This is a genomic window from Shouchella miscanthi (assembly GCF_007725405.1).
Classification (GTDB): domain Bacteria; phylum Bacillota; class Bacilli; order Bacillales; family Bacillaceae_D; genus Shouchella; species Shouchella hunanensis.
Map to the genome: position 1 here is coordinate 3,622,593 of NZ_CP042163.1, position 230,686 is coordinate 3,853,278.

General features: G+C 39.6%; 230 protein-coding genes and 2 pseudogenes (1 of these 232 running past the window's edge). 72 read left to right on the forward strand and 160 right to left on the reverse strand.

The annotated features are described in order from the left end of the window. Positions 1 to 44: 44 nt before the first annotated feature. From FPV17_RS18555 to FPV17_RS18640, 19 genes are all read right to left on the reverse strand, one after another. The gene (locus FPV17_RS18555) at positions 45 to 455 is read right to left on the reverse strand and encodes a phage holin family protein (RefSeq protein ID WP_144559897.1); all 411 of its coding nucleotides are present in this window, start codon (positions 453 to 455) and stop codon (positions 45 to 47) included. A 6-nt stretch (positions 456 to 461) separates the two neighbouring features. Further along, complete coding sequence (locus FPV17_RS18560) at positions 462 to 701, reverse strand: hypothetical protein (RefSeq protein WP_144559899.1); 240 nt, start codon at positions 699 to 701, stop codon at positions 462 to 464. Further along, positions 694 to 1,020: a hypothetical protein gene (locus FPV17_RS18565; RefSeq protein ID WP_144559901.1), complete on the reverse strand. Its 327-nt coding sequence runs from the start codon at positions 1,018 to 1,020 to the stop codon at positions 694 to 696. Before FPV17_RS18565 ends, FPV17_RS18560 begins: the two co-directional genes overlap by 8 nt. A 1-nt stretch (position 1,021) precedes the next feature. Next, positions 1,022 to 3,193 (reverse strand): hypothetical protein, encoded by a 2,172-nt coding sequence (locus FPV17_RS18570; RefSeq protein ID WP_144559903.1) that lies wholly within the window; start codon positions 3,191 to 3,193, stop codon positions 1,022 to 1,024. Positions 3,194 to 3,213: 20 nt separating this feature from the next. Further along, on the reverse strand, positions 3,214 to 3,594 hold the full coding sequence (locus FPV17_RS18575) for a phage tail-collar fiber domain-containing protein (protein WP_144559905.1): 381 nt from the start codon (positions 3,592 to 3,594) through the stop codon (positions 3,214 to 3,216). Positions 3,595 to 3,606: 12 nt separating this feature from the next. Next, complete coding sequence (locus FPV17_RS18580; protein WP_144559907.1) at positions 3,607 to 5,085, reverse strand: putative phage tail protein; 1,479 nt, start codon at positions 5,083 to 5,085, stop codon at positions 3,607 to 3,609. After that, a complete protein-coding gene (locus FPV17_RS18585; protein ID WP_144560536.1) occupies positions 5,078 to 6,118 on the reverse strand; it encodes a baseplate J/gp47 family protein in 1,041 nt (346 codons plus the stop codon). The genes FPV17_RS18580 and FPV17_RS18585 overlap by 8 nt, the downstream gene beginning before the upstream one ends. A 22-nt stretch (positions 6,119 to 6,140) precedes the next feature. Next, positions 6,141 to 6,482: a DUF2634 domain-containing protein gene (locus FPV17_RS18590; RefSeq protein ID WP_144559909.1), complete on the reverse strand. Its 342-nt coding sequence runs from the start codon at positions 6,480 to 6,482 to the stop codon at positions 6,141 to 6,143. 19 nt (positions 6,483 to 6,501) lie between these two features. After that, entirely contained in the window at positions 6,502 to 6,957 is a 456-nt protein-coding gene (ssb, locus tag FPV17_RS18595) for a single-stranded DNA-binding protein (RefSeq protein WP_144559910.1), read from the reverse strand. 2 nt (positions 6,958 to 6,959) lie between these two features. Further along, positions 6,960 to 7,928, reverse strand: a complete 969-nt coding sequence (locus tag FPV17_RS18600; protein ID WP_144559913.1) for an AAA family ATPase — start codon at positions 7,926 to 7,928, stop codon at positions 6,960 to 6,962. After that, on the reverse strand, positions 7,912 to 8,133 hold the full coding sequence (locus FPV17_RS18605) for a hypothetical protein (RefSeq protein WP_144559915.1): 222 nt from the start codon (positions 8,131 to 8,133) through the stop codon (positions 7,912 to 7,914). The genes FPV17_RS18600 and FPV17_RS18605 overlap by 17 nt, the downstream gene beginning before the upstream one ends. Next, positions 8,130 to 8,354: a DUF6011 domain-containing protein gene (locus tag FPV17_RS18610; RefSeq protein WP_144559916.1), complete on the reverse strand. Its 225-nt coding sequence runs from the start codon at positions 8,352 to 8,354 to the stop codon at positions 8,130 to 8,132. The genes FPV17_RS18605 and FPV17_RS18610 overlap by 4 nt, the downstream gene beginning before the upstream one ends. Then, a complete protein-coding gene (locus FPV17_RS18615; protein WP_144559918.1) occupies positions 8,341 to 9,699 on the reverse strand; it encodes a winged helix-turn-helix domain-containing protein in 1,359 nt (452 codons plus the stop codon). The genes FPV17_RS18610 and FPV17_RS18615 overlap by 14 nt, the downstream gene beginning before the upstream one ends. A 182-nt stretch (positions 9,700 to 9,881) precedes the next feature. Continuing rightward, a complete protein-coding gene (locus tag FPV17_RS18620) occupies positions 9,882 to 10,886 on the reverse strand; it encodes a RecT family recombinase (RefSeq protein WP_144559919.1) in 1,005 nt (334 codons plus the stop codon). Positions 10,887 to 10,966: 80 nt separating this feature from the next. Continuing rightward, positions 10,967 to 11,176: a hypothetical protein gene (locus FPV17_RS18625; RefSeq protein WP_144559921.1), complete on the reverse strand. Its 210-nt coding sequence runs from the start codon at positions 11,174 to 11,176 to the stop codon at positions 10,967 to 10,969. Positions 11,177 to 11,355: 179 nt separating this feature from the next. Continuing rightward, entirely contained in the window at positions 11,356 to 11,748 is a 393-nt protein-coding gene (locus tag FPV17_RS18630; protein ID WP_144559923.1) for a hypothetical protein, read from the reverse strand. Beyond that, the gene (locus FPV17_RS18635; RefSeq protein WP_144559925.1) at positions 11,745 to 12,377 is read right to left on the reverse strand and encodes a hypothetical protein; all 633 of its coding nucleotides are present in this window, start codon (positions 12,375 to 12,377) and stop codon (positions 11,745 to 11,747) included. The genes FPV17_RS18630 and FPV17_RS18635 overlap by 4 nt, the downstream gene beginning before the upstream one ends. A gap of 104 nt (positions 12,378 to 12,481) precedes the next feature. After that, positions 12,482 to 12,613: a hypothetical protein gene (locus FPV17_RS22440; protein ID WP_281284312.1), complete on the reverse strand. Its 132-nt coding sequence runs from the start codon at positions 12,611 to 12,613 to the stop codon at positions 12,482 to 12,484. Positions 12,614 to 12,686: 73 nt separating this feature from the next. Then, entirely contained in the window at positions 12,687 to 12,896 is a 210-nt protein-coding gene (locus tag FPV17_RS18640) for a helix-turn-helix domain-containing protein (RefSeq protein ID WP_144559927.1), read from the reverse strand. A 173-nt stretch (positions 12,897 to 13,069) separates the two neighbouring features. On the opposite strand from FPV17_RS18640, the gene FPV17_RS18645 reads away from it, so the two are divergent. The 5 genes from FPV17_RS18645 to FPV17_RS18665 all read left to right on the forward strand — a co-directional run bounded on the left by FPV17_RS18645 (position 13,070) and on the right by FPV17_RS18665 (position 17,917). Continuing rightward, entirely contained in the window at positions 13,070 to 13,414 is a 345-nt protein-coding gene (locus tag FPV17_RS18645) for a helix-turn-helix domain-containing protein (protein WP_186370656.1), read from the forward strand. A 394-nt stretch (positions 13,415 to 13,808) separates the two neighbouring features. Continuing rightward, positions 13,809 to 15,416, forward strand: a complete 1,608-nt coding sequence (locus tag FPV17_RS18650) for an SNIPE associated domain-containing protein (protein WP_210244248.1) — start codon at positions 13,809 to 13,811, stop codon at positions 15,414 to 15,416. A 110-nt stretch (positions 15,417 to 15,526) separates the two neighbouring features. Next, complete coding sequence (locus FPV17_RS18655; RefSeq protein ID WP_144559931.1) at positions 15,527 to 16,141, forward strand: ImmA/IrrE family metallo-endopeptidase; 615 nt, start codon at positions 15,527 to 15,529, stop codon at positions 16,139 to 16,141. Beyond that, complete coding sequence (locus FPV17_RS18660; protein ID WP_144559933.1) at positions 16,119 to 16,481, forward strand: hypothetical protein; 363 nt, start codon at positions 16,119 to 16,121, stop codon at positions 16,479 to 16,481. Before FPV17_RS18655 ends, FPV17_RS18660 begins: the two co-directional genes overlap by 23 nt. Next, positions 16,478 to 17,917 (forward strand): recombinase family protein, encoded by a 1,440-nt coding sequence (locus FPV17_RS18665; protein ID WP_144559935.1) that lies wholly within the window; start codon positions 16,478 to 16,480, stop codon positions 17,915 to 17,917. The genes FPV17_RS18660 and FPV17_RS18665 overlap by 4 nt, the downstream gene beginning before the upstream one ends. Before the next feature lie 44 nt (positions 17,918 to 17,961). On the opposite strand, the gene FPV17_RS18670 is transcribed toward FPV17_RS18665, so the two are convergent. After that, a complete protein-coding gene (locus tag FPV17_RS18670) occupies positions 17,962 to 19,311 on the reverse strand; it encodes a HEPN domain-containing protein (protein ID WP_144559937.1) in 1,350 nt (449 codons plus the stop codon). Positions 19,312 to 19,353: 42 nt separating this feature from the next. Between FPV17_RS18670 and FPV17_RS18675 the strand changes: the two genes are divergently transcribed. Next, positions 19,354 to 20,430, forward strand: coding sequence for a hypothetical protein (locus tag FPV17_RS18675; protein WP_246117219.1), 1,077 nt, complete (start codon positions 19,354 to 19,356; stop codon positions 20,428 to 20,430). 141 nt (positions 20,431 to 20,571) lie between these two features. Here FPV17_RS18675 and FPV17_RS18680 read toward each other — a convergent pair whose 3' ends face one another. The 3 genes from FPV17_RS18680 to FPV17_RS18690 all read right to left on the reverse strand — a co-directional run bounded on the left by FPV17_RS18680 (position 20,572) and on the right by FPV17_RS18690 (position 23,394). Further along, positions 20,572 to 21,780, reverse strand: coding sequence for an MFS transporter (locus FPV17_RS18680; RefSeq protein ID WP_035394975.1), 1,209 nt, complete (start codon positions 21,778 to 21,780; stop codon positions 20,572 to 20,574). A 388-nt stretch (positions 21,781 to 22,168) separates the two neighbouring features. Further along, positions 22,169 to 22,885: a class I SAM-dependent methyltransferase gene (locus tag FPV17_RS18685; RefSeq protein ID WP_144559941.1), complete on the reverse strand. Its 717-nt coding sequence runs from the start codon at positions 22,883 to 22,885 to the stop codon at positions 22,169 to 22,171. Positions 22,886 to 22,899: 14 nt separating this feature from the next. After that, on the reverse strand, positions 22,900 to 23,394 hold the full coding sequence (locus FPV17_RS18690) for a GNAT family N-acetyltransferase (RefSeq protein ID WP_035394973.1): 495 nt from the start codon (positions 23,392 to 23,394) through the stop codon (positions 22,900 to 22,902). An 82-nt stretch (positions 23,395 to 23,476) separates the two neighbouring features. Between FPV17_RS18690 and FPV17_RS18695 the strand changes: the two genes are divergently transcribed. Beyond that, complete coding sequence (locus tag FPV17_RS18695; protein ID WP_144559943.1) at positions 23,477 to 23,764, forward strand: hypothetical protein; 288 nt, start codon at positions 23,477 to 23,479, stop codon at positions 23,762 to 23,764. Positions 23,765 to 23,769: 5 nt separating this feature from the next. Here the strand turns inward: FPV17_RS18695 and FPV17_RS18700 are convergent, their stop codons facing one another. From FPV17_RS18700 to amaP, 11 genes are all read right to left on the reverse strand, one after another. Further along, positions 23,770 to 24,507 (reverse strand): AAA family ATPase, encoded by a 738-nt coding sequence (locus FPV17_RS18700; RefSeq protein WP_035394972.1) that lies wholly within the window; start codon positions 24,505 to 24,507, stop codon positions 23,770 to 23,772. A 164-nt stretch (positions 24,508 to 24,671) separates the two neighbouring features. Then, entirely contained in the window at positions 24,672 to 25,355 is a 684-nt protein-coding gene (locus FPV17_RS18705) for a hypothetical protein (protein ID WP_144559946.1), read from the reverse strand. Continuing rightward, positions 25,352 to 26,221, reverse strand: coding sequence for an ATP-binding cassette domain-containing protein (locus FPV17_RS18710; protein ID WP_144559948.1), 870 nt, complete (start codon positions 26,219 to 26,221; stop codon positions 25,352 to 25,354). Before FPV17_RS18710 ends, FPV17_RS18705 begins: the two co-directional genes overlap by 4 nt. After that, positions 26,218 to 26,592 (reverse strand): GntR family transcriptional regulator, encoded by a 375-nt coding sequence (locus FPV17_RS18715; protein ID WP_144559950.1) that lies wholly within the window; start codon positions 26,590 to 26,592, stop codon positions 26,218 to 26,220. The genes FPV17_RS18710 and FPV17_RS18715 overlap by 4 nt, the downstream gene beginning before the upstream one ends. Positions 26,593 to 26,843: 251 nt before the next feature. Then, positions 26,844 to 27,950 (reverse strand): CAP domain-containing protein, encoded by a 1,107-nt coding sequence (locus FPV17_RS18720; protein ID WP_144559952.1) that lies wholly within the window; start codon positions 27,948 to 27,950, stop codon positions 26,844 to 26,846. A 329-nt stretch (positions 27,951 to 28,279) separates the two neighbouring features. Continuing rightward, positions 28,280 to 28,465 (reverse strand): hypothetical protein, encoded by a 186-nt coding sequence (locus tag FPV17_RS18725; protein WP_144559954.1) that lies wholly within the window; start codon positions 28,463 to 28,465, stop codon positions 28,280 to 28,282. Positions 28,466 to 28,516: 51 nt separating this feature from the next. Continuing rightward, positions 28,517 to 29,785, reverse strand: a complete 1,269-nt coding sequence (locus FPV17_RS18730) for an MFS transporter (RefSeq protein WP_144559956.1) — start codon at positions 29,783 to 29,785, stop codon at positions 28,517 to 28,519. Positions 29,786 to 29,847: 62 nt separating this feature from the next. Beyond that, entirely contained in the window at positions 29,848 to 30,450 is a 603-nt protein-coding gene (locus FPV17_RS18735) for a TetR/AcrR family transcriptional regulator (RefSeq protein ID WP_144559958.1), read from the reverse strand. 117 nt (positions 30,451 to 30,567) lie between these two features. Further along, positions 30,568 to 31,041, reverse strand: a complete 474-nt coding sequence (locus FPV17_RS18740) for an Asp23/Gls24 family envelope stress response protein (protein WP_246117072.1) — start codon at positions 31,039 to 31,041, stop codon at positions 30,568 to 30,570. Positions 31,042 to 31,064: 23 nt separating this feature from the next. After that, positions 31,065 to 31,274 carry a DUF2273 domain-containing protein gene (locus FPV17_RS18745; RefSeq protein ID WP_035394964.1) on the reverse strand — a complete coding sequence of 70 codons (210 nt, stop codon included), beginning with the start codon at positions 31,272 to 31,274 and terminating at the stop codon, positions 31,065 to 31,067. A gap of 11 nt (positions 31,275 to 31,285) precedes the next feature. Further along, positions 31,286 to 31,831 (reverse strand): alkaline shock response membrane anchor protein AmaP, encoded by a 546-nt coding sequence (gene amaP / locus FPV17_RS18750; RefSeq protein ID WP_186370657.1) that lies wholly within the window; start codon positions 31,829 to 31,831, stop codon positions 31,286 to 31,288. Positions 31,832 to 32,064: 233 nt separating this feature from the next. On the opposite strand from amaP, the gene FPV17_RS18755 reads away from it, so the two are divergent. Next, positions 32,065 to 32,295, forward strand: coding sequence for a hypothetical protein (locus FPV17_RS18755; protein ID WP_144559962.1), 231 nt, complete (start codon positions 32,065 to 32,067; stop codon positions 32,293 to 32,295). A 14-nt stretch (positions 32,296 to 32,309) separates the two neighbouring features. On the opposite strand, the gene FPV17_RS18760 is transcribed toward FPV17_RS18755, so the two are convergent. From FPV17_RS18760 to FPV17_RS18790, 6 genes are all read right to left on the reverse strand, one after another. After that, positions 32,310 to 32,729: a YhjD family protein gene (locus tag FPV17_RS18760; RefSeq protein ID WP_144559964.1), complete on the reverse strand. Its 420-nt coding sequence runs from the start codon at positions 32,727 to 32,729 to the stop codon at positions 32,310 to 32,312. Between the two features lie 160 nt (positions 32,730 to 32,889). Continuing rightward, entirely contained in the window at positions 32,890 to 33,873 is a 984-nt protein-coding gene (locus FPV17_RS18765) for an aldo/keto reductase (RefSeq protein WP_144559966.1), read from the reverse strand. Between the two features lie 66 nt (positions 33,874 to 33,939). Beyond that, positions 33,940 to 35,073 carry an N-methyl-L-tryptophan oxidase gene (gene solA, locus FPV17_RS18770; protein WP_144559968.1) on the reverse strand — a complete coding sequence of 378 codons (1,134 nt, stop codon included), beginning with the start codon at positions 35,071 to 35,073 and terminating at the stop codon, positions 33,940 to 33,942. A 260-nt stretch (positions 35,074 to 35,333) separates the two neighbouring features. Further along, the gene (locus FPV17_RS18780) at positions 35,334 to 36,083 is read right to left on the reverse strand and encodes a class I SAM-dependent methyltransferase (protein ID WP_186370658.1); all 750 of its coding nucleotides are present in this window, start codon (positions 36,081 to 36,083) and stop codon (positions 35,334 to 35,336) included. A 176-nt stretch (positions 36,084 to 36,259) separates the two neighbouring features. Continuing rightward, positions 36,260 to 37,066: a GNAT family N-acetyltransferase gene (locus FPV17_RS18785; protein ID WP_144559972.1), complete on the reverse strand. Its 807-nt coding sequence runs from the start codon at positions 37,064 to 37,066 to the stop codon at positions 36,260 to 36,262. Between the two features lie 58 nt (positions 37,067 to 37,124). Further along, positions 37,125 to 38,018 (reverse strand): Ppx/GppA phosphatase family protein, encoded by an 894-nt coding sequence (locus FPV17_RS18790; protein ID WP_144559974.1) that lies wholly within the window; start codon positions 38,016 to 38,018, stop codon positions 37,125 to 37,127. Positions 38,019 to 38,296: 278 nt separating this feature from the next. Here FPV17_RS18790 and FPV17_RS18795 point away from each other — a divergent pair, with 278 nt between their 5' ends. Then, positions 38,297 to 39,487, forward strand: coding sequence for an MFS transporter (locus FPV17_RS18795; RefSeq protein ID WP_144559976.1), 1,191 nt, complete (start codon positions 38,297 to 38,299; stop codon positions 39,485 to 39,487). Between the two features lie 43 nt (positions 39,488 to 39,530). Here FPV17_RS18795 and FPV17_RS18800 read toward each other — a convergent pair whose 3' ends face one another. The 5 genes from FPV17_RS18800 to FPV17_RS18820 all read right to left on the reverse strand — a co-directional run bounded on the left by FPV17_RS18800 (position 39,531) and on the right by FPV17_RS18820 (position 41,840). After that, the gene (locus FPV17_RS18800) at positions 39,531 to 39,926 is read right to left on the reverse strand and encodes a GNAT family N-acetyltransferase (RefSeq protein WP_035394949.1); all 396 of its coding nucleotides are present in this window, start codon (positions 39,924 to 39,926) and stop codon (positions 39,531 to 39,533) included. Continuing rightward, positions 39,923 to 40,492: a putative glycolipid-binding domain-containing protein gene (locus tag FPV17_RS18805; RefSeq protein WP_035394947.1), complete on the reverse strand. Its 570-nt coding sequence runs from the start codon at positions 40,490 to 40,492 to the stop codon at positions 39,923 to 39,925. Before FPV17_RS18805 ends, FPV17_RS18800 begins: the two co-directional genes overlap by 4 nt. Before the next feature lie 14 nt (positions 40,493 to 40,506). Next, positions 40,507 to 40,965 carry a GNAT family N-acetyltransferase gene (locus FPV17_RS18810; RefSeq protein WP_246117073.1) on the reverse strand — a complete coding sequence of 153 codons (459 nt, stop codon included), beginning with the start codon at positions 40,963 to 40,965 and terminating at the stop codon, positions 40,507 to 40,509. 12 nt (positions 40,966 to 40,977) lie between these two features. Continuing rightward, positions 40,978 to 41,481 carry a DNA topology modulation protein gene (locus FPV17_RS18815; RefSeq protein ID WP_035394943.1) on the reverse strand — a complete coding sequence of 168 codons (504 nt, stop codon included), beginning with the start codon at positions 41,479 to 41,481 and terminating at the stop codon, positions 40,978 to 40,980. 68 nt (positions 41,482 to 41,549) lie between these two features. Next, positions 41,550 to 41,840 carry a hypothetical protein gene (locus FPV17_RS18820; protein ID WP_035394939.1) on the reverse strand — a complete coding sequence of 97 codons (291 nt, stop codon included), beginning with the start codon at positions 41,838 to 41,840 and terminating at the stop codon, positions 41,550 to 41,552. Positions 41,841 to 42,387: 547 nt separating this feature from the next. On the opposite strand from FPV17_RS18820, the pseudogene FPV17_RS22550 reads away from it, so the two are divergent. The 4 genes and pseudogenes from FPV17_RS22550 to FPV17_RS18835 form a co-directional block, all read left to right on the forward strand. Then, positions 42,388 to 43,251 (forward strand): annotated as a pseudogene (locus tag FPV17_RS22550) (ABC transporter transmembrane domain-containing protein); the annotation flags it as partial. A gap of 39 nt (positions 43,252 to 43,290) precedes the next feature. Beyond that, entirely contained in the window at positions 43,291 to 44,130 is an 840-nt protein-coding gene (locus FPV17_RS22555; RefSeq protein ID WP_367614640.1) for an ABC transporter ATP-binding protein, read from the forward strand. After that, the gene (locus FPV17_RS18830; RefSeq protein ID WP_144559978.1) at positions 44,127 to 46,118 is read left to right on the forward strand and encodes an ABC transporter ATP-binding protein; all 1,992 of its coding nucleotides are present in this window, start codon (positions 44,127 to 44,129) and stop codon (positions 46,116 to 46,118) included. The genes FPV17_RS22555 and FPV17_RS18830 overlap by 4 nt, the downstream gene beginning before the upstream one ends. A 108-nt stretch (positions 46,119 to 46,226) precedes the next feature. Beyond that, complete coding sequence (locus FPV17_RS18835) at positions 46,227 to 47,423, forward strand: UTP--glucose-1-phosphate uridylyltransferase (RefSeq protein WP_144559979.1); 1,197 nt, start codon at positions 46,227 to 46,229, stop codon at positions 47,421 to 47,423. Between the two features lie 16 nt (positions 47,424 to 47,439). Here FPV17_RS18835 and FPV17_RS18840 read toward each other — a convergent pair whose 3' ends face one another. From FPV17_RS18840 to FPV17_RS18850, 3 genes are all read right to left on the reverse strand, one after another. Next, the gene (locus FPV17_RS18840) at positions 47,440 to 47,733 is read right to left on the reverse strand and encodes a hypothetical protein (RefSeq protein ID WP_144559981.1); all 294 of its coding nucleotides are present in this window, start codon (positions 47,731 to 47,733) and stop codon (positions 47,440 to 47,442) included. 15 nt (positions 47,734 to 47,748) lie between these two features. Then, on the reverse strand, positions 47,749 to 48,753 hold the full coding sequence (locus FPV17_RS18845) for an SMI1/KNR4 family protein (protein WP_144559983.1): 1,005 nt from the start codon (positions 48,751 to 48,753) through the stop codon (positions 47,749 to 47,751). Between the two features lie 111 nt (positions 48,754 to 48,864). Next, positions 48,865 to 49,581, reverse strand: a complete 717-nt coding sequence (locus tag FPV17_RS18850; protein ID WP_144559985.1) for a 3-ketoacyl-ACP reductase — start codon at positions 49,579 to 49,581, stop codon at positions 48,865 to 48,867. Between the two features lie 123 nt (positions 49,582 to 49,704). Here FPV17_RS18850 and FPV17_RS18855 point away from each other — a divergent pair, with 123 nt between their 5' ends. Beyond that, positions 49,705 to 50,334 carry a LysE family translocator gene (locus FPV17_RS18855; RefSeq protein WP_060704671.1) on the forward strand — a complete coding sequence of 210 codons (630 nt, stop codon included), beginning with the start codon at positions 49,705 to 49,707 and terminating at the stop codon, positions 50,332 to 50,334. 32 nt (positions 50,335 to 50,366) lie between these two features. Here the strand turns inward: FPV17_RS18855 and FPV17_RS18860 are convergent, their stop codons facing one another. Together FPV17_RS18860 and FPV17_RS22560 are read right to left on the reverse strand one after the other, a co-directional pair. Further along, on the reverse strand, positions 50,367 to 51,557 hold the full coding sequence (locus FPV17_RS18860) for an RtcB family protein (RefSeq protein ID WP_144559987.1): 1,191 nt from the start codon (positions 51,555 to 51,557) through the stop codon (positions 50,367 to 50,369). Positions 51,558 to 51,743: 186 nt separating this feature from the next. Next, positions 51,744 to 51,860: a putative holin-like toxin gene (locus FPV17_RS22560; RefSeq protein ID WP_328237436.1), complete on the reverse strand. Its 117-nt coding sequence runs from the start codon at positions 51,858 to 51,860 to the stop codon at positions 51,744 to 51,746. 142 nt (positions 51,861 to 52,002) lie between these two features. On the opposite strand from FPV17_RS22560, the gene FPV17_RS18865 reads away from it, so the two are divergent. Further along, complete coding sequence (locus FPV17_RS18865) at positions 52,003 to 52,704, forward strand: Type 1 glutamine amidotransferase-like domain-containing protein (RefSeq protein ID WP_144559989.1); 702 nt, start codon at positions 52,003 to 52,005, stop codon at positions 52,702 to 52,704. Between the two features lie 44 nt (positions 52,705 to 52,748). On the opposite strand, the gene FPV17_RS18870 is transcribed toward FPV17_RS18865, so the two are convergent. After that, positions 52,749 to 53,696: a ring-cleaving dioxygenase gene (locus FPV17_RS18870; RefSeq protein WP_144559991.1), complete on the reverse strand. Its 948-nt coding sequence runs from the start codon at positions 53,694 to 53,696 to the stop codon at positions 52,749 to 52,751. Positions 53,697 to 53,780: 84 nt separating this feature from the next. Between FPV17_RS18870 and FPV17_RS18875 the strand changes: the two genes are divergently transcribed. Continuing rightward, the gene (locus tag FPV17_RS18875; RefSeq protein WP_035398555.1) at positions 53,781 to 54,395 is read left to right on the forward strand and encodes an alpha/beta hydrolase; all 615 of its coding nucleotides are present in this window, start codon (positions 53,781 to 53,783) and stop codon (positions 54,393 to 54,395) included. Beyond that, entirely contained in the window at positions 54,392 to 54,832 is a 441-nt protein-coding gene (locus tag FPV17_RS18880; RefSeq protein ID WP_144559992.1) for a MarR family winged helix-turn-helix transcriptional regulator, read from the forward strand. Before FPV17_RS18875 ends, FPV17_RS18880 begins: the two co-directional genes overlap by 4 nt. Positions 54,833 to 54,879: 47 nt before the next feature. On the opposite strand, the gene FPV17_RS18885 is transcribed toward FPV17_RS18880, so the two are convergent. Then, positions 54,880 to 55,104 carry a hypothetical protein gene (locus FPV17_RS18885; protein WP_060704666.1) on the reverse strand — a complete coding sequence of 75 codons (225 nt, stop codon included), beginning with the start codon at positions 55,102 to 55,104 and terminating at the stop codon, positions 54,880 to 54,882. Between the two features lie 202 nt (positions 55,105 to 55,306). Here FPV17_RS18885 and FPV17_RS18890 point away from each other — a divergent pair, with 202 nt between their 5' ends. The 15 genes from FPV17_RS18890 to FPV17_RS18960 all read left to right on the forward strand — a co-directional run bounded on the left by FPV17_RS18890 (position 55,307) and on the right by FPV17_RS18960 (position 71,836). Further along, positions 55,307 to 55,720: an NUDIX hydrolase gene (locus FPV17_RS18890; RefSeq protein WP_035398560.1), complete on the forward strand. Its 414-nt coding sequence runs from the start codon at positions 55,307 to 55,309 to the stop codon at positions 55,718 to 55,720. 314 nt (positions 55,721 to 56,034) lie between these two features. Beyond that, complete coding sequence (locus FPV17_RS18895) at positions 56,035 to 57,384, forward strand: TRAP transporter large permease subunit (protein WP_144559994.1); 1,350 nt, start codon at positions 56,035 to 56,037, stop codon at positions 57,382 to 57,384. A gap of 12 nt (positions 57,385 to 57,396) precedes the next feature. Beyond that, positions 57,397 to 57,621, forward strand: coding sequence for a hypothetical protein (locus tag FPV17_RS18900; RefSeq protein ID WP_035398561.1), 225 nt, complete (start codon positions 57,397 to 57,399; stop codon positions 57,619 to 57,621). A 5-nt stretch (positions 57,622 to 57,626) separates the two neighbouring features. Then, the gene (locus FPV17_RS18905; RefSeq protein ID WP_186370659.1) at positions 57,627 to 58,277 is read left to right on the forward strand and encodes an RraA family protein; all 651 of its coding nucleotides are present in this window, start codon (positions 57,627 to 57,629) and stop codon (positions 58,275 to 58,277) included. 88 nt (positions 58,278 to 58,365) lie between these two features. Then, the gene (locus tag FPV17_RS18910) at positions 58,366 to 59,226 is read left to right on the forward strand and encodes a MurR/RpiR family transcriptional regulator (RefSeq protein WP_144559998.1); all 861 of its coding nucleotides are present in this window, start codon (positions 58,366 to 58,368) and stop codon (positions 59,224 to 59,226) included. 26 nt (positions 59,227 to 59,252) lie between these two features. After that, complete coding sequence (locus tag FPV17_RS18915; RefSeq protein ID WP_144560000.1) at positions 59,253 to 60,125, forward strand: DUF1932 domain-containing protein; 873 nt, start codon at positions 59,253 to 59,255, stop codon at positions 60,123 to 60,125. A gap of 362 nt (positions 60,126 to 60,487) precedes the next feature. After that, the gene (locus FPV17_RS18920) at positions 60,488 to 61,162 is read left to right on the forward strand and encodes a response regulator transcription factor (protein ID WP_144560002.1); all 675 of its coding nucleotides are present in this window, start codon (positions 60,488 to 60,490) and stop codon (positions 61,160 to 61,162) included. After that, a complete protein-coding gene (locus tag FPV17_RS18925; RefSeq protein WP_144560004.1) occupies positions 61,159 to 62,574 on the forward strand; it encodes a sensor histidine kinase in 1,416 nt (471 codons plus the stop codon). The genes FPV17_RS18920 and FPV17_RS18925 overlap by 4 nt, the downstream gene beginning before the upstream one ends. 80 nt (positions 62,575 to 62,654) lie before the next feature. Continuing rightward, complete coding sequence (locus FPV17_RS18930) at positions 62,655 to 63,113, forward strand: hypothetical protein (RefSeq protein WP_144560006.1); 459 nt, start codon at positions 62,655 to 62,657, stop codon at positions 63,111 to 63,113. Between the two features lie 115 nt (positions 63,114 to 63,228). Then, entirely contained in the window at positions 63,229 to 65,361 is a 2,133-nt protein-coding gene (locus FPV17_RS18935) for an MMPL family transporter (protein ID WP_144560008.1), read from the forward strand. Between the two features lie 167 nt (positions 65,362 to 65,528). Continuing rightward, a complete protein-coding gene (locus tag FPV17_RS18940; RefSeq protein WP_035397818.1) occupies positions 65,529 to 66,497 on the forward strand; it encodes a LacI family DNA-binding transcriptional regulator in 969 nt (322 codons plus the stop codon). A 54-nt stretch (positions 66,498 to 66,551) separates the two neighbouring features. Further along, a complete protein-coding gene (gene bglX / locus FPV17_RS18945; protein ID WP_367614614.1) occupies positions 66,552 to 68,825 on the forward strand; it encodes a beta-glucosidase BglX in 2,274 nt (757 codons plus the stop codon). A gap of 17 nt (positions 68,826 to 68,842) precedes the next feature. Further along, positions 68,843 to 70,084: an extracellular solute-binding protein gene (locus FPV17_RS18950; protein WP_144560010.1), complete on the forward strand. Its 1,242-nt coding sequence runs from the start codon at positions 68,843 to 68,845 to the stop codon at positions 70,082 to 70,084. After that, positions 70,085 to 70,996, forward strand: coding sequence for a carbohydrate ABC transporter permease (locus tag FPV17_RS18955; RefSeq protein WP_144560012.1), 912 nt, complete (start codon positions 70,085 to 70,087; stop codon positions 70,994 to 70,996). A 9-nt stretch (positions 70,997 to 71,005) separates the two neighbouring features. Continuing rightward, complete coding sequence (locus FPV17_RS18960; RefSeq protein ID WP_035397814.1) at positions 71,006 to 71,836, forward strand: carbohydrate ABC transporter permease; 831 nt, start codon at positions 71,006 to 71,008, stop codon at positions 71,834 to 71,836. Between the two features lie 88 nt (positions 71,837 to 71,924). Here FPV17_RS18960 and FPV17_RS18965 read toward each other — a convergent pair whose 3' ends face one another. Continuing rightward, complete coding sequence (locus FPV17_RS18965) at positions 71,925 to 72,686, reverse strand: GTP pyrophosphokinase (protein ID WP_144560015.1); 762 nt, start codon at positions 72,684 to 72,686, stop codon at positions 71,925 to 71,927. Positions 72,687 to 72,951: 265 nt separating this feature from the next. Here FPV17_RS18965 and FPV17_RS18970 point away from each other — a divergent pair, with 265 nt between their 5' ends. Further along, positions 72,952 to 73,167 carry a hypothetical protein gene (locus FPV17_RS18970; RefSeq protein WP_144560017.1) on the forward strand — a complete coding sequence of 72 codons (216 nt, stop codon included), beginning with the start codon at positions 72,952 to 72,954 and terminating at the stop codon, positions 73,165 to 73,167. Positions 73,168 to 73,236: 69 nt separating this feature from the next. Continuing rightward, positions 73,237 to 73,704 (forward strand): GNAT family N-acetyltransferase, encoded by a 468-nt coding sequence (locus tag FPV17_RS18975; protein WP_144560019.1) that lies wholly within the window; start codon positions 73,237 to 73,239, stop codon positions 73,702 to 73,704. A gap of 22 nt (positions 73,705 to 73,726) precedes the next feature. On the opposite strand, the gene FPV17_RS18980 is transcribed toward FPV17_RS18975, so the two are convergent. Then, on the reverse strand, positions 73,727 to 74,251 hold the full coding sequence (locus FPV17_RS18980) for a methylated-DNA--[protein]-cysteine S-methyltransferase (RefSeq protein ID WP_144560020.1): 525 nt from the start codon (positions 74,249 to 74,251) through the stop codon (positions 73,727 to 73,729). 196 nt (positions 74,252 to 74,447) lie between these two features. Between FPV17_RS18980 and FPV17_RS18985 the strand changes: the two genes are divergently transcribed. Beyond that, on the forward strand, positions 74,448 to 75,533 hold the full coding sequence (locus tag FPV17_RS18985) for a Rap family tetratricopeptide repeat protein (RefSeq protein WP_060704652.1): 1,086 nt from the start codon (positions 74,448 to 74,450) through the stop codon (positions 75,531 to 75,533). 139 nt (positions 75,534 to 75,672) lie between these two features. Here the strand turns inward: FPV17_RS18985 and FPV17_RS18990 are convergent, their stop codons facing one another. The 5 genes from FPV17_RS18990 to FPV17_RS19010 all read right to left on the reverse strand — a co-directional run bounded on the left by FPV17_RS18990 (position 75,673) and on the right by FPV17_RS19010 (position 78,465). Next, complete coding sequence (locus FPV17_RS18990; protein ID WP_144560022.1) at positions 75,673 to 76,470, reverse strand: class I SAM-dependent methyltransferase; 798 nt, start codon at positions 76,468 to 76,470, stop codon at positions 75,673 to 75,675. 123 nt (positions 76,471 to 76,593) lie between these two features. Further along, positions 76,594 to 77,433: an STAS domain-containing protein gene (locus FPV17_RS18995; protein WP_035397795.1), complete on the reverse strand. Its 840-nt coding sequence runs from the start codon at positions 77,431 to 77,433 to the stop codon at positions 76,594 to 76,596. A gap of 42 nt (positions 77,434 to 77,475) precedes the next feature. Then, positions 77,476 to 77,781: a hypothetical protein gene (locus tag FPV17_RS19000; protein ID WP_035397793.1), complete on the reverse strand. Its 306-nt coding sequence runs from the start codon at positions 77,779 to 77,781 to the stop codon at positions 77,476 to 77,478. 150 nt (positions 77,782 to 77,931) lie between these two features. Then, positions 77,932 to 78,141, reverse strand: a complete 210-nt coding sequence (locus FPV17_RS19005) for a tautomerase family protein (RefSeq protein ID WP_035397791.1) — start codon at positions 78,139 to 78,141, stop codon at positions 77,932 to 77,934. A 129-nt stretch (positions 78,142 to 78,270) separates the two neighbouring features. After that, entirely contained in the window at positions 78,271 to 78,465 is a 195-nt protein-coding gene (locus FPV17_RS19010; RefSeq protein ID WP_035397790.1) for a hypothetical protein, read from the reverse strand. Between the two features lie 133 nt (positions 78,466 to 78,598). On the opposite strand from FPV17_RS19010, the gene FPV17_RS19015 reads away from it, so the two are divergent. After that, positions 78,599 to 79,405, forward strand: a complete 807-nt coding sequence (locus FPV17_RS19015) for a dihydrodipicolinate synthase family protein (protein WP_144560024.1) — start codon at positions 78,599 to 78,601, stop codon at positions 79,403 to 79,405. A gap of 42 nt (positions 79,406 to 79,447) precedes the next feature. Here FPV17_RS19015 and aroA read toward each other — a convergent pair whose 3' ends face one another. Next, complete coding sequence (aroA, locus tag FPV17_RS19020; protein ID WP_060704648.1) at positions 79,448 to 80,794, reverse strand: 3-phosphoshikimate 1-carboxyvinyltransferase; 1,347 nt, start codon at positions 80,792 to 80,794, stop codon at positions 79,448 to 79,450. A gap of 90 nt (positions 80,795 to 80,884) precedes the next feature. On the opposite strand from aroA, the gene FPV17_RS19025 reads away from it, so the two are divergent. The 4 genes from FPV17_RS19025 to FPV17_RS19040 all read left to right on the forward strand — a co-directional run bounded on the left by FPV17_RS19025 (position 80,885) and on the right by FPV17_RS19040 (position 84,414). Further along, a complete protein-coding gene (locus FPV17_RS19025) occupies positions 80,885 to 81,778 on the forward strand; it encodes a LysR family transcriptional regulator (protein ID WP_144560026.1) in 894 nt (297 codons plus the stop codon). Between the two features lie 263 nt (positions 81,779 to 82,041). Further along, a complete protein-coding gene (locus FPV17_RS19030) occupies positions 82,042 to 82,281 on the forward strand; it encodes a hypothetical protein (RefSeq protein WP_035397786.1) in 240 nt (79 codons plus the stop codon). Between the two features lie 57 nt (positions 82,282 to 82,338). Further along, on the forward strand, positions 82,339 to 82,587 hold the full coding sequence (locus FPV17_RS19035) for a GlsB/YeaQ/YmgE family stress response membrane protein (protein ID WP_035397825.1): 249 nt from the start codon (positions 82,339 to 82,341) through the stop codon (positions 82,585 to 82,587). Positions 82,588 to 82,824: 237 nt separating this feature from the next. Beyond that, on the forward strand, positions 82,825 to 84,414 hold the full coding sequence (locus FPV17_RS19040) for a solute:sodium symporter family transporter (RefSeq protein WP_144560028.1): 1,590 nt from the start codon (positions 82,825 to 82,827) through the stop codon (positions 84,412 to 84,414). Between the two features lie 62 nt (positions 84,415 to 84,476). Here the strand turns inward: FPV17_RS19040 and FPV17_RS19045 are convergent, their stop codons facing one another. From FPV17_RS19045 to FPV17_RS19075, 6 genes are all read right to left on the reverse strand, one after another. Continuing rightward, positions 84,477 to 85,385 (reverse strand): DUF6612 family protein, encoded by a 909-nt coding sequence (locus FPV17_RS19045; RefSeq protein ID WP_144560030.1) that lies wholly within the window; start codon positions 85,383 to 85,385, stop codon positions 84,477 to 84,479. Between the two features lie 167 nt (positions 85,386 to 85,552). Further along, positions 85,553 to 86,386 carry a class A beta-lactamase gene (gene bla, locus FPV17_RS19050; RefSeq protein ID WP_052008231.1) on the reverse strand — a complete coding sequence of 278 codons (834 nt, stop codon included), beginning with the start codon at positions 86,384 to 86,386 and terminating at the stop codon, positions 85,553 to 85,555. A gap of 144 nt (positions 86,387 to 86,530) precedes the next feature. Beyond that, complete coding sequence (locus FPV17_RS19055) at positions 86,531 to 87,367, reverse strand: C40 family peptidase (protein WP_144560032.1); 837 nt, start codon at positions 87,365 to 87,367, stop codon at positions 86,531 to 86,533. Between the two features lie 289 nt (positions 87,368 to 87,656). Then, a complete protein-coding gene (gene galU / locus FPV17_RS19060; protein ID WP_144560034.1) occupies positions 87,657 to 88,550 on the reverse strand; it encodes a UTP--glucose-1-phosphate uridylyltransferase GalU in 894 nt (297 codons plus the stop codon). Positions 88,551 to 88,960: 410 nt separating this feature from the next. After that, positions 88,961 to 91,423 carry a collagen-like domain-containing protein gene (locus FPV17_RS22445; RefSeq protein WP_281284313.1) on the reverse strand — a complete coding sequence of 821 codons (2,463 nt, stop codon included), beginning with the start codon at positions 91,421 to 91,423 and terminating at the stop codon, positions 88,961 to 88,963. A gap of 174 nt (positions 91,424 to 91,597) precedes the next feature. Continuing rightward, positions 91,598 to 92,710: an NADH:flavin oxidoreductase gene (locus tag FPV17_RS19075; protein ID WP_060704636.1), complete on the reverse strand. Its 1,113-nt coding sequence runs from the start codon at positions 92,708 to 92,710 to the stop codon at positions 91,598 to 91,600. Positions 92,711 to 92,944: 234 nt separating this feature from the next. On the opposite strand from FPV17_RS19075, the gene FPV17_RS19080 reads away from it, so the two are divergent. Beyond that, a complete protein-coding gene (locus FPV17_RS19080) occupies positions 92,945 to 93,967 on the forward strand; it encodes a YcjF family protein (RefSeq protein ID WP_144560038.1) in 1,023 nt (340 codons plus the stop codon). Here the strand turns inward: FPV17_RS19080 and FPV17_RS19085 are convergent. The 12 genes from FPV17_RS19085 to FPV17_RS19140 all read right to left on the reverse strand — a co-directional run bounded on the left by FPV17_RS19085 (position 93,964) and on the right by FPV17_RS19140 (position 107,777). After that, the gene (locus FPV17_RS19085) at positions 93,964 to 94,944 is read right to left on the reverse strand and encodes a tRNA dihydrouridine synthase (RefSeq protein ID WP_144560040.1); all 981 of its coding nucleotides are present in this window, start codon (positions 94,942 to 94,944) and stop codon (positions 93,964 to 93,966) included. The genes FPV17_RS19080 and FPV17_RS19085 overlap by 4 nt on opposite strands. 274 nt (positions 94,945 to 95,218) lie before the next feature. Then, positions 95,219 to 96,772: a BCCT family transporter gene (locus FPV17_RS19090; protein WP_052008211.1), complete on the reverse strand. Its 1,554-nt coding sequence runs from the start codon at positions 96,770 to 96,772 to the stop codon at positions 95,219 to 95,221. 254 nt (positions 96,773 to 97,026) lie between these two features. Continuing rightward, positions 97,027 to 97,224 (reverse strand): DUF6440 family protein, encoded by a 198-nt coding sequence (locus FPV17_RS19095; protein WP_144560042.1) that lies wholly within the window; start codon positions 97,222 to 97,224, stop codon positions 97,027 to 97,029. Positions 97,225 to 97,251: 27 nt separating this feature from the next. After that, the gene (locus FPV17_RS19100; protein ID WP_060704633.1) at positions 97,252 to 97,998 is read right to left on the reverse strand and encodes an ABC transporter permease; all 747 of its coding nucleotides are present in this window, start codon (positions 97,996 to 97,998) and stop codon (positions 97,252 to 97,254) included. Continuing rightward, a complete protein-coding gene (locus FPV17_RS19105) occupies positions 97,995 to 98,849 on the reverse strand; it encodes an ABC transporter ATP-binding protein (protein WP_144560043.1) in 855 nt (284 codons plus the stop codon). Before FPV17_RS19105 ends, FPV17_RS19100 begins: the two co-directional genes overlap by 4 nt. Before the next feature lie 166 nt (positions 98,850 to 99,015). Then, on the reverse strand, positions 99,016 to 100,014 hold the full coding sequence (locus FPV17_RS19110; RefSeq protein ID WP_035397463.1) for a LytTR family transcriptional regulator DNA-binding domain-containing protein: 999 nt from the start codon (positions 100,012 to 100,014) through the stop codon (positions 99,016 to 99,018). Positions 100,015 to 100,225: 211 nt separating this feature from the next. Further along, positions 100,226 to 101,110, reverse strand: a complete 885-nt coding sequence (locus FPV17_RS19115; protein WP_144560045.1) for a GNAT family N-acetyltransferase — start codon at positions 101,108 to 101,110, stop codon at positions 100,226 to 100,228. Between the two features lie 35 nt (positions 101,111 to 101,145). Beyond that, positions 101,146 to 102,825 (reverse strand): ABC transporter ATP-binding protein, encoded by a 1,680-nt coding sequence (locus tag FPV17_RS19120; protein ID WP_144560047.1) that lies wholly within the window; start codon positions 102,823 to 102,825, stop codon positions 101,146 to 101,148. Between the two features lie 51 nt (positions 102,826 to 102,876). Then, on the reverse strand, positions 102,877 to 104,259 hold the full coding sequence (locus FPV17_RS19125) for a hypothetical protein (RefSeq protein ID WP_144560049.1): 1,383 nt from the start codon (positions 104,257 to 104,259) through the stop codon (positions 102,877 to 102,879). Then, positions 104,256 to 105,416 (reverse strand): type III PLP-dependent enzyme domain-containing protein, encoded by a 1,161-nt coding sequence (locus FPV17_RS19130; RefSeq protein WP_144560051.1) that lies wholly within the window; start codon positions 105,414 to 105,416, stop codon positions 104,256 to 104,258. Before FPV17_RS19130 ends, FPV17_RS19125 begins: the two co-directional genes overlap by 4 nt. Then, a complete protein-coding gene (locus FPV17_RS19135) occupies positions 105,413 to 106,615 on the reverse strand; it encodes an arginase family protein (protein WP_144560053.1) in 1,203 nt (400 codons plus the stop codon). Before FPV17_RS19135 ends, FPV17_RS19130 begins: the two co-directional genes overlap by 4 nt. After that, positions 106,593 to 107,777 carry a diaminopimelate decarboxylase family protein gene (locus tag FPV17_RS19140; RefSeq protein ID WP_186370660.1) on the reverse strand — a complete coding sequence of 395 codons (1,185 nt, stop codon included), beginning with the start codon at positions 107,775 to 107,777 and terminating at the stop codon, positions 106,593 to 106,595. Before FPV17_RS19140 ends, FPV17_RS19135 begins: the two co-directional genes overlap by 23 nt. 1,017 nt (positions 107,778 to 108,794) lie before the next feature. On the opposite strand from FPV17_RS19140, the gene FPV17_RS19145 reads away from it, so the two are divergent. Both FPV17_RS19145 and FPV17_RS22085 read left to right on the forward strand, forming a co-directional pair. Continuing rightward, positions 108,795 to 108,941 carry a lmo0937 family membrane protein gene (locus FPV17_RS19145; protein WP_124742697.1) on the forward strand — a complete coding sequence of 49 codons (147 nt, stop codon included), beginning with the start codon at positions 108,795 to 108,797 and terminating at the stop codon, positions 108,939 to 108,941. 104 nt (positions 108,942 to 109,045) lie between these two features. Further along, a complete protein-coding gene (locus FPV17_RS22085; RefSeq protein ID WP_158318553.1) occupies positions 109,046 to 109,213 on the forward strand; it encodes a hypothetical protein in 168 nt (55 codons plus the stop codon). A 151-nt stretch (positions 109,214 to 109,364) separates the two neighbouring features. Here the strand turns inward: FPV17_RS22085 and FPV17_RS19150 are convergent, their stop codons facing one another. From FPV17_RS19150 to FPV17_RS22450, 16 genes are all read right to left on the reverse strand, one after another. Then, positions 109,365 to 109,583: a hypothetical protein gene (locus FPV17_RS19150; RefSeq protein ID WP_144560057.1), complete on the reverse strand. Its 219-nt coding sequence runs from the start codon at positions 109,581 to 109,583 to the stop codon at positions 109,365 to 109,367. Positions 109,584 to 109,672: 89 nt separating this feature from the next. Beyond that, a complete protein-coding gene (locus FPV17_RS19155) occupies positions 109,673 to 110,710 on the reverse strand; it encodes a DUF4179 domain-containing protein (protein WP_144560059.1) in 1,038 nt (345 codons plus the stop codon). Continuing rightward, positions 110,691 to 111,236, reverse strand: a complete 546-nt coding sequence (locus FPV17_RS19160) for a sigma-70 family RNA polymerase sigma factor (protein WP_144560061.1) — start codon at positions 111,234 to 111,236, stop codon at positions 110,691 to 110,693. Before FPV17_RS19160 ends, FPV17_RS19155 begins: the two co-directional genes overlap by 20 nt. Before the next feature lie 265 nt (positions 111,237 to 111,501). Further along, complete coding sequence (locus FPV17_RS19165; RefSeq protein WP_144560063.1) at positions 111,502 to 111,915, reverse strand: type VII secretion EssA family protein; 414 nt, start codon at positions 111,913 to 111,915, stop codon at positions 111,502 to 111,504. Positions 111,916 to 111,946: 31 nt separating this feature from the next. Next, positions 111,947 to 115,087, reverse strand: a complete 3,141-nt coding sequence (gene esaA / locus FPV17_RS19170; RefSeq protein WP_186370661.1) for a type VII secretion protein EsaA — start codon at positions 115,085 to 115,087, stop codon at positions 111,947 to 111,949. Positions 115,088 to 115,115: 28 nt separating this feature from the next. Continuing rightward, complete coding sequence (gene essC / locus FPV17_RS19175) at positions 115,116 to 119,540, reverse strand: type VII secretion protein EssC (protein ID WP_144560067.1); 4,425 nt, start codon at positions 119,538 to 119,540, stop codon at positions 115,116 to 115,118. Between the two features lie 23 nt (positions 119,541 to 119,563). Further along, a complete protein-coding gene (essB, locus tag FPV17_RS19180; protein WP_144560069.1) occupies positions 119,564 to 120,868 on the reverse strand; it encodes a type VII secretion protein EssB in 1,305 nt (434 codons plus the stop codon). A gap of 26 nt (positions 120,869 to 120,894) precedes the next feature. Next, positions 120,895 to 121,134, reverse strand: coding sequence for an ESX secretion system protein YukD (yukD, locus tag FPV17_RS19185; RefSeq protein ID WP_035397435.1), 240 nt, complete (start codon positions 121,132 to 121,134; stop codon positions 120,895 to 120,897). Between the two features lie 75 nt (positions 121,135 to 121,209). Then, positions 121,210 to 121,503: a WXG100 family type VII secretion target gene (locus FPV17_RS19190; protein WP_035397432.1), complete on the reverse strand. Its 294-nt coding sequence runs from the start codon at positions 121,501 to 121,503 to the stop codon at positions 121,210 to 121,212. 368 nt (positions 121,504 to 121,871) lie between these two features. Beyond that, positions 121,872 to 122,201 (reverse strand): hypothetical protein, encoded by a 330-nt coding sequence (locus tag FPV17_RS19195; protein ID WP_144560071.1) that lies wholly within the window; start codon positions 122,199 to 122,201, stop codon positions 121,872 to 121,874. A gap of 14 nt (positions 122,202 to 122,215) precedes the next feature. Next, entirely contained in the window at positions 122,216 to 123,937 is a 1,722-nt protein-coding gene (locus tag FPV17_RS19200; RefSeq protein ID WP_144560073.1) for a DUF6792 domain-containing protein, read from the reverse strand. A 16-nt stretch (positions 123,938 to 123,953) separates the two neighbouring features. Further along, entirely contained in the window at positions 123,954 to 124,691 is a 738-nt protein-coding gene (locus tag FPV17_RS19205; RefSeq protein WP_144560075.1) for a YvcA-related protein, read from the reverse strand. Between the two features lie 125 nt (positions 124,692 to 124,816). Then, positions 124,817 to 125,545 carry a YvcA-related protein gene (locus FPV17_RS19210; protein WP_144560077.1) on the reverse strand — a complete coding sequence of 243 codons (729 nt, stop codon included), beginning with the start codon at positions 125,543 to 125,545 and terminating at the stop codon, positions 124,817 to 124,819. A gap of 122 nt (positions 125,546 to 125,667) precedes the next feature. Next, the gene (locus FPV17_RS19215; RefSeq protein ID WP_144560079.1) at positions 125,668 to 126,369 is read right to left on the reverse strand and encodes a YvcA-related protein; all 702 of its coding nucleotides are present in this window, start codon (positions 126,367 to 126,369) and stop codon (positions 125,668 to 125,670) included. Positions 126,370 to 126,489: 120 nt separating this feature from the next. Next, positions 126,490 to 127,176, reverse strand: coding sequence for a YvcA-related protein (locus tag FPV17_RS19220; protein WP_144560081.1), 687 nt, complete (start codon positions 127,174 to 127,176; stop codon positions 126,490 to 126,492). A gap of 318 nt (positions 127,177 to 127,494) precedes the next feature. Then, a complete protein-coding gene (locus FPV17_RS22450) occupies positions 127,495 to 127,629 on the reverse strand; it encodes a hypothetical protein (RefSeq protein WP_269083173.1) in 135 nt (44 codons plus the stop codon). Between the two features lie 209 nt (positions 127,630 to 127,838). Here FPV17_RS22450 and FPV17_RS19225 point away from each other — a divergent pair, with 209 nt between their 5' ends. Then, a complete protein-coding gene (locus tag FPV17_RS19225) occupies positions 127,839 to 128,555 on the forward strand; it encodes a dihydropteridine reductase (RefSeq protein ID WP_144560083.1) in 717 nt (238 codons plus the stop codon). Between the two features lie 163 nt (positions 128,556 to 128,718). On the opposite strand, the gene FPV17_RS19230 is transcribed toward FPV17_RS19225, so the two are convergent. From FPV17_RS19230 to FPV17_RS19255, 6 genes are all read right to left on the reverse strand, one after another. After that, positions 128,719 to 129,609, reverse strand: a complete 891-nt coding sequence (locus tag FPV17_RS19230) for a carbohydrate ABC transporter permease (RefSeq protein ID WP_144560085.1) — start codon at positions 129,607 to 129,609, stop codon at positions 128,719 to 128,721. A gap of 13 nt (positions 129,610 to 129,622) precedes the next feature. Further along, positions 129,623 to 130,507, reverse strand: coding sequence for a carbohydrate ABC transporter permease (locus FPV17_RS19235; RefSeq protein WP_186370662.1), 885 nt, complete (start codon positions 130,505 to 130,507; stop codon positions 129,623 to 129,625). An 87-nt stretch (positions 130,508 to 130,594) separates the two neighbouring features. Next, positions 130,595 to 132,172: a response regulator transcription factor gene (locus FPV17_RS19240; RefSeq protein ID WP_186370663.1), complete on the reverse strand. Its 1,578-nt coding sequence runs from the start codon at positions 132,170 to 132,172 to the stop codon at positions 130,595 to 130,597. Then, positions 132,144 to 133,982 (reverse strand): cache domain-containing sensor histidine kinase, encoded by a 1,839-nt coding sequence (locus FPV17_RS19245; protein WP_144560088.1) that lies wholly within the window; start codon positions 133,980 to 133,982, stop codon positions 132,144 to 132,146. Before FPV17_RS19245 ends, FPV17_RS19240 begins: the two co-directional genes overlap by 29 nt. Before the next feature lie 90 nt (positions 133,983 to 134,072). Further along, positions 134,073 to 135,374: an extracellular solute-binding protein gene (locus tag FPV17_RS19250; protein ID WP_144560090.1), complete on the reverse strand. Its 1,302-nt coding sequence runs from the start codon at positions 135,372 to 135,374 to the stop codon at positions 134,073 to 134,075. A 215-nt stretch (positions 135,375 to 135,589) separates the two neighbouring features. Further along, entirely contained in the window at positions 135,590 to 136,402 is an 813-nt protein-coding gene (locus FPV17_RS19255) for an alpha/beta fold hydrolase (protein ID WP_144560092.1), read from the reverse strand. A 156-nt stretch (positions 136,403 to 136,558) separates the two neighbouring features. Here FPV17_RS19255 and FPV17_RS19260 point away from each other — a divergent pair, with 156 nt between their 5' ends. Continuing rightward, positions 136,559 to 137,131, forward strand: coding sequence for a CGNR zinc finger domain-containing protein (locus FPV17_RS19260; RefSeq protein ID WP_246117074.1), 573 nt, complete (start codon positions 136,559 to 136,561; stop codon positions 137,129 to 137,131). A 488-nt stretch (positions 137,132 to 137,619) separates the two neighbouring features. Here the strand turns inward: FPV17_RS19260 and FPV17_RS22090 are convergent, their stop codons facing one another. The 9 genes and pseudogenes from FPV17_RS22090 to FPV17_RS19300 all read right to left on the reverse strand — a co-directional run bounded on the left by FPV17_RS22090 (position 137,620) and on the right by FPV17_RS19300 (position 145,267). Beyond that, complete coding sequence (locus tag FPV17_RS22090; protein ID WP_186370664.1) at positions 137,620 to 137,769, reverse strand: hypothetical protein; 150 nt, start codon at positions 137,767 to 137,769, stop codon at positions 137,620 to 137,622. A gap of 112 nt (positions 137,770 to 137,881) precedes the next feature. Then, positions 137,882 to 138,823 (reverse strand): orotidine-5'-phosphate decarboxylase, encoded by a 942-nt coding sequence (gene pyrF / locus FPV17_RS19265; protein ID WP_144560094.1) that lies wholly within the window; start codon positions 138,821 to 138,823, stop codon positions 137,882 to 137,884. A gap of 3 nt (positions 138,824 to 138,826) precedes the next feature. Further along, positions 138,827 to 139,471, reverse strand: a complete 645-nt coding sequence (locus FPV17_RS19270; RefSeq protein ID WP_144560096.1) for a hypothetical protein — start codon at positions 139,469 to 139,471, stop codon at positions 138,827 to 138,829. Continuing rightward, positions 139,472 to 140,083 (reverse strand): dTMP kinase, encoded by a 612-nt coding sequence (gene tmk / locus FPV17_RS19275; protein WP_144560098.1) that lies wholly within the window; start codon positions 140,081 to 140,083, stop codon positions 139,472 to 139,474. It abuts the gene before it with no gap. Continuing rightward, positions 140,080 to 140,517, reverse strand: a complete 438-nt coding sequence (locus tag FPV17_RS19280; RefSeq protein WP_144560100.1) for a hypothetical protein — start codon at positions 140,515 to 140,517, stop codon at positions 140,080 to 140,082. The genes tmk and FPV17_RS19280 overlap by 4 nt, the downstream gene beginning before the upstream one ends. A 142-nt stretch (positions 140,518 to 140,659) precedes the next feature. Further along, positions 140,660 to 141,328 carry an orotidine-5'-phosphate decarboxylase gene (pyrF, locus tag FPV17_RS19285; RefSeq protein ID WP_144560102.1) on the reverse strand — a complete coding sequence of 223 codons (669 nt, stop codon included), beginning with the start codon at positions 141,326 to 141,328 and terminating at the stop codon, positions 140,660 to 140,662. Further along, entirely contained in the window at positions 141,315 to 142,496 is a 1,182-nt protein-coding gene (locus FPV17_RS19290) for an aminotransferase class V-fold PLP-dependent enzyme (protein WP_144560104.1), read from the reverse strand. The genes pyrF (FPV17_RS19285) and FPV17_RS19290 overlap by 14 nt, the downstream gene beginning before the upstream one ends. A gap of 497 nt (positions 142,497 to 142,993) precedes the next feature. Then, positions 142,994 to 144,181 (reverse strand): annotated as a pseudogene (locus tag FPV17_RS19295) (IS256 family transposase). A gap of 453 nt (positions 144,182 to 144,634) precedes the next feature. After that, positions 144,635 to 145,267 (reverse strand): NAD(P)-dependent oxidoreductase, encoded by a 633-nt coding sequence (locus FPV17_RS19300; protein ID WP_144560106.1) that lies wholly within the window; start codon positions 145,265 to 145,267, stop codon positions 144,635 to 144,637. Positions 145,268 to 145,402: 135 nt separating this feature from the next. On the opposite strand from FPV17_RS19300, the gene FPV17_RS19305 reads away from it, so the two are divergent. Then, positions 145,403 to 145,825, forward strand: coding sequence for an Rrf2 family transcriptional regulator (locus tag FPV17_RS19305; RefSeq protein WP_038483675.1), 423 nt, complete (start codon positions 145,403 to 145,405; stop codon positions 145,823 to 145,825). A 55-nt stretch (positions 145,826 to 145,880) separates the two neighbouring features. Here FPV17_RS19305 and FPV17_RS19310 read toward each other — a convergent pair whose 3' ends face one another. The 4 genes from FPV17_RS19310 to FPV17_RS19325 form a co-directional block, all read right to left on the reverse strand. Further along, complete coding sequence (locus FPV17_RS19310) at positions 145,881 to 147,233, reverse strand: GntP family permease (protein ID WP_144560108.1); 1,353 nt, start codon at positions 147,231 to 147,233, stop codon at positions 145,881 to 145,883. A 46-nt stretch (positions 147,234 to 147,279) separates the two neighbouring features. Then, positions 147,280 to 148,416, reverse strand: coding sequence for a glycerate kinase (locus FPV17_RS19315; protein WP_144560110.1), 1,137 nt, complete (start codon positions 148,414 to 148,416; stop codon positions 147,280 to 147,282). 196 nt (positions 148,417 to 148,612) lie between these two features. Continuing rightward, complete coding sequence (locus tag FPV17_RS19320; protein ID WP_038483680.1) at positions 148,613 to 148,951, reverse strand: type II toxin-antitoxin system RelE family toxin; 339 nt, start codon at positions 148,949 to 148,951, stop codon at positions 148,613 to 148,615. Continuing rightward, positions 148,951 to 149,313 (reverse strand): type II toxin-antitoxin system Phd/YefM family antitoxin, encoded by a 363-nt coding sequence (locus FPV17_RS19325; protein WP_052008216.1) that lies wholly within the window; start codon positions 149,311 to 149,313, stop codon positions 148,951 to 148,953. The genes FPV17_RS19320 and FPV17_RS19325 overlap by 1 nt, the downstream gene beginning before the upstream one ends. 285 nt (positions 149,314 to 149,598) lie before the next feature. On the opposite strand from FPV17_RS19325, the gene FPV17_RS19330 reads away from it, so the two are divergent. Genes FPV17_RS19330 through FPV17_RS19340 form a run of 3 tightly spaced genes read left to right on the forward strand, consistent with a single transcriptional unit; the run spans position 149,599 to position 151,727 of the window. After that, complete coding sequence (locus tag FPV17_RS19330; RefSeq protein ID WP_144560112.1) at positions 149,599 to 150,315, forward strand: SDR family NAD(P)-dependent oxidoreductase; 717 nt, start codon at positions 149,599 to 149,601, stop codon at positions 150,313 to 150,315. Beyond that, positions 150,312 to 151,328 carry an S-adenosylmethionine:tRNA ribosyltransferase-isomerase gene (locus FPV17_RS19335; protein ID WP_144560114.1) on the forward strand — a complete coding sequence of 339 codons (1,017 nt, stop codon included), beginning with the start codon at positions 150,312 to 150,314 and terminating at the stop codon, positions 151,326 to 151,328. The genes FPV17_RS19330 and FPV17_RS19335 overlap by 4 nt, the downstream gene beginning before the upstream one ends. Positions 151,329 to 151,343: 15 nt before the next feature. Beyond that, positions 151,344 to 151,727 carry a VOC family protein gene (locus FPV17_RS19340; protein ID WP_038483686.1) on the forward strand — a complete coding sequence of 128 codons (384 nt, stop codon included), beginning with the start codon at positions 151,344 to 151,346 and terminating at the stop codon, positions 151,725 to 151,727. Here FPV17_RS19340 and FPV17_RS19345 read toward each other — a convergent pair. The 3 genes from FPV17_RS19345 to FPV17_RS22095 all read right to left on the reverse strand — a co-directional run bounded on the left by FPV17_RS19345 (position 151,708) and on the right by FPV17_RS22095 (position 154,239). Next, positions 151,708 to 152,340: a response regulator gene (locus FPV17_RS19345; RefSeq protein ID WP_144560116.1), complete on the reverse strand. Its 633-nt coding sequence runs from the start codon at positions 152,338 to 152,340 to the stop codon at positions 151,708 to 151,710. The two genes, FPV17_RS19340 and FPV17_RS19345, sit on opposite strands and share 20 nt — an antisense overlap. Further along, a complete protein-coding gene (locus FPV17_RS19350) occupies positions 152,337 to 153,779 on the reverse strand; it encodes a GAF domain-containing sensor histidine kinase (RefSeq protein ID WP_144560118.1) in 1,443 nt (480 codons plus the stop codon). The genes FPV17_RS19345 and FPV17_RS19350 overlap by 4 nt, the downstream gene beginning before the upstream one ends. Positions 153,780 to 154,065: 286 nt before the next feature. Continuing rightward, complete coding sequence (locus FPV17_RS22095; RefSeq protein WP_186370665.1) at positions 154,066 to 154,239, reverse strand: hypothetical protein; 174 nt, start codon at positions 154,237 to 154,239, stop codon at positions 154,066 to 154,068. Between the two features lie 110 nt (positions 154,240 to 154,349). Here FPV17_RS22095 and FPV17_RS19355 point away from each other — a divergent pair, with 110 nt between their 5' ends. Next, complete coding sequence (locus FPV17_RS19355; RefSeq protein ID WP_144560120.1) at positions 154,350 to 154,568, forward strand: helix-turn-helix domain-containing protein; 219 nt, start codon at positions 154,350 to 154,352, stop codon at positions 154,566 to 154,568. 77 nt (positions 154,569 to 154,645) lie between these two features. On the opposite strand, the gene FPV17_RS22100 is transcribed toward FPV17_RS19355, so the two are convergent. The 11 genes from FPV17_RS22100 to galU (FPV17_RS19405) form a co-directional block, all read right to left on the reverse strand. Next, positions 154,646 to 154,789, reverse strand: coding sequence for a hypothetical protein (locus tag FPV17_RS22100; protein WP_160319302.1), 144 nt, complete (start codon positions 154,787 to 154,789; stop codon positions 154,646 to 154,648). 82 nt (positions 154,790 to 154,871) lie between these two features. Beyond that, positions 154,872 to 156,188, reverse strand: a complete 1,317-nt coding sequence (locus FPV17_RS19360) for a UDP-glucose dehydrogenase family protein (protein ID WP_144560122.1) — start codon at positions 156,186 to 156,188, stop codon at positions 154,872 to 154,874. A gap of 6 nt (positions 156,189 to 156,194) precedes the next feature. Beyond that, on the reverse strand, positions 156,195 to 156,692 hold the full coding sequence (pssE, locus tag FPV17_RS19365) for a PssE/Cps14G family polysaccharide biosynthesis glycosyltransferase (protein WP_144560124.1): 498 nt from the start codon (positions 156,690 to 156,692) through the stop codon (positions 156,195 to 156,197). After that, positions 156,689 to 157,147, reverse strand: coding sequence for a PssD/Cps14F family polysaccharide biosynthesis glycosyltransferase (gene pssD / locus FPV17_RS19370; RefSeq protein WP_144560126.1), 459 nt, complete (start codon positions 157,145 to 157,147; stop codon positions 156,689 to 156,691). The genes pssE and pssD overlap by 4 nt, the downstream gene beginning before the upstream one ends. After that, the gene (locus FPV17_RS19375; RefSeq protein WP_144560127.1) at positions 157,144 to 158,241 is read right to left on the reverse strand and encodes a glycosyltransferase family 4 protein; all 1,098 of its coding nucleotides are present in this window, start codon (positions 158,239 to 158,241) and stop codon (positions 157,144 to 157,146) included. The genes pssD and FPV17_RS19375 overlap by 4 nt, the downstream gene beginning before the upstream one ends. A 20-nt stretch (positions 158,242 to 158,261) precedes the next feature. Next, positions 158,262 to 159,557, reverse strand: a complete 1,296-nt coding sequence (locus FPV17_RS19380) for an O-antigen ligase family protein (RefSeq protein WP_186370666.1) — start codon at positions 159,555 to 159,557, stop codon at positions 158,262 to 158,264. 24 nt (positions 159,558 to 159,581) lie between these two features. Beyond that, on the reverse strand, positions 159,582 to 160,751 hold the full coding sequence (locus tag FPV17_RS19385) for a glycosyltransferase family protein (protein ID WP_144560129.1): 1,170 nt from the start codon (positions 160,749 to 160,751) through the stop codon (positions 159,582 to 159,584). A gap of 13 nt (positions 160,752 to 160,764) precedes the next feature. Next, complete coding sequence (locus FPV17_RS19390) at positions 160,765 to 162,078, reverse strand: flippase (protein ID WP_144560130.1); 1,314 nt, start codon at positions 162,076 to 162,078, stop codon at positions 160,765 to 160,767. Between the two features lie 20 nt (positions 162,079 to 162,098). After that, positions 162,099 to 163,442 carry a UDP-N-acetylglucosamine 1-carboxyvinyltransferase gene (locus FPV17_RS19395; protein ID WP_144560131.1) on the reverse strand — a complete coding sequence of 448 codons (1,344 nt, stop codon included), beginning with the start codon at positions 163,440 to 163,442 and terminating at the stop codon, positions 162,099 to 162,101. A gap of 29 nt (positions 163,443 to 163,471) precedes the next feature. Beyond that, positions 163,472 to 164,152, reverse strand: coding sequence for a sugar transferase (locus FPV17_RS19400; protein WP_144560132.1), 681 nt, complete (start codon positions 164,150 to 164,152; stop codon positions 163,472 to 163,474). A gap of 12 nt (positions 164,153 to 164,164) precedes the next feature. After that, positions 164,165 to 165,049: a UTP--glucose-1-phosphate uridylyltransferase GalU gene (gene galU / locus FPV17_RS19405; RefSeq protein ID WP_144560133.1), complete on the reverse strand. Its 885-nt coding sequence runs from the start codon at positions 165,047 to 165,049 to the stop codon at positions 164,165 to 164,167. 638 nt (positions 165,050 to 165,687) lie between these two features. Between galU (FPV17_RS19405) and FPV17_RS19410 the strand changes: the two genes are divergently transcribed. From FPV17_RS19410 to FPV17_RS19420, 3 genes are all read left to right on the forward strand, one after another. Then, the gene (locus FPV17_RS19410) at positions 165,688 to 166,992 is read left to right on the forward strand and encodes a hypothetical protein (protein ID WP_144560134.1); all 1,305 of its coding nucleotides are present in this window, start codon (positions 165,688 to 165,690) and stop codon (positions 166,990 to 166,992) included. A 28-nt stretch (positions 166,993 to 167,020) separates the two neighbouring features. Then, on the forward strand, positions 167,021 to 167,323 hold the full coding sequence (locus FPV17_RS19415; protein ID WP_144560135.1) for a hypothetical protein: 303 nt from the start codon (positions 167,021 to 167,023) through the stop codon (positions 167,321 to 167,323). Between the two features lie 1,077 nt (positions 167,324 to 168,400). Then, the gene (locus FPV17_RS19420; protein ID WP_144560136.1) at positions 168,401 to 168,811 is read left to right on the forward strand and encodes a hypothetical protein; all 411 of its coding nucleotides are present in this window, start codon (positions 168,401 to 168,403) and stop codon (positions 168,809 to 168,811) included. Between the two features lie 371 nt (positions 168,812 to 169,182). Here FPV17_RS19420 and FPV17_RS19425 read toward each other — a convergent pair whose 3' ends face one another. From FPV17_RS19425 to FPV17_RS19460, 9 genes are all read right to left on the reverse strand, one after another. Further along, positions 169,183 to 170,235, reverse strand: coding sequence for a Rap family tetratricopeptide repeat protein (locus FPV17_RS19425; protein ID WP_186370808.1), 1,053 nt, complete (start codon positions 170,233 to 170,235; stop codon positions 169,183 to 169,185). A 158-nt stretch (positions 170,236 to 170,393) separates the two neighbouring features. Further along, positions 170,394 to 170,543 carry a hypothetical protein gene (locus FPV17_RS22105; RefSeq protein ID WP_186370667.1) on the reverse strand — a complete coding sequence of 50 codons (150 nt, stop codon included), beginning with the start codon at positions 170,541 to 170,543 and terminating at the stop codon, positions 170,394 to 170,396. Beyond that, entirely contained in the window at positions 170,540 to 171,628 is a 1,089-nt protein-coding gene (locus FPV17_RS19430; protein ID WP_144560138.1) for a response regulator aspartate phosphatase, read from the reverse strand. Before FPV17_RS19430 ends, FPV17_RS22105 begins: the two co-directional genes overlap by 4 nt. 674 nt (positions 171,629 to 172,302) lie before the next feature. Continuing rightward, a complete protein-coding gene (locus FPV17_RS19435; protein ID WP_144560139.1) occupies positions 172,303 to 173,067 on the reverse strand; it encodes a hypothetical protein in 765 nt (254 codons plus the stop codon). Positions 173,068 to 173,519: 452 nt separating this feature from the next. Continuing rightward, a complete protein-coding gene (locus FPV17_RS19440; RefSeq protein ID WP_060704568.1) occupies positions 173,520 to 174,389 on the reverse strand; it encodes a class II fructose-bisphosphate aldolase in 870 nt (289 codons plus the stop codon). Continuing rightward, positions 174,389 to 174,844: a PTS sugar transporter subunit IIA gene (locus FPV17_RS19445; protein WP_144560140.1), complete on the reverse strand. Its 456-nt coding sequence runs from the start codon at positions 174,842 to 174,844 to the stop codon at positions 174,389 to 174,391. Before FPV17_RS19445 ends, FPV17_RS19440 begins: the two co-directional genes overlap by 1 nt. Before the next feature lie 21 nt (positions 174,845 to 174,865). Then, positions 174,866 to 176,287, reverse strand: a complete 1,422-nt coding sequence (locus FPV17_RS19450; protein WP_144560141.1) for a PTS fructose transporter subunit IIC — start codon at positions 176,285 to 176,287, stop codon at positions 174,866 to 174,868. Then, complete coding sequence (pfkB, locus tag FPV17_RS19455; RefSeq protein ID WP_144560142.1) at positions 176,284 to 177,207, reverse strand: 1-phosphofructokinase; 924 nt, start codon at positions 177,205 to 177,207, stop codon at positions 176,284 to 176,286. Before pfkB ends, FPV17_RS19450 begins: the two co-directional genes overlap by 4 nt. A gap of 148 nt (positions 177,208 to 177,355) precedes the next feature. Further along, entirely contained in the window at positions 177,356 to 178,150 is a 795-nt protein-coding gene (locus FPV17_RS19460; protein WP_035393604.1) for a MurR/RpiR family transcriptional regulator, read from the reverse strand. Positions 178,151 to 178,514: 364 nt separating this feature from the next. On the opposite strand from FPV17_RS19460, the gene FPV17_RS19465 reads away from it, so the two are divergent. Further along, the gene (locus FPV17_RS19465; protein ID WP_144560143.1) at positions 178,515 to 179,057 is read left to right on the forward strand and encodes a hypothetical protein; all 543 of its coding nucleotides are present in this window, start codon (positions 178,515 to 178,517) and stop codon (positions 179,055 to 179,057) included. A gap of 96 nt (positions 179,058 to 179,153) precedes the next feature. Here the strand turns inward: FPV17_RS19465 and FPV17_RS19470 are convergent, their stop codons facing one another. Continuing rightward, positions 179,154 to 179,399, reverse strand: coding sequence for a response regulator aspartate phosphatase (locus FPV17_RS19470; protein ID WP_144560144.1), 246 nt, complete (start codon positions 179,397 to 179,399; stop codon positions 179,154 to 179,156). Between the two features lie 286 nt (positions 179,400 to 179,685). Here FPV17_RS19470 and FPV17_RS19475 point away from each other — a divergent pair, with 286 nt between their 5' ends. Further along, positions 179,686 to 180,003 (forward strand): hypothetical protein, encoded by a 318-nt coding sequence (locus FPV17_RS19475; protein WP_134259861.1) that lies wholly within the window; start codon positions 179,686 to 179,688, stop codon positions 180,001 to 180,003. Between the two features lie 297 nt (positions 180,004 to 180,300). On the opposite strand, the gene FPV17_RS19480 is transcribed toward FPV17_RS19475, so the two are convergent. The 3 genes from FPV17_RS19480 to FPV17_RS19490 all read right to left on the reverse strand — a co-directional run bounded on the left by FPV17_RS19480 (position 180,301) and on the right by FPV17_RS19490 (position 183,889). Next, positions 180,301 to 182,676, reverse strand: coding sequence for a family 16 glycosylhydrolase (locus FPV17_RS19480; RefSeq protein ID WP_144560145.1), 2,376 nt, complete (start codon positions 182,674 to 182,676; stop codon positions 180,301 to 180,303). Positions 182,677 to 182,917: 241 nt separating this feature from the next. Beyond that, positions 182,918 to 183,319 (reverse strand): DUF1694 domain-containing protein, encoded by a 402-nt coding sequence (locus FPV17_RS19485; protein ID WP_144560146.1) that lies wholly within the window; start codon positions 183,317 to 183,319, stop codon positions 182,918 to 182,920. Positions 183,320 to 183,370: 51 nt separating this feature from the next. Continuing rightward, the gene (locus FPV17_RS19490) at positions 183,371 to 183,889 is read right to left on the reverse strand and encodes a DoxX family protein (protein WP_144560147.1); all 519 of its coding nucleotides are present in this window, start codon (positions 183,887 to 183,889) and stop codon (positions 183,371 to 183,373) included. Between the two features lie 233 nt (positions 183,890 to 184,122). On the opposite strand from FPV17_RS19490, the gene FPV17_RS19495 reads away from it, so the two are divergent. Both FPV17_RS19495 and FPV17_RS19500 read left to right on the forward strand, forming a co-directional pair. After that, on the forward strand, positions 184,123 to 184,716 hold the full coding sequence (locus FPV17_RS19495) for a hypothetical protein (RefSeq protein ID WP_144560148.1): 594 nt from the start codon (positions 184,123 to 184,125) through the stop codon (positions 184,714 to 184,716). 234 nt (positions 184,717 to 184,950) lie between these two features. After that, positions 184,951 to 186,093, forward strand: a complete 1,143-nt coding sequence (locus tag FPV17_RS19500) for a hypothetical protein (protein WP_144560149.1) — start codon at positions 184,951 to 184,953, stop codon at positions 186,091 to 186,093. Between the two features lie 77 nt (positions 186,094 to 186,170). Here the strand turns inward: FPV17_RS19500 and FPV17_RS19505 are convergent, their stop codons facing one another. The 5 genes from FPV17_RS19505 to FPV17_RS19525 all read right to left on the reverse strand — a co-directional run bounded on the left by FPV17_RS19505 (position 186,171) and on the right by FPV17_RS19525 (position 191,752). Further along, the gene (locus FPV17_RS19505; RefSeq protein WP_144560150.1) at positions 186,171 to 187,004 is read right to left on the reverse strand and encodes a flagellin N-terminal helical domain-containing protein; all 834 of its coding nucleotides are present in this window, start codon (positions 187,002 to 187,004) and stop codon (positions 186,171 to 186,173) included. Positions 187,005 to 187,246: 242 nt separating this feature from the next. Next, the gene (locus FPV17_RS19510; protein WP_144560151.1) at positions 187,247 to 188,521 is read right to left on the reverse strand and encodes a hypothetical protein; all 1,275 of its coding nucleotides are present in this window, start codon (positions 188,519 to 188,521) and stop codon (positions 187,247 to 187,249) included. 173 nt (positions 188,522 to 188,694) lie between these two features. Next, positions 188,695 to 189,294 (reverse strand): peptidoglycan-binding domain-containing protein, encoded by a 600-nt coding sequence (locus FPV17_RS19515; RefSeq protein WP_144560152.1) that lies wholly within the window; start codon positions 189,292 to 189,294, stop codon positions 188,695 to 188,697. Between the two features lie 105 nt (positions 189,295 to 189,399). Further along, positions 189,400 to 190,116: an IucA/IucC family C-terminal-domain containing protein gene (locus tag FPV17_RS19520; protein WP_144560542.1), complete on the reverse strand. Its 717-nt coding sequence runs from the start codon at positions 190,114 to 190,116 to the stop codon at positions 189,400 to 189,402. Between the two features lie 109 nt (positions 190,117 to 190,225). Beyond that, a complete protein-coding gene (locus tag FPV17_RS19525; protein ID WP_144560153.1) occupies positions 190,226 to 191,752 on the reverse strand; it encodes an AraC family transcriptional regulator in 1,527 nt (508 codons plus the stop codon). A gap of 136 nt (positions 191,753 to 191,888) precedes the next feature. Between FPV17_RS19525 and FPV17_RS19530 the strand changes: the two genes are divergently transcribed. Together FPV17_RS19530 and FPV17_RS19535 are read left to right on the forward strand one after the other, a co-directional pair. Next, the gene (locus FPV17_RS19530) at positions 191,889 to 192,809 is read left to right on the forward strand and encodes an ABC transporter substrate-binding protein (RefSeq protein WP_144560154.1); all 921 of its coding nucleotides are present in this window, start codon (positions 191,889 to 191,891) and stop codon (positions 192,807 to 192,809) included. A gap of 49 nt (positions 192,810 to 192,858) precedes the next feature. Next, on the forward strand, positions 192,859 to 193,350 hold the full coding sequence (locus tag FPV17_RS19535; RefSeq protein ID WP_144560155.1) for a hypothetical protein: 492 nt from the start codon (positions 192,859 to 192,861) through the stop codon (positions 193,348 to 193,350). A gap of 90 nt (positions 193,351 to 193,440) precedes the next feature. Here the strand turns inward: FPV17_RS19535 and FPV17_RS19540 are convergent, their stop codons facing one another. Then, positions 193,441 to 193,821, reverse strand: coding sequence for a hypothetical protein (locus FPV17_RS19540; protein ID WP_144560156.1), 381 nt, complete (start codon positions 193,819 to 193,821; stop codon positions 193,441 to 193,443). Between the two features lie 803 nt (positions 193,822 to 194,624). Between FPV17_RS19540 and FPV17_RS19545 the strand changes: the two genes are divergently transcribed. Genes FPV17_RS19545 through FPV17_RS19555 form a run of 3 tightly spaced genes read left to right on the forward strand, consistent with a single transcriptional unit; the run spans position 194,625 to position 197,731 of the window. Continuing rightward, positions 194,625 to 195,782, forward strand: coding sequence for a Gfo/Idh/MocA family protein (locus tag FPV17_RS19545; protein WP_144560157.1), 1,158 nt, complete (start codon positions 194,625 to 194,627; stop codon positions 195,780 to 195,782). A 12-nt stretch (positions 195,783 to 195,794) separates the two neighbouring features. Beyond that, a complete protein-coding gene (locus FPV17_RS19550) occupies positions 195,795 to 196,886 on the forward strand; it encodes a Gfo/Idh/MocA family protein (RefSeq protein WP_144560158.1) in 1,092 nt (363 codons plus the stop codon). Then, positions 196,883 to 197,731 carry an AraC family transcriptional regulator gene (locus FPV17_RS19555; RefSeq protein WP_060704546.1) on the forward strand — a complete coding sequence of 283 codons (849 nt, stop codon included), beginning with the start codon at positions 196,883 to 196,885 and terminating at the stop codon, positions 197,729 to 197,731. Before FPV17_RS19550 ends, FPV17_RS19555 begins: the two co-directional genes overlap by 4 nt. 19 nt (positions 197,732 to 197,750) lie before the next feature. Here FPV17_RS19555 and FPV17_RS19560 read toward each other — a convergent pair whose 3' ends face one another. From FPV17_RS19560 to FPV17_RS19585, 6 genes are all read right to left on the reverse strand, one after another. Continuing rightward, positions 197,751 to 198,530 (reverse strand): sugar phosphate isomerase/epimerase family protein, encoded by a 780-nt coding sequence (locus tag FPV17_RS19560; RefSeq protein WP_144560159.1) that lies wholly within the window; start codon positions 198,528 to 198,530, stop codon positions 197,751 to 197,753. Between the two features lie 256 nt (positions 198,531 to 198,786). Then, positions 198,787 to 200,286 carry a xylulokinase gene (gene xylB, locus FPV17_RS19565; protein WP_144560160.1) on the reverse strand — a complete coding sequence of 500 codons (1,500 nt, stop codon included), beginning with the start codon at positions 200,284 to 200,286 and terminating at the stop codon, positions 198,787 to 198,789. Between the two features lie 29 nt (positions 200,287 to 200,315). Next, entirely contained in the window at positions 200,316 to 201,641 is a 1,326-nt protein-coding gene (xylA, locus tag FPV17_RS19570) for a xylose isomerase (protein WP_144560161.1), read from the reverse strand. Positions 201,642 to 201,659: 18 nt separating this feature from the next. Continuing rightward, the gene (locus FPV17_RS19575; RefSeq protein WP_035393668.1) at positions 201,660 to 202,481 is read right to left on the reverse strand and encodes a carbohydrate ABC transporter permease; all 822 of its coding nucleotides are present in this window, start codon (positions 202,479 to 202,481) and stop codon (positions 201,660 to 201,662) included. 12 nt (positions 202,482 to 202,493) lie between these two features. Beyond that, positions 202,494 to 203,372, reverse strand: coding sequence for a carbohydrate ABC transporter permease (locus tag FPV17_RS19580; RefSeq protein WP_144560162.1), 879 nt, complete (start codon positions 203,370 to 203,372; stop codon positions 202,494 to 202,496). Between the two features lie 88 nt (positions 203,373 to 203,460). Beyond that, on the reverse strand, positions 203,461 to 204,756 hold the full coding sequence (locus FPV17_RS19585) for an extracellular solute-binding protein (protein ID WP_144560163.1): 1,296 nt from the start codon (positions 204,754 to 204,756) through the stop codon (positions 203,461 to 203,463). A gap of 192 nt (positions 204,757 to 204,948) precedes the next feature. On the opposite strand from FPV17_RS19585, the gene FPV17_RS19590 reads away from it, so the two are divergent. Continuing rightward, on the forward strand, positions 204,949 to 206,130 hold the full coding sequence (locus FPV17_RS19590; protein WP_144560164.1) for an ROK family transcriptional regulator: 1,182 nt from the start codon (positions 204,949 to 204,951) through the stop codon (positions 206,128 to 206,130). 159 nt (positions 206,131 to 206,289) lie between these two features. Next, on the forward strand, positions 206,290 to 207,897 hold the full coding sequence (locus tag FPV17_RS19595) for a glycoside hydrolase family 43 protein (protein WP_144560165.1): 1,608 nt from the start codon (positions 206,290 to 206,292) through the stop codon (positions 207,895 to 207,897). Between the two features lie 261 nt (positions 207,898 to 208,158). Here FPV17_RS19595 and FPV17_RS19600 read toward each other — a convergent pair whose 3' ends face one another. Then, the gene (locus tag FPV17_RS19600; RefSeq protein ID WP_144560166.1) at positions 208,159 to 208,845 is read right to left on the reverse strand and encodes a DUF1129 family protein; all 687 of its coding nucleotides are present in this window, start codon (positions 208,843 to 208,845) and stop codon (positions 208,159 to 208,161) included. Further along, positions 208,842 to 209,171, reverse strand: a complete 330-nt coding sequence (locus FPV17_RS19605; protein WP_035393672.1) for a PadR family transcriptional regulator — start codon at positions 209,169 to 209,171, stop codon at positions 208,842 to 208,844. The genes FPV17_RS19600 and FPV17_RS19605 overlap by 4 nt, the downstream gene beginning before the upstream one ends. A 529-nt stretch (positions 209,172 to 209,700) precedes the next feature. Here FPV17_RS19605 and FPV17_RS19610 point away from each other — a divergent pair. From FPV17_RS19610 to FPV17_RS19635, 6 genes are all read left to right on the forward strand, one after another. Beyond that, positions 209,701 to 210,747 (forward strand): LacI family DNA-binding transcriptional regulator, encoded by a 1,047-nt coding sequence (locus tag FPV17_RS19610; protein ID WP_035393676.1) that lies wholly within the window; start codon positions 209,701 to 209,703, stop codon positions 210,745 to 210,747. A gap of 123 nt (positions 210,748 to 210,870) precedes the next feature. Beyond that, positions 210,871 to 212,136, forward strand: coding sequence for an extracellular solute-binding protein (locus tag FPV17_RS19615; RefSeq protein WP_052007612.1), 1,266 nt, complete (start codon positions 210,871 to 210,873; stop codon positions 212,134 to 212,136). 70 nt (positions 212,137 to 212,206) lie between these two features. Further along, positions 212,207 to 213,139, forward strand: coding sequence for a carbohydrate ABC transporter permease (locus tag FPV17_RS19620; protein WP_144560167.1), 933 nt, complete (start codon positions 212,207 to 212,209; stop codon positions 213,137 to 213,139). A gap of 22 nt (positions 213,140 to 213,161) precedes the next feature. After that, positions 213,162 to 213,998, forward strand: a complete 837-nt coding sequence (locus FPV17_RS19625) for a carbohydrate ABC transporter permease (RefSeq protein WP_144560168.1) — start codon at positions 213,162 to 213,164, stop codon at positions 213,996 to 213,998. 16 nt (positions 213,999 to 214,014) lie between these two features. After that, positions 214,015 to 217,107: an alpha-amylase family protein gene (locus tag FPV17_RS19630; protein WP_144560169.1), complete on the forward strand. Its 3,093-nt coding sequence runs from the start codon at positions 214,015 to 214,017 to the stop codon at positions 217,105 to 217,107. 471 nt (positions 217,108 to 217,578) lie between these two features. Further along, the gene (locus FPV17_RS19635) at positions 217,579 to 218,040 is read left to right on the forward strand and encodes a hypothetical protein (RefSeq protein ID WP_144560170.1); all 462 of its coding nucleotides are present in this window, start codon (positions 217,579 to 217,581) and stop codon (positions 218,038 to 218,040) included. Positions 218,041 to 218,060: 20 nt separating this feature from the next. Here the strand turns inward: FPV17_RS19635 and FPV17_RS19640 are convergent, their stop codons facing one another. The 3 genes from FPV17_RS19640 to FPV17_RS19650 all read right to left on the reverse strand — a co-directional run bounded on the left by FPV17_RS19640 (position 218,061) and on the right by FPV17_RS19650 (position 225,103). After that, positions 218,061 to 221,075, reverse strand: coding sequence for an N-acetylglucosaminidase (locus FPV17_RS19640; RefSeq protein ID WP_144560171.1), 3,015 nt, complete (start codon positions 221,073 to 221,075; stop codon positions 218,061 to 218,063). Between the two features lie 186 nt (positions 221,076 to 221,261). Beyond that, the gene (locus tag FPV17_RS19645) at positions 221,262 to 223,058 is read right to left on the reverse strand and encodes a glycosyltransferase family 2 protein (protein ID WP_186370669.1); all 1,797 of its coding nucleotides are present in this window, start codon (positions 223,056 to 223,058) and stop codon (positions 221,262 to 221,264) included. A 278-nt stretch (positions 223,059 to 223,336) separates the two neighbouring features. Continuing rightward, positions 223,337 to 225,103 (reverse strand): N-acetylglucosaminidase, encoded by a 1,767-nt coding sequence (locus FPV17_RS19650; protein WP_186370670.1) that lies wholly within the window; start codon positions 225,101 to 225,103, stop codon positions 223,337 to 223,339. Positions 225,104 to 225,309: 206 nt separating this feature from the next. Here FPV17_RS19650 and FPV17_RS19655 point away from each other — a divergent pair, with 206 nt between their 5' ends. Beyond that, complete coding sequence (locus FPV17_RS19655; RefSeq protein WP_035393683.1) at positions 225,310 to 225,759, forward strand: DinB family protein; 450 nt, start codon at positions 225,310 to 225,312, stop codon at positions 225,757 to 225,759. After that, positions 225,756 to 226,244 carry an NUDIX domain-containing protein gene (locus FPV17_RS19660; RefSeq protein WP_035393684.1) on the forward strand — a complete coding sequence of 163 codons (489 nt, stop codon included), beginning with the start codon at positions 225,756 to 225,758 and terminating at the stop codon, positions 226,242 to 226,244. Before FPV17_RS19655 ends, FPV17_RS19660 begins: the two co-directional genes overlap by 4 nt. Positions 226,245 to 226,380: 136 nt before the next feature. Here FPV17_RS19660 and FPV17_RS19665 read toward each other — a convergent pair whose 3' ends face one another. The 3 genes from FPV17_RS19665 to FPV17_RS19675 all read right to left on the reverse strand — a co-directional run. Beyond that, positions 226,381 to 228,585, reverse strand: coding sequence for a sensor histidine kinase (locus FPV17_RS19665; protein ID WP_144560174.1), 2,205 nt, complete (start codon positions 228,583 to 228,585; stop codon positions 226,381 to 226,383). Continuing rightward, complete coding sequence (locus FPV17_RS19670) at positions 228,563 to 229,252, reverse strand: response regulator transcription factor (RefSeq protein WP_144560175.1); 690 nt, start codon at positions 229,250 to 229,252, stop codon at positions 228,563 to 228,565. Before FPV17_RS19670 ends, FPV17_RS19665 begins: the two co-directional genes overlap by 23 nt. Positions 229,253 to 229,456: 204 nt before the next feature. Next, on the reverse strand, positions 229,457 to 230,686 hold the 3' portion of the coding sequence (locus FPV17_RS19675) for a tripartite tricarboxylate transporter permease (protein WP_144560176.1). Its footprint extends 279 nt past the window's final position; the window shows 1,230 of its 1,509 coding nt (coding positions 280–1,509); its start codon lies beyond the right edge, outside the window; the stop codon is at positions 229,457 to 229,459.

Genomic DNA, 230,686 nt, shown 5'->3' on the forward strand with positions numbered 1-230,686 from the left:
ACTCCTTTTCATAATAAAAGCCCTACCGATTCTCACGGAAAGGCTTATTTAAGTCTTTCTGTATCTTTATCTGCATCTGCTCTCATAACCAACAGGCGATCCTTTAGAAATTTAGGAAACGGCACACCAATTTGATTAAGATTTTCAATAATAGACAAACCTTCGTTGGCCAAGTAAAAATAAATCGTTGCTGTAGCCAGGACACCGTTTAAATTCAAGATGAGGTCAATGATAATCGCTAAGATAATGACCATAAATACGCCCATTTTTCTCGCGTATCCGTACCACCCTTTGCGAGACCAGATCGTATTCATTCGGAATGCTTTAACAACGCCGGTGACTATATCGATCAACATTAAAATACATAAAAAATAGAGGTTCGCTTCATTTCCGAGCAAAAACGTTTTTGCCGGCTCAAGCGCCTCTAGGTTAAGAAATACTGAAATTTGATCCATAAACGATTAGTCCTGTTCTGGTGGACTTTCCCCTTCCCCCGGATCATTCAATTCTGATTCATCTTCTCCCGGATCTTCCTCTGTTGGCGGTCCCTCTTCAATCGGCGGCTCTTCCGGCTCTTGTTCAGGGGGATTCAGTTCATCCTCACGACCTAACATACTTGCTACTTGTTGACGACAATGTGCCGGCACCTCTAACAGATCCATTCGACCAAGATCGACCATTGTAAAATAGAAATTATTCATTTGCTTCCCCTCCAATTTGTTCTTTTAACTGGTTAAGCTCTTTTTCAAGATTGCTCAATTTTGTTTCTAATGTTCTGATTTTCCGCTGATCCTGACTTGAATTTGATAAGAGGAATGCCAGCGCATTGCCTAGCTCGTTGCTATCGACTAAGACCGTGGCAAGTGCTTGTCCTAGACCTTCCAAGTCATTTAATGACGTTCCCGCAGCAGTTCCCACATTTTCAAGATCAATTAAAAAAGGAAAGGTTTCCCCTTCCTTTGGCTTGGTATCTATACCTTGAAAATTTAGCAGTTCAATAAAAGCTTTTAATTGCTCCACCTTATTCACCTCCCAATATTCGAAGTGACTTAACTACTTCACCCATTAAAAGATTAATTGCTGATATATCAGAGGTGTTGTCTGTAGTTTGTTTAACAGTAGCGTCATGAGCTGATTTTAGGCTTGTTTGATATGTGACGGATGCTTTATCTACGTTGGTTGTAAACTTGTGCTTGTCTTGAACAAGGTATGTGACAGTGTACTCAGCTTCAGGATCATACTTATCAATGGGCAAGTTCGCATAGCCATATCCTAGTAATTCAATATTAGCTGTTGTTGGTCTTATCATATAAGACCACTCTCTGTCTAAATATCCATCTTTATAGACCGCTAACATTCTAGCTGCTCGATATTTAGTCTTACTCTCCCCATGTGCAATAGTATTAATCTGTATTAATTCACCGTTCTGAGAAACTTGCGGATTAGCTTTCTCTCGGACGATCACACCAGAATCAACTTCAAGTAAATTCTTTCCGCTATGCATATCGATGGAACCTTCGAAAGTGAGAGTATGCTCTAAGGATTTTGCAAGTTCGTATTGTAATTCAAATTCGTTATCTTTTAAATATTCCCTTACTTGATTGTTGCTTGGGAGACTTGTCCAACCAGTTTCAGTATTAGGTATTCGGATCCAAAACCCTGCACCACCTAGTACAAAAGATTTTTTAATATCTGCTGCTTCACCAGTATTCGACTTTTGCGGATATAAATAATTATTACTATCTATCAAAAAATGTTTACCGTTCTGAGAAAAGGGTTTGTTATCTCTTATTTCATCAGTATAGATCTCTACAAAACCTTCACTTCCCTCAAATCTATTTGCCTTAAAATTAAGTGTAGAACCATCTAATCTTAGACGTTTTAACCATTTCTGATGAACATAATCATTGTCTTTTTTATAAATAAGGTCACGAACTGTACCATCTAAACTTGATCCAAGTTTTGCTTGAGTGTATAAAAAGCCTTCATTTTGAGGTTCAAAGACCGAATGTTCACCAATTGTTAGTATCGGATTTTCAAAAACAAATTCTCCAGTTTCTTGACTTCCTACATCTTGAAAAACAATCAGTCGATAGGTATCCGGCCGCGTAACGAAAGTTTCTGTGCTATGAGATCCTGCATACATTAAATCTGTTAGAGCCAAATTATTATTAGCGGAATTTGAAAAAACGCGACCTCTCGCTCTTTCACTACCTGAATAACTAAAAGTATAAGTAGTATTAGGTAATGCAGGAATAATTACGCTTGTTGCATTGTTGGAAGGTGTAGAAGATAGTGTTTTAATTTTATATGGACCGTCTACTTTTGTACTTTCATGAAGTTCCCATTTATAAAAAGGTGGCAACAAGTTCTTCCCCTTTTTCGTGATAACAGGATTTTTAACGTGCTGTACACCGTCGATGTAAGGGTATTGAATTCCCAATTGTTTATTTGTCATTGATAACCCTTTAATATATTCATCATCAGTTATACTATAAATTGCAAAACCATCAACTTCCATTTCAGCACCTGAGTGTCTCGGTTCAATCGATATATGGTAATTTTTGTAGTCTTCATCAGGAACATTTACTAACAAAACTATTGGTTCGTATTCATTGCTTTGATTCCAAATTGATTTAGTGGCAAACGAATCAGTTCTAAAGTAACCAACTCCACCAAAACTCAATGTTCGACTGGAGCTTCCGCGAGCATCTATCCTTATTGCAAGTTTTGAACCTACAGGAAATCTTCTTAAAAAATCATTCTTTGAATACATTTTTGTGATTGAAAATATTGGTGTATCAGCTCTCAACCATTGAGAGTATTTACCGTACTTTCCGTTCTCTCTTACTTGGGCAACTCCAGCTGAAGCAATACCCTCCCTTCTAGTAAAAGTTTCTGATGTCTGCTGTCCATCAGTTGAAGGTTTTATTTTCCCGTCGCCTAACAAGTTAACCATCGTCCTCCCCTCAATCAATACATCTGCAACGCTCGATTGATCAGCTTCAACAATATTTTGACCATGTGTCAGTTTTGCCGTTTGTTGATCCTGAGAAGAAAGAACAGCCCTTATTTCTTCATCACGTTTCATTAGTTCATTTTGACGTTGATTAAACTCGTCCGCATGACCTGGTGTTGCTCCACTTTCATCGTTAGGTCCTTTAAACGGCGTCACCGGTGATAATTCTTTCATGTGGCTTCCTCCTTCCTTTTTTAATACATGTCATCGATTTCAAAAAGAAACTGCATGTCGCCGTCCTTCTTTTTATCAAACATGGTGCGAATCGCCGTTAGCTTCCCTGTCTCGTCCATCAATGCCATTTCGTTAATCGTTCGGCCCGCTAATTCGCTTTCGGATAGAGTAATTGCATAGCGAGTCGTTGCCGGCGCGATAAAAGTGGCACTTTCAATCGTTTTACGCGTCAATTGGTTCTTTAAAGATTGTTCCCGACCGGTTGGTTCAATTGGATTGCCTGCTGCATCCGTACCACCATCACCAAGCACAATATGTGTGTTCTTTGTAATACGAGAGCCATTTGCCCGCGCCCTAGCCATTTGTTCACGTGCATACACCGTTGTTTTTGTTGTACTCATTTTTACACTCCTTTAGATTGCGACCTGTTCTTTTGTCGCACTTAATTTGCGGGATCCGTCTAAGGGTACAGAGCCATCCAATACCCACCAGTCTTTTTTAATCGTAAGCGTCCCTTTACTAATAGTGGGCGTTCGTACGACCGATCGCATCGCAACACCCTGTTTGTGTAGTTGGACATTCTTTTTGTTAAATCCATTAAGAAACCAACTTCCGTCTAATTGTTGTACACCATCTAAATAAATGGGCAGCACATCAAAAAAGCCTACTCGACTTTGAAAGCGGACTTTATCTTCTTCTTTTTTCTCATTAAATGAACTATGTTTAGAGGTAAGTACAATCTTTTGATTCTCTTGTTTTTTGCTTCTAAATGGCACTTTCACACTTAAATGATGTCCAAATAATTGTTGGCCAACTTCCTTTTCAACAGCACCAGATAAGTTCCAGTAACCGTCTAAATTAAAACGGCCATTCAAAACAACCGGTCGATAACCAAAGAAACCAACCGCCGATCTAAAGACAGATTTCTCGGCAGAACCTTTTTGCTCGAATCCTTCAGCATGAGATCGCATGGTTAATCGCTTAGCAAAATCATTTTCGTTTATGTGCTTAGCGGTCAACGCTAATCGATGACCGAATAGCTGTCGCTTGAAACGATTATCATACCCGTCAAGACTAAAAGAACCATCTAAGCTGTAGACACCATCTAAATAGACTGGCAACATACCAAAAAAACCTATACGAGAGCGCAAGGTTTGCATGTGCTTATAATCGTTAATTATTTGTTGATTTATCGATGTACGCAATTTTGCACGCATCTTCTGGTCTATCGATTCCTCAACCTTAAATTTAAGCTGCAGCATGAATTGATAATACTCATGGATTTGTTTTTCGGAGTACCCGTCCAAGTTCCAAGACCCATCGAGTGGGTAGTTACCATCAAGAAACACTTGCTCTATATCATCCCAATAAGGCTGCGCCATACGTAAAAGGAGCCTTTGAGCATAATGATTGGTGCTATCAATCGACTCTTTAAACTCGCCAGTGAATGTGTACGCAAAGTGCGCGGGCTTCATTCGTTCCAGCTGTTGGATGATTTGGCGCTCGTACTGTAGATCATAAGCATTTACCCTAGCAGAAAAATGAGAGCGACCAGGTGTGGTTCTTACGATCGCCGATGGACTTTTTAAATACCGATTTATAGTACGCTCAAGCGTCCTGTAAGTGATGGAAGGAAAGTTGCTCATTTGCGTAATAATTCGCGCACGGCGAACGTTTATATCATCCGTTATATCACGATCGATGTTTAACAATCTTTCCCACCGCTCTAATGCCCAAGTTGCTGTGGGGATGAAATGTTGATCGGTTTGGTCAAAAATAATGTTATTGATTTGCTCTAACTCCGGTGCCTCCGCCCCAATAATCTCCTGCATTTCTCTTAGATCAGAGATAAAACGCGGTAAATAAGCTTTCATTTCCTCCTGTTTACTCATATAACCTCACCTGACCAATACGAGGGATTTCTATTTCATCCAACTGCAAATTGCTTTCCTCACCATCGATTGTGACCTCTGAGTAGTCGAAAATACTCGTCGATCGCTGTAAGATTTGATGAATGGCACTTATACGGATGGAGGCGTCTTCAAAAGCCAGGGTGCGAAATAATTCTCTTATGCCTTGCTGAAGTTCGTTTGTAGCTTCTTCTATGCTTCTTCCGCTTTCCAGCGAAACTCGAGCGCTAATGTCAATATCTCGCCAATCAGCACTTACAACGGTTACTCTGGCACCAATTGGCGCCTCTCCTTCCCCTTGACCCTCAATAGGATCAATAAACCGCTGAACGGCATCGATTAAGGCTTGTGTAGCAGGTTCAATATTCGAATCCGTAATGACAATCTTTACCGTACCTTCTCCTAATGCGAGCGGGAATATTTTTGATTTCCCAACTCCCTCTACGTCTTCCGCCCATGCTTTGTAATGTGCTTTATTGGCACTTACAGCCTCACGCCGTACACGCACCTGATAGCGTTCGAAAAGCTTTTGGTCGTCTTCCTCCTCGGCACCAGGTACGAGTAGATTTGTTAATTGAGCAACAGATAAACCGGGAATCGTTTCAAGTGGTTGTAAATCAATTTCCTTCATTGACGTTGCGTTTCCGATCTCGCCGGCTGTTTCCGCCTGCAATTGATTATTGCCTAACGAGGTAAAATAAAGGTTATGCGTTTCCAAAAAGAATCGAAATCCTGCCGGCACGTTGATATTAAATGCAGTTTGCCATACTGCTCTTGTTGCCGGTTGGCGCTCAATGCCTGACTCAGCCACTCGTTTATCTAAAAATTCACCCATTGCTGTATCCGCAAAGACCAAATCAAAACTGCTCTCTAGCCATACATAAGCTTGTGCTAACTCCGCAGCTGCAGGAGCAAGAGCATTATAAATAACGCTACCCTGCCTCTTATCAATGTTAGGTGGTACACGATCCAACATCCGTTCCATAATGGTCTCAAAATGTTGACCTTGCAACATCGATATTACATCGTTATAGCTTTTATTGGCCAAGCTCTCCATCGTTACCGATCACCTCCTGTACATCAAAAATCCCCTCTACGCATTCGACCGTAAAAGAGATAAAAAACGAATCCCCCCGTTTTTGAACAAACATGTTTGTAACTGCATCGATGCGCTCGTCATAAACAAGAGCTTCTTCGATCACTCGTGGGATTTCCATTTCTTTAAACGCATCGCTTGCAGACTCATCGATTAAAATGTCTCTTAACTCACTGCCTATATCATGATCGTAAACAGGGTAAGCATAACGTTCTGTTCGTAATGATAAAATGACGAATTGTTTAATTGCATCTAAGCCATCATATAACCGGAATATAAACATATTTATTACTCACCTCTTATCAAAACGGCAGATCATCATCTGAAATATCAATGTTGCCCTCGCTATCGTGAAAACTCTGATCGTACCCATAGCTTTGATTGCTTCCCCTATTAAACGGATCATCACTTGATTGTCCGTCGTGTTTTGCTTGGCTAGACTTAGGCTCTAAAAACTGTACCGATTCCGCAACGATTTCAGTTACAAAAACTCTTCTGCCCTCGTTGTTGTCATATGAACGGGTCTGCACTCGACCGTCTACACCGGCAAGGCTCCCTTTTTTCAAGAAATTCGCTACGTTTTCAGCTGGCTTTCTCCATACCACACAATTAATAAAATCAGCTTCCCTTTCCCCTTGTTGATTAGAGAAGGGACGATTGACTGCTAACGTAAAATTCGCTACTGCAACGCCATTTGGCGTAAATTTTAATTCAGGGTCGCGAGTTAAGCGACCGACTAATACAATACGATTTAGCATTACTATCTCCTTTGTTCTTTATGTTGATCCAAAGCCTCGGCAATCAATTCTTGATCCAGCAATGCGTCTCTTAGGATTGCTTTGGTCTTGGCCCTATTAACTGTAAGTTCAATATCTGCATAACTTAGACCTAGAAATTGCTCCGATTGTGAAGTTAACAAAGGATTATCCTTTAACAATTTCGATAAATACATCGCAACTTCTTCAACCGATGGATAATCAAAATCAAGTCGATTATGAAACCTGCGCCACACCGCAGCATCAATCTTGTTACCTAAATTTGTTGCGGCAAATAATAATACTTCATCATTTAAAGCATCTATATTTTGTAACAAAGAATTGACGACACGCCTCATTTCTTCATCAGCCCCACTTCCACCATGGGAATTCCTATCAGCTGCTATAGCGTCAAATTCATCAAGAAACAATATACACGGTTGTTTATTAGCAACATCAAAAACTTTTCGTAGATTTTGCGCTGTCCCCCCAAGTGATGAGTCAACTATTGAATCTAGTCTCACTAACAACAATGGTAAATTTAGTAGTTGCGCTATAAAATGGGCTGTTAATGTTTTTCCTGTTCCAGGTGGACCAAACATTAAGGTATTACTCGGCAATGGTATTTCTGCTTCCCAAAATTGTTCTTTTCTCAAAAATACGGCCACTATTTCATCAACTTGTAATTTTAAGCACTTGGAAAGTGTATAGTTAATTGTTTTTTGCTTTGAATCCTCCGGTACATAAAAATCATATTCATTACTTTCTTGAAGCCTCATAGCCGATTTACTGGATTTCATACGAGAATATCTTGCTAGTTTCTCTTTTATTCTGCTTGCCTTAGACTGATCGCCAACCTTTAAATATTTATCAGCAATCTTTTGTACGTCTACTGCAAATTGTTCGTAGTTATCACGACTAGCACTGTCTATCATTCTTAACAATTCAGGAACTGGGTTAACTACTGCTTTCATTCAACTCACCCTTTAAATCAGATCGGATCATCCGATCAAATTTTTTCATCCAGGCTAATGCTTCTATAGGGCTTGAAACAATGTCATCCTTACCATCAAACTTCACAGTGCATTGGTTGGAACATGGTAAATGAATAATTGTGCCCTCTTGACCATTAGCCATTGTGACAAGTTGGCTACCATTCAGTAGCGTTTCTACGTTCATCCGATCTTCCTCCGCTTTTCTAAGTCGTCCAATTCGTCCATGAAATTCTCATCTTTGTTTGAGTTAGCTAGTTTAGTCAGTGACTTTATTAGATCAATAGGCGTAATAGCTTTTTTGTAACACACTGGACCATAACCCCTACGCATGCTTTCCTTGGCTGTTAATTGTCCTTTGCAACGCTTGCAATGGGTGTGCATCACCTCTGCTTCAATAGCTGCCATTTTTGAGGCCCCTTTCTTGTTTGCGACGTTGACGCTCTGCTAATAGTGCTTTAAGTTCAGCTTGTCCATCGTCGTTAGAGTTTGAATTTGATTCAACGTCACTCGATTTTTGATCTTGTTCCTCGACCATCCATTTGGGCATATCCGCTACGCGTTGATTACGTTTGCCGGCATTGGGCGCTTTCTCCGCTTGCGCTTGTGCTCTCAACCTGTCGTAGTTTCGTTTTAAATCATCCGGCGACAATACTCTCGTTTTCCAAAAGGCGTTTTTTCGTGCAAAAACTATAGCTTCTTGGATATGTATTGCCTCCTTGCCATCGGCTAGCATTATATTAAAATCGCTAGCCCATTTTTGCAGGTCTGGCTTTGTAAAGTCGCTCTGATCTCGCACAATTTGGCGTAGTAATAAATCAGCCAGTTTATACTCATCTGATGACTCATCGTATGCAGCAGAGGGATGCTGGAAAGGAACGATCTTTTTGCTTTGTGCCTCCGCTATTGCTTTTTGCCGGTCAACTTCTCTTTGGTACTCACTGACAATATACTTTTGGCAATATCGGAAACTATTAATGCTAGTCCCTTTACGATTTTCAAAGCATTTAGCCAAAAAGAAGGCTGCTGCATCGTAAGGAACGTGCTCCAAAGTCTCTTGAATCGCTTGTATATCTGCCATACTGATTTGAATACCTTTTGCTCTTAGTTCAATGTAGCGATTTTCAAGACGCTCAAAATCAGAAAGGTGTTCGTCATTATTCACAGCATCAATTTTTTCTTGAATGGAATCTCCGTGAATAATAGTAGTATTAATTTCTTTTTCTTTTAATTTATTTTTATTTATTCTTTTATTTAATATAGAGCCACCTAAAAGTGAACGCACCGTTCTGTTTCGGATACTCAGCGTTCTCTTTTGGAAACACTTCGTTCTGTTTTGGAAACCCTCTTTTTCGTCTTGCGTTTCCATTTGAGAACGCTTCGTTCTGTTTTGTGTACGCTCCGTTCTGTTTTGAGAACGATGTTCAGGAGGGTTGTTCCATTTTTTCGAGTTTAAAACCCTGAATCTGTTCCCTCTTGGTTCAGTTTCCATGGAGATATAGCCCTCATTTTCAAGCGTTTTGCAATGCTTAGATATGGCTGATTTTGCATATCCTAGTTCTTCTCCGATTTCTTCATAACTTTTGGGGTTTCCGTAAAATACATTCCCCACTCTCTGCCCGGTTTCTTCATCTATTGTTTCGTCCGTTATATGGTCAATTAGCCACAAAAACGTCCAAATAGATGCTCCCATTCTTGTCCGATGGTCGGGTGTTAGAAGACCAGAGAAAACACGGAAGTATCGTACAGACATCTTACGTCCTCCTTTAATTGTTTTCTGTCTTCAAACGGCAGATTGCCGAATCTTTATCAAACTCAATTACTTCGTACTCATGATAGTTTTTTCGGAAGTAAGCAGCTGCGAACTTATAATATAAGTCCACAGGTTGCTCGCTCCCTTGTACAAAGCTCCTAAAGACATGAGGTATTGGCAATCTAATTTCCATCACTTGTTGTATCTACGCCATCTAAACGTTTTTTAAGATGGTCGCTTACCTTCTTAATCTCATCTAACGTCCAATGTTTTCGATCAGAAGTGATCTTCAAGTCAAACTGCACAATAGCTTCAAATTCATCAACTGCCATTCCTAGATCGTCCATTAAACTCTTTACCTCTTCCATCGCTTGAAGCCATTCCTTTTTCAACTTCTCTTTTTCCTCTTGGTCGATCACGTTATCTTGATTTTGTGGACGATTTTCTAAACGTTTCAAGTTTGGATCGTCATACTCGAAGCTATATTGCTTCGGCATTTCTTCTTCTGTGACTAATCCATTGATATTAAATTGACGCTTTAATACCAAGACCTCCGCCACTTTTTTAATCATCGCGCTTGGGTAGTTATCCCAAACATTATTTTTACCAGCAGCATTTTTATATTCGTTAAAATCAACTAAGGCTACTGCAGGTTCTCTTCCTTTTTTGCGGCAAATTGCCCACGCACCTGTAATAGCACCACGATCTGAACCGATTTCATGATGAATTTCTTTTGTCATAGGATTAAAGCTAAATTTATCCTTTTGACGTATCTCAAAACTGCTCAATTCTTCATAATCCGGGTCACTCTGCGCCACCTTAACGTAACCGTCTCGCGATGTCATGATGATAGGGTCAACACCTGTATAATCTACCTCGCCACTCGGCAGCCTCTTATAATCCCAATTACCGTTACTATCTTTAATTTTCTTTGCGCGCTTAATGAACCAAATCTCCTTTAAAAAGGGATCGAGTTGGTACCGTTGTGCCAAATGTATAAACATTTCTAGTTCGTCATTTGTAGCACCCTTTGCAACGGTATTACGAATAACCGCTATCTTTTCATCAGTAAACTGTAATAGGCTTGTTCCATTTGTTTTCGCCACTTCATTCTTTAGCTTTTCAGTTTCTTGTAAGTCTGTATCTTGCACATTTGTTTCTTCTATGTTCGCATCTTGTTCGGTCATTACTTACCTCCTGTATTGCAATATTTGGATTAATCGCATATACTGGATTTAACAATTTCGAGTATATGCATGAAGTCGAATCAGCCCGCCAGCTGGTTCGGCTTTTTTATTCTAGCTACCTCATGAAAAAGGTGTATTACATCACGCTCATTAATCTTTAAGCGACGTGCTACCCTTTCAACACCTACTGCCATACCTAAAATTCTGATATGATTCTCCAAGTAAAATAAATAATCATCAGATATGCGCTTATACGCATCTGTGTCTGAACTCCAATAATGCAATGACATTTCAAATACCTCCTATTCTATTTTCAAAGATCGGGTGCTGCTGCCGCAGAGGCTACGTTGGAGAGATAGAGCTTGTCCGAACGTATATAGGAGGGGTTACGTAGCCTCTGCGACAGCAGCCGTCATTTTGACTATTGCCGTCGTAAATTATTTAATGTAAGATTGATTTAGAAAATGTTTTAGTTTGCAACCGAAGCATGAACTGTTACAGCAGTTTGTGCTTCTTTTCTGTTTAATGGACTATTATCTTGTTGAAACTTATGCATTTTTATAAGCATTACATTTGCCAACTGTGCCACTATACGCCATTTAGCTTTACCGGCGGATGATTGGTCAAACGCATAATGTAGCTTTGCTCTTTGAGCCAATGCCTGGTTTATCTGACGCATTCCCATACCATCAAGCCTTACTTCATTCCCCTCGTTAAGAACCTTTACAAGAGTTATCCGAAACAATTTTTTATTACCGCCCTCTAGCTTTTCAATGTATCGCTCCATTGCTTCATAAACGACAGACATTTGAGCTTTGTTAAAATCAATTAATGGTTGTGTTGATAACGATTGTGTTGTCATAGAGTAGCAGCCCTTTCTGCAAAAAATTTACCGCGCTTGATTTCTTCATAATGCGATACGCTGTTAATTAAAATGCCATCGGTTAGTGCTTCTTGAATCCAACCTCTCCGCAACCTTTCGCGATCAAGCCCCCAAGCCATCCTCATGCTCTCAAGCAAGGATTCAGTCGCTTGCTTCATATCTAAAATTTCCTCTGCATTCATATAAAGCTCTTGCTCAAATCGTTCAGCTGCTATATCACCTGGTCTAATTTGAACCGACACATCTAGTAACCTCGTCACCGCTTCAATCGCCTGTGTTGCCTGCCGACGGAAATTAATCAGTTGAGCGAGAACATCTTCTTGTAACAACGGGTTTGTAGCTGGAAGATCTAAGCCCCATATGTGCCTTACTTTAGCCAACGCCGTGTAATCCTTTACGATTTCACACCACTGGATGGCTAGCTCCATCGTCACTTGCGCTGTACCATCTTCAATGCGTGTAAGCCTTGCAACCGTAATGCCCAACTCATCAGCCATGCGCTGTTTGGTGCGGTATTCGGGTTGACATGCCCTTTCTCTTGCGATTCGCAAAATATCCTTTATCTGTGATGCTTTATACAAACGCGTTTGGTGCAATGTGTTCGTCAATTCGTTCGCCTCCGCTTATTCAGTTTTCAAAGATACAATGATTGTAGATGCTCGTCCTTGTTTCTCCTGACAAGACCTGAATGCCGATCTTGCCTAAGTATGATTTAAGAACTTTTCTTGTTCGCTTCTTCTTCCCGTCGCTTCTTAAGTATTCGTGGAACCGATGTTTTCATGAAGAAACGATACAAGTTCATAACAGCTTCCTTTGACGGCTTGCTTGTATCTCGCTCTTCCAAAGGGGATCACCTCCTTTTCATTAAGGTATGTGAGTGGGATAGTGGGACTGACCAAGCAATTTAGGATAAAAATTCATTGTGCATTTTTCACACAATTATTTTCAAAAAAAATCGTCCACTTCAAATTGAATAAATTAGCCAATTTTTTTGCTACTTTAACACTTGGAACTAAACCTAATTCAATTTTTGTATAATAAGAACGGTCAATACCTATAATTTCAGCAACTTTAGCTTGAGTCAGGTTACTTTCCGTTCTCTTTTTAACTAAAATTTGATTAATCACTTAATCACCTCCAATCATTACTTAAGTCAAATTATAAAGTGCAATATTTGCACAGTAAAGTTTTTTTGTGTATTTTTTTCACAAAACTTTATAAAGATTTCTTTCTTCTTTATACTGAAGTCATGTGCATAATAATCACATCTCACATCCTATTAGAAAGTGGGTCTAGAAGCATGTATGGAAGAAGGCTTGCTTCCTTAAGAAAACAAAAAAAGTTGTCTCAAGAAGCTTTAACACAGATATTAGGAATTAATAGGTCAACATATGCTAGATATGAAACAGAAAAAACACAACCTGATTTTGACACACTTCAACAATTAGCTAACTTTTACGATGTAACCATTGACTACTTACTTGGGCGTACCGACAATCCTAACTCTGACATCTCCATCGCTCATGACGGTGGTCCACAATATGAAGATGAAGATGAAAGAGAATTTATTGAACAACAGTTGGAGCAATATCGAAAAATGAAGAAAAGGTTCCAGGAAGAAGTAAAGAGGGATAAGCGCGGATAAATAAGTTAAAAACATTATATTTTTACGGAGTTTTTTTGTTTTATACAAAAGCAAAAAATAATTATATATTTCATTGCAAAGCTTTTCAATAAATGAATCACGCTAACAAAATGTAAAAGTTATTTTACACGTTCACTGGTGCGTCATTGATTTTTAACAAGTTTAAATAATTATGATCTACCTTCACCAAATGAACCTTTTTGGAGAAAAGATCAATTAACTCAATCGTTTAAGTAAATAAATTACGCTGATAAAAGCGTATTTATTTTCTTCAACTTCTAGATCTATTTAACCAAAACCAATTACTTAAAAATATCAACTATATTCCATATTAATTGGGACAAAATGAAACAACTCATAAGTAAAATAAACTAAATTTGGAGGTCTGATTTCTATGTATAAAGATCGGTGGTATTATTCCACATGGCTCATAATGGTATTAGCTTTATTTTCAATTTTTATTGTCCCTGCTATAATCGCAATCATTTTACTGATTTTACAAGTTAAAAATCGTCGCAAAACTAGACAAGGATTAATGAACCTGAAAGTACACGAACAATTTGAAGTTGAACAACACTTGAATAATAAGTATCAAGAGCTTGAGTCCATTTCTTCGGACATTGAACAATTAAAATTAGAAAAAGAAGAATTAGTAAAACAACTTAGCGAAAATCAATATAATCTGTCGTTGACTCAGCAAGAACTCGAAAATACGGAACACACAAAAAAAGAAATAAAAGAGCAATCTTCTAAGATGCATGCTCTAATAGAAAGATTCAATAGTAAGTTGAAGGAATACAAAGAAGAACGCCACAATTATTTGAAAAAGAAAATGGAGTTTAACACCAATAAGACGGAATTTCAAATGCTTCAAGATCAGAAAGACGCTTTACAAGAACAAGTGGTTATATTGGAAGAAGAAGCCCTTTTACAATCTTTTGGTTTTTACGAGCCAAAATATAGTTTTGACACTTCAACTCAATTTAAAGAAGAACTTTCAGCAATTCGAAAACAGCAAAGAGAAATGGTGAAGAACAAGCTTGCAACAAATCAAATGACTGATTTTACATTCAACGGAAGCGTAAAAAAAGGCCAAGCATTTATGAATGAAAGTGCTAAAATGGCCATTAGAGCATTTAACGTAGAATGCGAAAATGCGATTTCAAAAGTCACACTTAGTAATATTCAATCAACCGAAAAGAGAATACATAAGTCTGCTGAATCTATTAAAAAGACTAACAGGCTCTGTGAGATTGAAATATCTCAGGAGTATATTAATTTAAAAATAGAAGAACTATATTTAGCGTTTGAATTTGAGCAGCAGAAGGAAGCTGAACGTGAAGAACAACGTATGATTAAAGAACAGATAAGAGAAGAAGCGAAAGCACAAAAAGAAATCCAAGCTGAGAGAGCCAAGATTGAAAAAGAAGAACAACACTTTAATATTAAAATTAGGAAGCTTCAAGAGAGGCTTGACAAAGAAGAAGCTCAAGAGCTCGTAGATCAAGAAGCGCTGAAAGAAAGAGAAGAACTACTTAAACAAATTAATTCACTTAATGACCAACTACAATCGGTTCAGAAAGATAAAGAGAATGTCTTTGTTAGAGAGAAAAATACTCGTGCAGGTTATGTATATATTATTTCAAACATCGGATCCTTTGGTGATAATATATATAAGATCGGTGTCACAAGAAGATTAGAACCATTTGATCGTGTGAAAGAATTAGGAAGTGCTTCTGTTCCCTTTAACTTCGATGTTCATGCTATGATTTTCAGTAATGATGCGCCTAGACTCGAAAAACAGTTGCATGATGCATTCGTATCTTATAGTGTAAACAAGATGAACACTCGCAAAGAATTTTTTAAAGTTTCGCTTAGTCAAATTGAAAAATTCGTTAATACGCACCATGATAAAACAGTTATTTTCACTAAAATCGCTGAAGCTGCAGAATACCGTCAAAGTTTAGCTCTTGAACAAACGGTTGAGCAATCAGTTTCATAATCAATTACGTTATTTATAAGTTTATACGGAACTTAGAGAAATTTAGCTAAGTTCCTTATTTCAACACAAATAACGAACATATATTCGCTTTTTTTAAAGGAGATCTTCATATGCGCTACACCACAGAGAGAGAAGTAACAATAAGCAACCGAATGAAATTATCGGGTATTCATAGCATTTCTGATCTTTCCATTGAAAACCTTTGTGCGCTTTATAAAATTGACATTAAGTTTCAAGCTAGATCAAGTTATTGTATATACGAAGATGATTACGCCGTTATTTTCATGGATAATAGGTTACCTTTTTATGAACAACGCAGAGTGTTCTTCCACGAGCTAGCGCATTATCTCTTTCATCATGGGAACCAAAGGCATATGCCAAAGTCTATGATGACATTGCAAGAGGAACAAGCGCGCTTTGTCTCTCGCTATATAGCGATGCCGCGTCATATTTTCTTACCTTTAGTTCATGAGCAAAGATCAATCCTAGACCTGCAAGAACTCTTTCAGCTTCCAGAACAGATGATTGTTGACCGCTGTCATTCGATGAAACGGGAGCGTACTCGTTCAATCATTCAAACAAGACTGGAGTATAATCAAGAATTAAATAAACGCAAAAGTTTGCAAGCCGAGAATATATATGATGGTACAAGAGAAATGCTACATCAGTTGGCATCAAAAGTCGGAGAGGAGTCTATTAGCTATGACGTTAGGCGTTTATTATGAAGAAAGAGACGGACAACTGCTACCGATATGGCTGTTATTACCTGTCCAGATGGAAGACGACTATGTGACGTACAATTTAATAGCGCCATTTGAAAGAATTGAAGATTTTCATGATTCCTTATCAGCTGTTACTGTAACGATGAGCACTCTTTCCAAAGGAATTTTCGACCCTTACGATATAACAATTCATGTTCCAACTGTTCAGAAAGAAATTCATTTAGCTGGTTATGACCCGGAACGCATAAATGAAGCAGATTATTTCATTTTACAAATGGCAGACGTTGAGGAAATACTTCAATTGGATGTTAAAAGGCTTTATCAAGGAGGATATCATCCATGAAAGCGGCGATTTATTTAAGAGTTTCAACTGAAGAACAAGCAAAAGAAGGCTTTTCCATTCGCGCTCAACGGGAGCGCTTGGATATGTTTGCCCGTTCACAAGATTGGGATGTAGTCGATTTTTACATAGATGAAGGTCGATCTGCCAAAGACACTGAACGCCCTGAACTGCAGCGTATGCTGGACGATATTGCACACAATCGGATTGAAGTTGTGCTTGTATATAAGCTCGACCGCTTAACGCGCTCTGTTATGGATCTATATCAGCTACTTGCTCAATTTGATAAATATGGCTGCATGTTTAAATCCGCTACTGAAGTCTTTGACACAACCACACCTACAGGGCGATTATTTATAACATTGGTTGCTGCTGTTGCCCAGTGGGAACGAGAGAACTTGGCTGACCGCGTTAAATTTGGTATGGAACAAATGGTCGAGGAAGGACGTTGGCCGGGTGGGCCTGCTCCCTTCGGCTATTCACTAGACAATCATTCAAAGCTCCAAATTGACCAAGAAGAATCAGCTCTGTATCGCTACATCTATGACCTTTACGAAAATTTCAAAGGCGACAATTCGATTTCGATTATTCTTAACCATGAGCTAAAAAAGAAAACGCGCTTGGGCAATACTTTTTCATCTAAAACCGTCCGCGATATTATTAAAAACCCGATTTCGTATGGAGCGCTTCAATGGGGCGGGAAGATTTATGAAGACTTTTGCGAAGGGATTATTACAAAGGAACGCTATGAAAGTATTATGGCTTTACGTGCCGCACGGAGTAATGTTCCTGCGAAGGCAGTCTCATCTACTTACATTTTCACTGGCACAATCAAATGTGGTAGATGTGGTGCACCGTTAAAGGGACGGATGAATAAGACAGCCAAGAATCGCTCATATGCCTATCTCGTTTGTACGAATCAGCGTGAAAAGAAATGTGATTTGCCAATGGTAAGTGAGTTAAATGTCGAAAAGCATTTCTTGACCGAGCTTCAGCTTTTGCTTACAAATCAGTATGACGCGGCAAATGAAATTGCTGCTACTCCAGATAAAGAAGAACAACACTTTCATCAAAAAGTTCAACAAATTAAGAAACAGCTGCATTCAATTAAGGAAAGAAAAAAGAAATGGCAGATGGCGTATGCAGATGATGTGATTTCATTAGAAGAACTGCGCGAGCACACAATTCAAGATCGAAGTCGCCAAGAGGAATTAGAAAATGATCTAGCCAATTTAGGAGAACAAGAAGCTTCACATTCCCCTTTCCAAATCGTAGACATTCTCACAAATTTCTTAGATAACTGGGATCAATTAACACCTATGGAAAAAAAGCAGGCTGTTATGCTATTATTAGATAAATTCGACGTGAACACGGAGAATGGAAAACGCGTATTGCATTCAAAAAGAAATCTTGAAATATCTAATTTTCAATTCAGATAAAAGACATCCTCAAAAGATATAAAATTACCTTTTGAGGATGTCTTTTAAATATCTAATAGTCTATGAAATAATTTATTTATAGATTTTTGTATTTTTTTGTCACTAAGCCCTATTTCTTTAAGTACTATTACATAGTAAAGCCACTCTAATAACAATAAATCATACACTGAATCCCCCTTAAACTCTTTATCTAAATTCCCATGTGCAAAATTGTTTCTTTCCTCTGCCAAACGTGATGATATATCTTGATTTGAATAATTTTTGATATTAGAGAAACTGTAAAGATGCTTAATAAATGGAGTCAAGATAACATCATGCTCATTCAATGCCTTCTGCATTCTTTGATTTAAACTATTGTCTTTTGATTTAACTATCTTTAGTAAACCTTTAATATATTTTTTGTCTTTCCCCGTTTTTTGTTCAGAAACTTCTTCTAGATAACTAATAACTTCTTGTTTAATTTCCGATTCAGGTTCTATATCGTTAGTGTGTTTATATTGCCATTCAAAAGCAGCAGAGGACATAATAAATCTTGCTGGGGTAATATTTTTTCCTTCTTTATAAGTAATTGGTAGATGCCTCAGATATAACTCACCTTTTGAAATTTTATGAATTAAATTAGGTAAAGAACCTTCCAGTAAATCGAAACTAATAATCTTATTTAAATCTTTTTCAATCATTTCATCGTAACTCCACTGATCTTTACGAAAATACTCTCCTATAATTCTAAATTTGTTATCTTGAGATTTACTCTTCAAATTAACCTTACTGATTTGTACATTTAATCTATTAGAAACAAATCTAAAAAACTTAGAGAAAACACTAACTACTTCCTCTAGTTCAGTTACAATATTATCTAGATTAACTTTATTAATGTGAAGTTCACTATTCAAAATAATTGTTCTGTCAATAATTTTTCTTGATACATTCAAAGACCCTAAAAATTCATCATCGTTTAGACTAAAATTAAATGACTCTTGAGTTTCTTTAAATGGCTTTACTCTCATTTCCATTGTTCCGTCATCAAGTGAAGAAACATTATAGTTCAATGCTTTATTTTTATCAAAAAAAAAGTCCAATTCTCTAGCTTGTATTCCGAGGCCGTTATATTCTTTCTTTTCACCATTAAAGATTATATACGAATAAACATTTGCTGAATAAATTCCAGGTGAAGTTACCTGCATACCGTTATTGGTCAAATTAAATACAATATCATTTCCATCAGTTGTTCGACCATCTAAAACTGTAATATGGTATTCAGCTTCAAATAATTCTTTTAAGTCTTCGAAAGTTTTTTCTCTATATTCTATATCTTCTAATGTTACCGAGAAGTTAATGCTATCAAACTTAAAAAGATATTTTTCATTCTTAAAATTAGTAATTCCAATAATCACTTTTTAATCCCACCTTTATGGTCCTAATAATGATTTTACATTATAGACAAAAAAAAAAGTAAATTTCTTTTTGTCCCTTCAACTACTCCAGCTGTTCCATTAGTTGGGGCGTTACTACTACCTGTTGCTATACGTGCTGGACTCCCACCTATTGCTGGGGCTGCCGCAATTGTTCTGGCGGGGCAAGGAATGGCTCTTTCTTCTGACTATATGATTCAAATTGCGCCAATGCTCAGCGCTACAGCAGCTGGTGTTGAGGTGCAGGCCGTTGCGGACCAGGCACTGATTCTTTCTCTCCTTACTGGAGTAACTGCCATTTTGCTTGCCTATTTATTTCTTAGACGCCACATTAAGCGGAAAGACGACCGTCATTTAACGAAATGGATGCAAGGCGTTACTCAAATAAAAACTGACGTACGAGTCACGTGGAAATCAAAGCTTTTTGCCTTTGTTGTACCACTATGCTTTCTTTTAGTTGTTGGCTATATGCTCTATACAGCCTTTTTCACCAACTTATCTTTAGAAGGCGGTGCAGGGGCTGCTTTAGTAGGAGGATTAGCATTACTTTTACTCATTTTAACGAGTCTCGTTCATAAACCAAAGCAAGTGTTTGATTCTGTAAGTGATCATCTTGTAGACGGATTTTTATTTGCCTTTAGAGCAATGGGACCAGTTATTCCCATTGCAGGATTTTTCTTTTTAGGAAGTAGCGACTTTTCATCGGCTATTTTGCAAACAGATGCTTCTCCAGCTTTTCTTTTTGAATTGGTCTCAGCTGGTCAACCGTTTATTCCAGAATCCGGTGGTTGGACGGCATTTGGTATTTTACTAATTGGAATGATCACAGGTCTCGATGGATCTGGCTTTTCTGGCCTACCCCTTACAGGCGCACTTGCTGGTGCTCTCGGTCCAGTATCTGGGATGGATCCAGTCACTTTAGCGGCAATTGGACAAATGGGGGCAGTTTGGGTTGGCGGTGGTACGCTGATTGCCTGGTCTTCCCTAGTAGCGGTTGCTGGTGTATCACGGGTACCAGCACAGGAGATTGTTCGGGTTTGCTTCCTCCCAGTTATCATCGGGTTGATCGTTTCAACCCTTTTCGCCATCCTATTTTTTTAATTCACATGGACCGTTCACTTAAATGCACTTGCACGTTTGAAAACAATTGCTCATGCCTTCCTCTCTTAAAAAACGAATTTACCATACGCTGCTAGCAAAACAGCGTATGGTTTCTTACGTTAAAGAGACCATCCTTTTTAACTATTCATTTTCATAGTACGATTTTTTCCCTTTATTCATCACAACCGTATACATGTAAAAGCCAAACAAGAGAAACGCAACCGAACTAAAAATGTAGACAGGACGAATGGCAATCCATTCTGCAAAGATACCGATCAACGCAACCGCAACAATAGTGAATCCTGCTTCAATCATACCAACAAGATTCGTAAATCGCCCCATAATTGATACCGGAATATGGTGTTGGTAAAATGTCAGAAACCCTATATGGGCGAATGTAATGGCAAATGTCACGATGAAAACACCAATTGCAGCAATTAGAAACGTGTGGGAGAACGCAAAAATTAAATAGCCAATCGGTGCAACCACTGCTCCAACTCCTATTAATACGTTGATTTTAAACACCTTCGCAAACCAAGCATTTAAGAGTGAGCTTGCGACCATTCCTAAACCAGCAATAGCGACTAGAAAACCATACGTACTCTCAGAAAAAAGTAGCACTGTCCTTGCAAATGCTGCCTCGATGGAGTCAATTCCTGCTAAAAAGACAACAAACCCTCCAAATAAGAGATACACCCATGTCACATGTGTATGTTTTTGTCCAAAAGCCACAACCATCTTCCAATCTTCTTTCATTACAGCAAGCGTTACTCTTTCATAGACTACTTCTTCATCTTTGGAATCGAGATTTGGGAGTAGCATAATGACAAACGCTGACAATAGTAAGGCAATCGCATTCACAAAAATAGCCATATTTGGTGAACTGACGATAAAAAGCACCCCTGCAATCGAGGGTCCGAGTATAAAGCCACTGGACTCGATAAAATTTCGCAATGAGTTAAAGCGTTGCCTCTCCCTTTTCGGAATTAATTTTGTCATGTAAACAATCGCAGTTGATCCAAACATCGAGCTTCCCATATTAATCAACAAAACAACGGCATAAATCAAAACCAATGAATTCAAAAATGGTAAACAGAAGATAAGGCATGCTCGCACAATATCTAACGTTATCATGAGCGTTCGTTTGTTTAACCGATCAATATACGAACCCGCCCACACATCGGTTAAAAGGGTAGCGAGGGGAATTAGTACATACAAAATCCCAACTGCTAAGGGTGAGTTTCCTGTCATTGATAACACCGTTAAATTTAAAGCAAGTAGGTAAACCCATGCACCTACATTTGAAATTCCAACACCAACTAACAAAAGTATAGGGTCTTTCCAGTTCATGTAGCACCACTCCTAATCGTTTTTTTGAACAACGAAAAAAAGTCTCACCTCCCAAGGTTTCATAACCTTGGGGGCGAGACTTCGGATTGTTAGAAGTTTCGCGGTGCCACCCCAGTTTGTTATTGTATCGCTACAACAACCTTTTCAAGTACGTCACATGTAAGTATGTGGTTATACTCTATCTCTATAACGGGAGAACCCGGCACACCATCACTTTCAAATGAATTGAAAGATCCTTTGTACAGCTCAGAGACTTGTTTCCTTGTGCCATTACATTCTCCATTCCCACCACCAGGAGTTCTCTGTTATGCTTGTGCACAAGTACTCTTCTCATCGTCGCTTGTTTCGTTTTTTTATTATAGGTATTTTTCTGAATAAAGTAAAGATATTATTTTATTCCATGAAAGATAAAGGATGAGCTTGTCGGGGTTGCTTTTTTAAACTCCCAGTCACCATAGCTATATACCGAAGAAAAACCCGCCTGTTCCAACGATTGTTGCAACGTTTCATGACTCCTGAACTTTAGCTTCATTTTTTCAGTTACATAAACCTCTCCCGATTGCACTCCTTTTACCGTTTCGTAAAAGGTATAAACATCATCAATAAACCCATCATAGGTTGTCCAAATTTCTAAAGGCTCTCCTGTCTGTTCATGAACCGCAAGATCCGGCGTATCGTCTTGCTCCCACTGCTCCCACACCTTTGCTTCGGGATTACGTGAGTCAAAAATAAGATGACCACCCTTTTTCAAACCACGATAGGCATCTTGAAGCGTTTTCTTCCAGCTCTGCTCTGTAAGAAAAACTTGGGCAACATTTGCTGTTAACACAACCACATCGTATGTTTCCTCTTTTAACGTTGAACTATCACCAAGAACCCAATTAACCTCTTTTCCACGCCATTTCTTTTTTGCGTAAGCAAGCGCTTCTTCATTCGGATCAATCCCTGTTACATCATAGCCTCTTTCTACATAATGAACCGTTAGCCGTCCTGTACCGCAGCCTAAATCAGCTACTACATGCACATTTGCTTTTTCTAATAAGGAAAGAATAAATTCGTCATCTTTTCCAAAACGATTCAGTTGATCATAGACTAAAGGAATCATGAAAGTCCCCCTATTTAGAGCAGTTTATATAAGTAATATTCATTCACAGGCTCTCCATCCACTAGTAAGGAATGGATCTTTTCCCCTTCAACCGTAAATCCTAAATTGCGATACAGTTGGTAGGCTTTTGCATTTGTTTTCATAACGGTTAATTCTAAACGAGTCAGTTTCATCTCTTTCGCCCATTCGAATAACCGCTGAAATAACTTCGTCGCCACTCCTTTTCCTCGAAATGGTTCATCGACACCGATAACAATGTAGGCTGAATGACGTTTACGCTTCACTGTTCCACCGATCGCCATGATAAAGCCAATTAAGCTATCGTCTACTTCAGCCACAAATAATGCCGTGCTTTTTGTTTGAATGATTTGTTCAATCAATTCCTGTTGTTTCGCGACAGAGATGTTTTTTTCTTCAGGTTCAAACAACATATAGCCCGACGATTCGATTCGTTTACTTAGTGCCAAATAGTTCTCAGCGTCTTTTAACTCAATCGTCCTTATGTGCATCTTATCACCCTCTTACTAGCAATTGAAAAAAATGTAAGTTCCCCTTACAATGAAGATCAGTCGTCTTCTTGGAGGGAATGAAATGGCTTTACGTTTAACATCTATTATACTTCATGGTTTACTTGCGGTACTTGCCCTTGTCATTGGCCTAACGGCACTCTATTATCCTAGTAACATTTATGTAACACCGGTACCAAGCGTTTGGATTACGTTGCTTGTCCTCTATCTTATAATCATTATTGCTTCTACCTTTATACAACTGCAGCGCCCAAGCGGCGGTTTACTGGTCTTGTCCGTTTTGGTCCTTACGCTAGGTTTCTTTTCTATTCCAGTTGTCGCAGCATTTGTTGAATTCACCTTTCACTTATAAGAGAGTCATTCTTGGCTCTCTTCTTCATCATCACGTAGTAGTTCTTCAAGCATTGTCTTCCGATGTTGCAAAAAAGAACGTGTCACCTCATAAGCATTCGTATCTTCATATTGAACTTTTTTAATAGACGCTTTACCGAAATGAAAAATATCAGCATTTGGAAATCCAAGTAAGATAGGAGAATGTGTCGCAATAATAAATTGGCATTGTCCCTTTTTTGTTAAATCATGCAGAATGCGCAAGAATGAAAGCTGCCGCTGTGGAGAAAGAGCGGCTTCAGGCTCATCTAATAAATAAATTCCCTTCTGTCCAAACCGATTTGCAAAGAGCGAGAAAAACGATTCTCCATGTGATTGGTGATGAAGCGATTTGCCCCCATACGCGTTAAGGGCTTCAGGATGACTGTCTAAATAAGAGGCAAAGTGAAAAAAAGACTCAGCTCTGAAAAAGAATCCATTTGTTGCTTTAGGAAGCCACGATAATCGCAAATAATCGCCAAGTGAAGATTCAGAAGCATGAAGGTCATACACGTTGTTCCGACTTCCACCAGCCGTGTTAAACTCACATTTATCGGCAATCCCTTCTAATAACGTTGATTTGCCTGAACCATTTTCCCCAACAAAAAATGTAATCGGTGCTTCAATTTTGAGTTCATCCGTCCGTTTTACAAACGGAATGGAAAACGGGTAATCACTGTACGATGCAATACGTTCATGCTGAATTCGTATAGTACGTAAAAACATACCTTCCCCTCCAATCTCTCTACCCCATTTTCACACGAATATTCTCCTTAATCAATTGTACTGTATATAGAAAAAGACCTCCCCTTGAAAGGAAAGTCTCAATCTCATTACTCTTTTGTTCTTATGCAGGATAATTTTTAATTATCTTGCCTTCTTCCTTTCTTTTATCGAAGTGTCATGCGTTTTAACAACGGGTGACTAGTACTAAACGTCACCGCACCAATGAGAGCGAGCAAGAAAAACGACTCCAGAAACACGCCTTCATATAGCTGAGTAAACCAATTCATACTCACTTCTCTCACCACAGGAATTAATAGCAAAACACCCATAAAAGCAAGCGCAACATAAATGGGGATCATCCCGTATTGAAAACGCACCGTTCCGAGTAAATAGAATAGGCCTGCTAAAAGAATGGCAAACGTGATATCATATCCAATTCCATGTATCAATGTAAGCTCAGGAAATAGTTCTTGGAAACCGACAAGTGTCACATTTCCGCTTGAAAACACGTTACCAATCGCCGGTAATACAATAAGATAAACACGATGAAGACATTGACCGATTAGAATTGCCGCTAGAAGAATGATCAAACTAGAGAGAAAGAATTGAGTGCGTGTTGCTCCTAGTTTTAATGCATATTCAAGATTATTTTTCGTCAATTGAAAGCTATTGGCACATAGCCATACAAGGTATATTGGCCATACAAATAAAAAGACAGTTGTTCCGGTTGCTACCGATGCAATCGCATAGCCTAAAACCAAAAAACCCGATAACACAAGCCAAAAGTAAAGAAATCCTTTCACCATATCGGAGAGAATGAGTTTATTGAGTACCATTAATTGATTCATATGACCGACTGCTCCTTTGCTGTGTAGTCAATGAAAAACTCTTGAAGCGGTAGTGACTGAACGCTGCAATTCATTGGTAACTCCAATTTCTGACCTTTATCTAAAAAAATGCCTACATTCGATTCAGATAAAAACGAATCTTCAGATATGATTTTGTAGACTGAACGATCAATTGTTTTCATGGCGTCTGTAGGACCTGTAATACGTAAGGCTCTTTCAGCTAGTTCTTCAACTGGCTCTTGTAATAACACTTGACCATGATTCACAAAGATGGCGTGTTCGAAAATGCTTTCCGTTTCTTCAATGAAATGTGTTGAAAATAAAATGATCCGAGGATGGTCGACGTAGTCATCAATAATTTCTTTATATAGCTTTTTTCTAGCCGTCGCGTCCATACCTATATAGGGTTCGTCAAAGATTGTTAATGGTGCCCGGCTTGCTAAGCCAATACTCATATTTAGGGCTGAATTCATGCCTTTTGATAATTCAATTAAACGTTTGTTTAACGGTAAATCATATTCTTTTACAAGACGATGCAGTAATTCTCGGTTTAAATTTGGATAAAAAGCCTCTACGTGTTTCAAGACGTCTTTTACTTTAAGCGTCGGTTTGAAATTATCGCTTTCTTGAATAAAACATATGTGACGTAAAATAGAAGCATTATCAAAAGGGCTTTCACCGTTCACTTCTACAGTGCCACCATCCCAAGTAGACAATCCTGCCATGACATGCATAAACGTCGTTTTCCCTGCACCATTTGGTCCAAGAACAGCATATATGCCTACTTCATCAATCGCTATGTTTATATTCTTTAGAATGTCTTGCCCTTTTATCTGTTTTCTTACCTGATTTAGTTTAATATTCATACTCGCCTGCCCCTCTCATCATCAATTAGTTGTTTAATGTGCTCGTCACTTAATTCGATCTGCGTTGCCTCATCTAACAACGGTATAATGTAATTCTGCATAAACGATTCTTGCCTTTCTTCTATGAGCCTAGCTCTTGCACCTTCCGCTACGAACATGCCAATTCCTCGCTTTTTATATAAAATCTTTTGGTCAACTAATAAGTTAATGCCTTTGGCTGCAGTCGCCGGATTAATCTGCAATTGCTTGGCAAATTCATTTGTGGAAGGAACTTGATCCCCTTCTTTTAACACCCCTCCAACAATCTCATTCGCAATTCGAACGGTTAGTTGTCTAAAAATCGGTTGATCACCGGAAAAAGAAAATACCATATCGTTTTACCTCCGGGGTTCATTACTTATGTAACTAACCATATAACTTAAGAAAGTTTCTGTCAACATCTGGCTAAGTCGTTACATACTCAAATAGTCTACTTTACTATTTCACTAAATCATTCTTCTAAGATTTATCTTTAATTGTAAATCTTTTAATATAATTATTATTATTTCAAAATAATAAAAAAAGTTTGTTTTAAAAATCGGCTCCCCCAAAAAAAAGCTATGAACAAAACGTCCATAGCTTTTTATCTTGTATAAAATTTTTCAGTAAAAAACGGTTGGCCTTCTTCTCCAAACGCGACTCCAATTCCTACATTTTCAAATTGGGCGTTTAAAATCGCTTCACGGTGTCCAATTGAATTCATTAAACCTTCATGGGCATAAATACTGCTGAACTGTCCCATTGCAAGGTTTTCACCTGCGGTCCTAAAGCGAATGCCGTCTGCTTCCATGCGATCATAAGGAGACTGCCCCTCTAAATTCGTGTGATCAAAGTAGCGCTTTTCGGCCATGTCAGCACTATGCTTCCTTGCTGTGTAACGCACATCTTCAGCCCACAACAGAATCGGCAAACCGTGTGCGACTCTTTCTGCATTCATAACATCGAAAAGCTGATATTCGAATCCATCACGCAACGCCTCATCTTGATCTGCGTAAAGCGATCGCTTGTCTTGTTCAATATCATGATCCATGATCTGGATGCCTGTAACAGTCAAATCTCGATGTTCATCATAAAAAATCGTCACATAACTATCTTCAAGCTCAAACAGATCATACGCTTCTTCTTCGTTTAGTTTATAAGAAAACAGTCCTTTCCGTAGGACATCAATGGGCTCCCCTAATTGCTCTCGCACAACCTGTTGCTCCGTGCCATATGTGATACCGCTCTCTGAAGCCAGTAAGTCATGATTTGTATAAAGACCTTTTGCGAGGTCGTTCTCATCATAAGAAACCATAAAGAAATTTTGATAATCTGAATGATACGCATACCACTCTAACCCATATTCATTTATAGTCACTCGTTCTGGCTCTCCAACCTCTTCTTCTACTTCTTGTCTCGTATCACCTAGCTCTATATTATGAACGGAAAAGAACGTGTCTTCAGGGTTCACAAGGTCTGGTGCTGGCGCTTCAACCGCGATTGCTTCCTCTTCAGGTTGTTCCTCAACAGGCAAGACAGCACGAAGGAAATCGTCAACAAATTCAAATGATAAATCAAAGGTTGTATCTCCGCTCCACTCTTGAATCGAATCAACAGACGAAGCAAGAGCCTTCTTTGCCGGTTCAAACCAAAATTCTCGTGTACTATAGGCAATGATCACTATAACAACACATACCAGTAATCGTTTCATACGGTCACGCCCTTATTTTCATCATACTTTTTCTATACTAGTAAAGGTAACCAACCTTCGTCTACTTCAAACCTTCACGTCTTCATTATAGGAGAACCTTAAACAAACAAGCAAAAGGAAAATAATAGAACAATGTGTGAGGCACAAACAAAATGCCTACCTGAGTCTCAAACCCCTCATTCTAAAAACTCTAACAGATCATAAGGCTGTTCAACACTTCTATGAGAAAAGCCAATGGGCACGTATTGAGACTCTTTTTATCCTACGACCAGTCGCTCGCCTTACACCTCAGACATAAAAAAGGAAGCTTCCTTTTTTCGGAGGCTTCTTTAGCTCTCTGTATCTACGTGATCATTTACTAATTCAAGCAAAACGAACATGCCAATGATGCCTCCACAAAAGCTTAAAATAACTAGCATAGGCAGTATACCTGTAAGCGTTGTTGCGAAAGAAAAGAGATAAGCCAGTACCACACATAGGAGAAGCGCACCTACTCCTTTAATAATCCCTTTCATGTCGTTCCAGTCCCTCCAAGTTTTTAGTATCATTCCCACTTCTTCCCGACACTAAACCTGTTCGTGGCAAGAGCGATCGACTGTCCTTTCAGCTTCCATGTTTCGAATAAATCGATAGAAGAGAATGATACTGCCTAAACCCATTAAACAGAACAAAAATGTCATGGAAGAAAAAGATAACCAATGACTTATTACTAGAAAAATACCTGCTCCACAAACACCAAGTAATAAAGCGATTTGATACCAACTCATATAAGTGCTACGTTCATGTTCTGGCACAATAGTTGCTAACATCGTTTGTTTGATTGGCATATAAAGAACTTCACCGATTGACGCAATAAACATAGCTATTATTAATAGGAATGGTGTAGTACTTATACTTAGAATAATGTACCCAATAAAGAATAGGAGCACCCCACCTAGCAAGGTTAGATATGGAGACCACTTTTTTGTCCATTTTGCAATACCAAGTGTTAAAAAGACAACAAGTATTGTATTCTCAACTTTTAATAAGCCAAGCATTCCTATTCCACTTGCTTCAGTAGGAAGAAGTGCCAACACTCCTTCCCCTTCACGAATTTCTTCTACGAATCGAATGCCTATGTAATTCGTCAGCTGTTCTTCCATTGCGACAACAAACAAACTAGCAAAGCAAAAGGTCAAGAATCCTCTTTCTCCTAAACGCCGAGCAAACGTTTTTTGAGTGGCTAATTTTGTTTGAGTGCGGAGCAATTCAGTTTCCTGCGGTAGCGTTTCTTGTATAAAAAAGATTGTCACAATAACAGCAGCCAAACTTGTACATGCAACGGAAAGTAGTAAGAAAAATAAGTATTCACTGAACAGCATAGCACCTAGTAAACTACCGATGGCGACACTAACATTTCCTAGCCAGTATGAATAAGTATAAATAATTCGACGCTCATTGGGCTGACTGCAATCAAGAATTAAAGCTTGATAAATCGGGTTGACTGCTCCCGTACTAAATTGCGCTAGAAGAAAAAATAAAAACGTAGCTAACGCCGATGTCCCCCACGATCCATTAGCAACTGCTGCACCCAAATAGCTAATGACAATCATACTTTCGTACAGCAGAATGAGTTTTTTTCTGCCGTATCGATCCGCTGCGGGTCCTCCTATAAATGCTCCAGCGACACTTGCTAGAATAACAGCTATTAGCATAAATCCGCTTTTGATAACACCTAACTCTGCGGAAAAATAAATAATTAAGTAGGGAATCACCATCATCGTTGTTAACTTCGCCAAAAACATTAATAGTAATCGAATTTGAATAGTACTTGAAAAAGATCGAAATGATAACAAAAGAACCTCTCCTCTCTAATTATGATTGATTAATCAATCATTTTTGTGGTAAAAAAACGAACCTATTGTTCTATAGGTCCAAATAAATGTATAGCGGATTGCTTAAATGGTTCCCAAAAGCTACTGTATCTCGAGTCAGTCGTATTAATCCGAAGTCCTGTTAATAAGCTCGTGTACATTGTTGCCACAGTCATCGGATCTTGCTTGACTAGTACTTTTTTTTTCTGTCCATTCTCTACTAATATTTTGACTCGTTCACAAAATTCATCGTTAAATTCATCAAGTTTAGCAAATATTTCTGGGTATTTATGATACTGACCAATAATTTGAACAACTATAGTTAAGTAATGTTGAAGCCGGGCATACAAGTCAATATGTGTATGAATCATCTTTTTCAACTCAACGACAGGCTGAACCGCATTTGGGTTAAAGGATAAAACCTCTTCTTTAAATGCATCAATTGGTTCCACGACTACAGCATAAAATAAAGCATCTTTATCTTTGAAATAAGTAAATACACTTCCAAAACTAACATTTGCCGCTTCTGACACTTTTTTAATTGTTGTACCCTCAAACCCCAAGGTAGCAAATAAATCAGTTGCAGCAGTAAGTATGGTTGCTCGCTTTTTCTTCATGCTTTCACGTTGTTCATCTGATAGAGGCATCTGTCACACTCCTTTAACGGTTGATTAATCAATCAATCATTAAAAATGAGTATACACGACCTTTGAAGAGGTGTAAACAAAAAAAACTGTCAACAGTTGTCGACAGTCCTTTCACTATTATTCGACGCGATCACTATTGGAGCGATTTTTCGTTCCATTTCCATCTTTAAATTCTTCTCTAGTAAAGACATCTGCAACATTCATATTAAACTCAACAAGTTCTAAACCTGTCATTGTCTTAATATTTTCTGCTACTTCTCTCTTGATGGATTGATAAATTTTAGGAATTTCCTTGCCATACTCCACATAAACCTCTAGATCAATTGCCGCTTGTTTCTCGCCTACATCAGCGCTGATTCCTTTTGTGATATCCTCGTCCCCACCAAATGTTTCTTTGATGCTTGAGAAGAATGAACCACTCATTCCCAAAATACCGTCTGCTTTCATCGTTGCGATTGCAGTGATTTTCTTAATTACCTCTGTATCATACGTCAATCGATCGCGATTTTTATTCTTTTCTTCTTGCTCTCTTTTCTCTTGCATGTACGTTTCATCTGTTTTTGTCGTTGATTTAACATTTGTTGTGCTCATTCAAATCATCTCCTTATTTGGATTTACTGCCGTTTACTAAAAAGGGCATCAAGATAGGCTGAAGCATTCAGGTCTCCGTCTGCCCATTTTCCTACTAAAAAACCAATTGTAATAAATATGCCAACGGCAACAGTGTACCAAAAGCCAATGGTAAAAAAGAGAACACTGAACACCGCTGCAATCACAAGACCGATTATACGTCCACGATACCGTTTTAACGTTTCTGGATTCATGCGCACCCTCCTTAAATAACACGTTGCCGCTTATTTTGATTTGGCTGATTCTGCTTCACAAACACTCTTACTTCCGTTACAGCTACTTCTAACCAAGATTCTAAATCTTTTTTTACGCGATCCTGTAACTCTTTCGCATTTTGCTGAACAGGATTTGGTCCAAATGGCGTATATGTGATGTCTAATGATACACGATTTGAATCCCTAGAGATGCGAGAACGTATCTCTAATGAACGCATACCATCAAGGGTTCGAGCGCTTTTTAATGCAGTTGATTCAATTGATTGCCTTGAAATGCCAATCTCACCTATTTCCGTAGAGACATGATAAGAGTCAATTTCACTTTCACTTCTTCTAAAGCTAGCGATGAATAAAATTAACGATATCAAAACTAGGAAGGAAAAGATTCCAATTAACACCCAAAAATAGGGTTCGCCTAATGCAAGAATCTCATCAAAGACATTGTAGACGTCCGTTATTTGAAGAATAATACCTATGGACACTACTAAAGTGATTAACGCATATAGAGCGATAAAAAACCTGAGAACGCCATTCATTGTCTCACCTCCTGTATACATACCTAACATCCATCTTGCAAGAATAGATACGCTTTAATTTTACCCCCTATTTTTAAATCTAAACATTCTTAGACCAACCTTTCGTCCCATAGTTTTTGTTGATTTCACCCAATTTATGAGGCGCAACACCTAGTTTTTTCAATAAACAGCTTTACTCTTCGTCTGTTTGGGGTATAAAAGTAGAGGTAAGCAGTTTAATAAGGAGTGGTTTTATGCGGAACGTGTACGAACTGACAATGAATTCAGGTAAAAAAAGGCTTTATGGGGTAAAGGTGAAATTAAGTACGGTGTTGTCCGAAGGCGTTAATTTAGAAGAAATACTATATGATTTTGGCTACGAGCGGGAGTTTATACATACCTACCTTGAAGATATTAAACGAGATTGTCATTACTATACACTAGAAGAAACGCTATTGCAGAAAAGACCATTAGAACATTTTTAACCGATCATCATTTTTTAAAGCTGTTTTTCCCTTGCTTCATTCAAATAAAATACAACATAACGCATGACTTCACTTTTTAACCGATGTGAAGTGCCTCCAGTATAAATCGTTTTACCTTCTATATAACATTCATATTTGAACGTTCGATCTGCTTTCATCTCGGGCTTCAGGTTAGCAGTCATGTGCCGTTCTTTCATCATTGCTTTCGTCTTTAACAAGTCTTGGTTTAAGAGAAGAAGTGCTTGCTGAATGGCTCTTACATATGCTTCTGGAAACATTACGTCCATTTTTCGTTTCAGAAAGTAAGTCTGTTCTTTTACTAGAATTTTCTTTGCGAGGGTAGTAAATATGTACGTACGCAAGAGTAATATGGGTTCTGTTTTCACAGTAAGGATATGATTAAAATCAAGCTCTTCGTTCGCCTCTCTACTCATTTCATAACGCCACCTTTCATTCGTATATTCAGTATATGCGAATATGTGTTCGCTATTCAAGTTAAAAAAAGTCTGATAGCTGGTTAAAGAAACCGACACTATCAGATTACGCCCCAATGACGCCCTTTCTCGGTCTATAAATTTCCATAACTTTCTAGTATTAACGAGCACCTACAATAGGATGTGGCACGTAGCATTCTTCAAGCCGGTTCATTTCTTCTGACGTTAATGTCACATCTAAAGCAGCAACCGCACTTTCAATATGGCTCTCTTTCTGTGCGCCAATAATCGGTGCAACAACAGGCTCTTTATTGAGTAACCACGCAAGCGCAATTTTATCATTTGTCACGCCATGATGACGGGCCATTTCTGCTACTTTATTAATAATTTGTTGATCAGCTTCTTGTGTTGGGTCATATTTAGCTTTCTGTGTTTGATCCGTTTTGGAGCGGTGTGTAGACTCAGTTAGATTCCTCGTTAACCGCCCTGCTGCAAGAGGGCTATACGGCGTAACAGCGATCTTTTGATCTTTACAAAACGGCATCATTTCCCTTTCTTCTTCTCGGTAAATTAAATTATAGTGATTTTGCATTGAAACAAATGGTGTCCAGCCGTTCTCTCTTGCCACGTAATGTGCCTTTTGAAACTGCCATGTAAACATTGCACTAGCACCAATATGACGAGCTTTTCCAGCCTTTATCACATCATGCAACGCTTCCATTGTTTCTTCTATTGGTGTATGGTAATCCCAGCGATGGATGATATACAAATCCACATAATCCATACCTAGTCGTTCTAAGCTCTGATCAATTTCTGCCATAATCTCCTTTCTAGAAAGCCCTCCACTGTTTGGTCGATTTGGCCGCATGGGCATAAATACTTTTGTCGCAACAACGATATCGTCTCGAAGGGCGTAATCGTTCAATGCTTTTCCAAGCACACGCTCACTCTCACCCATTGAATAGATGTTAGCCGTGTCAAAAAAATTAATCCCTGCATCTAATGCTTTTTTTATAACGGGTCGACTCTTCTCTTCATTTAAGATCCATTTGTGTATCCAATTTGATGGGTCACCGAATCCCATCGCGCCTAAACACAATCGTGAAACGTCCAATCCAGTGTTACCAAATTTCACATAGTCCATCTTTAAAAACCTCCTTCATGCTTCTATTCTCTACCATACGCAATGGAGTGAACTCTAGGGCAAGCCTTATTTTCTTTGAAAACGATCTAAGGAAAATGCCGAAATATCTATCTCTGTTTCTCCTAGACATACAAGTTGACTTAAGGCTTGTCCAACTGCACTACTAAACTTAAAGCCGTGTCCTGAAAAACCTGCCGCAACATAAAGATTCTTATATTGCGGGTGCCGATCAATAATAAACCGATCGTCCGGTGTCATCGTGTATAAGCAGGTTTTCCCATAAGCCAGATCGTTGACCGTTGGCATATGACGATGTACAAATGTGCGCAAGTCTTCCTCGTCTTCGGCAAGCGTTCCAAATGGAGCCATTTGTTCATCTGGATGAATAGGCGTGCCACCATCATGACGTCCGACTTTTAATCCAGCACCTTCTATACTCGGAAATCCATAATACAATCCATTTGAGGATTCATAGGCAAATGCAGGAAAAGCGTCTTTACCGTAAGTTTGTTCATCTGCGTGAAACCAGGCGAACGTTTTCCTTAAAGGCGTAAGCGGTAGTTTCAAGCCAATAGTGTCAAGCAACGGGCCCGACCAAGCCCCAGCTGAAATAATGACAGAGTGGGCAGCGTATGTTTCATCTACCGTATGTACTTGAGCCACATGATTGTTTAACGACACACCCGTAACCCTGGACCCTGTTAACAGCGTTGCACCATAGTGTTTAGCTAATGCTTTATAGGCAGTAATGCTATCTTCACATTTTAGAACTCCGGATATCGACTCAAAGCAACCAACAGATTCATTTGGAACATGCATACCTGGAAAACGATTATGTACTTCTTTCCGACTTAACGTTAGTAAAGGTAAATCATATTTTTCTGCGCTTTTTATCGTTTCTTGAATAAATTGCCCCGTTTCCTTCCCAACGCTAAGTACACCTGTCTTAAGAAAAATCTCTTTTCCACTCTCTCGTTCGAGCTCGTACCATAACGATTGCGCTCTCCTTACAAAAGGAACGTACTGTTCTCCCTCTGCATATGCATGGCGAATCATTCTTGTTTCACCATGGTGACTTCCACGCTGATGAGGGGGGGTATGTGCATCCAATAAAAGCGTGCTCTTTCCACTTTTCGCTAGAAAATAACCTGCAGCCATCCCCATTGAACCAGCGCCAATAATAATGACATCAAAGTGCATTTCTTTCCTCCTATAAAGTGTGGCTGTCTATTGCTTTCAAACATCTTCCCAATCCCGTCATACGTATGATGACTCTATTTAATCAAACGTTTAATTATCCAGCGCCTTGTTCCTATTTTCCTGCTCAATTACAATTGTTTCTTATCATCATGCCATTTCCTTTCGCCATTTGAAACGATTGATATAAGTCCACTAAATCGTCGTCACAGCACAAATCTACCATGTTGAAAAGATGCGCCTGTATAGGCGCATCTAAGCTATTAGCGTATTGCTACAATCATAAACCGTTTTGAATTGGTTTTAATCCCCTGATCGGTTTGGTTGTGTTCACAAAAGGCATGTAGATGTGCGTAATCGCTCTTATCTTTTCCAAACTCCCCTACTATCGGGGTGTGTTCTAATAAAAAAGCTAAGTCGTTCTCCGTTTGATAATATTCAATGGCATCATAATCATATGCCTGAACATGTTTATAGCCAGCGGTTTGAAGCTCTTTCACATAACGGTCTTTCAACGATCCATCTTTAATGTTAAATGCTTGTCCACGATTAAACCATTCTTTTATATTTTGTTTATCGCCTTCGCTCACTTGCTGAGTCATAAAGACAGCCCCATCTTTCATAACAGTCTTAAGCTGTTGCACATGAAATGGTGCATGACAGCACGTAACGAGATCATACTGTCGATTTAATTCTCCAATATTCTTGTTGTCCAAACAATGCAGAAAGACATTTCCTTTCTTAGATTGCTGGACATTTCGCTCAGCTGTTTTCACCATTTCTGGTGCGTTATCAACAGCATCAATCCGAACAACAGCATCGGCCAATGTCAACACTTGTTCAGCTCCACCTGTACCTAAATCGAGCAACATGTCTTGAGGTGAACAAAGTTCTCGAACCAATTTATAAAAATTCCATTTCACTCCCGAAGAGACAGCGTTGATGCGGGTGAAATTCCAACCCATTTCTTTTCCAACACGATTGTATAAAAAATTCAAATCTTGATTATCCATATTCATAACACCTTTCAAGTCTATGTGATTTAATTGTTAAAAAAGGCAGACGTATCCCTTTGCGGCTAGTACGCGTTTTTTTCTAGCCCGAATGAAAGATACCTCGACCGTAATAAAACAACATGTATTCACCTCATTTGAAAGATTACGACGATTATAACACGAATATGCGTGAATTATTTAATAATTGAATATGCAGCTAAAGAAAAATCGGTTATCCATCGGTTCGAAACGACTTTAAACCCGAGCTGTTTATAAATATGAATGGCAATCGTATTCTGAGCGAAAACAGATAAATACACGTTAGGTGAATAGGTTTTTCCAACATGTGTTAACGTACTCGTTATTGCCTTAGCATAGCCTTTTCCTCGAAAGGAAGGCTCGGTTACAATGTTTCCAAGCTCTACTAACATCTCGTTATAGAAATGAAATCCTCCAACTGCTGCGTAATGTTCTCCTTCACGAATAGCATAAAACGGATATTGTTGTAATTCTCTTTCCGAGAAATAATTCATTTCGCTCTTAGCCAAAAATCTGCCACACGCTTCCCATTCAGTTTCTGTTATTCGCTCAACCAAATCTCCTTTCAATAACTTTTGATCGTCTTCATGCTTCATGGTAATAAAAGCAGTTGGCTCATTCACAGTAAGCTTTGCCGCTTGGAATAAGGCCAAATCGACATCAGACAAGATCGTACCGCCAACAATTCCTTCGTGAAAATTCAGCAACTTTCTCACATAGGATACGAATAAGTCAAGTTGAAGTTCTTTATAATCAAGGCCATAAAAAGCAAACGCCGGAAACGGTAACTGATCGGTATAAGCAAGAACGCCTGTTAGTCTTTCGTTCACAAACTCACCAAAGAAAGAGGCTTCATTCCGTCGCATGGATACATAGGTGAAAAATAAATAATCTTCCTCTGGCTTTATTTTTTCTGCTAGTCTTTCCACTGCTTTCACATCTAACTTATGATGTTGTATCATTTTCTCACCCCTTATTCCTATTTTAGCTTAAACTGCAAAACACCACACCCTTGTTTCACTACAAGAATAGGGTGTTCATTTGTTTTCTATTTAAAGCGGCAATTACACCTTCAGTAATGGTTAGTTGCTTACATAATATGCTTGTAATCGGAAATACCTCCATAACAGCTAATAATGGCAGAAGTCCCCCTTTAAAGGAAAGAATACGATGTTTTGGAATCCAACCTAATTTATTATACGATTCATGATCCATTTCTACTAACTCAACGAGCTGTTGCTTAACCCAGTCTCCAGAGAGCGATTCCTCTGTCCCTTGACCTTGCAGAAATTGATGTGGACCACCAATTGTAACTAGTGTAGGGAAAGATTGTGTATGTAGCATCGTCTGCATCGTCGATCCAAGGTTTTCTTTTAGTTGATCGACGAAAGAACGCCAATCGTCACTCGTCTGGTGGAAGAATTGTTTGCTTAACGTGGATGCTCCAAATGGGTAACTATGAAAAAAAGCTGGCTTTGACCGGGAGATCACGGTTAATTCAGTACTTGCCCCACCCGTATCCACCAGTACACCTTGATCAAGCACCGTCTTATCTTTTAAAGCAAGGTAGCCAAGGGCTGCCTCAACATGTCCTGACAAAACATGAATTGTAACATGTAGCTTCTTTTTTATTTCCTCAACAATAGCATGTTTATTTTTTGCCAATCTCAAGACACCTGTTGCAAAAACAAAGGAGCCTCGACATACGTACGCCTCTTCGACTTTTTTAAACTGCTGTAGCGCCCAAATAATCTTCTTTATCGCTCGATCTTGCAAGACTGAAAGGCGAGAGAGCCGATCCACTAATTGTACTTGTGCTTTTTTACGTGCAACCGTGCACCATAAACCGTTTTCCTTCTTGCAAATCGTACATTTTATTGAGTTAGACCCGATTTCAATAATAGAAAAATACACTCTTAGCCCTCCGTTCTCATTCCAGTGACTTCACTACTCCTTAATAGAGTCCGTTCTATTAAGAATAAAGAAACCAGATGAAGCAGGCATGAGCATAGTGTAAAACGATTATAAAAATTGTAAAGGACGTGTATAAATTGCAAACGTTTCTGCTAATGGATCCATACCATTTGCGCATGAGTCTTATGCAAAAAACTCATTGGAGTCTTTTATTCGATAGGCGTATGATAAAGAAAGGGCCTACTTATAGGTGGACTTCATTATTAGGAGCGGAGACTATGGCACCAATTCATCGTGGCACTACAGCTTTCAAGAAACTTAATACCGCTTTATTTATCGGTGGCTTTTGCACATTTGCAATCCTTTGGGGGATGCAATCGTTGCTACCTGAAATGGCTAATGAATTCAATGTTAGCCCTGCTTTATCGAGCCTCGTCCAGTCTTCTACTACACTTTCTTTAGCCTTCACCTTATTAATCATTGGTGTCTATGCCCATAAATTTAATCAGAAAAACTTAATGACTCTCTCTCTTATCGTTTCATCTTTGCTCGTCATCTTATCAGGCTTTCTATCAAGCTTCGGTGTCTTAATTCTATTTCGTATTTTACAAGGCGTAACATTAGCTGGTATTCCTGCTGTGGCGATGGCTTATCTGGCAAATGCTATTGAAGGAAAAAGTCTTGGCTTTGCTATGGGCCTTTATATTAGTGGTAGTTCTATAGGTGGGATGACAGGTCGAATACTAAGTGGCTTTTTGGCAGATCAATTTAATTGGAATAGTGCCGTCATGGGAGTTGGTTTCATTAGCTTAGCCGCGACAGCTCTTTTTTGGTACCTCCTTCCATCAGTAGAAACGACATCACATCACATACAGCAAAACCATCGTATTGTGCACTCATTTTTCTCTCCATTTCGTGTTCCCGGTTTACGCTTTTTGTTTTTAAATGGCTTTTTACTTAGTGCAGGCTTTGTTTCTTTATACAATTACATCGGCTTTGTGCTGATGGAACCACCATACTCTTTAAGTCAAACACTCGTTGGTTTTATTTTTGTTGTTTATTTAGTAGGAAGCTTTAGTTCAACGTGGATGGGAATGCTGTCGGATAAGTATGGTAACGATCGTATTCTTACGTTAGCCATTTGTCTTTTATTTATTGGTGGAGTCATGACCCTTCATCCAAGTTTGTGGGTCATCATAGGAGGCATTGCCGTTTTCACATTTGGCTTCTTCGGTGCCCATTCCATTTGCAGTAGTTGGGTTAGCAACTTTAGAAATGATCACAATACCCAGGCGACATCCATTTACCTATTCGCCTACTATTTCGGTGGAGCTGTAGTTGGAACCATTTCGGGTACGCTTTTTTACTCGACTGGATGGTCAGGCATTGTGATTCTCATTGCTGCTGTGGCAATTCTTTCCTTCCTTTCTAGTAAACGAATTGCGTACTATAGTAAACAAATAGAATAAGCATTCCATTTCTACCCTGCTTGATTACTAACTGGGATTGTAGCTAAGCTTTCCTTGGAATCGCAAAACCATTCTCGATCCGCTCAAAACCTAGTTTCGGATAATAATCCATCGCTTCCGCTGATGCCCTTAACAGTAGTGTGACATTTTCTCCTATTTCATCCTTTGTTTTATCCACTAGCTGACGGCCGATCCCCTGAAATTGATAAGCTGTATCCACAGCAAGGTCCGATAAATAGCAACAGTATACATAATCCGTTAAACTTCGTGCGACACCTATAAGCTTTTCTCCGTCCCAAGCAGTGACAAGCAAATTTCCATGCTTGAGCATTTCCTCTAGGCGATTCAAGTCGTCTAGAGGTCGGGTAATGGTTGATCGTTGAAAGACAGTAGCCAATTGCCGAGGCGTAATCATTTCGCCCACTTTTATTGTAATCATAAGTCTCCTTCTCCCTCCTGATGGTATAGCTGTTTGAAAAAGCCTGGATAATTCGTAATAAATCCAAATGAATCAACAGTAAAAATAGTCGTAAAAGAACCACTTTGGTATTGGAACTTTCTTTGTTCTTCTTCTTCAACTAATGTATATCGTTGATTTCGTTTTCTGTAATTCATATTTCTATCAATATACACAACCTCTAAATCAATAGGTTCATTTATTTGCCACTTGTTACGATTAATCGGTAAGGTATTCGTAAAAGGCGTGCAGGACAAATCTATGTCTTTCGCTCCTTCCAATGCTTGAATCGTTTGCCCATTCTCATCAAACCATTTTCCCTTTCCATTAGTCGAAAGTGTCAGGTATCGTTCCGTCCCTTTTTCCTTAAAGTCAATTCCTCTCATTTCCCAATCTTTCGAAAGGGTAACAGCATATTCTAAACAAAAAGAAGCATCTTGATCCGTTTGAATCACTGTACTTTCTATGTTTATCCCTATACTGCCTTCCTTCACAAATAAGAATTCAAGACCCATTTGTTCCGTGTTTTGCCACACAATCTTTTTCATCCTGCTCTCCTGTTCTATTCCGGAATAAACGCAAGCGGTTCTGTACAAGTATGATAGCCGTTCCTCTTGTAATAGGAAATTGATTCATCACTCGGCCAAACAATCGCAAACTCATACTTATTTATTTCCACCCATTCATTTACCTTTTTTAACAGTCGAGTCCCTACTCCCTTTCCTCTCGCTTTTGGAATGGTGTAAACGTTTGTCATAAAAACAAATGGATATGTGACACGCCCTGGCCTTGGTACTTTATGAACAAGTTCTGTATAAATATGAGAAACCAACTCACCATCTTCTTCAAAAACCCAAATAAACCAACAATCCTCTTCCAACGCCGCCACTAAAAATGCATCGCATTCTTGTTGAAACAACTGAAAAGATTCGTTACTCTTTGAATCATCATGTTCAATTGTAAAATCCCAACGCATCTTAATGAGTTGGGGGATGTCCGCGCTTGTAGCAAGCCTTATCATTGCTTCTTCCTCCTATAATTGGTTTATAAAGTGTTGGACTTCTTTTCGTGACCGCAAAATAAGCACACGCTTCCCTTCTGAATAACGACGAATCTCTTCTAAAACCTGTGGCTTTTTATTTTTCGGAAAGTCCCATATCCATTTCAAAAAGGGAAGATCTAGTTTTTCTTCACACCCCTCCCTCATATCTGGTCGTGCCTTGTTTCTATATGTAAGAAATCGCTTTATGGCACGAAACACACAAAGAGTTCTTGGCATGTCTAAAAAAAGGATCGTGTCACAAGCTTTTAACCGAATTGGTAACGTTGATCCATAATGACCATCAATAATCCATTCTTCCTCTTCCGTAAGCGTTCGTTGTATTGCTTCTTGCTCTTCTCGAGCTGTCATTTCCCAATTAGGCTTCCAATGCAGCGCATCTAAATGATAGACATTAATCTTTAATCTCTCACCCATTTGTCTTGCTAATGTTGATTTACCAGCACCCCCACAGCCAATCAATACAATCTTTTTCATATACGCCTCGCCTCCGCTCGCTTTCAGAATACTAGTATCTACAAATTGCGTATTTTCAACTCTTTCCATTACGTATGCATCAAACCGACAAACAAGAAAAAAGCAATGACACCGCAATTCACTAACGTGATGGCTAAAGCAATAAGAGCTACTTTTGACTGCTCCTTTTTTGATAGGATAACAAAGATGATGCCGATAACGGTTACAAGTGTACCAATAAAGATAAACACCATCATTGGCAGGCTTGCACCTTCATTTGTCGCTGTGGCAATCGGATCTAACAAAAACATAGCAAGAGTCACAAGTAGACTTAGGACTACTAGTGAATACGAACGCCATGTGTACCTAGATTCATTCATTCTGACCATTCTCCTTTTTCGATCTATTCTAGTAATCTAAATATAGCATAAATACCGTACGTGAACATGAGCGTGGACCTATTAGAGGAATGACAACACGAACACTTCTGAGCGCTTTAGATGAATCGTTCATTCATCTTCTCGATTCAATTACTTTTAAAATTTTCTTGCATATCAATCAACTTTTCGAGTAAGATAAAAACAGCTTTATACTTTTGAAAAAGGAGATGAGACCTGTGCTTTTACTAAATAGAGGATCCGTTTACGTAAACCGAATAGCCTACGAGTCTCGTCTACAAGGTATAGAGAATTTGTAACCTTGCTTTTTCTCGGACTCGACACGAGTGCCGATTGCATATGGAGGAAAGACGTGCGGCGTAACCGTGCGTCTTTTTTTATGCTTAAAAAGATAAAGACTATTTTTTCAGGAGGACAAAATGTGAATACCTTATTATTACATGTGTACATCCCGCTGCTATTGGATACTGGAGAGCTAGAAGGCGGGTAGCTCCATTGTTGGACTAAGTGATGAAAGAAGTGGATAGACATGTTTCGCGTATTAAAACAATTAAGCTGGTTTTTTAAAGAACAGAAAAAACGCTACGTTATCGCTATTAGTTTACTATTGGTAGTCAGTATCTTTGAGCTGACGCCTGCTCTTTTAATTGGTAGAGCCGTTGACGCGTTTCAAAGAGGAGCCTTATCAACAAGCTATGCCGTGACACTTATCTTGATCATGCTTGCTGTTATTCTCATTAGCTACGGATTAAGCTACATTTGGATGCGACAGTTATTTGGTGGGGCATTTATCCTTGAACGCCAGCTTCGTAGTCGTTTTATGAAGCACTTGTTTCAAATGGACCCACCCTTTTATGAGAAACGCAAAACAGGCGATTTGCTTGCACGTGGCACAAACGATATGAAAGCCATTTCGATGACGGCTGGTTTCGGCATACTTACTCTAATTGATTCGATTATGTTTATGGCTATTATTCTTATTGCTATGACGTGGCTCATTGATTGGTGATTAACCCTTGCAGCGGTAGCCCCATTGCCCATTATCGCCATTACCGTAACCATACTCGGAAACATGATTCATTCACGATTTACAAAAGCGCAAGAAGCATTTGGCGATTTAAATGACCGCGTGCTTGAATCCGTTGCTGGTATGCGTGTCATTCGCGCCTTTCGAAGTGAGCGTAAAGACGAAGCACAATTCGAGAACAAAAGTCTTGATGTTTACAACCGCTACATCCAAGTCGCTCGAATTGAATCTTTTTTTGATCCGATTATTACCGTTGTTGTTGGTTTAAGCTATGTTATTGGTCTTGGCTATGGTGCCTTTTTAGTCTTTAACCAGCAATTAACCCTTGGGCAAATTGTCACGTTTAATATCTATCTTGGTATGTTAATTTGGCCGATGTTTGCCATTGGTGAGCTTGTTAACATTATGCAGCGTGGTAGTGCTTCTTATGAACGAGTCAACGAGACTTTATCTGTTTCAAAATCTGTTTCGTTACCATCTAACGAGCTCGTCGCTTCTCTTCCCATTCGTTTACAAAATTATTCGTTCTCTTATCCAAATTCGACGGCGAATCAACTTCAACAGATCGAACTTACCATCCATAAAGGGACAACAGTCGGTATTGTCGGAAAAACCGGAAGTGGAAAATCTACTCTAGTTAAGCAATTTCTAAAGTATTATCCACCTGGAAGTGAGGGACTATTGTTCGGTACCCATTCAGCTAAGGACCTTAGCCAAGAAACGATTCGTCATTTGGTTGGTTATGTGCCTCAAGACCATGTGCTGCTTTCAAAGACCGTCAAGGAAAATATATTAATAGCAGCAAACGATACAAGTAACACGCACTTAAATCAAGTGATTCACACAGCTGCATTTGACCAAGATCTTGCCTTTCTACCGAATGGATTAGAAACACTTGTTGGAGAGAATGGTGTTTCCTTATCGGGGGGTCAAAAGCAGCGTATTTCCATTGCCAGAGCGTTGGCAAAAAATCCGGAACTTCTCATCTTGGATGATTCCTTATCGGCAGTTGATGCAAAAACAGAAGCTCGTATTGTTGCAAACATTCAACGAGATCGCTCAACTCAAACAACCATTATTACGAGCCATCGAATGTCTGCTGTTGAACATGCAGATGAAATCATTGTATTAGAAAACGGGTTCATTAAAGAACGAGGAACCCATGAAATCCTTATGAAGCAAGGTGGCTGGTATGCTGAACAAGTTCAGAACCAAACGAGCCAAGAGAAAGAGGCGATGTCATGAGTACAGAAAAACGACTAGCTCGTTATGCACTAACGAGTAAAGGGACGATACTCATTGCCCTCTTTATGCTCACTATAGCTGTAGCGGTTGAGTTAACAGGTCCATTTATTGCTAAAACGATTATTGATCGGCATATTTCCGGAATTGAACAGCCCTGGTATGAAAGTGAACCTAACGATCAGTCTGTTGCCTATAACGGCACCTATTATACCCGTGATGCTTATTTAGAGAATGATGCATGGCGGGGAGAAGAAGTTCAAATCCTCCAAATTGGAACCCAGTTTTACTTTACCACTTCACCTGTTCCAACTGACGGAGAACGACTTTTTAGAGACGGCATCTTAACAGTCGACCGACAGGACGGCACTTATACAACAGAAGCAGCATCTCTTAATGCGCAAGAGATTCTTGCATTTTACGAGCCTGAGATTCGCTTTATCATTCGCTGGCTTATGCTTTATTTAGGAATTGTGTTCGTCGCATCCTTTTTTCACTACGGTCAAAACTTTTATTTAAAGAAAGCCGCTCATAAAATTATTCAACGGATGCGGGTTGATGTGTTCAACCAGCTTTCGAAAGTGCCGGTGCGTTATTTCGATCACCAGCCAGCCGGAAAAATTGTTGCTCGAATTACAAATGATACAGAAGCCGTTCGAGAGCTTTACATGACCGTATTAGCAACATTCTTTTCGAGCTTCATTTACATTATTGGCATTTATGTGGCGCTGTTTTTATTAGACAGCCGTCTTGCCTTTATGACCCTTGCACTCCTTCCGATTTTATTTATTTGGTTTAAACTTTATCGGAAATTTGCAGCTGGATTGAATCGATCGATCCGTGCAAAAAACGCAGAGATTAATGCTTCAATGAATGAAAATGTACATGGCATGAAAATGATTCAAGCGTTCAACCAAGAGAAGCAACAGTTAGAATCCTTTGAGGAGTTAAATCATGCACATTATCGCTATCAGGCAAAGCTACTAAACCTAAATTCTTTAACTTCTCATAACCTAACCTTTGTTGTAAAAAACATTGTCTTTGTCGCCTTAATCTGGTGGATTAGTGGTGGGACTGCCGGACTTATTACCCTTGGTGTCTTATATGCGTTCGTTGACTATATAAACCGTCTTTTCGAACCAGTCAATCAAGTAATGAATCAACTAGCTAACTTAGAACAAGCAAGAGCGGCTGGTGCAAGGGTATTTGAACTCTTAGATGAAGATGGAGAGGATGTTGATGAAGCGACCATTCCTAGACCAAATGGAGATGTTTCGTTTCAAAACGTCCAGTTTGCCTATATAGAAGGGGAGTCTGTCTTAAAACAACTATCTTTCCATGCTAAACCAGGAGAAACGATTGCTCTCGTAGGTCATACTGGCTCAGGAAAAAGTTCGATCATGAATTTATTGTTCCGTTTCTATGACCCTACTAACGGAACCATTAAAATTGATGGTATTGATACAAAGCACCATTCTCCACAAGCATGGCGCTCTCATATGGGCATCGTCTTGCAAGAGCCCTACTTGTTTTCTGGAACCATTGCATCAAATATTGCCTATGGCAAACCAGATGCTACGAGAAAAGAGATTGAAGCAGCCGTTGACCTCGTTGGTGGTACCGATCTATTCAACAAGAATGGGTTAGATGAACACGTCACCGAAAAAGGAAGTACCTTATCCAGCGGTCAGCGTCAGCTCATATCGTTTGCCCGTGCACTTTTAGCAAATCCCGCTATTCTTGTTTTGGATGAAGCGACTTCGAGCATTGATACCGAGACAGAACTGCTTATTCAAAAAGGAATGCAGACATTAAAGCAAGATCGAACAACATTTGTTATCGCCCACCGCTTATCGACAATCCAAGATGCCGATCAGATTATTGTGCTTGATCAAGGAGAAATCCGAGAGCAAGGAACACACGATGAATTATTGAATCGTAAAGGCATTTATGCGCAAATGTATAAACTACAGCAAGGTCAAGCAAGTTAACAATTACCTCTGACAACATGTCAGAGGTTTTTTGAAGAGTAAGAGTGGGTAACGAACAAGGAATATGCTAGGATAAGAGAGGATAAACGACAGAAGGGATACCCAAAAATGACAACCTATGAAGCCATACATACAAAAGTCTCCATGTATCATCAAGAACATCTAGTAGACTTTTATCATGAATTAGACGAACATGAACAACAAGCGCTATTGAAACAAATTGACCAATTGGATCTAAGTTCTATTCCAAGCATGACTGCTAAGGGTGAGCAGACGAATACGTCGATAACAGCACTCCCTAGTCAATCGGCACTTGAATTAGCAGATCAGGAAAAAGCACAGCTATACAATAGAGGTGTTTCATTGCTTTCAGAAGGAAAAGTTGCAGTCGTTTTACTTGCTGGAGGTCAAGGAACACGATTAGGCCACGTCGGCCCTAAAGGAACCGTGACGATGGATGACACGCCGGAAACGTCTTTATTCGCTCTTCAAGCAAAACAGATCCAAGCTCAACAGCGAGAAGCGAATGTGCAAATTCCTTGGTACATTATGACGAGCCCCATAAATGATAAAGATACGCGAACTTTTTTTGCCGATAACCATTATTTTGGACTGAAAAAGGAACAAGTTACGTTTTTCATACAGGATGTAAGCCCAGCAATCACCCCAGAAGGCAAAATAATCCTTGCCGATAAGGGACAAATCTTTCAAGCCCCTAACGGAAACGGCGGCGTTTTTACTTCTATGAAAAAAGCCGGTATTCTTAAAGAAATGAAAGCGAACGGAATTGAATGGATTTTCTTCAACAACATTGATAATGCACTGGTGCAAGTAGCGGATCCCCTTTTTATTGGTTATGCCGATCGAGACGGAGCGGACATTTCTACTAAATCAGTTAAAAAGGTTACGCCAAGTGAGAAGGTTGGGGTGCTAGGTCAACGAGACGGAAGGCCTGCGGTTATCGAATACTCCGAATTAACGGAAGAAGAGCGCCATCATCCTCTTCTTCAAGATGCGAATATTGGCATCCATCTGTTCAAGCTCGATTTTCTTTATCGCACGGCTGATGCTTCACTCCCCTACCATTTAGCACACAAAAAAATCCCATCGATTGCAACGGACGGGACTAAGATAGATCCAGTGGAACCCAACGGCTATAAGCTAGAATTGTTTTATTTCGATGTGTTTCCACTCGCTTCAAGCATGACCATTTTCCAAGTGGATCGAGAAAACGAATTTTTGCCAGTGAAAAACAAAACAGGACAAGATAGTTTGGAAGAAGCGAGAACACGATTTTCCTCTTAAAAATTGTGCGGCAGGTTTAAGGACCCTGCCGCTTTTCTGATTGCCCACTCTTCTCTTCTTCTTTTTCCTCGCTATAGAGCCAATTCATGTACGCATACGTCAGAATAATGACAAGCCCTATTACCATTAAGATGATGCTCATACTATACGGTATCCAGCCACTAATATTCGATAAACTATTTGAAAGTCTCCAGTCAGAATTAATGTTAACTGGCATCGTTAACGCAATAGCAAGGTGCATCAATCCGAATAACACAACACCCGCACCGAATAATACATAGCCGTATACTAATTGCTCATGCTTCATCACAGACTTCCTCCCTTTCTATAACAATGCCATTCGTTCCCACACTTGTTCAATTGTCAAATCATTTAATTTAAACTCATCAAGCAATGCCTTTTTTGAAGAGTATCGTTGCTCAAGGTCTTTTCCCTCTATTTCTACTATCCAAGCACCCTCGTCTTTATAAACATGAATAATACGTTTTCGGTCATATACTACGGGACTCGTACCAGTTCCATCAAGGTTTGACTGCCATTGATCATAAGACCAGTTTATTTTTTCTTCGAGCAATTCAGCATATGACTGTACTTCTTGATTAGCGTCTTCTTTAAAAACTTGAACAAGTGTTGCCAATACATTCTCATCTAAAAAAGCCGACTTCATACTCCATATTTGATTCGCTATTTCTGCGCGAATGAGATGGTTTGGATATGTACTTAGCTTCAAATAAATGTTTCCTAACCACTCATAATCCATTTCAAATTGCAATGTACGTTCAATTCCATATCTCAGTTTCTCACTATCCTTTTCTTTCATTAATGCTTCAAAAGCTTGATGAGTTAGTATCTCATCTTCATCATCTGCATCCTCCCAGTCCTCTCCCTCTTCCACATACAACATTTCTAAAAAGGCATCGAAATGTTCTGCTAAAGGATACTCCATAGTCTCTGCATCCACTTCAAAATAAACGATTGGCGGGTTCTCTTTCGTTTGACGATAATCAAACGCTAGCCACGAATGACCCGTCCCAGAAAAAAGGACAATGCCCGCTGGCAAATCCCACTCTTTAATTAAATAAGGTGAGTCAGAAATGCCACCATCACCAATGCCAAAGAGTTCTTCTACCTCTATATACGGTTCTTGTATATTTTTTGAAGGAGATGGAACTGCATTTGCTGTCAGAGATCCTCCGTTTTGTACCTTAACTAACGCTACATATGTAAGAGGTAATACGACTCCTAGTCGTTCTTCCGCCTCGCGTACTGTTGTGTCTGTAACTGGTTCCAAAGAAATTCCCATATTGTCCTCGGCCCAAATGGTTTGCATCAAATCTTTCCTTTCTGTGCGAATACTCTTTTCACTCTATTATAGATGGAAAGGTTATCCAATTTCCACTCAAAAAAAAGAACCACGACTGTTAAGCCGTGTTTCTTTACTTTATGGATTATTGGACCATAAGCCTGCGTGTTTTAATACCACTCGTGGGTGAAGTTTAAGCTGTGCGACCATTAAGTCAGCCAAGTCTTCTGGCTGCATCACCTTATCAGGATTACCATCTGTTAGTTGAAGGTCTTTTGCCATATCTGTGGCGACTGTACTTGGCGTTAGCGTCGTTACCCGGATATTCTGTTTACGAACTTCCATCATTAACGATTCACTTAAACCAATAACAGCTGCTTTTGATGCAGTATAGGCACTCGTTGCTGGGGCACCTTTTTGTCCTGCAGTAGAAGCAATGGTAATGATGTCCCCTGTTTGACGTTCTACCATCTCTGGTAATACCGCACGGGTTGTGTAATAGACGCCTTTCACATTGACATCGATAATGTTTGTCCAATCTTCAGGTGTTAAGTCCATAAAGCCGCCAAATTTTGAGATTCCCGCATTGTTGACAAGAATGTCAATAGGCCCTAATTCAGTACGAACCTGCTCTACTGCCTTTGTGATAGAGTCAATCTCTTCAATTGATGCAGCGGCAACAGCGACATTCACATCGTATTCTTTTAATTCATTTGCGACGTTTTGCAGATTTTCCAATGTACGTCCCACCAGCCCTACATGAATACCTTCTTTTGCAAAAGCAATAGCAGTAGATCGCCCAATTCCTCTTCCTGCACCTGTAATAAGGGCTACTTTTCCTTTAATCGATTGCATCTACCTTCACTCCCATTTCTTCATTTGTTTCATTCTAGCTGATGGAAAAAAGGAACGCAAAAGATGAGAATTAATCATGTTCCTATCGTCTTGTTCATATAGTGGACAAGGAGGTGAGTAAACATGGTGTTGAGTATCGTATTCAGTTATCTTCTTCTAGGTATAAGCTTAGGTGCACCAATAGGTCCTGTTAATGCCGCAAGAATTGAAAAAGGTATTCAAAATGGCTTCATGCATTCTTGGATGGTGGGAATTGGCAGTCTATTTGCAGATGCAACGTTTATGGCATGTGTCTACTTTGGCTTACAACGATTTATTGACGCCCCTTTTATTCAATCGTTCCTCTGGTTATTTGGCGCCTTTGTTCTTCTTTACTCAGGGATTGAAGGAATGATGCGGTCAAATCGTTTTTCTATTATTGAGAACCGTCATAGAGATACCCTCATTCACTGCTTCTTTAACGGCTTTCTTATTTCTATCTCCAATCCAATGTCGATCATGTTCTGGCTCGGCATTTACGGTTCGATCATGGTGAAAACAGCAGAGACAGCGACAAATCAACAACTCCTTCTCTATACATGCATGATTTTTATTGGCTTAACCATGTGGGACTTGTTTGTTGCTTCAATGACCAGCGGTGGAAGAAGATTCCTCAAACCGGCGACACTAAAAGCAATTGCCTTATTATCAGGTCTTTCCCTCGTTGCTTTCGGGGTTTACTTTGCGATACATGGTATTCAGTTATTCGTATAAAAAAGCTCATTTGGACGATTCCAAGTGAGCTTTTATTTTGCTTTAAAATTGTACAGGGGCTTGATAATATGTTGAACCTCAACAGAATCTTGAATCTGTTCCAAAATGTCTTTCATCGGTTTATACACCATTGGTGCCTCGTCAATCGTTTCTTCTGCTAGAGAAGTTGTCCATATCCCTGCCATGGCATCCTTAAATTCACCTAGGTTAAAGGTATCCTTCGCTTTCCTCCTACTCATTAAACGACCTGCTCCGTGTGGGCCTGAGTAATTCCACTCTTTATTGCCTTTACCAGTCGCTAATATGCTGCCATCACGCATATTCAATGGAATAATAACGCGCTCTCCTTTTTGAGCCGAGATTGCCCCTTTTCGCAAAATCTTTTGCTCCAAATCAATATAATTATGAATGGTCGTAAATGAGTTTGAGATCGTCCACCCCATTCCTTTTATAATCTCGTCTACCATAGCTTTTCGATTTAATCGTGCATACTGTTGTGCAATGCCCATATCATGCATATAGTCGATAAACCCTTCTCCCTCAAGATAAGCTAAATCCCTTTTAATCGTAGGACGCTTATATGCTGAAAGAGCTGCTTGGATTTCATTATTTCGATTCTCTTGCTTCAACTGGTCAATGAGCGCATCCCGTTCTTGCCTTTGTGTCATTAACCCATCATAAGCACGACCTTGATAATGCTCAGCTATTTGTTTTCCTAAATTTCTAGACCCAGAGTGAATAACAAGGGCGATCTTATTCCCATACTCATTTAGCTCAATAAAGTGATTGCCACCACCTAATGTACCAACACTATTTAAAGCTCGGTTCTCATTAAACGGTGCACGAATGGATGGAAAATCAATTTGTTCTCCATAGGGATGTCTATTTTGCTGGGAACGGACGTTAAACCCATGTGGGACCTTTGTGCGAATCACATCGTCAAGCTGATCAAAGTTGACCTCGTCTTTCTGTTTATTAACTATAGCTACTTCGAGCCCACAGCCAATGTCAACACCAACAAGATTAGGCACAACCTTGTCTTGAATGGTCATCGTTGTTCCAATCGTACAGCCTGCACCAGCATGAGTGTCTGGCATAATTCGTATTGTGGACCCTTCTACAAACGATTGATTACACAATTCAACAATTTGATCCATAGCTGTAGAATCAATTGAGTTTGTAAAGATTTTTGCGCTATTGTATGCTCCTTTTGCTTCTAACAATTTGCTCAACTCCTTTCTCTTATTATATGGGAGCATCAAGGGAAAGCGAGCATTATTTTACAACCTTGACTGACTCACTTACCATCCTATACGCTACATAAAAACCCCTTATTTCTCCTGTTATGCTCAATAAGGGGCCAAATCATTTTTTCCAATAGCAAAAGAAAATGACGCGGAAAGCCTCTATCATTTTCCTTTTTTCAGAAGCACAATTGAGAGAACGAGCATGAGAAGTGAGATCACAAATGAAGAAACTGTCGCACCAATCGTAATCATGAGATTTAATGCTTCATAGGAAGACAAGGCCACACCTCCTTTTTGTTCAAATCGCTATCGGACTATGATTTGTATCATGTAAAGAGGGGGTAATCACCATTAATCTCACTCCTTAAAAGAAATACGTCAGAAGAGCTATTTTTCCAACAGTCGAATGGAGGTCTATTGTATGAAGCAACTGATTGCACTTGGAGGTGGAGGGTTCTCAATGGAACCTAAAAATCCGCTACTCGATGATTATCTATTGAAACAAGCAGACGTATCTTCACCTAAGATCTGCTTTCTCCCTACAGCAAGCGGAGATTCTGCTACTTACATTGAGCGCTTTTATGAAGCTTTTCGTCAGAAATCGTGCCAGCCGTCGCATTTATCCCTTTTTAAACCACCAACACGTGATCTACGTTCCTTTATCCTTGAGAAAGATATGATTTATGTAGGTGGAGGAAACACGATTAACTTGCTACTGCTTTGGAAGCATTGGGGACTAGATACCTTTTTAAAAGAAGCCTATGAGAATGGAACCATTCTGGCAGGATTAAGTGCAGGCTCAATCTGCTGGTTTGAAAGTGGGATTACCGATTCGTACGGTGACAGACTAGAACCGGTAAAAGGGTTAGGCTTCCTATCTGGAAGTCATGCCCCGCACTACGACGGAGAACGCGAGCGAAGACCTATGTTCCAACAGCTCATTCGCACCAAAAAAATTCCAGGAGGGATTGCCGCAGATGACGGAGTTGGTTTGCATTATCGTGATGGGACGTTACACACAATCGTACGCTCTCGACCAAATGTATATGCATACGCTGTGCATTTAATTGATGGCAGGTTATCCGAACAGCAATTAGAAGCGATTGATCTCAACGAACTATAATGAAAAAAGCCGGTCAACACTTCTCGTGCTGACCGACCCTTCTATTACGTTCGTAAAGGCTTTAATTTCGCTTCAATGTCTTTACGCTTTGGCTCAAGAAACGGCGGCAGCGAAAGTGCCTTTCCAAAGTTTTCTATCGATTCATCAATGTCAAAACCTGGCCCATCTGTTGCTAATTCATAAAGAATACCGTTCGGCTCTCTGAAGTACAGTGATTTAAAATAATAACGATCAACAAAACCAGATGTCGTAAACCCTTCCTTCTCAATATGTTGCACCCATTGGTGAAGCTCTTCCTCTGTTTTTACACGAAAGGCAATGTGATGAACACTTCCTCTTCCCTCACGTGCTTTTGGTAAATCTTTATTTTCTTCAACATGAATTTCACCAGCTAGTCCACTTTCCCCAACTTGAAAAACGTGAACCGCGTACTCGCCATTCTTATAATGACCACTTTTGGTGTAACCAAGTACGTCCGTTAGCACTTGAGCTGTCGGTTCTGCATAGCGAACTTGTAACGTTGCAGGTCCAAGACCAATAATAGCATGCTCACCAGGCACGTCTTCTGTTCCATTTTCAAGAACGGGTTCCGCACCCTCATCAACAATAAGACTCATACGATGACCATCTGGATCTTGAAAAGGCAAAACAAGCACGCCATTTCTTTCACGTATGTCTTCATGCTCTACATGATACGTTTTAAAACGCTCAAGCCAAAACTGGAGCGCTTCGCTTGAGGAAACAAGTAGTCCAATTTCGTAAATACGATTGGTTCCTTCCCTTTTCTGTGCCAATAACGGAATCTCAAAAAAGGTCACTTCTGTGCCTGGAGATCCTTTTGCATCTGCATAAAACAAATGATAATTCGACGTGTTGTCTTGATTAACCGTTTTTTTTACTAGTTTCATTCCAAGAATGTTTCTGTAAAACGCTAAGTTCCGTTCCGCATTTGCTGTTAATGACGATACGTGATGATGACCATGAAGCTTCATGCCTATCACTCCCTTTGTTATCTTGATTTATTTATAGTTTACAGGTAAACTATTGAAGAGTCAATTTAGTTAGGGGGGATTACAATGCATTACTTTTACCATCGCAGTCAAACATCAACGGATACGTTCATTTTACTTCATGGTAGTGCAGGAAGAGAGTCAGATTTGCTTGACATTGCTGGTGACTTGGATGTCTCCTTTTCCGTTATTGGTCTACGTGGAGAAGTCCGTGATGAAAAAGGGTTTCGTTATTTCTCTCGTCCGATTAAAGGAGCGTTTGATTACGAAGACATCAGCTACCGCACAGAACAGATTCACCAAACGATTGACACGCTTTTAGCTGAAAAAGAGGTCCCTCATGGTAAGCGCCATCTCATCGGCTACTCTAACGGAGCGAATATTGCCACTAGCTTATTACTGACGCACCCTAATGACTATACGAGCGCCGTGTTGTTCCATCCAAGCAACCTGTTCCAAAATCCTAAAGAGGTTCATTTGTCACATACAAAGATTTTTATTTCAGCAGGAGCTACTGATACGCTCGTTGCACCTGGAGAAGCCTTCGCGTTACAAACACAGCTGAACCAATTCGGCGCAGAAACAAAACTCTCATTAACCGACTATGGACATGCGTTAACAAATGCAGATATAGAAGAAGCTACAAAATGGTGGAAATCTATTTATGGTGGTGCTATATGAAACAAAACAACAAATCAAGAGAAGACGTCCTTGCGCTTCTCGTCTGGTTCAGATTATCGCGAACGTATCATCATAGCTTAAAGCAATCAAACACGTTTCTTAAGGAGTGGGGGTTAACCGTTGCACAATTTGATGTGCTCGTTCATATCGGAACGAATAAGCGTCTCTCTCAACTAGACCTAGCCAATTCTCTCCTCGTGACAAAAGGGAACATTACAAAGCTCTTAGCGAAAATGGAAGAAAACGGCTGGATTAAACGAGAAAAAGAAAAACGCTCAAAATACTTGTCTTTAACAGAGAATGGCAAGCAATTGTACGACGACATTGTGCCTCAGCAAGAGCATCAACAAGCCGCTTATTTCAATCACTTAACAAATGACGAATTAATGCAATTACACACATTACTAAAGAAAGTTCAAGAGCCACACACAACATAAAAAAGAGCACAACAATTGTCGTGCTTCTTTTTTATGTACTCTTCATTTCAGCTAGTCACTTCTTTTTTTCCGTACCTCACTTGAAACAACCCATAAGCGACAGTCGCCGCCAAAACACCTGTTACCAACTGAATAAATGGATAGTACGTTGTTCCCAATGCTGGAATCATCCATCCCCTCATATAAGCCGTCGTCAATAAATAGCCTGATAAAATGTGAAGTAGATACATAAGTACACTAAATGTGCTGATAAATAGGAAGTATGGTTTCATATCTGTCCCCCCTTTCCTTTCTACGCATGACTCTCTTTGATGTTTCACTTTCTTACGTTAACGAATCCCCCTATTGCTACTCTACCAAACAACACCGATAAGTTTGACTGATCTAGAGGATTTTTAATAAAAAAAACGAAACCATGTAAGGAAGAAACGATGGGCACTCTGCCCACTCGATATTAGCATAAAGGAGCCAATTATGGATTATAAAACGCCGAAACATATTCTTTCTTCTGCCACAATTGTCTTGAACAAACAGCAAGAACTATTACTCATTAAAGGGCCGAAGCGGGGGTGGGAGTTTCCTGGTGGACAGGTAGAAGAAGGTGAATCGTTGGTAGACGCTGCGGTTCGAGAAACCAAAGAAGAAACCGGATTGGACATCGAAATCACTCAATTTTGCGGCATTTTTCAAAATACGACTGCTTCGATCTGCAACACTCTATACTTAGCTAACGTTATAGGTGGCGAAATGACTACAACCCCAGAAGCCCTTGAAGTTGGTTTTTTTCCGATTGAAGATGCCTTAAACATGGTTACGTATCGCAATTTCAAGGAACGAATTGAATACTGTCTTGATCCATCAAAACAACCTTTTCTTGTTGTCTTTTAGCGATTCATACTTGCATAACTACCCCTTTTTCTTCCTAGCAAATTCGCGGTAGCCCCGCCCGCCCAAAACTCGTTACGTATATAAACGAGTTTTTTTTGCATCTAGCCCCATTCTCTATAACCTGGTTACTATACTCTTGGTGTACGATTCCATCTCATAATTACCCCATTTTGTTCTGTAAAATAAAAAAAGTTATATGTATGCGTTTACACAAAAACAAATCAGTGTTAGAATGATCAAAATGTAATATTTATTACTTTTTTATTTTATAAGTAATGAATATTACCTTAACTTCTTCGAGGAGGATAACGAAAATGGGAATGGCAGTGTGGGCACTTATATCATTCATCGTTATTATTTTGATTTGGGCAATTTTCACAAGACGAAATATTGGCGAAGCAATGATATTAGGCTTTATAACAACATTATTATTTGCAGGTGATCGAGCATTTGAATTATTTCTTCCCAGTTTAATGAGAGGGCTTACACATGAAGTCGTTTTTGCATCCTTAGCGTTTATTTTTATGGCTCAACTCATTAATCATACTGGGCTTATCGGACGCATTATTCAGATCCTTAATTCATTAATTGGACGGCTGCCTGGAGGAGCTGCTTATGTGAACACCTTTGGCTCTGGCTTATTCGCACTTGTAGCAGGTTCAGGTTCAGGAATTGCTGCAACGACAGGCTCTATCACCATACCTTGGATGGAACGTTCTGGTTGGAGAAAAGAGCATGCTGCATCAATCGTCGCTGGAAACTCTGGGTTTGGTAGTATTATCCCGCCTAACTCCACGATGTTCATTATGTTAGGGTTTGCACCGGTTGCTGCTAGTGTTGGGCAAAGCAGCTTATTTATTGCCCTGTACGTTGCCGGTCTTTATGCATTGGTTCATCGAGTACTCGTCGTCTTTATTATGACGAAACGCTATAACATTCAACCTGTTCATCCGGATTTAATTCAACCAATCGGAACTTCCTTTCGAGCTGGCTGGACATCATTACTCATATTTTTAGGCATTGTCGTTCCACTTCTTATTAATTTTGGACCTCTAGCCAATTGGTTTGTTTCACTAGAGGGTGTTGGGCAATCAGCAATGGACGCGATTTCCTTCATTGTTTGGGTTCCTGTATTTATGATTCTTTTTACTATCATCGTTGGACGCAATCATTTACCAAAAGGGAAAGAAGAATGGAGTCGATTTTTTGAGAAAACAGCTCCTTCATATTTTGTGATTGGACCTGTTTTAATTTTCACATTCGCTACTAGTGCTGTCTTAAATGAAATTGGATTAACCGAGCAATTACAAGCACTCATGACATCTTTTGCCGTTCCTAAATGGCTTATGATTGCCATTGTCGGCATCGTTATTACATTAGTGGCAACACCATTAGCAACATCGGCAACAATAGCAACAATTGGTCTTGCTTCATTTGGCGCTCTTACAGCTGTTGGCGTTGACCCGTTACTTGCGGTCGTTACCATTATGATGTTTGGAGCAACTGAAGGAAGTACACCAACCTCAGGACCTATCTATGTAGCAACTGGAATGGCCAAAATCGGTGCAGAGAAAACATACATCCCGTTACTAATTTATTACACGATTCCATTATTGATTATTAGTTGGTTGATTGGAATGGGCATACTCCCAATTCCTTTATAGGAGGCGTTTAAGATGAGAAAAGTATTGATGATCATTTTCATATGTTCAGTTACCTTATTTATTCTTTTAGGATCCGTACTCGTTCTTGGACAATTACTCGGTTTACTCGTTGCAAATGGAAATTGGGTGATAAACCTTGATGAGAACTTGGCTAGCACCGTCTATTTTGTAACATCGATTGCCGCTTTTTCTGGTTATTTACTTTCTTATACAAAAAAGAAGAAAACGGAAGGATGACTACCATGAGTACCACGAACATCGTTTTACATCAAGCACCTGAATTGTTACCTAAAGAATGGGTGGAACGAGCAAAAAAAGTAAGCACCACTCTATTAAGTGATGTAATGGATAGCCCGATTGAAATGGAGCATCCGATTAAACCATGTCATATTGATAGCGTATTAGTAGGAACCGCTGTAACGATTGATGTAGAAAGCGGAGATAATTTAGCTGTTCATCACGCAATCTATCACTCTCAACCTGGTCATGTACTCGTTGTAAATGCTAACGGCTATGAAAAGCGTGCCGTTATTGGTGAACTAATGGCAGCAGCAGCTGAAGCGTTGCACTTAAATGGCTTTGTCATTGATGGCTTTATCCGTGATTTGTCTACTTTATCAAAATCTACGTTTCCGGTGTTTAGTCGTGGGGCAGTACCTGGTGGACCCAAAAAAAATGGTCCTGGTCGTGTGAATGATCCGATTCAATGTGGAGGGTTAGCGATCCAACCTGGAGATTTTATTATGGGTGACGCAGATGGTGTGATTGTATTGCCACGTGAAGAAGTAGAAGGAGCACTTCAGCGCGCTGAAGAAAAGGCTCATTATGAAGCAGAACGATTAAAGAAAATCGCAGAAGGTCAAATTAAGCCTGCTTGGTTAAAAACTGTTTAAACCGTCTCTTCTAAAGGGAACATAGACACTCTATTTAATGTTCGATATGATTTTAAATGAAGACTATTTCCCTTAGGAGTGTACTGTTATGAAAAATCCTTTAGATCGATTAAAAGAAAACATCTCGTCTTTACCGCGATCACAGAAGTTAGTTGTCGATTTTATTATAAGTCATTACAACGATGTCGGCTTTATGACTGTTGAAGAACTATCAAAGAAAGTCGGAACAAGTACCACTACTGTCATGCGACTAATGTCTAGTGTAGGATTTTCTGGATACTCCGAGTTCCAAAAGAATTTACAGCTTCTTTTAAAAGAAGAGAGTACGCCGCAAACAAGATTAGAAAAAAACCTAACCACACTCTCGCAAAATGAAAGTTGGTTAAATCACTATAATTTGCAGCTAGCACAAATACAACAAGCCAATCAGATTAATATGGAGACAAACTTTTCACAAGTTGAGTCACTTATAGAAAAAGCAACCAATGTCTTCTGCACGAGTGTTCGAAGCGGATTACCAGTAGCACAATACTTAACGCACAATTTAAATCGAATGTTCGGGAACACCAAGCTTACTCTTGCAGATTCAAGCGATTGGGCCGACGACGTCATTTCTTTTTCTAAGGAGGATGTCCTTATCGTTGTTAGTTTTGCGCGGTATGGGGCTAGGTTGATGCATTACGCTGATCAAGCTAAAAAAAATGGAGCATCAGTCGTCGTCATTACAGATAAGTTTTCATCACCATTGCTTGCTTATGCAGATGCACACTTAATCTGTCCAGCGGAAAGCATATCTTCTCACAATTCAGTCGTCTCCTCTTTCTTTCTTGTTGACTATTTAATTAGTGCATTAGCCTTATCAAACTCCGAACGTGTAAAGCAGCGCTTAAGTGAAGTAAACAGTGTGCTTACATCTATGAATTACCACACTGAAAAAAAGAACAACTAATTTTTATTTAACGAAGGATGATTTTAATGAACGTACATTTTTTAGGCTTTGGTGAAGCAGCTTACGAATTAGCAAAAGGACTAAAAAAAGAAGGAGTAACGTCCATTCGTGCGTACGACGTTATGATTGATCATGAAACGTTTGGCAAGACCATTAAAGAGCGTGCAGAACAAACAGAAGTTACTTTAGTAGAATCTATAAAAGAACTGATTAAAGAGGTAGACGTACTATTCGTAGCAGTACCTGCGAGTAAAGCGGTGGAAGTAAACGAAGCTGTGTGCGCTGCAATTCAAGATGAATCCTTTCTTTACGTTGATGTTTCCGCTTCAAGCCCTTCTATTAAGCAACAAGTACAACAAAATCTTGAGCAGAAGCACATTCAATTTGTCGATGCCGCTATGTTAGGTCCATTACCCGTTTATCAACATAAAGTACCGATAGCTGCAAGTGGAACAGGGACGAAAGAATTCATTGCCAAAATGTCCCCTCTTCACATGTCTATTAAAGCAGTTGGAAACAAGGCTGGTGATGCTTCCGCTATTAAACTCGTTCGTAGTATTTTCATGAAAGGTATTGTCGGCTTATACCTTGAAACATTGGAAGCTGCTGAAGCGTATCATATATCTGATGATGTGATAAGTTCCTTAGAGGAAACAATGGATCGCCAACCGTTTGTTGAAACATTAAATCGTCTCGTAACAGGAAGTGCTGTTCATGCAGAGAGAAGAGCATTTGAATTAAACAGTTCGATTAACATGTTACAAGAAGCCGGGATAAACTCAGATTTAAGCCATGCCGCAAAAGAAAGACTTGTAGAGTTAGCTGGCATCGTCAAGAATCACCCTGAGAAAGAATCATTCGCTAACTGGAAAGAAGTCTTACAGCTTTACTCAATATAAACAAACAAGCTTGTTGATGCATTTTCTAGCATGAACAAGCTTGTTCGTCTTAAGGCACATGTTAAGCACTGCCCGACCTCTTCACCTCCTCCCACATTACCTTCGAATAAAAGCAGCCGTTCACTATCTTATTTCTTTACATAATCAGAGATACTTGAGTAGATGGAATTCGTACAATGAATAAAATTTTTAAATTGACAGTTCCATTATAGAAGGTATTCTTTCTACCCTTTCTGTCAATGATTAAAACTAAAATAAGCGCATAAAGAATGTCGTCACGCTAGCTATTTCGAAAGAAAAAAGTTTATCTGAAATTTATCTTTTGCCTCTATAATCATTAAAAGAAATGAGGTGGAAACAAGATGACCATTTTAATCGTCGATGACGATAGCAATATTCAACGATTGGTTTCTATACATTTAAAAGCTCACCGCTACCATGTCTGTTGTGCAAACAACGCAGAGGAAGCACTTTCTGTCATTAATAATCCTAATATGCTTATTCAATTAGCTATTGTTGATGTGATGATGCCAGGAATGGATGGCTACACTTTAACAAAGACCTTAACAGAGCAATACGACATTCCCGTTATTTTGTTAACCGCTAAAGGGAATTTAGAAGATAAAGAAAAAGGGTTCTTATCAGGATCAGATGACTACATTGTTAAGCCCTTTGAAGTCAAGGAACTCATTTTTCGAGTGGCCGTTGTCTTAAAAAGAAATAAATCATTCATTCGAAAAGCAACCGCAGGTAATGTTCACATAAACCGTGATACGTACGAATTAACGATTAATGACCACGTTCATATGATTCCACTAAAGGAATTTGAGCTTTTATCTTTATTAATTGAGAGAAGTCAGAAGCCTGTAGGTAGAGACTTTTTAATTGAGGAAGTATGGGATTACGATCAGGGCACTGAACAATCGTTAAACACACATATTAATCGAATTAGAGAACGCTTAAAACAAGCTGGTGCTACTGTAAGTATTAAAACACTTAGAGGCATAGGCTATAAATTGGAAGTGAACGATCCTTGAATTCTTTGTATAAAAAATTTGTTTTAGCAGTTGCCCTTATTCTTAGTATAAGTCTACTTATCGCCTTTACCTTTTCAAATGTAATTTATTACACCCACACTAAAACCTCCATTAATGATGAAATGGTGAGCACAGCTACCACTATTGCGAATGATTTGGAAGAACTTCATCACAATGCTGAGACGTTACATGCATATTTAACGTCTATAAGTAATCTTGGTTATCAATTAATGCTCGTTTCTTCAGAATCCACCAAAACATTTGGAGAACCTTTTAAAAACGATGAGTTACCATTAGCAATTTCTGAGCCCATTCTCACTAATCAGGTCGTTTACAATGGCATTCGAGATTATCAAAGCCCTTTACTCATTATGGGTCACTTTTCTAACAATGCCTTAAATACTGTAGGTGTTCCAGTTCGTGTGGATGGAACCACTTATGCTTTATTTGCAAGGCAAGAGAATCAGTTGATCTTCTCAAACATTCATGCAATTTTAGTCGGTTTTGTTGCGACAGTCACTATTATTAGCTTGGCAAGTGTACTCTTAATGACTCGTTATTTGGTACAACCACTCGTTTCACTTAAAAATGCCGCTCATGCAATTTCAAACGAAAATTATTCTTATACTTTGCGAATAAATAGAAAAGATGAAATTGGCGAGTTAGCGAAAAGCTTTAATCATATGCAGAATCAGCTACTACATAATGATGAAGCAAGAAAGGCTTTCGTCACCAACATCTCACATGATTTCCAATCCCCCCTTCTCAATATTGAAGGGTACAGTAGTTTATTAGCGAATCAAGAAACACTAACGGAAGAACAACGAGAATTCCTTGGGATTGTTAGAGAAGAATCAAGAAGACTTTCCTCTTTGACAAAACAATTATTGCTTCTTACCTCTTTAGATCAGCGTGATTTCCCTAGCCGATTCGAAACTGTAAGAGTCGATGAGCAGTTAAGATCGATTATTCGCTACAATCAGTGGAAGCTAGAGGATAAACATATTGAAGTAAGTTATTCATTTATACCTGCATCCATCAAAATGGATGAAGAGTTAATGGAAAATGTATGGACGAATTTATTAAATAATGCCATAAAATATAATCGAGACTTTGGAACCATCTTTTTACGTACACACGTACACCAAGATGAACTTGAGGTAACGATACGAGATAGTGGTATAGGCATTAAAGAGGAAGCGATTCCGTTGCTTTACAACCGATTCTATCGTGAAGAACGGGCGCAGAACGTCGGAGGAACTGGATTAGGCCTTTCAATAGTAAAAGAAATTGTTGATCTTCATAAAGGAAGAATGACTGTTACGAGTGAAGAAAATAAAGGAACAGAAATTAAGGTATTTCTGCCACTCGACGTTACGACAGTTGTTACAGATGAAAAGAGCACTCGTTAATCTTTAGTTTAGGTTTCCCTTTTACAATAGACATTGTTCATTTTCTTAATGAATAAAATTTATTGTGGGAGAGTGTTAAGATGTATCAGATTGCATATATTATTCATATTATAGGGGTTGTTTTTTGGGTTGGATCCTTTGTCTCACTTGGATTTATGCTGAAATCCTTAACAAATGTAAACACAGAACACGCGCTGAGTAAAACCCTTATTAAAAAACTGCAACAGTGGGTAACGTACGGGGTCATACCTGCTTCTATTTTTGTATTGCTATCTGGTTTATATATGATCATGCACTTTTCACGTGAAGGAATTCCCTTTTATTTAAGTTTCATGGAACAAGCGGGCTCTGTAACCATTCTTCTCACGATTCTCTTTGTGACTATTGCAAGCAAGCGTTTAACTAAGAAAATAAAAGAGTTACCTTTAAAAAAGGATAAACCTTTACAAACCGTGACAAAAACGTATGCGAATTACTTATTTGTATCAGCTTTTTTAAGTACGGTAGTAATCATTGTCGTTGGACTTAGAATCGTTTGAGCGTTTCAAAGAGCCTCTTATGGCTCTCTTTTTTGTTCACGAATATGTCTTCATTAATTTAGCTACAGTTTAGATAAACTCTCTAAACTAACCACTACATAGAGGAGGCGTTTTTTTGAAAAAATCACTATATCCCATTACCGACTGGGTTTCTACTAAAAAGGGAATGTGGATAACCATTATAGCTTGGTTACTTTTAATGAGTATACTAACATTTGGTCCACCGGTAAGCGATTCCACAGTCACCAATTTCCAATCACTTCCTAATGAAGCTGAATCCATTATAGCGGATTCTAAAATCGAAGAGTTATTTCCTAACCAACAAGGGACGCCTGGAATACTTGTATTTCATAACAACTCTTCTGAATTAGACACGAGTCAAATTGGTGAATTTATTCAGAAATTGGATGATGAAAATATGGATGGTGTAAAAACGGTTTTACCGTTTCATCTATTACCTGAAGAGGCCTTAACTGAATTCACCTCTGTGGATGGTTCCACCATCATTGTCCCTTATGAGCTAGAGACTTCATTAGGCGCAAGAGAATATAACGACATCAATACGCAAATAGAAGAGTATGGATCCACACTATTAGCAGGTGAAACGGAATTATTTATAACTGGTCCTGTTGGAATAGCCGGGGATACATTAGAATTATTTGAGCAAGCCGATTTTGTTCTATTGCTTGCTACAGTTGTTATCATTTTATTATTGCTCATCATTATTTATCGTTCACCTTTACTAGCAATCATTCCATTGTTTGCTACCATCATTGTTTATCAGATAGTAAATCAACTATTAGGTCTCTTAGGTGCTAACGGATTAGAAATTAATAACTCTACGACTTCTATCATGAGTATATTGTTATTTGCTGCAGTAATCGACTATTCACTCTTTGTTTTTTCACGATACAGAGAGGAGCTATTTGTTAGAGAAAGTAAATATAGTGCAATGAAATCTGCTATGCGAGCAACAGGAGAACCTGTTTTTATTGCAGCTTTAACGGTTCTAGCAGCAGTATCCATTTTGTTCTTTGCGGATTTTAGAGATTATCAAAACTTCGCACCCGTTTTTGGAGTAGCATTAGCAGTCATTAGCATTGCTTCTATTACTCTAGTGCCTGCTTTATTCACATTATTTGGTCGGAAAGCATTTTGGCCAAAAATCCCTAAATATCTTCAAGGTCAGTCTGAGAAACCACAAAATGGTTTTTGGAATCGCTTTGCAAAACTAGTTGTTCGAAGACCGGGATTATTCGGTGGATTAGTAGGGATCATCCTTATTGTTACAGCAAGTAATGTTACAACCATTGATTTTGAATTTAATAGTGTAAAAAACTTCCCTGAGGACCTAGGGTCTAGAGTTGGTTATGACATTGTTGAAGAAAATTTTGATAAAGGCCAATTAGCTCCTACAACCATTTTATTAGAGTCAGAAAATGCACTAGATCCAACTCAGTTAGCCAATCTAGTTGATCAATACACAGCTTATGACGAAATATCAGAAATCAATCAAACCAATACGAATGAGGAAAACTCTGCTATGACGTTAAGCATGTCGTTAGCGCTGAATCCTTACTCAACGGAAGCAATGGATTTTATTGAAACATTTAGAGAAGATTTTTCAAATTCTCTTTCTGATGAGGCAATTGAAGCGAATGTCTACGTTACGGGGACAACGGCGAAACTAGTAGATGAACGAAGCGTAAATAATCAAGATATTGTGCTTATTGTTGTGTTAGAAACCATTTTGATTTTGGTTTTACTTGTAGTATTAACACGATCACTTAAAATGGCTTCTTATATGATAGCCACCATATTGCTTTCCTATCTCTCAGCTATGGGATTAGGAATCTTTTTAGTCGATACATTATTTGGGTTTGATGCCGTTAGTACAAGAGTGCCTGTATACGCCTTTATCTTTTCAGTAGCGCTCGGTATTGATTACAATATAATGTTGGCCTCTAGATTTATTGAAGAAAGAAAACAACATCATGTGAAGAAAGCGTTGGAGATCGCCATCGCGAATACAGGGGCAGTAATTTCCTCTGCGGGTCTTATACTAGCTGCTACATTTGCAGCTCTAACGACAATGCCTGTAGCAGACCTTTTTGTTTTTGGTTTCATCGTATCTATAGGTATCCTTATTGACACGTTTCTAGTAAGAGGCATGTTGTTACCAGCATTTATTCTGTTTTTCGAAAAAGATAAACAGAAAAACCATGAAAAAGTAAAAGAGGGGCTATAACCCCCCTCTTCTTTTGATATTAAATCATTCCTGTATCGATTTGGAATAGTCTTTAACATCATAATTTCTTCAAGTTAGCTACTTTCTTTAACCTTCCACCCTCCATTGACAACCACCCAAACTCCTGTAACATAGAAAGCAATACAATTTAGGTGGAGGAACAGCTCATGGTAAGTATCCGAGACATTGCAAAAAAGGCGGGCGTCTCTATGACTTCCGTCTCTTATGCGTTAAACAACAACCCGAAAATTTCTAAAAAAACCACGGAGCATATTAAACAGGTGGCAGCAGAGCTAAATTACCGCCCTAACGCTGCAGCCCGCACCCTTAAAGCGAGAAAAACGAAAAAAGTAGGCGTATTCATAAAAGAAAGTAAAGGGATCTTCTTTGGAGATATTCTTGCTGGCATTATTGAAACCAGTGCCGAGGCCGGCTATGATACCGTTGTTTGTACAGGTGAAAACGCCACAGATTCTTTAGCTGATGGCTCGGTTGATGGTGGCATTATCATGGATGATTTAATCACCTCTGATGAAATGATGCAATTAGCCGATGCAGGAAAAAAGATGGTCGTACTGGATCGTTTGTTTTATCACAAGCATGTTCGTCAAGTGCTGCTTGATAATCAAAGAGGTGCAACACAAATGATCAAGCATCTTCTCACCTTTCCCGCTGCAAAAACCTATATCGTGACCGGAAATCAAGAGAACTTCGACAGTCAAGAACGGCTTGAAGCCATTCACAAGGTCATTCGAAATACGCCACCCCCTCACCCTGTTCACATCATAACAGGAGAATTTGAGCTTGACGGTGGATTAGAGGCAGCGGAAACGATTATGCAAGAATGGACAGGAGAGCCTGTCAATGTATTTGCCCTTTCAGACAGTACTGCAGTAGGTATGCAACGTTCTTTTCAGGAAAATGGGTTTGTAATAGGAGACCAAATCAAGCTAGCGGGATTTGACAATAATCTATTGAGTCAATATGTCTCACCACCTTTAACAACAGTTGATTACTCAACTAGATCGTGGGGAAATGAAGCCGCAACAGTCTTAATGGCTTTAATAGCTAATAAGGAAGCACACCACGCTCTCGTCCCCACAACATTAATGATAAGAGCCTCTACAAACAGCTAATCAGAGGCTCTTAAAATTTTCTCTTGCATTCTATTTTACTTAAGTCGTATACTGATGTCATCCACAGTTAGTGAAACGTTACAAATTAAATACGTAAAGTATTTATATATTTTTTTACCATTAGGTGAAACGTTTCACCCAATTATTCACTTACGAGGTGTACAGATGACAGAAGAACAATTACAAGCACTTTTACATGAGATGACAACAGCTGAAAAAGTTGGACAGCTCACTCAGTTTGCTGGTGCTTTTTACTCTGAACAAGAGGACAGCACACCTGTGACTGGGCGAATTGAATTCCCAGTTGAAGAAGACATGATCAAAGAAAGTGGGTCTGTTCTCGGTGTAGCCGGAGCAATGAAATTAATGGGTATTCAACGTGAACATTTAAAGAAAAGCCGCTTAGGTATTCCATTGTTATTTATGGCCGATGTTATTAATGGGTTTGAAACCATTTTCCCCATTCCTCTTGGACTTGGTGCAACGTGGGACCCAGCCTTAATCGAAGAATTGCAAACGATTTCAGCTAAAGAAGCAGCTAGTGCAGGTCTCCATATTAGCTTTGCTCCGATGGCTGATTTAGTACGTGATCCACGATGGGGTCGGGTCATGGAATCAACTGGTGAAGATCCACTTTTAAACAGTTTGTTCGCAGCAGCTACTGTTCGCGGACTTCAAGGGAAAGATTCTCTAATTGCCAATGATCGTGTTGGTGCTTGCGTGAAACATTTTGCGGCCTATGGCTTGGCAGAAGGTGGACGTGATTATAATACCGTTGACTTATCAGAAAGAGAGCTTCGAGACAAGCATCTCCCAGCTTATAAAGCTGCCTTAGAAGCTGGCGTCAAGTTAGTGATGACGGCATTTAACACTGTTGATTCAATCCCAGCTACCGCTAACTCAACGTTACTAAGGGATTTATTAAGAGGGGAATTACAGTTTGACGGCGTCGTTATTTCAGATTTTGGTGCCGTTCAAGAACTGATCCCACATGGTGTCGCAGAAAACGAAGCCGAAGCAGCTAAAAAAGCGCTAGAAGCTGGTGTTGATATTGATATGATGAGTTTATCTTATGCCCATTCATTAGCATCGTTAATAGATGAACACATGATTGATTCAACATTCGTCGATGAAGCGGTTTTACGTGTTTTGCAATTAAAAAATGAGCTAGGTTTATTTGAAGATCCTTATCGTGGGGTTAGTCTTGAAAAGGAACAAACGGTTGTTGGACACCCTTCACACCTTGCCTTAGCTCAAACAGTTGCAGAAAAAAGTATGGTTTTACTTAAAAACGAAAACGTACTTCCATTAGATAAACAGACATCCGTCGCCTTAATTGGCCCTTATGCAGACAATCAAGACCTGCTTGGAGAATGGTCGATTTTCGGTAAGACAGATCAGACGACTACACTGAGACAAGCCGTTCAGAAACAATATACACATGCGATTTATGCAAAAGGCTCGCAACTTTATGAACGCGATGAAGAACTTCTAAAGGAAGCAATCGCGGCAATGGAGCAAACAGACTGCCTGCTTCTTGCTTTAGGTGAAGGGAAAGACCGTAGCGGAGAAGGGAGAAGTCGATCCTCCATCACCTTGGCACCATGTCAAATTGAATTAGCACGGTTAGCAAAAGAGACAGGCAAACCTGTCATCGTCGCCTTGTTTAATGCTCGTCCACTTGACTTGACTGAGTTAGAACCGTACGCTGACGCCATTTTAGAGTGCTGGCATCCTGGCTCAGAAGGTGCAAAAGCTGTTGTTGCGATTCTTTCTGGAAAAGTCAATCCAAGCGGGAAATTAACTATGTCTTTCCCGAGAGCCACTGGACAAATTCCCGTTTATTACAATGCTTATCAGACTGGTCGTCCACTACCTCCTGGAAGCAATGAGCGCTTTTTCTCACGCTACATCGACATTCCAAACGAACCTTTATATCCATTTGGTTTTGGCTTAAGTTATACGTCGTTTGGTTATAGCAATCGATCGCTATCGTCAGCTAAATGGGATGGATCAGGCATACTAACTGTCTCTGTGGATATTACAAACATCGGTGAAGTTGAAGGGGACGAAATTGTTCAGCTCTACATTCAAGACGTAGTCGGAGAAGTCGTTCGACCCGTGAAAGAACTAAAAAGCTTTCAAAAAGTTTCACTTTCCCCGGGAGAAACAAAAACCGTAACATTCGAAATCTCTCACGATATGTTGCAGTACTACCATAGTGATTTAACGTTTGCAAGTGATCCTGGCCAATTCCGTGTTTATGTAAATGGAAGCAGTGTTTGTGAAGAGGAAAATACGTTAACCTTCTCACTTGTTAAGTCTTAAAAAAAGGAGAACCACTTATGCGGAAAAGTTTATGTGCACTACCGTTGCTTCTTTCTATGGGACTAGTAGGATGTTCAAATGGTGAAGAAGACGGCGTTACATTAGATGTATGGGCGATCGGTTGGGAAGCCGAGCAGCTCGTAAATGAAGGGTATATTCAGCAGTTTGAACAGCAGCACCCAAACGTAAAAGTCAATCTTCAAGCCATTCCATGGGGAAATATTTATGATAACTTACTCACTGCCGTCGCCTCCGGTAGCGGTCCTGATGTGGTTCAAATGGGTACGTCCTATATGGCTGACTTTGCAAGCACTGGTTCGTTTTTATCTTTAGAAGAGTACGTAGAGGACTATCCAAATTTAGATCCTGATCATTTTTTTGATGGTGCCGTTGATTCCTCTATCTACAATGGTGAATTAGTTGCCGTTCCTTGGTATGTAGAAACCCGCGTCCTCTTTTATCGTACAGACTTGTTAGCTGATGTCGGCTTTCCAGAAGGCCCAGACACATGGGAAGAATTGTATGAAGCCTCCAAGGCCTTGTATGACCGAGGAGATGGCTTATATGCCATGACATTACCTGAAAATGATGATACGCTTCCGTACATTTTTGCCTGGCAGAACGGCGTCGAGTTTGAAACAGCTGATAAAGGCGTTGATTTCTCTGACCCTGCTTTTGTTGAAGCGGTTACCTACTATACTCGTTTCTTTAAAGAGGACCTTGCTCCTCTTGGACTTGGATTAGATCCCATGCAGTCGTTTGTTGATGGGATTCAGCCAATGTTTTTTGAACCCCCATTCCGGTATCAGCAGTTAATTGATAACTACCCAGAATTTGAAGAGTGGGATACAAAATTAATGCCGAGTAAAGAAAATAATACATCTGTCATTGGTGGTTCAAATATGGCGATCTTCGAATGGACAGAACATCCAGATGAAGCGGTAGCGTTTCTTTCTTACCTCTCAGATCGGCAAACGCAAATCGATTACTTCAAGGACGTTCGAGTGTTACCACCTCGGGTTGATGCTTGGGAAGACCCGGCTCTACAAGAAGACGAACGCCTCTATACCTATTATGAGCAATTGCAACAATCGCGCGCACAGCCGCAAGTCTTAAATTGGAACCGTATTAATGATGAATGGAAACGATCAGAACAACGAATTACACGAGCTGATTACACGATTGAAGAAGAAATAAATGACTTTCGATCGCGAATTGAGCCAATGATTGTGACCGATAATGGAGAGGAGGAAAACTAAATGGAGTTGGTACGTAAAAAACCAGCTAGAGAAGGCAAGCGCCAAAGTGCTCCCTACATCTTTATTGCTCCGGCCGTTCTGTTGCTCCTGTTGTTCGCTGTACTACCGATTATTATCGCTCTTACCATTAGCTTTACAGATATGGATTTACGCGGCATTTCAAATTGGTCGGCTATTTCCTTCGTGGGCATTGAGAACTACCGAGTTCTTTTGTCTGACCCTATTTTTTGGACGTCCATGTACAACACCTTTTTCTATGTCATTATTGGTGTTCCTCTCGTCATTATCAGTTCATTAGGGGCAGCTCTTCTGTTAAATTATAGTTCGAACAAGCTATTCCGTTTGTTTCGAGTGATTTACTACATGCCTGCGATTACGAATATTGTTGCTATCGCTGTTATATGGGGATTTCTTTATAATGTTTCCTATGGGCTTTTCAATCAAGTGTTGCTCTTCTTTAATACAGGACCCGTACCGTGGTTAGAGGACCCAACGATTGCTAAATTATCGTTGATCATCTTAGCTGTTTGGAAGGGAATTGGCATTAACATGCTAATATACTTAGCAGCATTACAGTCGATTCCAAAAGACTATTATGAGGCAGCCACCATTGATGGTGCGAGCCGAACTCAACAGTTTTTTAAGATCACCTTCCCACTTTTAGGGTTTGCAACGTTTTTTATTACTGTAACAACGCTTATCGGCTGGTTACAATTTTTTGAAGAACCATTCGTGATGACTGAAGGCGGTCCACTTGACGGTACGATTTCAATTGCTTTATTTATCTATCAAGCTGGGTTTAGTTATAGTAACTTTGGCTATGCTGCCGCCGCTTCATTTGTACTTTTTGTTATTATCATCATCGCCACTTTAATTCAGTTTACATTACGTCGAAAACAAGGCGACATGTAGGAGGCTCGTATGGCTGAAAAACAACAACGCTCGAAGATTGAGATTGGATTTGTCTCCATTCTTCTTATTATAATTGGGTTTATCCTTTCAATCCCTTTTTTGTGGATGCTTTTATCGGCATTTAAACCCAATCCAGAGCTTATCCAAATACCTGTTCGAATTTTTCCAGAAACCTGGACATTAGAAAACTTCACTCGCTTGTTTACCGAAATGAACTTTGGAACGTACTTACGAAATACATTAATTTTAGTTGGGTGCGCTCTTATTGGATTAATTTTCAATGCAATGGCAGGCTACAGCTTTGCAAAATTCGATTTTAAAGGGAATCGCCCTTTGTTTTTTCTCGTTCTTGCCACAATGATGATACCTGGACAAGTGACGATGATTCCTGTTTATCTCATTCTTAACGAAATGGGTTTAACCAACACCATGCCAGGTATTGTTTTGCCAGGACTCGTCGCCGCGTTTAGCATATTCTTATTCAAGCAATTTATGACGACAATACCAGATGCATTAATTGAAGCTGCTCGATTAGATGGAGCAGGTGAATTCTACATCTTTTTTAAACTCGTTCTTCCAATGGCTAAGTCCATTCTAGCTGTGCAAGGTATTCTTGCTTTTATCGGTGCTTGGAATAGCTTCTTATGGCCATTAATCGTTGCAAATTCTCAAGACCTTTATACCTTATCCGTTGGACTCGCGCTCCTTCAAGGACAGGCGGGTGAAAACTACGCATTGCAAATGGCTGGCTCTGCTGTAATGGTTGTCCCGATTCTGATTATCTTTGCGATCTTTCAAAAATACATTGTCGATGGATTCACCATGTCAGGCATTAAATAAAGTGAAAAAAGGACTCTCTATGAAACCAATAGAGAGCTTTTTTTGCTGATGTTCAATAATAAGAAAAACATCCTGCACAAGCGAGATGTTACGTATTTTTTTTCTCTTGTAAAGCAGAAAGAGAGTTTAACAATTCATTCGGAAGCTGAAGACGTTCTTGGTCAAAACGCAAACTGCCAAACAACTGACTTTCATCTGCTTCCGTTGTATATTTTAAAGACTCATTATGAAGGGCTTCCATTTGCTGATCTAGTTCCGCAGCTGTGTCAGCAACCTTCTTTAATTCTGTTGTCATTTCTGACGGTACTTCTTTTTCAAACTTATAAAAGATTTTATGCTCTAAACTTGCCCAAAAGTCCATCGCGACTGTACGAATTTGAATCTCCACCGGAATACACTCACGGCAGTTTGATAAATAAACAGGGACCTCCACAATGATGTGCATGCTGCGATAGCCATTCGGTTTTGGTTGTGTAATGTAGTCTTTCACTTCGATAACCTTCAAATCATCTTGAGATTCAATCATCTCTTTCAGTAGGAAAATATCTTTTTGAAACGAGCAGTTAATCCGAACACCAGCAATATCCATAATATGTTTCTTAATTTCGTGAATGTTAATAGGAAGCTGCTTCCGTTGTACCTTCAACAATAAACTCTCAGGTGTCTTTAAACGAGACGCAATGTTTTCAATCGGATTGTATTCATGAACGTACCTGAATTCTTCTTCTAGTATTTCAATCTTTGTTGTCATTTCGTCTAAGGCAAACTTATACTTCATCATAAAACGGGTTAGCTCTTTTTTTGCCTCTTTTAATTGATTCATCGTAACGGCTTTACCTTGATTGCTCATATATGTGAAATCCTTTCTTCATGTAAATAAGTATACGTCTATCATTGCACCTATGTACTTAGTATGTCAAAAGGAGAACCAGTGTAAACTTATGAGTAACCGTGTAACACTTCATGTTTTTCGCTATGACGACTTGCTTTCACTTCCATTCTTCAACTATTCTCAACCATGTGATCCTTCTTATGGAACCCTATAAACGGAAAGCCATTGATCATGTTAAAGGAGCGCGAATGAGGGTATGGGAGTAAAAGGAGGTTGTTTTATCATGAAAACGATTTTGAAAATGGTTGTCTTCGGGTTGAGCTTTTGTTTTCTTTTGTGGATACTAATGCCAGTAATCGACTTCATTTTTGCCCGTTTTAATCGAGGCGTTACGTACTCCATTCACCTACTCCTTTTGCCTTTAATACTCATTGGTTCGTTTCTACTAACACAATGGATTTATGAAAAAGTCGAAGATGCTTTTCGCCCTTACAATTGACTATGTTTCATTTGCATAATTAATCATTCAAATGTATAATAACACAAAATTAAAGGAAGGAATGAGTATATGAACGTTATTCAAGCCACTAAACAAGATGCAGCGGCCATCCACCTTGTTATGAAAGCGGCATTCCGTGAGTACGAAAAGGCTTTACCTCCTTCAAGCGCATTAGACGAGACGGTTCTGTCTATTCGAAAACAGCTGATGAATGGCGAACAAGCTCTGCTTGCGCAGGAACATCAGCATCCTATTGGCGTTGTGCGATATACCTTCCAATCAAACGTTCTTTCCTTTTTCCGTCTCTCGGTTCTTCCTGAAAAAAGGGGGCAAGGCATTGCAACCTTGCTTTTAAACGAGCTAGAAGCCGCTGCAATAAAAGCCAGTATCCCCTTTCTCCAATGCAAAGTGAGAGTAAGCGTCCCAAAAAATATGGCCTTCTATCACTCTCTCGGTTACATCATTAAAGAAAAACAAACTTCACGTGGCATCCCCATCGTGTTAATGGAAAAACCTTTGACCCATAACATCATTTAACAGCATTTTTAAGCAATACTTGTCAACGAACGGGGCTCGGATCATAGAAACCGTTCAATTGGACACCTTCAATCATAAGAAGGTGCTTTTTCATTTCAATGCCCCCTGCATATCCTGTTAAACTACCGTTAGAACCGACTACACGGTGACAAGGAATAAGAATGGAGATTGGGTTATGCCCTACCGCTCCTCCAACCGCTTGAGCCGACATATTCCTTCCATGGTGTCGCTCCATTTTCTTCGCAATGTTTCCATACGTCTCAACTTCCCCATATGGAATCGTGAGCAAATGCTTCCATACTTCCTGCCGAAACATACTTCCTTCAGGCTTTAATGGAAAATCTATGGTTGGTGCCTCACCGTGAGCGTAACGCTCTAGCCACTCTTCTACTTTCAAAAAGAGAGGCAAATCATTTCTTACAACTGCTGATTGATGAATCGTTTGTTTTTCATACTTTTGCCCTTTCAGCCACACCCCCGTTAACTGTTCACCATCGCTTGCCAGCGTTAACGTCCCCAAGGGTGAGTCTAAAACTTTCTTATACATTCGGTTCACGCTTCCTCTCTTACTTCTATATATATATCATAGCTAAACCATTTCACCTTCGCTAGTACATATACTAAATAGGCTTAATGGTGATTTTCCCCTTTTCGATGTTGGGAAAATTTTTTTTTTGTACAATTAATTGAAATTTCTGCTACAATGACGAATAAGCATATACTCTAACAAGTAGGTGAACATCGTGCAACACACATTAACACCGGAAGAAGTAGGTGCCAAGATCGTTGAATGGTACAGTTGCATCATTTCAGCTTCTTATGAGCAAGCCATTTTGTTAAAAGAAGAAGCGCGACATGCCGTCATGCATATGCAAACAAATGATAAGATCTTAGCCTATTATTCACTCGTCGAGTTTAGACACAATATTTTTGTTGATGAATTTAATAAAAAGCATGAATTAGGTGACACATTTGAATTTGTTGAAACGGAGGTGGATCGCTACCTAAAATACCTTTACTATTTTATTAGTGGCCAGTACGAATACACACAAGAGCGTTACCGCTCAGCGATTAAGATGTTTCGTAAAGCTGAACGCCTTCTTGAGCACGTAAATGATGATGCAGAGGAATCGGAGTTTTATTTGTATATTGGATTGGTGTACTATCGGTTAAATCAATATTTATTAGCTAGCTCTTATTTAGAGCAAGCCGAAACGATTTTTAACCGCTTGAGCTATTACGAACGAGCACTCAACTGTAAACAGGTGCTTGGGGCCATTCGCTCTGAATTACACGAATTCGAAACAGGAGATGCCATCCTTAAAGAGGCTTTTCGCGAATCAACGTTTCCCCGCACATCAGCGCTTATCTTGCGCACACTTGGCTTGAGTAAATTACGTCAAAAAGAGTATGAGGCAGCGAAAACCTATTTTTACCAAGCGCTGGAGTATGAAGAACACCGAAGCCATCAGATCGGTATGAAAACACGTTACGACCTATCGAACACCCTCTTTAAACTTGGTCAAGACGACGAAGCATTAGAACTGTTTCAACAAGCGAAAGCAGAAGCTAATCAATACAACAATAAGGAATACAAGGCACGCTGCCTTTATTTAGATGGTCTTTACATTGCAAAAGATCACGCTTTAGTCGATCAGGCAATAAATGATTTATATGAGTTAAGCCTGCTTTACGAAGTATGTGAATTAGCAGAAGAGATGGTAGAACTTGCGGATCAACGTAATGACGACTCTACGTCGTTAAAGTATTACCGAATTGCTTATAAAGCGAAAGTCAATCAAAACAAATTAGGAGCTGATCAAGTATGAAAAAATTATTCGCAGCGTTTATCATTGTGTTAGCAGTATCCTCTACTAGCTTTTTTACTCAGGCAGATAGTGATTCAGATTTCCACACTCTCGGCAAAACCGAAATCGTAGGTTAAAGGCTATCCCCTTGTCGTGCTCGTTAAGACAAGGGGGTATCTTTTTTCTTTGCTACTAGTAACGTCCAGCGATCCTTTTCTTCGATTGTACCTCTTGTTGCAATATTCGCCTGCATATGTGCCGTAAGCTTCTGCAACTGGCTATCTGACAGTTCGTGTAAAATACTTCTGCCCTTCCTTAAACGAATGTCATTAAGCAACACTTCCTTAGATGAATGACACGCTCTTGTCTCCCAGAATGTCCACTTTCGTTCCAGAGTCCATCCAGATTTTTCGTATGCTGCACAAATCGCCTCTACCGAGTACCTTCTTTTCTTCTCCACTTCCATTAATGCTGGAAAGCAATCAAAGAAAAAGCCTCGAACATGGTTTTCTGTACCTTTCAGGAAGCAATCATCCGTTGTTCTCGTTTGAATAAGAAACAAACCATTTTGAGCAACAATGCGACTGACTTCGATAAAAACTGGTTCGAGGGTATCTAGATGATGCAGCAGTGCTCTTGCCAACACCATATCCGCGCTATGGTTCTCTAGACCCGTGCTTTTTGCTGTACCGATTTGATAGCCAACAGTCGGATAAGAAGCACTATGACGTTGCGCCGCTTCAATCATCACTTTGGAGAAGTCGACCCCTGTTACGCATGGAACACCCATTGTCGCTAATGCCCGTGTATAAATCCCTCCGCCACAGCCTAAATCAACAACATGACTCGGCTTATATGCTGTAAGTAAAGGGGTTAGCTCCTGCTTCCACGTAATGTGTGCCTCTCTGTTTAAATAACTTGTTTTGTTTTCTTCCTGATGAAAATTAATCGACATCATCGTTCCTCCTTCGCCTTCTCTCTTTCAGTATAAAGAGAGCCTTCTCATCTGGATAATACGAAGTCTGAATCAAGGTTGATCCAATTTTCAAATCAAAAAAAAAGACTTCTTCAATTAGAAGTCTTACAGCAATGATTCAAGAGCTCGTTCAATAGAGGAATACACATTAACCCCTTTAAAGTCAACGCCTAAGTGAATTGATGTACGTGCAATTTCTGGTCTCAAACCGGACAAAGATGCTTTAATCCCTATTAATTTTAAACCGCTTATCAACAAAAACAGTTGGTCCGCTACATGTCTGTCTACATCTGAAACACCGGACAAATCAATTAGTAATGATTGAATAGTCATCTTCGAACACTTTTCCAGCGTTTGAGTAAAAATGATATGTGCTCGATCAATCTCCAGTTCCCCTACTAAAGGTAAGAGAGCAATGCCTTTTCGTAATTTAATAATAGGTGCACTTAATTGCGCAATCATCTCTTGCCTGGTGCGTAATTGCTCAGCTGTATGAGCCAAATTATTAGCAGTAAATTTCACCATAATGACCTTTAAGGCACTCGCTAATCGCTTATTCCATTGATTAAATTCACTGATCGTAATCGTCTCTGAACATTGAAGCGCATATTCCTCTAATAGTGCAATATACTGTTCCTTCACATTTAAAAATTCTTCAATCATATCAGGCATAGGAGTGCCTAAATGTGCATCATCTTCAGCCATCGTCTGAATCCATGTCTCAAATAATTCTTCAGGGTGTTGATCATCCCCTTTAAAGAGCTCACAGAATAACACATGAAATGCGTGGTTTTGCCTTTTCAAAAGCGCTACTGCTTCTTGATCGGTCGAACCATATACGCCTTCTCTTTCCTTATTTAAATCCTCATACCACTGCTCGGTTAAATCCCAAGTTCGTTGCTTCAAAAAATGATACAGCGACTTTTCTCCGGTAACCTGTTCCATCCTCCAACCTCCCCACAACATCTGACGCTAAAGAAAGTCGTCTTATTTCTTACTTTTATAAAGAGAATCTACTCTACAAACAATTTTTTTACTTGTATAGTCATTAATAATGCTTACCTTTAACAGACCAACCTCGTTCCAATCGTGATCATGAAGGGAAAATCGTGTGTAATCATCAGAGATACAACGATTTTGAATGATGAACGGCAAATATTCCTGGATATAGTTGCACATCTGGGAATGCATCTCAGCCTCAGTCACTTGGGTTTCATTAAAACTAAATTGAAACGTATATTTGTATTTATAAGGTGTATGGCAATTCGGTTGATAATACGTATTCGAAAGCATGTTCACCTAACCTTCTTGAAGCTTCTTTCCATAATAGTACCTTATTTATGACTTTCTGACTATTAATAACTCATTCGATCGTTTCATCATTCGATTAAGAAAATAAAGTTAGAAAGCCCCCCTATACACACTCTAAAGGAGGCCATTTTTTTATTCCCCACGTTTTCGTCGATCAGAAATTTGTTCAGCGCCAAGTCCATAATTATCCATATCAACCTCATCAATCACAACAACAGTCGAAGCAGGGTTTTTATGTAACGTTTCTTGAAGTAAATCTGTTACTCCTTTAATTAATTTTTGCTTCTCTTCCTTAGTTAACCCTCCATTTTCTTTTGTTACTTTTATATTGACGTACGGCATAGATCTCTCCCCTTTTGCAATAGAATTTAAGGTCAACAGACTTGATACATCGATGCCTGTCTACAAATGGTCTACAAGCAAGCTGTCCTCATGCAAACGGAATGTGGCTATCTAACATACCGAATGCCGTTACGTATCCTTTACCTTCACAATACCAAAGGTATAAGCAAGCGCAACCAAAAACGCAACGAAAAATAAGTGCGGTAATCGTTCCATAAGGACTGTCGCATCAAATAGAAGTTGCCCTAAAAAATGTGCGAAAAAAACCGTGTGGAAAACCTTCATAAAATAATGAAATAGACGATCTCTCGCTATTTCAATCATGCTATCCCCCCTACACGTTTACCGTAACACGTTCCAAGAGACGTTTAAAGAGAATGTCGAACATACCCCTTTATAAAACAGAACAATCAGACTATAATAAAGAAAAACGTACCAGTGAAATGAGGCGTATACCTTGTTACTAGAAGATGTCCACGTAGCCGTTCCAACTGCTTTTTATGAAGATGAAACCCTTCATGTTGATGCAACGATGACTCATATCAATTATTTAGCTAATAACGGTATTCAATCCGTTCTTCTATGTGGTTCAACCGGTGAACAACATAGCTTAACGATTCATGAGAAACAACTCTTACTAAATGCCATTCAAAAAGAAAGCCACTTACGAGATCACATGGAAATTTTATTTGGTCTCTCATCGATTCGTCAAACAGAAGCGGTGCAATTTGCCAAGTTACTTGACCAATCTACAATAGCTGGCATTTTACTTGGCTATCCCCCTTATATTCGTCCTACACAAAAAGAAGCGATCGCATACACAGAGGCTATTCTTTCCGCTACAAGCAAACCGGTTATCCTATACAACAATCCTGGACGTACGGGTTTTGACCTTTCAATAGAAACCATTCTCACATTGAGCGAGCATGAACAAGTTATTGGTATCAAAGAAGCAGGAAACCCTGAAAAAATTCCTGAACTGATGCAACAGCTAACAAAGCCTTTCTTTTTTTACGCTGGCGGGGAACAAAACTTATATTCTAAAGTAGAGCTAGGGTTTAATCGACTTTCATCTATATCCGCAAATGTGTATCCAAAAGAAATAAAGGCTCTCTTTATACAGCTCACCACGCTTAAGCCCATTTCCAGTACTGACTTGGACAAGCTAGATACTATTGTCGATGAACTTTATGCTGAATCTCTCTTAGTAAATGTTAAAAAGCGTCTTTCAATGGGACCTTGCCGAGCTCCTATCGGTCAATGAAAAAAAGGATGGTGCTTTTTAAACAACCATCCTTTCTTACATCTATGCTTTTTTTGTCACATTCACACCAAATGTCGCAAGAAGATCGAAGAACGATGGACACGTTTTTGAAACACATCCTGGATCGACAAGCTCCACTCCAGACACTTGCGTACCAATTAGCGCCAATGACATGGCAACACGGTGGTCGTCATACGTATCAAGGGTTGTGCCTTGTGGCGTTCCCGGATATACTTTCAACCCATCTTGATATTCTTCCACTTGAATGCCCAAGTCTTTAAGTGAATCCGCCATAACCTTGATTCGATTTGATTCGTGATAGCGAATATGCTCCACTTCTGTAATGGTGATCGGTCCGTCTGCAAATGGTGCCATAGCAGCAAGGGTTAACGTTTGATCTGACATTTCACGCATTGAAATACGAAAGCCTCCTTTAAGTTTAGCAGGCCCTTGTACTTCTACATACGTTTCACCCTTCGTTACCGTGCAGCCCATCTTTTCTAGAATCGTGAGAAACCCGATATCAGGTTGCTTTGTATTAGCGGTTACATTCGTCACACGCACTCGCCCCTTGTTTAGCGCCGCTAGTGCAAAAAAGTAACATGCCGTTGACGCATCCGCTTCAAGGGTCACATCCTGTGGTGTATAAACCGAAGGCGATACAGTCATTTCAGTTAACGCCTCATTATACGATACAGTAGCACCAAATGCCTCCATTAAATCTAAAGTTAATCGCACGTAGGCATGCTGTACAATATGATCCGTTATACTTACTTTTAACGGACTTTTAAAATATGGACCAGCTATTAACAAGCCACTAATGTATTGACTCGATATTTTTCCTGACAGCGTTACTTCTCCGCCGTCAAGTGGTTTACCTTTAATTGAAAGAGGATAAAAGCCCTCTTTATGTAAATACGTAATGTCACCACCTAAAGAGCGTAGCGCTTCAATTAACGGCGCAACTGGTCGCTTTGTCATACTTTCACTCGCTTCGATCTTCCACTCGCCTTCATGAGCCGTTACTAAGCTACCAGGCAAAAACCGAGCAACCGTTCCAGCTGCTCCAATATACAATTCATCGCTCGACCATTTTTGGCCAGTTCCCGTCACCTTCGCTACATCCCCGTCCACTTCAATGGACACACCTAATTTCTTTAATGCATCAATGCACCAATACGCATCGTCACTACGTAAAAACCCTTTTAACGTTGAGGTGCCTTGTGCAAGTGCACTCATAATAAACGCACGATTTGTTAAGCTTTTACTTCCAGGTATTGTTACTTCTCCATCGACTTTCTTCGAGCTCGGCGCAACTGTTACGCGATGGACACCTTTTAAAGGTGTCCATGGGCTTCTTGCTCGCTCATCTACATTCCCATCTGTCATCGTCACCATCTCCTTCCTTTTATTCTACTAACGGTTATGTTATAAGTAAAATAAATATTTTGATTACCAGCTATAAGAAAGGCTTATATCATGAAAATGGATACCTATTACATTTTTTATCTAACTGCGCTGGAACTTAATTTCAGTCGAGCTGCTAAACGACTATTCATTACACAGCCAAGTGTTAGTCAGAGTATCGCTCAGCTTGAAAATCACCTTCAGACACAGCTTTTCCAACGGCTATCAAAAGGCGTGTCCCTTACTACAGAAGGAAAGCAATTATTTGAACAAATTAAACCTGCATTTGAAACCATTCAATTAGCGGAAAAAACAATGTCAGAACGAGCACAATTAAAGCAAGGATCCATTGCTATCGGAGCTAGTGATTCAGCCTGTAAGCACCTTTTACTACCAATTGTGCAATCGTTTCAAAACAAGTACCCAGATGTGCATTTAAAACTTCAAAACGGTTCAACCCCGGAACTATTGGCGAAATTACAGCACGGGCTCATTGAAATCGCTCTTGTTCATCTTCCAATAGACGAACAACGCTATTCCGTTGAAGGCACTTACAGCATTCACAGTGCTTTCGTTGTTGGTGAACGATACAAGCATCTAACGGAAAAAGCGAAAACTCTTAGCCAGTTAGCTCAGTATCCCATCGTTACGTTTTCACAACAAAGCCAATCACGCATGTATCTAAACGAGCTATTCGCCTCTCACCATTTAACGGTTAGCCCGGAAGTCGAGGTAAGCGCTATGGATGTTTTGTTAGCATGTACAAAAATTGGAATGGGTATTGCTTTCGTAACAAAAGAATTTGTCCAAGAACCATTAAATCAGCAAGACATATACGAAATTCCACTGACGACTCAATTAAAAAAACGTCACATTGGCATTGTTACAACTAAACATGCACCATTATCCTATGCAAGTCAGTCTTTTCTATCTACCCTCACGAACTCCTTTAACAACTATAAATGATTTTGTCTTTTTTGGAGAAACTACATGTAAACCAGTATGAATGTGAGAAGGGATACGCTTTCTTCACATGAATGAGCCGTTTTCCAAAAACTTTTGACTCAATCGCATCTGAAACGTTGCAGCCGTTTAAAAAGACGTTTAACGACAAGACAAAACCTTTGTAAAACGAAGCGGTGAAGAGCAAAATATGCCTTTGAACATTCATTAAAAAGGTTTACACCTAGTATAAAAAAGGTAAAGAAGCAGCACAGGAGGCGATAAAAATGGAAACATCACATCAATCAAAAGGATCTGATGGAACTGGCGCACTTGTGTTTGGTATTTTATCTTTACTTATCCCTTATCTTGGCCTGATATTAGGTATTGTAGCTGTCGTAATGGCATCAGGAGTGAGCACTGGAATGGCTAAAGGTGGGAAAATAACAGGTATCATTGGCATCGTTTTTAATGCCTTAATGGTGCTATTATTTGCTACAGGCGCGTTCTTTTTGTTTACTTTTTAAAAGCCTCTATACATCAGTAGAATGGCACATCAAACGAACAAGGAGGTACACATCATGATGAGTTTTATATGGAGTTTAATTATCGGCGGTTTAATTGGTTGGGCTGCTGGCGCTATTACCGGAAAAGGCGTTCCCTTTGGTATTATCGGTAATATCATTGCAGGGTTTATTGGAGCAAATATCGGAACGTGGCTACTAGGAAGCTGGGGACCATCTATTGGCGGATTCGCTATCTTCCCTGCTCTTATCGGTGCTATTATTTTAGTCTTTATCGTTAGTCTTGTCCTACGAGCATTTCGATCGTAATGAAGAGAAAGCAGCTATTCCTATTCGGTCCTTATAATGACCTAAATGGGAATAGCTGTTTTTTCGCATCTTACAAAAACAAACAATCGATGCCGTTGATAGCGTTATCATTCGTATATAGAACGTTTTTTTTGTTATAAGAGGTTTTGCAGTCTTTAAAAAGGGTAATTTACAAAAACACTTCATTCTGTGTGTTGCACTGAATGTTCCAACCTACTAAGAAAGAAGAGAAGACACATGGGATTTTTATCTATCATCACTTTCATCGTCATTGTTGCGGCTATTTGGTTATATGCATATACCCGTAGCCGAAAAGTCAATTTATCGAGTTCTGAAGGCCTTTTTCTTGGCGGAAGAAGCTTAACAGGGATTACCATCGCAGGCTCTATCGTTATGACCAACCTTTCAACAGAACAAATTGTTGGACAAAACGGACAAAGCTACGAAACAGGAATGGAAGTGATGGGTTGGGAAGTGACGGCAGCTGTCGCCATCGTCGCCCTCGCATTAATCTTCTTACCAAAATATTTAAAGTATGGCGTTGATACCGTTACCGATTTTATTGAAATTCGATTCGATACAACCACGAAACGAATTACTTCAATCCTTTTTATCTTTACATATGTCGTTTCCTTTTTACCAGTGGTCTTATATTCTGGTTCACTCGTTTTCAATCAAATTTTTTCTATTGATGAATTGTTAGGCGTTGATTCTTTAGTTGCGATTGCTCTTATATCAGGTCTAACTGGAATTATCGGGTTGTTGTATTTATTAATAGGCGGATTACGACTCAGTGCTTTTAGCGACACCATATACGGACTTGGTTTATTAGTCGCTGGTCTTTCCATTCCGGTACTTGCCTTATTTGCGTTAGGAGATGGAGGAATTTTAGGCGGTTTTGAAACGATTCGAGCGCATACACCTGAAAAATTAAATTCCTTTGGTGCTATAAATTCTGAAATGGTACCATGGCCGACATTATTTTTGGGTTTGTTCTTTAATAATCTATTTTTCTGGTGTACCAATCAAATGATTGTGCAAAAAGCGCTTGCTGGGCGAGATTTAAAAGAGGGACAGAAGGGTGCTTTATACGTAGGGATTTTCAAAATTTTTGGTGCCCTGTTTCTTGTTTTTCCAGGGATTATCGCCTATAACATGTTTGGAGATTCCATTGCTCCTGCCGACAATGCTTACCCAATGCTTATCACAGCAGTACTTCCTGAATGGGCTTTTGGTATTTTCGCGGCAGTCATTTTCGGTGCGATCCTAAGTTCATTTGTCGGTGCTCTTAACGCAACGACGACTCTACTCACCTTAGACTTTTATAAACCTTTGAAGAAAAATGTGACAGACAAACAAGTAAGTCGTATGGGAAAAGTTTTTACCATTGCAATAGGATTAACATCAGCACTCATTGCACCACTTATTTCGTTTGCACCTGCTGGCTTATTTCACGTTGTCCAGCAATTTAACGGGCTTTATAGTATGCCGTTACTTGCACTCATTCTTCTCGGCTTCTATTCAAAGTATGCGACGCCATTTGCTGCGAAAGTAACGTTCATTTTCCATATCATTGTGTATGGCTCATCTCAGCTCTTTACCGATATTCATTACTTGTACGTGTTCAGTGTCATCTTATTTGTAGACATTTTCTTAATCTGGGCAATCAGTCGGTTTGGACCAAATGCCAAGCCATTTGAATTTCCAGAAACCGAAGCAAAAGTCGACCTTACCCCATGGAAACATAGGAAATGGGTGAGTGCTATGATTCTTATATTAGTCATCGGCATGTACTGGTTTTTCTCGCCAATCGGTATAGCCAATTAGAAAATAGTGGCATAGCAAACGAAAAGACTAGCTCCCTTTAGAGGAACTAGTCTTTTCTACTATTAGTTAAGAGAGGTACGTATTCTACGTCGATGTAGTACAGATAGACCTAGTCCACCAGCAGCTAATGTTAATCCTCCCATCGCGTAAAGAAGATGGTTACTCGCTGTATCTGGCAATGCCCCACCCTCAACAGGCTGCGCATTTTCCATGACGTCTTCTGGCACTGTAATGGAATCGACACCATTAAAATTGGTGACTGTCTGATCTAGTGAAATATGCATTTCCATGCTTTCTTCCCCATCATCAATGACCATGGTCATGTCCATCGTCATTTCGGTCATATAGTACGTGTCTTTTTCAATCATCATTTCATAGCTAAGATCACTAATTTCAAATGCCTCGAGTAACGCTTCCTCACCTTGCATGTCCTCTTCCATCATGAGTTCACCAAGAAGATCGTCAATCATTTCGTTCAGCTGCTCTCCACTACCATCGTAAGTAAGTATATAGGAATCCCCTTCCTCACTTACGTCCATATCTTCCCCAAGCATCTCCGCTTGTTCGCGAGTGGATGTTGCTTGCAGAAGCTCCATCATTTCGTCGCTACTCATTCCTTCATAAACGTACCACTCACCATCTGGTCCTTGCTCATACATACCGTCTTCAGTCCAATAGACGGTGGTTTCGAGATCACCATCAGGTGTATGAATTGTCGACACTTGATGCATGGCAAATGGATTAAGAATAACATCTTCCATAGTATGAACAGAAAGCGTTACTTCCTCACCAGACATTGGATCTGGCATCGTTAATTCCATTGCAGTTTCACTCGAAAAACTATCCAGCTCAAGCATGGCTTCATTCGACATTTGAATAATATCTGCCGCACTTTCCTCATTCGCTAAAGCATTGCCTGTAACCGAAAGAACAAAAAAACTAGCCACCGTAATTGAAGTCATTTTTTTCATATGTACACCCCTATACTATAGTTTAGGTAGAGGCTCCTCTATGCTGATCCTAATCTTGATGCTCGTACCATCTCCCTATCTGTTGTTTTGGTTTCCCTAACGCACACAAATGAAACCGCTTTTTTGAAGAAATTTCAAAAACCTTATAATTTTGGATGGTCTTTCATTTACTCTAACCCTAGTAAAATCAGCACCTCTTTAGTCGCATCGGCAATTAAATGATCGTCGACCTCCCCGTCTTCCTCGTCTGTATGAGAAAGAACAGCAAGAACAACGGGAGCATGGTCTGGTGGCCAAATAATTCCTATATCATTTCTCGTACCGTATACTGCTGAGCCTGTTTTATCGCCCGCTTGCCACCCTTTAGGCACACCTGCTCGTATCAACGTATCCCCAGTCGTGTTATGAACAAGCCAATCAGTAAACAAATCTTGCTTTTCTTCGTCAAGCTCATCCCCAAGAGCAACTCCATGCAGCGTTTCCACTAGCGCTTTTGCTGTGCTTGTATCGCTCACTTCTCCTGGCGCCCAATGATTTAATTCTGTTTCCCACCGCTTCGGTTCTGTTACCTGGTCTCCCATGTCTTGTAAAGCATGTTTAAACCCTTCCGGCCCACCAATTTCATTGAATATAAAATTTGCCGCTGGATTATCGCTAAAACGAATAGACGCATCACTTAACTCTTTTAACGTCATTCCAGTCTCAACATGCTGTTCAGTAATTGGGCTATATGTAACCAAATCTTTTTCATTGTAATGAACGCGTTTATCCAATTCCTCCAGCGAATGCTGTTGAAGAAGCACGCCAACGGATAGCGCTTTGTGTGTCGAAGCGTAAGCAAAACGGTCCTCTTCGTTAGAAGCAATCGTTTCACCGGTCTCTGTATGGAGCGCATAAACACCTAAAATTGCATGATAACGGTCTTCTAACTGAGAAAATCCTTGTTCCATCGTTTCCTCTTCTACTTCCATGCCCCCATCATGACGCCACTTACGACACATAAAAAAATAGCCTTTTTCATAAGACTCACCCTCTTTTATCGAATAGTAGACAAAAATAAAGGCTTCTACAACGTATCTCGTTAGAAGAAGCCTCTTTCTTATAAACCGTATCTACATGTGTTTATTATACTAGTAGGTATCAGATTAATAGAATCTCTTTACACCAATAAAGTGTTGCTGCCAGTAAGAGTTGTTAATATCTGCGTAAGAAACACCTTCGCTTCCGCCACCAGAGTGAATCATTTGACCGTTACCAACATAGATTCCGCTGTGAGAGGCGCCTTGTGTGTTATATGTTCCTTCATAGAATAGAACATCACCGATTTGCAGGTCACTTAAGTTCACATGAACACCCGTGCTAGCCCACATTCCTGCATGTGTTCGCTCGACTTGAATGCCGTTATTTTGAAACACATAGTTCACAAAACCACTGCTATCCATACCTGCTGTTGAAGATCCACCCCACGCATACGGTGTACCTAAAACACTTCTTGCTGTATCAGCAATAGACTGACTCAGACCAGATGATGTCTCATTACTCGTTGGTGTCGCAACTGGCTCACTCGTGTCAGTACTTGTTTCCGTTACTTCAATTGATGATTCCTGTCTGGAAGTAGAAGCATCTACATTATTCAGTGCCCCTTGAGTTGCTGGACCTGCTATCCCATCTACTTGAAGACCTTGATTTTGTTGGAATGAAGTAACAGCGTTCTCTGTTTCCGCACCATAAATACCATCATCTGCAACTGGATAACCTGCATAAATTAAATCTTGCTGTAAATTCTCAACATCTTGTCCACGATCACCCGCACGAAGCACGTCTGCTTGAATAGCAGTTTCCGATGAAGATGATTGAGGGCTATATTCAGTAGGGTCTGCATATGCGGACGCCTCATTATTCATATCTGTTACAAAAAGAAGACCTACGACAAACGAAGTTGATAAAACGATTTTACTACCTGTTGTTTTTAAAGTTTTCATAATGACCTCCCAATTAATAGTCGATCACTACTGTAACATCGGTCTGGAAGAAATTCCATTTCAATCAGGTTACAGTCTATTGACATTGTTACAAGATGTTGCCAAAAATGAAACGGTGCATTCCTGTAACCCTATTAAAAACAAGCTTTTAGCAGCACATACTTTTTTACACTTTTTCTCTATCATTCTATCAAGTTCATTCACGTGTGACCATTTCCAAAAGTAACCTAAAAAACTTCCAATAGATTCACTTTTACAGTGAAACCATTGGAAGACAATTATTTTTCCATTACAGTCTTGAACGATGACCAATTTCAAGTTCAGCTACATAACCTTGCATTTTCTTAAGAAGACTGTCACGAATTTCATCGTTTTGAAGCGCAAACTCAATTTGAGTCAAAACAAAACCAAGCTTTTCCCCAACATCGTATCGCTTACCTTCAAAATCATACGCATAAACGCTTTGGAATTCGTTAAGCGCTTGAATCGCATCCGTTAACTGAATTTCCCCTCCAGCACCGGTATCTTGTTTCTCAAGGAAATCAAAAATTTCAGGAGTTAAAATATAGCGTCCCATAATCGCTAGGTTCGAAGGTGCTGTACCTTGTTCTGGCTTTTCCACAAACTGAGATACCCGATAGAGACGATCATTGTTAGACTCAGGATCAATAATACCATAGCGATGTGTCTCTTCGGAAGGAACCGTTTGAACACCAATAACGGAACGCTCTGTCTCGTCATATTGATTCATTAATTGTTTTAAACAAGGCGTATCAGCTTGTACAATATCATCGCCTAAAAGTACTGCAAACGGTTCATTCCCAATAAATTTGCGTGCACAATGTACAGCATGTCCAAGTCCTTTAGGCTCTTTTTGACGAATATAATGAATCTCTACTTTAGCAGAGGCTTGAACTTTTTCAAGCATGTCAAGTTTCCCTTTGTTAAATAGGTTCTGTTCTAATTCAAACGAGTGATCAAAATGATCCTCAATAGCACGCTTCCCTTTACCTGTTACAATAATAATGTCTTCAATACCAGCTTCCACAGCCTCTTCAACAATGTATTGAATCGTAGGCTTGTCTACAATTGGAAGCATTTCTTTTGGCATTGCTTTTGTAGCTGGCAAAAAGCGTGTTCCAAGACCAGCTGCTGGGATGATAGCTTTTTTTACTTTAGACATGAAAAAACCCCTTATCAAATAGTAAGAATGTAAATAATATCGAATAATGATACGTACAATACCCTATTGCATTAAGAATAAACCTCAAAGTTGAAGCATGGATGATATTAGTATAGCTCATCTACTATAAAATTGCACCTCGCCAATTGTAATAATTTCAATTAATACAAGCACAAAGACCTATAATTATAAAACTGATTAGTATACACTTAAATCATGATTTTACTACTTAAGATTATACTTAAGAAAGCAGTTTTAAAAATATCTCTCCATAACTTTACACGATATTTGAACCTTTTACAGTGTATTTAAATATGGCACATAACCTTTTTGTAGTTACTATACATTAAATCCGTATCTTTTATAAAACCTTCGATTGCAACTTACGCAATCGAAGGTAGCTAATTACTTTAATTACTTCTAAAGAAAAACGATCCATTCATATAAATATAGATTTCTGCATTTGCCCCTGTATTCAAATTCACAATTCCTCCTACTATAGCTAACAACGTATTAGCTGGTATTGTTACATTTAAACCCGTCGAGCTCCCGGTAAGAATTGTTGTATTTGGATTAGACGCACCTGCTGTATATCCAATAGATGGAAGCTGCTGCATCGCAGTGTCTATTGTAAAGTTATACGTTCCTTGTGGTGACGTGGCTAACGCAACAAACGGTCTAAAATCCGTACCTGTTGCCGCGGAAAAAGTACTCCAATTATTAAACGTTGCAGAGATACCTGTTAATGTAACCTGTTGAGGAAAAGAGAAGAAAAATTGATAGTTATCACTACCAAACGGAATTGGAATACTACTTCCATCAGGTACCGTTATATCATTGCTTGTTCTTCCGAAGGAGATTAGATTCACTCGACTCGGGACTCCACTTGCATTTGCCAATGGGTGAACGGTACCCCTCCCCGCACCCCCAGCAGATGAGAACACAACGGCAAAGTTCGATAATGATGCAGGCCCTGTTAGTCCAGTGGGACCTGTCACTCCAGTTGCCCCTGTTAGTCCTTGTATTCCTTGGGCTCCTGTCACTCCGGTCGCTCCGGTTAGTCCTTGTATCCCTTGTGAGCCTGTGATACCTGTCGCTCCGGTTAGTCCTTGTATTCCTTGAGCTCCTGTTACTCCGGTGGTTCCCGTTAGCCCTTGTATTCCTTGAGCTCCGGTCGCTCCGGTTAGTCCTTGTATCCCTTGTGGGCCTGTGATACCTGTCGCTCCGGTTGGGCCTTGTATTCCTTGAGCTCCTGTCACTCCGGTGGTTCCCGTTAGTCCTTGTATTCCTTGGGGGCCTGTGATACCTGTCGCTCCGGTTGGGCCTGGTATTCCTTGAGCTCCTGTCACTCCGGTGGCTCCCGTTAGTCCTTGTATTCCTTGTGGGCCTGTGATACCTGTCGCTCCGGTTGGGCCTTGTATTCCTTGAGCTCCTGTCACTCCGGTCGCTCCGGTTGGGCCTGGAGGGCCTGGTCCTTCTGGTCCTGTTGGGCCCGTGGCTCCTGTAGGTGGGCCTGGAGGGCCTGTCACTCCGGTTAGTCCTGTGATTCCCGTCGCTCCCGTTTCTCCTCTTTCTCCTTGAATGCCCGTTGCTCCTGTTTCGCCTCTTTCCCCTTGAATCCCTGTCGCTCCGGTGGCTCCCGTCTCTCCTCTTTCTCCTTGAACGCCCGTCGCCCCGGTTTCTCCTCTTTCTCCTTGAACGCCTGTCGCTCCTGTTACGCCTCTTTCCCCTTGAATCCCTGTGGCTCCGGTGGCTCCCGTCTCTCCTCTTTCTCCTTGAACGCCCGTCGCTCCCGTTTCTCCTCTTTCTCCTTGAATACCCGTAGCTCCGGTGGCTCCTCTTTCCCCTTGAACGCCTGTCGCTCCGGTTTCGCCTCTTTCTCCTTGAACGCCGGTCGCTCCCGTTTCTCCTCTTTCTCCTTGAATACCCGTAGCTCCGGTGGCTCCTCTTTCCCCTTGAACGCCTGTCGCTCCGGTTTCGCCTCTTTCTCCTTGAACGCCGGTCGCTCCCGTTTCTCCTCTTTCTCCTTGAACGCCTGTCGCTCCGGTTTCTCCTTTTTCTCCTTGAACGCCTGTCGCTCCCGTTTCTCCTCTTTCTCCTTGGATGCCAGTGACTCCTGTTACGCCGCTTTCTCCTTGAACGCCCGTTGCTCCTGTTACGCCTCTTTCCCCTTGAATGCCCGTTGCTCCTGTTACGCCGCTTTCTCCTTGGATGCCAGTGACTCCTGTTACGCCGCTTTCTCCTTGAACGCCCGTTGCTCCTGTTACGCCTCTTTCTCCTTGAATGCCCGTTGCTCCCGTTACGCCGCTTTCCCCTTGAATGCCGGTCGCTCCGGTTTCTCCTCTTTCTCCTTGAATACCCGTAGGTCCGGTGGCTCCTCTTTCCCCTTGAATGCCCGTTGCTCCCGTTACGCCGCTTTCTCCTTGAACGCCGGTCGCTCCCGTTTCTCCTCTTTCTCCTTGAATACCCGTAGGTCCGGTGGCTCCTCTTTCCCCTTGAATGCCCGTTGCTCCCGTTACGCCGCTTTCTCCTTGAACGCCGGTCGCTCCCCTTTCAGCGAGCAGTGTATAGTCTGGAGAGCTACCTGGAATACCTGTTGGGTAATTTGTGTTTACTAAGTAGGTATTCCCATCGTGCGTAACAATCTGACCTAACATGTAACCTGAAGCATTGCCGGGATTAAACGCTTCTGCTCCTTCAAATCCTGCTCCAGTAGGTCCAGTAGCTCCAGTAAATCCAGTAGGCCCTGGCGAACCGGTAGCTCCTGTCCACCCTCCTAATGAATGGCCATAACACCATTTATTTTCCCTGCCATTGGTACAGGTTCGTTTAAAAATTTGCACACCATTTACGAAGATATATTGATCGGACACGCATTATCCCCTCTTATCTATCAAACGTGAATAACGAAAGAATCCACACTGAATGGACTGTTATCATCATCCTATGATAAAGGAGGGTAAACGTAACAACTTCTTCCATTCCATCTTCCTATATAAAAAGAACCCCTATTCATTATCCTTAAACAATAGGGGTTCAAACGTGTATTAGTACAGTGTTTTTTCTGCTTCTTTTGTATATAAAATCGCTTCTTCTTGTTTTCCGTCTCGAATTTTTTCTGCCCATTGAGGATCTGCTAATAATGCACGCCCTACCGCAACAAAATCAAACTCTTTAGCACGAAGTTTTTCGTCAACTAAGCGTAGGTTTTCATCAATCGAGTGCTCGTCGTTCTCTTTTTTGCTTAAGAATGCATAATCAACTCCAAGTGAACCAACAGAGATGACCGGTTTTCCTGTTACTTGCTTCGTCCACGCAGCAAGGTTTAATGGTTCGACTCCTTCAAACTCAGCTTCCCAGATTCGACGAGTCGAACAGTGGAAGATATCAACACCAGCTTCTGCAAGCGGCATTAACAGCTGCTTCAACTCTTCCGGTGTTCGTGCCAGCTTCGCGTCATAAACGCCGCCTTTCCATTGAGAAAAACGAAATACAATTGGAAAATCTGGACTTACCGCTTCTCTGCACGCTTTCACAACATCTACTGCAAATCGAGTTCGACCTTCGAGATCGCCACCATATTCATCCGTGCGCTGGTTGGTTCGTTCCCACAAAAATTGGTCAATTAAATAGCCATGTGCCCCATGAAGCTCAATTCCATCAAAACCAATGCGCTCCGCATCAGCAGCAGCTTGTGCAAAGGATTGAATGATAGATGTTAGCTCATCTTTTGTTAATGCCACACCATTTTCGCTACCATCAACTGCTAAACCAGATGGACTTACTGGAGGAGCGTCTTCATTTGGTGTATTTCCTTGTCTTCTGGCTGATCCGATATGCCAAAGCTGCGGAATAATTTTCCCACCTGCGCTATGTACTTCGTCAACCACATGCTTCCAACCAGCTAATGCTTTCTCACCGTAGAAACGAGGAATATCTTTATGCATAACAGCTGCCGGGTGATCAATTGCAGTTCCTTCCGTTACAATTAGTCCGACACCGTGTTCTGCCCTTCTTTTATAATAAGCCGCTACTTCTTCCGTTGGCACACCATCAGGAGAAAACACTCTCGTCATTGGTGCCATGACAACTTTACTCTGAAGTTCTCCTTTACCGAAAGGCGTCTTCTCAAATAGTGTTGGTGCAAGTGATTGTGTCATTTATCTCTCTCCTTTAATGATTTACTCCCATTGTAATTGTTTTGGGTTACGAAATAAAAAGAAAGGTCTTATAAAAAGTTGGGAAACTAACAGAACACTCGTGATTCCCATTACCTTCAAATTTAGAATGATTGATTACCACTACCGATCCCTTCTCTCATTTGTGACGAATAAAGTCACCCGTAGTATAATAAGAACAGACACACAATTGAACCACGACGGAGGGTGATGCCAATGGCTTCGAAATTTGACGCAGCTTTTAATCAAACGTTTAACGAACAAATGGAAAACATCAACCGATCGCTAGAAGAAGATGTGTTGTTTGCCTTGATTGGTGATATAAATACCGGAAAATCAACAACAATTAATGCTCTATTTGGCGCAAACGTTGCTCCAACATCTGGCTTACCAGGGAAAACCATTGAAATAAAAAAATACGCGTATAAAAAACATATCCAATTTGTCGATACACCAGGCTTGAACGATGTGGTGCGAACCCATTCGCAAGAAACAATCCATTTTTATAAGGACGCCGATGTTGTCCTTTTCTTCTTAAATGCAGCAGGTACTGTACTCTCAGATACAGAAGCAAAAGAACTTGAGAAGCTAGCAACTATTAATAAAGACATCCTAATAGTCTTAAATAAAGTCGATATTGCTGACGATGTGCCTAGCTTACTTCATTATATTCAAGAAAAAACGAGCTATCGTTTTAAAGTCATCCCGCTTTCTTCAAAAACAGGCTTTAATCTTGGTGAGTTAGAAGATCATATTGCCGACATTCTTCAAAAAAAAAATAAAGAATTACAGTTCGCCAAAGCGTTAAACGATAAATCTCGCATTGCGAATAAGTGGATTAACCGCTCTTCCCTTGCAGCAGCTTCAGCAGGCGCAATTCCTGTACCAGGATCTGATATTGTGCCCATTACAGCCGTGCAAGTCGGATTAATGATTAAATTAGCCAAGCTTTATGAGAAGACCATTACAAAAGATCGAGCAAAAGAACTGATTGTGACCAATCTTGTAAGCAACATTGGTCGAACGGCCTTTCGTCAGCTTTCGAAGTTTGTTCCGGGCTGGGGCTCAGCGATTAGCGCAGGAGTCGCTGGTACGCTTACGTGGTCGCTTGGCAAAGCGATTAAGAAGATTTACGAGCAAGGACTTGATTTGAACGTTGAAACTCTTGTCACTTATACGAAGAAGTTTAAAAGAGAGCGCGAGAGCGCGAAAAAAGATAAAAACAGCTCCCCCTCTTAGTGGGAAGCTGTTTCTATTTGTTCTACTTGAAAAGCATCAAGCAATGCACGAACTTCATCTGTTGATGTTGAATTCATTAATTGATTTCGCAACTCGCTGGCACCTCGGAAATCACGGACATATATTTTAAAGAAACGATGAAGCGGCTTAAACGCACGTGATTCAATCTTATGGTACTTATCATGAAGATCAAGCTGCAAACGCAAAAGTTCAAGCAACTCCTCGCTTGTATGCTCACGTGGTTCTTTTTCAAACGCAAATGGGTTTGTAAAAATACCGCGACCAATCATGACACCATCGACCCCATATTTTTCGACGAGCTCTAAGCCAACTTGACGGTTCGGAATATCGCCATTAATCGTTAATAGGGTATTTGGCGCAATCTCATCACGTAGCTTTTTGATTTCAGGAATGAGCTCCCAATGGGCATCCACTTTACTCATTTCCTTTTTCGTCCGAAGGTGAATGGACAAGTTGGCAATGTCTTGTTTTAGCACATGCGTCAGCCATTCAAACCATTCTTCCACGTACGTATAGCCTAAGCGCGTTTTAACACTTACAGGTAAACCACCTGCCTTCGCCGCTTGAATGAGCTCTGCCGCCACTTCCGGACGACGGATCAAGCCACTGCCTTTTCCGTTTCCAGCAACATTCTGTACCGGGCATCCCATGTTTAAATCAATTCCTTTAAACCCTTCTTCCGCCATCCCGATACTCATTTTCCGAAACAATTCAGGTTTGTCTCCCCATATATGGGCAACCATCGGCTGTTCATCTTCAGTAAATGTTAAGCGACCACGTACACTTTGCTTCCCATCCGGGTGACAATAGCTTTCAGAATTTGTGAACTCTGTAAAAAACACATCAGGTCGTGCCGCATGGCTCACAACATGGCGGAACACGACGTCCGTCACATCTTCCATCGGTGCAAGTATAAAAAATGGCCGTGGCAAGTCACGCCAAAAATTATTTGTCATAGTGATGTTTCGTTCCTTTCTTCTATTGCTTCCTCTATTTATGCTTTCATTAGCTGTTTCGATCGGTTCATAAAACAAAAAAGACCCTGCATTCGATTTTACCGAAAACTGAGGCTCAGTAGCAAGTATATTTTCATTGGAAATGCTGTTCGTATGCGATAAAACGTTTTCACTATAAACGCATCGGTTCGTTCAGGGCGTTTACATAATAACAATACAAATAAAGCTTCCAATGTAAAAAACACTCACTTTGGGTAAGTGAGTGTTTACACATTTATTCTCTATTCTTTTTTTCTCTAGAAATAATTCCTTGTTCTCTTGCCAAGAGGAGCGCAATTTTCGGTGCACCCCACAAGAGTGGTAATAGAATGAGTGATACAGGCACTGCGGCAATAACAACAAATGATTGGAGTGCATTCACTCCACCATTTCCAACATTAATTAAGATCATCGCTATAATGGACATAATGGTTGCCCAGAAAAACCGAATGCTTTTTGCTGGATTTCCTTTTCCTGTCACACTCATCGCAAGTGAATACGACATTGTATCCACTGTTGTTACGACGAACAAGATCGTTAGTAATAGAAAGAGAAACGGCATGATACTACCGAGAGGCATTTGGCTGGCAATCGCTATAATGGCAGCCGGTAATCCGTTTTCTTCTAATGGAGTCGCAATGGATCCAGGTGTCTGAATCTCATAGAAAATACCTGAGCCACCTAATATCGTAAACCAGATATTTGTTAAAATGGGCGTAATAATCGCCACAACGAGAAATAACTCTCGAATCGTTCTCCCGCGAGAAATGCGCGCTACCATGAGTGCTACCATTGGCCCAAAGCCGATAAACCAGCCAAAAAAGAAGAGCATCCATGCCCCAGACCACTCATTATCACCTCTGAATGTGCTCATTTCTATAAAATGGGACAGATAGGTTCCTGTTGCTGAAATGTATGAATCAATTAAAAAAATACCAGGGCCAAATAAAACTAAGAAAACACCGATAAACAATGCTGTATTCACATTTAATTTACTAAGCCACTGAATCCCTTTTTCGATTCCAGTTAATGTTGAAAGTAAAACAATGCTCGTAAGGGTTAAAATAATGGCGACTTGGGTTACATACGTATCCGGCCAACCAAATAGTGCATTCACCCCGTAACTCACTTGTAGCCCTAAGAAGCCAATCGGACCAATTGTACCGGCAGCGGCTCCAATAATACAGAACACATCAACGGCTGTTCCCCATTTACTATGCTGTATGCGATCCCCTAGAATGGGGTAAAGAATCGTACGAGGCTTTAACGGCATACCTTTGTGATTATGCGCGTACACCATCACGATGGCACAAATCGCGCCATACACTGCCCAAGCAGTAAATCCCCAAGAAATAAAGCTTTGCGCAAGTGCAACTTGAATGGCATCGTTTGTCGTTTCAATGACGCCACTATACGTAGGTGGTGCTTCCAGAAAATAATACAACGGCTCTGCCGCAGCCCAGAAGACGCCACCAGCTCCAAGCCCCGTCGTTACAACGATCGCGAGGTATTTAAAAAAGCCCATTTCCGGTTTATCTAATTTTCCAATTCGAACGGAACCAAGCTTCGAGAACGCTAGAACCGCTCCAACTAAAAACGTTGCGAGTAGTAACAATTGCCAATACCCACCAAAGTACGTTATGGCGAGTTGAAATCCTTTATCGACTAAAAAGGATGTTAATTCCATGTTTGTAAAAGCCATCACGACAAAGAGAAGTAAGAATCCTCCACTCATGATAAAAACTGGCCAATTTACGGTCTGTAACACTTTCTGTTGACCTTTTGCCATCTTTTTCCCCTTTCACTGCTCAAAACCACAAGTCTATACTTTAGCAAAAAAGAAAGCACATATGTGATAAATAGATCAATACTTTTATGAATCGACGCGTAAAATGCTTATTCTCATGCTAAAAGAGTTCGTTTATTACATTTTGATTACATTTAAGAAAGCGAGACAAAAAAACGGAACATCAACGTAAAAGAGTCCGTTTTTATAACGGACTCCATCTCCTATTCAGGCGCTTTTCTTTTAACGTGATGCCTTCATTCCTCTGCTGCGGACTTATTAATCATGACATTCCCCTGTTCATCCAATAAGGGTGTTACACTACTCCCTTGTGGGTTCCACAGATGCAAATAATGTACTCCTGTCTCGCGATCAATTAGTATATGAATAAGCCCATATTGGTAATGTTGAATTTGTTTTTCTGCAAAACGATTTGGTTCTTTTTTTGAAAACATTGCACACGCTCCTTTTTAAATCTCTTGTCAGCGATCCAATCCATTTCGCTTGTAGGCAAGTACGAAAATCGCTGCGGAGAGTAGTAAATACGCACCTAATACACTAGTATCAAAAAGATTCCAATTATACTGACCTTCTGCAAATAACGTACTGGCAAAGTTCGTTAGCACGCCTGTATACGTGTAATCAACAAGATAAGACAGATCATTCTGTAGAAATCGTATCACTGGTACAGACGTGAACAGCAGCGTAACTGGCATGCTAATCAGTGCCGATTGCGTTTGATTCTGAGAAAAGATTCCTACGACATAGCCAATTAATAAACTAATAAAGCTTGCGACCGTTGTCATGACCAAGTAGCTCAACAGTGGAACGTCTGCATAAGCAATCCCACTTGCGGGAATCAATAAAAGATTCGTAATGGTTAAGATGACAAGTGGAGGAATAATGGTTCCTATTAAATAGTCCAAACCACTTACAGAAGAAGTCATTAACACCCGTAACGTATTCTTTTCTTTTTCTTCTGCTAACGGGCTACTACTCATCGCAATACCAGCAATAGCAATATTAAAAATAAGGCCAAAGCTAAGTACAAACGCACCAGTTGAAAAGAATATTCCTGCTTCATTTACATCTACTTCAGGCATCAAATGCCTCATTGCAAATGCAAAGACAAGTGCTAGAACTGGTGTTAGAATGACACTTGTATTGCTCATGATGGTCTGAAACTTTAACACAATAATGGCATTTATTTTTCGAAGCGACACATTCATACTAATTTCCTCCCCGTAACTTCCAAGAAAACCGTTTCAAGTGTAGGTTCACATGAATGAATGGTCAGAAGTTGATCTTGTGACATCCATTCGTGAATTTGTTTACTTGCCTCATCAGAATGAAGTAGAACCTTTTCCGCACCTGTAACCAACTGCACTCGATATTGTCTCTTTTTGTTATATTTTAAACACACTTCTTTCGGTACACCATGCTCGACGATAACACCTTCATTTAAAAGAGCAACGTGGTCACACAGCTTTGTTGCCTCCTCCATATTGTGGGTTGTTAGAAAGATAGCCGTTCCTGAATCCTTTATCTCCATTAACAACTCGTGAACCGCTTCCGCTGTACTAGGATCTAACCCACTCGTTGGCTCATCTAAAAACAACACCCTTGGCTTATGAAGCAAGGCTCTTGCAAGAATCAAACGCTGGGTCATTCCTTTTGATAGTTGATGAGCCAGCTTTTTTTTATGTTCCATTAGACCCACTCGCTTTAATAAATGATTCACACGCTGTCGATCAACGCCAAGGATTTTTGCCAACACCGCCATATTTTGATAAACCGTTAATTTCTCATATACGCCACTATTGTCCGTCACAATTCCAACTTGTTCGTAGATGCTTTCGTTAATCTGTTCCACAGGTTTTCCCAGCACAAAAGCGTGACCAGACGTTTGCGCCAGCTGTCCTGTTAACAGTTTAATGGTTGTTGTTTTTCCTGATCCAGAAGGACCGAGAAAACCGAAGATCTCTCCTGCCTGTACTGAAAACGAAACATTTTGCAAAGCTGTATGTTTGTTAAATGACTTTGCTACCCGTTTAACTTCAATGACCCTTTGATCTGTCATCCTGCATTCACTCCTTCACCACTCCAAAAGCGGGTGTTTTAATCTCACACCCTTAGTGTAGTAATCGAATCGACATATGTCTTTAAACCCCGTTGAAACGTACCCTTCACCACCGAAATGTATAGAAAAAAGGTTGAAATGTACCCACTTCAACCTGAAACGTCCCCTATAGTGTAAGCAATTTTTTCATTTCATCTAAACGATTTCGAGATAACGGCAATTTTGCTTGGGCACTCCCTTTGAGGATAAGGGTGTAGCTGTTTTTCGAATAACTAATTAATTCAGAAACTCGCTGCAAGTTAACTAAATAAGACCGGTGGCATCGAAAAAATCCAAACGTACGTAATTTTTCCTCTAACTCATTCATTGTTAAATCCGTTGGAAAAGAGTCTTCCTCAATGCGTATATGACTGACGCTGTTTATACTTTCAATGTAATCAATTTCGTCTGGGCTGAAGAAAATTAGTTTATCCGCCATTTTACAACTTACTTTGAAGATATTCTTCGGCGCTACTCCCTCATTTTCGACTTTTTCATTTTGAAGTCCATCTGGTTCTTCTACTAGGTCAGTCGTTTCTAAACCTATTGTAGAACGGTACCGGTACACTTGTTTGCTTACCAACAAGAGATCTTCAATGTAGTTTGATGTAATGAGCGTAGCAATCCCTTGGTTCTGAACGTAGGCCAATGCCTGGATATACAATTCAATTCCTTCATCTGATAGCGTGTTTAGCGGGTTTTCTAACAGCACAATTTCTGGAGAAAATAAGTATATCCGAAATAAACTTACCCGTTTTTTTTGTTCTTTAGTAAGGTCCTTAATCTTCTTATGCCACACATCCGATAACGAAAAGATAGAAATAAATGCCTCAAGAGGCTTCTGAAAATCCGCAATTTTTTTGAAAAAGCGTAAATACTGTTGTACCGTTAATGGTTCATACTGCCCGTCATCACTACGGTCTTGCAAGATTAAACCAGCTTCTCGTTCAATCTTCCCACTCGAAGGAATTTGCTCACCACAGACTAGCTCAAAAAGTGTCGCCGTTTCCTTTTCGTTCATTTTCATTCCAACGTGTGATGATCCATCCAGTGAAAATGAGATGTTTTTTAGAATGGTTTGGTTCTCTTCTTGTTTCCAAACATTCTCCAATGTAACTAATGTCATCGACTACACACTTTCTTCGCACATATTTTAAAGTCAGTATACAACTTAGAACTCGGAATCGCTAGTCGGTCAACTAGACGACCAGTTTGGATGGACTAAGCGTTCATGATCAAGAGCAGCGACCTTCATTCACCCAAACAGCCTTTACTATGTAACAAATGCAAAAAAGACCTTCCCATCACAACTTGTAGAAGGTCCCGATCATCTTTGCTCAACTAAGATGCTTTTCATAAGAGAGAAGTTCGTGTTCCTTGTGAAAACCGAGCTTTTGGTAAATATGAATCGCTGTTTCATTAGCTGAATTCACACACAATGTGATTTCATCTATGCTTTCAAATGAAAACAACCATTCTAATCCTTTTGAGAGGAGAGCTGTCCCTAATCCCTTCTCACGTGAATTAGTGTCTACTCCCAAAAATTCAATACTACCTTCTCCAAAATCTGGGCTTGCCTCAACGTGAACGTAGCCAGTGACACGCCCTGCCTCATCGCTGGCAATAAAAACGTGAGACGCTTCACCTAGTTGATCGATCATTTCGTTTCCAGACAAATAGGTTTTAGGAAATAGGCGATCATGAAGATGGATTAATTGATTGTACTCATTCGTTTGAATGCTGGCGATGGCGTCGCTTTTAACTTTTTTATGCATAAACGTATGGTTAAAACAGGTTAAAATCGTTTGATCACTTCCATTTGAAAAGTCGAACTCTTTAGCGAAAGTAAGGACGCCTGTATTCTTTTTTTCAGGAAATAATTCTACCGTTTTTATAGACTTAGGCATTTCTAAAAGCAAGGAAGTCCACAGTAATTCTATAACCTTAGCTGCTTGCTTAGCATTTACAAATGGACCCCAGATCTCTGCACTTCCTCTTTCTATATCCGCATCAAAACCACAAACACCAACCGTTTTTTCATCCTCTATTACTAAGACAAAAGCATCAACTGCTGGTATATCTCCAAAATCTTCTTCTAATGTATGTAGAATTTCTTCCTTTTTCTTTCCACAAAACCCCACATGATGCTCTGGTAACGAGTTTAAGTTAGAAATGAAAGCCGCTACTTCCGTTAACTGTGGCTTTTTTAAAATATGGATCATGTAAAGCCCTCCTATTCTATTTACTATAAAAATTCTTATTGTAATACCTGAAAATCTACATAGCTCCGATACTTTTGGTGTGAATTGTAAAGGGTGTGATGGGTACCTTCACCCGTTACCTGTCCATTGTCTAAAAAGATAATTCGATCCGCGTTAATAATTGTTGATAACCTGTGAGCAATAATGACGACTATTTTATTCTCCACATTACGATGTAAATACTTTTGTAGGATGGCTTCGCTTTCACTATCTAAGTTTGAAGTAGGCTCATCTAAATAAATGATCTCTCTTTCTTTAGAAAGGGCTCTTAGAATATTCACTCGTTGTTTTTGCCCTCCTGATAAATTAGGAGCAAACTCATCTTTCAAGGAGTCATAGTCAAAATTCATAAAATGTCGGTCAAGTAATGCTAGAAACGCATCGCTTGACTTCGTTTCATTGCCATAAAAGACATTCGTTTCAACACTTGCATCAAACAATAAGCTATCTTGCGGAATATACCCAATCTTACTTTTATAGAATGCAGAGTGAGAAACACGTTCGCCATTGTAAAGAATCGATCCACTATCTGGCGAATAGAGACCTAAAAGAAGCTTTAAGAACGTACTTTTCCCACTGCCAGAAGGACCAACAACGGCCACTACTTCTCCATGCTTTAATTCTACATTCACATTTCGTAAAACAGGGGTGTCTTTATAGGAGAACGTAAGGTTTCTTATCTCGACAGCATTTTGTTTAGAACCTTGTGCTAATTCTCCTGTTGCCTCCGATTCGAATGAAAAAATAGAATGGATAAAAACAGATGCACCTGAGGCTGTCCTGTACGACACCCATATACTTGAAAAAGCTCTTAATGGGCTGAATAACTGAAATAAAATTAAAAAGGCCGCTAAAAAGCCTCCGAACGTTAAGGTTCCTTGAGAAATTAATAGGCTCCCATATCCCATGACAGCGGTTAGTAGAATAATGGAAAGAATCATCACAAGTGGTTCTAGAAAAGCATAGACCTTTGCTTCTTTCATGCCCAATTTAAAAATAGAATGAAGAGTCTTTTTCCCATTGTCTACTTCTTTCTTTTCGGTTTTATATACTTTTACCACTTCAATGTTTTCAATGATTCTTAAAAAGTAAGCAGACAATCTGGCAACATTTAATCGAAAATCGTAAGAAATGGTTTGCATTTTCTTACTAAATGGAACAATGACGCATAAAAATAGGGCTAGAGCGATAACGATAAAGAGTACCATATGATAGGAAATCAACGAAAGAGCAATCAATGAACCGATAATTAACACGACATTCGTCAATAATTTCGGAACTTGTTCAGTTAGAAACATATTAATTTCTTCAATATCGCCAATTAATCTACTTACTAGTTCACCTGGTCGATTTTCGTTAAAAAACCGAAGTGGTAATGTTAAAATCTTACCCCATACTTGTAGCCTCAGTCGATAAATCATCGTTTCACAAAGCAAACTTAAGATATACGTAGATAGCCCATTCAGTAAACCTTGAATCAAAAAGAGCCCAATCAGCGCATAGAGCAATTGGCTATTCACTTCATTGCTATAGGTGACATCATCAATGAAGTTTTTAATAATTAACGGTGTAATGACTGCAGATACAGCAAAGGCAATGGATAAAACCAATCCCACAGTAAGAATACGTTTAGGAATTTTGATCTTTCTAACAATTTGCATCAAATCGTTATTCATTTACATTCACAATCGTTCTTCTATAGACATTCATCTCCAAACCACCTTTAATTAATCTAAATGATCGAAGCTTACAGGTGTTATATCAGGAAATTTCGTTCTCAGCTCTCTCATGTTATTCAGTTCTGAAAGCTCCCTCATAAAACGTAGAATAAATTCAAAGGATGGTCCTTTTCGAAATCCCATAGCAATTTTAAACAAGCCTTTGCGCACTTTGTTATCAGGGATAATGGTCTCATAACGATGATGTCTAAAGCCAAAACTTGACCCTCTATAAAACAGTGCACCTGCTTGTTTAGACTGATTCTCTAACACACCCATTAGGTAGCCATAGTCATCCAAATCATTGTTCTCGATCTGGAAAACAACAAACGGAGACCCCTTTTCAGCAGTTGATATTTTCTTAAATAAACCACCGATACGTGTATTCTTTTTTAATTCTACGTTATGTTCAAAAACCCGATCAATATAATGGTTTGTCTTGATCTCATTGAAAATAAAAGGAGCATCAAGCACACTGGCAGACTCGAAGGATAAGGCGCTTCCGTTCAGAGTACGAACCTTTTTTATGTATTGTTTAAGCTTATAACTGTCGATAATGTCCGCGTCATCCTTTCGACAATAAATATTTACATAGCCAAAATTGCAAAACTCTAATCCAAATTGATGAAGCTTTAAACCAGATGAACATTCCATAACAACCGTAAATGGCTGATGTTTACATTTAGCTAGAATAGCGTCTCTTGTAGTATTGTCTTGAGATAAAGTACTATCAATGATAATGAATGTAAACTTTTTCTTAGCTTCTATCGGCCTTTCAAAACTTTGATCCGTGTCAAAGTAATTCATTTTCCAGTCATATCTCGTTGGTTCAATGTAGATGATATCAAAAGCATTAAAATCTATTTTCCCCGTATGATCAAACGTGATAGACAAGTGTTCTCTAGCGATCACTTCTAACAACCCTTTGCTTTCAAAGTAGTCTGCAAAACAAACCATCGATAATGGATTGTTTTGACTTGGGGAATAGAATGACAATAAGCTATTGAACAGCGTACTCAATGTAGCCATCCCGCTTGAAAAAGCTAAGGCCGTATTATTCCAACATACTTGTTCATTACTCGTTTGTATCTTATCTTCTAAGGAAGTTGTCTCTATATTTCGTTCGTACGAAAAGTCATGGACCGTTCCTCCATAAGTAGTTGGGGTTTGGAGTGGCGATCTCATAAACGTAGACGTATGTTGGATATTCTTACGAATCCATTTCATTCTAATTGTTTGAGACAGTTTCTCTAGCTTGTGTTCAATTAAGAATGCATTGTCATTTGCGTTGATTTGGTTCTCAATAGTATGCGCATCTATCGATATGTCTAGTTGTAGATCTTCAGACATACATTTTAAAAGATCCAGTTCACTAAGTAGATGGTTTGTCATGCGTACACCTGACTTTCGCCAACAGATAATTCCTTAAATTCATCGTTTATATACAAATATTCCTTTGGGGTCGGAATACCGTGAAGGGATTTACTCATAGAAATGGTGTAGGCTCCAAATGGAAACAATACGATATAATCGTTTAATGACAGTTTATTAGAAGCCATGTTCTCGAAATAGATATCTTTTTCATAGCACGTATTACCAGCAATGGTTTGCTGTTCCATGTCTCCACTCGAACTAGTGTAAACAATCTTTACATTCGCTTTTGTCCATTCTATTAAATTCCAAGAAGAAGAATCCATGTTGACCACCCCATTGTTCACGGATAATACACTCGTCTTTAAATAACCAGCCATCACGTAAACAAGCATACCAGGTTCGAATATGACTTCTTTCAGTTTCGGTAAGTACTGTTCCGTATAGGATTGTATGAGCTCAAATGTTTTATCTATGTCTTCTTCATTTGAGAATAACCGCGTGAGACCACCGCCAAGGTTTAATGTCTGGACATCCGGAAAAAGAGAAAGAATATCTACTAAATAGTTAAGGGTGTCCTTAACCGTATTAAAATTATTTAATTCTCCAATGTGAATGTGGATGCTTATCACTTTATAGTGGAACTCTTTTAAAATCTCTTTAAGCGCTTGTTGATTTTCTGATTGACTTACATTAATCCCAAATCGGCTTTTTGATAGATAAGTCGTAGCACCGTTTGATCCAATCGGAATATTTAACCGTAAGCCAATATCCTTGGGCTGCCTGCTTTCATTGTACTGACATGAATAGGCATATAGTTGCTCCACGTTATCAAAATCAAACTGCACTTGGTTTTCGATCATTTCATGGATATGCTCGATTTTTATTCCTGGAGATGTTGCACTAATGCGTGAATAACCAGCTATTGTAGCAACTTGATATTCTTCATACGAAGAGACATCTACCCCGTCAACAACCCTCGACATATACGCATTTAAACCCACATTCCGATTCGCTTTCATTGAAACGTAGAGTTTCATTTTTTTCACACTACCTAAACGACGTCTTAAGTGATGCACAACATGTGTTAATGATTCTGCATCATACACAACTGCCGGGCTCGTAATCTCGTTAGACCTATTAAACATATTTTGAGGGAGCTTAGGAAATAGACTCATGATAAATCCACCTTCGTCATCATACTGATCAACGTTAGCAACAGCTCATTTACAAGTAAGGCTTCATGAACTTTATGCTCGGACGGAAGAAATTCCACCACGTCGGCACCTATAATGTCATGTTCTCTTATACTAGTTAAGATAGCCATCAATTCTTTAGGGTGCATACCAAGCGGGACTGGGGTACCTGTTGAAGACATAAAACTAGGATCTAATACATCGACATCAAGCGTTATGTAGTAGGGCAACCCCTCTCTTAAATAGTCGCTTATATCCAGTTCACCAGAAGAAACGACTTCAATCTTCTCTGCTTGTACATGCTCTTGATCCACTCTTTGCCTTTGACCAATTTGTAGGATATGTTCAAGATTTCTTTCATTTAAAAACCCATCCATGAAGTTCCCATGGTGAATATCTTTAAATGATACTTGTTCGGTTCCCCCGCCATCATAATGGGCATCAATATGGATCAAGCCAATTTTTTTATGCGAGAGAATCCCTTGTAAGGACGAATACGTAATCGAGTGATCTCCACCGACGATTACAGGCTTAATCTTGGCTAATGTTAGTTTCCTCACAATTTCCTCTAATTGTCTTTGCTGCCTACCGTTTCGATCAAATACGTGTCCAGAGATATCTCCACAATCAAACACCTTACTCGCTAATTGGACCCCTTCTGTATATTGTCCTTTCACTTCTACTTGAGGGAAACCATAGGGTACAATTGATCGACTGTGACGCCTCAAATATTCAGGGCCCAATCGACTGCCTGGTAAATTGGTTACATTGTGATCAAACGGCATGCCGATAATAGCGACTGCATCCGCTATATGGCCACCAATATTAATGACCTCTTCCATTCTCATACCATTAAAATTAAAGAAACGATTCGTTGATTGGGCAATATTATTTGCCATTTGAACATCTACATCAGCTAGCACAATGAGATCGTTCTTTTCAAGCTCTTCTATAGATTCTAGTAACTCCGCTTCTTCAAGTACTTGTTGATTGGAGTTCCTATAGATCGATATAGCCTGCTCCACGTTTACCGGGAGATTGAACGAAGAAAGAAGAGTAAACATATCTAGTGGTATGTGGTATTCTCTCCCCTTCCCCATGTTGGTAAGGATGATGTCTTGAGCACTAGTACGTATAACAGACACATTTGGATTTACTTTATACCGAGTGGAACGGTTCACCTCGTATTTCCTCCTCTAAAGAATGGATTTCTCCATCAATTAACACATATTGGTTTGGTAGATTAAGCCTATTAAATCTTCTGGCATTCGTTAAGGCATAAGCCCCAAATGCTGGAAAAAGTACCTTATCGCCTCTTTTTACTTTGGGTACTTCATATTCTTTAAAATCTGACAAAGAATCTCCTTCAAATAGCGTATTTCCCACAAAAACAACGCGCTCTACTTCATCAGAACGATTTAGAAAGATCGGATTGCTGCGTATCCAAGGGGATAAATTCCAAAATGATGTATCGCATTGCAACATCGTAACATTTCTTTTCTTATGTACTTTCTTCGAGACAATTTCTGAAATCAAATAACCATTACCAGCTAACAAAGCACCACCAGGTTCAAAAATAAACTCTAACTTTCTGCCATGAATGTTCTCCCAGTTTCGTATAAGCAGATTCATTTCTTTAAACAGTTCTCTCGTTTCTTCACGATTATGAAATAAATAAAAAAGACCACCGCCAAGATTAATCGTTTTAATTGTATCTATTTGACTTGCAATATCTAATAAGTAATTTAGTTTAAACTGAAAAGAAGCACCGGTAGATTGCCCTGTATGAATATGAAGATTGCTAATTGTCAAATCGTATGTTTCTTTTAAACGTACTAGTTCATCTTTGTTTTCATAAAAATCAATGCCGAATCTGCTATCCAAGCCAAAGGTAGCAATTGTATCCATTTCTTCTGGGATAGGTATCGCAATCCTCAAGCCTACTTCTTTCGAGTAACCCATTTCAACAAAATCATTTAGTTGATCCATAGAATCCAGATCCATAACGATATCGTTCTCGACAAACGTGCTCATGCTATCGCGGCTATAGTATGGACTTGTCGTCGTTATCTTTCTAAAGCCACTATCGTGAACAAGACGATATTCACCAACACTCGCAACATCGCATCCGAGACCTAGGTGAGCAAAATGATTCAACATTTCCTTATTATGTATTGCTTTTACTGCTAGATGAAGAAAGGCATTGTCAATTAACTCAATATCCTCTTTCAGTACTCTCACTGTATGTTTTATTCCGTCTAAATCATATATCATCGTCGGTTCCTTCAGTTGATTCACAAGCTCGAATAGCTTTCCATCAGGTTGTTTATATAAATGATCCAACAGTGTAATCACCCTCCATAAGCATACTGTTACACATCGCATTCGTTCTTTTTCAAGAGAGAAACCTTAATAGCCATCTATTAAGGTTTCTTTAATTGCTTTGTTATCTTGGACGTGATCCACCTAATAATTCTAAGTCTAGATTAACGATAGGCGTTTCTTTTGATTCAATCTTAGCCATTCATTACACCACCTTTATTATTAGTTGATTAAGTATGATTAAACGGATGTTAGTGAACTCTTGGACGCGATCCACCTAGTAATTCTAAATCTAAATTAACTACAGGCGTTTCTTTTGATTCGATTTTAGCCATTCTTCTCACTACCTTTCCAAATAAAATCCATAAGTATAAAAAAGATGACGGTTATCGCCTAGGACGTGATCCACCTAGCAGTTCTAAATCCAAATTAACAACAGGTGTTTCTTTTGAGTCAATTTTAGCCATTCTTCTCACTACCTTTCCTAATAGATTCACTAAGTATAAAAGAAGATGGTGGTTAGCGCCTTGGGCGTGACCCACCTAGCAATTCTAAATCCAAATTAACAACAGGTATTTCTTTTGAGTCGATTTTAGCCAATCATTTCACCTCCTTTCTAATTAAAAAGAATAATCCTATCTTTTGTTTTGATTGCTATGATGATGAGCACTGAACCTATCACTCACTTTTCCAACAACTCAGAATATTTTTTCAGGAGTTATGACGTTTAGTAAATCATTCTAGCTACTAATACAACTTACGATAATGAAAATGAATATTATCAAAAAATATAAGATTAGCTTAATTCAATAAATTATAATTGTCAATCAATTGTATAATCGATTTATCTACTACTGTCTCGATTCATAGACTGAATGACGATTGTTGAAATGACCGCTCCTAACAATCGTCTTCTTATACATATTACATGACCCGTTTCTTTTACAATTAAAAGGAAGTTAATAAGGAAGTTCTTCTCAGTTTCACCTTTTAAATAGAGGGAAAAGAGTAAGACGTTAAAAAAAGGAGGAAGCTACCATGTTGTGGACAATTCTAGTCGTTTTAGTTGTATTATGGTTACTTGGATTTATCGGAGAAATCGGCGGAAATCTTGTACATATTTTATTAGTTATTGCACTCGTCGTTCTTATTTTTCAACTTATCTCTGGCCGCCGGAAACTCTAAAGAAACAGCAAGGCTAAGCGCCTTGCTGTTTTTTTACACTCGTTTATAACCCTTTAATCAGGGTATATACAAAGAGCAATTAAAATCGAAATGAGGGACAACTAATGAAAGGAACCTATACATTATGCATCGCAATCGCTGTCGTTGTTTGGCTACTTGTCATTCTTGCTACTGGTTATCAAACCGTTAACATTATTAGCGCAACCGTTCTTTCAGGACTGACTTATACAATCTTTCACTTCATGGCGTCGGAAATGAAGGCACCTTCGTGAATACCCGGTTAAAGGACGGTCTCTTGTTCAGTTTTGTTTATGCAACAATGATGCTCATTATAAGCCTTGTTTTACGTGAAGGCAATCCAGATTGGCTCTCTACCCTCGGCTTTGCTATAGGTGGTTTTTTATACGGCTTTTTCATACGGCCTTATATGATCAAATGGGAAGAAAAAAAGAAGCTAAAAGAATAATCGACATCTCCCAACAACACAACGCCCGATGTGCTTCTTTTTTCCCTTTCCGCTATAAAGATGACTTCTACTGCAATGTCCTCTGTGCTTCTAGCAATAGACACAATGGACATCATAAGCAATAACGCAGACTTAATAACGTATGCCCAATTCCTTTTAACAGTCTCTTTTCCCATGGCTCGACCTCCTTAATGGTTATCTATAACAAAAACCCCCTTCCTCTTAAAAAACATAAATAAGCAAGGAATGACTCCCTGCTTATAGGTTAATTTTTTAGTTTTACTTTAAAAGAAGTAAATGTCGGTGGCTCACCAACTTTTTCATCAAACGGCTGCTTTGTTTCATTCCCATCTTCATCTATTTGGACACTGCCCCCATTTGTCGGTAATACAACATGAGGCGTAATCGTCAATTCTGTTACCGTATCATCGATCGGATCAAACGATTTTATGCTCGAAAACTCAAATTTATTGTGTACAATGTTACCGGAAACGCCGCCCCCCATACCATTTATTTCGTTCCCATCTTGATCAACAACTTGAAACTCCATCTCCATTCCGAAACTCTGTTCAACATCTGTTCTTTCATCAAAGCCTTGATACGTTAAATTTAATCCTGTTTTTCCATAGGAGAGGTCTGGTACTGTTACAGTCAAGCCATCAACCGTTTGCGTGTGATTAACGACTATTTTTTCAGAATCGACCTTTTGGACAGGTGTTGAGAAATACCATGATTCCCCCTCTTCTCCATGCAAAACCAATCCTACTTCAAAGTGATCGGGCATTTCATCGGTTACGCCAATCGTCTGAATGGCTGTACGTGTGGTGTCTGAAAGATGCTCTTCTCCATAACTTCCACCATAAGTAGAGGGAGAAACACCATTAATTGTAAGCTCAGCTCCTGCACCAAAGTAATAATCCGACAATGGTTCTTCACTTTTTATAAGATAGCTGAAAGAGAGTGTACTATCATCATAAATCACTTCCTCAAGGGTAATTGAAATCCCGTCTACTAATTGAGTTTCACCCACTTGACTTGATAAACCACTTTTATGTGCTTCTTGTAAGCCAATTACATCGGAATTGCCGAATATTGAGCCAATGATGGGGATGTATGACAAATTATTTGCAAGAGCCGGTGACATATACGCTGAGCCAACTAAAATAGTACTAGTAGCAGCAATTCCTACGACAGCGTAAACTCCTTTTTTTCTACGATTCTTCGCTTTCCGTCCTCGATCAAGCCCTGTCACAATGGCGCTGCGAACTTCTTCAATTGGAATATCAGTATGTAGCTGTTTCACTGACTAAGTCGCTCCCTTCTAAATCTATTTTTAATTGCTTTCTAGCACGACGTAAATTTGTCTTAATCGTCCCTACCGGTTTATCTGTAATCACTGCAATGTCACTTATGGACAAATCATGATAATAAAACAAGATAATGACTACTCGAAAAGACGGCTTCAATTGAGAAAGTGCCTCTTCCAAGATGGGGTGATGATTCGGTTTATCCTGTTTGCTTTCCAACCGAATCATCAATTCTCTTTCATCGTACGGAATCATTTGACCCTTTTTTTTCAACAACGTATAGCATTCTCGTATTAATATCCGAAACAACCACGTTGAAAAATAGTCAATATTGCGCAATTTTTTTATGCCTATAAAAGCACGATAGGCCGTTTCTTGAATAACGTCGAGGGCATCTTCCTTGTTGCCAACGTATGAAAGGGCCTTTGCATAGAGCATTCTCTCTTCCATTACAAGCAACGATTCAAGTGCTCCTCCATCGCCATTTACGGCTTTTTTCACTGTCAATAGATTATGTTTCATTTAGGTGTTTCCTCCTCTCATATATTAGAATGACTACAGCCCATAAAAAGTTTCAAGTTAGTAAAATTACTCACAAAAATTAGCCTTTTGGTTGCTTAAGCAACCAAAAGGCTCTTTGTGTAGATGAATTAATCCTCTTTCGAACATCTCATAATAGAAACGAACTTTTAAATGTTGCCTGCTTCTACTACTGCACTATGTGGAGGGGGAAGCCTCTATACGTGTCGTTTAACCTGTTTTATCGTTCAGCTTATTGGACACATAGCTACTCATTTAATTGCGCCGTTTTAGGAATAATATAAATCAATAAAATCGAAACAAGCACCGTCGCTACAGCTGCTAATATCCATGGTAGCACATTTCCATTTTCTTCTACCGGCACCACATGCCGCGCCAACACTTTCTCCTCGTTGAACAACCCGGCGCTAGCAGCTACATTTTCCTCGTGGTTCGCTTCAGCATTACTTGCAAACAAGGTATCTTGAAGTTCCGTGTATGTTTCTTCTAGAGGCTGAGTAAATGTGAGTATTTTTTGTTCTTCAGGCACTCTAATTTCCCGCTGTTCCGCTTCTGGTTTGTATTGACGGAGCTCTAACAACACTTCCCGCTCTTTATAAACACCAGGTTCCACTCGTTCTTCTTGGGCAAAGCTTGGCATTACCGAAGACAGGAGTAGCACTGAACATACTCCTATCCCCGTAACCTTGGCTTTACATTTCATAAACGTCATCCTCTTCTTTTTTGCGGTTTACGACCGCATGACGAACGATTGGAACGGCAATCGTTAGCGCTGCAATGAGCGCCAATGGAAGCATGCCTGTAAGAAATGCATTTTGCGAGCTTGCTTGAATGGAAATATAGAGTTCCGCAATTAGATTATTCGTACTGAAATTTGGCATGGCCATATCAAGGAGCGGGCTTGTAAAGAATAGGACGCACGCAACACTAAGTAGCCATCCAACCCACGGACCAGCCATAAAGGCAACACGGATTAGGCCAGCTGTTGCCAAGATCAAGAGAACCGTAATAATGGTCCATTGTATCGATTGGCTTCCACTCATCGTGTAAATTGATAAGCCATAAATGCTTATGACTAAACCAACAATGATTGATAACATGCTAAACAACGAAAGATTAACCAAGATTGGCACCGAACTATAGTGGTGTGTTAAAAACCCAATCAGCAAACTTGATAGTAATACAATGACAAGCACAACGATTGGTGGTGTTAGCCTTTCAGCTGGTCCCGTTCCTTGCTCTCCACTTACACCAACAGGACTGGAAAGATGGTTATAGACATAGTCATTGTGATGGCCATCAGTCAAAGCATTGGCTAAAATCGTGTGAATGTCTTCGTAAACCAGTTCCGTTGTTTGAACGTTGTCTGACCATCTTGAGTTCAAATTATCTGATTTGGCTTGAACTTCAGTCACATTGCTATGAAGATCTTCTGTTTGAGCAATAATATCATCTTGGCGGTTGCTAAGAGATTCAACGGATGCTCCTAATTGTTGAACTTCATCTAATGACATTTGTTGATTGGAAACGACCATTTGCCCATTTAAGCCATCCACCGGTGCTGGTTCTATAGTAATCGCTTCATAGCTTTCAGATAGATTCTCGCCAATAGTGTTACTCGCTTCCGCCATTGCCGCCACTTCTTCGAGAATGGCTTGTTGTTCTTGAGCAATTGATTGCTCTAACTCGTTCAGCACATTATTTGCATCCGCAACAAATTGAGTAAACTCTACTTCTGCTTCCTCCACGGATTGTTGGGCTTCCTCCAGCTGCGCTTGGTTGCCCATAAACGAACTGACGGATTGTCGTGCCCTATCAATAGTAGCCTGAACCTCACGGACACGATTGTCTTCATCGACAAGTTGCTTCACTCGGTCTTGATTTAAATTACCTAGCTGACTATATGCCCAATCTAATTTGGCTAATTCTCCATAATAGGTAAGTAGTTCTTGTACATTTGTTGACAGGATTGGACTGTCAATTAAGGAAGGCGATGCACCAATTCGGTTGAAAACGGCTTGTTCTTGCCTGCGAACTTCCTCAATAACTGGGTCAATCACTTGCGCTTCAAGCTGTTCAACATATTGTTCCAAACGTGATGCATAGTCTTCAAGGTTTTCTACATAATCAAGAAATGCCTCGGTCACTTCTCTATGGTCCTCTATTCTCCACTGCGCTACTTTTAATGTTGGTTCCATGTTGTTAAGTAGTTCCATTGCCTTTGTCCATACCCGTTGCAGTTCATCCTGAGAAAAAGTAACAAATTCTGCACGGTACGGCGTAAAGGAAAGAGCTGTATTTAAATCTTCTTGCTCCTCTTCTTCTAATGGAAGCTCTTGTTCAGACTCTTCGTCTCTTTCCTCCTCTTCATTCCCGCCTTCGTTATTCTCTTCCTCATTTGGAGGCTCTGTTGGCTGTGAAGGGGGATCTTCATCACCGTTTCCATTATCATCACGATCTCCTGGCGCTGGTTGCTCATTTTCATCACTGTCTCCATTATCCGGATCAGGTTCTGACGGTGATTCTGGTTCTGTTGGATCAGGTTCTGGAATGTCTATTTCTCCAGGATTTAATCTACCGACTAATTTTTCGATTTCAGCAATCGTTTCTTCTATGTCGTTTAGAAGGTCTTCATCAATCGGCTCTAGCACTTCTTCCGGCTGTTCAGGTCGAGAAGGGCTTTCCTGTGGATCCTCGTCCCGTGATAAATGGTAGCGTACATATAACGTTTGGCGGAACTGCGCTTCTGCCCGTTCTTCTTGCGTTGCATTTGCATATTGTCCGATTAGTTCAGCCTGTGCATTTGGTATGCGATCAACTGCTTCATCTTGGGCAGCATATACTTGGTTAATGTTGCGATTAAATCGATTCATATCGTCAGTAAATTTATACGAACCGATGGCCCAGTTACCGAGCAAAGAAACGACTCTATCACCATCATTGGAAAATTGTGGTGCAAAAACACTCTGACTTTCTTGTACATTTCCGCTTCCTGCTTGTAAAGCTTGTTGGAACTCATTCACTGCTTGGTTGACAAGGTCGCCATTTTGAGTGTTCGCTTGTAGCATCATCTCTGTTTGCTCATTGTGATAATTCATGTAAAGATCCATTGCATCAGTAAGTTCGTTAAATCCCTCTTGGGCTTCTTCTAGATTCGCACGAGAGCTTTCCGATAAATTGGCTGTATCCGAAGTAGCTGAAAAATACTGATCAAGACGGCTTCGCTGCACCTCAATTTCCTCAGCTAATTCTTGTGAACTTGGCGAGTAAAATGAGTACATTTCATTTAAAAAGTCAACTTCTTTTTGCAACACGTCAGTAAAGTTTCCTCTAACTCGGTCCACTTCCTCGGATACATAGCGCCAATATTGTGTGCTAATTTGCTGGTTCATTTTTAATTGGGCACTCTCTAATTCTTTTTGCACCCGTTCTTGGTTCTCTGCATTTAAATTGTTATAGATTTCATAATTTACACTCGCCTGATTTGGGAGTGAATCTTGAAACGACATAATGTTCTCGGAAAAAGAAGAATCAATATAGACAATCGCGTCATATTCTTGGTTCGCTAATCCAGCTTGAGCAGAAGCTCTACCAGCCACTACCCATTCATATTCCGAGTCACCTTGCAATGTGGATACAATATCATTACCTAAAATAAGTGGTTCATTTTCCTCATATTGGTATCCGTTGTCCTCATTAACTACTACCATTTTGCCGGATGCTTTTAATTCTTCTCTCATAGGTTCTTGCCCTATGTACTGAAAAAAGGCAAAAGGGATAGCAATGATGATTGCTACAAGCAATAACAGCTTGACGATATGTTTTTTCTGCACGTAAACCACCTCGCTTAAATTCCGTTGGTTATGGAGCTTCTGGTATTTTAATTTTTGTCTCAATTCCATTGACGACATAGTAACCAAAACCTGGGGCGATCTCCTCTTCATTTCGCGTGAAAGAAAGATTGACAAGGGTTTGGTCTGACTTTTTCATGACGATTATATAGTGACGCACCAATTTCAATTCTGCAGTCAGAGGATCGAAGCCTTTCGTGAATTCTGCAGAGTTGCCACATACAATCATTCGAAAACCTAGATGGCTCGAATTTTTGATTAGCTTCGCTAGTTTATCTTGAATGGTCGCATCAACTGTTTGTTGGAAACGGATGAGGCTGTCGATTACTAATAACACTGGTGGAAAAGCGGTAACCGTTCCTCCATTGTTTAACGCATCCATGTAAGCTTGTTCTCGAACAGTCATTTTTTCTTCAGTCGCTGACACCCAGTCTTTGATCTGTTCTTTTTGATCTATATAGGAAATAAGCTTCTGCCCTACATAAGAAGACAACTTGCGGTCCACGCCATCAACTAATCCAATCTCCTCTACTTCTTGTAGCAAATAGTAGTTTAATAGAACTTTGACAACGTTCGTCTTCCCTTTCCTTGGCTGCCCAACAACTACTAAATGCGGCTCCGATTTTGATTGTAAGAATACTGGCTTAACGGTATCTTCATCAAGAGCAAAAGGAATACTGTCGCCTGGATCGCCAACGCGTGTTCTGAAAGCTTCCAACGAAAGCTGTGTAGGCAACATTGCAATTTTTTCCGGCAGCCTAGCGTCTTGGTAACGCCGTCCTAATTGGGCGATCGCCTGTCTTGTTGCTTCCATCATTTCCATGTCATTTTCACCAGCTTCTGGCAAATATAGTTGTGTAAAGGAATGGCTGTCTTTCGCTATGATGGCGCGTCCAGGTATTGGTTCGATTTCGTACTTACTCCGACCAAGCAATGTAATGACATCGTTTCGGTCATTCATAAAATGGACAATTTTCGTTCTCATCGCATTCATGAGCGGCTGACGCAAGGCATTCGCTCTTGTAGCTGTTAAGCTTACATAAATTCCTAACGATTGCCCATCGCGAGCAAATTGAATAAATGTGGATTCCAATTGCTCATATTCCTCTTTGATCAAATCAAAGTTGTCAATAAAGATAAAGAGAACAGGCAAAGGCTCTGTTGCTGTTTGGTTATACATCGTCAAACTATTGACTTCTTGAACGAGGAATCGTTCGCGGCGATCGTCCATCTCTGCTTTTAGCAAGGCAATCGCTTTCTCAATTTTACGTTTTTCATCAATTTTAAAGTAATCGGCTGTATGAGGTAGCTGCCTAAACGGTAACAACGCTCCATTTCCAAAATCAAAAATGTAAAAGTGAAGCGCTTCTGGATTAAACGACTTGGCAAAAGAAAGCATTAATGCCATTAGCGTTGTCGATTTCCCATATCCACCAGATCCAAAGACAGCAACATTACCGTCTTTTAGCCATTGATACTGAACATCGAATTGCCTTTGTGTTTCTGGCTCATCAGCAAGCGCCAGAGGAAACATACCTGCCTCTGTATCTTTTTGTACAGGGGGAAGCCATTCTTCAAGCGGTTCAAGCCATGGGCTTGACGCTTTTTGTATGCTTAAACGCTCCGTTGTTACTTTGATCTCTTTCACAACCGCTTCCATTTCCGTGATGCTCTTTACTTTTTTACTAGCAACTGTTTGGACGTTGGATATAGGTACTAGCCCTGCATCCGTAACTAAGGCAACATCTTCTTCACCTTCATGAGTTTCTCGCAAATACGGCGCACCACTCCATGCAGATTGAAACAATTCATATAGCTCGTTATTACCGACTTGTAAATAAGCCCGCCCTGTTACAGTTAAGTTAGCCGCATCGGGGTTTTTCAAAATTTCTTTCGAATCTTGAGCGTCTTGTACTTTTAACGCGACGCGAAAACGAGCGTTGCTCCAAATTTGGTTGTCAATGATGCCACCTGGCTTTTGTGTCGCAAGAATAAGGTGGACACCTAGGCTCCGTCCGATTCGTGCTGCACTTACGAGTTCTTGAATAAATTCAGGTTCCTCGTTTTTTAATTCCGCAAATTCATCGGATATGATGAATAGGTGAGGCATTGGTTCCATAACTTGTTTATTTTTATACAATTCCATATAGTCATCAATGTGGTTTACTACATTTTGGTCGAATAATCTCTGCCGTTTTCGTAATTCACTTTTGATTGATGCCAACGCTCGCATACTAAAATTCTTGCTATCATTGATATTCGTAATCGTTCCGAGCAAATGAGGAATCGTTTTAAATGGCTGTGCCATTCCCCCACCTTTATAGTCAATAAGAAGAAAAGCGACTTCATGGGGATGGTAGTGAACGGCTAACGATAAAATATACGTTTGCAGAAACTCACTTTTCCCTGAACCGGTTGTTCCTGCTAGCAAACCATGGGGCCCATGAGCCTTCTCATGGATGTTTAGCTCAAGAAGTTCATCCTTCGCTTTAAATCCGACAGGCACTGCAAGTGATTCGGCGCTGTTTGTCGTTTCCCACCGGCGTTCTATTGCTAATTCTTCTGTGTGATCGACGCCAAACATTTCAAGAAAAGAAGCCATATCCGGTATCGATCGACTCATACCTCTTTGGTGATTCAATGATGCTAGCAAGCGGGCATACCACTCATTGGTTATTGCATCGTGCGAATCAAAGGTAAAGCGTTTATGTTCCGCTTTCCGTTCTCGAATGACAATTTCGCCTTCCTTTTGATTGACGGCCTTAATGATTGTGTGAACATATTCAGTTAAATTTTCTTGTGCATCCGTGAGAAAAATAACCGACATCCCTAGAAGCTTGTCCGGTCCCTCTAAATATTCCATGATTGCATGGTCACTAATCAAGCTGCGATTGGCGACTAAAAAAACGAAATGAGGCATGAAACGCTTTGGTTTGCCTTGGCTTTGCTCCAACTCCCGTTCTCGTACCATTTCATAAATGGATGTCAACAGTTGGTCCCGTGTCCGTTCATTGTAGATGAATCCCTTTGCATACATATGCGGCAATTGAAAATGAGGGAGCCATTTCATCCATTCCCAACTTGCATACTGATCTTCGTTGAAAACAGCAACGAAACGAAGATCATGGTAGCTTTGAAAAAAAGTAAGTTGCCCGACCATTTGAGCGACTTCCCGTTGGATTGTCTTCAGTTGGCCGACATAGCCAATAGAACCGCTCGCTAAGCTGAGGCTAAGGGGCGCATCATGAATATAGGAATAATGCTCTTTTAACGTTTCGCCTTCTTCTAGCAGCTCGTCACGATCTCGATTCGCTAAATCGCCACCTGGATCACCAATTTGAAAACTACTTGGGATGGACGATTTTCCAACACGGACATACAAATAATCATCGTCACCGACCGTTTTCTCCCAGATACGACGATTTAAGTTAGCTGCCATGTATTTACTTTCCTCAAAAGATGGAAAATGATAGTCGAGTACATGCCGTTGCTTATCAGCTATTTCTTGAAGTTCGACCCGTTTCTCTTTCAAGTAGCGAGTATAAACACGTTGACGCTTTTCTTCTTTTTGTTTACGGATTTTCCGTTCTCGAAAATAATTGACCGTCGAAGTAATGAGCGTTACGGTGAACATTGTGACCGAAATAATGATAAAAATCCCCCGGGGAATGAGCAAAGCAACGATTCCCATTACAATGAGCATCGCTAGTGGTGGCAATACGATGAGCCAGAGGGCTCGATGGTTATCGTCCAACTCCTGACCCGGAATGGAGAAATTCACTTTTTCTTTTGGTTCTTCATAAATAATTCGCGGCGTTCGACGATACTCAGGGTACTTCTTTTTACTTTCGGAAGTAGGAACGGCTATGGGAGAGAGTCTCGTTTGTATAGGCTCCGTTGATTCAATCGTCAATAAATCGCTTTCCTTAATAACAAACATTGTATAGCCAAGTAATACGATATCTCCATTTTTTACTGGTTGCTTCTTTGTTAGAATTTCTCCATTCATAAACACACGGGCATGCTCTTCTGGATACACATACCAACAGTCGTCTTGCTTAATTAATGCACATGACGAAGTAGGACTTTCCTTCGGCAACACGATGTCAGCTGAACCCTCGTGCCCGATCGAAAGGAATGTTTCTTTCCCTATGTAATACACCCATTCGCTTATGGGTTCGCTTTCATACACGAATGTGAAAAGAACGTTATCTTCTTTATATTGAAAGGTCTCACCGGCAGCTAGAATATGCTCACCTATACCTTCACTATCAAGTACACATTGCTTCTGGTCATGAGCGATTTTAGCGATAATCTTAGCTCGGAGAGGCGGAACGAGTAAGTCGACGTCCTCGCTTGAGCCTAACAAACGCTCTGTTTGGCTTAATTCAAGCTGCTGCACATACTTATCATAAAATACCCATAATCGATCCATTGTCCCACCTCCTACGTGCGCCCCTATTCATCTTCGTTCTCTTCTTCTTCGTTTTGTTCAGCGTCATCGTCACGCTCATTTTCTTCGTCCTCGTTTGGTTCAGAATTCGCCTCATTGTCTTCTTCAGCCTCGGTGTCATCTGCAGTTGCGTCCGCTTCTTCCGCTTCCCGTTCTTCTTGCTCTCGTAGATAACGGTCAATATCCGCTTGAATATCGTTCAGTAATTCTTCACGATCATCTCCGGACAAGCTAGTATCTTGACGAACGGCATCTCGCCACTTTAAATTGGCATACATCTCTAGTTCTCCGTCCTGCAATTGGCGTGCGATTTCGTTTGCTTCCTCATACTCACCACGACCAATCGTGATCCAATAGTCAAAATAGAGCGGTTCTGCTTGAAGGGTCAATGTATTTTGTACATTTGCTGTTTGATCCATATTCAAGTCTTCATTGGCGACATAGGATTGAGCCAACTGGTACTGTACGACGCGAGGCATTTGGCTCGGATTATATGGTTCCAAGGCAGTAATGACTTCACTAGGGTTACTATTGATATAGGCTTCATTGCTCGCAATAAAAGCATCGTAACGTGGATGAAGGAAAAAAAGCACATAGATGGTATAGATAATAGTCGGAACAAGCAACCCTGCCACAGCAAAAAACAAACTTTTTTGCAAGCGCCACTTTTTCTTCGGCACCATATGTACTTGTCTAGCGCGCTGTTCTTCTTCATGGATCCACGTCTCGACACAATTCAAAAGCGCATCAATTGTTTCAGTCTCTAGCAATTTTTTTGCTCGTGCCGATAGTTTCATCGTGTCTGTAAAACTCATGTACTCACTAAAGCGATACTCACCATCAAGCAATACAAGCAATGTTGTCTTTAGCTCCGCAAACAGCTTATCTTCATTTTTTTCATAAGGCGGAAGACTTTCTTTAATGCCATAATGAATAAAGTGTATGTCAAGCCCTTCTGTTACTAATACATTCTCCGGACAAACAATTAAATGTAGTCTGGAACTAGAATGCTCCACAACTGCACGAATAAGTGAGTAGCCAATAACTTGTTTTGCATAGTCACCTTTGTTTCGAAATTTACTAAAAGGCAACATTGTCTCTTGTGGATGAACAGTAATCACAAGCTCATCTTCATCTTCAGCAATTGTACGTTTGAGGAGCGGATCTTGTTGCTTTAACAACTCCGATTCTAACGAATGAGATTGCTTAATTTCCGCAGTTTGAAATGTTAGTGTGTATGTATTTCTTTCAGGGTCCCTAATAAAGGTTGCACCTGTCTGCTCTTCCAAATAAAATCGCTTTTTGTCCATTCCATGTCCGATCCCTTCAACCAGTGCTATAAAATCTCTATGCGGTCTCCATTTGTTACACCACGTTCAGCGAGTACTTGGCTACCGTAGACATGAGTTTCTTTGTTTTGAACACGGATCCAACTCCCATCACGCTGAGGAACTTCAAGCTCCTCGATGCTCCAAATAAGATCAACGACTTTTTTTGCCGTATATTGATCAGATAGCCGCAAGTCAAACCGTTTTCCTGAATACCGTTTCATGTCAACCGTTACAGTGATGTACATCAAATGCCACCCTTTCATAAGGAAGGACGCAATTGTAAAAAAATTGCGCCCACAGTTGTTTCTATTCCTGACCAATTAACCGCGAATGTTGCCTGCAATTTGTTGATCTGTTTCTTCAAGGGTCCGTCCACTGTTGCGTAGCTGCTCAGATACTTCGCCAAGCAAATCGCCCATACGGACAAAGGATGGCTTTAATTCGTCATACTGTTGAACAAACGCTTCAGAAGCTTGACCATCCCACATACCTTGTAGCTGATCTCTGAAACCATCTAACCTGCTTATGAGGTCATGCACCTCTCCACTTGAGCGATTATAGTCATCAGCTTTTTGGTAAAGTTCTTCAGGTGTAACACGAATCAATCCAGACATATTAACTCCTCCTTTTCGTTTTATAGTCTCATGGTAGCCAGTGAAGATTTTACTAGTCAACCATCATCTTACATATTTTCGTAAAATGGTAATATAGTACTGATATTATTAATTTTCTCACACTTCAAATAGTTCTTTCGAACCAGAATAATTGTTCTAATCAAACAGCTCTATTTCGTATACTTTAACCGTGTTGACAAGCAACTTATGAAGCATCTTTTATAAAAATAATTATTTTAATTTTATTTAGGCAAACAAATGAGCCAATAGAAAATAGACTTACTGCTAAATGATTGCCCTTTATTTCGTCTTCTTGATAGGACTCAAGAAGTGATGGCCTTCAACTAGAAGCCGATCAACAGCTAGTGCTAATCCTTTGGCACTTCTGTATAGGTAATCGTAAACGGCTGCGTTTTCCCATGATCGATGACGTCTTCAAACTTCCAATGAAAGCGAATCAATTCGTCAACCACCGTTTGGATACGGCCCTGTCCTTTTACCGCCTCAGACTCCAACTCTTCAATAGTCGCCAAAATGATTTCCCCTTTGCTCGAGTCAAGAATGCCTTGGACATCCTGCTTCAACTCGCCAAGCTTGTCCATCTTCGTTTGCAACAGTTCCACCACAAGGTTTCGTTTCTCGTCGTGTGTTCGTGCTTGTTCAAGCGTATAGGTCCCACTATAACCAAATGTATTCATCGATGACACTTCCCTCAACCTGATAAATAAGTAAACATGCCCGCCACATTGTAGTCGACATCAAACATCTCTTCCACTGCTTGACGCATCGCCTCCGCTTTCTCACCGATGGACTCCCGATTTTGCTTGACTAACGAAGCAACCCCTTCAAGTGGCGCGCCTTCCAGCGGCAAAAACGATTCACGAAAATGCAAATTGGTGATAAGCCCACCGTAAGAGCTAGGCAACAAATGCTGATAACTGCGGTAATTGCTCTCCATCACACTCATCTTTGAAGCTAATTGTTTCTTCTTATGTTGATAAAAGTCTATATACTCATGCTCCATCATAGCCAAGTAGCGTTCAAGCAGCGTATCTTGTTGATCGAGAACCTTCTGCACTGCTTCATACGCGTCTAACGTCTTGCTCAAATTAAGCTTAATTTCGTCCCCACCAGCTGAACCTTCCAAATACAAGTCGCCACCATGATAAGACTTGCCCTCGGCGATTTCATTCATAAGCGCCTCAAGCTTATGGTGCGCTTCCGCCGATTTGGCCACTCCTTCAAACAGCGTATTGATCGAGGCAATTTGATTCTCCATCATTAACTTATATGAAACCCCAGTAAAAATAGCATCTTCTACGAATCGAGAAATTGACGTACCTTCACCTTCATGAACCCTCATATAAACCCCTTCTGTTGCTGTCAGAAAAATTTGCAATTCCCATCTCAACTGGCTCGCATCTTCCTCAGACAAATACCCGGCGGTCTCCAACTCATCGACGAGAACAGAGACTGTTGATTTCATCGTATCAAAATCAAGCGGATCAGCGTTAGGATGATCCTTGTAATAAGTCAATGCATCGCTAAACGCCTCGTCCATGACACCAGCAACCCCTTCACCCCCATAAACATGGCCGTATGGGGCTAAAAAATCAAGCAACGCCTGCAGCTCTTCTTGAGGAATCGCTTCCACTGCCCCCACAAACCCTTTGTTCTCATGGTCTGTACGATACGTTGTGACATTGCCCACAGCAAACATCCACGGAAAGGAATCAAGCGCATACAAAAAATCACTCTTGGAGCGGGTTTGATGGATACTAGACTCTTTGTCTTTGTAATACTCCTTAGCGAACGCTTCTAGTTCTGCAGGGGGGATGGATTGGACACTCTCATCATCCAAATCTTGTATATTAAATTCTCTACCTATTGCTAATCTAAAACCATTATCATAATGGATCTGTTGAATCGCGTTAGACTGGGCGCCATTAAATGTGTTTACTTCTGTAAAATAGGCGTCTTTAAGTTGAATTGCCGCTACCGTATTGTGACCTTTTGAATGAGCGAGAGCGTAGACAGGAACTTCTCTCTCAATATCGTGCTGTTCAGTTATAGTATCAAGAAAATTTTTTGTGTCTCTCGCATATTGGGCGCCTCCCGTACCGACACCAATACTAAACAAATTGTCGACCCAATCTTCAGTGGAGACACTCCCCCGTGAGATAAATACCACTTCATTCACTTCATCCGAATTTCCTTTGTTAGCTAAGACGATTGCTGTCCCTTTTGCATCCGATGACTCGAAATTGCCGTCCATTCGACCAATATTCATCTTCGTATCAATGGGCCTCCCCATTTCTTCAAGGTATATTCGTTCAATCGCTTCAATGATCTCCTCATCGGTCATCTCCGGGAATTTATACTCAAGGTCTGTAATTCGCATTTGCACCATTTCATCATCAAAAACACTGCTCATACCCAAATCACCTTTCCTATTGGTCTAACAAACGAATAGAATACATCAGCTTTTCCGCCACTTCCGCTTCCTCTTCAAGTGAGATATCGCATTCATCTTTCCCTTGACACATAGCCATAAATTCATAGCTAATGGCCTGATTCTGTTCCTTTGAAAAAAGATAACCAAAATACTTTAAAACAGGGCCGTATTCGTCCTTGTCTTCAACCTTACCGTAATAAATTTCCAGATCGTTGGCTTCTACACGTACATATTCATCTTCAAAGCCCATTTCGTCTTTAAAGACATTTAGATAGTTTTGTTTTAATTCTTGAGGATATTTACTTTGATATATGACTTGTACGTTGTATTGTTTTTTTTCAAGGTTATTATTGATAGCATATATTAAAGTTTCAATTTTATTGTTTTCAATTACATGAAGCATAGAAGGGATAATCCCATTTTCCGGAATTAGCATCTCAAAGCCCTCAAGCTTCCCTCTCATTTGATGAAAACCTGGTTCGACGTCAGTCTCCACTAAAAAGCTGTTTGTAAATTCATGTTCCACTGCTAAACGATCATCCTCATTGTCCACTCCTTCGCCCTCCACTTCCTGTGTTGCGTCATCGTCTGCTGATGTTTGTTCAGCATCAGATTCTTCCTGCTTCTCTTCTCCTTTCACTTCTTCTTCAGGCTCTTGTTGGTTATTGGCAGTATTGCATCCTACAATTAGCAGCACTGCGCAAAGTGTACTTATACGAAGCCACGTTTTCACCGTCATCTCCCCTTTCTAACGGATCAGGGTATCATTTTATGTATTATTAATTATTTGTTTATTTGTCTATTTCCTATTTTAAGATATCCAAACTTCTTTTTTATTGCAAGAGTTTCTTATCTTTCCTATTGTTCTAACAAACGAATTGAATACATCAGCTTTTCCGCTATTTCTGTTTCCTCTTCAAGGCTGATGGAACATTCTCCTCCACCTTGGCACATCGCAGTATGCGTGTATGAAATCGCTTGGTTCCTATCCTCGGCAAAAAGGTAACCAAAATATCGCATATACGGACCATACTCATCCTCATCCTCAAAGCTCCCGTAATACATTTCTAAACCATTAGCTTCTGCATATTGATATTCCCCATCAAAACCTACTTCAGTTTTAAAGACATTTAAATAATTTTGTTTTACTTCTTCTCGGTATTTTTTATAATACATCAGTTTAACATCATGCAATTTTCTTTCACTAAAATTATTAAACGTATAAATAAGTGTTTCAATTGCATCGTTTTCAATATCATGAAGCAGATCGGAAATAATCCCATTCTCCGGAATCACCATTGCAAAACCATCAAGCTTTCCTCTCATTTGGTGAAAACCTGGTTCCACATCGGTCTCCACTAAAAAGCTTTTTGTAAATTCATGTTCCACAGCTAAACGATCATCCTCATTGTCCACTCCTTCCTGTTCAGCTTCATCGTCCTCCGGCATTTGTTCAGCATCAGAATCTTCCTGCTTCTCTTCTCCGCTCACTTCTTCTTCAGTCTCTTGTTGGTTATTGGCAGTATTGCATCCTACAATTATCAGCACTGCGCAAAGTGTTGTACTTATACGAAGCCACGTTTTCACCGTCATCTCCCCTTTCTAACGGATCAGGGTATCATTTCATTTTATGTATGAATAATTATTTGTTTATTTCCTATTTTAAAATATCCAAACTTCTTTTTTGTTGAAAGAGCTTCTTATCTTTCCTATTGGTCTAACAAACGAATAGAATACATCAGCTTTTCCGCCAATTCCGCTTCCTCTTCAAGAGGGATATCGCATTCTTCTTCCCCTTGACACATAGCCACAAATTCATACGTAATGGCCTGATTCTGTTCCTTTGAAAACAGATAACCAAAATACTTTAAAATAGGGCCGTACTCATCCTTGTCGTCAACCTTACCATAATAAATTTTCAGATCGTTGGCTTCTACACGTACATATTCATCTTCAAAGCCCATTTCGTCTTTAAAGACATTTAGATAGTTTTGTTTTAATTCTTGAGGATATTTACTTTGATATATGACTTGTACGTTGTATTGCTTTTTTTCGAGGTTATTGTTAATAGCATATATTAAGGTTTCAATTTTATTGTTTTCAATTGCATGAAGCATAGAAGGTATAATGGCATTTTCCGGAATTAGCATCTCAAAGCCATCAAGCTTCCCTCTCATTTGATGAAAACCTGGCTCCACGTCAGTATCCACCAAAAACTCTTTTGTAAATTCATGTTCCACAGCTAAACGATCATCCTCATTGCCCACTCCTTCATGCTCTGCTAATGGTTGTTCAGTACTAGGGCCTTCCTGTTCCTCTTCTTCTTCAAGCTCTTGTTGGTTATTGGCAGTATTGCATCCTACAATTAGCAACACTGCGTAAAGTATACTTATACGAAGCCACGTTTTCACCGTCATCTCCCCTTTCTGACGGATCAGGGTATCATTTCATTTTATGTATGAATAATTATTTGTTTATTTCCTATTTTAAGATATCCAATTCTTTTTTGTTGAAAGAGCTTCTTATCTTTCCTATTGGTCTAACAAACGAATAGAATACATTAGCTTTTCCGCCATTTCCGCTTCTTCTTCATGGTTAAAGTTACAATTTTCTTCCCCTTGGCACATAACTGTAAAAGAAAATGAAATTGATTGATTGTTGTCAGCCGAAAATAGGTAACCAAAATATTTCAAATACGGGCCGTACTCATCTTCATCATCATAGCTCCCGTAATACACTTCCAAATCATTAACTTCTGTATACTCATATTCCCCTTCAAAATTATTAGCATGTTTAAACACATTCAAATAACTTTGTTCTAATCCTTCAGGATAGTGGCTTTGATACATAACTTGAACATCGTATAGTTTTTTTTCAGGCTCATTATTGAACGTGTAAATGACTGTTTCAGCATCATTGTTTTCAGTTGCATGAAGCAGATCAGAAATAATCCCATTCTCCGGAATTAACATCTCAAAGCCATCAAGCTTCCCTCTCATTTGGTGAAAACCTGGCTCCACATCGGTCTCCACTAAAAAGTTGTTTGTAAATTCATGTTCCACTGCTAGACGCTCATTCTCATTGTCCACTCCTTCATCCTCTTCTGATGGTTGTTCAGTACTAGGGCCTTCCTGTGGCTCTTCTTGGTTATTGGCTGTATTACATCCGACAATTAGCAACATTGCCCACAGTGTACTTATAAGAAGCCACGTTTTCACCGTCATCTCCCCTTTCTAACGGATCAGGGTATTTTTTATGTATGGATCATTAGTTGTTTATTTCTACATTTTAGGATAAACGATCTTTCTTTCGTTGAAAAGGCTTCAAGGCCTTTGTCACCTGTCTTCTGATTCTTAATTCTTTTCATATACTAAAGGAAAAAGCTAGAATCCAATCTATTTAAAATCGGAAATAGAGTACTCGGCTTCTATTTATTTACTATGCAATCACCCATCTTTTAAATGAACGCTTGTAGCCCTTCCTTCTAAACAAAAAAGCTCTGTCAGATGATCGACATCCTGACAGAGCTTCCTTTATTATTTGACCCGCTTCAATTTATTTCCAGCCTTACGATAAAGACCACCATCTTCATCATAAAAATATTTAAATCCGATAATGGATAACGGTCTCCACGCTTTTGTCCATTTCTTCTCAGAGTGGATGTAACCCATATGCTTTCCTCCTAAGTTCAACGTGCTTGATCCTATTATCTTCTCTCTTCACCACCATATCTAGCGAAGAAAAATAGAATATGTTGGATAAAAACAAAAAAATAACAAAGAGTATCTAGCATCTATGATTCAAATCAGTAATTGATAATGATTATCATTCGTAGTATACTTATTGCTAATAGGAAGCTCACTGAAAAGGAGACGATCATATGCAGATCTATTGGACGAAGATTAATCAAATTATTGAGGAATCAGCAGAAGTGAAAACCTATATGCTTGACTGTCCTGAAGGGTTTACATGGGAAGAAGGCTCACACACACACTTTGCGCTAGAGGGATTTAATGCCGATGAGAAGCCAAACCGTAGCTTAATTCGACATATGTCTATATCCACTTTGCCCCATGAGGGATCCATTGGTATTACCACTCGCATTAAAGAGCAATGCTCGGAATTTAAATCGATTTTACGAAATCTCGAAGTGGGGCATGAGGTGGCTCTTTTCAAAACCCACTCCAATGTACCGCTAAAGCGAGAAAACAAAAACATTTACTTATTATCAGCAGGAGTTGGTCTAGCCACATTCCGTCCACTTGTACTTGATTATCTCCAGCGTAACGACAACGTCAATCAGATTCATTCCTTAAACGTTGATTCATCAAAGGCTTTCTTATTCACAAACGTCTTTGAAAGTAACCCAAATCAGAAGCTTACAACTCAATTTGTCGATAACCGAGCCGCTTATTACGAAGAGGTAAAACATCTCGCCCAAGATAAAAACGGACTCTTCTATATTGTCGGAAGCGATGACTTCCTTGTAGAAAACATCTCATTGTTACGTAAGCAAGGTGTCCATTCAGAGCAAATCATGCTTGATAAACACGAGCAGCAACGACCGAATTTCCTTTCAGAAGAAGTAACACATTAAAAAAACGCGGAAGAGTGATGTTCATTCTTCCGCGTTTTAATCGTGGTTTACACTCTTAAAGGGTACAACACGTTTCATGATTCTGCACTATAGGCAAACCATTTACGTCCACGTCTATGATAAGGGTCTCTTTAATCAGAATGCACTGTAGTTGAAACACCTTTTATCCTTTTACCGCCCCTTGGGTCATGCCCTCAACAATTTGCTTTTCCATAAATAAATAGAAGAGGATAGTCGGCACGAGTACAATCGTTAATGCTGCCATTTGAGCTGTATAGTTTGTAGAGTGTTGGCCTGCAAAATTAGCAAGACCAAGTGGTAATGTCCGCAAGAGGTCGTCATTAATAAGGACGAGAGCAAAGCTAAACTCATTCCAGTTATTAATGAAGTTAATAATAATGACGGTCGCAAGAACAGGGCGTGTCATTGGCAAAATAATCGACCAGAAAATCTTAAAAACCCCCGCTCCATCCATAACGGCTGACTCTTCAATTTCATGAGGAAACGACTTCATAAAGCTTGTTAATAAGAAGATCGTAATCGATAAATTGAAAGCAATATACGGGAAAATGAGCGCCAATCGAGTATCCAGTAATCCAATGTTTTGCATCAAAATAAACATCGGAACAAGCGTTGCATGAATCGGTACAAGCAAGCCTAGGATAAAAAATGAATAAAGCACCTTTTGGCCTCTAAATTGAAATCTTGCTAAGAAATAGGAAGCAAGTGCACCAAATAGGACCGTTAAGATAACGGCGACACCGCCAACAAACACACTATTAAAAAAGTACGTATTAATATTCGCTGTAAACCAAGCATCGACATAATTCGTCCATACCCATTCTGTCGGTAAACCAAATGGATTTAAAGCGAATTCCTGACCTGATTTAAATGAATTAAGGATCATCCAAACAATGGGGTAGGCATTAATAACCGCAAATGTAATTAAGATCAGATAAATAAGCAACCGCGATGCCCGTTTCTTAAACCAAGCTGTTTTTTCATTTATTTCTTTTCTCGGGACTGGTGATACTGGTTGTTGATCTACTTGCATTCTGTAAACCTCCTTATGCCCGTTTCGTGCCAGTACGTTTTTTTAGAAGCATATTCGCACATACGATAATGGCGATACTAAAGACGAAAATTAAAACTGAAATCGCACTGCCATAGCCATAGCGCAGCCCTTGGAATGTTTCTGTATACATATAGGTAGCCATTACTTCCGTGGCATTCGCTGGCCCACCACCTGTCATTACAAAGATCAAGTCGAAGGTCTTCAAGCTCCCGCTAATGCAAAGAATCACGGCGATGATAATGACACCCCAAATGGATGGTAACGTGACATAACGGGTTTTTTGCCATTCAGTGGCGCCATCTAGTTCTGCCGCTTCCAAGATGTCTTTTGGCACCGTCTGTAACGCTGATAGGAAAATGATGAAGTAGAGACCTACAAACTGCCAAATAATAACGGCTGCGATTGCATACATCGCATAATCGGGGTTGCCAAGCCAGTTTTGCGCAAGCGAACTTAAACCAAGATTGTTTAAAAGATGGTTCAATAACCCTTGCTCCACGTTGTAAATCATTCGCCACGTCAGTGAAATGACAACCGTTGAGATAACGACAGGAAGGAAAGCAATCGTTCGAAAAAACTTCGCTCCCTTGATTTTTCGATTCAACAGCAAAGCGAGCACGAGGGCAATCGGGATTTGTCCGAAGACAGAGGCTGCCACAACAATTAAATTGTTCCGAACGGATAGCCAAAACACAGAATCATTAAGAATGGCTCGAAAGTTAGCAAGCCCCACATATTCCATTGGCGAGAACCCGTTCCATGACATAAAGGAATAGTAAAACGAGATAAAGATTGGAATGATGCTGAAGATACAGTAAACGAGCAACGCTGGAATTACGCCAAGTGCAATCTTCCACCGGCTTTTTAATAAATGCACCTGGATCACGTCCTTTCATCGCCTCATGTTGGAAGCGTTTTCTAGAATCATTGTAACGAGACTCTTCTCTTATAAAAATCCGAAAAGTTACGATTCTATCTGTTTTTCTCTTCTTTCTTGCGTTGCATTCATACGCCTATACTGAGTTGGTGTGAAACCAACCTGCTTTTTAAAAACTTGCACAAAATATTTGTATTCTTTATAACCAACATATTCGGCAATTTCAAACACTTTGTTGGACGTGTTCAGCAACAGCTCTACTGATTTTTGAATACGGAGACCATTAACATACTCTGAAAAACTTTGCCCCGTCTCCTTTTTAAACAGCATACTGAAATAATTAGGTGTAATAAAATGGCGCTCCGCCACTTCTGCTGCTCGCAAATCGTGCTGATAATGCTTATGAATATACCGTTTCATTTTTTCAATCATCCAGTTGTTCTGTCCATCTTCTTTTAATTCCCCAAGTAAATGGATTAGATCGCAAAGGAAAAGCTGCTCAATGACATTAGAAGTGTTCCATTTACGTAGGTCCAGTTCTTCTTGTAACCGTAGCGCCACTCGATCAAAGGATTTAGTAGGCAACCGTTCTTGCAGCTTTCGTTTTAGCTCTTCTTCAAGACTCTGGCACGCTTCTACCATTTGGCTGAAAGACTGCCCTTTATCTAGTAACTTTGTCACCGTCTGATTTATACACGCTTCTAGCTGGCTTTCATCCCCTTTGAGGAGCGCTTCCCATAAACACAAACTGTGACTCTTCCAATCAACGGTTACTCTCTCATGCTCTCGACTTTCTATTAATAGGCCACACCCTTGACCACGCACAATATCAAGCAGGCCAAGCCCTTCCTGGTAATGATCGTAGCATCCGGATAAAGACTGACCGATTGACGAACTGACCGCATGAATGGGGTAGGGACTCTGCTCCATGATGTCTTCCCATATCTCACGAAGCTTACCGCCTTCGAGCATGTCGGAATGATCACTATACACAAGGGTTAATAGCTCATTTTCATGACCATAAAGAGAAACGTGTTCCATACCGTAGGCACTACATGTCTTTTCGACAACATGTCGTACCTCCTCCTGTACACCCTCAAAAGCTTCGCTTGGCAAGGTATTCTGTAGATAAGCGTAACCAGATACCTCGTTAATCAGTAGCCGGAATCGACCCGTCCATGGTTCGTTTTTTTCCTTTATCTGCTCAGATAGAGGGGCGTGAAAAAGCCTATGACGAAGCTGTTGCGCCATCCAATCTTGAAGGAGACTATTTTTCCGCTCTTTGTGTGCCACAATCTTGTTCGTTACTCGTTTGACGAGCGCCATTAATTCGTCTACATCCACCGGTTTAAGTAAATAGTCTTCTATCCCTAGTCGAAGTGCTTGCCGTGCATAATCGAAGTGATCAAAACCACTAATAATGATCATCTTTGTATCTGGCTTTTCATGAACGATGTGCTCTGCCAACGCGAGCCCATCCATTTCAGGCATGGAAATATCCGTTAGAATCAAATCGAATGGTTGATGTGCTAGTTTTTCTAACGCTTGCTTTCCGTTAAACGCCATGTCTACCTCCTGCACGCCAAGGCTTTCCCAAGGAATCGTTTGAACGAGCCCTTGGCAAATCACTGGCTCATCATCTACAATTAGCATCCGTATGCTCATGATCGACATCCTCCTCGTGAACGAATCGTTTTTTCTCCGCTTCACTTTCTATGAATGGCATACGAATACGAATATGTGCCCCTTCATCCGTTTCCATTGCTGTTAGCCCGCAGGTGAAGCCAAAGGTTTTTATGAGACGTTGGTGTGTATTTCGTAAGGCGAAACCCTTTTCCCCATGATCTTGGTCATGTAATGCATGATTAAATGCGTTTACGTCCATATGAAGCCCGACGCCATTATCAAGCACATCAATGACAACAGACGTCCCCTCACGATACGCTCGAATGGTGATGGTATTCGTTTGTTTTAGTTCAGTAAAACCATGACGAAGGCTATTCTCCACTAGCGGCTGCAAAATAAGCTTTAACGTCAGGCTTCTTTCAATGCCTGCCTCCATAAAGACAGAGAATGTCAACTGATTGCCCAAACGCCGTTTTTGCAGGTCTAGATAGCTTTGAACATACGCCAGTTCATCTTTGAGAGGGATACATAGTTTTCCTTGACTGAGGCTAATCCGAAATAACTTCGACAGATGCTCAATACTTTTTCCAGTCTCAAATGCGTTCTCCAGCCTTGCTGTCCAGCGAATCATGTCCAACGTATTGTATAAAAAGTGTGGGTTCATTTGGCTTTGTAACGCTTTTAATTCTGACTCTTTATTCTGAATTTCAAGTTTATATTTCGTCTCAATTAATCGCTGAATTTGACTAACGGCGTTATTAAAGCGAGATCCTAATTGTCCGATCTCATCTTGCGAACGCACTTTCACGCGTGCAGCAAAATCCCCTTCCTCAAGACGCTTTGTCTCTTTTGTTAACTCTGTAATGGGTTTGATGATGGTCAACATAAATCCAACAATGGCTACAAGACCAATCCCACCAGCCACAAGCATGATCATGTGCATTGTTTGCCGCATACCTTGAAATTCATTCAGAATAAACTCTTCTTTTACAGTTGAAATAAGGGATAAGTCTGTACCCGCAACGTATCGTACCACTGCATAATACACATCGCCATCTTCCTCATATTGAAAAAGTGTGGCTCCTTCTTGCACGTTCTGAACAACGTCTTGATTAGCGAACTGATCCCCAACAAGATCGGCATTCCGATGAGAGAGCACGAGACCTTCTTCTTGCATCAAAATCATGTCATCATTTGGATGTAAATAGCCACTTGTGATGTGGGAAAATAACTCTCGTTCATCTAAACGAATACGTACATCACCAATCGGTTCAGTAATATCGTACAGATTATTAATGATCCGAAAAAGCGAGACGATCGTATACTCTCCTGTCTCCCAGCCGCTTCGTGTGAGTACATAAGGGTCTGTCCATACTGCCCTTCCAAGCTCACCTCTAGCCGCTTCTTCCCACTTCGTTTCATCCCCACTTATCCTTTCTCCAAGATGAAGTTGGGAGCCGTTCGTTCCTTCAATCTGCGCCGAGTGAAAGTACGGCTTATTATTCAGATGGAACGTAAAGAAGCCACGAATGTGATCCCTTAGCCGCTGCATCTCTTCCGGATTACTGCCATCGCCTTCAACAGGGAGGGTAAAGTATTGCCGAAATTCTTGGCTGTAGATAATGTAACTTGATAGCTCCTCTACTTCTTCCATGACCCCAAGCAAATTCGACTCAATATGGCGTAAATTTTGTTCATTCCGTTCAATGACTTGCTTTTCTAAAATGGAATTAGACTGATAGTAAACCAATAAGCTAATGGTTAATGCAGGAATAAGAATCAGTGACAATAAAATTAAAATCGACTTCCAGCGTAAACTCCAATGACGAAACGACACCCCATTTTTCATCGTAAGCGACAATCCCTTTATATGAGTAGTTGGAAAAGAGCAGTACGATTCTACTGAAGAATGGTCTGCTCTTTGTCTTTTACTATAGCATCATTGCGCGTTTACTGTATTTTGGATATTTTGCGCGGCCTCTTCTGGCGTTGATCGTCCAATCGTAATCGCTTGCAGCTCATTTTGCAGGACGTTGTTTACTGCCTGAGGAAGTACAGCATCATACACTGGTGCTGGCGGAGCTTCTTGAGAAAGTGCTAGCATATCTAAAAAGAGTGGATCAAGATCTGCATCTTCAGGCATATCGACTTCAGCAGCAACGACACGGCCTACACCAATTAGCTCTTGATAAAATTCTTCATCAAACATCCATTTTAAAAATGTCTCAGCTGCTTCTCGTTTTTCATCCGATAAGTCTGCATTCAGCGACCATGAATTCCCATAAACAGTGGAGATGGTTCCTGAATCCCCTAAAGGAAACGGAGCAATTCCAACATTCATGTCATCCGGTTTATTGGTCAAGATGCTAATCGCACCCCAGTTCCCGTCAATGACCATGGCAGAGCGCTCTTGTAAAAAGTATTCAATCATTTGGTTATCATCAATCGTGTTCAAATCTTCATTAAAGGCGTCCATTTCAACAAGCTCTTCTATCACGCCAAGAGCGTCAACGAAATCCGAATCTGTGAAGGATCGCTCTCCTTCAAGCACTTGTGGAATAAAATCATTGCCAGTAAACCGATCAGCAATTGTAGAAATGTAAACCGATTGTAGCACCCAAGAAGCAGAATTGCCTAAAGCAATAGGTGTCGTATCGTCTCCACGTAAATCCGTAATCAGTTCCTTAAACGCATCATACGTCTGCGGAAATTCATCATAGCCCAATTCTTCAAGCATATCGACATTATAAAAGACAAAGCTCGTTGGATTCTGAACAGAAGGAATGGCATACACCTCTCCATCAAACGTAAAATCGGCTAGGGCGTCTTCATTTAACAAACCATTGTCAGTCCAATTATCCACAATAGCGTTAAGAGAGCCTACTGCATTCCCATCGACAAGAGGTTGAAGTTCCGCTCCCGGCCACACTTGAAAAATGTCCGGCAGTTGTCCTCCTGCCGCTTGTGTATTTAACCGCGTCCTATAGTCAGCATGCGGTGTGGTTTCAATCTTTAATTGAATGTCATCGTGTTCTTCATTAAATTGTTCCACTCGATCCATCGTTAATTTAAAGTCATCTCGATCTGGGTTCGCTGAAGCCCAGAAGCTCAGCTCTACCGCATCACCATTCCCTGACCCATCTGCATCTTCTGTACTTCCACCGCAAGCTGCAAGCAGTGTCAACATCCCAATCGTTGCACCTGTATAGACGATTTTCCCGCCTTTTAATCGATTCAACAAGCTCACTCCCCCTTTTATGAAATCGCTTTCAATATGTATTATGACAGAATCCATTCGTTAAAAAAGTCCATAAAATTAATATAACATCTATAAATTTATCGACTTCCATACTTAAAGAAAACCTCTAGTGTGCGTTTGGACACACTCACAGCAGAGGCTTTAAACAGTTATTAGAAATCGATCTTTCAAAAATGGTTTATACGACTTACACTTGTCTACAAATCTTCTTCTAAAGGAAAATGACCTGTATTCAGTAAATGAACTTCACAATCATTCAAGTCGTTTTGAAATGCGAGGGCGCCTTTAGGACCAAAAAATAAGTCGTTTTTACCCCATGCTACCAATGTCGGGGGCTGATGGGATCGAAAGTATTCTTGCCAAACCGGGTAAAGTTTCACGTTATTCCGATAGTCATAATACAAGGCAAGCTGAATCTCATCATTGCCTTCACGATTTAAAACGAATTGATCCATATTCCACGCATCCGGATTCATTCGTTCAGGGTTGCGAGTTCCGCTTCGGTATTGATGCTCCGTAAATTCCCTCTGTAGCAACGGTCTCAATTTATTTTTGTTCTCTTCCATCGGATTCTCCCAATACGTACGAATCGGGTCCCAAGCGGACAATAATCCTTCTTCATAAGTGTTTCCGTTTTGCGTAATGATTGCTTCAATGCGCTGCGGGTGCATAACTGCTAATCGAAATCCTATTGGCGCGCCATAATCATGGACATAGATACTATAGGTATCTAGATTGATTTTTTCAGTAAAGCTGCTAACGAGCTGCGCCAGATGATAAAAACTGTACTCAAACGTTTCCATACTCGGTTGATCACTGTTTCCAAAACCAGGATAGTCAGGTGCAATAAGGTGGTAGTCGTCCATCAGGGCAGGAATTAAGTCTCGGTATATGTGTGATGAAGATGGAAAACCGTGTAGAAGGAGAATAGCTGGCTTCTCTCTACTTCCAGCCTCTCTATAAAATAAGTTGATGCCATTCACGTCTACATGCCTATAGCGTATTGTCATTTTTTTACCTCTATTAGTTTTTAATCCATTAAAGCGCGTACCGTGGACCTCCTTTTTTATAACCCTTAAAATTAATTTATACCAGTTATAATACAGATGTTTTTATAACTTGTAAACACAATTTTTAACGGTTATACTCTAGAAGAGGTGAAAAACATGCAAAAACTACTCTTCTCTTTAGGTGGAGCACCATGGATGAATCTAATTAATACGGTTTATACGTCTGATAAACAAACAGTCGATACACTTGATGACGTAGATGCAACACGTGAATGGCTCATTGAAAATGCATTATTGCGTACACATGACTCTTTCCAACATCAAACAAACGCAGAAGATGATTTTCTTATTCAACACCTAACGTCGCTCCGCACACTCTGCACGACGATCTTAACTGATTTACTGGAGAAGGGCAGTCTGTCTTCTTCTTCAAAAAAATTAATGAAGGAGTATGTAAAAGACGTACAGCTCGACCTTTCACTAGGTGAGAAGATATCGCTCCTATACGAAGGAACGACCCTTCCACACCATCTCACGTATAAAATCGTTGAATCGATCCTTTCAACGGTGGACAAAGTAGCGCCTACCCGAATCCGAAACTGCGAGCATCATGACTGCCAGCTTTACTTTATTGATACATCGAAGTCAGGGAAACGACGGTGGTGTAGCATGGAACTATGTGGAAATAGACAAAAGGCCGCTGAGTTTTATGCACGAAAAAAGAAATGAACTGAACGACATGTTTCAGTCCATTTCCTTTTCATTCTTTTTCCAACGTAATTAAACTAATACTAGGCATACTAAACAATCGAAATTGAGCAAACCATGGTCCGCCTACGCCTAACCCTCCATTTACATATTGAACATGATGATCCTTCTTATGAACACCTGTAATAGTTGTTTTTCCAGGGAAGAATCCATGATTAAACGCGTAAAGGGGTCCTACAATCGGAAGTTTCCATTGGCCTCCATGTGAATGTCCATTGATGCTAACATCCCACTGTCGCCATTCTTCTCCACTATTACCTAACGCCGTTTCTTCAAAAAATTGGACTTCTTCACTTACCTGATCAATCGGTGTTGGACGATGAGCGATTTCAATGGTAAACGGGTCTGCTTCCTCTTCATAATTCTTTTTAAACTGCTGCTCCGCTTCGGTTAACGTACTCGGGATCGGGTCGTTACGACTTCGTTTACTGCTCGATAAGGATTTAGCGTTAACCCGCTAGACGCCCCATCTTTTTCAATCTCCCTCCCAGGATGTAAGGCGTTGCACCGTATTTGTCAAAAAGAACATAGATGGGATTCCCTGTAACAAGGGCAGCCGTTGAATGATCAGCATCTGCACTTCCTAGAATGTAATACATGTCTTTATCCTTAGGCATCCCAGCAAGATAGTTTTAGTGATTAAATTCTTTATTTTTGTATCTCAATTAGCGATCCTTGTTTAAAGAAGAGGGAAATTAAACATAATTAACATTAACAAAAGTGGAGTTTTCTATTTATTTTTAAAGAATTGTTAATATCATAATTCATATTAATCACAGATCTTTCTAGATTTAGACTAATATTTTTATAGTTATCAGTCTCATTAAAGGAATATATTATACTCCTTGACGCACTTATTAATGCACCTAAGCCGTCATCATTAAAAGCCTCAACTATATCTTCACCTTTTCCCCCTTGAACGCCATAACCAGGAACTAAAAAGATTGATTTCTTCATCATTTTTCTGAACTTAGATAATTCTTCAGGATGTGTCGCACCAATAACAGCTCCGAATGAAGAATATCCTTCTTTGCCAATATTGCGTTCGCTATCTGCATAGTCGTTAACCATTTCCGCTAAATAGTCTGCTAATGATTGTTTCTTGTTTATTTTTAAATCTAATATTTCTTTTGAAGATTGATTACTTGTTTTAACTAGTGTGAACACACCCTTAGTTCCTTCGCTTGCGTTATTAATAAACGGATCTATACTATCACTTCCCATAAGAGGGTTAATTGTCATTGCGTCGACACTTTCATTATGAGTCCATTCATCAGTTGTTCCTAAATAAGCTTTAGCATACGCTTCCGCAGTAGAGTCAATATCACCTCTTTTAGCATCTGCAATTACTATAAGACCATTATCTTTAGCATATCGAACAGTTTGCCAGAATACTTTAATTCCTGTTGCACCATAAATTTCAAAATATGCTATCTGTAATTTCACTGCTGATACATGATCCTTAATTGTATCTATTATTAATTTGTTGAAAGTCAATATTGCTTCAGAAGCTCCTGATACATTTTTACCAAAGTCGTTAGCTACTTCATCAAGAATAACTCTTGGTAATCTATTAATCATAGGATCTAAACCTACTACAATGTGAGATTTTTTTTCATTAACTTTTTCACATACTAAATCTGAGAAGTTCATAGGTTATCTATCTCCCGCTATTTCTTGAAATTCATTTGAGATTCTTTCGATATTTTTCTTGAATTTAGAGACCGAACCAAACCGTTTACTAATTGTAAGATCGTCTGGATCGACAACTCTAGAGTAAGGTAGCATTGAGTGACCTCTAATTAAGAATGAAGCAGTTACTTCACTGCTAGGAATTATTCTATGGAATTGACCAGCTGGAAAAAAGTATGCATCCCCTTCATGAAAAACATCTCTAGACAACAATTCCAAATTTATTTTACCATCATGATTAAATGTATGATTGTATCTTTCTTGAGTGTAAGATCCTTTAATAATTATTGCCCCAAAGTTAAAACGATGATCATGTATTCTCTCGGTGTTATGACTCATATTTTTACTTGCCTTCCAATAATGCAACCTCGCTCTAACATCTTTATTGTCCCAAAGTACATATTTTTCAAATCCTAACGGATGTACTTCCATTAAAGAAGCTATGTTTGACAAATTAGTCTCATCTTCTTTTAGAAGCTCATTTAACCACTGAGATATCGATTTTTTATCCACTGAACTCTTAATTACTTTCAATAATTCTTTTAAATTCACGCCACTGTTTAAGGAATTAGTATCCTTTACTTCTTTTATAAATTCATTTATATTCATCTAATTACCTCTTTCAAGTAACTTTTTGACCGACCTACAAATTTCCTCATGGATAATTTCCTTACTGTTTGATGCGTCTAAGATTAATGCATCTTTTGGTAGTGCTTCTTCAATAAAGAAATGTCTAACCTTTTTAAAAACAGAATCATCTTGCTCTTCAAATTTTAAATTTTCTCCATCTCTCATCATCACTCTCTCTAATGATTCATCTGGTTTAATATCTAAATATATTGTTAGATCGGGGGTCTTAACTCCACTATTTAATTTTTTTATGTATTCTACTTCCAACCCTCGTGCAGCAAAAAAAGCTATAGAACTATACAAATACCTGTCTGATATTACAATTCCCCCTTCATTTAAATTAGGTTTTATAACTTCTTCTACATGTAAATGCCTATCCGCAGCCGCTAATTTAGCTAAGCCTTCCATGCTGATACATTTACCATTATCAAGATACAATCTAACTCTTGTATCATTTCTATAATTATCGGTAGGCTGTTTTGTTAAAATAACCTTCTGATCTAATCCTTCGAGCCAGTCTTTCAACAAATTAATTTGTGTTGTTTTTCCAGATCCATCTAATCCACATACTGCTATTAATAATCCATTCATTCAAATTCACCCAGCTTTTCAATTGTCATATTCCGAATTTGAGTACTTAATTTAAGCATCTCTATCGTCTTTTTATCTAACTCTTCACTTTCTAAACTTAACAATTGACCAAAGTATAAACTTTGAAATTCCTTCACCCAACAAAGTTCTAGTTTATTTAAATTATTAATTTTCTTGATTAACCATTTTTGTTTAGGATTAGTTTCACCATAAGTACATAAAAAAGACTCCACTGCTTTCTCTAAACACTCTCTTGCTGAAATATATGCTGTAAAACTATCTCCTGATTCTAGGGATCCTATTGAATCATCATGACGATTCTCACTAAATCTCATACGATTATAAGCAGACAAACGAATAAATTCTTTGTTTTCTAATAATGGTGAAATTAAACTGGTAAATTTTCCTTCACCGAATATTACATAAGATCTCAAAAACCTGTGATATAATTCAATAAATCATTATCTTTTTTAATTCTCTGAATTTGACTTGAAACAAATTGTTTGCCTAGCAATAACTTTAATGTGTATTTATTTGATTCAGAACAAAAATTTTCAATTTTTATTTCCTCAATCATTAAACTAAATTCCTTTTTAACTGTTGATTTAGATTAATAACTACTTGTCTAGGATTTTGACTTTCATATATAGTTCGCCCAATGATTGCATAATCAGCACCTGCTCTTATTGTTTCTACAAAGTCTCCACCTTGGGCTCCAACACCACAAGAAACAATGATTTTTTCAGTACCAATTATGTTTCTAAACTTTTTAATTTGTTCTGGGCGCGTTCCGGGTGCTTGAATACCATAGGCATTTGTAAAGTTACATAGTTCTGCAAATTGACTAGAAAAAGTTCTAGTAAATTCTAACCCACCCGGACTTGTTAATTCAGTTACAATAATTACACCTATTTCATTGTTTGCAACTTCCATTATTTCTTGAAGCGCATCTGATCCAATAAAACCATGGACCATGATTGCATCAGCTCCTGATTTTTTTACAATTTCAACTATTCTATTATTCGTAACTGATACGTCTGCCACTTTGAAATCTGCCACAAATTTAATTTTATATTTTTGTTTTATTTCCGTGATAATTGAAATTCCTTCTTTTAATACTAGAGGATAATTAAATTTGACAGCATCAATTAAATCATAAGTATCGTCAAGTACTTTAAAAGCATCCTCTTTAGTGTCGGTGTCAAGAGCTAGCATAATATGACTTTTAGGTTTATCTAAAAACATTTAAACTCCCCATTTCTTTTGTTATTTTTTTGACTGCATTAACAAAGTAATCAATATCCATTTTACTGTTATAGTATCCTGGGCTCACTCTTACTGTACCAAATGGATAAGTCCCTATTGTTTTATGTGCCCGTGGTGAACAATGTAGGCCAGCCCTAGTCACTATATTAAAAGCATTCTCTAAAACAATTGAAGTCTCTTGCACTGGATTCATACCTCTAATGTTAAAAGATAAAAGAGGGAGGCTATCATTACAACTATTTTTATAGATTTTTATTTCCTTTAATTCAGATATTTCATCTTCTAAATACTTGTAAATATTCATTTTATGATTAACATAGTTATCTATTCCGATGTAATTAATATGTTTTATCGATTGATTAATTGAATACAGCGCTGGAATATTAGGAGTGCCGGTCTCATAATCAGCTTCTTTGTCACTATAAACCAAGTTAACTTCACTACCTTTACCTGTACCACCGTTTAGATGTATTCGCATCTTTAAACTTGATTTAAAGTATAAAGCTCCTATTCCCGTGAAGGCCAGCAAACCTTTATGACCAGAAAAAGCCATGAGATCGACGTTCATTTCTTTTAAACTGAAGGCTGTACTACCTATAGATTGAGAAGCATCTAAAAAAACTTTAACACCATTGGATGAAGCTATTTGACCAAATTCTTTCTTGAAAATGAAATTACCGGTAACATTTGAACCATGAATCATTATTAACATTGTTGTATTTGGTTTTTTAAGCCGAGTAAATTCAATGGCGAACTCCTCTGCTGTAGAGTTGTCATCTATTTTATCTAGAGTTGAATATGTTATTAACCCTTCTTCTTTTAAAGCCTCTAAAGTTCTAGCTACTGCAGCATGCTCATATTTTGAGGTAATTACATGGTCTCCTTTATTTAAGCATCCTCTTAAACCTATATTAATTGCATGTGTAGAATTCAACGTAAATACTAAATTTTCTTTTCCTTCGCAATCAATAAAATTTTTAAACAATTCTCTCGTTTCTTCTAGAAGATTTTCTAAATTATAGTTACTGCTGTATCCTCTTCTATTTAATGTTTGGGGCTCTGAGAAAACGAATTTATCAATATCAAACCGATGCTTTGGAAAACTGGTAGATGCATTATCTAAGTATATAAGTTGATCATTAACCAATTTATTACTCCCTTCTTAATTTTTACTATTTTTTGAACTTGTGCTAAATATTATACAAACACTAATAGTTTGTCAATATTAGTATAAAAAAAGCTTAAAAAGTTTAAATATCCTAACAAAGAAAATAAAAATAGATCCATTGTTCGTTTTTCGCTTTTTATATTATCACAAATCACACTTAAATTTTTTAATATCAATCATATCAATTTCTATACTTCAGCAACAAAAAGAGGCTAACTATCAGATTTACTGACAATTAGCCTCTTGTGTATGTCCAACTATTACAAAAATCGCGACAATGTCGAAAATTATAAATAGATTCTATCCTTCAAAAAGGATGACAAACATCCGTTGACCTTGTCAGTCTCTCAGGACTGGATTAAAGGTATCATAATTAATTTTCTATATTATTACAAAAAAAAATCATATCGTCAACTTTTTTAAAAAAAGGGGAGCGTCAAGAATTTTGTGTAAATAGAAACCCTCATCTATGACAATCAATCATTACTTCGTTTAAACATGCTTACCAACTCAGCTCTTGCTAAATCAAACCCAAGGTGACAACGCGTAGAAAATTTTTGATTATAGGGTTCAAATTGACTAACAAGGAACCGCTCAATGGACGGTTAGTTTGGAAACTGCTCTTTTCGCTTGCTGTATTTCTTTATCTGTTTGTTAAAGGATTCGATGAGATTGGTGGAATAAATGCTTCTCCAAATCGCTTGAGGAAAATCGTAAAACGTGAGGATAAAAGCGTTCTCCTCAAGTGATTGCGTTGCTCTTGGATAGACCCTTCTCCATTTTGCCACAAACTTATCAAGCGCTCTTTGCCCCTCTTGTTTGTTGGTAGCACGGTAGACTCGCTTAAAATCATCACAGACTTCTGCTCGGTCCGAAACGCGAACTTTGTGCGCTAGGTTGCGTGAAAGATCGACGCAACACGCTTGATAGGATGAAAAAGGAAACATGCTTTGAATGGAATTTACGATTCCTTTAAGTCCATCCGATACAAAAAGCAACACGTCTTCGACGCCTCGATTCTGAAGGTCCTCTAGGACCTCTTTCCAGACCAAAGCGGATTCAGTTGGAGCGATGGTGTATGCCAACACTTCTTTCGTCCCGTCCCCTTGAATACCAATAGCTAAATAGATGGCTTCTTTTGAAACGGTGTTCCGTTTAATCGCAATAAAAGTCGCATCTAAATAGATGCAAACATAGCGCTTTGAGAGTGTTCGTGTTTTAAAGGCCTCGACTTGTTTTTCCATCGTTTTCGTCATATTCGAGATGGTTTGTGGCGTGTAGTGATGGCCGTACATGCGCTCAAGGAGATCGGAAATCTCACCTGTCGTTACCCCTTTTTGATACATATGGATGACGAATGACTCTAGCGTATCATTGGATCGTTTATAAGGAGCGACTGTTTGTTGGTGAAAATCGCCATTTCGATCTCTAGGCATGGAAAGGTGAAGATCACCAGATTCTGTACGAAGCGTACGCGAGTACGCACCATTCCTTGAATTTCCTGAACCGAACCCGCTACGATCGTGTTTTTCGTAGTCAAGAAAAGCCGTTAACTCTGTAAGTAGAAGAGTGTTGACTGCTTTTTCTAAGTGCATTCGAAAAACTTCTTTCAAATCTTCTTTACGAACTAGAGCTTGAGCAATATCTGTAGTAAAATCAGTCATAGGGAAGTCCTCTTTTCTATGGGTTGGTTGTGGTGACTTAATTCTACTAGAAAAGGGCTTCCTTTTTTCGTGCATTTATTCATTTACACAAGATATTTTACGCTCTCAAAAAAAGCTTTTGTATCCAATTTTTTTTAGGAACAAAAATATTTCCAATTATACGCTTTAAACCGCCCTTTTAGCTATTCTGTTTCATCTTAATTATGCCCTAAAAAATAACTATACAGGATCATTACGATGTTCAATATTAATGAACAGTATTCCTTAATAAAAAATCTAATAAATTCTTCCATTTTATTGGTTTGGGAGTGTTCATAGAGGTCTAGAATTATAAAAATGACTTCTCATTATATGTTTATTAATGTCCCTAAATTCCTACTAGCTACTAATCTTATCACTCCACTTATATAAACATAAATAAACGCGATAGAATAAATCCATTCCATCGGACGATCAAACCGAGCTGTTTCCTACAACGGTAAATCGTTCATTCCAGTGCTGTGGCTGTTCAATTTCATCCAGTACAGCTATAGCAAAGTCAGCATAGCTAATATAGCTTTCACCGGCTTGATTCAAAATGAGCTGGTCTTTTCCTTTTGTATACGTACCTGTACGCTTGCCTTCCGCATCAAAGAATGCCGCTGGACTCATGTAGGTCCATGTTAAGCTTGTCGTTTCCAGCAACTTTTCCAGCATAAGGCCTGCACCTTTCGCGATAGGTTTATACGCCTCTGGAAAATCAGGCGTATCAAGTAAGCGTAAGCCCTTTTCCTTATCCACATAAAGACTTCCTGCCCCACCAATAATGATAAGCGGCGTATCGGTTTCGCTAAAAGCTTTTATAAAAGCGTCTCCAGCAAGCACAAACGATTCGGTATCGAATGCACCATACGCACTCACAACTGCATCGAATCCCTTCACATCGTCACCCGACAAATGGAACACATCTATTTCTTTAACCTCTATCGACTCACTGACCTTACTCGAATCGCGCACGAAGCCAATCACTTCATGCCCTCGATTCAACGCTTCTTTAACGACGAGTTGCCCTGCTTTCCCATTTGCTCCGATTACACCAATTTTCATCTGTTTTTCCTCCTTGAGTGGTAAACCTGTAATTAAATTAGTTACTTGTAATCATAATAGTTACATCCGATTCGTTTGTCAACCTTTTTTCTATGCTATACTGAAGCAAAAGCGAAGGAAAAAGAAGGTGACACCATGACCATCAGCAGTCGATTCACTGTTGGCGTTCATATTCTTGCATTACTCGAATTCAACCAAGAAACGGCAATCACATCAGAATTCATTGCCGCTAGCGTTAACACGAACCCAGCTCTCATCCGTAAACTGATGGGGATGCTAAAGAAAGCTCATTTAATTGATGTAAAACCTGGCGTAGCTGGGGCAAAACTAGCAAAAAACTTGAGTGAGATTACGTTGTTAGATGTCTATCATGCTGTTCATGCGGTTAAGGAAAATGAGCTATTCTCTGTTCATAAAGCACCTACCATTGATTGCGAAGTAGGGAACAACATTCAACTAACGTTAACACCCGTTCTCCACTCTGCGCAAAAAGCACTCGAAGACCAATTGGCTTCTGTCACCATGGAAGCAATTGTTCATGATATGAAATCTTCTTGATTGACGATGCCAAAGAAAAGACAGCAGACCACCCGTGTCTGCTGTCTTTCATTTGTTATACGAGAATGGCCCATAGAATCATCGTTACTATAATGGTCACGATGCCTTGTAGTAAGGTTGCCATTGTTTGCGCTTTATACGCATCATTGACTTTCATCCCGGTAAATTGTGCAACCACCCAGAAATAACTATCATTCACATGAGAGACGGTCATCGCACCCGCACCTACGGCCATTACGACAAGTGCTAATGGAATCGCCCCTTCGATCCCCATAATCGGTAGCATCGGTGCAATTAACGATGACGTAATCACAAGGGATGTGGTTGAAGAGCCTTGGGCTGTTTTTAACGCAGCCGCTAGTAAGAATGGTACAAGCAAGAACATGGCTCCTGTGAATATACCGCTAATGTCCCAGCTTTGAATGATGTCTTCTACACCTGAATTTCGGATAACAGTACCAAAAGAACCACCGACACCTGTTATTAACAGAATAGGTGCAGCATCCTTCAGCGCTTGGCTCATCCAGCCTGTTAGGGTTTCTTCATTAAACGCCGGCAAGAGTGGTAACGCTGCCACAACACCGATTAATAAAGCAATAACCGGTTTTCCTAAGAACATAAGGAAGTTCGCAAAGCCACCTTCCACGCCCAAAACCGCAATAATAGAGCCAAGGCCAATTAAAACAATTGGCAGTAAGATGGGGAGAAATGCTGAAAACGTCGAAGGCATTTTCCCGAAGGACGCAACGACTTTATCATAATCAAACTCTTCTCCTGCTGCTGTCACATCTTCTGGCACTTCAATTTTGGTTGCAACTTTAATGGACCAGAGATAACCGACGAATGTAGCAGGAACCGCTACGATTAATCCGATAAAGATCACAGTGCCTAAATAGGCGTCTGCTCCAATGTTCCCAGCCGCGGCAATCGGACCAGGTGTAGGAGGAACAAGGGTATGTGTAGCGTATAAACCTGTTGCCAGGGCAACAGACATTGACGCCATTGACACCTTCGCTCGTTTTGATAGCGCTTTCCTTAAACTGTTTAAAATAATAAAGCCTGAATCACAAAATACAGGAATTGATACAATGAACCCAATAATGCTCATCGCTAGCTGAGGATGCTTCGGTCCAACGATTCGAAGAACGACTTCTGCCATTCGATAAGCCGCACCAGCCTTTTCTAAAATAACCCCAATAATTGTCCCAAAGACAATGACGAGACCAATACTCATCATCAAGTTCCCAAAGCCTGTGTTCATGCTTTCAACAATCAGATCAAAGGACATACCTGACGCAAAACCAACAAATAAGGTACCGAGTAATAAGGATAAAAACGGATGTACTTTAAATTTAGAAGTAGCGACAATAATAAGTAAAACACCAAGTGCAATAATAAGAAATAGCATGGTCATCCCCCTTTTTGAGCAGGCATTCACGCCTGCTCATGTGTCGTTAATCTCGAAACGCAAAAAATGTTCGCACGACTTGTTCAGTGGTCAGTGCTAGATATTCACTGCACCCCTCCATTGCTTGCTCTAAATTCATAGGTCCTTTCACAATACTGAATACACTTGTGATCCCGTATTGATACAGCTCTTCAATTCCTTCGCCAACAGACCCTGCAATGGCAATAACCGGAATACCTTGCTTTTTCGCCGCTTCCGCTACACCCATCGGCGTCTTTCCAGAAGCGGTTTGATCATCAATTTGCCCTTCTCCTGTTAACACGAGATCAGCGCCTACAAGCTTCTTTTCTAAATGCGTATGCTCGATGACAAGATCAATGCCTCTTCTCATGGAAGAAGGAAAAAACGCTTGAAACGCTCCGCCTATTCCACCAGCTGCACCTGCACCAGCTTGATCATGGAGACGAATTCCTGTCTGTTTCTCAATTAAGTCCGCCCATGTGGTTAACCCACGATCCAGTTCCTCCACCATTTCTTGAGTCGCCCCTTTTTGAGGGCCAAACACAGCCGATGCCCCAGTCGGACCAACGAACGGATTTTGAACATCAGATGCAATTAAAAAGGTAGACTCACGAATACGCTTGTCAAACAAAGCATCATCAATGGCCGTAATCTGACCAACCGCTTCTCCACCGTATCCCACAGATTCGCCTTGCTCATCGAGAAGCTTCATTCCTAGTGCTTGTAGCATACCAGTGCCGCCATCATTCGTGGCACTTCCACCAATCGCTAAAACAAACGAACGATACCCTGCATCCAATGCCGCTTTAATGAGCTCTCCAGTCCCTAGAGTCGTCGTCACCATCGGATTACGCTCATGAGCCGGAATTAACACAAGCCCTGACGCACTTGCCATTTCAATTACACACGTCTTCCCATCACCAAGAACGCCATATTCTGCGGTAACCGCCTTACGAGTCGGTCCTTTCACTTGAACTTCAACTTTTTTTCCTTCTGTTGCTGTAACGAGGCTATCCATCGTGCCTTCCCCACCATCTGCAACAGGAACGGAGACGACTTCAGCATTTGGAAGCGCTTTCGATATGGCCTGCTTCATGACAGCCGCTACGTCAACAGCCGATAAACTGCCTTTAAACGAATCTGGCGCAATCACGATTTTCATGTTGTAACCACCTTACGTCATTCTTATAAAGATGATTATAATCTGAATATACACGTTTTACATCGTGCGAAATGCACAAAAAATAACGGAAAAATTATAGTTTTATTGTACACATCTGACAATGGGGCCACAAACAATACAAAGAGCGAGTTAAGCTCAAAAAGCCCTCTCGCTCGAATACGTGTTTAGCTGTAACTTACTTATTTGACTTTAATCTTTCACTAGCACTATCAAAAACTTTACCATCGCTTCTTGTGCCTATTGCGATTAATTCAACGTTTATCAATTGAACCGTCATTTCACCCAATTCGTTCTCTTTTATTCTAAAAACAACTCTTATCCCATCTCTTCGGTATTTTAATTCCTTACAACCAATCAATTTGCCCGTTAACGGTTTGCCTATTTCATCTGCTCTTTCTTCAAGCCTTCTAATACCCGTTGCAATTAATTTCTTCGTAGAACCATCTAACTTTCTATACTCTTTTTCTGCTTCTTCATCGATAAAAACAACGTTAAATCTTTTTTGCTGCGACATTATTCGAAGAGATCCTTGTCAGTCAGAGCATCATATTCGTTGCCTTTATTAAACTCTTCACGCTCTTTTTTGCTCATATGTGACGTAAAAGGGATTGGTTTTGTCTTACCCTCGTCTGACTTCTCCATTCGCTCAGAAATTTTATGCTCCCATAAAGCTTCACGTAAATCGTCTATCTCTCTATACATACGCTCGTATTCTTCATAGTTCAGAACGACACTTTTTATTTCATTGTGATCTGAAATAAATTGAGGCTCGTAAACAGCTTTTTTCCTAACTTCAGCAAACTTTTTACTTGCATCCGTTGCTTTTATAATTTGACTCTTCTTGATCGGTGGCTCTTTCAAGAAATCAACTCCCATGACCAATCTCCCTCTCTATAAAGTATATGCTCTTAAGTAAAAATTATACACAAAATACGAATAAAAAACAGTACAAAAATACGTATTATTAACTGTATTTTTATGCGAATTTATTCGCTTCTCAAAAGAAAAAGAAGTACAGCCAATCGAACAATCCCCCTCTCTACGACTTTTGTCTGAGCACTGATCAGTCAAATCGATGAGCATGCTCTCCCTCTTATCAACGATTCCAATCGTTTCTTTCTTTCGTACACTAAAAGCAACAACACAAAGGAGTGAAGATAAATGAAAGACGTTATGGTGATTACAGGAGCATCAAGAGGACTTGGAAAAGCACTAACCCTTCACTATGCGAAACTAGGGTATCGATTAGGAATCTGTGCTCGAAACGAAGACGAACTGATGAAGGTAAAAGAAGAAGCGATTGCTTTAGGAGCGGAAGTCGTGGCGGTTCGTGCTGATGTTGCGAACCCAAAGGATGTGGATCGGTTTGTGTCTGTCGTTGAAGCCACGTTCGGAACAATTGATATTTTACTGAACAATGCGTCGATCTTTGGTCCAGGACCACAGCTACTAGCTGATTATGATGAACACATGTTTCAAGACGTGCTCCACACGAATGTACTCAACCCGTTTCTTATGACAAAACGAACCCTTGCGACCATGTTAACAAATGACCGTGGGCTGATCGTTTCCATTACGTCTGCTGCTGGTCAGACCGGGTTTGCTGAATGGGGTGCGTACGGGGTATCCAAGTTTGCAGTGGAAGGATTGATGCAAACATGGGCAGATGAACTATCAGAAACCAAGACAGAGGTTTGTTTAGTTGATCCTGGTGAAATGAATACTGCCATGCACGACATTGCCGTTCCCAATTGCGATTATTCTTTACTAGAACCAGAAGAGCTGTTGCCGCTATTCGATTACATCATCCAACATCGTGGCACAGTCAACGGAAAGCGGTTTGACATAGATTCGTTCCTAGAGGAGGCAGGGCAATGACCAATCTTGTTTCGTTCCATGAGGCATTCTCGTTGCCAGCGCATCTTCACGCCAATACGCCTGCTGAGCATCGTGGAAACGATCGTTCCGACGTGAAGCTCCTTCATACCGAGCGGAAGAGCGGACGCATTCAAGACCACACGTTAACCGATCTCACTGAGCTCTTACAGCCGAATGATTTGCTTCTCTTCAATCGCAGCCGAACCATTCCAGCTCAGCTCGTAAGTGAAACCGACAACGTAACCGTTCGATTAGCTCGACAACTAACCGAAACCAGTTGGGAAGCACTCATTCTTGGTAAAGATAAGACTGTGGTTCAACTTCAAGACGGTGTGACGCTGCATGTACAAGGTGATGGCAGTGAAGCCCCGTTAAAGCGTGTGACCTTTCAAGGCTTGCACGAACCGGTTCTGTCTTTTCTCCATAAATATGGGGACCCGATTCGGTATGAATACATTAACGCCCCTTGGTCACTGGAGGCGTATCAAACGGTGTTTGCGTCTGTGCCTGGCTCCATTGAAATGCCTTCAGCTGGGCGAGCCTTTTCGTGGAAACTGATCCACCAATTAAAACAGAACCATATTCAAGTGGGCTTCCTTACGCTGCATGCAGGCATTAGTTACTACGAAGACAACCAATGGCCGGACCCTTTGCATCACCCTGAGACTTATATGATTCCAGCAGAAACGATTGCAGCGATTCATGAAGCCAAAGCACGCGGGGGACGAATCATCGCAGTCGGCACAACGGTGGTGCGCGCAGTCGAATCGTATGCAAAAAACAAGCATTCACATCAAGGTGCTTGGAAGGATACCACCAATTTGTTTATTCAACGAAAAACGCCCTTACAGCTCGTAGATGGGTTGCTTTCCGGCTTACACGAACCACACTCCAGTCATCTCGAATTATTACGGGCGTTTTTACCCGATGACGCACTATTGTCAAGCTACCAGCACGCCTTACAAAACAACTACCTCTGGCATGAATTTGGCGATGTCCACCTCATGCTGTAAAAAGGAGGCAACACCATGTTCACAACACATCACATTGGCATAAACGTACACGACCTAGAAGCAACGCTTTCCTTTTACAAACGCTTGCTTGACGCTACGCTCGTCGAACGCATGGCGTTAAACGGCGAAGAGCTTGCGTTTATCCGAATTGGCAACACCTTGATCGAACTCGTCGATTCAGGGCAAGACAAAGAGGAGGATTCATCCGCCTCCTCCATCCATCTTGCTTTTCAAACAAACAACCTCACAGACGCCATCGTTCGCTTTCAAGGGCAACAGATAAAGCTAGAAGAAGGCCCCTATCATCTAGAAAACGGCTGGAAAGCGGTATACTTTCGGGGCATCAACAACGAATTAATTGAACTGATTGAATGCCCCTCTACAAAAGACTATGCTTAACCGCAAACAAAGCCGCCTGTGTCCGGTCGCTGACGTGCAGCTTGGAAAACACATGAGATAGATGAGTTTTCACCGTTTTTTCTGTAATCCCTAACCGATCGGCAATTTCTTTATTGCTATAGCCTGAAGCAATCTCCACAAGCACTTCCCGCTCTCGCTTTGTTAGGAGTTCGATGGCCTGCTCTTCCTCAGACATTGGCGTCGCAATCCGGTTGAGCACGAATTTCGTTACTTTATCATGCAGCTTATTTTCACCGTTTAAAACCGCACGCATCGTTTCCACTAATTGTTCTGGATCGATGTCTTTTAACTGATAACCATCGGCACCAGCCTGTAAAGCCGGAATCACATGATCCTTATCAGAAAAGGAGCTCAACACTAAGATCTTCACATGAGGATAGAGAGCTTTTATCTGGTTCGTCGCTTCCATGCCATTTAATTTCGGCATAAACAAATCCATTAAAATCAAATCAGGCTGAACGGTTTTCAGCTTCTGGAGTGCCTCTTCCCCATCATTTGCCTCACCGACAATCTCCATCTCTTCGATGGTATTCAAATAAAACACTAACCCTTTTCGGACAACCGTATGATCGTCCACAATCATCACCTTCATACGTTATCCCCTTGTACTAGCGGTATGCTTATATTCACGGTCGTGCCTTGATGCCGCGCAGACACAATCGTTACCGTACCGCCCATTTCCTGTACTCGTTCCTTTATATTCACGAAACCCATTCCTTTTCTCACAGTGTCGGGATCAAACCCGATCCCTTGATCGACGATCTGTACCGTTACCGCTTCACTACCAAACAACAGACGGACCGTTACATCCTTTGTCTTCGCATGCTTCTGGCAGTTGTTTAACCCCTCTTGTATCAAACGCCACACGCACACTTCCAATGGTTCAGCGATTTTCTTTAATCCTTCTACTTCTACTACAACAGCTAAGCCAATCAAACGCGCATACGCTTCAACCTTTGCCGCAAGCCCAGACTCCAATCCTTCTGGACGAAGCTGTTTAATTAACTCTTTTAATTCCACAAGAGCTTGATTGCCGAGCTCATGAACATGGGCAACCGTCGCTTTCATGTCCCCATCCTCTAGCTGCCGCTCTAGCCCTTTCGCATGCAAGATCAAGGAAAATAACAATTGATTCACACTGTCATGCAAGTCCCGAGCAAGCCGATTCCGTTCCTCCCGCCGCCATAGCTGTTGCTGCTGCCGATTCAACTCAAACTGCTTCAACTGCAGGGAAATATGTGTTAGCACCTCATATAACACCGACTCAACCCCAGCCGATAACCCTTCATCATACACACACAGCTCAAGCAGATGCTGGTCAAACGGCAAGCGTACCGTCTTGCTCGCGTCCCCTTCTTCCCCAGTGAACGTAGACCACTCATTGTAGAAAAACCGAACGCCCTTCCATCCAAAAAACGTCTGTAAAGTCTCCCCTACCGTTGCCAAATAGTCGTCCTCATTCGCCACATCCCGTTGAAAGGCGAGATACTTTCCAAGCTGAGAAAGCAAAGCCGTCTGCTTCTGTTCCTCAATATACGCATTCAACCGCTTAATCGTTGCTCCAATTTGATACGCCACCGTTTCAAACAATTCCAATTCATTCCGGGAGAACGTATCAATAGACGGCGACGCAATATTGATTAACCCAAGAGACTCACTTCCGGCTTTAATCGGGATCGTCGCATGCCGAGACAGGCCCCCTGTATCGCCCCAGTCGTTCTCTACAGCAAGCTTTAATCGCTTACAATTCATAATATTAATCGGTTCATGAAGCTCCCCGTTGTTGTATTTATTCACACAATAACAGCTACCCTCTTTAAGAGGCGCGCACGCCTGATGCATCAACCCTTGTGGCAACCCTACTTGCGCCACCAATCGCTGCTTCCCTTGCGGCGATACAAGAAAGATCCAGCCCGTTTTAAGCCCAGTCGTTTCAAGAAGAGAGACTAACACGGCCTGTAAAATGTCTTCGATTCGTTCCCCTTCATTTAACGTTTTCGCAATTTCTTTTAACGTCTCGATACTGTTCATTTGTGACTCCTGTGATGGTGTGTCTTTCGTTTAGTTTAGCATGAGAGGGGTTGAGGTGGGAGGTAAAATGGTTGGGGAAAAAGCATGGTTAAATAAGCAATACACATTATACGTACTCATTGTACATATTGCCTTAGTGAGGTGGTATACTAAAAACACTATCAATAGAACGATAGATAGGCGCTTCCTTGCATGGAGAGAACGGAACGGTGCGTCGAGTATTTTTGCAAAAAGCTTAATAGATACAAGTAGGTATCGGAGTATTTAGTACATTAGACATGAATACTTACGAGGTCGTAATGTTTTGCTGAATGTCTTCATCCATAGCATCAATCTTCTTAACAGTTGCTAACACTTGCTGAAGCAATTCGTTCATATTCTGGCTTTCAAGCACATGGGCATGATGCAACAACTCCATCTTTATTTCAGCTAAAACGAGACGAGAATAAATTGCAGACATAAGAAGACCTCCAACATTAAAAATAACGATAGATGAACAATCTGTACGCGACTGATTAATTTCACTATATACGAACAAACTGTACATGTCAATACAAAAGGAGTTTGCAAATGGCTAATTTTCAAGAACGCTTAAAATCCTTAAAAAACGAATCATCAACAAGTTATCAAAAGTTAGCAGAATACCTGGGGATTAGTTTAAGAGCTGTGCAACATTACGCAAGTGGCGCACGCACTCCTGATTTAGAGGGTTTAATTAAGATTGCTGATTTTTATGAGGTATCAATAGATTATTTAGTGGGGAGAAGTGATGAAAGGGAGAGAAGGTGACAAACACCAAACAAGTTATACATTCTTTGCCTTTGTAGAGTGTCTTAGATTCTACATTTTAACATCTAATGACTCTATTAGTTTGAATAACTCTTTAGCTTTTCAACGATTTCTTTCATTACAACCTCTAAGCTGCCCTCTTTTTCTTTTTCTATTTTCTCCGTTATTTCTACCAGTATTTTTTGTAATGTCAGTTGATCTAAGTTTGAAAGGTTGTCCATTACCCTCACCTCAACGGTTTCTATTATTTATTATATAAAATACACCTCGTTGCCTTAAAGATTTAAGACAACGAGGTGGATATTATGCATACTCTTTTTCAGTTTTCACAATTGGTCTTCCCACTGAAAAATAGTCTACTTTTGCTTTTTTCATTTCTTTAATATCAAAGCAGTTTCTACCATCAAAAATAACGGCTTCTTTTAAATTTTCTTTAAACTGCTCTGACGTAAGCGAGCAAATCTCATCCCATTCCGTTACAATAAATGCAGTGTCTGCATCTTTAATGGCTTCTAACGCACTATCTGCATAGTTGACAGCTTCAGGAAGTATCTTTTTTGCATTACCCATCGCAATAGGGTCATACCCAACAACGGTAGCCCCTGCTAGAACCAACTCGTGAGCAAGAACAATAGATGCCGCTTCTCGCATATCATCGGTATTTGGTTTAAAAGCTAGTCCAAGCATCGCAATTGTTTTACCTCTTAACGAGCCAAAGTACTCTCTAGCTTTGTCTACTAATAACCGCTGTTGCTTATAGTTCACTTCAATAACCGCTTTTAACAGTGTGAACTCATGCTCAACATTCCCTGCAATTTGGACTAAAGCACTCGTGTCTTTAGGGAAACAGGAACCACCATAACCGATACCAGCATTCAAGAACTTGTCCCCAATCCGCTTATCTTGACCCATTCCCTTTGCCACATCATCAATATTTGCATCTAACTTATCACAAAGATTCGCTATCTCATTCACAAAACTAATCTTTGTCGCAAGAAACGCATTAGAAGCATATTTAATCATCTCAGCACTACGAATATCAGTACGGAAAACAGGAATACCAAAAGGCTGATTAATCTCTTCAATTAAATCACCAGCAATTGGACTATTTGCACCAATTACAATACGATCTCCATGGAAGGTATCTTGAACAGCTGAACCCTCACGAAGAAATTCAGGGTTAGAAACAACATCAAACGGAACATCTGTAAGTTGCTCTATATATCTTTTAATATAGTCATTGGTGCCAACAGGTACGGTACTTTTTGTAACAACAACAGCATAATTATGTAGATGGTCTGCTATATTCGTTGCTACGGATTCGATAAATCTTAAATCAGCTGTACCATCTTCCTTTTGTGGGGTTCCAACAGCAATATATATAGCATCGGCACCTTCAAAAGCTTTTTGATGTTCTGTTGTAAATGAGAGGCGCTCTTCTTTAATATTTTTCACCATTAACTCGGATAAACCAGGTTCAAAAATAGGCGATACTCCATTAAGCATGCTATTAACTTTATTTTTATCAACATCTACACAAGTTACAGAATGACCAATTTCTGAAAGAGCTACACCAGTAACAAGACCGACATAGCCTGTGCCTACGACAGCAATTTTCATTTTAGTTTATACCTCCGTTTTTAAAAATGAAGTTATATCAGAGATAACTGACTTTGTCAGTTTAGATTTAGTGTCTTGTTTGTATTCATCAAACTTTTTATCTTTAATATCCATTAATGCATCACTTAATTCATTTACATCTGTTACCAATTCTACGTAATTCATATCATAAAATATTTTTGAAATCTCTAATTGATGATCATCTACATGTTCACCATATTTAGACAAGCGGGGTACTACTATAGTTTTTTTATTGTATTTTAAGCCATCTATAATTGAACTAGTACCACCATGACAGATATAGATATTTGCCTCTTTTAAAAGCTCGTGGTGCCTTTCTTTTTTTACAAAATCAGAAAAATAAAAGTTTATTGGTTTATAATCACTTTTTCCAATTTGGCAATAGACATCCTCTTTTATAACTCCAGTACTTTTTAGTTCATCAATCACTTTAATAAGACGGTTAAATTGAAAATGCTGTGTCCCAACTGTAACATAAATCAATAAATTGCCCCCTTGTAAATAGCTTTTGGATAGTTATTTAATAACTCTTGCCACTGAACGTAATGTCTATCAGAGAATTTGTAAATTATTTTTCCAGTCAAAGTGGGCGAATGAACCTTGGCAAAACTTTCAATAAATATAATTTTCCCACCTAATATTTTTGCCAAAAGACAAAAAGGTATAGTTACGCCAGCCCCTGTTGTAACTACAACCTTTGGTTTAATTTTAAATACATATTTTATTGAATTTACAACATTCAAAAGGAAAATAAAAGAAAAATACCATTTTTTTCTATCTTGTTGTCTTAAAAATCGTATGTCGTTATACATATTTGAATCAAGTGTTTTATTTTTTTCAGTTATGAGTACAAAACTGCCCTTATATTCCTTAATAATTTGTAGTAGCTGAGAAAAATGTCCTCCACTTGAACTTATAAAGACTACTTGCTTCTTCATTTAATATACAGTCCTTTTAGAAAATTCATTAATTCATTGCTGACTTTTTCTTGATCGTAATTTACTGCTGTTTCAATTGATTTTTCACTCATAGATAATTGCTCTTCGTAACTCATATCATAAAAGCACTGAATACTATTGCTTATCTCTGAATAATTTCCTGGAGATATTAAAAAACCATTCTCTTTGTCATCGATATACTCTTTCAATCCACCTATGGAACTTCCGATAACCGGAGTTCCACAAGCTAAAGCCTCAAGACCAACTAACCCTAAACTTTCACCTTCTCTTTTTGTAGGGAAAATAAATAAGTCTAATATATTATACAAGTCTACTAGATTTTGCTGAGGTTGAGAGTCTAAAAGTATTACTCTTTCTTTTATGTTAAGTTCGTCTATTAATTTTAATAAATCTTTAATTTCTGGACCTGATCCTACAACTAAAAACTTAACATCCCCAACATTTCCCTTCATTTGAATGTTGCTAATAGCTCTTAGAAAATCATCCCATCCTTTACCAAAAGAGATTCTTCCTATAAAACCAACATATTTATATTTACAAGACAAATTATATTTTTCGTAATTTAATACTTTTTGTTTTTTGAACATATTTCTATCAATGCCATTAGAAGGACTTATAAATATAGAACTGTTATTTTCAGGATACTTTTTATTAATTAACTTTTTATAATATGAAGAAGGAACAATAATGTTATCTACTTTCTTCACAATATTTCTAACTAAAATTTGAAACAATAGCTGACTCTTTTTTTCTGGTATCAGATCACTGCCATGAAAGTTTAATATAACTTTTTCCTTAACTATATCACTATTAATAAAGAATAGAGGCAAACAATTGTGGGATACATAATGTATATAGATGTAGTCGTAGTCATTACTTTTTACCCTCTTAAGTATTTCTCTATAATGAGAAATATAACTAACTAATTTTCTTAACTTACTTTCCTGTTTATACATAACAATCTTTTCTATTTCAAAATGCCTTTTTAGTAAATCGTTACTTTTTTTTACGAAAGTACCATAATAAGGATGTTCTTTATTGGGGTACATATTGGAAATTAAAAGAATTTTCATATTAGCACCACTTCAAATCTCTATTTTCTTAAATGTTCATTGTTAACTATAAGTAACCCACTACAAATTAAAGCAAAATAACTCCCCGATAATGCAGAGAATATTACATGACCTCCTAAAAAGCTATACATCATAACGATAATGAAACCAAAATAATACCTTGAGTAATCTTCTCTAATTTTTTTTCTTCTACTAACTTTAATAAAAATAGATATTAGATATCCATAAATTAAAACCAGACCAATTATTCCATAACTAAAGAAGACATCAAACATATCCATTTCTATTGGGGTTGGTCCTCTATTAAGAAAGTAACCCGTTTCTAATAAGTGTGAATAGTAGCCGACACCGAATAAAAACCTTAGTACATCAAAATCAGAATTATTAAACGCTGTGATAGCAGCAGATAAAAAACCATCTCTTCCCGTTAAGATAAAAGTAGAAAAGCTATTATTTTCAACAGCATCTTGTTGAAAGAAAAAAAAGTGTCTATCAAAAGCCGCTAATAGATCATCTAAGAAAAATAATTGAATTGATGCATAAACAATACCAAGCGATAAGCCCATAATACTTATCAACTTGAATTTATTACCAATAGTTTTGCTGGAATTTACCCCTTTAAGAAGGTAGAATATTACAATTAAAACACCAAAAAACATACTGGCTTTTGAACCTAATAGTAATAAACTAGTAATTATCAAGAGTACACTAATAGCGTATAATAAAAAGCGTTGCTTGTTTTCTATCCCCTTAAACATTAAATCTAAAGCAAAGATTAGCATCATAAGTAAAACTACATTTAAATCATTAGCAGCATAGAAAAATGCACTATATCCAACGTCTAAAACATACATAGAATAACCAACACCAAAAACCCATGGAATCACTATACACAATGGAAACAGAATAATACTAACCTTGAACACCTTTTCTATTGTATTCAAATTTATTTTCCCATAATTATAAAGTGCTCTCAAAGCCTCAATAATGACTATTATTAGGAAGACTCGCATAACCTCCATTAAGTCCGTAAATAATCCTGAGGCAGATTGATGGTAGTAAAAAAATATAAATTGTATAAAGATTAGATAGTATAGTACCCATATGCCGATTGAAGCATTATATTTTTTCTGATATTTAACCGCGAATCCAATCATCAAAAGAATTACTATTATCCTGTAAACTTGCCCAATTGTAACTGGTAAACTGTAATTATGAACTAAAAAACCGTTAAAACTATCCACTAATGCAGTAAACGCAAATAGAAGAAATATTAATTGTTGATATTTGTTATTAAGCACTAGATCAGTATTCACCACTTAATACCCCTTTTTAACAGTTCACTGTATTTTACTTTTAAGGATTTTTGCATAAAACTGAATAAATTGTAGAACGAAATTTAATTTGGACGTATTAATAACTCTCTCTTCTTGAGCAACTTTTCTTTTAGTCAAGATACTATTTATTGCTGTATCAATACTATAGTCTCTATTAATCTTCAAAGAAAGATTTTCTAACTCTTTATTATCGTAATTTCCCATATTAATATCAGAAATTATACCCTTTAAGTCACTTAAGTTATCCGGATTTAACAGCCCTCTACCCGAGAAATTATTTTCCCTTAACTGTTCATAAGAAACCTCATTACAAATTTTATATTTCTTCTCTTCATTTACAACAAGCGCGTATCTACCATAATATAACGAATCGATGATACAGCGTCCTTTGCCCAGAATTATATGAGAGTTATTAATATAATTTATTACATCATCCCTGTAACCCTCAATGAATATTATTTTTTTATTACATCCGTTATTAATTTGATTTGCGTAACTTTTTACTTCATCAGCAATTTCGCCATCTCCAAGTATTCTCATCACAACAGAATTACTACTCGACTCTACATTTAATTGCTTTATAAGATCCATAGAATAGAAAATAGAATGTTTTTTACTGTTATCCAATCTCGAAATTAATAAAACGTTACAATCTGATGAATCTACATCTTTTATAGATTTTAAATTTGCATCATTAAATTTGAACCTATTAGGTAAAACAGTTATTAAGCTTGTATTTAAGCCTAAATATTTCAAAGCATTTTTATTTTCCTCACTAAAAACTATCATATTTAAGCGCTCTAAGTGTTTAGGTGTATAAGTCGGTACCTCGCCACCAGGAATTATACAAAGGATCGGCACACTAATCAAATTTTGTAAAAGTGAACCGTATATACAATCTTGGATTGTACACATTACTAATAAATCAGGTCTATCATGTTCTATCAGTTTTATTAGCTGCCTAAGAGATTTTATGTTTTGAATTGGGGTTTTAGAATTAAATTCTCTTAACGAATATGTATCAAATTTCTCATCTTGGAATTTTTTTTCGTTAAAACTAAACTCACCAATAATTTTTACACTATCACCTTCCCCCCGAAAAATTTTAGCATATTCAAGCATGGATATTGGTGCTCCTCCAGAAAATTTGGATAGCTTCATAAATATCTTCATTTTATTAATCCCTCTAACTTTTTCTCATCTTAATTTTCGCAACAAGTTTTTGAGCTTCATAAATATCGGATTTTTTTAATAGGATCACATCAGCGATTTTTAAATTCTCTCTTCTAACATAAACTATTATAAATAAAATTCCGGAGATCAAATATGTAATTGATGATGTTATGGCAGCACCCTCTATTCCATATCTCGGTATAAATAAAAAGTTTAACAATATATTAATTATTAACGGACCCGTAGTAACCCATATTGCATACATAGGGTATCCTCTACCGGCTAAGTCAGAATGTAATACTTTTACAATAACCATAAAAAATACACCCGGTAATAATAATTGTATTATTAACGCTGCTGGTGCATAAACCTCTCCATATAATAATCTAATTAGAGGATCAGAGAAGACAGCAAAAGCAATACAAAAAATAAATAAAGCTGGTAAAATAAATCTCATTAACATAATAGATCTATTAACAGCTTCCTTGGTAGATTTACTGTTCGCACTTTTACCAAATAACACAAGGCTCACAGCTGCTGGAACTTGCCAAATTAATTCGGCCATATTTGTCCCTACAGAATAATAACCTACAGCTTCGGAATTAACAAAATACTCCAGAAATACGATATCTATCCTGTAATTCAATTGAAGAATAAATAAGGCTAGACCAAAAGTAACACCTTTTAATAATAATTCTTTCGATATATTGAAATTAATTTTAAATTTAATTGGATATGCTTTTTTAATAACTCTCAGACTATACAAAGCTATTATTATCCCTATTATTAATTGAACCAGTAATGCACCCAATACATCTAGATTAAATATCCAGACTAGTAATATCACCAATATAAAGTTTAATATTATTTTATAAACTTCAAAACTGTTAATAATTGCATATCTCTGTATCCCTTGGAAAACTCCCTTAGCATAATTAATAATAAGATTAAACGGAATTGTAAGCGCAGCTATCAATAGTAGCATGGGATGGTATTGAGTATATTGTAAAGTGAAAGCGGTAAAAACAATTATTACACTAAAAAAAGAAGTGACAAACCAAAGAAAATTGAGTGAAGATATCACTTCTTTTACAGTATAGAGTTTACGCCCAATAAAATAAGCAGATGCTTGTCTTAATCCCAATTCAGCCAAAGATATTAATAATAATGGAACTACCATAATAGAAGTTACAATTCCCTTACCTTCCGGTCCTAATAAGCGAGCGAGAAGTACAGAGACAACAAAACTTCCTAATAAAACAATAATCCTTGTAATTAACGTTATTGAAATATGCAATAACGTACTATTACTTTCAACTTTTCTCATTAAGATTACCTTCTTCTTAATTACTCAACCCTCTTTACTTTTGCACCTAATGAGTTGTACATTTCAACGAAATTATCATAACCTCTTTCTAATTGATAAATATTTGTAACAGTAGTTATTCCTTTTGCTGCTAAAGCAGCTACTGCTACCGCTGCTCCCCCTCTAATATCAGTGGCCTTAACCAGAGTGCCTTCTAATTCATTAACACCGTCAACTTTAGCTATTTGACCTTGCGCACCATTCACACATATAAAATCCCCATCTTCTACTGAGATTTTTGCTCCCATTTTATTTAATTCGTTACAATACTTAAAACGACCATCCAATATTGTCTCTTTTATTTTAGAATTCCCTTTTGCAAAGGTCATTAATAATGTATGTAGAGGCTGAATATCGGTGTGAAAACCTGGGTAAGCTCTTGTTGTTATATCACTTGGTTTGAGATCATTTTTTTTTGCTTGAATTCTTAATCCATTATCTTCTTGACTGAATTTTATATTTGATTTAGTCCAAACCTCAATTTCACTGAACAATAAATCTCTATCAAAATTTTCCAGTAATACATTGCCATTAGTGATGGCAGTTGCAGCTATAACTGTTGCACCAATAATGCGGTCAGGCATTACTAGATGGTCCGTTCCTTTTAAATCACTAACACCTATTATTCTTAATGTTTTTTCACCTGTCCATTCAATATTTGCACCCATTTTTTTCAATAATTCTATTACATCTATTACTTCGGGGTTCTTCGCAGCATTATGTATAGTAATTTGAGAGTTGTTCTTTGTAACAGATGAAAATATGGCATTTAAAGTCCCACCAAAAGTTGGATAATAGAACTCAATTGATAACTCTTTTGAGCAATTACCAGGATATAACTTTATCCCATCTTCTTCTGAGATTCCATCTCCCAGAGCAGTTAAAGCATCAATATGCATATCATGCTTACGATTTCCTAAATCACAACCACCTGGCATTGGAATGAATATTTCTTTTTTCCAGCTACTTGATAATCCAAGCAAGAGCAAAGAATGCCTAATTTTACTACATATATCGCTATCTAGTTCTCCCCCATTCCAATTAGACCCATTACATACTAACGTATCATCCAATTTATTATATATGACAGAGGCTCCACCATCTCTTAAGAGCTGTATAAGTAATTTCATGTCATTTAGATTTACTGGCACGTTGTGTAGTACAACGGTATCTTTAGATAAACATGCAGCCACAATTGCAGGCAAAGCAGCATTTTTAGCACCTGGTATTTGAACTTTCCCTTCTAGTGGAAAACCACCTTCTATTTCCAAATATGGTGCTGTAATTGTATTTTGTTTTTTATCTATAATATCTAAATTATACATCAGTACAACCCTCTCTATATTCCTAAATTTTAATAAGCAGCCTTTGGTTTTAACATAACACCTATTGTTTTTATTATAAGTATAGTGTCTTTTAAAATAGTTCTTTCTTTTATATATTGGATATCCATCTCGACCATCTCTTCAAAGCCCACATCATTTCTCGCGCTCACTTGCCAAATTCCCGTACACCCAGGCTTTACAAGTAACCGTTGTTTATGATAGCTGCTGTATTCAGCAACTTCTCTAGTTAATGGAGGTCTTGGCCCAACTAGGCTCATATCGCCTTTTAAAACGTTTAATAACTGAGGCAATTCATCAATGCTTGTTTTTCTAATGAATTTACCAATTCTCGTCACACGTGGGTCATCCTTCATTTTAAACATATGTCCACTCACTTCATTTTGCTTCAGTAAGTCATGTAGTAATTCTTCTGCGTTGCTTACCATCGATCGGAACTTGTACATATAGAACTCTTTCCCATCTTTCCCGACTCGAACTTGTTTAAAGAAGATAGGACCTTTTCGGTCTTCATATTTAATTAAGATGGCAATAACTAAAAATAAGGGTGATAAGAAAATGATGCCTAATAGAGACGCAATAATATCCAACGAACGTTTACTAAAGAGATAAAAGATCGAATCATTAATATGTAGTTCTTCTCGTACTTGCGCTTTCTTTTCCGCTACCTTTCTTTCGCGCGCAGCCTCCATCTAGACACTCCTTTATTTTAAAAATGCTTGATGTTCCGTGACGTATTGAATCAATTTCTTCATTAACTCATCTCTCAATTCGTCGTTCTGCATCGCAAATTCAATTTGCGTTAGCACGAATCCTAGCTTTTCACCGACATCGTAGCGGCTTCCTTCAAAGTCATACGCATATACTTGTTGAAGCTCGTTTAATGCTTGAATGGCATCCGTCAGTTGAATCTCTCCACCTGCTCCTGTTTCTTGCTGCTCTAATAACGCAAAGATTTCTGGGGTTAATACGTAACGTCCCATAATTGCTAAATTGGAAGGTGCCGTACCTGATTTTGGTTTTTCAACAAATTGCGATACTCCGTAAAGGCGTCCATTTTGTGATGTTGGATCAATTATTCCATAGCGGTGTGTCGCATCATCTGGGACGGTTTGTACGCCAATAACCGAGCGTTCTGTTTCTTCGTATTGATTCATTAATTGTTTTAAACAAGGTGTATCCGCTTGTACAATGTCATCGCCAAGAAGCACAGCAAATGGTTCATTTCCAATGAATTTTCTTGCACACCATACAGCGTGTCCTAATCCTTTTGGTTCTTTTTGTCTTATGTAGTGGATATCAATCTTGGAGGATGCTTCGACTTTCTCAAGCATATCGAGCTTGCCTTTGTTAAAAAGGTTTTGCTCTAGTTCAAAGGAATGATCAAAATGGTCTTCGATCGCTCGCTTGCCTTTTCCTGTTACGATGATAATGTCTTCAATTCCAGACTGTACTGCTTCTTCAATAATGTACTGAATTGTTGGCTTGTCCACAATTGGCAGCATTTCTTTTGGCATGGCCTTTGTTGCTGGTAAGAACCGAGTCCCTAAACCAGCTGCTGGTATGATGGCTTTTTTTATTTTTTTCAACACAATTCCCCCTATTATCTCTAATACAACAATAAAAAACAGTTAGAAAAATCCCTACATTATACATGTAAGCGCTTTTCTAACCGTTTTTTTTAATTTTTCGTATGGTCGTATTGACCAGAGGCATTGAACCTCTCCTCACACCATGCCATCGGCGACCAGCGCCTAAGGTGATACCCTTAGCATAGCCGAGTGCCTTCATTGATAATGGTATTGAAGACATGACCAAATAGATGAAACACTCAAAAACGAACAAAAAGTGGTTCAAACCCCACTTTTTTGACAATATCATGCTGATTTCTACAAGTTTGAGAGCGCTACTCATAATTTACCATAGTTTTATAGGAAAGGCTAGAAAACTTTCCTCCAAAATAAACCTTTTATTGTTAAGCTTTGGTTACGGAATTGGTAGATATTATAAAATTAAAGCAATACTTTATGTTGGTTTTACAATTCCTTCTGTAAGGACACTGATCGTCAAAGGACCAATTTTCAATCAGTAAACGAGATTTTTTAAGATCATTAAAATACACAATTAACCACAGGTATAAATTATTTCTAAAATTTATTGATATTCTCTATTATTATAGATCTTTTCACCTATAATTTATGTAAATGTTTTAAAGGGGGCAAGAATTATGAAAAAAATATTCTTTACAACAATTTCTTTCAGTGTTTTTGCATTATTACATTCGAATTATGCCGTTGCATCAGTAGAAGATGTCGTTATCAAAAAAGAAAATGGATCTGTCGTCTTAGAACTACCTGATAATGAAAATGTTATAAAGATCTATAGTCAAAATGAGCTTTTAGTAACAAGTCAAGTTAACCACTTTGAATTAGAGTTAGAAGAAGAAGTAGAGAATTATAAAATAGATTTTTTAAATGAGGGCAATGAGATTATTGATCAGTATTATTTAAAAATTAAAAATGATGAATATCTGTTCGATACTGATAATAACTTATTTTTAGATACTGAGACTGGTTCTGAAGATCCTCAGGAGCATGATCTTAGAGAAGCTTTAGCAAGCAATTCATTAGAAGCTATAATAAATGACAATATCGTTAAGTTATTTTGGTCTGATTTACCAACTGATTATCCGTATGAAATTTTTCGCGATGGAGAGTTAATCGGTACTACTGATAATGAATACTTTATAGATGATGCATTAGAAAAAGGAACTTATTACAATTATCAAGTTGCGGCTGCATTAACAATGGAAGAAGAATATAGTACACCATTAGAGCTAGAGCTTATGAATAAAGGGCTCACTTCTGATGAGATTGAAGAGGCATTAAAGATAGAAGGATCATTGAATACATTAATTGAAATACCAAATGATGAATTTCAAACATTCGCTACTTTACCTAACCCGACAGCAAAAGGAAATTTTTTAATAAGGTATAATACTTTCATTCCAGCTAAATCAGTTAAAAATCCTAATCCAATTTCTAATCATAATTGGTTTAAAGGAGATAACCGGGGTTTTTCAGCAACTTCAAGTAAATATAGAACAAGAGCCGATGTTTCAACAAAAATGACTGATGGTAATTCAATAACCCTTTCAAAGTCAGTAGGCGAAACAGTTGGCTGCAAAGATGAAAATTGCAATACTGTTACAGGGAGGCAAACTGCCAGTAGTAGTGGTATTACAATGAACAGAGGTACAAATACGACAAGTACAAAAACGTGGAATGTCAGACATGATATAGGTATTCCATTCAGTAAAGTTTATCCTAATATTAATTACTTTTATGAAGCAACCCTTAAAAAGGCTCCTTCTTTTAGTGTAAACGGCGCACATGATAAAGCACCAAACCATGAAATGTACATTAGATCTTTAAATGGCTCAACTTACACAAAGCTTTATACAAAAACCGGAGGGTCATTTTCAAATTTAATTCCTGGTATGCCTCAACAAAGCTTTAAATTTAGTTATTAATAATTAAACAGGTTGGAGGTAGTGCTACTTGTATCAATCAGTATTTAACTTTTCTTTTAAATTAATGGCTTATTTACTAACGTCTCTCTTATTATCACTTATGGTTGGAATGCTCTATAGCCTTTATTTATTGCTCATTGGAACTGAATTAACAGGCTTTACCTTCTGGGATCATTCTTTTTTAGCTGGTTACTTTGTTTCACCTATTGTTATATCATTGGTCATAAGTTATTTTATCTCTAGAAAATACCTCAGTAGATCGAGAAGCATAGTGACTGCAATAATAATTGCTTTACTGGTGTTAGGTATTCTTTTTCTTCTAGAGTATTAAACCTTTCTATCTATACAAGATCATTGAATGAAGGGTTAGTGCCCCGAATAAACTAGGTGCACACTTAACAGGTGTTCAAAATACTCCCTTCTCATCAAGAGGATGGGGAAAGGGGTTGCAATTTAACTAACCAACGGCATAGTAGTTTCATCAATATTTGAGAAATACCTTACGAACGTATCAAAGTAATAAGTAAAAGAAAAACCTCACGTCATGCTCCCTTCAATGTAAAAAATTTGGAGGGAGCATTTTTGTCGATTAGACTCGGAGTTGGTTTACTAAATTATTCATGCTTTATAGTTTATGAGGAAAATACACTCTGTTGTCACTCAACCTCAAACTCGTAGACAACTTCCAAGTCCTTGTTTTTGAATTGCAATTGGATAGGACTAGAAACATCCGCTTCTAGAAAACCAAAGGAAAAGAAGACGCCTTGTTCCTCATCAATTGGAAGCTCTCCACTCTCTGTCTTTAATAGAAACAGAATGAATGTTGTTATCCTTATAACGTTTCTGTAGTATGTCAAGAAAGCACAGATCAATGATAAACCTGTGCTTTGAGTAATATCCTTCTCTGTATTTATTCTAACGTGAACTAGAGTTTTCACTATCATTCTTTATTTTTAAAAGCCATGGATAGACAAAGAAGTATACAAGGAAAAAGCCAAGTGAATAATAAAAGGCTTGCTCTAAACCTAGTATAAAAAAGGTACCAATAAAAATAATTATTGAAATAGAAAACGATAATAGAAAACGATTTTTTGAATTCATGTCATACTCCTTCCCTCTTTATTTTTCTTACACAAAGCATTAGACTTGGTGTCGAAAAATTATTGGTTTTTTGTGATTAAGAGGAAATTGCCGAATATTTTTAGTATCTTCGCAAAATATAAATATTATACGAACCACTCCCAAAACCATTTTGATAGACTCTGATGACTTTTTATGGGTTCACTGAAATTCCACTCTAACTAAAAACGAAATGCTTAGTAGATTAACTGATTATAACCATATATGATAAATTTATAAATACAGACTATTAATAATTTATAAAAATTTTATAAATGGGGGTCTTCATTTGAAGAAATTATCTCTTTACACACTATCTTCTTTTTTCTTATTAGCCGGATGCTCTTCAGGGACTGACTTGAATGATGTTCAGTTTGTTCATTCCCAGTTTGTTTCTGAGCCGATACCAACTTTTGCAATGATTCTCGAAAACGAAAACAATCAGGAGATTGATGTTGCCTACGAACTATTGTTTTTGGATGATGGAGTAAATGAATACTTTGAACATGAGAGTGCATCTATTCATGCTGAAATCCCAAGTACAATTCCTGAAGACCAAGAGTTCACTTTCTCTGTTAACCTTGAAGAAGTGCCACCAGATGAAATCTTAGAGAATATGTATGATTTTAATTTGAATCTTCAAGAGTTTGATGGAAATGAGATTGTTAATGAGAGAATCATTGAAGTCAGAGCAGAATAATAAAGATGACTAGAAGAGTTTAGGCTCTTTCTAGTCTTTATTTAAAGGAATACCCTTATTACCTTTTATGTGGTCGGCATTGTTTACATACATAAAAACACTGATCCTCTTTTATGTAATAAGATTTAATCGTGTCTGTTCTCCACCTATCAATATATAAAAATAAAAAAACAACCAGCTGATTCTTTGGTTGTTCAAATTAAATGAAACGTATTGCTTATCTCAATTACCTGTTTCATTTTTGGGTGGTGAGTAAAGCTCAATTACGCTATAGTCAGTATCTTGTTTTGAGGATGAAGCATCGAAAGAATTGGATACAAGATAAAGAGAACTTACAATAAGTAAAGCTGCGATCATGGCAAATACTTTCTTCATGACTGATCAAGTCCTAAAATCGCTTTACACTTCATATCGTGCGCATACTTAGTAAAATAGGCGGTTTTTTTTAGGTCTCGACTCCGTTTATAATATTTCGAAGCTTCACTGCTCATCTCATAAGCTTCATAAAAGCATTGACTTGATTCTAGTAATTCTAAACCCTGCATAATTAACGAATTCTCTTCATCTACATATAAACCACGGGTGACCATTAGCTTCCCTTCAATATCTTTCGCATTCTTCAGTTTGGCCTCTTCTTCTAGCCACGCTAGCCCTTTTGGTTTTTCACCTAATCGTATTTCTAAATTTATAATATGATAATGAGCTTTTATAAAAATAGCTGACTTTTGAAATTCTGGATTCTCTAGAGCTTGTTTAAAGTAAGCTATAGCTTCTTTAAAGTTACCTCTCCAAATTCTGTTGATTCCAATATTATAGTTGGTTACAGCTTGATCATAAGGAAAAGATTTTGTGACAGTTAATAAATCATCATACATCTCTTGAGCCTTAGCTTGTTGATGAAGTTCATTAAAAATGCTCGCTAAAATTTGCTTGCACATAAAGACATTAATCTTATAGCTGGAGTTCTTCTCAAAAAATTCTAAGGCTAGTTCAAGATAGGTATATGCGAACGTGTATTGATCGATTTGATAATAACTAATCCCAAGTTTCTGATAGAATTCAGCTTTTTCCACAGGATCTTTGACTTCTTCTATTAATCGTTCGGCAATTTTATAGGTACGTATCGCCGACTTATAACGCTTGTGATAAAACTCAGCTCTCCCACAAACATAGTAGTACATGAATTTAAGATAATCGTCTGCCTGATTTGCAATGCCCTCCAATACACTCACATCTAATTTGGTTTTCGCTTCCTCTGGAGACACTTTCAAGATTAATAGATCATATTGCAATGAAACTAATTGATAATAAGCAAGCATTTTGTCGTCTGGGTTCATATTGGCAACCAGTACATCGACTTCTGGCTTTAACAACTTTGCTTGTTTTACATCATTTGTCTTAATACAACTATACCAATCTACGATTTTTTTGTCCTACCCTTTCAACTGCTAAACCCTCCATAACTGCCCTCTTTTCTTTCTATATATACTGAAAAACCCTCGTCTGTTCAAAAGATGAGGGTTTTCCAAAATAATAAAGGAGTACTACTTAGATCGTGTAGCGATTTTACAAATCAATTCAATCAATGCTCATGCTTAATAAAAGTTTCTACTAAACCAAAACTCGCAGGACTATGCTCATGCTTAGGACCTGCTGTATCAATAGCGTTTGCCGTAAAACCTATAGAACCTAGAACAAAAACAACCACTAAACCAGTTAACAACTTTTTCAACTTTGATCAACCCCTAGTATTGTTTTATTACTCATTTCATTTGCACACTCCAAGTAATATAAAGCCATTTCGAAATCATTCATCTTTTTATAATGTTTGGAAATCTCTTCACATAAATCACGGCACTCATCATAATATTCGTTAGCCTGCAGTAAATTTATACCTTCTTCTATAAACGAGTAGCCTTCATTTAAATACAGACCACGACAAATTAAAAGCTTCCCTTTAATTTCTTGTGCATCTTCATTATGTACTTCTTCCTCTAATTGTTCAAGTCCTTCAGTATAGTTTCCCAACCTCATTTGTAAATTTAAAATATGATACCTTGCTTTTAAATAGATAGCTGAATTCCTAAATTCTTCAATTTCTAACGCCTTCTTGAATTGTTGGATGGCTTCCTCAAAATTGCCAACAAGAATTCTATTAACTCCTCTATTATAAGTAGTGAGTCCTTGATAATATGAATATGGTTTTGAGAGAACAATTAACTCATTATAAATCACTTCAGCTTTTTCATATTCCTTAAGTTCACTGTGAATACCTGCTAAGATTTGCTTACAAGATATCACATTCAATATGTAACTAGGGTCTTTCTCAAAGATCTCTAAAGCCTGTTCCAGATAGGAAAACGCAAAGGTATATTGATCAATCCGATAATAACTGATTCCAAGCTTTTGATAGAATTCAGCTTTTTCTAAAGGATCTTTTACTTTTTCAATTAACCGTTCCGCTATTTTGTATGTTCGTATAGCTGACTTATAACGTTGTTTATAAAACTCAGTCTGACCCCATACATAGTAATACATAAAGTTTAAATAATCATTTGTTTGAACGGCGATGTTTTCTAATATCGTTTCGTCTAACGCTTCTGTCTTTTCATCTGGAGCTTCTCTTAGAACCAACAAATCATACTGCAAGGAAACCAATTGATAGTAAGCTAACATTTTGTCGTCTGGCTCCATATTCGCAACCATTATATCCACTTCTAGCTTTAATAATTTTGCTTGTTTTATATCCTTTGTCATAATGCAGCTATACCATTCTACAATTTGTTGTCCTACCCTTTCGACAGCATATGTCTTCATATTCAATCCTCATTTCTTCAATTTCAATCTCTTCCATTTAGTATACAGGAAATTAATTGAAATTTAAGATTTTCGAAGTTGGGAAAATGGTTGAACCAGTAAGTTTTTTACATATCTGATTTTGTCTATTAGTGTCATTTTTAGTCGAAAGGATTTGGTTCTTACTTCATAGTCTACGAGAAAAACAACCTCAAATTCGTAGACGACTTCCAAGTCCTCGTTTTTGAGTTGCAATTGATTAGCACTAGAAACATCCGCTTGTAGAAACCTAAAGGAAAAGCAGACGCCTCGTTCCTCATCAATCGAAAGCCCTCCACTCTCTGTATAACATAATGAATGCTGTTGTCCGCGACAAGAGAGCTAGGCAAAATAATGTCATTAGACGTTTCTTAATTTACTCTCCTCCTAATTACTAAATCAGCTCAAGGATTAAACCATTTTGCTCGCATTAATATGATTTACTGTCTCTTTCTTCTATTGCACGCCAATATCTAAGAATTACCGTCATGCGTTTATTTACAAAGGATACCTTAGTATTTATAACTATGTTTCTATAGATTTGTTACAAGCAGTAAGAGATAGATATATAAAAGCAAAAAAGCTCCTTAACCAAAAATTGGAAGGAGCTTTTAATTGATGATTAGTATTCTAAGATTTTTTATACAAGGTATTGATTAAAATGAAGCAGAAACCTCACCGTGCATTCCAGTACCAGTGCCTGGAGCCCAATAAGTATGCTTCCAATTAGCTATTGTTGCTCCGATGTTTGTATGAATAAAACTAATTTCCCAAACTGTTTCACCGTTAATTTGAATTCCACCGTTTGAAGTCCAAGGATCAGAAGTCACTGCATTATAACTTGATAGCGGGAGCCAATTGCGTTGAATAGAGCTATTTGCTTGCATTGTATCTTCATCTACATAGCAACAACCATCACCATCAACAGCGTAACCAGTGAAATTTAATGTAGTTGATACTCGAACAACATCCACCCCAAGGTAATCAGATGTAACGGCGTGAGTTAGAGAATGCGCTTGTCTATTTCTTGTGCTAGGTGCAATATCGCTCTCAACGCCGATAGTAATATCACCATTATAGAGAGAAGTATTGCCATTTCCATTCTCATCTATTTTTATAGATGAGAGAGCTTCCGAGATCTCCAAAAAAACGTCTGGACTCATAACATAATCTACAAATTGTTGTTGTTCTGCAGCACTAAGTGATTGAAAATCATTAAGAGTTTTTTGAGCATCTTGTTGCATATGGAAATCAAAATCTGCTCTAAAAAATGATTCACTCATGTGATCCTTTAAATAATCTTCATACTGTTCGGGTGTTTCAATGTTTTCGTAATCATTTGATGCCTGAGCTATTAATCCTCCGCTTAATATACACACCGGTATTACAAACATTGAAAAACCTAACTTCTTAAATTCCATAAAATCACATCCTTATACATTTATTTACATTAATTAAACCATAAATAAATATGTAAGTAAAGTAAATAAAGGGAATTTAAGTAATTATTATAAATAAATTACAATTTATTGGTTAACGGATGGATTACTTGCCACTATTAATGTGAGCAACAAAAAGACAATAAGGATACCAACTATAATGATCATTACTTTCATAAACTTTGTCATAGGTCTCACCTCCAAACTCACTACTTATCGTAGCAAATAAATCCCATTAATTTCTAGAGGCAGATAATTCACATATAACTCAATATCCTAAATTAAAAATTTTTAAACAAAAAGTAAGGGCGAACATAGTTTTAATACATCCATGGTTTCTTATCAGCATTATTTATTCGAAGAACATAAAAAAAAGCCCCTTCATAAGAAGGAGCTTCCACACCACAAACAATTTCTGTTAGAGGCTGTTTACCTTATACGAATGCTGGTACGACGGTATTTTCACTTCCGACCATGCGGATTTTTGATTTCGCCATCTCGATTGCAGCTTCTTTTGCTTTTTGTAAGTAAGCTCTAGGATCTAAGCTTTCTGGTGCATCTTCAAAGTGCTGACGGATGGCTTCTGAATAAGCGTTCTTTAATTCAGTCGAAACATTCACTTTGGCCATTCCGAGTTCGACACATCGGCGTACATCTTCCTCTGGTACGGCTGATCCCCCATGTAGTACGAGCGGAACATCGACGATTGAAGCAATTTGTTCAATTCGTTCAAAATCAATTTCTGGTTTCCCTTTGTATATGCCATGAGCTGTTCCAATAGCTGGTGCTAGAGTAGGTACTCCTGTTTGTTCAACGAATCGTTTACACTCTTCGGGAATGGCTTTCTGCGCATCTTCTTCAGCCACAACGATGTCATCTTCTACGCCACCGACTTTGCCGAGCTCTGCTTCAATGTTAACACCTAATGTTTTTGCCAACGCGACGACTTCTTTAGTACGAGCAACATTCTCGTCAAATGGATGCATCGACGCATCAATCATTACAGAGGTATAACCGGCGCGAATGGCTTCTTTTATGACGTTATAATCTGTGCAATGATCCAGGTGCAGACCAGTTGGAACATTAAAATGCTCAGCTGCTGCTTTTGCCACTCGCACAAGGTTGTCCGCTTTTAAAGATTGAACCGTTCCCACTGTTGTTTGGAGAATGACCGGTGATTTTAATGCCGCTGCCGCTTCTAACACCCAAAAGATGCTATCAAATGAATGGACGTTGAATGCGACAATGCCGTGTTTATTCGCTTTCGCTTTCTCTAGCATTGGTGTCGTTGATTGTAATCCCATTAGTTGTCATCTCCTGTAATAGCTAAATTAATGTTCTCTGAAAGTTCACGTGCAGTCTGTGCCTGAAGAAAACCATCTCTTTTCTCGTCGTCCATCAGGGCTGATGATAAGGCAGCCAACGCTTGCAAGTGAGTAGAGCCAGCTTCTTCTTTTGGAATAAGCAACGAAATAAAGAAAAAGGCGGGTTGATCATCAAACGAGTCCCAATCAATCCCTTGCTCCGTTCGAACAACGATGATGCCCGGTTGGGTAATGGTTTCAGCTTGCGTGTGAGGAATGGCAAATCCGTCTAGGAATCCCGTTGTGCTCTGTGCCTCTCTCTCTTTTAAACCCGCCATCACTCTTTCTGCGTCTGTTGCTATCCCATTTTGGACAGCAATCTCAGCAATTGTAGAGAAGACCTCTTCTTGTGTTTTGGCTGTTGCATGCAAATGAATTTGATTTTCCGTTATCATGCCTTTCACTCCTTTAGGTGTTTAGTCTTCGATTGGTTTCCCTCCAGCAATCTTCTTGCGGTATAAGCCAAATAGAATGCCGGCTAGAATGGAGCCAGTTAAGATAGAAAAGACCCATTTTAATGCTCCTGTTACAACTGGCAAGACGAGAAACCCGCCATGTGGTGCTGGCACTTGGACGCTAAAGTAATACGTCATAATGGCAGCGATAGACGATCCGAACATAAGGATTGGTAATACAACAATCGGGTTTTTCGCCGCAAAAGGAATAGCACCTTCCGTAATATGAGTTGAACCTAGTATAAAGTTGACCATTCCAGCGTTACGTTCTTCTTTCGTGAAATATTTACGGTAAAACAAAACAGCAAAAGCGGTAATAAGCGGGGGTGCAATACAAGCCGCAGATACCCCTGCCATAAAGTAGAGATTTCCTTGCGATAACAACAATGTTCCTGTTACATAAGCCGCTTTGTTTACCGGTCCACCCATGTCAAATGCACACATGGCGCCTACAATTAATCCTAATAACAGCGGGCTCGAAGTCTGGACGGAAGACAAGAAGGTCATCATTCCTTCATTTATGGAGGCAATCGGTGTCATAAGCGGGAACATCACTGCTCCGATTAGGAAAATACCGAGTACTGGAAATAAGAAGATCATTTTCAACCCGTCTAAAGACTTAGGAAATTTCTTCATGACGAATTGTAGAAGAACAATGAGATAACCAGCGGCAAAACCAGCTATAATACCACCAAGAAAGCCAGCGCCAGTTTCAACGGCCAATAGTCCTCCTATAAAACCAACAACCATACCTGAGCGTTTTCCAATCGATTCGGCAATGAACGCAGCCAGGATCGGAACCATTAAGCTAAAACTAAGTCCGCCTAAGTTGTTTAAAAAGCTAGCAAAGGCATTATAGGTTTCATGGTCTGGATCGGCCGAATAAATCCCAAATAAGAAAGATAAGGCAATCAGTACCCCACCACCTACGACAAATGGAAGCATGTGAGATACGCCATTCATTAATGACTTATAGATAGAGCGCCCAATAGAGCCGCCTTTTTTAGTTGTAGGCTTTTCTGTTCCTTCTTGGTTTGTGTAGCCACTTTTTGCTTTATAGATGGGAGCTTCATCCGTAAGAATTTGTTGAATAAGCGCCTCTGCTCCACGTAACGCTTTAGCCACTGGAACATCAACAACAGGTTTTCCATGAAACCGATCGGCGTTCACATCCTTGTCAGCGGCTACAATCACGCCTTTTGCTTCTTGTATGTCCTGCTCAGTTAAAGCGTTCTCAATTCCAGCCTGACCGTGGGTCTCAACTTTGATTTCAATGTCTACATCCATTTTCTCGGCCGCTTTTTTTAGTGCTGCCGCTGCCATAAATGTATGCGCAATGCCAGTTGGACAACCTGTAACAGCAATGATTTTAACTTGACTCATACGTATTCCCTCCTAGTTACTTCAACTTGATTCAAAAGTTGCGGAACATCCTGCAGATCACTTAATCCCTTAGAAAATGCCGTTGATGCCCCTGTAGCTGTAGCCCTCATTAAGGCTTCCTCTAAAGGGGTTTCATTCTTATACAGTCCTATAAATGTTCCAAGTAGCGCGTCGCCCGCACATGCTGTATTAAGTACGTCCCCTTTAGGAGAAGTGGCAAGGATACATGTATCATCATTTATAAAAATGCTACCCTTCTCTCCACGAGAAATGAGAATGTTCCTAGCGCCTTGAGTGAGTAATTCTTTTCCGTAATGGATACACTCTTCTTCGGTTAATTCGTGCTCAAGACCAAAGAAATCAGCGAGCTCTTCTTCGTTCGGTTTAAGAAGGTAAGGCTTGTGGTGTAAAATAGCCTGAAGCGAGCGGATACTTGTATCTAAAACAAAGTCAATTCCGTTTGTTTCACAGATCTTTGCCATCTCTGCTAAAATTGATTCGCTTACATTTCTAGGTAGGCTACCTGAGACAATGAATGTATCTCCTGCATGAAATTGCGCTACTTTATCAAGCAATTCCTGTTGTTTTTCATCTGTTACTGGAGGCCCTTGATTTACTAGCTTGTACTCTTTATCTGCATTCATAAACACGTTGACTCGCGTAATGCCATCCACTTGAACAAAATCGGTCTTTACATCCATTTCATGTAAGGATTGCTCAATAAAGCGCCCGGTAAATCCAGCAACAAATCCCATCGCTACACTATCGATCTTATACTTTTTTAATATAATCGAGACATTGACGCCTTTTCCATTTGGCTGGTAGTCTTCATCGACCGTTCGATTCACTCGTCCTGGCTTCAGCGTATCTAGCTCTACGTAAAGATCGATTGCGGCGTTCATCGTGCACGTATAAATCATTTGTCTCACCAACTTTTCTTGGTTTTCTTTCTTGTCCTTATTATGGCACGAGCTATTTTGTAAATGTTTTCAACTTATGAAAACAAGTAGCGCATAACAAAAACCACGCTTCTCGTTAAAAGATGGAGAGGCGTGGTTTTTATGTGTTTTATTTATGGGCGGCATCTTCCCTACGTATCACATAAGCATCTAGTAATACTCTAGCAATGACGTTAAGAGACAGCCTGGAACGGACTTCATATTCAGGTATTGGGGAACCCTCACTCTTATAGCCAAGTAAGGTCATATCGGACAACTTGTTTAACGAAGAATTGACTTTTGTTGTTAACGTAATGGTTGTGACTTGTAAGATTCTTAAGTTTTGACAAGCCTCAACAAGTTCTTCCGTTTCTCCATTTAAGGAAACGAAAATGACTAAATCGGTTTGATGATTCATCTTCCGAGATTTAATTCGTATGATGTTAGGATCATCATGCATTTCACATGTCTTTCCTAATACTTGTAGCTTTACCATCATTTCCTGTGCAATCATTTGAGAAAATCCTCTGGCGAAGATATAAATTTTTTCTGCATTAAACATTTTCTGGACAACGTCTTCAATTTGTCCAATGCTTTGCAATTGTATCGTTCGACGGACTTCTTCTTCATTTTTCTGTAACGCTTTTTTTATGGAATGATCAATACCACTCAAGTTCCCCTCTGTATCAACCATTTTCTTATCTTGTTCCAATCTATATTTGAAAGGAGTATATCCCCGGTAGCCCATTTTTTTCATTAAACGGACAATGGTTGCTGTTGAAACTGTTGCACGCTCACTTAATGTAACAATCGACATGGTTGCAATCTCATCTAGATGATCATGTATGTACGTTAACAAATAACGTTCCGTTGAGCTCAAGCGCTCAAACGTTTCAGGAGCGATGTTAAATAGTGCTTTATCCATAGTAGACCCCACTCTAAACATTTTTTCAGTAACTCTTTTTTAGTTTACCCAACACTGTTTAAAGAGTAAACGGAACATAGCGAAAAAGAACGACATGCACAGAACTTATGACGGCTTTCTGCCCTTACTTATAACGTTTGAAGGCAAAGGAGAAAGCAAAGTACGGATACTCGATTTCTCTTTTACAAAATGAAAAGAACCTATCTAGTAGATGAAAGGTTCTCAGTGTCGAAAATCTTATCTAAATCAAAACTACTCCTTTTGATTTTCACCACTTCATTCGCCTCTTAGTAAGGTCTATTCATGTACGCTCGGTTTGATAATTGATAAAGTAAAGGTGGAGATAGAATCAGGAGGTATTACAATGAGATATTTTTCTATTCCTTTCATTCTTTTATTTCTGTTCTCGTGTAATCAAGCAGGCGATACTGCTCCTCTTCGCATTGAAGATACAGAACAAGCCACCTATCAAGTCTGGAAAGAAGCTACTGAACTGGGTTACTATAAAACAGGCCCAATCGAACTCTCTTTGAACGAGGTACGAGTGATAGATGCCGAATGGCACATTTCTTTTATTGTTGACGGTCTAGACTCCGCTGAAGGTTCATACATCTATGTTGACTATGAGGTGTTTGCTGAAGAAGTTGATGAGGAACTCTTTTTCGATACAGATCATTTCACATTAGAAGTGAATGGTGAAGAGATTTTAGAAGAAGTTGACTTACATATTAGCAACGGTATTGAATGGCAAATCATCACTGAGAGTCCGCTTGAAAAACGTATGTACTTTCCATTAAAAACCGTTCAAGCTGCCGATGTTAAACAAGTGACCTTCATGGTTAAAGCACCGTTTGATGCGAATGGAAATCCGATTGATAAACCGATTCGAGTGGACGATGTGTTCTAATGACAATAGGAAACGCGAATCGTATTTCGTCTTATAGACCACTTGTTTATCTTTAATAAAGAAAAACCACTGCGCCGCAGCGGTTTTTCTTTATTCTTATTTCACTTCTTCTACTTCTACTAAGCGGACATTGTCCAATTCCATTCCATAAGGAACTGCTAGTTGTGCATCTCCGGCTCGTCGTCCAAATCCAAACATGAGTTCGTCGTCTGGCTCCATATTTGCAACCATTATATCGACTTCCGGTTTTAATAATTTTGCTTGTTTTATATCCTTTTTCATAATGCAGCTATACCATTCTACAATTTGTTGACCTATCCTCTCAACGGCATATGTCTTCATATCCAATCCTCATCTCTTCAATTATTCTCTTCCATTTATTACACAGGAAATGGAAATTAATTGAAATTTAAGATATTCGAAGTTGGGAAAATGGTTGAATAGTAACGTAGAATTTTTTAGATTTCTGTCGTTTTCATCTGTGCTTACATTCATTTATAAATCAATCTTTATTGTTAATAATATTAAAAAGCACGTACATAAAAAGTATGGTTGCTTTTGGCAATCTTAAAAGTTACAATTCAGATTAATCATTCTATTTTCATTTTTTTTGTAAGGAGGTTAATTTATGAGTGATGTAGTCTTTGTCTCAATTTTCATTGGCGGGATTGTTCTATTGTATTTATTAGTAGAAATATCGGTTAGGACATTTTTGAAAAGTAACTCCCTTTTTTTCACTGATTGGTTCACGCCTTTGTTTGGTTTTGTTTTAAATAGCATCATTTTCTCTATACTTGCTTCTCAAGTCGATTCAATACTAATAATTGGAATTTTTCAAGGTGCACTTATAATTGCACCTACCTGCCTCGCGTTAACTATAGTTAAACTTGTGTTATATTATGCTCCGTCTCAGAAAATACAAATAAGAAAAGACCCATCTAAATAGACGGGTCTTTTTTGTGTTATGAAGGGCAAGGATAACACCCAATTGGCATATTTACGTGATCGAGAATCAGCACGCAACCTGGATTTTCATAACTACAACAATTTAGATCTATGCTGAATAGCTCCACGGAAGCCGGTCATTTACCCTTGACCGGCTTTGTTTAATAATGAAAGATATAACAACTAATTCACACGGGGAAATTATACAAAGATTCAACTTGCCGCCCTCTTTTTTCATGCATTTCACTTTAATGATAATAAAGAAAAACCACTGCGCTGCAGCGGTTTTCCTTTATTCTTATTTCACTTCTTCTACTTCTACTAAGCGGACATTGTCCAATTCCATTCCATAGGGAACTGCTAGTTGTGCATCTCCGGCTCGTCGTCCAAAGCCAAACATGAGGCTGTAATCCCCATTTTCGTCTACTTCAATGATCGCTTCATGGGTTTCCATTTCCGTTCCAATGGAGTGTCGCTTTATCCCTGATTGACTGCCGACTAATTCGGTATTTAGAAAGCGTGGGGTATCGGAACGCATATCAAAGGCTAGTTTGTACACACCTTCTGGCACTTCTAGATTTTGAAACAGCTGAATGTGCCACCATTCCCATCCGACCTGATGAACCGTTGTTCGCAAGGTTTCTTGTTCAATGGCGAAATCGGCTAACCCCGCCCAGCCTTCATACCAGCCTTGGTTGTGGATGTTCCACGTATCCGACAATTGGTCAGGCGTACCAAGCTCTGTTGTTTCTGTAAAGGCACCATCTCGCACTAGGTTTTCTCCTATTTCAACCCATTCCCGATCGTCTGGTTCTCCTGGCTGCGGATAGTTCGCGCCTACTTCTTCATACACGCGAACATAATCTACAACGACTTCACCCGGAAATTCAGTAGTTGCGTCTGGTTCACCACCGTACCAGCCACCAACAGCTAAATTTAAAATAAGAAAGAATTCTTGATCAAACGGTGCTGGATACTCGCCGTTATCAGAATGCCATTCGGTTAATCGTGTATACAAATTTCCGTTTACATACCAGCGAAGCTCTCCTGGCTCCCACTCTACGCTATACACGTTGAAATCCGTTGTGGATTGACCCTCTGGAAAACGATAAGCTCCTCCTGAATATTGATTGTTTGGCCACTGACCACCGTAATGAATCGCTGCGCCAACTTCATCGGTTTCAGAGCCGCGATTTTCCATAATGTCAATTTCCCCTGATAACGCCCATCCTCCGTAAATATCTTCTTCAGGCATCATCCAAAAAGCAGGCCAGTACCCTTGGCCTTCTGGCAACTTCATTCTTGCTTCAAACTTTCCGTATGCTTGACTGAATAAGCCATTCGTTTGAACTTTACCTGACGTGAAGTCATACGTACCGTGCTCATCTGTAACGGTTTCTTCTTCGGCACGAAGAACAAGGTGCCCATCTCTTATTTCCACATTTTCTTCTTGATAGGATTGTGATTCGTTATTCCCCCATCCCGGGAAATACTCTCCTCCTGAATAAAACCCGTTACCTGTATCGATGTTCCACTTGGAGCGATCTAATTCCGTACCTTCAAACTCATCATTCCAGACGAGTTCCCATTCTCGATCTGGTTCGTTATCGCCAATCCCACCAATTCTGTTTATGGATACATTGTCTATCGTAATCGTATGAGGACGGTTTTCTGTATGGTTTTCACCATTTCGAACATTCCCCAATAAAAACATAAGCTGTAGGTCGCTTTCCTGAAACAATGAAAATTCAATTCGTTTCGTATCGGTGTCGGTTGTGACATCAAAGGCATGTTTCGGATTGTTGGAAAGCCCATTAAGCTCAATTTCAATCGGTCGTTCCATTGTGGATGACACATCAAAACGTAATTCATAGACACTTCCTCCAGCAAGAGAAATTCCTTCTTGAAACAATTGATTCGACCAGCTAATCGGAATGTTCCAATCAGGGTGCATACCAGCGATTTGGTGAATGTGCATGTTCCCTGCTCCATTCTCAACTGAAAACGTTGACTGTCCACCTTCACCATCCCACGTATCCCAATGCGCCGTTCCCTCGGAAAAATCGCCATTCCGCACAAGATTCTCGCCTGTGCTAGGGGATTCATCGCTTTTTTGTTCAAGTGTATACGGCAACTGCAGATTTGAAGCGAGTTCTGGTGCATTTACTTTGATCTCTGCATCGCCATTCCCAAATCTCATCGACACTTCAACCTGAATCTTACCGTTTTCAAATGCTTTGTAAGCATCTCCCTCCACATGAACCAATTCTCTTGTAAATTGTTCATAAGAGCCTTCTTCTAAAACCCCATCTGTCGCTATTAAATCCGTTTCCTCTACTCGGTCCCACTGCCCATCTCCATCAAAGTCATAGGAAACACGTGCATCGATCCCGATACCGACTGCTGTCCCATTTAAGAATAAATCTGCAACAGCTGTACCGCTTCCATCATACGATCCACTTATCTGTTCGATTAAATACACATTCCCCTCCCCAGATGCACGGATCGTATCTGCTTTTAACCCAGTCCCTTGCACACTCGACAATGAGCGCTCCCCGTCTTGTTCTACTAAATAGAGTGTATTAAATAAAGTTGAAGCTTCCGTATTGTTACTCGTTGTTGTAGGAATGAACAATAAAGCCACCATAAAGAATAAGAACCACTTTCGTTTCATACTAATGCCTCCTTTATTCAATTTTTATAAAAGCGCTTACATATACGTTCCCACTTAACGAAAGCGCTTTCGTTAACCGTATCCTACTTCTATGAATCTTTCAATTGGGAAAATAGCAAAGTAGACATTTACTTAAAAAAACTCGCCACTAGAGTAACGGTGGCGAGGTGTTGTATTATATCTAATTTGTTGCTCTCAATCTTTAAAACGACCATATTAACGTACAACCAATCTTGCCTAATTAACTAGCTTCTAAAACGTCCTCTGCATCGAAATGAAAATGATGATCTTCTATAAACGGATTGTTCACATTAGACGGCACAGATACTGTTGCTAGAACTAACCCGAAAGGTGAGGCTCTCTTACTATGAACAACGGTGAAGGGTACACCTAATTTTATTGCGGTCTGAACATAGAAGGCGTACTGGATGTAAGGCTTAGAGCCATTAATCCAGAGACGTAAATCGTTGTCCTTTTCCATTTCTTCAAGCACTGCTTTGTAGATCTTTCCGCTGTTTAATTGTTCTATTGTTATCGCTATAACAACACGTTCATAAATGGCATTTAAGAAAAGTCTCTTTTCATCAATAAGCAGTTGGGGCTTTCCATAAATCTGTTGAAGAATATGCTCATATACATTCATTCATGTTCCCCCTTACATAGTAGGTTCTAATAGATATGGTGCCGCTACCAACTATGCTGGTTTCTCTATCGTTTTTAACGGTCGTTTTTTATTCTTTACCCTTTCTTCAATAGCTGGTGTAAAACGATCGACGCCCAAACGCCCAGCGTTATGCTTGCTTACTAATAACGGAATGGTCATCAGAAGCATAAGTGGATTCGTTGATACAGTTCCAGCCAGCAAGAAAGATGTATTCATGACCCCTCCGAAAAATCCAGCCGTTTTCGTGAAAAGACCAATGATCAAAGCGATTCCGACAAACACCTCACCCCACATAACCATAAAACTAAACAAGTCTGCATAGGGGATCGCTACGTTTTCAAGAAAAGCTACGTACAACGGGTAGGCTACTTCTTCCGTACCCCCTTTTAAAACCGGATTGGCTGCGGCTGCTTGTAAAAATCCACCTGCGTTAAATTCTCCTCCCATCACTTTTCCGATACCTGAGCTAAACCACATCCACCCTAAAGCTATACGTAAAACCGTTAGTGCTACTTGAGCTAATTTAGATGATTGCAAGAACTGTAACATGGTTTTTCCTCCTTTGTGAATGTTTTCACATTCTCTTTATACTCTTAGTATACACGCTTTCATGAATTTGTGAATAACTTCACAAACTAATTCACATAGTGTTCATACTTAAGAAAAATCCGTACCGTTCCCTCTCTTAAAAATTTTTCTCCCTCCCATTTCAGGTTTTCAAAAGTCCGTTTAGGGTAAGAAAAAATGGATATCACCTATTCAATAGGAGGAGTTGAAAAAGATTGATGAAAAGATTGTTTTTAAGCAGCTTAATCGTCATCGTTTTAGCGGCTTGTTCAGAAAATGAAGAAGGAACGACAAATGACGCTAACACAGAAAATGATGACCAAACGGCTGAACAAGTGGAATCCGAGGAAGCGTCTACTTCTTCAAATGAAGAGTTTATCGGATTAGGTGAAGCTAGGTTAGGCGATACATATGAGGAGTTTGTTGAAGCTTTTGGAGAAGACACATCTGACACAGAGGGAATCGGTTTTTTTCAAAACGAATCCATCTGGATAAATTATAATGATACCCTAACCTATACCGTTGTGCTTCATTTTGAAGTAACTGACCAAGTTGATCGTAGCAAAGAGGAAGTAGACGACCTCATTCAAGCTGTCCTTCCTGAAGACTCTCAGTTTGAGCGAGAAGAAATGGATGAAGAAGAAGAGTTATTTATGTTGCACTATACAAGTGACCAGCTTGAAGCGACGTTTCATACAATGACTGGTCACTTAAGTGATCGCACTGATTACCGAGAAGTCCGTGCGGATTTAGTCCCTTCTGAAGAAAATGAGAATAGATTTAGCGGCATTGTGTTCTCTTCTAACTAGAACCGTTTAAAGTCGTGTATGCATAGTAAGAAGCATCACGCTACTTACCTCTATAATTAATTAAGCCCATTCACACTAAGTGAATAGGCTTATTTTTGCGTTTTAAAAGGTGCAACAACGTAAATAAAGCGTTTAATTCCTATAAAAGTGGGAAAAGATTTACTGTCTTTACTATTTGCAAAATGTTAAAACTTTAGACAATCACCAACGAATTCAACAAAAAGGAGACGAACAATGAGAAAAAGTTTAGTTTACGGGGCAATGGTCAGTCTTACTAGCGTTACACTCTTAAGCGCATGTGGGGGTAACGAAGAAGATGGTAATGGAAATGAGCCAACTGATGAAAACGAGAATGCAGAGGTTGAAGCTGAGGGATACAGCCATTTCGATGAAATTTCTATTGAAGGTCATGTTGCTGACACAGTGTTTTACATAAGTGAAAACGGTGATACGTTATTATGGGGAGAGAAGCCTGGCCAATTAACAAATATTGAAAGTTCAAAGGTTTGGATGAATGGTGAAACGAAAGAAGCGGATATCCCAGAACGTGAACATCCTATTCAACCAATGCTTTCTGAAAGTGGAATGATTGTTTATTCCCACTCTGACAGTGACCGACCAATTGAAGAGCGAAATTGGGTAGCGGAACTGAACCCTTCTACTGAAGAAGTAACCGAATTTTATATGGACAACGACTGGGATCAATATGTTGTTACAATGGGGTCGAATTATTCAGAAGATCCTCGACGCGTCATTAGTAGCCGCAATCATTATGACGATGAGGTGGTACATATGTATCTCTGGGATATGGATTCAAATGAAGTCAAAGAGATTGACTTGACGGAAACCGTTGCAAATGAAGTTGATCTTGAGGAACTAAGTGCATACCCCCATGGAGCCATCACAAGCGATGGAACAGAAATGTATGCGGTTCTAGCTGACGTAGGGATCTTACATTATAACTTAGAAGATGATACGTCTGAATTCATTCATTCAGCAGAGGTTGGATTCTTCGCGAACAATGAAAAATCACAAACATCGATTCTCACCTCCGATGACCGTTATATTCTCTATGCCATGCTGGAAGACAGACGCATGACTCATTTTGCTTACAGTATTGAATCAGGTGAATCGATTGAACTTGGCGAGGGCATTGCGACGTACCCATTAACAGATGGAACCATTATGATGTTTACCTACGATGACGAATTTATTCATTTCAATTTAGACACGGATACCACAGCAACGGCACATACCCCAGAGCTAGGTGAAGATGACCGCATTGATAGTTTTACTGTAAGCAGCGACGGAACAACACTGGCATATGCCGTACGTGACGAGAAGAACGAAACCGTCATTCAATTAGTTCGAAACTAACTAACGCTCTTGCTTATATGCTAGTTGCACAAGCACATAGAAAAAAGACCCCTTCCATAAGAAGGGGCTCTTCATGATTATCCAAGTAACTGAAGTACTTGTTGTGGTTGTTGGTTTGCTTGAGCAAGCATCGATTGAGACGCTTGAGCAAGAATGTTTTGCTTCGTGTATTCCATAATTTCTTTCGCCATGTCTACGTCACGGATACGAGACTCAGCAGCTTGAAGGTTTTCAGATGCATTGTCTAAGTTAGAGATTGTATGCTCTAAACGGTTTTGCCAAGCTCCTAATTGTGCTCTTCCAGCTGAAACAGCCTTAATTTGATCATCAATCGTTTCAACTAACGCCGTTGCTGTAGCATGATCAGCAACATCAGTTTCAGTTAAAGCTCCAACCGCAGTTACAATGGCAGATAAATCAATTCCCTCTGTCGCAAAATCTAACTCCATACTTTGGCCATTGTTTGCCCCAACTTGGATATTTAAAGTTTCAGCGGTACCATCAAGGATATTTTTCTCGTTAAACTCAGTGTTGTCTTTAATTCTTTCTAGTTCTTTTCCTAGTTCACCAAGTTCAATTCCAATTGCTTCACGATCTACATCATCATTTGTATCGTTTGATGCTTGTACCGCTAATTCACGCATACGTTGAAGAATGGAATGAGCTTCGTTTAATCCACCCTCAGCCGTTTGAATTAAAGAAATACCATCTTGTGAGTTACGGCTCGCTTGATCTAAACCACGAACTTGCGCGCGCATTTTTTCAGAGATTGCTAGACCTGCCGCATCGTCTCCCGCTTTGTTAATGCGAAGTCCTGAAGATAATTTTTCTTGTGCTTTTGCTGCCATGCCTTGGTTTACGCCAAGTTGACGGTGAGCGTTCATAGCGTTTAAATTGTTGTTGATAATCATTGTTCAACACATCCTTATGTTTTTTTGATCTCCACATCCGTTTGGAGATTGCCTTGCGGTGTTGCTACTCTATATATCGAACGGATTTTTAAGATGTTTATAGTTTTATAAAGTATTTTTCTATTTTTCTGTAGGCTTGCGTGCACTTAACCATTTTAATATGGTCCCATTCTAGAAATTAACTGTAAAAACTACCTTGTTCACTAAAGAACAGGTAGTCTTTTCTTCTATTCATTGTCACTTCACTGCCTCTCTTCTACTTCCCCTGTTTCTTTGTCTACTTGGTACCAGCCTACTGTATTCATCATCTCTCCTGAAAAGACAAATACGCGCACAACAAATACATCTTCTTCGTCTTCTCGATCTTCCACACCTATTTGCACTTCTTCAAGGTCATAGTCTCCATGATCTCGAATATAGTCAAACACGAGATTCGAGGCATCCTCTCTCGTGATAGCTGTGCTTTCCTCTTGTTCATTTGATTCTTCATGTTGTTCATCCTCATTGAAATCAAACGGTTCAGCTAAAGGGTAGATGGAGATCACTTTCTCTGTTTCATTGACAAGTCGAAGCTCCTCTACTTGGAAGTCAAGGGCAGCTAATTGAACGACGTGTTCAAAATCGATCCGCTCTTGTTCGGATGGCTCACTACCGTCATGTAGGTTATAGCTGACTATCGCTTGATTGTCATCAATCGTGGCCTCTTGAACGTTCAGACCTTCATATAGTCCAGAGCCATAGTCTCCATTGTCGTCATCAACAGATGCCATTGCTTCAATCGTCTGGCTAAAGTCTAGCAATTCATCGTCATCATAATACATCTCTTTTCCTACACTGTTTCCGCTTACATATTGACTCTCGCCTTGATCATGGTTTTCAGGTAAACGAACATAGTAGCCTCGAGTTGGTGCATGATCAACCTCTATTGGTTCTTCAATAGTCATTTGGGCAAAGTGTAAGTCTCTTTCCCCGTCCTGATTAAACAGGTTTATTTCATTAATGCCAAATCGAAATGATAGCTCATGAAGCACTTCCCAAAATTGGTTCGATTCAGTGGCGGCCATACTTAAGGTGTCTTCGTCGTTATAATAGAAATTTGCTGTTCTCTCGTCCATTTCATAATGAGTCGTGGCAGAGAATAAATCTCGTTGAGAAGGATCACTTTCTTGTAAAGATTGCTGAAAACGCTCCTCTCGCGTTAGTTCGTCAGCTGTCCGCGTGAACTGGAACACTACACCAAATGATTCATGGGGTTCCGCAAAAATGAGATAATCCCCTGCAACTCGTTCTTCCGTATAGTCGTTATCTCCGTTTTCTTCATCGTGATCTTCGTTAAGGCTATCCTCTTCCTCTGTTTCGTCTCTATTGCTTACGGATGCTTGTTCCTCTGATTGATCACTTGATGCACCTTCTGGCGTTCCTCCATTGTTTGACGGGTTTTCTTCTGTTGTATCGTTGCAAGCTACCGCCAATAAACTAACACTAATTAACCCTGCTACACTTGCTATTTTCCTCAAGAACATCCCTCCTAGATAAAACCTACTATCAACTCCATTCCCAAGCTCACTGCCTCGTAAACGGATCGCTACTCAGAAAAAATGCTTAGTAGAGTCCACAACGTTTGTCACTTTTCAATCAAACCACGAAAAACCCCTGACACATTAGTCAAGGGGTCTCCATTTATTGTTGTTTACGATTGTGGATCGGGTTCGACGACATCGCCATTTTTATAGACGTTGTAAAATCCGACTGTGCCGGAGCCGCCGCTATCAATTAAGTCTTGGCTTTGTGCTTTAAGGGAGTAGAAGTGGTTCCCTTCTGAATCTTCTCTTAAGACACCGTCACTACTAAAGATGAGGTCATCGTTTTGAAGTGCCTCTTCTGCATAGTGAATCGCTGTTTCTACTGGGAATTGTGCGTCATCGTACTCTGAGAACAGCGCTACCCACGTATTGACGCCAACAATGCCGTCAGCAATCAGTCCGTGTTCGGCTTGAAAAGCTTTGACTTGATCTTCCGTGTTTGGTCCAAATACCCCGTCAACCTCGGTTTCAAATCCAGCTTGGCTGATCGTAAATTGAACAAAGTCAACTTCATTTCCATACATACCTGTGCTACCTTGGGTAAGCGTCGGCTGGTGTTCTGGGGCGATGTTTAATACGTTTTCATACTCATTTTGCTCATCTGTTGCCTGTACCATTTGATCATCGGAGGCGGATGCGTGCTGCATGGGAAGTGGTGCTGCTACAAGCGCAACCGCCGGAACAATAGCGAACCATTTCTTATTCATCTCGATCTCCTCCTATTTTTGAACTTATAGGATGGCTACCTTCCTAGAGGCAGAACAAAACGTCTTCAGCAATGGTTACACACTTTTTTACGTTGCTTGAATCTTCTACACAAGTTTGAGATGTGGACACGCTTCACAGTATGCCATCTTTCCGACTTTATAATTAAAGCAGCAAGTGCGCCTTTTTGGTGCTTCCACGTCAGGGTTATGCAAGTAGAGAAAGGAGTGAATGGGGTTCTTCTTACATGCAAATAAGGCACCATCTGCTTGTTGTAAAAACGTAAAATCGTCGATGATACGTTGCTTTACAATGGGGCTTATGTCTTTTGAAAGCATTTTGCGATAAATGGAATTGATACGGACAGCCACGTTTTCCCACAGTATGTTATAGGGCGCAGAAGAGACTTGTTTCATCGTCATGAGTAACGGCGTGAGATGATCTGCGAATAATTCAGACAGCAACGTTTGTCGCATGGTTGTTCGATTATCGATTGGAATAGCTAGCCAAAGCTCGTCTGCATGAGGGATAGACAACTGTCGCCCGTTTTCACTTACGTACATTTGATCCGGTGGTAAGCGCAAGACCGCATCAGCGCTTGCCAAGTGATAAAGGGTAGAAGCAGCCACTATTCTGGCATAATGCTTCAGAAAAAGCGAGGCAGCAATCTTTAAATCCGATGTGCCGCAGCTTGCCATGTAACTCTCTAGAAAAGAACGACAGCCTGCTTCTTCAACTAAATAGGATAATCGTCTATGTTGTTCATTCGGTTCTTCTTTGTTTATAAAAAACGTGTGGTACTCATCTAGCTGAGTCGTGTCCATTTATAGCCAACACCTTTTTATCAAGTTTATTCGACTAGTATACGGCTCACGATCAAAAAGAACATAGACATTCCAGTTTCTTTTTTGGTGTTTTCCGACCTTTACGTGTTTAGCCAATCAATTGGGCAAATTTTTGCAGCATCAACTTATGTGAATACGCATTGTAGCTCGTATACAAATGCTTTTCTTCAAAGATTTCATGGACGTGATGGTCTTTTACTGCGCGCATCGATTGCCAGACTGGATTGTTTTGTAGGCGACTTAATTGCGTTCGAATCTGCTTGTTACTTGGCAGCTGGTTATGCTTTCGGTACACGGTAACGATGATACGGTCCGGTTCATACGCCGCTATCCTCTGCACACTCACTTCCTCTATATGAGCAATGCGTTCAATGCCTTCCGGGGCCTTTACGTGCAAGTCTCCGTACAAGACGGAGCCGATGTTTCGCTTTCCATAGATGCACTGAGTACCGTCACCAATACCTATAATTAGAACCCGCTCATCCCTTACATGGTGGCGTATCTGTTCTTTCACGTTCTCGACTTGCTTTCTATAGGCTGTTAAAAAGGCAGCTGCCTCTTTTTCTCGTCCGATGACTTTCGCAATCGTGTTCAAATGGGCACGCCAATCGTCTTGATAATTCAGGACGATGGTAGGAGCAATATGGGTTAAAAGCGCTTCTTTTTGGGTTTGAGATTCAGTGGTCATTCCTGTCCGTACAAGTAAATCTGGTTTCATCGCCAGTAATCGTTCTAAATCCGGACCTTTCTCCCCTATGGACTTGGTGTCCATTAAATGCTCTAGCGCAGGAAACGATTCATCTATAATGGCCGCATATGGTTTTACGCCAAGGGCAATTAAATGTCCCGTAACCAAATGATTCAAAGAAGCAATCCTTTGGGTTTGTTTAAACGTATGGCTATAAACGGAAGGGGCATAGCCTTCTTTTCGTTTGAATTTGCGACTAAAATAAAACTCATCATTAAATCCAACCTGCCTCGCAATCGCGTGCACGTTTAACCGATTCTCAAGCAACAACTTCTTTGCTTCTTGCAATCGAACGTGGTTCACATACGCCATCGGACTCATTTTCACATGCTGCTTGAATTTCCTCGCATAATAGTCGACTTGAAGCTCTGTTCTCTCGGCGAGTTGTTCTCGGGTCAGCTCTTGATGATAGTGGGTTTCGATATAGCGTTTGCTTTGTGCGATTCGTGCTTCAATGGATTCATTCATCTCTTGCTGTTTATCTAAAAGTGTACTCACTAATTCTTGGAAACAGCCATTTGCTCGAAGAGAGCCGATTTCTGATCCTTCTTTAAAGTGTGTGACCATTTCATCGAGTAGGTGCTTAAAACGATAAGGCATTTCCGACTCGGTCGCCTTTGGGAAAAGACATACAGTCGGTTTGAACACATGATCCTCTTCTTTTAATGCAAGGAATTCAATGTAGTAGCCGCTTGTAAGCTCCATTGTCTGATCCTGTTCAAAACGCGCAGGGATAAACCTTATGTTCCTCTCACTCGATGTTATTTCAATAAAGAAGCCATGATGACTCTGTGATTGCCTTACCACTTGAAGGCTTTGAGCGTATGTAATCGATGTTAATTGAAGGATCATTTCCTTCCCCATCATAATCGAATCCCCTTTCACAATCAGAAAAGTCGTTTTCTTTCATATTAAAACGGAAATATCCATGGACGCTTCTCTCTTGCTTTACTATCATTATAGTTGATTATGATTCTCACTATCAATTGAAAGCAGGGTATGTATGAACGATACATGGAAAAAAACAAATCTTGTATGCATGACGCTCCTTCTCAGTGCCTGTTCAACGAGCACGGAAGAAAACATAGAGCAATCAGATAACGAAGTCATTGAACATGTAAAGGGTGAATTTGTCGTAGAAGACAAGCCAGAGCGAGTCGTTGTATTAGATGTACAATTTTTAGACCAAATGATGGCTTTAGACGAGATCCCTGTCGGAACCGTATACGCTGAAACCGATAACGGTCTGCCAGAGTATCTAGGGGAGGCGCCTAGTGATGCGACTTTGCTCGGCACCTATCTCGAACCGAACTTGGAAGCGATCATTAGCACCGATCCTGATCTCATTATTGCCACAGACACCCATGAAGACATCTATGATCAATTAGAACGAATTGCTCCTACCATCATGTTCGATCGAATGGAAGATTGGCAGACCGTGCTCCTTTCCTTTGGAACGATCTTAGATCAAACGGAAAAAGCAGAAACGGTGATAGCCGATTACACAACAAAAGTGGACGAGCTAAAAGCCGATTTGGAAGAATCGGTAGGCGATGAAGTCGTCGGTCTTATTCGACCAAGGGATGATATGATACGCCTTCACACTACATCCCACCGAACAGCACAAATCTTGTATGACGATCTCGGGCTGACGCCACCAGAAATGGCTACGGTAAGTTCTGATTCCAGTACGATGATCTCCCTTGAAGTCATGCCAGATCTAGAAGCTGACCATCTCTTCTTACTGCAAGACGACACAAACCTAGACTTAACAGCGTCTTTCCAAGCATCCTCTGTTTGGCAAGGGCTAGATGCTGTAAAGAACGATCATGTTTACGAGAAAAACACCGGTCTCTGGATCGGCTACTACGGTCCAATTGCTATAAACTTGGTCGTTGATCAAATTGCAGAAGAACTGCTGTAACGACACAAATAAAACAACCACCCTTTCGAGATTTAAGGGTGGTTGTTTTTTGTATTTAAAGAAGATGATCATTCGAGTTTATTGTTTAAAATTGGATAATTTGTTAAAATTAAATTGTTCTTATCCGAAAGGAGGGGTCTATATTAGAAATAAACGCAGTCTTTTCATTACTGCCATTTTCCTTCTAGGCACACCAATAGCCATGTATACCTTCAACTTACTTCCTGGCATGTTTACCTATGAGACAACCGAGACTCAACTCTTTGTACGACAAGGTGCGTTTCAACCACATTCCATTTCTTTAGACAAAGAAGATTTTACCCAGCAGGAGCTTTCTTTAATTACTCATTCGATTGACTCGTTACAAGCCAGAGGATTGATGTATTCTTCCCTAATAGCAATGAATATCGGTTTCGTCCTATTTAATTGGCATCGACCAAAATGGAGAATCCTTTTTCTCGTGATCGCTTTAGCCCTCATTCCCCTTTTTTCCTTCTTGTATCTAGACCAGATCCAATCCATTAAAGACTTGTTGCCTTAAGGAGGGTTCTCGCTTTTCCTTAAGGTCTACTGCTTTTCTTCTTAGTCACTCATGCTCGCATATTTCAATAAAAATAATAAATAAATCAGTTCATTCATTTATTATTGTCGGTAGATCAGAATCTTTTTTGAACGTATAGGTTTCATGATCGATTTCGATTCTTACTTCGTCATTCCCGTTAAACATAAGTTCATGTTCATTAAATTTTTCACTGTTTATCTTATAGATTGTCTCTGAAACGTTTTCATATGTTCCTTTATCCGTTTCACTTTCGTTGTAGAAATAAAATGTACGATTATCATCTAAATCAAATACCATTGTTGCAAAAGGTAGATCACTGCTTAAATAGGTTCCTTTAAGCGCACTATTTTTTGGAGGTTTGTTAAATACTAATGCAATGACAGAGATTAGCAAAATAATTAAAAAGATACCTATGACAATTGATTTTTTCGAAATCTGGTTTTTGCTCAAAATAGAAAGAACCTCCTCTTTTAGGTCTATATACTATCATTATGCTACAAGACCATTCCTTATTTTCTTATTAGCTTCCTACCACTTCAACATCAAGATTAAAATAAGGACCCCCCTGACGTATCAAGAGTCAAATTCAATCTAGGGTCGTTCCTTTCTTCCTCTACTATATACAACAAATATAACCCTGCCATTGGCAGGGTTCGCATTACTTAATGAAAATCATTTTTCGCTTCCCGATTTTTCTGTATAAATTCCCCTCTTGATCCTTATAGTACTTTCTCCCTATCAAAGAGAGTGGACGCCAAACTTTTGACCACTTTTTCTCTGAGTGAGAATAACCCATATCGGCTCCCCCTTATTGAACATAAATAGGTCATTTCAATTAATTATTTTCCATTTTATGAATAAAATCAAGTATTATTTTTACCATCATACCAATACCTAGAAACTTCATGGGATTCAATACAACTTTTTTAATAACGCTTTCATATAAATAAACCTTTTGATAGCATAAAGTAAGTTGTTACTTACCGGCGCACCAATAAGCTCCAACTAAGCTCTAACCTTTTTATCTCATGAAGTGTTGACATCCTCTTTATTCCATACCGCTGTCGGCTTTACATTGATATCCGAAAAATGAAGCATGTCACAAGACTATGTGTCTTCCTATATACCGTCTCCTCTTCTAGAAGCAATAACAACCACGTATAAATGGATAGGGAAATTCAGCAATAGCAAAACAGTTTTTCTTTAACTGGCATCCTAGACTATACGTAATGTGATAAAAAAGAGACGATTGGATGGACACTGTGCGCATTGGTATTATCGGGCTTGGTAACATGGGTACTTCACACGCTTCCTACTTGTTTCAAAACAAAATTGAAGGCGCTATCATTGGGGCATTTCTTGAGGAACGGCCTGGAAGGGTGGCGGAATTACAACGACATTTTGATGGGATTCCTCTTTTTACAGATGAAGACGCTTTCTTCCGTTCTGGATTGTTTGATGCTGTATTGATTGCCACCCCTCATTATAGCCACCCTCGCCTCGCTCAAAAGGCTTTTGCAGAAGGGTATCATGTGCTCTGTGAAAAGCCTGCGGGTGTCTTTACGAGTGAGGTTCGCGAAATGAATGAAGCTGCTGCTAAAAGCGGTCTCGTCTTTTCCCTTATGTATAATCAACGAACGAAGCCTATCTATCAAACGTTGCGAAAGCTTATCCATGACGGTGAACTCGGATCGATTAGGCGAATGAACTGGATCATTACAAACTGGTATCGATCACAAAGCTACTACGATTCAAGTAACTGGCGCGCCACTTGGGCAGGAGAAGGTGGTGGTGTCCTAATTAATCAATGCCCCCATCAGCTCGACCTTTGGGGATGGTTACTTCAAATGGAGCCGAAGCGCCTGCGAGGGTTTTGTTCATTTGGTAAATATCGAGACATTGAGGTGGAAGACGAAGTAACGACCTACCTCGAATACGAAACAGGTGCGACCGGCGTCTTCATTACGACAACGGCTGAAGCACCCGGAACGAACCGTCTCGAAGTAACCGGAACGAGAGGAAAGGTCGTGATCGAGAACGATGAACTGACGTTTTGGCAGTTGGAAACAGAGGAACCCGCATTTAACCACTCGTACAAAGGTGGTTTCGGCGCACCGAACAGCCAACTTATTCCGATTGAAGTGAAAGAGGGCGCCACTGATCATGAAGGGATTACCCAAAACTTCGTCAATGCGATCCGAACAGGAGAGCCGTTGCTTGCGCCAGGTGAAGAAGGTATTTATGGGTTAACGCTTTCCAATGCGATGCAGCTCTCGACTTGGATTGATAATTGGGTGTCCTTTCCACTCGATGAATCGTTGTATGAAAAAGAATTAACAAAGCGCATTCAGCAATCCCAAGGAAAGAATCATGCTACTGAAACGACATTGGATGTGTCTGGTAGCCATTAAGGAGGGCCTATAGTGGGAAAGCAGGACGGCATGACGTATGCACCAAAAGGAAAACCAAACCAAGTTGTACAGCCAGGGGAATTTTTATTTGCAGCCATCGCTCTTGATCATGGGCATATCTACGGGATGTGTAATGGATTGATGGAAGCAGGCGGGACACTGGCAGCGGTTTATGACCCAGACCCAGAGAAGGTTGCCTGCTTTACCGACGCGTACCCTAGCGTTCGTGTTGCTTCATCTGAAAACGAGATTCTGACGGATTCCTCCATCCACTTGATTGCGGCGGCCGCCATCCCGTCTGAGCGAGCGAACCTTGGCATTCGCTCCATGGAAGCAGGTAAAGATTATTTTACCGATAAAACCCCTTTTACAAGCCTTGAGCAACTCGAATTAGCGAAAGCAGCCGTTAAGCGAACAGGAAGAAAGTATATGGTTTACTTTAGCGAGCGTCTTCACGTGGAATCCGCAGTCTATGCAGGTGAACTCATTTCGAATGGAGCGATTGGTGATGTCATTCAAGTGACAGGCTTTGGTCCTCATCGACTTCAAGCAGACAATCGACCTGAATGGTTTTTTCAAAAAGACAACTATGGTGGCATCCTCTGTGACATTGGTAGCCATCAGATCGAGCAGTTTTTGTTTTATGCGGGTTGCTCAGACGCTCAGATTCTTCAGAGTAAGGTTGCGAATTACGCAAACCCATCCTTTCCCGAATTAGAAGACTATGGAGACGCCACATTAGTTGGGAATACAGGGGCAACTCAATTTTTTAAAGTGGATTGGCACACGCCTGATGGGTTAAGCACATGGGGCGACGGTCGAACGTTTATTACAGGAACAAAAGGGACGATTGAACTCCGCAAGTATGTGGATGTCGCGCGCGAGAAGAGTGGGGATCACCTTTACTTAGTCAATCAAGATGGTGAGCACCATTTGTCGCTGCAAGGAAAAGTCGGTTATCCGTTTTTTGGTGAACTCATTCTAGACTGCATCCATAGGACGGAGCGAGCCATGACCCAAGCACACGCTTTTAAAGCAGCAGAACTCTGTTTACTTGCGCAACAACAAGCCGTTCATCTTACCTCAAGGGAGAATGTCCGATGAGCGGGCTTCTCCCACTTAACGAACGATTAAACTTTACGTATCGGGCAAATCATAAAAATGTTCAGAGCCTCCCCTTTCATTCTCACGAACTCGCTGAAATCTACTATTTTCATCAAGGAAAATGCACGTATTTCATTGGCGATCAAATCTTACATTTACAGCCTGGCGATCTGATTTTAATGAACGGTTTAACACTGCACTGTCCGAAGTTATTTCGCGATCAGCCCTATGTCCGTTCCACCCTTCATTTTGATCAAGCTTATTTTCAACGTGTTTTTGAAACAATGGGCTATCCGACTATGCTTGCAACATTCACTCAAGTGAAACCGCTCCTCCTTCCGTTTCGAGGAGCGGAAAAGGAGAAAGTGGAGGCCTATTTGAAACGATTAAACGATCGTCATCCTTTAAGAGAGTCAGATGAATTTGCTCGCTTTCAACTTGCTTTTATGGATTTCATCTCGTTTCTATCGTCTCATTCCGATAAGCATGGAGATCGGCCTTCATCTTATATGAGTCAAAAAGAGAAGACGGTGCAAGCCATCGTGGGGTTTATTGAAGCGAATTATCAAGAGGACTTAAAACTTGAGGCGATTGAGGTTGCGTTGCATATGAGCAAGTATCATTTGGCGAAAGTGTTTAAAGAAATGACTGGGGCAACTATTTTTAAATATTTATACCAACGACGGGTCAATCAAGCAAAAATTGAATTTCTTCTCCACCAGACAAGCGTTACAGAAGTCTGTTACCAAGTCGGCTTTAACTATCCGTCCCACTTCACAAAAGTGTTCAAACAATTAACAGGCTTGACACCTGAACAATACAAGCGCCAAGCCATCGCTGAGTAAGCTGGTTGCTTTCACCAGCTTACTTTTTTTGCTTTTGTTCCTGAAGCGCATCTGCATAACGGTGCAGGTTGCTTAGACTCAATCGTAAACTATCCATTGGCGCCATTTTGCATACATCTTGCTCGACGACGTACCACTCAATTCCATGCCGCTCTCCCCATTGTAAGAGCGGTGGGAAGTCAATGATTCCTTCACCTACTTCTGCAAACGTTCGGTCCTCATCTGCGGTCATATCTTTCAAATGGATAACCGGCATTCTTCCTTTGTAAGGCTCCACATAGGAAAGGGGATCATGCCCACCTTTTGCTACCCAAAATACATCAATCTCAGCAAGAATCGCATTATCCTCACGTGGCTCTAGTAAATAGGAGAGCGCATCCATTCCTTCAACCTGCGTTTCGAATTCAAACGCATGATTGTGATAGCCAATTCGTAACTCTGGTGCTGCTTTCGCTACCCCATTTAATGCCTTTTTCACTTCACGATACCCACTCTCCGTACGAAGAGACTCAGGCAAATACGGACAAAACACGTCAGTTGTCCCGTATTTTTTTGCTTCTTGTCTGACAAGATCGAGTTCGTTTGTCAAACGGTCAAATGAAACGTGCATCCCAGCCGTAGCAACACCATTCTTTTTTAAATGGTAGGCGACGTCGTCTTGATCATAGCCAGGTGGCAACCCAGAGAGTTGAATACCCGCATAGCCCATTTCCGCAATTTCTTTAAAAACAGGACCAATGCCTGCCGATTTCAACTCATCTCTTACCGTAAATAACGTTGCAGCGAACTTATCTTTCATTGGATCAGCTCCTTACGCCTTTTCTCTTACTATAAAAGGATATTGAAGAAGATGCTTTTCTCTTATTGGTTAAGATCTCAGTTAATTAACACGAAATTGTTTGTCCATCATTGTTATCGCCTGAACAGGAATCCATCAACGAATGTCGTTTCCTTAAAGCGATCCTCCTATAGCCAGACCAGCCCCAGTTCATTATTTCTCCTAATGCAAAAAAAGTAACCACCCTACCAACGAAGGATTGGTTACTCACCTGTTCTTATTTTCTAAACGTAGATAATTGTTCATTCAGTTCAGCCGTTTTCCCATATACCTGTTGATAGATGTTGAAAAGTTGCTGATACGTCTTCACGTTTGCTTCGTTAGGGATGAACTCTTGCTCAATGGACAGAAACGCATCGCCACATTCCTTCAAAGAGTTAAACCATCCACACCCATAAGCAGCAAGCATAGCAGCTCCCATCGCAGGGCCTTGCTCTGTTGACAACTTCACGACCTTGGCGTTAAAGATGTCGGCTTGAATCTGTAACCACGAGGCACTTTTTGCCCCACCACCAATGGAAACAATCGTTTCAATTGCTTTTCCATATTGTCTAAACAACGTCACAGATTCATGTAAGGAGAACGTAATGCCTTCGACAACTGCACGAACAAAATGGGCACGCTTATGACCACTGTCCATGCCGATAAAACTAGCTCGAATGGTCGCATCAGCATGGGGAGTTCTCTCACCTACAAGATAAGGTGTAAACAGCAAACCATTCGCTCCCGCCGGTACTTCATCTAGTTCAGCGAGGACTTCATCAAAACGTTTTTCTTGCGCAAACGTTTCTTTAAACCATTGTAGACTGTAGCCAGCCGCAAGGGTTACCCCCATCGTATAAAAGCGATCTGCGACCCCGTGATGGAAATAGTGAACGTTGCCTTGAAAATCTTTGTCGTTGCTTTCTTCGTAAGAGAGGACCACACCAGACGTTCCAATACTGACGAGTGTTTTCCCTTCTTCATAAACACCTGCACCGATTGCGCCGCAAGCATTATCCGCTCCTCCAGCGAAAACGTTGGTTTCCTTTGAAAGACCAGTACGTCGAGCGATCTCATCCGTTAATATCCCTACTTTGTCATGAGCGTTTACAAGTGGTGGAAACAGCGTGATATCAAGACCGACTAGACGCGCAATTTCCTCACTCCAACATGATTGTTTGACATCTAATAAAAGGGTACCAGCTGCGTCCGAATAGTCCATATGTAGCGCATTGGTCAGCTTGAGACGAAGATAATCTTTCGGTAAAAGAAAGCTTTTTGCTTGTTGAAATACCTTTGGCTCATGGTTTTTCACCCACAGCAGTTTCGGTAACGTAAACCCGTCTAAAGCAAGATTTTGCGTCAGCTCAAGCAGTTTCTCTCTGCCTACTTTTTCGTAAATCTCCTTGCACTCTTCTCCCGTTCTCGTATCATTCCAAAGAATGGCATGACGTAATGGCTGTTGCTGTTCATCTAATAGAACAAGACCGTGCATTTGGCCAGAAAAGCTCATTCCTTCTATATCCAATGGATTGCCTGTAAAGAGAGTAACCATTTCGGCTAGCCCTTCTACTGTTTTCTCCACCCACTCGTTTGGATCTTGTTCGCTATACCCAGATTTATTTTGGATAAGGGGGTACGTTTTTGATCGCTCATGAACCGTTTCACCTTTACGGTTAACTAGAGTGATTTTCACCCCACTTGTTCCTAAATCAATGCCAATCACATACTTCACGTTATCACCACACCCAGCCCTAGGTTTTTCTATTGATCTGCGTACATTGTTAGTACGTATTGATTGATTATGGCTTTTATACGCTCGAGTTTTCCAGACGTTTGTTGGATTGTATCTAACGTATACGCATGTTGCTCTAATTCTTGTAAGCTAACCGTTCCCTCTACAATCTTCTTACCAATCCCTGTTGAATAACTTTGGTAGCGATCTTCAATAACTGCTTCAAGGGCGCCATCATTAAGCAGCTTTTGTGCTACTTTTAATCCGACCGCAAAGCTATCCATACCCGCTATATGCGCTTCAACTAGGTCTTCTGCTGCGAAGGAGCCTCTTCTCACTTTTGCGTCGAAGTTTAATCCTCCACGTCCAAGCCCTCCATTCTTTAAAATCTCATACATGGCAAGCGTTGTCGCATAGATGTCTGTTGGAAACTCATCTGTATCCCATCCTAACAGAGGATGACCTTGATTGGCATCAACGGAGCCAAGCATTCCATGTATACGTGCGTAGTGAAGTTCGTGCTCAAATGTATGACCTGCTAATGTCGCGTGATTGGCCTCAATGTTAAATTTAAAATCCTTCTCTAGTCCGTAGTGTTGGAGGAACGCGTAGCCACTCGCCACATCAAAATCATATTGATGGGAGGTAGGTTCTTTTGGCTTCGGTTCAATTAAAAACTGTGCATCAAACCCAATTTCTTTTGCGTACGCAACAGCTAAATGAAAGAAGCGTCCAAGATTATCGAGTTCCAATTTCATATCCGTATTCAAGAGGGTTTCATAGCCTTCACGCCCTCCCCAAAACACATAGTTTTCCGCACCGAGCTCTTTTCCGACTTCTAGCCCTTTTTTCACTTTAGCCGCAGCATAAGCGAACACATCCGCATGGTTGGACGAAGCAGCTCCATGGACAAAACGAGGGTGGGAGAAATTATTCACTGTATTCCACAATAGCTTTGTCTTGCTATCTTTCATATAGTCTTTGATCATAGCAACAATGACATCTTGATTTTTATTGCTTTCCTTCAGGTTTTCTCCTTCCGGTGCAATGTCTACATCATGAAAACAAAAGTAAGGCACGCCTAATTTTTCAAAGAACTCAAACGCTGCTTCTACCCGAGCCTTAGCCAAATCAAGACCCTTTAAATGATTCCACGGTCTAATCGCCGTTCCTACTCCAAACGGATCTGTTAAATCTTCTGTAAACGTATGCCAGTAGGCTACACCAAATCGTAAATGCTCTTCCATCGTCTTATCGCCAATAACCTCTTCTGCATTGTAAAATTTAAAGGCAAATGGATTGGTTGAATGCTTCCCTTCGTAGCGAACGTTTGATACCGTTGAAAAATAAGTCATTGTTCATTCCTCCTATAGTTATCCTTTAACAGCACTAGATGAAATCCCTTCCACAATCTTGTTACTAAAAAAGAAAAATGCGATTAAAATCGGTAACACACTAATGACGAGCGTTGCTCCAATAGCGCCCCAATCCGTCATATACTGCCCAACAAAGTTTTGGATACCGACCGTTAACGTTTTGTATCGGTCGGAACTAATAAACGTATTCGCAAAGACGAACTCATTCCAGTTGTAAATCATATTGATAATTGCCGTTGTTGATAAAACGGGAATGGTCAGCGGCAAAATAATGGTGAAAAAGAGCCGATGTAAGGAAGCGCCGTCAATAATAGCAGCCTCTTCAATTTCTTTTGGAATCGTATAATAAAATCCTAGCAGAATCATCATCGTAATCGGCAAATTATAAGCCGTATAGGTTAAAACGATTGCCCAAGGATTATCAATAATCCCGGCATCTAGAAACATACTAAACAATGGAATGAGCGACGAATGAATGGGAATCATTAACCCGATCATAAACAGCCCAAGAACGAGCTTATTTAGCTTCCAATGCATTCTCGTAATAACGAACACGGCCATACTGGCAAAAAGTAGTGTAAAGAAAATCGATACTGTCGTAATCCAGACACTATTAAAAAAGTAATTACCAATACCCGCTTCCCAGACGCTGTAGTAATTTTCCCATTTAATCGCTTGCGGTAGCGCAAATGGATTCCCTGCAAAAATTTCACGGTTGTCTTTTAAAGAAAAGAGAAACAGCCACACAATAGGGAACACTTGAATGATGGCTACGATACTCAAGCTCCCATATAACAGGAAGTAACCGAGTTTTTTCATACAATCACCTCGTTAATATTGGATATCTTCTTTATTCGCAGTTAATCTGCGAACGATATAGGTGACGATTAAGGTAATAACTAGAAGAGCAAAACCGACTGCACTACCGTAGCCAAAGTTATAGCTGCCAAAAGCGAGTTTATACATATAAGAAGCCATCACTTCGCTTGCTCCGTTAGGTCCTCCGCCAGTCATGACGAAAATTAAATCAAAGTATTTTAGTGAGCCTACAACGGCTAGAACGATTGTGACTTTAATCACACCCATAATTAATGGAAGCTTAATTCGAAGCGCAATTTGCAACGGACTCGCGCCATCGATCTTTGCTGCTTCAATAATGGTTTCTGGTATCCCCTTTAAAGCTGCATAATAAATCAGAATATAAAATCCAGCGTACTGCCAAAGTATCGGAATAAAGATGGAATAAAGAACAATCGATGGATCCGCAAGCCATAGCGGTGGATTTTCCACTCCGATCCAGCCCAACATTGTATTGAGCATTCCGTTTGAAGGGTTATAAATCTTAATCCATAGCTGAGCAATCGCCACGGAAGATAGAAGCATCGGAATTAAATACACTTTACGGAATACATTGGCACCTTTAATTTTTGACGCTAGTATAAGCGAGACGGCTAGGTAGAGAAGTAAACTTAAAGTTGAAAACAATGCTAGCAAAAACGAGTGACCGGCACTCTGCCAAAAAGTAGCATCTTGTACAACGTTTATGTAGTTGTCAAGACCAATAAAACTCATTGCGCCTATCCCATCCCAGCTCATTAAGCCATAATAGCCAGTCAAAAGAAGTGGGATAAAGATTAATACCGTCAGTAACAATAGGGCTGGAAGAAGGTAGAGGGTTATAAACCACTTATTCGACATCACTTTGTTCATTTCACACACCCCCAATTTCAAGAAATGAAAAGGGCTCTTCTTTATTAAAAAAGCCCTTTTGTTCGAAACGATGGATCATGTACGTGTACTATTCATCTGCTAAAGCGTTTTCATGTGCTTCTGCAAATTCTTCAGGTGTTATTTCTAATCCGAATAAGGACTGAATCAAATCAAGATGTGTTTGGGCTGTCGCTGCTGACATTTGAACATCTGCATAAAGGGTTAAATTCGTCGCTTCATTCAAGTCATTTAAAACATCTACATACATGTCAGGTAAGTCTAGAGCATCACTGTCTACTGTTGTTGCAGGAAGTACGCCAGCTTCAGAAACCGCTCGCTCTCCCCATTGCTCTACAAAATACGTAGCAAACTGCTTCGATTCTTCTTTTACATCTGAGTCTTCACTGATAAATAAACCAACACCAGGTCCACCAACATAGCTCTTTGCATCGCCAGAACCATCTACAGTCGGAAACGTAAAATACCCGACACTGTCTCTAAATTCCTGAGGAATGTCTTCATTTGTTGTAAAATTCGGTAAATCCCACGTCGCAATCATGTACATAGCTGCTTGCTCGTTCATAAACATGCTCTTCGCTTCTTCATCTGCTAATCCGTTAAACCCACTCACAAACGAATCATTCTCGACCATTTCTTGGATTTTTGCCGCCGCTTCAACGAGGGCTTCATCTTCAAACGAACCAGAACGATCAATGGCACTCGTTAAGGTTTCACTACCGCCAATTCGATCTGCAAAGTACATATACCACATGGATCCGGTCCAGCGATCGCCATTACCTAAAGCAATAGGATTGACATTCTCTTCCTTCAAGGTGTTGATCACTTGTTCAAATTCTTCATACGTTTCAGGCACTTCTAACTGGTAGTCATCAAAAATGGATTTATTGTAGTAAATGTATACTGTGTTTAATTCAAGTGGTAAACCGTATGTTTCTCCTTCTTTTTCATAGGCTTCAAGTGTCCCTGCAACAAACTCTTCTCTTAGTCCGTCTTCCAATAAATCATCTAACGGCGCAAATTTATTCCCCTCCACAAAGGGGTCTAAATAACCTGCTGCCCACGTCATTCCAACATCCGGAAGACTATTGGAAGCAGATAAGATCGTAATTTGATCTTTGTACTGCTCGTTACTTAGTACTTGCATATCAACAGAAATACCGCTCTCTTCCTCAAAATCAGCTACGATCTCATTGACAATACGATGGTGTTCAGCGGAACTCCCTTGTGGCCATAGATGCATAAATTCAATTGTTTCCGCCCCCCCGTTGCTTGCTTCACCACCAGAACCATTTGAACACCCTACTGCAAGAAGTGACACTAAACTACAAGTCGACATTAATGTAATCGCTTTCTTTTTGTTCATGATCTTCCCCCTTAACGTATTTTGAGATGGTGGAACGAATGTCAAAATTAGAATAGCATGCAAAACTTAGTTTGTCTAGTAGATAAACTAAGTGTATAATGAATAAATAAAGTATCATTTTCGATGGCGTTTCGTGTTTTCGTACATTATAGTGTACCTAATAGTACTCGTTATCTTGAAGGGATTGATTTTTTGATTAAGACGTACAATCAGCATGTAGTGAAACAGCGAAACAAGTCCATTATCTTGCAACTCATTAAGGAATCTTCCCCGATTTCAAGGGCTGATATAGCAAATCAAACTGGCCTCAACAAAGGAACTGTTTCATCGTCCGTTAGTGAACTTCTTGACAATGAACTCATACTTGAATTAGGTCCAGGCTTATCAAATGGCGGACGCAAACCCGTTATGCTGTTGTTTAACCAGGAAGCCGGCTACTCAATCGGGATTGATATTGGCGTAAACTACATACTTGCCATTCTAACGGACCTACAAGGAACAATTGTTTATGAAAAGCAAATTGATATTGACGAGTTTCCTTTTCCCACTGCAACACAAGTTCTTTTTTCCTTAATCGATGAGTTACTCTCTGTTACGCCTAAAAGTCCGTACGGGGTTATTGGGATTGGGATTGGTGTCCCAGGCATGATAAACAAAGACGGTGAGATCTTACTTGCTCCAAACCTGAATTGGAAAAACGTCACAATTAGTAAACTCATTGAAGAGAAGTACAACATACCTGTTACGATTCATAATGAAGCTAACGCCGGTGCTTATGGAGAGAAACGATTTGGTGCTGGACAAGAGCATCGAGATGTTATTTATATCAGTGTAGGCATCGGGATTGGCGTAGGGCTCATCTTAAATAATCAGCTTTATTTAGGACAACATGGGCTTTCTGGTGAGCTTGGACATATGACCATTGATAAAGATGGGCCGGTTTGTACCTGTGGAAATAAAGGATGCTGGGAACTATTCGCTTCAGAAAAAGCGTTAGTACGTAAAGGAAAAGAAGCGGGACTCACCCCTCTTAACCAAAAACCACTCTCACTTGAGACCATTGTCCAACTAGCTGAAAAAGGGGATCAACAAACAATTGAGCTTATCCAACTCATTGGAAAGAATTTGGCTATCGGTATTAATACCATCATTAATGTCTTTAATCCAGAGCAAATCATTATTGGGAACCGTTTAGCTGTTTTGCACAAATGGCTTTCAGATGACATTCAGAATCATCTCGAACAATCGTCTCTCTCTAATCAATCATCAGCTACCCAGCTACAATTTTCTAAATTAGAAAAGCGTTCAGCTGCGCTAGGTGTTGCTGCTTTTTCCAGTGAACATTTTATTAAACATTTTCTAGAACACAACTAATTCGTTTATCTAACATAACGGATGGAGGTGATGGATCGTTTTTTGCTATGAAAACAGAAGGAGTATAACTTGTTCATGCAGCAATGCATAGAGCTGGTTCATTCCTGTTACCCATATTGTTAGCGCTTTCAACTATTATGAAAAGGTGGCATGATTGCTATGACAACGATTCAAAACCCTATTTTAACTGGATTCAACCCTGACCCAAGTATTTGTCGAGCTGGAGACGATTACTACATTGCCGTCTCGACTTTTGAATGGTTCCCAGGTGTAGGCATTTATCATTCGAAGGATTTAAAAAACTGGAAGCTCGTTGCAAGACCCCTTAATCGACTATCCCAGCTAAATATGAGCGGAAATCCTGATTCAGGTGGTGTATGGGCCCCTGCTTTGTCCTATTCAGACGGGACATTTTGGCTCATTTTCACAGATGTTAAGGTCGTGGCCGGACAATGGAAGGACTGCCATAATTACCTCGTTACGTGCGATACAATCGATGGCGACTGGTCTGATCCCATTCACTTAAACAGTTCCGGCTTTGATCCATCGCTCTTCCATCATGAAGACGGTAGAAAATATTTCGTTAACATGGTATGGGATCACCGTATACCCAATCATTCTTTCTACGGCATTGTTCTACAAGAATACGACCCAGTGAAACAGACATTAGTTGGAAAAAAAGAAGTGATTTTCAAAGGAACAGACATGAAACTAACGGAAGCTCCTCATCTTTATTTCATTAATGGCTATTACTATTTGTTAACGGCAGAAGGTGGGACGCGTTTCGAACACCAGGCAACAATCGCTCGGTCAAAAGATTTATGGGGCCCTTATGAAGTGCACCCAGAAAATCCATTACTGACGTCGTATCCATATCCTAAAAACAAGCTTCAAAAAGCTGGCCATGCGTCCATCGTCCACACGCACACGGATGAATGGTTTCTTGTTCACCTTACTGGCCGACCGTTACCTAGGAATGGTCAACCCTTACTGGCACCGAGAGGCTATTGTCCACTAGGAAGAGAAACAGCGATTCAACGCCTAGAATGGAAAAACGATTGGCCTTATATGGTCGGGGGAAATGAGCCCTCCCTTCAGATTGAAGGACCTGCTATGACAGAATACCCGTTTGAACAAGAAGACCAAACCGATCATTTTGACAAAGAGACGTTACCTATGAATTACCAAACGTTACGCATCCCTCTAGACAAAAAGTGTCTTTCTCTGCAAGATCGTCCTGGACACTTGCGTCTGTATGGAAAAGAATCGTTAACATCGAAATTTACACAATCATTTGTAGCAAGAAGATGGCAACATTTTCACTTTAAAGCTGAAACAAAGGTCCATTTTCAACCAGAAACCTTTCAACAAGCTGCGGGACTTGTAAACTATTACAACACAGAGAATTGGACCGCTCTGCAAGTCACCTACAACGAAGAAAAAGGCAGAGTGCTTGCACTTACAGCCTGCGACAATTTCTCTTTTTCACAACCACTAGGGAATCAAGAGATCCCCATCCCAAATGAAGTGGAAGATGTCTATTTACGTGTTACCGTCGAAACCGAAACGTATCATTACTCTTACTCGTTCGATGGTGTACATTGGACAAGAATAAACATACTCTTTGATTCTTATAAACTATCGGACGATTATGTTCGTGGGGGAGGCTTTTTCACTGGCGCTTTTGTCGGAATGCAATGCCAAGATACATCAGGCGAGAGTCTTCCAGCTGACTTTGATTACTTCACTTATGAGCCACTCGACTAATAAAGTGGAAGAGGCTGGGACATAACGAAAAGTAGTATTTGAAAAGACGAATAGTCTAAACTATGCTGAGTAGCACTGCTACAGGAAAATCCTTCGCTTTCCGGGGACACGGCCTCAGCCTCCTCCGTGGAAAACCGCCACTCCGAGTCTTCAGACACGTGCTGATCCCCCAGGAGTCTTCGGATTCTCCTTCCGCTCATTTTCATATAAAACAAACGACGAACGTTCCTATTTTCAGGAATGTTCGTCATTTTGGTCTGTCTATCTACTTTTGTCCCAGCCTTTTATGATTTTCAGAATGAGGTACAAGAGAACACCGACTACGACATAAATCCACCAGTCTACAGAGAGCTCAGGTCCGAAACTCGGAACAAATGTATAGAACAAAAACAGCGGGACAAACCAAAGCATGCCATATAAGCCACCTTTTAGGATCATCCAAGTATCGCTTTTCTTCTGATCTGGTTTAAATAGAGACTGTCGAACGAAACCAAACACCATGCTAATTGCCAAAGGAATCGAAAACCCTACATAGATCGCAATGACAAGCGCGTTCCCTAGTGAAATCGTCTGGTTAAAGTCAAAAAAGAGTGGCAAGAGGCCATTTACTGCGCCTTGTATAATAAAAATAAAGGCAAGTGTACTGAAGAACGCATCAGCGACTACCGCTAGCTGGTGCTTCTTTTTTTCACGTGGTAAGTGAGCAATAAGTTCTTCTGCATAGGCTTTCGGATTCTCACCAAATAGATCATAAGCGGTCTTTCCTTCTTTCTCCGCTTCTAGTAAATGATCTAATATATCCATTAACAATTCCTCTGCTTGCTGTTCAGCTATTCTTAAATCCGTTCGAAAATACAAAAGGAAATCTTCATAAACCTGTTGATTCCTTTCAGATAACGCTTCTCGCTTTTCGTTGTTCAGTTCAATTAATTCTTCTGTATACGTCATGTTTCATCCTTCCTTCCAAGAAGCTCGTTCACAGGGGTAACAATCGTGTTCCATTGTTGAATAATACTGTTCAATTCCTCTTCCCCCTCCTTCGTTAAGTAGTAATACTTTCTTTTTGGTCCTGATGGGGAATCCTTTAATTCACTAAAGATAAAGCCTTTCTTCTGTAGACGAAGGAGCACAGGGTAAATCGTCCCATCGCTTATTTCAGGTAGCCCTACTTCTTGTAACCTCACTGCTAATTCGTACCCATAAACCTCGTCTTCTTTAATAATCGTCATCACACACGCGTCTAAGATTCCTTTTAGAATTTGTGTTCTTGACATCTAGTCACCTACTAACTATATGGTATTACCAAGTAGTAATGATTTTAGCAGCTACTCGGTATTACCAAGTAGCTGTCTTTATCTTATATGATCGGACCAACATTATCAAGAAGAAGTTTGGTTTTTTACCTTTTACGATATAAGAAATGATTAAAGAGTTATCGTTCTTTTGTTTTTCACTCTCGTAAAACCGCAGTTACTCCTTCTATTTCCCTGTTTCACTTTACGCAAATGCTTGCTTAAACCGAGTAACTCTGCTATCTTCTAACTAAGTTGCAGTCTATCGAAAGAACTAGCTTATCTATAAAGAGATTGGTAGAATCGGACCTACGGGCATCTGATTGTCCCAATGAGCGTAACCACCCTTCGATAGGGACATCGACTTTGGGTGTTTTTTTCTGTCCTATTCCCCCTCTAAGAGACGATTTACTCAACCTTCTGTCTTCCATTCTTACATATGAACAACTAACAAAATTTGATATAATACTAACATAACTAACAAAATCAGACAGGTTCAGGCGGTGTAAATATGAGTCAAAGGAAAGTTACCATGCAGGTCATTGCCGATACTGTAGGTGTGTCTAAATACGTAGTGTCAAAAACATTAAATAATAAGCTTGGTGTAAGCGAGGCGACTAGACAGAAAATTTTATTCACCGCAAAACAACTCGGCTATTCTAAAGATGGTCCCTCAGAAGGTCCAAGCCTACCATTAGAGACAGAAATCGAAAATGGGTATATTCTAGTTGTGCTGCCAAACTATGAATATCAAAGCATCTCTTACACATATTGGGGGACTGTATTCCAAGGCATATCCCTTCATATCCAAAGTAAAAAAGCCGGTATGATTGTCATTACAAGTGAAATGGATTTAACCAAAAAAGTAGATGTGGCAAATTTAATTGGCATCATCACAGTCGGAACGCTAGATGAGCAAACCTTACTTGCGTTATCCACTTACAATCTACCTATTGTTACATTAGATCACGAAGCTAGGATTATTCGTACCGACAGCATCTTCATGGATAACCTCGGCGGTATTGAGCGGATGACCGATCATTTAATCGGTTTGGGACATAAGCAGTTACTGTTTATCGGTAATATCCATTATTCCCAAAGCTTCTACGAGCGTTGGACCGGTTTTCGCAATTCGTTAGAGAAAGCAGATATAGCGATTGCACAAGGCAACCAAAAGGTTCTAACGATTCCTTACAACGATGATATGGAAGTCGCTCTCCAACAACACTTTGAAGAACTCGGAATTCATTCTACTCATTTCCCAACGGCTTTCGTTTGCGCAAACGATCACATTGCAAGACGTATGATTGTTCTATTAGAAAAGAACGGCTTGGCATGCCCGAAGAATGTTTCAGTCACTGGCTTTGACTCCCTTGAAGAAGACAAGCATCTCTCACCTACACTCACAACCGTTCAAGTATTAAAACAAGTGATGGGCCGCCGAGCAGTCGACCGCCTTATCTGGCGTGCTAAAAATAGAGACTACCCACCTGAAAAGCTCTTAATAGTCGGAGATATCGCTTTTAACGAATCAATAGACACACCAAAAAAACGATGAGCCTTGTCTCATCGTTTTTTTACTATTTAAAAATAAAGCGTTTACATATTGATTGCGAAGTGATATGTTTATCAACAATAACAAAATAAACTAACAAAGCTAACAAAATCAGGAGGGGTTTATATGGTTCGTTCTGTACTTAAATCTTTAGTGGCGATTGGAAGTATCGGTTTGGTGGCGGCTTGTTCTTCCGGCTCTAGTTCAAGTGAGTCCACTGGAGGAGGAGACATTACATTAACAATGTGGCTTTGGCCTGGGATGGGGTTTGCGGAAAAAGCTGCCCAATACGAAGAAGAAAACCCAGGAATCAACATTAATATTCAAGAGGCTGAATACGCTGATGCACACCAAAACCTGATTACCGCACTTGCTGCTGGTTCTGGTGCTCCTGATATTTCTGGTGTAGATGAAGGGTACCTTGAGCGTATTAAAGAAAGCAGTCACTTGTTCTACGATCTATCCGATTATGGGGCTGCCGATTTAGAAGGCGACTATCTCGATTGGAAATGGAACCAAGCCTCTTCTGATGACGGTTCTGTTATCGGTATTCCTACCGATATCGGTCCAATGGCCATGGCCTATCGTGTGGATTTATTCGAAGAAGCAGGCTTACCTACAGATCCAGATGACGTTGCTGAAGCAATGGGTACATGGGACGATTACATCGAAGCTGGTAAGCAGTTAAAAGAAGAGACAGGTAGCTTCATGTTTAGCGATGTAGCAGATATGTATTCTGCGATTCGTGAGCAAGGGGATAAACAATATTTTGAAACAGACGGCACCTTAATCATTGAAGATAGCCCACAAATTTTAAAAGCGTGGGATAAGTCGATTGAAGCAATGGACATTCAAGCCAATATTGAACGTCAGACACCTGAATGGGGTGCAGCCATTGCAAATGGTGATTTTGCGACGGTTTTCCTTCCACCTTGGATGCTGCAAAATATTAAAAACGACGCGCCTGATACTGCTGGTTTATGGGACATCGCGTTAATGCCTGAAGGCTCAGGGAACTGGGGCGGCTCTTTCTTAACAATTCCGTCTCAAAGCGATCATCCAGAAGAAGCCTATGCGTTTATCACTTGGCTCATGTCGCCTGATAATCAATTAGATATTTTTGAAGCAAACGGGAACTTTCCTTCCACTCCTGGAATTTATGATGAACCAGCTGTGAAAGAACTCGATGACGGCTTCTTTATTCGAGATGATATTGGCGCTATTTTTGCAGAGGCCGCCACCCTTGTTAAAGATGTGTATCGAGCTCCAGATACCGCTCCGATTAACACGATTATGCAAGATGCTCTTGGAACTGTAGCCGATGGTGTAGCAGAACCTGAAGCGGCATGGGACAGTGCCATTCAAGAAGTGAACCGTCAAACGTCGCGTTAGGTAACAGTGGAGACAGCGTAGGTCATCTTACGCTGTTTCTTATGAACATTCATCAGAAGGGATGGACTCTATGAATACAGAAGTGCGCCAGCAACACCCACATACACCACAGAAAAAACAGAAGAAATATAATCAACGAACGAGAGATCGAATTTCCGGCTACCTTTACATTTCTCCTTTTTTCCTCTTATTTGGTGTTTTCGGGATGTTCCCACTTATTTTCACAGCCTATTTGTCTTTTCACCGTTGGAACATTCTCGGTGAAAGAGAGTTTATTGGTTTGTCAAATTACATCGGTCTGTTCACAAACGATCCACTGTTTTGGAAAGCAGTCGGAAATACGTTTAGCATATGGGCGCTGTCCACCATTCCGCAGCTCTTTGTCGCCTTAGTGCTTGCGTTTATTTTGAACCAAGCGTTTTTAAAAGGAAAAAGCTTCTTTCGCTTAAGTATTTTTATGCCAAACGTAACGTCGATTGTCGCCGTGGCCATCGTCTTCTCTGCTATCTTTGGTACCCAATACGGGATTATCAATTATGTCCTTAGCTTAGTTGGCCTTGACCCTATTAACTGGAAGGGTTCTTACTTTGGCACACATGTGGCGATCTCTTCCATGGTGATGTGGCGCTGGGTCGGCTATAACACCATCATTTATTTAGCTGGTCTTCAAAGCATTTCGAAAGACTTGTACGAGGCCGCTACGATTGATGGAGCCAATAAAATTCAACAGTTCTTTTATATTACGATTCCAATGATTCGACCCATTATTATTTTCACTGTACTCCTTTCCTCCATTGGAGGCATGCAAGTCTTTACTGAGCCGTTGCTCTTTGGAGTTGGTTCTGATTCACAAGGCTTAACGATGACTCTTTATCTTTACCAGGAAGCATTTGAACGATTCTCCTTTGGCTATGCTGCCGCCATTGCATGGGTTCTGTTTTTAATTATTATGATTGTCTCACTCATCAATCTCATCGTTACACGTCGTATTAAATCAACTTAAAAAAGAAGGGAGACAGCTTGAAATGAAAGAAGTTGGTCAAAAGAAACTATCCAAGATCTTCTTGTATCTTTTTCTCATTGTGAGTTCACTCGTATCTTTATTTCCGTTCTACTGGATGTTCGTCATTGGGTCCAACTCCACGACGTCCGTCAATCAATTTCCACCTGCCATGATTCCAGGAACACAGTTTTTTGAAAACGCCAGAAACGTATTTGAGCGAATCGATTTCTTTGGCTCGATGTTAAATTCCTTTATTATCTCTGGAACCGTCACGTTGTCTGTGTTGTTTTTTTGTTCCTTGGCTGGGTTCGCATTTGCAAAATTGAATTTTGAAGGCAAAAATATGCTGTTCGTTTTTTTACTTGCCACCATGATGATTCCACCACAGCTTGGGCTTATTCCTTCTTTTATGATCATTAGTCAATTAGGCTGGATTGATACCCTTCAAGCGGTCATTGTTCCTGCTATGGTTAGTGCATTCGGTGTGTTTTGGATGCGTCAATATATCTCTTCCGCCATTCCTGATGAGCTTTTGGAAGCAGCACGGATGGATGGGTGTAGTACGTTTCGCACGTATTGGAATATTGTTCTCCCAACAGTCAAACCTGGTCTTGCTACACTCGGAATTGTCACGTTTATGAATACATGGAACGATTTTTTATGGCCCCTTGTCGTATTAAAGGACCAGAGTGTTCACACCATCCAGATTGCCTTACGGACATTAAACGATGTGTTTTATACCGATTATTCGATGATTCTGGCAGGGACGTTTATGGCCACTGTTCCTATCTTAATTGTCTTTCTCTTATTTAGCCGCTACTTCATCGCTGGCTTAACAGAAGGCGCTGTTAAAAACTAATACAAAGGAGCACGTTATGTCTTATTTATTTTTTTACGATTCCACATTTCCATTTGATGGGGTGCGTCCATCATCTACTCAATTAGCCGCACTTACTGATGTTGTTGATACAAGCGAGATGGACGAAGCACTAAATAGCGGTCGGTATGATACATTTATTAATTTACATGGTTCCTATTTTCCTAAAGATACATGGCCGTCTCTGCTGCGTTTTCTTGAAACAGGCGGCGGGCTTGTACATATTGGCGATATTCCATTCCGATATCCTGTCTACAAAGACAATCATGAATGGAACATTGAAGTGGAACAAACCGCTTATCATCAGCAACTTCAAATACATGAAGCGTTAGCGGTTCAGACGGATCAAGTGCAAATGCTCGTACCATCAAGCGACCGCCCGCTCTTACAGCCATTTGTTAAGACCATTAGCATTCAACCGACCTATGGGTTTGTGCTTCACGTGACGAAACAGGATGATCATCCATCAGAGAACGGATCAAGCGGACCGATGGATGCGCACATTTACCCTCTTCTTGTAGGAAAGTCAGCTGATAACCGGAACATTTCAGCCCCTGTCGTCTTAATTGAAAATACGAAAGGCTCCTTTGCAGGCGGACGGTGGATTTTCTTTAATCAACGAATCGATTCATTGTTTTGGGAACAAGGGATTGATTTACTAAACAAACTTGCTTGGTATACTGCTGAAGGGGTTACGGAGATATGGATTAAACCGGGTTATGCCAGTTATTATCCGCAAGAAGTGCCGACTCTTACGATTCAATTACAAAGTCTTTCTTTGCATCATCGTCCTGATCAAGAGAAAGAGTGGACGCTTCACTTACGTGTGAATAAGGATCAGGATTGTTTGTACGAAGACGTCATCCATGTTACACAATCCCTGCATTTGTCTTTACTTAAAAGAACACTCCCTTTTCAAGTTCAAGAAGGATTTTACACTGTCGACATGCAAGCGACATCCACCGCAGGAGAAAAGATTGAACTCAATCAAGGTTTTTGGGGGTTTTCAGAAACATTGCTTGCATCTGGTACGCCGTTAAAAGCCAATCGGGATTATTTTGAGAAAGACGGAAAACCGTTTCCAATTGTTGGGATGACCTATATGACGTCAGATGTAGCACGCAAATTTCTATTCCTACCCAATGCTCACGTCTGGGATCGGGATATGGAACAGATGAAGAACGCCGGTATTAATCATATTCGTTCAGGAATTTGGACAGCATGGCGCCAAATTATGTTTGTAGACGGACACCCGTATGAAGAAGTGCTGCGTGCCATCGATGCCTTTGTACTAACTGCGAAAAAGCATGAGCTTGATCTGTGCTTCACCTTTTTTGCCTTCACCCCTGAGACGTGGGAAGGAAGCAATCCATACTTAGATCCACGAAGCCTTGAAGCGCAGAAACGATTTATCGCAGCGATAGCGTCGCGCTATACAGAAGCGACTCATCTACACTGGGATTTAATTAACGAGCCTTCTATGTTTGATCCAAAGCGTATCTTTTCCGGACCACGTTCGGCACGCGACCCTTATGAGATAAAGGCTTTCCAAGATTGGACCCGGGAAAAATACGGAACGATCCGTCGTGTACAGGAAGCATGGAATTATTCATCAGCAGAACTGCCTGATTTCCATTACATCGCAACACCGGAACAGGCAGAGATGAATATGGATGTTCAAGATATGCGTAACCCGAGTAAAAACCTTATTTGGCTCGACTATACGTTATTTACGATGGATATGCATAACCGATGGGTATCCGATTTATCAACCGCATTGCAAGCAATGAACCCAAATCGATTAATAACAGTTGGTCAAGATGAGGCATTATGTTCACAACGACCTACTCCATTCTTCTATGCCTCAACCGTTGACTATACAACGAATCACACTTGGTGGCAGCAAGATCATCTAGTATGGGATGGTATCTTTACGAAAACAAATGGAAAACCAAATCTTATCCAAGAAACAGGCATTATGTATCTAGAGCAACCCGACGGATTAGCGAAGCGGACTGAAGAAGAATTACGCACTATTTTAGAGCGCAAGTATGCCTATGCTTTCTCTACTGGTGGAGCAGGAGCCGTACAGTGGCTGTGGAATACGAACTTCTACATGGACAACGTGAATGAGTCCAATATCGGAGCGCTACGTGCTGACGGAACGGAAAAACCAGAAGCAGACGTATCCTATGACTTTGGCGCTTTTATGGAGGTGTCTAAATCGCTCTTTGTCAATCGAACTCTTGAAGAAGTCGCAGTGGTTTACCCGTATTCAAACGATTTTTCTACACGAAAACTCGCCTTTGCCGCAACGACTAAGGCTGTACGAACGCTATCCTATGGATTAAATACCCACGTAAGAGGCTTGAGTGAATATCATTTACATGACTTGCTGGAACATCCACCTAAACTCGTTGTCGTGCCAAGCGCCCATAATTTTAGTGATGCAGCATTTGAACAGCTCATCACCTACACGCAACAAGGAGGTACACTCCTCTTCTCTGGACCGTTACGACTGAATGCAAGCTGGAAACACTCGGAGCGACTAAAAAAGGAGATCGGGGAAACGACACGGCAAAACGTTTTACGAGAAGAAGCGCTAACGATAAATGGCACGTCTTACGCAGTTAGCTTTGGCGCAAGACGCATTGCAGAGCTAGTAAAAGAAAAGGTTAATGGTTTGAACAAAAACGAAGTGACATCGCTCCCTCTTGGACAAGGAACCTTTATTTGGAGTCCCTTACCAGTTGAGTTAAACGATCGGTCGGAAGTGCTTGAAACGCTTTATCGCTATGCGCTTCAACAAGCCGATGTGACGAATGAACTTATTTGGCATAAAGGCGGAGATAACCCAGGCGTCTACGGTCGCAGACTTTCATATAAAGAAGGAGACCTGTTCATTTTCGTCTCTGAATTTGCTGAAGATGTAGAGATTGAAGTAACGAACCCTCATACAGGTAGAACCTATGCTTTTATCCTTGAAAAAGAACGATCTGTTCTTTATCATACTGATTTAACAGGTACTGTCGTGAACAGCTATCGAAACGTTACCATTAACCAACGAAAAACAACCGTCCATTCATCGTGATGGAAACAGTACGAATAAGTGTTGGAATGAGGCTGGGACAAAAGTAGATAGACAGACCAAAATGACGAACATTCCTGAAAATAGGAACGTTCGTCGTTTGTTTTATATGAAAATAAGCGGAAGGAGAATCTGAAGACTCCTGGGGGATCAGCACGTGTCTGAAGACTCTAGAGTGGCGGTTTTCCACGGAGGAGGCTGAGGCCGTGTCCCCGGAAAGCGAAGGATTCTCCTGTAGCGGTGCTACTCAGTATATTTTAGACTATTCGTCTTTTCGAATACTACTTTTAGTTATGTCCCAGCCTCTTTTTGGATGAAATGAGAAAGAATAATCCACTAATTCTTAAGTTTTTCTAAACTCTTCGTCCGTCATATTGACGTCAATTTGCTCCATTGCTTATGATGAAACCATAGACTCTGCTCTTGATTCATTCATCCATATTAAAGAGCGTTGTGGTAATAGGAGCGTTGATTATGAAAAAGAAACGATTGTTCATCCCGTTAGCCATTCTCCTCACACTCAGTTGCTGGGTACTCATTTCCATCACCTTGCCACCTAAGTGGGTTGGCATGTCTGAAACAGAATTATGGGTGGCAGACTTCAATCACGAATCTCTCGCACAAAAAGCGAATTGGGTAGGCCAGGTTTATTGGCATGGACATTTGAACGTATCTCTTATTGGCGTTGAATTATACCGTCACGGGAAGCTCTTATCGGAGACACGTAAGAAGAATACATACCTTGGGCATAATGATGCCATCGACTATAAGCATACAACCGATGCAGTATTTGATCGTGACGACCAGCTTGAATTAATTATAAAGTGGGAAGCAAATAATCACGTGTACGAAGAGTCAATCCCTCTTCAATCACGAAAACGCTTCTTTGCTCTTCCATCATTCTTGAACCCAAAAACCTCCGCTTACAGTATGTAAGCGAAGGTGATGAACTTGATTTAGCCATTATAGTCTGGAATATCAAGTGTTAAAGAATACGAACCGATTTCTTGATAAAGATTATACATAGTGTGGACTTGCTTAGACGCCCAACCAATGTCTGTAGCGTATTGGTGAGTTGGTCTGCCATTGCTTACAAGGCCAGCAGGATTCCAGCGCATTTTGTATAAAGTGTTCTGTCCGCTTTTTATATAACTGTTCCCTATAAAACTCGCCCCACCAACTATGGCTTTGTACGGGGTGTCCCAGCCTTGATCGTATGCATATTGAGAACCGCATTCGATTGGACAATGGTCACGAGCCCCTATACCGTACATGTTGTATACAACAGTTCCATTCACCTCAACGCCTCTGGCTAATGTAGATGTACCATGACCCGTTTCAAGTAAAGCATGTGACAAAAGGTAGATGTCATTTACGCCATGCGTAATTCCAGCGTCTATAAAAGCCTGACCTTGGTTACTTAAAGTACCTTTCCCAGTTAAATAATTATTAAGAACATTGGCAGATGCACCACTAGGCTTGGATAAGTCAAGAAATTGAAAACGTTGGCGAGCATCGTCAAGAAAATTAAACGGATTCATGTAATAGGCAATATCTTCTTTTTTTGCATTGACCCACATTAATTGATACCAACCATTTGTTGATCTACGAATAGATAATCTAGTTCCCTGAACAAGCTGATCAACAACAGCATAAGCTGTTCCAGGACCACTTCGAACATTTAATACCGGTGTGTCTACATAATAGAAACCGCCATTTGCACTTGAATAGCTTACATGATCTGCTGACACATACTGTGTATATGTATCGGTAACTGCATATGGTCCAAATTGTCGATTAACAGCTTCTTCCAACGAAATATTATAACGTGTGTGATTTTCGATTGGCACTACGTCCGTTGTAACATGATTTGCTCGAATCCAAACTTGTTGGCCATCTAGTGTGCCTCGATGCCAAGTTACATTTCCAACCCTTTCAGTAAGGTTGACTAAAAACTGTTTTCCTTTGCGGTTAGAAAGGTTGTAAACTAAGTCTTGAGAGCCTCCCCAAGCTTTTGAATAGGCATTTCCACTTCCAATAGCATACATCGTAGTGGCATTACGATTTACAAGGACATGGTCACGTACACTCAAGTCTGAGGCTTTCCCCCAACCTACCACTCCTGTTCCATTCCAATTCCTGCTCAATTCATAATAGCGTTCACCATTGTATGTTGCTTGTTTTTTCACATAGTATACCGCGTTCAACAAATTGTTTGTACTAACTGTTTCAGTTTTTCCTAGTTCTTTATAAATTGTAGCAGTACGATTAATGTGTCCTAATTTATTCGTTGCTTCTTCCACTATCCGTGGTTTCTCTACATGTGTACTCTGTATCCAAACTTGTTGGCCATCTAGTGTGCCTCGATACCATGTATGATTTCCTACTCGCTCTGTTAAATTGATTTTAAAGACCGTTCCTTGTTTTCCAGACAGGCTCGATACTAAATCTTGAGAGCCACCCCATGCTTTCGTATACGCGTTTCCAGTTCCTTTTACTTGCATATCGAATTGGTCTCGATTAATCAGGACGTGGTCACGTACACTCAAGTCTGAAGCTTTCGCCCAACCTACCACTCCTGTTCCATTCCAATTCCTGCTCAATTCATAATAACGTTCACCATTGTATGTTGCTTGTTTTTTCACATAGTACACCGCATGCAACAAGTTGTTTGTACTAACTGTTTCAGTTTTCCCTAGTTCTTTATAAATTGTAGCAGTACGATTAATGTGTCCTAATTTGTTCGTTGCTTCTTCCACTATCCGTGGTTTCTCTACATGTGTACTCTGTATCCAAACTTGTTGGCCATCTAGTGTGCCTCGATACCATGTATGATTTCCTACTTGCTCTGTTAGATTGATCTTAAAGACCGTTCCTTGTTTTCCAGACAGGCTCGATACTAAATCTTGAGAGCCACCCCATGCTTTCGTATACGCGTTTCCAGTTCCTTTTACTTGCATATCGAATTGGTCTCGATTAATCAGGACGTGGTCACGTACACTCAAGTCTGAAGCTTTCGCCCAACCTACCACTCCTGTTCCATTCCAATTCCTGCTCAATTCATAATAACGTTCACCATTGTATGTTGCTTGTTTTTTCACATAGTACACCGCATGCAACAAGTTGTTTGTACTAACTGTTTCAGTTTTCCCTAGTTCTTTATAAATTGTAGCAGTACGATTAATGTGTCCTAATTTGTTTACAGGCTGTTCAGCAAAGGTTTGTATACTAGCACTCCAAAAAAGAGTTGATTCCAAATCTTCTTCTTTCTTTTCATCACTTTTTTCCGTTTCTAGAGTGTTTTTTTCTAACTCATGCTCTTCTCTAGCATCGGCTTCGTTGTGCTCCTCTGCACTGTCCTCTTTTTGCTCTTCTCTAGCATCGTTTTCGTTGTGCTCTTCTGTACTGTCTTCTTCTTGCTCTTCTATTGCTTCATTTTCGTTCTGTTCTTCTGTACTGTCCTCTTTTTGCTCTTCTCTAACATCGTTTTCGTTCTGTTCTTTTGTACTGTCTTTTTCTTGCTCTTCTATTGCTTCATTTTCGTTCTGTTCTTTTGTACTGTCTTTTTCTTGCTCTTCAATTGCTTCATTTTCGTTCTGTTCTTCTGTACTGTCTTCTTGCTTTGCTAGCTCTTCACTTGACTCATTAACCATCTCATGTTTTTCTTCGTTCAATGATTCATTAGCGAATTGAATCTCTTTTTGTTTGCTCAATACCAAACAATCAACTAAAGATTGATCTTCTGTATTGTGAAGATGTTCCCTTTCCTCTTTAGCTTCTAAAAATTCTTTATAACTGAGGTTGTACTCGTCAATAAAGCATTCATCAATTAACAGGATATCCTTCTCAATATCCATTCCAATTTCTTCAAATATACTTTCTTCAGGTATAGTCTTTACATATCCAACAGATGGAAGGGTCATGTTTATGAGGATTGTAAAAATTAGGGCTAACATACATATCCGTTTCACTCTATTCCTCCTAAGAATTATATTACGTGGCTACATAGATTTTAATAGATATTACACTATTTTCATAGTTTAATTTCATATATTACTAATAAGGCTCCACATTTTTCTTACACTATTGGTTAATTGTTATTCATTAAAGACGTTTAAGAGGGTTGGCATTAATGCCAACCCTCTTAAACAATATCCTTATATATTCACTTCAAAAGCATGTGATTTCTCTCCTAAAGCAATTTCAATTTTGCAGTTTCCTTTCAAATTGTTCGTGTTATCTACCTGTAAATAAGCTGAGTCTCCGTCCACAATAATGCTTGCTTCTGAATCAACAAACGCCTCCGTTTCATCATTGTAAATTGATGCAACATATGAAACTTCACTTTGACCATATGCATAAACATTTTTTATCGGGATGGAAATTAAACCTGCTTGTCTTTCCATCGATTCTAAATCAAGTTTAGCGACAGCTAGAAAGTTATGGACGATTGAATTTAAATCGATTGAAACTAATTCCGATTTGTTTTTGTAGACGACGTACGTATTTCCATTAATGATAGCAGCTTTTTTGAAGTTCTGCTTACTTGCTATTGCCCGGTGAGCCCCCACATCCATGTAGTTAAATTTCGTAGAAAGATCCCATGGTTGATGCGCATCATCGTAATCTTGGATAAAATCATCTAGTGTTAGTCTAAATGTAAGCTCACCACGAACATTAAAATAGGAGTCATGCTGATCAAAGTGGAATTTAGAATCTATCACGTCTTGAACTTCCCAAGTAGTTCTTGTAAAACGTCCTTTTATAGAAGGCGAGTATTGATTCCCCTTTGAATCTAACTCATTCATATACAGTAATGACGCAGGTAAAACTGACTTAATTTCTTCTTGACAATCAATTTGTACCTCGTTAGGGCTTCCCTTAAAGTTTACATTTCTTTCTTCATCATACGTAACCACTGCATCTGTAGTAATTATTAATGAATCTTCTTCAAACGAAAGAGTTCTCAAATAACTTCTTGATGTAGTCTCTGCTTTTGATTGGGAGAACTTTCTTACAAGATCTAAACGGCCTTTTCCCAACAAATAATCAATAATCTTATGTCGAGTATCTAAACGCTCCACAATAGCAGATTCAACAAAGCGATCTTTCCATTCCATTGCTTTGTCGAACTCAATTTGTTGAGTATCTTTACTTTTTTTGTGAAAGTTCCCTCTTAATGCTCCTAAGACTCTGGTTCTGTACCAATGTGTTATCATGTAATCTAAATCTTCACCTTTAAGGTTTTCTTTAAATGAAGACGCCACATTATTGATCTGCTCCCACTTATACTCAAGATCTTTGCCAAAACCAGCTGAATGATTTTGTTCTCGCCAATGGTAAACAGGATAATCGGCTAATATGCCTATTCGTGGATTCTTGCTAAAGACGAGACAAGAGAACATGACGTCTTCCCACCAGACTTTATCTCCTTCATAAAAGTAAAGATTATGCTGCTCAATAAACGTTCTTCTATATAATTTGGGTACCGTCATCGGACCCATTGCTTGTACACCTATGGTTTCAGCACCAACAACATTTTCTTTAAATTGTTCCCATCCCCAACCCCATCCTTTTGTGCGGATTACTTTTGGATTAACAACATCTAAGTCATTGTCTTTTGCAAAATTGTACATTCGCTCTAAAGCTTGAGGAAAAATAGTGTCATCATCATCACAAAAGAAAACATATTCTCCTTGTGCCACTTTCGTACCTTTATTTCGCGGCCTACTTCCCCAACCTGATGGAGAAATTCTATGAACTTGATAATGAATATATTCTCTTGTTTTTTCTTTTAATCGACTGAACGCCGAAAAATCGTCCGACCCATCATCTATAAACAGGACTTCAAACTCACTGGAATTTAATGTTTGTTTATTCAAAGACTCTACTATTCGGTTTAACTTATCTTCTTTGTTGTTATAAGTTGGGATGATGACACTTACTTTAATCATAACTTGCTCCTCCATGTTGTTCTACCCATTTAAAAATCCTGTTATCGTCACATTATTTGCGAGTTTCCTCATCCTAACACATTTAAATTGAAAAGGTGAATGAAGATCATGTAATATTTTTTTGATAAATAATGATGCTTTTCTATACATTGTCAAAAACAACTCGTTATTTTGTGAAAAAAACTGACACTTGACCAAAAAAAGCATATTTTATATGTTTACCCCAAAATGCATAAAGAAAACCTCCGCTTACAGTATGTAAGCGAAGGTTTTTTCTACTATCCATCAAACCTCGGAATTTCCAATACGAGATTATAAGACCCAATTTCTTGATAAAGGTTATACATGTTATTTACTTGCTTAAACGCCCAGCCAATATCCGTCGCGTATTGATGAGTAGGTCGACCATTCTCAATCAGCCCATCAATGTTCCAACGCATTTTGTACAGCGTATTTTGTCCTGCTTTCACATAACTGTTTCCTATATAACCAGCACCACCAACAATCGCTTTATATGGTGAGTCCCAACCTTCATTGTAAGCACGCTCTAGTCCGCATTCGTTTGGACATGCATCAACAGCACCAATTCCAAACATATTGTAGACAATTGTACCATTGTATTCATTTCCTGAAGCGAGAAATGATGTGCCGTGACCTGTTTCAAGCAATGCGTGAGAAAGCAAATAAATTTCATTTACACCGTGCATGCGACCAGCGTCAATAAATGCTTGACCTTGACCGCTTAGTGTTCCTTTTCCTTCTAAATACTGATTTAACACTTCTACCGTTACACCACTCGACTGAGCTAAATCAAGAAACTGAAATTGTTGTCTCTCATCATGAATGAAGTTATTCGGATTCATGTAGTACGCTATATCTTCTACGGATGCTCGAACCCAGTGGAGTTGGTACCATCCATTTTGCGGATTGCCACGAACCGTTACTCTTGTATCTCTTGTTAAACGGTCAACGACTGCATAAGCAGTACTTGGTCCACTACGTACATTTAACACGTCTGCATTCACGTAGTAGTAATTCCCTGTACTGTTATAAGAAATATACTCTGCCGAAACAAATTGACGATACGTATCCGTAACAGCGTAAACCCCATGCTGACGCTGAGCCGCTTCTTCTAAAGAGATGTTATACGGTATATAGGTATGATCGTTCAAATGCTTTTCATTAATCCAAACTTCTTGTTCATTAAGCATCCCTTGATACCATACCTCTTCACCCTTTTGCTCCGTTAAATGAACGTCAAAGCGTGCGCTTTTATGGCTACTAAGATCAAACAGCTTGTTTTCACTACCACCCCAAGCTATGTTAAACGCAGCTCCTTGCCCACTAATGTAACGTACTTTACTTGTTCGTTCAATTTGTACGCTATGTTCAGAAGTAACTTCTTTCTCAGATAGGTCATCAGCTATTTTATCATCTTCTGGAACTTTCACCTCTACTTGATTTCCTATGTTTCCAACCTTCGTATCGTTTTCTGATACATTTTCGTTTGTTTCCTCTTCCGTCGCATTTTCGCCTGTCGTGTTACCAACATCTTCCTCGAAGGCTTCACTTATTGGTTCTTCAAGTGTAACGTCTTCAGTACGTTGTTCTTTTTCGTCCCCACCACCGTCCTCGTCAATGATCTCTTTCTTTGTTTCTTCTATTGATTGATCAGCATCCGACATGTCATCGGAGATCGAGTCGTTTTCTTCATTTGAAATAAAGTCTTCTTCTAGAGGATCCTCTTCTTGATGTAAAGGCAAATTTTCTTGTATGTATACGGCTAGCCGCTCACGAAGTTCCATTTCTTCCAACCCAAATTGATCCATAAAAAAAGAAATGTATTGCTCTTCAGATAAACCTTCCGATTTCATTATTGTATATAGACAATCACTCGTTAAAAGCTGCTCAAATGACCCTTCCTCATCTTGTGTCAGGCATTGTTCAATGACATGTGTACCTTCCTGCATCGCTTGAGTTACGTATGGTAAAGTAAGATTTGAAGTGAACAAAAGAATTAATAGTACTAAACCAATTTTCTTCATTCTTATCCCCCTCATTTAGTCGTATTGGCAATAAAAAAAAGAGCGACTTTATCACTCTTTTTTTACCTTTCCTACAGTATTCAATTGCGCAAGTCCACATGTCTTTCCTGTCAGAAATAAATCAAACTATACTTTTTAAAATACAACCTCACATTTATTCTTTTTTTCAGAATAATGCATTACAATAGAAAAAAGGAGGCGACAGAATGTCATCTATTCGTGATTTAACAGGAATGATTGAAGAGATAAAGCAGTTAAAGGAAATGGATGAAGACACTCTCTTAGAACCACTCGCAGAGGGAAAGTGGTCGGTACGCGAGATTGTTGGACATCTTTATAATTGGGATGCTCACAATACATCGAATATGGTGCCGTTTATGGAAGATGGCGCCCAATTACCCGCTTTTCCTAGCCACGACTCATTTAATGAGGCTGGTTTGAAGGGACTAGAAAACGTTGATGTCTATACACTTATCAACCACTTTATTTCACAACGTGCTCAATTCATTGAAACGTTAGAAGCGGTTGATCCATCAGCTCAATTTACCATTGGTAAAGGGAAGCGTAAGTTTTCAGCGGAAAGCTTTGCGAAGATATTTGTTCACCATGATCAAGAGCATCGACCACAGCTCCACGAAAAGGCAGACCTCAGATGACTAGCTTAGACGTTTATTGGGGAAATGGTCTCGTTCAATTGACTTGGGTACCAATGACGACTCTCCCTTTTGCTGAGAAGATAACAAGTGCTCACGGATTTTGCTTCTATCAAAATCAGGTAATGCTCGTTTATTTAAAAAAGAGGGGCTGGGATTTGCCTGGAGGGCATGTGGAAAAAGGGGAGACACCTAAAGCCGCTTTCCAGCGAGAATGTTTTGAAGAAGGGTATGTCTCAGGTGATTGCACGTTGCTTGGTTGCATCAAAGTGAACCATGAAAAAAATAGTGCTTGGAATGAAACAAGCCCCTACCCTAAAATCGGCTATCAAGCTTTTTATCGAATGAATGTATCAACGCTCCACCCCTTTTCCGGACATTTCGAAGCAACGAAGCGAACGTTTGTGGATCCGAATCAGTATGGAGGTTGGCACCATGGCTGGCATCGTGTGTATGCGTCGGCGCTCACAGAAGCTCTACGCTTCTGACGCCTGATCATGTCATTCGTTAAAAGAAGGAGTGTAATAGGAAATGGTTTTGCCACTTGAATATGAAATTAGAGCGCATACAATTAGCGCTCTAACGAGAAAATCAAAAGACGGGGTGAAGTAAAGAAAGGATTACCTAAAGCGCAGGCAAGAGAACCGTCGCTTTAAAGAGATCACCGTCTACTTCAAGCTGTACATCCCCTCCATGTAATTGGGCAATCGATTTAGCAATAGCGAGCCCGAGACCTGACCCTTCTGTATGGCGTGATGAATCACCACGCTTAAACCGCTCAAATAATTCGTCTATATTTTCCCCTAATTCATAGTTTGTAACGTTTTTAAAGCTGATTTTTATTCGATTTTCTTCTTTTCGTGCGTGTATATACACCCGGGTTTCAGGAAGCGCATAACGCAGGATATTTGTCAGCAGATTATCAAACACACGCCAAAGCTTTTGCCCATCCACTTTTGCATACAATGGTTCGCTCTCCTCTTTTACGCGAAAATGGAGAGAAGAGGCTTCAATCGCTTGATTACTTTCCGCTAACGCTTGCTTAAGCAATTGATTTAAATCTACGGTTTCCGTTTTTAACTCTACGTTCCCACTCGCCATTTTTGATGCTTCAAATAAATCCTCTATTAACAGTTTAAGACGCTGTGATTTTCGATCAATAATATCAATATACGAAGCTCGTTCTTCATGGCTAAGGTTATCGTTTTTTAGAAGCTCTGTGTACGTAATGACTGAGGTAAGTGGTGTTCGTAAGTCATGGCTAACATTTGTAATTAATTCTGTTTTCAAGCGCTCACTTTTTAGTTGTTTTTGCTGTGAGTGCTGTAAGCCTTCTTTTAGTTGGTTAAGGGTTTGTGCTAGATCACTAAGAACAGCGCCTCCTTTAATTGGAAGGGGCTCAGCGGCTTCGCCTGCAACGATTTTTTTCGACTCTTTTATCAGGTTGTTAAAATATCCAACTCTTTTTAAAAGAAGGATGAACAGCGGCAATCCGACTAGTAACAATGCGATAAGATAGAAAAGAAGAAAAATAGCTTCTATAAAAAAGAGTGGAAACCCTACTCCAAATAAAAACACTGTCCCGAGTAATAAGCTCAATTGTATTCCAACCGACCGATGTTCAAACACCTCTTTTATCATCGTAGTGAAACGGTACATTATTGAACGCTTAGCTAATTCTTTAAGTGACTCCGTCTTCTTCATTGTCAAACATCTATAGACGACGATGAAAAGCAGCCCAATGCACAAAAGAAACATCGCTAGTGAAAAAAGAGTTGAAGCAGTTGAATACTCACTTAAATAGAGCAGATTGTTGGCAAACTGATCCCCAAAAATAAGCAACAAGATACTTAAGATGATGGCGATACCGAGTAAAAGATCTGTCGGAACACGTTCTAACTTTAACCCCTTCGTTGATTCGGCTAACTCGTTACGAATCCTTCTAAACGATCTGCCTGCTGTTGTGACCAAACCGACGCCTAAAAGAGCGAGCCCTACTAAGGAAAGCTGTCTTTTTCTATAGTCATCAGCCGCTGATGTTATGGCGCTTGTTCGGTCAGATGGAATGCCGATTGCTCCTTCATAGCTCATGTTTGTTTCTTCATTAGTTGTAGCAGTAGCCTCACTTAAAAACCAGCCTTCAGAATTGTAGAATGGATAGTTACTCTCCATTAACCCATTCATATCCGTATAAGACTGGTACATTTCCATACTATCTTCATCGAACGATTCCTCCCAGCGGCTTTTGACAACGTGATCCATATTCGTGTAGACATCACCTGTTTCGTGAGAGATAAAATAATAGTGAAAGGTTGATTCTAGTCGATGGAAAATTTGACGTTCTCTTTCAAGATAGACAAACTGATCTTTTAGTTGCTGTTCTTTTTCTGCTTGAATTCTAGCGGTAAGGGCCTCATCATCAAAGATTTCACGGACTGCAGCAATGTCTTTATCCCGTTGTTCTCTTAAAACTTGAGCCATCTCACCCCCTTCGTCAAGCTCATTCCACTCTAATTCATCTTGGTAGTGCTGATGAATGGATTGAATGTCTCCGAACTCTACCCCATACTCATAGCGGTACTCATTCAAATCTTCTTCCGTCACTTTAATTGCTTCTATCTCTTCTTCCAACGTTTGGTCTTTAAATTCAAACTGAACCACTTTGGTCAGAAAATCATCCAATTCATGTTGAAATGTTGGTGTTTTGTAATAGTTTTTATACGTATAGGTGTCGCTATAATAAAGAACAACAAACAATGATCCAATTCCTGCGCTGAGAAGAAACAGCCAGCCAATTTGTTTCCATCTACTTTTCCATTTTGTAGCCAATACCCCATACCACCTTTATATACGTTGGATTTTTCGGGTCTAATTCAATCTTCTCGCGAATGCGACGAATATGAACAGCGACCGTATTTTCAGATTGGTAATGTGGTTCATTCCACACTCGTTCATAAATCTCTTCAATCGAAAAGACGCGCCCAGCATAGGTTAGCAATAGTTCTACAATTCGAAATTCAATTGGAGTAAGTTTGATTAGCCGATCATCAACACATACTTGTTTTGCGCTTTTATCTAGTGTGAGGCCTCGTAAATGAAGGGCTTCACTTTTTATGTATTGTTCGAATTTTACATAGCGGCGCAACTGTGACTTTACTCGGGCAACTAGTTCAAGAGGGTTAAACGGTTTGGTTACATAGTCATCTGCTCCAACCTGTAGTCCGATAATTTTGTCTGTATCTTCACTTTTTGCACTTAATAGAATAATAGGGATGTGCTGCTTGTCTCGAATTTTTAGCGTCGTTTTTATTCCGTCAAGTTTAGGCATCATAACGTCTAATACAATTAAATGGATGGTTTTCTCTTCTAGCATTTGAATAGCCTCAAGTCCGTCACCTGCATGAACAACGTCAATGTTTTCATGTCGTAAATAAATGCTAATTGCTTCTCGAATTTCAACTTCATCATCCACTACTAGTACTTGGTAACGATCCATTTGAATCTACACTCCTTTCCCCCTCTTAGTATAGCGTGTCTTTGTTCTTAACATTAGTATAGCTGGTAAATCTTACTACAAAGTGACGATTTTTCTTAAGAATTTCTTACGAAAGCTGGTCCCTTCCATTATAAGAAGCACGCGAGAGACCAAGTGAAAAAGAAAAAAGCCGTACGAGCATACCGCTCATAAGGCTTTTCTGTCCTACATTCCAATTGATTGATCACTGCTTTTGCGTCGTTTGACTGCATTTCTCCACGTCGGAATCACAAGCGAGAGGACCGTTAACACAATTAATGATAAAGCAAGCGGACTTTGTGCGAAAATCGCTAATGAACCATCAGAAATGGTTAAAGATTGACGTAACATTTGTTCCATCATCCCACCAAGGATAAAGGCTAAAATGAATGGTGCTGCAGGAAAAGCAAAAATGCGCATAAGATAGCCAAGGATGCCAAACAAGACAAGCAAATAAAGATCAAACGTACTAAAGCTAACCGCGTACACGCCGACTAAGCTAAAGATCACAACAAGTGAAATCAGCAAAGGTCGAGGAACAGCTAAAATCTTCACGAAATATGGGATGAGCGGTAGATTTAAGATTAATAGAAAGACGTTACCAATGTACATACTGGCAATGACACCCCAAAAAACGGTTGGGTTTTCTGTAATTAAAAGCGGTCCCGGCTGTAAGCCTAATACGAGAAACGCACCTAGCATGACAGCTGTTGTTCCTGAACCTGGAATCCCTAGGGACAGAAGCGGCACAAACGCACCGCTAGTAGCGGCATTATTGGCCGTTTCAGGTCCAGTCAGTCCTTTAATAGACCCCTTACCAAACTCCTCCGGATTCTTCGCTAGTTTTTTCTCGGAAATATAAGCAATGAATGAAGAAATCGTCGCACCTGCTCCTGGTAAGATACCAAGGAGAAAACCGAGAAACGATTGTCTTGTCATTGGTCCTTTCATTTCATTTAAATCTGATTTACTCAGCTTCAAACTGCCAATATTTTTAAAGCCACTCATGGATTCTCGTCGATTTAAAATAAGGAAACACACTTCAGCGAGCGCAAAAACACCAAGGGCAATAATCAAGAAGTCAATCCCATCCAATAAGTTAACGCTTCCAAAGGTAAAGCGTGTCGTACCTGTTTGTGAATCAATCCCAATGGTTACGACCATGAAACCTAAAACAGCGGAAGTTAGTGCTTTTAACGTTGAGCCTTCGCTTAAACTGGCGATTGCCGTAAGACCGAGCAGCATAAGCGCGAAGTACTCAGGTGGTCCAAAATAAATCGCGACACTTGCAAGCATGGGTGCAAACAACATAAGTAAAATAACACTTACTGTCCCACCGACAAAGGAAGCAATTGCTGATATCGCAAGAGCTTTTCCAGCTTTCCCTTGCTTCGCCATCGGATAGCCATCAAATGC

Coding starts and splice junctions, on each gene's coding strand:
- FPV17_RS18555 (WP_144559897.1), bottom strand. CDS start 455: ATGGATCAAATTTCAGTATTTCTTAACCTAGAGGCGCTTGAGCCGGCA.
- FPV17_RS18560 (WP_144559899.1), bottom strand. CDS start 701: ATGAATAATTTCTATTTTACAATGGTCGATCTTGGTCGAATGGATCTG.
- FPV17_RS18570 (WP_144559903.1), bottom strand. CDS start 3,193: ATGAAAGAATTATCACCGGTGACGCCGTTTAAAGGACCTAACGATGAA.
- FPV17_RS18575 (WP_144559905.1), bottom strand. CDS start 3,594: ATGAGTACAACAAAAACAACGGTGTATGCACGTGAACAAATGGCTAGG.
- FPV17_RS18580 (WP_144559907.1), bottom strand. CDS start 5,085: ATGAGTAAACAGGAGGAAATGAAAGCTTATTTACCGCGTTTTATCTCT.
- FPV17_RS18585 (WP_144560536.1), bottom strand. CDS start 6,118: ATGTTGCAAGGTCAACATTTTGAGACCATTATGGAACGGATGTTGGAT.
- FPV17_RS18590 (WP_144559909.1), bottom strand. CDS start 6,482: ATGTTTATATTCCGGTTATATGATGGCTTAGATGCAATTAAACAATTC.
- ssb (WP_144559910.1), bottom strand. CDS start 6,957: ATGCTAAATCGTATTGTATTAGTCGGTCGCTTAACTCGCGACCCTGAA.
- FPV17_RS18600 (WP_144559913.1), bottom strand. CDS start 7,928: ATGAAAGCAGTAGTTAACCCAGTTCCTGAATTGTTAAGAATGATAGAC.
- FPV17_RS18605 (WP_144559915.1), bottom strand. CDS start 8,133: ATGAACGTAGAAACGCTACTGAATGGTAGCCAACTTGTCACAATGGCT.
- FPV17_RS18610 (WP_144559916.1), bottom strand. CDS start 8,354: ATGGCAGCTATTGAAGCAGAGGTGATGCACACCCATTGCAAGCGTTGC.
- FPV17_RS18615 (WP_144559918.1), bottom strand. CDS start 9,699: ATGTCTGTACGATACTTCCGTGTTTTCTCTGGTCTTCTAACACCCGAC.
- FPV17_RS18620 (WP_144559919.1), bottom strand. CDS start 10,886: ATGACCGAACAAGATGCGAACATAGAAGAAACAAATGTGCAAGATACA.
- FPV17_RS18625 (WP_144559921.1), bottom strand. CDS start 11,176: ATGTCATTGCATTATTGGAGTTCAGACACAGATGCGTATAAGCGCATA.
- FPV17_RS18630 (WP_144559923.1), bottom strand. CDS start 11,748: ATGACAACACAATCGTTATCAACACAACCATTAATTGATTTTAACAAA.
- FPV17_RS18645 (WP_186370656.1), top strand. CDS start 13,070: ATGTATGGAAGAAGGCTTGCTTCCTTAAGAAAACAAAAAAAGTTGTCT.
- FPV17_RS18650 (WP_210244248.1), top strand. CDS start 13,809: ATGTATAAAGATCGGTGGTATTATTCCACATGGCTCATAATGGTATTA.
- FPV17_RS18655 (WP_144559931.1), top strand. CDS start 15,527: ATGCGCTACACCACAGAGAGAGAAGTAACAATAAGCAACCGAATGAAA.
- FPV17_RS18660 (WP_144559933.1), top strand. CDS start 16,119: ATGACGTTAGGCGTTTATTATGAAGAAAGAGACGGACAACTGCTACCG.
- FPV17_RS18665 (WP_144559935.1), top strand. CDS start 16,478: ATGAAAGCGGCGATTTATTTAAGAGTTTCAACTGAAGAACAAGCAAAA.
- FPV17_RS18680 (WP_035394975.1), bottom strand. CDS start 21,780: ATGAACTGGAAAGACCCTATACTTTTGTTAGTTGGTGTTGGAATTTCA.
- FPV17_RS18685 (WP_144559941.1), bottom strand. CDS start 22,885: ATGATTCCTTTAGTCTATGATCAACTGAATCGTTTTGGAAAAGATGAC.
- FPV17_RS18690 (WP_035394973.1), bottom strand. CDS start 23,394: ATGCACATAAGGACGATTGAGTTAAAAGACGCTGAGAACTATTTGGCA.
- FPV17_RS18695 (WP_144559943.1), top strand. CDS start 23,477: ATGGCTTTACGTTTAACATCTATTATACTTCATGGTTTACTTGCGGTA.
- FPV17_RS18700 (WP_035394972.1), bottom strand. CDS start 24,507: ATGTTTTTACGTACTATACGAATTCAGCATGAACGTATTGCATCGTAC.
- FPV17_RS18705 (WP_144559946.1), bottom strand. CDS start 25,355: ATGAATCAATTAATGGTACTCAATAAACTCATTCTCTCCGATATGGTG.
- FPV17_RS18710 (WP_144559948.1), bottom strand. CDS start 26,221: ATGAATATTAAACTAAATCAGGTAAGAAAACAGATAAAAGGGCAAGAC.
- FPV17_RS18715 (WP_144559950.1), bottom strand. CDS start 26,592: ATGGTATTTTCTTTTTCCGGTGATCAACCGATTTTTAGACAACTAACC.
- FPV17_RS18720 (WP_144559952.1), bottom strand. CDS start 27,950: ATGAAACGATTACTGGTATGTGTTGTTATAGTGATCATTGCCTATAGT.
- FPV17_RS18725 (WP_144559954.1), bottom strand. CDS start 28,465: ATGAAAGGGATTATTAAAGGAGTAGGTGCGCTTCTCCTATGTGTGGTA.
- FPV17_RS18735 (WP_144559958.1), bottom strand. CDS start 30,450: ATGCCTCTATCAGATGAACAACGTGAAAGCATGAAGAAAAAGCGAGCA.
- FPV17_RS18740 (WP_246117072.1), bottom strand. CDS start 31,041: ATGAGCACAACAAATGTTAAATCAACGACAAAAACAGATGAAACGTAC.
- FPV17_RS18745 (WP_035394964.1), bottom strand. CDS start 31,274: ATGAATCCAGAAACGTTAAAACGGTATCGTGGACGTATAATCGGTCTT.
- amaP (WP_186370657.1), bottom strand. CDS start 31,831: ATGAATGGCGTTCTCAGGTTTTTTATCGCTCTATATGCGTTAATCACT.
- FPV17_RS18755 (WP_144559962.1), top strand. CDS start 32,065: ATGCGGAACGTGTACGAACTGACAATGAATTCAGGTAAAAAAAGGCTT.
- FPV17_RS18760 (WP_144559964.1), bottom strand. CDS start 32,729: ATGAGTAGAGAGGCGAACGAAGAGCTTGATTTTAATCATATCCTTACT.
- FPV17_RS18765 (WP_144559966.1), bottom strand. CDS start 33,873: ATGGACTATGTGAAATTTGGTAACACTGGATTGGACGTTTCACGATTG.
- solA (WP_144559968.1), bottom strand. CDS start 35,073: ATGCACTTTGATGTCATTATTATTGGCGCTGGTTCAATGGGGATGGCT.
- FPV17_RS18780 (WP_186370658.1), bottom strand. CDS start 36,083: ATGGATAATCAAGATTTGAATTTTTTATACAATCGTGTTGGAAAAGAA.
- FPV17_RS18785 (WP_144559972.1), bottom strand. CDS start 37,066: ATGATACAACATCATAAGTTAGATGTGAAAGCAGTGGAAAGACTAGCA.
- FPV17_RS18795 (WP_144559976.1), top strand. CDS start 38,297: ATGGCACCAATTCATCGTGGCACTACAGCTTTCAAGAAACTTAATACC.
- FPV17_RS18800 (WP_035394949.1), bottom strand. CDS start 39,926: ATGATTACAATAAAAGTGGGCGAAATGATTACGCCTCGGCAATTGGCT.
- FPV17_RS18805 (WP_035394947.1), bottom strand. CDS start 40,492: ATGAAAAAGATTGTGTGGCAAAACACGGAACAAATGGGTCTTGAATTC.
- FPV17_RS18810 (WP_246117073.1), bottom strand. CDS start 40,965: ATGATAAGGCTTGCTACAAGCGCGGACATCCCCCAACTCATTAAGATG.
- FPV17_RS18815 (WP_035394943.1), bottom strand. CDS start 41,481: ATGAAAAAGATTGTATTGATTGGCTGTGGGGGTGCTGGTAAATCAACA.
- FPV17_RS18820 (WP_035394939.1), bottom strand. CDS start 41,840: ATGAATGAATCTAGGTACACATGGCGTTCGTATTCACTAGTAGTCCTA.
- FPV17_RS22555 (WP_367614640.1), top strand. CDS start 43,291: ATGCAGCGTGGTAGTGCTTCTTATGAACGAGTCAACGAGACTTTATCT.
- FPV17_RS18830 (WP_144559978.1), top strand. CDS start 44,127: ATGAGTACAGAAAAACGACTAGCTCGTTATGCACTAACGAGTAAAGGG.
- FPV17_RS18835 (WP_144559979.1), top strand. CDS start 46,227: ATGACAACCTATGAAGCCATACATACAAAAGTCTCCATGTATCATCAA.
- FPV17_RS18845 (WP_144559983.1), bottom strand. CDS start 48,753: ATGCAAACCATTTGGGCCGAGGACAATATGGGAATTTCTTTGGAACCA.
- FPV17_RS18850 (WP_144559985.1), bottom strand. CDS start 49,581: ATGCAATCGATTAAAGGAAAAGTAGCCCTTATTACAGGTGCAGGAAGA.
- FPV17_RS18855 (WP_060704671.1), top strand. CDS start 49,705: ATGGTGTTGAGTATCGTATTCAGTTATCTTCTTCTAGGTATAAGCTTA.
- FPV17_RS18865 (WP_144559989.1), top strand. CDS start 52,003: ATGAAGCAACTGATTGCACTTGGAGGTGGAGGGTTCTCAATGGAACCT.
- FPV17_RS18870 (WP_144559991.1), bottom strand. CDS start 53,696: ATGAAGCTTCATGGTCATCATCACGTATCGTCATTAACAGCAAATGCG.
- FPV17_RS18875 (WP_035398555.1), top strand. CDS start 53,781: ATGCATTACTTTTACCATCGCAGTCAAACATCAACGGATACGTTCATT.
- FPV17_RS18880 (WP_144559992.1), top strand. CDS start 54,392: ATGAAACAAAACAACAAATCAAGAGAAGACGTCCTTGCGCTTCTCGTC.
- FPV17_RS18885 (WP_060704666.1), bottom strand. CDS start 55,104: ATGAAACCATACTTCCTATTTATCAGCACATTTAGTGTACTTATGTAT.
- FPV17_RS18890 (WP_035398560.1), top strand. CDS start 55,307: ATGGATTATAAAACGCCGAAACATATTCTTTCTTCTGCCACAATTGTC.
- FPV17_RS18895 (WP_144559994.1), top strand. CDS start 56,035: ATGGGAATGGCAGTGTGGGCACTTATATCATTCATCGTTATTATTTTG.
- FPV17_RS18900 (WP_035398561.1), top strand. CDS start 57,397: ATGAGAAAAGTATTGATGATCATTTTCATATGTTCAGTTACCTTATTT.
- FPV17_RS18905 (WP_186370659.1), top strand. CDS start 57,627: ATGAGTACCACGAACATCGTTTTACATCAAGCACCTGAATTGTTACCT.
- FPV17_RS18910 (WP_144559998.1), top strand. CDS start 58,366: ATGAAAAATCCTTTAGATCGATTAAAAGAAAACATCTCGTCTTTACCG.
- FPV17_RS18915 (WP_144560000.1), top strand. CDS start 59,253: ATGAACGTACATTTTTTAGGCTTTGGTGAAGCAGCTTACGAATTAGCA.
- FPV17_RS18920 (WP_144560002.1), top strand. CDS start 60,488: ATGACCATTTTAATCGTCGATGACGATAGCAATATTCAACGATTGGTT.
- FPV17_RS18930 (WP_144560006.1), top strand. CDS start 62,655: ATGTATCAGATTGCATATATTATTCATATTATAGGGGTTGTTTTTTGG.
- FPV17_RS18940 (WP_035397818.1), top strand. CDS start 65,529: ATGGTAAGTATCCGAGACATTGCAAAAAAGGCGGGCGTCTCTATGACT.
- bglX (WP_367614614.1), top strand. CDS start 66,552: ATGTCATCCACAGTTAGTGAAACGTTACAAATTAAATACGTAAAGTAT.
- FPV17_RS18950 (WP_144560010.1), top strand. CDS start 68,843: ATGCGGAAAAGTTTATGTGCACTACCGTTGCTTCTTTCTATGGGACTA.
- FPV17_RS18955 (WP_144560012.1), top strand. CDS start 70,085: ATGGAGTTGGTACGTAAAAAACCAGCTAGAGAAGGCAAGCGCCAAAGT.
- FPV17_RS18960 (WP_035397814.1), top strand. CDS start 71,006: ATGGCTGAAAAACAACAACGCTCGAAGATTGAGATTGGATTTGTCTCC.
- FPV17_RS18965 (WP_144560015.1), bottom strand. CDS start 72,686: ATGAGCAATCAAGGTAAAGCCGTTACGATGAATCAATTAAAAGAGGCA.
- FPV17_RS18970 (WP_144560017.1), top strand. CDS start 72,952: ATGAAAACGATTTTGAAAATGGTTGTCTTCGGGTTGAGCTTTTGTTTT.
- FPV17_RS18975 (WP_144560019.1), top strand. CDS start 73,237: ATGAACGTTATTCAAGCCACTAAACAAGATGCAGCGGCCATCCACCTT.
- FPV17_RS18980 (WP_144560020.1), bottom strand. CDS start 74,251: ATGTATAAGAAAGTTTTAGACTCACCCTTGGGGACGTTAACGCTGGCA.
- FPV17_RS18990 (WP_144560022.1), bottom strand. CDS start 76,470: ATGATGTCGATTAATTTTCATCAGGAAGAAAACAAAACAAGTTATTTA.
- FPV17_RS18995 (WP_035397795.1), bottom strand. CDS start 77,433: ATGGAACAGGTTACCGGAGAAAAGTCGCTGTATCATTTTTTGAAGCAA.
- FPV17_RS19000 (WP_035397793.1), bottom strand. CDS start 77,781: ATGCTTTCGAATACGTATTATCAACCGAATTGCCATACACCTTATAAA.
- FPV17_RS19005 (WP_035397791.1), bottom strand. CDS start 78,141: ATGCCGTACGTCAATATAAAAGTAACAAAAGAAAATGGAGGGTTAACT.
- FPV17_RS19010 (WP_035397790.1), bottom strand. CDS start 78,465: ATGATTGAAATAGCGAGAGATCGTCTATTTCATTATTTTATGAAGGTT.
- aroA (WP_060704648.1), bottom strand. CDS start 80,794: ATGACAGATGGGAATGTAGATGAGCGAGCAAGAAGCCCATGGACACCT.
- FPV17_RS19025 (WP_144560026.1), top strand. CDS start 80,885: ATGAAAATGGATACCTATTACATTTTTTATCTAACTGCGCTGGAACTT.
- FPV17_RS19030 (WP_035397786.1), top strand. CDS start 82,042: ATGGAAACATCACATCAATCAAAAGGATCTGATGGAACTGGCGCACTT.
- FPV17_RS19035 (WP_035397825.1), top strand. CDS start 82,339: ATGAGTTTTATATGGAGTTTAATTATCGGCGGTTTAATTGGTTGGGCT.
- FPV17_RS19040 (WP_144560028.1), top strand. CDS start 82,825: ATGGGATTTTTATCTATCATCACTTTCATCGTCATTGTTGCGGCTATT.
- FPV17_RS19045 (WP_144560030.1), bottom strand. CDS start 85,385: ATGAAAAAAATGACTTCAATTACGGTGGCTAGTTTTTTTGTTCTTTCG.
- bla (WP_052008231.1), bottom strand. CDS start 86,386: ATGTGTCGTAAGTGGCGTCATGATGGGGGCATGGAAGTAGAAGAGGAA.
- FPV17_RS19055 (WP_144560032.1), bottom strand. CDS start 87,367: ATGAAAACTTTAAAAACAACAGGTAGTAAAATCGTTTTATCAACTTCG.
- galU (WP_144560034.1), bottom strand. CDS start 88,550: ATGTCTAAAGTAAAAAAAGCTATCATCCCAGCAGCTGGTCTTGGAACA.
- FPV17_RS19075 (WP_060704636.1), bottom strand. CDS start 92,710: ATGACACAATCACTTGCACCAACACTATTTGAGAAGACGCCTTTCGGT.
- FPV17_RS19080 (WP_144560038.1), top strand. CDS start 92,945: ATGGCTTCGAAATTTGACGCAGCTTTTAATCAAACGTTTAACGAACAA.
- FPV17_RS19085 (WP_144560040.1), bottom strand. CDS start 94,944: ATGACAAATAATTTTTGGCGTGACTTGCCACGGCCATTTTTTATACTT.
- FPV17_RS19090 (WP_052008211.1), bottom strand. CDS start 96,772: ATGGCAAAAGGTCAACAGAAAGTGTTACAGACCGTAAATTGGCCAGTT.
- FPV17_RS19095 (WP_144560042.1), bottom strand. CDS start 97,224: ATGTTTTCAAAAAAAGAACCAAATCGTTTTGCAGAAAAACAAATTCAA.
- FPV17_RS19100 (WP_060704633.1), bottom strand. CDS start 97,998: ATGAATGTGTCGCTTCGAAAAATAAATGCCATTATTGTGTTAAAGTTT.
- FPV17_RS19105 (WP_144560043.1), bottom strand. CDS start 98,849: ATGACAGATCAAAGGGTCATTGAAGTTAAACGGGTAGCAAAGTCATTT.
- FPV17_RS19110 (WP_035397463.1), bottom strand. CDS start 100,014: ATGACATTAGTTACATTGGAGAATGTTTGGAAACAAGAAGAGAACCAA.
- FPV17_RS19115 (WP_144560045.1), bottom strand. CDS start 101,110: ATGATCCATATTTTAAAAAAGCCACAGTTAACGGAAGTAGCGGCTTTC.
- FPV17_RS19120 (WP_144560047.1), bottom strand. CDS start 102,825: ATGAATAACGATTTGATGCAAATTGTTAGAAAGATCAAAATTCCTAAA.
- FPV17_RS19125 (WP_144560049.1), bottom strand. CDS start 104,259: ATGACAAACCATCTACTTAGTGAACTGGATCTTTTAAAATGTATGTCT.
- FPV17_RS19130 (WP_144560051.1), bottom strand. CDS start 105,416: ATGAGTCTATTTCCTAAGCTCCCTCAAAATATGTTTAATAGGTCTAAC.
- FPV17_RS19145 (WP_124742697.1), top strand. CDS start 108,795: ATGTTGTGGACAATTCTAGTCGTTTTAGTTGTATTATGGTTACTTGGA.
- FPV17_RS22085 (WP_158318553.1), top strand. CDS start 109,046: ATGAAAGGAACCTATACATTATGCATCGCAATCGCTGTCGTTGTTTGG.
- FPV17_RS19150 (WP_144560057.1), bottom strand. CDS start 109,583: ATGGGAAAAGAGACTGTTAAAAGGAATTGGGCATACGTTATTAAGTCT.
- FPV17_RS19160 (WP_144560061.1), bottom strand. CDS start 111,236: ATGAAACATAATCTATTGACAGTGAAAAAAGCCGTAAATGGCGATGGA.
- essC (WP_144560067.1), bottom strand. CDS start 119,540: ATGGATCGATTATGGGTATTTTATGATAAGTATGTGCAGCAGCTTGAA.
- essB (WP_144560069.1), bottom strand. CDS start 120,868: ATGGACAAAAAGCGATTTTATTTGGAAGAGCAGACAGGTGCAACCTTT.
- yukD (WP_035397435.1), bottom strand. CDS start 121,134: ATGTACATCACTGTAACGGTTGACATGAAACGGTATTCAGGAAAACGG.
- FPV17_RS19190 (WP_035397432.1), bottom strand. CDS start 121,503: ATGTCTGGATTGATTCGTGTTACACCTGAAGAACTTTACCAAAAAGCT.
- FPV17_RS19195 (WP_144560071.1), bottom strand. CDS start 122,201: ATGAATACATTTGGTTATAGTGGGACCTATACGCTTGAACAAGCACGA.
- FPV17_RS19200 (WP_144560073.1), bottom strand. CDS start 123,937: ATGAGCAGTGTTTTTGATGATGAAATGGTGCAAATGCGAATTACAGAC.
- FPV17_RS22450 (WP_269083173.1), bottom strand. CDS start 127,629: ATGGGTTACATCCACTCTGAGAAGAAATGGACAAAAGCGTGGAGACCG.
- FPV17_RS19225 (WP_144560083.1), top strand. CDS start 127,839: ATGCAGATCTATTGGACGAAGATTAATCAAATTATTGAGGAATCAGCA.
- FPV17_RS19230 (WP_144560085.1), bottom strand. CDS start 129,609: ATGCAAGTAGATCAACAACCAGTATCACCAGTCCCGAGAAAAGAAATA.
- FPV17_RS19240 (WP_186370663.1), bottom strand. CDS start 132,172: ATGAGCATACGGATGCTAATTGTAGATGATGAGCCAGTGATTTGCCAA.
- FPV17_RS19245 (WP_144560088.1), bottom strand. CDS start 133,982: ATGAAAAATGGGGTGTCGTTTCGTCATTGGAGTTTACGCTGGAAGTCG.
- FPV17_RS19255 (WP_144560092.1), bottom strand. CDS start 136,402: ATGACAATACGCTATAGGCATGTAGACGTGAATGGCATCAACTTATTT.
- FPV17_RS19260 (WP_246117074.1), top strand. CDS start 136,559: ATGCAAAAACTACTCTTCTCTTTAGGTGGAGCACCATGGATGAATCTA.
- FPV17_RS22090 (WP_186370664.1), bottom strand. CDS start 137,769: ATGTATTACATTCTAGGAAGTGCAGATGCTGATCATTCAACGGCTGCC.
- pyrF (WP_144560094.1), bottom strand. CDS start 138,823: ATGAACTTCTCAGATTTAGTATGTGAAAAAGTTAATGAAAAAAAATCT.
- FPV17_RS19270 (WP_144560096.1), bottom strand. CDS start 139,471: ATGAATATAAATGAATTTATAAAAGAAGTAAAGGATACTAATTCCTTA.
- tmk (WP_144560098.1), bottom strand. CDS start 140,083: ATGAATGGATTATTAATAGCAGTATGTGGATTAGATGGATCTGGAAAA.
- pyrF (WP_144560102.1), bottom strand. CDS start 141,328: ATGTTTTTAGATAAACCTAAAAGTCATATTATGCTAGCTCTTGACACC.
- FPV17_RS19300 (WP_144560106.1), bottom strand. CDS start 145,267: ATGAAAATTGGTGTAATCGGAGCAAATGGGAAAGCAGGGCAACTCGTC.
- FPV17_RS19305 (WP_038483675.1), top strand. CDS start 145,403: ATGACCATCAGCAGTCGATTCACTGTTGGCGTTCATATTCTTGCATTA.
- FPV17_RS19310 (WP_144560108.1), bottom strand. CDS start 147,233: ATGCTATTTCTTATTATTGCACTTGGTGTTTTACTTATTATTGTCGCT.
- FPV17_RS19315 (WP_144560110.1), bottom strand. CDS start 148,416: ATGAAAATCGTGATTGCGCCAGATTCGTTTAAAGGCAGTTTATCGGCT.
- FPV17_RS19320 (WP_038483680.1), bottom strand. CDS start 148,951: ATGTCGCAGCAAAAAAGATTTAACGTTGTTTTTATCGATGAAGAAGCA.
- FPV17_RS19325 (WP_052008216.1), bottom strand. CDS start 149,313: ATGGGAGTTGATTTCTTGAAAGAGCCACCGATCAAGAAGAGTCAAATT.
- FPV17_RS19330 (WP_144560112.1), top strand. CDS start 149,599: ATGAAAGACGTTATGGTGATTACAGGAGCATCAAGAGGACTTGGAAAA.
- FPV17_RS19335 (WP_144560114.1), top strand. CDS start 150,312: ATGACCAATCTTGTTTCGTTCCATGAGGCATTCTCGTTGCCAGCGCAT.
- FPV17_RS19340 (WP_038483686.1), top strand. CDS start 151,344: ATGTTCACAACACATCACATTGGCATAAACGTACACGACCTAGAAGCA.
- FPV17_RS19345 (WP_144560116.1), bottom strand. CDS start 152,340: ATGAAGGTGATGATTGTGGACGATCATACGGTTGTCCGAAAAGGGTTA.
- FPV17_RS19350 (WP_144560118.1), bottom strand. CDS start 153,779: ATGAACAGTATCGAGACGTTAAAAGAAATTGCGAAAACGTTAAATGAA.
- FPV17_RS22095 (WP_186370665.1), bottom strand. CDS start 154,239: ATGTCTGCAATTTATTCTCGTCTCGTTTTAGCTGAAATAAAGATGGAG.
- FPV17_RS19355 (WP_144560120.1), top strand. CDS start 154,350: ATGGCTAATTTTCAAGAACGCTTAAAATCCTTAAAAAACGAATCATCA.
- FPV17_RS22100 (WP_160319302.1), bottom strand. CDS start 154,789: ATGGACAACCTTTCAAACTTAGATCAACTGACATTACAAAAAATACTG.
- FPV17_RS19360 (WP_144560122.1), bottom strand. CDS start 156,188: ATGAAAATTGCTGTCGTAGGCACAGGCTATGTCGGTCTTGTTACTGGT.
- pssD (WP_144560126.1), bottom strand. CDS start 157,147: ATGAAGAAGCAAGTAGTCTTTATAAGTTCAAGTGGAGGACATTTTTCT.
- FPV17_RS19375 (WP_144560127.1), bottom strand. CDS start 158,241: ATGAAAATTCTTTTAATTTCCAATATGTACCCCAATAAAGAACATCCT.
- FPV17_RS19385 (WP_144560129.1), bottom strand. CDS start 160,751: ATGAAGATATTTATGAAGCTATCCAAATTTTCTGGAGGAGCACCAATA.
- FPV17_RS19390 (WP_144560130.1), bottom strand. CDS start 162,078: ATGAGAAAAGTTGAAAGTAATAGTACGTTATTGCATATTTCAATAACG.
- FPV17_RS19395 (WP_144560131.1), bottom strand. CDS start 163,442: ATGTATAATTTAGATATTATAGATAAAAAACAAAATACAATTACAGCA.
- FPV17_RS19400 (WP_144560132.1), bottom strand. CDS start 164,152: ATGGAGGCTGCGCGCGAAAGAAAGGTAGCGGAAAAGAAAGCGCAAGTA.
- FPV17_RS19410 (WP_144560134.1), top strand. CDS start 165,688: ATGAAAAAAATATTCTTTACAACAATTTCTTTCAGTGTTTTTGCATTA.
- FPV17_RS19430 (WP_144560138.1), bottom strand. CDS start 171,628: ATGAAGACATATGCTGTCGAAAGGGTAGGACAACAAATTGTAGAATGG.
- FPV17_RS19435 (WP_144560139.1), bottom strand. CDS start 173,067: ATGGAATTTAAGAAGTTAGGTTTTTCAATGTTTGTAATACCGGTGTGT.
- FPV17_RS19440 (WP_060704568.1), bottom strand. CDS start 174,389: ATGGGATTACAATCAACGACACCAATGCTAGAGAAAGCGAAAGCGAAT.
- FPV17_RS19445 (WP_144560140.1), bottom strand. CDS start 174,844: ATGATAACGGAAAATCAAATTCATTTGCATGCAACAGCCAAAACACAA.
- FPV17_RS19450 (WP_144560141.1), bottom strand. CDS start 176,287: ATGAGTCAAGTTAAAATCATTGCTGTTACAGGTTGTCCAACTGGCATT.
- pfkB (WP_144560142.1), bottom strand. CDS start 177,207: ATGATTTATACGTGCACGATGAACGCCGCAATCGATCTTTACGTAGAG.
- FPV17_RS19460 (WP_035393604.1), bottom strand. CDS start 178,150: ATGGATAAAGCACTATTTAACATCGCTCCTGAAACGTTTGAGCGCTTG.
- FPV17_RS19465 (WP_144560143.1), top strand. CDS start 178,515: ATGAGATATTTTTCTATTCCTTTCATTCTTTTATTTCTGTTCTCGTGT.
- FPV17_RS19470 (WP_144560144.1), bottom strand. CDS start 179,399: ATGAAGACATATGCCGTTGAGAGGATAGGTCAACAAATTGTAGAATGG.
- FPV17_RS19475 (WP_134259861.1), top strand. CDS start 179,686: ATGAGTGATGTAGTCTTTGTCTCAATTTTCATTGGCGGGATTGTTCTA.
- FPV17_RS19480 (WP_144560145.1), bottom strand. CDS start 182,676: ATGAAACGAAAGTGGTTCTTATTCTTTATGGTGGCTTTATTGTTCATT.
- FPV17_RS19485 (WP_144560146.1), bottom strand. CDS start 183,319: ATGAATGTATATGAGCATATTCTTCAACAGATTTATGGAAAGCCCCAA.
- FPV17_RS19490 (WP_144560147.1), bottom strand. CDS start 183,889: ATGTTACAGTTCTTGCAATCATCTAAATTAGCTCAAGTAGCACTAACG.
- FPV17_RS19500 (WP_144560149.1), top strand. CDS start 184,951: ATGAGAAAAAGTTTAGTTTACGGGGCAATGGTCAGTCTTACTAGCGTT.
- FPV17_RS19505 (WP_144560150.1), bottom strand. CDS start 187,004: ATGATTATCAACAACAATTTAAACGCTATGAACGCTCACCGTCAACTT.
- FPV17_RS19515 (WP_144560152.1), bottom strand. CDS start 189,294: ATGAATAAGAAATGGTTCGCTATTGTTCCGGCGGTTGCGCTTGTAGCA.
- FPV17_RS19520 (WP_144560542.1), bottom strand. CDS start 190,116: ATGGACACGACTCAGCTAGATGAGTACCACACGTTTTTTATAAACAAA.
- FPV17_RS19525 (WP_144560153.1), bottom strand. CDS start 191,752: ATGATGGGGAAGGAAATGATCCTTCAATTAACATCGATTACATACGCT.
- FPV17_RS19530 (WP_144560154.1), top strand. CDS start 191,889: ATGAACGATACATGGAAAAAAACAAATCTTGTATGCATGACGCTCCTT.
- FPV17_RS19545 (WP_144560157.1), top strand. CDS start 194,625: ATGGACACTGTGCGCATTGGTATTATCGGGCTTGGTAACATGGGTACT.
- FPV17_RS19555 (WP_060704546.1), top strand. CDS start 196,883: ATGAGCGGGCTTCTCCCACTTAACGAACGATTAAACTTTACGTATCGG.
- FPV17_RS19560 (WP_144560159.1), bottom strand. CDS start 198,530: ATGAAAGATAAGTTCGCTGCAACGTTATTTACGGTAAGAGATGAGTTG.
- xylA (WP_144560161.1), bottom strand. CDS start 201,641: ATGACTTATTTTTCAACGGTATCAAACGTTCGCTACGAAGGGAAGCAT.
- FPV17_RS19575 (WP_035393668.1), bottom strand. CDS start 202,481: ATGAAAAAACTCGGTTACTTCCTGTTATATGGGAGCTTGAGTATCGTA.
- FPV17_RS19580 (WP_144560162.1), bottom strand. CDS start 203,372: ATGAACAAAGTGATGTCGAATAAGTGGTTTATAACCCTCTACCTTCTT.
- FPV17_RS19585 (WP_144560163.1), bottom strand. CDS start 204,756: ATGAACAAAAAGAAAGCGATTACATTAATGTCGACTTGTAGTTTAGTG.
- FPV17_RS19595 (WP_144560165.1), top strand. CDS start 206,290: ATGACAACGATTCAAAACCCTATTTTAACTGGATTCAACCCTGACCCA.
- FPV17_RS19600 (WP_144560166.1), bottom strand. CDS start 208,845: ATGACGTATACAGAAGAATTAATTGAACTGAACAACGAAAAGCGAGAA.
- FPV17_RS19605 (WP_035393672.1), bottom strand. CDS start 209,171: ATGTCAAGAACACAAATTCTAAAAGGAATCTTAGACGCGTGTGTGATG.
- FPV17_RS19610 (WP_035393676.1), top strand. CDS start 209,701: ATGAGTCAAAGGAAAGTTACCATGCAGGTCATTGCCGATACTGTAGGT.
- FPV17_RS19615 (WP_052007612.1), top strand. CDS start 210,871: ATGGTTCGTTCTGTACTTAAATCTTTAGTGGCGATTGGAAGTATCGGT.
- FPV17_RS19620 (WP_144560167.1), top strand. CDS start 212,207: ATGAATACAGAAGTGCGCCAGCAACACCCACATACACCACAGAAAAAA.
- FPV17_RS19625 (WP_144560168.1), top strand. CDS start 213,162: ATGAAAGAAGTTGGTCAAAAGAAACTATCCAAGATCTTCTTGTATCTT.
- FPV17_RS19630 (WP_144560169.1), top strand. CDS start 214,015: ATGTCTTATTTATTTTTTTACGATTCCACATTTCCATTTGATGGGGTG.
- FPV17_RS19635 (WP_144560170.1), top strand. CDS start 217,579: ATGAAAAAGAAACGATTGTTCATCCCGTTAGCCATTCTCCTCACACTC.
- FPV17_RS19645 (WP_186370669.1), bottom strand. CDS start 223,058: ATGATTAAAGTAAGTGTCATCATCCCAACTTATAACAACAAAGAAGAT.
- FPV17_RS19650 (WP_186370670.1), bottom strand. CDS start 225,103: ATGAAGAAAATTGGTTTAGTACTATTAATTCTTTTGTTCACTTCAAAT.
- FPV17_RS19655 (WP_035393683.1), top strand. CDS start 225,310: ATGTCATCTATTCGTGATTTAACAGGAATGATTGAAGAGATAAAGCAG.
- FPV17_RS19660 (WP_035393684.1), top strand. CDS start 225,756: ATGACTAGCTTAGACGTTTATTGGGGAAATGGTCTCGTTCAATTGACT.
- FPV17_RS19670 (WP_144560175.1), bottom strand. CDS start 229,252: ATGGATCGTTACCAAGTACTAGTAGTGGATGATGAAGTTGAAATTCGA.